The following is a 230,686-nucleotide window of genomic DNA, read 5'->3' on the forward strand; positions in this document are numbered from 1 at the left end:
GACGCGATCCGCGACTATATCGCCGACACCGCGCGCGAATTCGGGATCGATGCGCATATCCGCTTCGGCCGCCGCGTCGTTCGCGCCGCTTGGTCGTCCGCCGATGCGCGTTGGACGGTCGAGATCGAGCGGGACGGCGCCGCGTCGGAGCGGATCGTCTGCCGCTTCCTGTATATGGGCAGCGGCTATTACGACTACGCCGCCGGCTTCACGCCGCCCTTCGAGGGTGTCGAGGACTTCGCAGGGCAGCTCGTCCATCCGCAGCACTGGCCCGCCGACCTCGACTGGACCGGCAAGCGCGTGGTGGTGATCGGCAGCGGTGCGACCGCGGTGACGCTGGTGCCGTCGCTCGCCGAAAAGGCCGCGCACGTCACGATGCTGCAGCGCTCGCCGACCTATATCGTCTCTCGCCCGTCGCAGGACGGCTTTGCGCGGTGGACGCACCGCGTGCTGCCCAGGACGCTCGCCGACAGCGCGACCAAATGGAAGAGCGTCGGACTCGGCATCGCCACCTACGCCTATGCGCGTAAGCGCCCCGATCACATGAAGGCGCTGATCCTGAAGGGCGTCCGCGCGCAGTTGCCCGAGAATTACGAGGTCGAGCGCGATTTCGAACCGCGCTACGATCCGTGGGACCAGCGCATCTGCCTCGTCCCCGATGCCGACCTGTTCGAGGCGATGCGCGGCGGCAAGGCGGAGATCGTGACCGATCACGTCGCCCGCTTCACACCGACCGGCATCGCGCTGCGATCCGGCCGCGAACTGCGCGCCGACATCGTCGTCACCGCCACGGGCCTCGTCCTGCGCCTGCTGGGCGGCGTCGAGCTCGTCGTCGACGGGCAGGTCGTGAACCCCGCCGACCGGCTGATCTACAAGGGTATGATGGTGAGCGACGTGCCGAACCTGGCGCTCGCCTTCGGCTATACCAATGCATCCTGGACGCTGAAATGCGATCTGTCGGCCCGCTACGCCTGTCGCCTGCTGCGGCACATGGACGCGAACGGCTATGATATGTGCACACCCACGCACGACGATCCATCGGTGACGCCCGAGCCGATGCTCGGTTTCACCTCGGGCTATGTCCAGCGCGCCAATGCCATCCTGCCACATCAGGGGTCCAAGGCGCCGTGGAAGGTGCACCAGAACTATGCGCTGGATCTCGCCGCGCTCAAATTCGGCAAGCTGGAGGACGGAACGATGCGGTTCGACAAGGCGCGCGGTGCCGCCACTCCGGTGCCTGTCGTAGCACAGCGCTCTGCCGTTTCGATCGGCGCGGTGACGGCCGCGGCGGCGATCGCCACAGTCGGCGGTCTGGCGCTGTTCGCGAAGCTGAGCCAGCGGCGGACCGAGCGGATGATACCCGCCGACGGCGCCTTTATCGACGTCGACGGCCGGCGGATGCACTATCTCGACCGCGGCACCGGACCGACGATCGTGATGATCCATGGCCTCGCCGGGCAGATGCGCAACTTCAGCTATGCGCTACTCGACCGCCTCGCGACCGAGTACCGCGTGATCCTGATCGACCGGCCCGGCTCCGGCTATTCGGCGCCCGGCGAGACCGCGAATATCCGCGCGCAAGCCGCCCAGATCGCGCGCTTCATTGCGGCGCTGGAGCTCGAGAAGCCGCTTGTCGTCGGCCATTCGCTCGGTGGTGCAGTCGCGCTCGCGCTGGCGATCGATCACCCGGAAGCGGTCGGTGGCCTCGCGCTGATCGCGCCGCTCACCCAGCCGCAGGACAGCGCGCCGAGCGCGTTCGCGGCTCTCGCGATCGTCTCCCCCGCCGCGCGCAAGGCGGTGGCCTGGACGCTCGCCACACCCGCCGCCATCCTGGCGGGCGAGAAGGGCGCGGCGGCGGCGTTCGCGCCCGAGCCCGTACCCGCCGATTTCGCGACGCGCGGCGGCGGGGCGCTGGTGTCGCGGCCGGCAAATTTCGAGGCGGCCTCGGCCGATCTCGTCGCCGCCAATGACGACCTGCCCGACATGGTCGCGCGCTATCACGGCCTCTGGCTCCCGGTCGCGATCCTCTATGGCCGCGACGACCAGATTCTCGATCCCGAGGTACACGGCGCCCGCTTTGCCGACATGGTGCCGCACGCCGCGCTGACGCTGATCGATGGCGGCCACATGATCCCGGTGACGCGGCCCGACGAAACCGCGGCGTGGATCAGGACTCAGGCCAATCGTCTCGGCTGATCGAAGCAGTCGGGTCGCGCAGCGACCTCAGAACAGACCGTCGCAGTCGTCCGTTTCCTCTGACATCGCAGCGACCTCGGCTTCGGGCTGGTCCTGGGATGGCGAAAAGCGGGCGTGCACCTGGCGTTCGCGTGCCATCGTGTAGAGTGCGTTGATCGCGTGAAAAAGCTGCTCGCCGGTGGTCGAGATGCTCTGGCTCGCTTCGACCAGCGGCATTGCCAGTGCATCCAGTTTCGCGTTGATGCGCGCCAGCGGCTCGGCAAAGGCGGTTTCACAGTCCAGCGTGCTGGTCATCGCCGCGACGATGTCGTGGATCGCCCCCGCATCACGGTCGAGGCCGGACATGCCCTTACGCGTGAGCAACGCCCCCGCGCGAATGACCGCGAGCGCTTCGGGCAGTGACCCTGCCGTCGCTTCGTCGCCATCGGGGGGCGAGCCGATCGCGTCGGCGGCGTCGCTCAGCTGTTCGAAGGCGCTGGCGATCGATGCCGAGACAGCCTCCAGGGTGTTGACCGCACAGCGGATCTCGGTCGCGATACGGGCCAGCCCGTCGCCCTCGCGACCCATGCGGAACGAGCGCAGATCGGAATTCCACGCCATGATCCGCACGCCGCTTGTGACCCGGTGGATCGTCGTCAGCCGGTCGCCCAGGCGTCTGACGGTGGCGGAGGCTTCCGATCCCAATTGCGTCGACCGCATGTCGGCGTCGCGCAATTGCGCGGTGACCGCATCGACATCGGCGACGCTTTGCTCGAGCAGTTGCAGGAACGCGCCATCACTCGTCCGCTCGACGCCGCTCGATTCATGCGGTGCCACCATCGTCGCGACCCGCGTTGCGATCGCGCGGAAATTGCCGCCCAACAGACGCGATTCCTTCTGAAGATCCGCGGCCGCGTCGGCGACCTGTGCCGCGAGCATCGCCATCACCTGGCCTTCGAGCGCGCTGGCGGCAGCGGGATCGCCCGCGCGATTGAGATCGTCGACCGCGGTACCGAGCAGGCTGCAGGCCTGAGCGACATGTTCAAGCCGCTGTCGGGTGATGTCGCCGATCTGCAATGCGCCGTGCGCCGCGGACAGCTTGCTGCGAATGTCCCGGGCAATCGTCGCGATCGTCTCGGCACGCCGCGCGGCCTCGATCTGGTTTTGCTGGAGTCCGATCGCGTCCGCGGCGAGCTTGTCGGGAACATGCGGGCACAGGCGCGCGCATTCGGACGCCAGCACGCGGTTCACATCGACGACGCAGGGAACCGTCGAGGCGAGCTGCCCGACCTCCTTGCTGATCTCGTGGATTTCGCGTTCGCTGACGTCCAGTTCGGCGACCATCGCGTCGGCGAACTCGGCAAAACCATGCGCGCCAGCGGCCGCGACTTTCAGATACTGCCCGCAGATCTTGAGCAGATCGAGCGTGCGGTCGACCCGCCCGATCTCCGTCTGCACCGTTCCGCTCGCCTGCTGAAGGATGTCGAGCGAATGCTGCCGCGTCTTCTGTCGCGCGGGCAGGCTGGCGAGCTGGTCGGCATTGGCCTGCATCGTCGCGACCGCGCGGTCGGCGGCGTCCCGGTCGAGCGCATTGGTGACGCTTTCGAGGCTGCCGATCAGGTTTCCGACCGTGTCATAGGCGCGTTCCAGCGAGCGCCCGGCATCGACGAAGCGCTGATCGAGCCCGCTCGCCACGCTCTCGAGTTCGGTTGCCAGCACGCTCCAGGCCGGCATTTCGTCGCCGTCCCGATCGGACTCGACAGCCTTGTGTTCGACCCATGTCATCGTCCTAGCCCCTATTGTGCCGTTGCGTGCAAGACGTCGCGGGCGATGTGATGCAACGGGACGACCCGATCGACGCCGCCCAGCGCGATCGCTTCCTTGGGCATGCCGAAGACGATCGACGTCGCCTCGTCCTGCGCGAAGGTGCGGCCGCCCGCCTGTTTCATCTCGAGCATCCCGCGGGCGCCATCGTCGCCCATGCCGGTCATGATGACGCCGATCGCGTTCGTGCCCGCAGCGGTCGCCGCCGAGCGGAACAGGACATCGACCGACGGCCTGTGGCGCGAGACCAGCGGCCCGTCGCGGACCGCGACGAAATAACGGGTCCCGCGCCGCTCGATCATCATGTGCTTGCCGCCGGGGGCGATCAGGACGGTGCCCGGCAGGACGGGATCGCCGTGCTCGGCTTCCTTGACGGTCACGACGCACAGCGTGTTCAACCGGTTGGCAAAAGCGCGCGTGAAGTTTTCCGGCATGTGCTGGACCACGACGACACCGGGCGTGGTCGCGGGCAGCGCCATGAGGACTTCGCGCAAGGCTTCGGTTCCCCCGGTCGACGCGCCGAGGCACACCACGCGCTCAGTCGCGCGGTTCATCACGCGACCGCTCGGGGGCGGCAGGACCGCATCCGCGGTGAGCTTCTGCTCGAGCCGGCCGGGCCGGCTGCCATTGGACGACCGCAGCGAGACCCGCACGCGCGCCGCCGCCTTGATCACGTCGCGGATCTGGAGATTGTGATCGGCGAGGTGCTCGGCGAGCCCGGCACGGGGCTTCACGATGACGTCGACCGCGCCCGCCTCCAATGCCTGCAGCATCGCGTCGGAGCCCTTTTCCGTGATCGACGAGCACATCACCACGGGAAGCGGGCATTGTGCCATCAGCTTCTTCAGGAACGTGATGCCGTCCATGCGCGGCATCTCGACGTCGAGCATCATCACGTCGGGCACTTCGTCCTGGATGCGGCGGGCCGCACTGAACGGGTCGGCGGCGGTGCCCATGACGGTGATCTCTGGATCCTCCTCTAGGATCGCCGCAAGGGCATGCCGCGCGACCGCGGAATCGTCGACGATGAGCACACGGATTTTTCCGGAGACGGCCATGGATCAGCTCCGCTGGAAAACGGTGTGGGCGACGGGCACGAGCGGGAGGTCGTGCCCCGTGATCGATTCCGAATGACCGAGGAACAGGTAACCACCCGGCGCGAGCCTGCTGACGAGCTTCGAGACGACCTCATGCTGAGTCTGCTTGTCGAAATAGATGAGGACGTTGCGGCAGAAGACCAGGTGCATAGGCTCGCCGACCGGATAGATCTCGTCCATCAGGTTCAGCCGGGCGAACGCGATCGCCCGGCGCAACTCGGGTATAACGCGGACTTCGCGACGCGCCGGATCACGCGATTCCATCAGATATTTGCGCCGCAGCGCCGCCGGAACGGGCTCTGCGAGATCGGCTGGATAGATGCCGCGCCGGGCGATCTCGAGCACTTCGGTGTCCAGATCGGTCGCCAATACGCTGTACGCGATCCCGCGGCGCGTGGCGGCAAATTGGTCGAGCAGCATCGCGATCGTGTAGGGCTCGGGCCCGGTCGAGCAGGCGACGCTCCAGGCACGGATCGTCCGCAGATAGGTCGCTTCCAGGCCGGGGAGGGCGACGTCGCGCAGAAAGTCGAAATGGACCGGCTCGCGGAAGAAATCCGTCTTGTTGGTCGTCACCGCATTGATCAGGTGGATGCCTTCCTGATCGAGATTATTGTCCGTCAGGACATGGCGACAATAGGCCTCGAGCGTATCGAACCCCAGCGCGCGTTGCCGGCGCCGCAACCGCCCTTCGAGCATCGTCCGCTTGCTCGCCGGCATCCGGATCCCGGCATAGTCGAAGATATAGTCGGCCAGCTGCGCGAACTCGCGCGGGCCGATCTGGTCCGAGGCGCTCGGCGTAGCTTTGACGATCGGGGAGATGAAGGACACGGGAGCCAGCTCCAGAAATGACGAGGGACCGTTCGAGGCGGCACCATGAGGATTGGGTGTCAGGGGTCGCGACGCGACCCCGTCATGCGGCGCTGGCGTGCAGGGCGTTGACCTCGGCGCTGGAGAAGATCTGCGCGACATCGACCAGCACGACGAAACCCTCGGTCCGCTTGACCACCCCCGCAATATAGCGCGACGGCCAGCGGACGCCGATATCGGGCGCCGCGCCGATCTGGCCGCGGTCAAAGGTGCTGACCTCCAGCACCCGGTCGACGACGAGGCCTAGGACCAGGTTGCGCCCGTCGACGGGGACATCGATCACCAGGATCCGCGTGCTCGGCGTCGGCGCGACCGGCGGCAGGCCGAGGCGGCGTCGCAGATCGATCGTCGTCACGCCCTCGCCGCGCAGATCGGTCAGCCCCAGCAGATAATCGGGGCCGTTCGGAATGTGGAAGGTCTCGGTCCAGTCGAGGATCTCGCGGACCAGCGTGACGGGCACCGCAAAGGTTTCTGCACCCAGCCCGAAGGTCACGGCCTGCAGCTCTCCGGCGACGCTCATGCCGCGCACCCAGCACAGGCTGCGGAGTGGGGGCGTGCCGCACCACCTGGCCGGGACCCGCGGGACCGATTAGTGGCCGTCGCCGAGCATCGTTCGATTGACCCGTACATGTCGGTCCTTCCAGCGTCAGAGGAGTGCCGGCGCGAGCACGGCGGGGGTGGCGCGGCCACCAAGCAGCGGGTCGAAGATTCGCGCGATATTGGCGAGGACGATGACACCCTGCGGTGTCCGCACCAGCTCGCGGATGAAATCGCGACGCCAGCGCAGCCCGACCGTGGGCGGGGTCTCGCTGGCGTCGCGGTGCAGGGTCGTCACCTCGTGCACCTTGTCGGTGCGGATGCCGATCTGGGTCGGGACTCCGTCGACGTCGAGCTCGACCACCACGATCCGGCTGTCCATCGTCGATTCCGCCGAGGGGAGGCCGAACGCCAGGCGCAGGTCGGCGATCGGGATGATCTTGCCGCGAAAGTTCGCGACGCTCGCGACCAGCCGGTCCGCGCCCGGCACGACCGTTTCGGGCAGCAGGTCCAGGATCTCGCGGACGAGGACTGCCTCGACCGCGAACTTCTCGGCTTGCAGATCGAACGTCAGCACCTCGAGCCGGCCGTCTTCGTCCCACTGGGTTTCCGTCGTGTCTTCCATGGTCATGCAACGGCGCGAAGCCGCTCCTCCTGATGCTGGCCGAGTGCGACGAGCTGGACGACGTCGAGGATCAGCGCGACGCCGCCATCGCCGAGGATCGTCGCGCCGGCGAAGGTCGGGACGTTGCAGTGCACCGCCGACATCGGCTTGATCACGGTCTGGTGGCTGCCGATAATCTGGTCGACCACCAGCCCGACCCGCTCGGTGCCGGTCGCGATGATGACGATCTTCTGGTGGACGCTGGGCTTCGTCCCCGTCGCGAACATCTCGCGCAGCCGGACGAACGGCACGAGCCGGTCGCGTAGCGTGATGAAGCTCCGCCCACGCGAACGCAGATCCTCCTCGAGGCTGAGTTCGATGCATTCCTCGACCACGGCGAGCGGAATGACGTAGCGACCGTCGCCGACCCGGATCAGCAGCCCGTCGATGATCGCGAGGGTCAGCGGGATGCGCAGTGACATCGCCGACCCCTGGCCCGATACGCTCGCGACCTCGATCGTGCCGCGCAGGCTCTCGATCGTGCGCTTGACCACGTCCATCCCGACGCCCCGGCCAGACAGGCTGGTGATCTGTGGCGCGGTCGAGAAGCCGGGATGGAAGATCATCTGGAGCAACTCCTGGTCGCTCACGACCTGTCCTGGCTGGAGCAGCCCGTGTGCCTCGGCCTTGGCGCGCACGCGCTCGCGGTCGATCCCGTGGCCGTCGTCGCGGATCGTGATGACGACCTCGCCGCCCTCCTGACGCGCGGATAGCCGGACCTGCCCGACTTCGGGCTTTCCTGCGGCAAGGCGGCGCTCGGGTGGTTCGATACCGTGATCGCAGGCGTTGCGGATCAGGTGGATCAGCGGATCGGCGAGCCGTTCGATCACCGTCTTGTCGACCTCGGTGGTCTCGCCGTCGGTCGACAGTTCGATCGTCTTGCCGGTATCGCGCGCGATGTCGTGGACGAGGCGGCGGAAGCGGCCGAACAGCGTGGCGACGGGCACCATGCGGAGCACCATCACCGTGTCGCGCAATTCGCTCGCCAGCCGCTCGATCTCTTCGGATATGGAGCGAAGCGCAACGTCCGTCGCATTGCTGCCGCTGCTATGCGCGAGCTGCGACAGCCGGCTCTGGACGATGACGAGTTCGCCCACCCGATCCATCAGCAGGTCGAGGCGTTCGGCGGGTACCCGGACGCTTTCGCCGGTCTTGGGCGCGCCGCGGCCGTTCGGGGTGGTGGCCGGGTCGCGATCCTGCACCGGTGGTATCGTGTCGACCCGTGCGGGCGGGAGCGCAGACGGCGTCGTCCCCGCGCCAGGCGGCGGCGCGGCATCCTCCACAGCGTCGCACGACGTGTCGCCGATCGCCTTGATCTGAAGGTCCAGGTCGTCGAGCACGAAGATGAAGACATCCTCGAGGTCATCCCGCGACACCGCGCCGCGCACTTCGATATCCCAGCCGACATGGCATTCGGTTGGGACCAGCTCGGCAAGCGGCGGCACCTGGTCGGTCCGCGCGACGATCCGGCAGTCGCCGAGCGTGCGCAACTCGTCGAGCAGCGCGAGCGGGTTGATGCCATTCTGCATCGCTTCGGGGGGCAGGCGGAGCGACAGCCGCCACCCCTGCAAAACGGGCGGCGCCTCCGGCGTCGGCGCGGGTGCGCCGTCCAGCGCCGCCTGCAGCTTTGCCAGGATCGCGTCACCCTCCGCCTTGCGGTCAGTCGCGTCGCCCTCGATCAGCGCGCGCATGTGATCCTGCGCGGACAGAATGACCGCGATCAGCTGTGGCGTGGCGGGGGTCAGGTTCTTGCGGACGCGGTCGAAGGCGGTCTCGCAGTGATGCGTGAAGCTGGCCAGCGCGTCAAAGCCGAACATCGCGCCCGAGCCCTTGAGCGTGTGCAGCCCGCGGAACACTGCGTCGATCAGCTCATGATCGTCCAGCCGGTGACCGAGGTCGAGCAGGCCCTGCTCGACCTGTTCGAGGACTTCGCCCGCCTCGACGCGGAATGCGGCGACGGGGTCGTTCTGGCTCACCGTCCGAGGACCTTGCGCACGACCCGGATCAGCTGTTCGGGGACGAACGGCTTGACCAGCCAGCCGGTCGCGCCGGCGGCCTTGGCCTGCTGCTTCATCGCATCCTCGGATTCGGTGGTGAGGAACAGGATCGGGGTACCGCATTGCGCGGGGTTCTTACGGAGCGCGCGGATCATCGACAGACCGTCCATGTTGGGCATGTTGAGATCGGTGATGATCATGTCGAAGCGGCTGCCACTGGCCTTGCTCAGGCCCTGCGCGCCGTCGGCGGCCTCGCTGACGGTGTAGCCAGCCCCGGTCAGCGCCATGCGGATGGCGACGCGTATGCTGGTGGAATCATCGACGATAAGGATGGATGCGCTCATCGCGGCAAATCTCCGTGAAACCAGAAATTCTGATCGGCTGATGGGATATCGGTGAGGAAGCCCGCGCGCTCGAGCAGCGCCGCCAGCGCGTCGTGCACCGGCATTGCAAGGCGCAGGGACTTGCCGTCGCGTTCGGCCTGACGGCGCGCCGCGCAGACGAGCTGCAACAGGCTGACATCGGCTTCGGCAACGGCGGAGAGATCGAGTGCGATCGCGTCATGCTGCTCAAGCTGCGACGCGAGGTCTGCAGCGAACGGCACCACCGAGCTGGTCGTGACGGTGGCCGGTACAAGGATGATTTGCGCCATGCGTTCCCCCATTCTCTCCAGCCGGCAGCGTCGCGCGGCCGGGTCCGCTGGTTCATTATAGACGGCGGCCAAGAGGTCCGTTCCGGACCCATCACTTATTTTCGATCAGGTCGTCACTAACGCCGCAAGGCGATCGCGCCCGACGGCGCGATCGCCTCACCACAGCGTCAGCGGTTGCGTCTGATTACCGGCTAGGCCGCCCGTCGCAGCAATCCGCGCTCAGGCCGCCTGCGCGCCGAAAGCATCGTCGTCGGCGTCGGTGCCACCCTTGATCAGATCGAGCGCGAAGCCGTTCACGCGGGCCTGCTGGTCGGCGATCGAGTTGGGCTTTGGCCGCTTGGCCTTGGCACTCGGGCGAGCAGCGATCGGGCTGCGCGCGCTCACCTTGCGCTGCACGGCCGGGGCCGGCCGGCGATGGCCGATATCCGCGCCGCCGCCGGTCCGGAAATAGGCGATGCTGGCCTGGAGTTCCTCAGCCTGCGAGGCAAGTTCTTCCGACGTCGCGGTGATCTGTTCGGATGCACCGGCATTCTGCTGGCTGATCAGGTCGAGCTGCTGGATCGCCTCGTTGATCTGTGCCGCGCCAATATCCTGTTCGCGGCATGCCGCGCTGATCTCGGCGACGAGTTCGGCGGTGCGGCTGATATCAGGCACGAGCTTGGTCAACATGTCGCCGGCTTCGGTCGCCGCTGCGACGGTCTGCGAGGACACCGATCCGATCTCTGCCGCCGCGACCTGACTGCGTTCCGCGAGCTTGCGGACCTCCGAGGCGACGACGGCAAAGCCGCGGCCATGTTCGCCCGCGCGCGCAGCCTCGACCGCGGCGTTCAGCGCGAGCAGATCGGTCTGCCGGGCAATTTCCTGGACGATGCCGATCTTCTCGGCGATCGTCCGCATCGCGTTCACCGCGCGCTGGACCGCAATCCCGCTGAGTTCCGCGTCTTTCGCGGACTGGCGGGCGATCTTTTCGGTCTGCGCGGCATTGTCCGCGCTCTGCTTGATGTTGGCGGCAATCTCTTCCATCGCCGACGAGGCCTCTTCGGCCGCCGCGGCCTGCTCGGTCGCGCCTTGCGAGACCTGCTCGGAGCTTGCCGACAGCTCCTGGCTTCCTGCCGAGACATTGTCGGCGGCGCCGCTGGCCTTGCCGACGACGTTGCGCAATTGTTCGATCATCCGCACCAGCGCCTGGCCGAGAACATCCTTGTCGGACATGGGCTGATGCGACACCGCCAGATCGCCATCGGCAATCTTGTCGGCCAGATCGGCACTCACCCGCAGATTGTCGACCATCCGCACGATCGCCTGTCCAAGCGTATCCTGGTCGGACAATGGCTGATGTGCAAAGCTCAGATCACCGTCGGCGATCTTGTCGGCGAGACTGGCGCTTACCCGCAGATTGTCGACCAGCGCGTTGATCGAATCCTTCATGCGGCGGTGGTCGCCCTGGCAGGGGATCTCGACCATCTCGCGCAGGTCGCCGACGCTGGCGAGGTTCAGGACGCGATTGCCCTCCTCGATCGGCAGCAGCGTCGCGTCGAGCATCGCATTGATCCCGCAGACCAGTCCGGCGAAATCCCCGACGAAGCGCGTCTCGTCACCGCGCTGGCCGAGCTCGCCCGCCGTCGATGCCTTGATCAGCCGTTCCACCTCGCCGATGATGTCGCGCAGGTTGCGACGCAGCGTCTCGACGGTGTCGTTGATGAACGCCTTCTTGCCGGGAAAGGCTTCGAGCGGCGCGTCGAAATTGCCTTCGCCAAACGCCTTGATGCAGGCCATCGCCTTCTTCTTCACGGCGATATGGTTGGCGACCATGGTGTTGACGCCGCGCGCCATGGTGCCGAAGTCGCCCTTGAACCGGTCGGCCGCGACGATGACGTCGATGTCGCCCTTGTCGTGCTCGGAGGACATGTGGTTCAGTTCGCTGATCAGGCCCTGCAGATTTGCGCGCAGCGTCTCGATCGTCTCGTTGATGAACGCCTTCTTGCCGGGGAAACGCTCTAGCGGGGCGGCGAAATTGCCCTCGCTGAATTCCCTGACGCAGGCCATCGCGGTTCTTTTGACCGCGATGTGGCTGCCGACCAGAAGGTTGAGCCGTTTCGCCATGACCGCGAAGGTCCCGTGAAACTCGTCGACCGGCAGGACGGCGTCGATATCGCCCTTGTCATGCGCAGCGCTCCAGTCGTCGATCCGGGCGCTCAACTGGCCAACCGGGCGCAGCGCGCGATCGAGCATCTGGTTGATCGCGCAGAGCACCGTCTGGGTCTGGCCATTGGCGAGCGAAGTATTCGCCCGCTGTGAAAAGTCACCATCGGCAAACATGCTCTCGAGGCGCGCCAATTCGGACGTGAGGACGTCTGACGAGACGCCGCCGAGAATCTTTGCCAACATCAACGGATTCCTTTGTGCTGCATCATGTAAATCAATAGCTCAAACAACATGGCCGCGATTTGCCGTCGTCTCAATCTCACACGTCACGCCGATCTGGCCGCCGAGCGCGGAATCGGGGGACCGCCCATCAAGGTCAGCTTGATTATAGAGTGGTCAGGGCAGGGACGGTTTGGAGCGCACGACAATTTTCGCGATTGCGATCCGGTGCGCCGGGAGGCTGCCACCCGCACGTCGATGCGTGCCGGATCATGGACGTGGTCTGCGCCTGTAAATCCTGACCGGTTCTGCTAGTGGACGGCGATGCTCAAAATACGAACCAAGCGCCAGGGGATGGTAACGGCGCGCGCGCTCGATCGCCTCGTGGCCGTCGAGGCCTCGGTGAATGCTCTTGGCGACGAGGATCTGCTCGACCTTGCGGACATTTTCGCTGCGGGCGAGGCGACCCCGCTGCGCGAGATGGCGCAGGCCGAGATGCGCCGCCGCGCGCTCAGCCTGTGAAGCGATTCCCTTCACGCTTCCGGCGCCTCGATGGCGCGCTCGCCGATCTCGCTGTCGAGGAACCGATGTTGCTCACCGAGCTCGACGGCTTCCTCACCGGGCTGCTGATCTCCCCGGAGGCGATCGCGCCGAGCGAGTGGATGACCGTGATCTGGGGAAGCGAGTCCGACGGCACGCCGCCCTTCGAGGATCCGCTCGACGTGCAATGGTTCGCCGATGCGGTGGCGGCGCGACGTGATGAGATCGCGCGCGACCTTGCCCGCGGCAAGCTTCAGCCGATCTTCGACGTCGACGAGCGTGATGGCGAAGTTTTGTGGGAATATTGGATCGACGGCCTGACCGATGCAGTTGTGCTCCGCCCCGAGGCCTGGAACGCGCTGGCCGACGACCCCGCAAGGGCGGCCCCGTGGTCGCAGCTGGCAACGCTGATCGCGGTCGCGGGCAATGAGAGCGACCTCGACAGCGTTGAGATCAACGCGCTTCAGGACCGGGCGCCGGCCGAACTGACCGACGCCGTTCAGCGCCTGTACGACGCGCAGGTGGGCGTCGCCGGCCCGTCGTCACCCGACGCATCGGCGACGGCGGCATCGAAAGTCGGCCGCAACGATCCGTGCCCTTGCGGGTCGGGGAAAAAGCACAAGCGCTGCTGTGGCTGATCGAGGACGAGGGCGGCACGATGTGTGCCGGCCCCGCGTCCCCTCGGCTACCTCAGACGCTCTGCCGCATTACGAGAGCTCGATCTTCCCGTTCATGCCGGGCCAGTCCGAATAGCCGACGGCGCCGCCGCCATACCAATATTGCTTCGGCGCCTCGGCCAGCGGTGCGCCGGTGCGCAGGCGGTCGACGAGATCGGGATTGGCGAGGAAGGGGCGACCAAAGCTGAACAGGTCGGCATTGCCTTCCGCCAGCGTCTTTTCGGCAAGCTCCAGCGTATACTGATTGTTGGCGATATACGCGCCCGAGAAGCGCTTGCGCAGCGCCTGGAAGTCGACGCCGTCCGGCACGTCGCGCGTCTGCTGGGTCACGCCTTCGATATCGTGGATGTACAACAGTCCGATCTCCGACAGGGCATCGACGAACGTGTCAAAGGTCCGCCCGACCTGGCTGTCGAGCGGGGTCTTGCCGGGCTCGGTCGTCGCGGGCGAGATGCGGATCCCGACGCGGTTTGCGCCCCAGACATCGACCACGGCGCGCACCACGTCGAGCGGGAAGCGCAGCCGGTTCTCGATCGTGCCGCCATAGACGTCGCTGCGCTGGTTGGTGCTGTCGCGGATGAACTGTTCGAGCAGATAATTGTTCGCGGCATGGACCTCGACGCCGTCAAACCCCGCGGCCTTTGCCTGTTCGGCAGCGCGGCGGTAATCCTCGACGATCGCGGGGATCTCGTCCGTCTCCAGCGCGCGCGGGGTGACGAAATCCTTCATCCCGTCGTTCGTGAAGGCCTGGCCCTCCGCCTTGATCGCGGACGGCGCGACCGGGAGGGCGCCATCGTGGAGATCGGGATGCGAGATGCGGCCGGTGTGCCATAACTGCAGGAAGATCGCCCCACCACGCCGGTGGACGGCCTCGACGATCGGCGTCCATGCGGCGACCTGCGCGTCCGACCAGATGCCAGGCGTCATCGCATAGCCGCGCGCCTGCGACGAGATGTTGGTCGCTTCGCTGATGATGAGGCCGGCATCGGCACGCTGCGCATAATAGTCGGCGGCAAAGTCGGGCGGGACACCTTCGTCATTCGAACGGCTGCGCGTCAGCGGCGCCATGACGATACGGTTCTGCAGTCGCAGGTCGCCGATCGTGACGGGCTGCAGGACGGGGCTGTCGGTCTGGTCGGACATGATGTGGTCTTCCGTTGGCGTGGGGAGAAGGGGGGCAGCAAGCTGTAACGCGCGAGCAGCCGCTAGATCCCGGCACGGCGGTAAGGGGAGGTGTCATCGCGACAGAACAGGACGACCTTCCGGATCCGGTGACGAAACACGGGCGCGGGCAATCCATGCACCCGTCGCCGGTGCGCCGTTGTTCGCACGGGGGCGTTCGGTGCCGCAAACGGTTCGAAACGCGGCGGCGGGACCGCACAGCGCCGGTCGGCGATTGCCCGACCGGCGCGTGTCGCGCTTCCCCTATAGGGCTACCCTATAGCAGCTTGTCGAGGGTGATCGGCAGATCGCGGACGCGCTTGCCGGTGGCGTTGTAGACCGCATTGGCGACCGCCGCCGCGACGCCGGTGATGCCGATCTCGCCGATCCCGTGCGCACCCATCGGTGTGCGGGGATCGGCGATATCGGTCCAGATGACGTCGATCTCCGGAACGTCGAGGTGCACGGGGATGTGGTATTCGGCGAGGCTTGGGTTCATGATCCGGCCATTGCGTTCGTCGAACTGCGTCTCTTCCATCAACGCCATGCCCAGCCCCATGATGATCCCGCCGCGAAACTGGCTCTTCGCCGTCTTGGGATTGAGGATGCGCCCGCAGTCGAACGATCCGAGGATGCGGCTGACGCGTGTCTCACCGGTAACCGCATTGACCCGCACCTCGCAGAAGATCGCGCTGTGCGAGTGCATCGACCAGTGCATCAGTTCGAGCGGCTGCGACGCCGCGGCGGTGACGGTGACGCTGTCGCGCTGCGCACGCGTCAGGATCGAGGCGTAGCTTTCCCGCTGCGTCGGATCATCGATCTTCGCCAGCCCGGCATCCTCGCTGCCGACCGTATCCGCCGACAGCCCCGCGAGGGGCGAGTCGTTGCCGGCCAGTTTGAGCAGCTCGGCGACCAGCGCGTTATGCGCCGCGATGACGGCCGCACCGATCGCCGCGGTCTGCTGCGATCCCCCCGCCATGATCGCGCCCGGGATCGAAGAGTCGCCATAGCCGACCTCGACCTGATCGAGCGACAGACCCAGTCGCTCCGCGCCGACGATCGCGGTGGTGGTCGAGGTCCCCATGCCCATTTCCGCCGCCGCGACCTCGATCAACGCGCGCACGGCGTCACCCTCACGCGTGAGGGTGATACGCGCCTGTGCGCCGGGCATCCGGTAATAGGGATAGGTCCCGGTCGCGCAGCCCATGCCGATCTGCCATTCGCCATCGCGGCGCGTGACCGGTTCGGGATTGCGATCCGCCCAGCCGAAATGATCCGCACCGTTGCGCCACGCCTCGACGATATGGCGCGACGAGAAGGCGAGGCCCGACGTCGGGTCCTTGTCCGGCTCGTTGAGGATCCGCAGCTCGACCGGGTCCATGCCCAGGTCGACCGCGAGTTCGTCGACCGCGCATTCCAGCGCGAAGGTGCCGACCGCCTCGCCCGGCGCGCGCATGAAGGTGTTCGCCAGCATGTTCATCCGCGCGATGTCGACCTGCAGGCTGATATTGGGGCAGGCATAGGCGGCACGTGTGCCGAGGATGAACGGCTCGGGCATGTTGTTGTGTGGCGTCATGATCGACAGGCCGGTATGGACCAGCGCATCGAAGCGGCCCTCCGCGGTCGCGCCGATCGCAACCCGCTGCTCGGTGAGCGATCGCCCGCCGACGACGCGGTACACGCCCTCGCGCGACAGCGTGATCCGCACCGGACGGCCTGCCAGCTTCGCCGCGGCGGCACCGATGATCTGGTGATCCCACAAGCCTTTGCAGCCAAAACCGCCGCCGACATAGGGCGAGGTCAACCGGACCTTGTCGGGCTTGAGATCGAAGACCTCGCCGATCGTCTGCGCCTGTGCGGTGACCATCTGGCTCGCGTCGTGAATCACCAGCGCGCTGTCGATCCATGCGATCGTCGCGGCATGCGGTTCGATCGGATTGTGGTTGTGGCGCGGGGTGCGATAGACCTGATCGACGACATGCGGCGCGGTGGCGAGTGCGGCGTCGGCATCGCCGATCCGGTTGTGCAGCGGCTGGCCCATGAACAGGCCCGGTTCGCGCCCGTTCGCCTTCGCGCCTTCGAGACTGGTCGTCGACGGCTCCGCATCATAGGTGAAGCCGAGCAGCGACGCGGCATGATCAGCCTGTTCCTGAGTCTCGGCAAGGACGCAGGCGATCGGCTGCCCGTTCCAGTGGATGCGGTCGTCCTGCAGGATCGGCAGGTCGGCGGGGCCCACCGCGGTCGGGGACGAGCCGAACACGCCCGGCGTGTTCATCCGTGGCGCGTTGAGGTGGGTCATCACCAGGACGACACCCGGCGCGGCGTCCGCAGCCGCGCTGTCGATCGCCGTGATCCGGCCGCGCGGGATCGTCGCATAGGCGAGTGCCGCATAGGCCATGTCGTCGAAGCGGAACTCCGCTGCAAAACCTGCCTCGCCCTTGACCTTCAGCGCGCCGTCGAGGCGCGATACCGGCGTGCCGATCAGCCCGTGCTTGTGTGCGATCAGCGGATCGGGCCGGCCGCCGGGGATCCAGCTGTCGGGTGCCAGCGGAACGAGATTCTCCATCGCGCCCTGCATCAGGCCCTGCGCCGCCTGCTTTGCGGTATCGATGATGCTCATGCCATGTCTCCCTTCGCCAACTCGGCCAGCACCGCGGCCAGCGTTCGCGTCGCCAGTTCGGGTTTGAACGCATTGTCGCGAAGCGGCCGCGCATCGGCGAACTCCGCGGCTGCAGCCGCCCGGAAGGCGGCCTCGCTGGCCAGTTCGCCGCGCAGCGCGGCCTCTGCCTTGGTTGCGCGCCATGGCTTGTGCGCGACGCCGCCGAACGCGATCCGGACGTCGGCGATCCGGTCGCCGTCCATCTCGATCGCCGCGGCGACCGAGATCAGCGCGAAGGCATAGCTCGCCCGGTCGCGCACCTTGCGATAGGTCGAGCGCGCCGCGACACCGAGCGGCGGCAGTTCGATCGCCGTGATCAGCTCGCCCGCCGCCAGCACGGTGTCGAGGTCGGGCCGATCGCCGGGCAGGCGGTGCAGCTCGCCAAAGGGAAGCGTCCGCGCGCCGTCGCGTCCCTCGATATGCACGACAGCGTCGAGCGCGGTCAGCGCAACGCACATGTCGGAGGGATGCGTCGCGACGCAGGCATCGGATGCGCCGAGAATCGCGTGGATGCGGTTGAACCCCTGGCGGGCATCGCACCCCGTGCCGGGCGCGCGCTTGTTGCAGTGCGATCCGTCGGTGTCATAGAAATAGGTACAGCGCGTACGCTGCAGCAGGTTGCCGCCGACCGTCGCCATGTTGCGGATCTGCGCAGACGCCCCCGCCAGGATCGCGCGCGACAGCATGGGATAGCGCGTCCGCACGCCGTGATGCTCGGCGACCGCGGTGTTGGTGGCGGCCGCACCGATCAGCAGTCCGCCCTCTGCCGTCTCGGTGACTGCGGCGGACAGGCGGGTCACGTCGACCAACGTCTCGTGGCGGGCGACGGTCTCACGCATCAGGTCGACGATATTGGTGCCGCCGCCGAGAAAGGCCGCGGTCTCGCCCGCACCCAGTCGCACGGCGTCGTTCACGGTATCAGCGCGCAGGTAGGTGAAGGGAGTCATGCCGCCATCTCCGCGTTCGTCTCGGCGGTCGGCGCTGGCGCCATCGTCGCCTGGATCGCGTCGATGATGCCGTTATGCGCGCCGCATCGACACAGATTGCCGCTCATCCGTTCCTGGATCTCGTCGCGGGTCAAGGTGACATTGGCGGCGAGGTCGGCGCTGACATGGCTCGGCACGCCGCGGCGGGCCTCCGCGGCCATGCCGATCGCGGAACAGATCTGCCCGGGCGTGCAATAGCCGCACTGAAATCCGTCATGCTCGATGAACGCCGCCTGCAACGGGTGAAGCGTCGCGGCCTCGGCGAGCCCTTCGATCGTCGTGATCTCACGCCCGTCATACTGGACCGCCAGCGCGAGGCAGGACAGGATCCGCTCGCCATCGACCAGCACCGTGCAGGCCCCGCACGCGCCCTGATTGCAACCCTTCTTGGTGCCCGTCAGGTGAAGCGTCTCCCGGAGGTGATCGAGCAGCGAGACACGGGGATCCGCCGGTCCCGGGACGGCGTTTCCATTGACAACGAACGACATGGCGATCTCTCCTGTGGCGCACCGCGCCGAGGGGCAGCGTACACCAGTTTATGTGTCGTGCAGATGTCTTTCAGGGGCCGGGGTGCAGCGCAAATCTAAAAAGATCAAACAGCGTGCTCGTCCCTCGGGTGCGGCGGCGGCCAAGAGAGTTGCCGCTCGATAACCTTGGTCGAGATCGGCTGCTATGTCATCGTGGCGCAGCGCCGCGTGCGTCCCCGATCTCCAGCCAATAGCCATCGGGATCCTGTGCATAGATCTGGCGGACGCCGTCGAACCGGAGCTGCATCGTGTGCGGGGTGCCCGCAAGGTCGGTCCAGACGCGTCCGTGCTGGTCAAGCCAGGCAATGACGGTGGCGAGATCATCGACGTGCAGCGCCAGATGCTCGTTCCGGTTCGAGGGTTTCGGCGTCGTACGGCCGTCGAGGATGTGGAGCGCGAGGCCATGGCCGAGATCGAGCCAGCGGCGGTTCTTGAGCGGCGTCGGGATGATCCGCAGGCCGAACGCCTCGTGATAGAAGGTCGCACTGCGGTCGATGTCCGCTGCCTGGATCGCGACATGCTCGGCGGTCGCCGCGGGCGCCGCTGTCGTTTGCAACGCTGCAAGCGCGAGAAGAATGGATGGCACGATCATGAGGCCCGGTCCCTGAAATATGTGGTCAGCGCGTGTGTGACGATGAAGGCCCGGACCCATGCGGCGCGCCGTCGGCACCGTCGTCAAAGAAAGAACCGGGTGCGCGGCACGTCACGTGCAGCGCACCCGGAGATCGGGTCGACATCGGCAGGGGGGGCGCGCCGATATCGACCAGAAACGTGAAGTCCTCAGAACTGGAAATTGACCGCGAGCGCGTAGGTGCGGCCGAAATAGGATGTGTAGAGCGGGTCCTGACGCACCGTGTCGACGGTCAGGCGATTGGTTTCGTCCGTGATGTTTGATACTTCGGCGATCAACTTGATATGCTCGTTGAGGTTGTACGAGGCCGATGCGTCGACGAAGATCGAACTCGCATTGGCGGTCGAATCTGCGTCGACCGAGCCGCTGGGGACGGCGGTCAGGAAGGCCGCGCGATAGTTGACAGTCGAGCGGATGCTGAACTTGTCGTCTTCATAATATAGCGTCCCGCTTGCCGTTTCGGGCGACAGCCCGACCAGCGGCGCGGTCCGGGACAGGGTCGGCGAGATGACGTAGTTGATGTTCGACCGGACCCGCGTGAAGTTGCCGAGCGCGCCGAAATTGCGCAGCACGCCGGGCAGGAAGGTGAAGGGCAACTGGACGTTGACCTCGAACCCGCGCAGTGGTCCGCCCTCCGTGTTGTTGCTGCGCTGGACGGTGAACACGTCGGTCGGGCGCAACTGCGTTCCGTTGAGCAGCGTCAGCGGCAGGCCGATATCCTGGAACGCGACCGCCTGGCTGGTCGTCTGGATATAGCTTTCGATATTCTTGTAGAAATACGCGACCGAGATCAGCGAGCCCTTGGCGAAATACCATTCGAGCGCCGCGTCGAACGTATTGGCACGGATCGGTTCGAGGAAGGGATTGCTGAAGGTTGCGGTCTGGATGACGAGGTTCGCGGAGCCTGCGGGGATCAGCTGCCCATAGGCTGGACGCGACATCACTCGCGCGACCGAGGCGCGCGCGATCAGCTCGGGCGTGATGTCGAGCGCGAGGTTCGCCGACGGCAGCCAGTCGTCATAGCTGCGGCCGACCTCCGATATCACGAACCGCGAGGGGTAGAGCGACCCCGCGGGCGCAGCCGAGGTGATCGGGCCATAGGTTTCGAGCTTGGTATGGACGTACCGTACGCCCGCATCGCCCCGCATCGCGAAGGGCAGCGAATTGGCGGTGTTGAACTTCACCATCGCATAGCCCGAGGCATATTTCTCATCGACGCCGCCATACGTGCCCTTGGCGCATTCGAGGCTGCAATAGACATAGTTGTCGAGCCCGACCGCGTCGCGGAATTTCTCGGGATCGATCGAGACGAAATCCTGCAACAGTCCGTCCAGGTTGCTGCCGATGCCAGTCGTCACGGTGGTGAGGCTGGCGAGCGTCACGCCCGACGGCAAGGCAAGCGGCGTGTTGGTGGCGAGCTGCCGCTCGCGCGCGGTATATTTGTTTGTGCGATACTGGCCGCCGATCTGCAGCGTGAAGTCGGGGGCGGCCTCCCATTCGCCGTTGAGTTCGAACGTCTTGCTCGTGATCGTGTTGCGACGGATGAAATTCGACAGCTGGCCGCGCTGGTCGCCGTTGGCGAGCGGCGGGCCATATTGGAAGAGCGCGGGATTGGTCGTGTCGATCCCGTAGCCGATTTTCGGAATGTCGGGATTGTCGCGGAAGTCGATCGAGAAGTCGCGCGTGTCATTGGCATCGATCGCGACCTGCAGGCGGTCGACGTCGAGCCGCGACTGGTTGATGCCGGCCAGGCCATAGACCCGGACGGTGTCGGAGAAGCGGTGGTCGAGATTCAGATTGACCTGGCGATAGGTCGAGGTGAACTTCTCCTGCTGCATCTCCGACCGCAGATCGACGCCGTCGAACAGCCCGTGGATCAGCGACCCATTGTCATCGACCTCGATCTCGCGGACCGACGTCAGCGGCTGGCCGTTGTTCGAGATCGCGCGCCCGAACGAGCGTGCATCGAAATAGGTGTCGAGCCGATCCACCTTGAACCGCGAATACAGCCCGTCGAGCGAGATGTCCGTATTGTCGCCAGGCTTCCATTGCAGCGTCAGCGTGCCCGCGAGACGCTGCTGTTCCTGGTCGCTTTTCGCGGGTCGCGGCAGGCGGGGGAGATAGACGCCGCCGCCCGGACGACCGTTCACCCCGGTCCGGCTCATGACATAATCATAGGCCGCCGCTGTGCTCGTGCGCGGATTTCCGGTGCTGCAATTATTGGCGTCTGCGCCGATCGGCGTGCCGTTCGGCTGGGCGTAGCCGGCGGTCGGGCTGTTCGTCGCGGCCCCGCGAAAGCTGTAGCCGACCGGGGTGCAGAAGGGGAAGATCACGCCGGCATTCGCGGTGCCCGCAGGCTGCGCCTGGCCATAGACCGTGGTCGGCACGACATCGGCGGCCGAATAGGCATATTCTGCGATATGGCGCTTCGAATAGGCGATGCTGCCGAGGATGCCGAACGTGTCGCCAAATTGCTTGGAGACCAGCGCGGACAGGCGCGGATCGGCCTTCGTGCTGATGTCGTTGTAGATACCGCGCGCAGTGCCGGTGAGCACGAAGCTCTTCTTCTGGTCGAACGGCTTGGGCGCGCGCAGGTCGACCGTCGCGCCGAGCGAACCTTCCTCGACATCGGCCGACAGCGTCTTGCGCACCGACAGCGCGGAGAAGATTTCGGTCGGGAAGGTCACGAAGTCGAACGAACGGCCCGTCGCTACGCCGCCGCGAATGTCGGTACCGCTGACCTGCGACACGCCTTCCATGCCGTTGATGCGGACGCGCGTGAACTGCGCGCCGAGGCCGCGGACCGAGATGTTGCGGCCCTCGCCGCCGTCACCGCGCGACAGCGCGACGCCGGGGATGCGCTGCATCGACTCGGCGAGGTTGGAATCGGGGAACTTGCCGATATCCTCTGCGACGATGCTGTCGATCGCGGCGGTCTCGTTACGCTTCTGGTTGAGTGCGTTGTTCAGCGAGGCGCGGAACCCGGTCACGACGATATCGGCGTTTTCCGGCTCGGACGTGGCCTGGGTCGGGTCGACGGGATCGGGTGAACTCGTCTGGCTGTCTGCTGGTTGCGGCACCTGGCTGCCCGCGGTTCGCTGGGCCATGGCCGGCGCGGCGATCAACAGACCAATGACGCTCGTCGAGATAAGCAGCATGCGCTTATCGAAGCTCTTGTGGCTCAAGGACCCTCTCCCGATAGGCCGGTCGCGCTGAGTCGGCGCGACCCGACATTTTGCCGCCCCAGTTTTCTAGGGTCGACGTAGGTCGTCAGGTATCAGGGCCACAGAAATATGACAATATGGAATCATTTGGTCAGACAATTAGTTTGACCAATATTTTGAGGCGCATCCGTAGCCGCGATTTGACAGCATGCACCTCTCGACGTGGGGGCGGGTCAGACCGAGCGACGGGCCAGGGCACGGCGGCGCTGGACGGTCGCGGCCCGCGCGCGTTCGACCGCTTCGGTCTCGGTGACGTCGAGCAGGTGGTCGATCACACGCGCAAGGTGATCGCGCATCGCGTTGCGCGCGTCGACCGGCGAGCGCGCCTCCAGCGCGGTCAGGATCCGGCCGTGCTCGGCCATGCGGTTCTCCGTGCCGAGGCTTCCCGCCTTCGCCAGTACCTCGCGCGCGAGTGGCGAGCGGAAGCGCATGTCCCAGAAGTCGGCTACCGCGGAGATGATCACCGCATTGCCGGTCGCCTCGGCGATCGCGATGTGGAACCGGCGATCCGCGTCCTCCGCTGCGATCGTGTCGTCCTGATCCATCTGCGCTAGCAGACCGCGCAACTCGACCAGCTGCTCTTCGGTGATCTCGGTGGCGGCAACCGCGGCGACTTCCCCTTCGAGCAGGCGGCGCGCCTCAGTGATCTCGAATGCGCCGATATCGAGTTCCTGCTCCGAGTCGTTCGATGACGATGCCAGCACGAAAACGCCCGATCCCTTGCGGGCCTCGACCATGCCCTTCATCTCCAGCGCGATCATCGCCTCGCGGATCGTCGGGCGGCTGACCTGAAACCGCTCCGTCAGATCGCGTTCGGCGGGCAGGCGACCGCCGACCTGAAACACGCCGTCCGCGATGTCCGTCATGATCGCCTGCACGATCTTGCGGTAGAGTTTACCGCCGCCTTCAGCGTCCTGCATTGCATTCCTCGTTCGATAGACGGCAGCCTGAACGTCGGCGCCGTCCCCTACATCGCGCGGACACCGGCATCGTCAAGTCCGGTAAGCCCCGAACCAGCGGAAACATTGATAAAATGCCTTACAATCTGTTTGCATGTGGCCCGACCACAAATTAGGGTCGGTTTTGGAGAGACGTACGGCAGCGACATGTCGGCGGTGAAACGATGCGAGACGACCGGACCTGTCCGGATAGGGCTGCCCAGCCCGTGCTCGCAGAAAAGAGAAAAGGGGAGGCGAATGGTTCGAGCACTCGCAATTCTGACCTTGGCGGCCGCACCGTTGCTGCTGCAGCCGTCGGTCGACGCTGCCCCTGCGTCTCAATCGTCTACAGATCAGGCAAAAGCACCGTGGCGCGACGTGACCCCGCGCGCGGGGCTGGCCGGCTGGCGCGCGACCGGGGGCAACGCGACCTATGCGTTCGAGAATGGCGAGCTGATCGGGCGCGCCGAGCCCGGCAAGACGAATAGCTGGCTCGTGTCCGAGGCGCAGTATGGCGACTTCATCGTCGAATTCGACGCGAAGACCGACCCTGCGCTCAATTCGGGGATGATGATCCGCGGACAGAGCCGGCCCGATTATCGCAGCGGCGTTGTGCACGGCTATCAGGTCGAGATCGATCCATCGGCGCGCGCGTGGAGCGCGGGCATGTATGACGAACAGCGCCGGCAATGGCTGTACACGCTCGGCCGCAACGCGCCGGCGCGGCAGACCTTCCGCTCGGGCGACTGGAACCACTACCGTGTCGAGGCGATCGGCACGCGACTGCGCAGCTGGATCAACGGCGTGCCCGCGACCGATACCGTCGACGATGTCGATGCGCGCGGCTTCATCGCGTTCCAGGTCCATGCAATCCCCGATGCAGACGCCGTTCGGCACCCCGAGGTGCGGTTCCGCAACGTCCGCGTGATCACCGATGCGCCGGCGCGCTACGCGATGCCCGCGACCGCGCTGCCGCAACAGGGCTGGCTGAGCAATCGGCTGTCCGCAGAGGAGCAGCGCGAAGGCTGGAAACTGCTGTGGGACGGCAAGACCAGTGCCGGCTGGCGCAGCGCGAAGGGCACCGCGTTTCCGACGACGGGCTGGACGATGGCCGGGGGCGTGCTGCGCGTGGACGGCGGCGGCGGCGACATCGTCACGACGCGCGAGTATCGCAATTTCGAGCTGTCGGTTGATTTCAAGCTGACGCCCGGCGCGAACAGCGGGATCAAGTATTTCGTCGATGCAGGGCTGCTGAAGCGCAAGGGTGACGCGCTCGGGCTCGAGTATCAGCTGCTCGACGATGCGCGGCATCCCGATGCGAAGATGGGCCGCGACGGCAACCGGACGCTTGGCTCGCTCTACGATCTGATCGCGGCGAAGAACCTGTCCGACCCGGCAAGCCCGGGCAAGCGGATCAATCCGCCGGGCGAATGGAACCGGGCGGTGATCCTGGTGCGCGGCGCGCGTGTCGAGCACTGGCTGAACGGGTTCAAGATGGTCGAATATGACCGCGGGTCGCCGGCGTTCCGGGCGCTCGTGGCGCAAAGCAAATATGCCGGGATCGCCGGGTTCGGCGACGCCGTGCAGGGGCCGATCCTGCTCCAGGATCATGGCGACCGGGTCGAGTTCCGGTCGATCAAGCTGCGTACACTCTAAGGGGGATCAAACGATGGACCGTCGGACGATGATAAAGGGCGCGGGCGCGACGCTGGGCATGGCGATGACCGCGCGCAGCTATGCACGGATCAAGGGCGCGAACGACCGGCTCAGCGTCGCGATCGTCGGCGTGAACAGCCGCGGCCAGGCGCATATGAGCGCGTTCACCAAGGTCCCGAACGTCGAGGTCACGCATTTCTGTGACGTCGACTCGGCGGTACTGGCCAAGCGCGCGGCGGCCTTTGCCGCGAAGGGCCATGCCGCGCCGCGGACCGAAGGCGATTATCGAAAGCTGCTCGACAACAAGGCGATCGACATCATCACCATCGCTACGCCCGATCACTGGCACGCCAAGCTGGCGGTCGACGGGATGAAGTCGGGCCATCACGTTTATTGCGAAAAGCCGATCGGCATTGCGCCGGCCGAGGGCGAGGCGATGATCGCCGCGCAGAAGAGCACCGGGCGCCAGCTGCAGGTCGGCAACCAGCAGCGCTCGAGCCCCGAGACGCGGCAGCTGCTCGCACTGGTTCAGGCGGGCGAGCTGGGCGACGTGTACGAGGCGCAGACCTGGTACGCCAATAATCGCGGATCGATCGGTAAGGGGCAGCAGGTCGCACCACCCGCGACGCTCGACTGGGACATGTGGCAGGGCCCGCGGCCACGTGCGGCGTACCGGTCGAACCTGGTGCCGTATAACTGGCACTGGTTCTGGCAATATGGAACGGGCGAGCTGTGCAACAACGCAATGCACGAACTCGACATCGCGCGCTGGCTGATGGGGGTGACCTATCCGACGAAGGTCGAGGCGAAGGGGGCCAAGCGCTTCCACGCGGGCGACGACTGGGAGATGTACGACTCGCTGTCGCTCGACCTGAACTACGACAACGACCGGGTGATCCGCTGGAACGGGCAGAGCTGCAACGCGATGCAGACCTATGGCCGCGGCCGCGGCGTGCTGCTGCTTGGCACCAAGGGGTCGGCCGTGGTCGATCGCAACGGGTTCGAACTCTATGATCTGGCGGGCAAGTCGATCCGGCAGGTAATGGCCAAGGCGACCTCGGAGACGACCGGCACGGTTGGCGAGGGTGTGCTCGACGTCTATCACGCGAACAATTTTGTCGACGTGATCCGCGGCAAGGCCACCACGCTCAACTCGCCGATCACCGAGGGGCATATCAGCACAACGCTCTGCCACCTCGGCAACATGGCCTATCGCACCAACAGCGTGCTGACCGTCGATCCCGCGACCGGCAGGCCGAGCAGTGCCGAGGCGATGAAGCTGTGGTCGGTCGCCTATGAACCTGGCTGGGAGGTCAAGGCCTGACGTGGGTATCGCCGCGCGGGTCGAGCGCTTCGTCGCGATGGGGACGCGGATCGAGCTTCACGTCTTCGGTGCAGGGTCTGAGGATGCGCTGGTCGCGGCACGGCGTGCGATCGAAAGCGTCGACGACGCGTTGACGATCCACCGGCCGTCGCCGACGACCGCGCTCAATGACGAACTGCTCGCCGGGCACGGCGTCGCAATCGACGATCCGGTATTGATCGAGGCGCTGATCGCGATCGACGAGGCGTATGCGCTGACCGAAGGGTTGTTCGATCCGGCCGCCGATCGGCGGTTCGCCGGGGCGGGCTGGGGCGATCTCGTGTTCGACCGCAGCACCGCGCGGATCGCCGCGATCCGGCCGCTCGCGCTCGATTTCGGCGGCTTCGGCAAGGGCTTCGCGCTCGACCGCGCGTGCGCCGCACTGCGCGATGCGGGCGTCGTCTGCGCGTGCCTGTCGGCGGGTGAAAGCTCGATCGCGGTGATCGGGGAGCATCCGCTGGGCGGCGGATGGCCGTTCGCGATTCCCGATCCGTCGCGCACCGACGCGGTACTGGTCGAGGTCGAGCTGGTCGACGAGGCGCTGTCGATCTCGACGACGGTCGGTGCGGGCACACAGGCGCCCGAGCGCGCGGCGATGATCCGCCCGACCGATGGCGGGATCGTGACCGCGGCGCGCTGTACCGTGGCGATCGATCGCAGCGGCGGCATAGCGGAGGCGATGAGTACCGCGCTGCTCGTCGCCGATGCGCCGCGCGCGCGACGCCTGGTCGAGGGCGCGCCGGCGCGGCGGTTCCAGTACGATCTTTCCAAGGCGGCGGCGCCGACCGACGACACAGCAAGGATGCAAGCGGCATGACCGACAAGGATTTCGACCTCTCGCGGCGATCGTTCATCGATCGCGTGCTGACGGCGACGGCGGGCGCGGGGATGGCGGGCGCGGGGATGGCGGCCGCCGCACCCTGGGCGGTGTCCGCAGCCTCCGCCGCGGCGGGCGCCGAGCCGGTCAAGTCGAACCCGGTGCGGCTGGGCGTGATCGGCACGGGCGACCGCGGCCGCGCGCTGATCCAGAACATCGCCAAGTCGCGCAACTGCACGGTCGTCGCGATCTGCGACAGCTATGCGCCGAACCTCGTCAAGGCGCAGCAATGGGCGCCGACCGCGCGGCGCTTTGCCGATCACCGCGCGATGCTCGATGCGCGCGGGATCGACGCGGTGGTGATCGCGACGCCGCTCGACACGCATGCGAAGCTCTGTTTCGACGCGTTCGACGCCGGGCTGCACGTGTGGTGCGAAAAGGCGATGGCACGGACGATCGCCGACTGCGGCGCGATGATCACGCGTGCGAAGGCGGCGGGCAAGGTGCTGCAGATCGGGCATCAGCGGATGTTCCACCCGACCTATCTCAACGCGTTGAAGCGCGCGCGCGCGGGTGAGATCGGCACGCTGACACAGATCCGCGCGAGCTGGCACCGCAACAATGCCTGGCGCCGCGTCGTGCCTGCGGATGCGAACGACCGGCAGATCAACTGGCGGCTGTACCGCGACCGGTCGGCGGGGCTGATGACCGAGCTGGCGACGCATCAGCTTCAGGTCGGCAACTGGTTCCTCGACGCGGTGCCGACGCGGGTGATCGGGTCGGGCAGCATCTGTTTCTGGAAGGATGGCCGCGAGGTCTATGACCATGTCGCGCTGATCTACGAATATAGCGGCGGGCGGAAACTGATCTACACCTCGCTGCTCAACAATGCGCGCTATGGCTGCGAGGAGCAGATCCAGGGGAGCAAGGGGACGATCGAGCCCGAGCTCGGGCGCATCTATCAGGAAGTGCCCGCCAAGGTGCTGGCGTTGCAGCGGATGCACAAGGACGTCGCGCGCGGGCACAAGCGCACGGTGCCGATCGGCGGCGCGACCTGGTTCCCCGAGCTGCCCGTGACGACGCCCGGCGAGTCGCTCGGCTGGGGCGAATATGACGAGACGATGCTCCAGTTCGAGGGCTTTGGCGAGGCGGTGCGCGCGGGCAAGCCGCTGCCCGGCCTGTTGCGGCAGGCCTATCAGGCGAGCGTCGCGTCGCTGCTCGGCGAGCAGGCGATGGACCAGAACCAAGCAATGACCTGGCCGACGAACCTGGTCTCGATCTAAAAGGGGATAGAGCTGTGAGCGACACCAACCGCCGGGGACTTCTCGGGCTCGGACTGACCGCCGGACTGGCCGCGGGCTTCGCCGCCGACGCTTTCGCGCAATCCGCCACGCGCGGCGATGCACCGACCGAGGGGGCGGTGGCAAAGCCCGCGCCCGAGGCCAAATACCGCGTGCCGTTCGCGGTCATCGGGATGGACCACAACCATATCTATGGGATCACCGACGCGGTGATCCGCGGCGGCGGCGTCCTGACCGCCTTCTACGCGACCGATCCCAAGCAGATCGCGATGTTCCGCAAGCGCTATGGCGACATCAAGCTGGCGCGGTCCGAGCAGGAGATCCTCGACGACCGCGCGATCAAGCTGGTGTGCAGCGCGGCGATCCCCGTGCTGCGCGCGCCGCTGGGCATCCGCGTGATGCGCGCCGGCAAGGATTATCTGAGCGACAAGGCCGCGGTCGTGACGCTCAAGCAGCTCGCCGATGTCCGCCGCGCGATCCGCGAGACGGGACGCAAGTTCGCGATCATGTATTCCGAGCGGCTCGAGGTGCCCGCCGCGGTGATGGCGGGGCAGCTCGTCCATGACGGCGCGATCGGGCGCGTGATCCAGACGATCAACCTCGCGCCGCACCGCCTGTCCGCACCGAGCCGTCCCGACTGGTTCTGGGACCCGGCGCGCAACGGCGGCATTCTGACCGATGTCGGCAGCCACCAGGCGGACCAGTTCGTCTATCTGACGGGCAGCAAGCGCGCGCAGGTGCTCGCGTCGCAGACGGGCAATTTCGGCAATCCCGCGCATCCCAAGTTCGAGGATTTCGGCGACATGATGCTGAGCGGCGATGGCGGTGCGGGCTATGTCCGCGTCGACTGGTTCACGCCCGACGGCCTGTCGACCTGGGGCGACGGCCGCCTCTTCATCCTCGGCACCGAGGGCTATATCGAGCTCCGCAAATACGTCGACATCGCGGGACGTCCGGGCGGCAACCACCTGCTGATCGCGGACAAGAAGGGCACGCGCTATCTCGATTGCTCGAAGGTGCCGCTGCCGTTCGGACCGCAGTTCGTGACCGACCTGGTCGAACGCACGTCGGTCGCGCAGGATCAGGAGGGCGCGCTGCTCGCCGCCGAACTCGTGCTGACCGCGGAGGCGCGTGCGACTCCGGCGAAGCGATGACGGCGCGCCGCGGCGCGGCGGCCTGCACAGTGCTGCGCGCGATCGGCATCGGCGTGGCGCTTGCGGCGGCCGCACCAGCCGCACCGGGGCCGGGTCGCGATCCCCTGCCGCTCAGCGACTATGTCGATCCCCTGATCGGTACCGGGGACGACGACGAGGGCGACACGATCCCGGGGGCGACGCTGCCCGCGGGGTCGATCCACCCCAGCCCGAACACGATCACCGCGGCGACCAGCAATGCAGGCTATGACCGCGCCGCCCCGCTGAGCGGGTTTGCGCAACTGCATACGCAGGGGTCGGGCGGGGTGCCGAGCTATGGCACGTTCCTCGTCTCGCCGCAGACGGGGCCGCTCGCGACGACCGAGGCGGAGCATCTCTCGCCCAAGCGCGACGAGCGCGCGCGGGCGGACGGCTACCGCGTGACGCTCGCGCGCTATGGCACCAATGTCGAGATCGCGCCCGCGCATCACGCCGCGCTGTACCGCTTCACCTTTCCGAACAGCGGCGACGCGCATCTGCTGTTCGACGTGACGCGCAAGATCATGGGCGAGCTCGGCACTGCGGGATCCGAGGTGACGCTGTTCCCCGAGCAGGGCAAGATCGTCGGGCGCGTCCGCACCCGGCATTACTGGTCGCCGGCGGAGGTCGATGTCTGGTTCGTCGCCAAGGTCGATGCGAAGCCGACCGCATGGGGAATCGAACGCGCCAATGTCCGCGCCCCCGGCGCGACGCGCGCGAGCGCGCCCGCGGACCAGCCGCTGCGCGCGTGGTGGACGTTCGGCAGCGCGGGTCGCGGCCCCGTCTCGATGAAGATCGCGGTCTCCTTCGCCAGCGCGGCGCGTGCCGAAGAGCTGCTCGCACAGGATCTGCCCGGCTGGGACATGGCCGCGGTTCGCAGCGCGGCGGGCAAGGCGTGGAACGACGCGCTCGGGCGGATCACGATCGACGGGGTCGGCGCGGCGGATCGGCGGCGCTTCTACACCGCGCTCTACCACAGCGTCATCCAGCCGCGCGACCGGACGCAGGACCAGGCGGACAGCGAGCGCGCGTCGCCGCTGTACGACGATCACTATACGCTGTGGGACACCTACCACACGCTCTATCCGCTGATGTCGCTGATCCGGCCCAGCGCCTATGCGGGTGTGATCGGATCGTTCGTGCGGACGTGGGAACGCTATGGCGCGGCGGATACCGCGTTCATCGCCGGGCGCAATTTCCATGTCGGCCAGGCGGGCGACGAGGTCGACAATGTGATCGGCGAGGGGTTCCTGCGCGGTGTTCCCGGCGTCGACTGGCAGAAGGCGGCGAACGTCGTCCTGTTCAACGCGTTCGAGCGGCGCCGGCCGCGCTATCTGGTCGACGGCTATTTTGCGGTCGACGATCGCAGCCCCGAGGGCACGCCGCAGCGGTCGCGCTCGGGATCGGCGACGACGGGCATGGCGCTCAACGATTATTACACGGCGAAGGTCGCGGCAGGCACGGGGCACGCCGCCGAGGCCGCGCTGCTCGAGACGCGCGCGGGGAACTGGCGCAACGTCTGGGATCCGCGCGCGGCGAGCGACGGCTATACCGGGTTCGTGGGGCCACGCTTTGCCGACGGACGTTTCCAGCCGAACGATCCCAAGCGCGGCTGGGACGGCAAGACGCACGACAATTTCGGCTTTTACGAGGGGACGGGCTGGATCTACTCCTATGCCGCGGTCCACGACGTTCCGGGCATGGTCGCGATCATGGGCGGGCGCGCGGCGTTCACGCGGCGGTTGCAGCATGCGTTCGATGCGGGGCTGATCGACTTCACCAACGAGCCGTCCTTCTCGACGCCCTGGCTGTTCAGCGAGGTCGGGCGCCCCGACCTGGCGAGCAAATATGCCGATATCGTCTTCCGGCGGTTTACCGCGGACGCCTATCCCGGCGACGAAGACAGCGGCGCGATGAGTTCGCATTACGTGTTCAACCGCCTCGGTCTGTTCCCGAAGCTCGGCAGCGACCTCTATTATCTCCACGCGCCGCACCAGCCGCGGAGCCGGATCACGCTCGAGAGCGGGCGAACCTTCACGATCGTCGCGCGCGGGCAGGGAGCGGGGACGCGCTACATCCGCGCGGCGCGGCTCAACGGGCAACCGCTCGACACGCCGTTCGTGTCGCAGGCCGCGATCCTGCAGGGCGGCACGCTCGAGCTCGATCTGGGTCGTACGCCGAACGACTGGGGTCGCGCGGCGTCGTCGCTGCCCTGAGACCCGATCGGCGTCAGCGCCAATGTGCGCCGGGTTCGGCGGGAACCACGGTCTTTGGTGCCGCGCTCAGCCGGCGGATCAGGTCGGTCTCCGCCTTGCGATACGGCGTGCCGTCGGCGCGGAAGACCTCGTGGAACCAGATCGTCGGCTCCTCCATCACATAGGGCTTTTTCCAGCTGTCCCAGGGCAGCCGCGTCTGCGTCTTTCCATCGACGAACCCCCAGTTCATCATCGCGACATTGTAGCGTTTGGCGATCGGCAGCGAGCCGTCGAACGTCGATCCGTTGCCGCGCGCCATATATTCGGTGCACAGGATCGGCCGGTTGTACGGCAGCAACTGGCGCACGCGCACCTCGAACGTCTCGGGCCAGCTGTAATCGTGGAAGCTGATGACGTCGGACTGGCCCAGCTGGAGCGTCTCCATCGGCGACAGCTTGCCACCGGTCGGGGTCCAGTCGTCATGCTGCCACACGCCCGACGTCAGCGGCTGTGACGGGTCGGTGTCACGTGCCCAGTCGAACGCCTGCGCGAGAAGCGCGCGGACGAGCGGTTCCTTCCCCTCCTGGCCCTTATACTGGTCGGCACCATTGTCGGGTTCGTTCCAGACATCCCAGCCCAGGATGCGATCGTCTTTCGCGAACGCCCCGACGATCCCCTGCACATAGGCCTTGTACGCGGGGTAGCGGCTCCGGTCGCGCAATCCCGGCAGGCCAGGACCCTGCACCCAGCCCGAATTGTGGACGCCTGGGATCGGCGGATGCTGGGGCCCGAGCCTGGGATCGGGATCCCAGCAGCTGTCGAACAGCACGAACAGCGGCCGGATGCCGTGCGCGTGCGCGATCGTCAGGAACGCGTCGATGCGGCGCTTGAAGCCTTCGGGATCCTGGACCCAGAGCTGGTCGTGGAGGAACACGCGCATCGTGTTCATCCCGATCCCTTGGGCGAGGCGTAGCTCGTGATCGATCCGGTTGGGATCCCAGGTCGCCGCCTGCCACATTTCGAGCTGGTTGATCGCGGAGGCGGGGGTGTAGTTCGCGCCCACCAGCCAGGGCTGCCTCGCGTACCAGGCCCTGGCCTGCGCCTCGGTCCAGCGCGGGCGGGCATCGGCAGTGCCGACGCTCAGCAAAGGCGTTGCCGCGAGCGCGGCCAGCAATAGCTTGCCCATGTCATCCTCCCCTGTCGGTCATTCTCGTTGCAGATCAGGTACGTCTGGCCGAATTGAACGAAGGCCGGGCCGGTCATCGCGGATACGGCGAGGCAATTGCTTCTTCGTGGCACATAATTATAGGATTAGTAATAGGCGTCGCGCGGGTCAGCGTCGGCCGCGAACGGGAGCCCGGTTCTGGAAAAGCGTATGATCTTGCCCGATCGGGTGATCGCAGCGGGTTCGCTATTCGCCGTCAGCCATGTCAGGCGCGGCCGATGAGCTATACCGTCGCTGGCGACTGGGGCACGAGCAACCTGCGGCTCTACCGGATCGAGGACGGTGCGGTCGTCGATCGCGCGGCGGGGCCCGGTATCGGGGACCTTGGCGACCAGACGCCCGAGCAGGTGCTGCGCACCGCGCTCGCACGCTGGCGCGTGATATCGGATCCGCGCACGATCCATCTCTGCGGCATGGTGGGGTCGCGTAACGGCTGGATCGAGATTCCCTATGTCGACTGTCCTGCCGATCCAGCAATCTGGGTGGCGGGATCGGCGCGCGCGATGGTCGACCAGATTCCCGTGACGATTGGCGCGGGGCTTGCCTGCACGCGCGGCTCTGGCGCACCCGATGTGATGCGCGGCGAGGAAACGCAGATCTTCGGTGCGATGGCGCTTATGCCCGAGCTTGCATCCGGGCGTCATCTGATCGCGCTACCCGGCACGCACAGCAAATGGGCGACCGTCGAGGACGGCCGGGTGACCGGGTTCCAGACCTTCGTGACGGGCGAGCTGTTCGCCCTGCTCCGGCGGCATTCGACGTTGACGCGTGCGGCGGCGGATGACGGTGCGCCCGAGGATGACGCCGTCGGTTTCGACGCGGGCCTCGACCGCATCTCGGAGGGCGGGCATCTCCTCGGCGCGCTGTTCGAGACGCGGGCAGCGCAACTGCGCACCGGGGCGAGCGGCCGCTGGGCACTGGGGTTCCTGTCGGGGCTAATCATCGGCGCCGAGATCGCCGAGATCCTGCCCGCGGCCACCGGCACTATCACGCTGATCGGTGATCCGGCGCTCGCCGACCGCTATGGCCGCGCGCTCGCGGCACGCGGCCTCGCCGCTACCGTTCATACCGGCGAAGCCTGTGCGCTTGCCGGCCTTGCCTTGCTGGAGACACCATGACCGTCGATGATCTGCTCGCATCGGGTACCGCGCCCATCGTCGCCATCCTGCGCGGCGTCGCACCCGACGAGGTACTGGCGATCGGCGAGGCGCTGGTCGAGGCCGGCATCCGTCTGATCGAGGTGCCATTCAACTCGCCAGACCCGGTGACGAGTATCCGCATGTTGCAGCAGGCGTTCGGCGATCGGGCCGCGATCGGCGGGGGGACGGTGCTCGACATTGCTGCGGTCGAGGCGCTGGCTGCGACCGGCGGTACGATCATGGTGACGCCCAACACGAACCCCGCCGTCATCGCCCGCGGCGTCGAACTCGGGCTCGAGCCCATGCCCGGATTCGTCACGCCGAGCGAGGCGTTCCAAGCGATCGCCGCGGGAGCGCGACGCCTGAAGCTGTTTCCCGCGGTCGCGTTCGGACCCGCTTATCTCAAGGCTGTGCGCGAGATCCTGCCGAAGACCGTCCGTGTCTGGGCAGTCGGCGGCACCGGGGCGGACAATCTGGCCGATTGGCTGGCGGCTGGGGCCGAGGGGATCGGCGTCGGTGGCGCGCTCTACAAGCCTGGCGACACCGCCGCCACCGTCGGCACGCGCGCCCGCGCACTCGTCGCAGCCTGGCAGGCGGCGCGGTCCGTGTAACGCGGGGCTTGGGTAGCGCAGGAGTCCGCGCTCCTAGGCCAGGATGGTCCGGTCTATATCGGCGATCCGGCGGACGCCGGTCAGTGCCATTGCGACGCGCATCTCGCGTTCGATCAGCGTCAAGAGCAGGTCGACCCCGGCCTCGCCCCGCGCGGCAAGCGCATAGACCCAGGCGCGGCCGAGCAGCACGCCCTCCGCGCCGAGTGCCAGCATCCGGACCACGTCGAGCCCTGACCGTACGCCGGAGTCCGCCAGCACCGTGACCTGGCCGCGGACCGCGTCCGCGATTGCCGGTAGTGCGCGTGCGGTGGACAGCACGCCGTCGAGCTGGCGGCCGCCATGGTTGGAGACGATGATGCCGTCCGCGCCGATCTTCACCGCCTCGCGCGCATCCTCGACGTCGAGGATCCCCTTGATGATCAGCGGCCCATCCCAGGCCGAGCGGATCCATTCGAGATCGGCCCAGCCGATCGACGGATCGAAGTTCGCGCCGAGCCAGCCCATATAGTCGTTGAGCCCGCTGTTGCTGCCGAGCACGGGTTCGAGATTGCCGAGCTTGTGCGGCCGTCCGCGCAGACCGACGTCCCACGCCCAGCCGGGCCGGCCCATCGCCTGCAGGACGCGCTTCAGGGGCGCACCCGCGCCGGACATGCCGGAATGCGCGTCGCGGTACCGCGCGCCCGGGACCGGCATGTCGACGGTGAAGACGAGCGCTTCCGCACCGATCTGTTTCGCCGTGGCGATCAGGTCGCGCATGAACGCCCGGTCGCGAATGACGTAGAGCTGGAACCACAGCGCACCCGTGCCGCTCGCCTGCTTCACCTCCGACAAGGGACAGATCGAAACCGTCGACAGGCAGAACGGAACGCCCGCGGTGGTCGCCGCGCGCGCGGCCTGCGTCTCGCCGCGCCGATGATACATGCCACTGATCCCGACAGGACCCAGCGCGACCGGAAGCGCCATCGTCCGCCCGAACAGCGACGTCGTCAGATCGATGTCGGCGACGTCGCGCAGCACGCGCTGGCGCAGCGCAATGTCGGCGAGGTCGTCGACATTGCGGCGAAGCGTCTGCTCCGCATAGGCGCCGCCATCCGCATAATCGAACAGGAAGCGCGGCAACCGCCGTCGGGCGGCTTCGCGGAAGTCATGCGTCGAGGCGATGATCATGACGCGATCAGTATCGCACTTCCGCCGACACAGCATAACGTTCGAGCGACGCGGGCTTCATCTCGATCGAATAGCCCGGCCGCGTCGGCGGCATATAGGCGGCATCGCGGATGACGCAGGGATCGACGAAATGCTCGTGCAGATGATCGACATATTCGATCACGCGACCCTCGCGCGTGCCCGAAAAGCAGAGATAGTCGATCATCGACAGGTGCTGGACATATTCGCACAGCCCCACGCCACCGGCATGCGGACAGACCGGCAGGTCGTGCTTGGCCGCCATCAGCAGGACCGCGAGCACCTCGTTGACGCCGCCGAGACGGCACGCGTCGATCTGCACGACGTCGATCGCGCCCGCGTCCATGAACTGTTTGAACAGGATGCGGTTCTGGCACATCTCACCGGTTGCGACCTTGACCGATCCGATCCCGCGGCGGATCTTGGCATGGCCCAGCACGTCGTCGGGGCTGGTCGGCTCCTCGATGAACCACGGATTTGCGAAGGCGAGCGCGTTGACCCATTCGATCGCCTGGTCGACCTCCCAGATCTGGTTGGCGTCGATCATCAGCTTCGCGTGCGGACCGATCGCCTCGCGCGCGATCCGCAGCCGGCGGATATCGTCGTCCAGATCGCGCCCGACCTTCAGCTTGATATGATCGAACCCGGCATCGACCGCCTCGCGTGCCAGCCGGTAGAGCTTCTCGTCCGAATAGCCGAGCCAGCCCGCCGACGTCGTGTAGCAGGGAAAGCCCTCGGCCTTGAGCGTCGCGACGCGCTCCGCCTTGCCCTCGGCGCGCTTGGTCAGCAGTGCGAGCGCCTCGTCGGGCGTGATGCAGTCGGTGATGTAGCGGAAGTCGATCGTCCGGACGAGTTCCTCGGGCGTCATGTCCGCGACCAGCTGCCAGACCGGCTTGCCGACGCTCTTCGCCCACAGATCCCACACCGCGTTGACGACGGCACCGGTCGCCAGGTGGATCGCGCCCTTGTCGGGGCCGATCCAGCGCAGCTGGCTGTCACTGGTGACGTGGCGCCAGAACCGCCCGGCATCCGCCGCGATCCAGTCGAGGTCGAGCCCGATCACCCGCTCGCGCAGTGCGCCGATCGCGGCGACGCAGATCTCGTTGCCGCGCCCGATCGTGAAGGTCAGGCCGTGCCCTTCGAGCGCGGCCGTGTCGGTTTCCAACACTACATAGGCGGCCGAGTAATCGGGGTCGGGGTTCATCGCGTCCGAGCCGTCGAGCGAAAGGCTGGTCGGGAAGCGGACGTCGCGAATGCGCAGCCCGGTGATCGTCGTCATGCGCGCGATTCCACGACGCGCTGGGTCTGCTCGCCAAGACCGTCGATGCCGAGCCGCATGACATTGCCCACCGCCAGATATTTGGGCGGCTTCTGGCCGAGGCCGACGCCGGGGGGCGTGCCGGTCGAGATCACGTCGCCCGACTGAAGGCTCATGAAGCGGCTGAGATAGGAGACGATCTCGGCCACCCCGAACACCATCGTCGCGGTCGTGCCGTCCTGATACTTGTGACCGTCGACCTCGAGCCACAGCCGCAGCGCCTGCGGATCGGGCACCTCGTCGGCCGTGACCAGCCATGGGCCGATCGGCCCGAACGTGTCGCAGCCCTTGCCCTTGTCCCAGGTGCCGCCGCGCTCGAGCTGGTATTCGCGCTCGCTGACGTCGTTGACGACGCAATAGCCGGCGACATGCGCCATCGCATCGGCTTCGTCGATGTAGCGCCCGGGCTTGCCGATCACGACGCCGAGTTCGACTTCCCAGTCGAGCTTGGTCGAGCCGCGGGGCATTTCGACCACGTCGTCGGGGCCGCAGATCGCGCTGGTCCATTTGTTGAAGATGACCGGCTCCTTGGGCACGTCCATCCCGCTTTCGGCGGCGTGATCGCTGTAGTTGAGGCCGATGCAGATGAACTTGCCGACCGCGCCGACGCAGGCGCCGTAGCGCGGCGTGCCGTCGACCAGTGGCAGCGTCGTCGGGTCGATCGCGGCCAGCGTCGCGATCCCCTCGGGCGTCAGCGTGTCGCCGGCAATGTCGCCCACGATCCCCGACAGATCGCGGATCGCACCATCGGCATCGAGCATGCCGGGCTTTTCATGGCCGATCGGGCCGTAGCGTAACAGTTTCATGGAGCGAACGTCCTCTGGTTCTAGGTCGTGGGGAAGGGGGTGATTTAGTTGACCCAGCCGCCGTCGATGACATGGGTCGTGCCGGTGGTGAATGCACTCTCGTCGGACGCAAGGTACAGCGCGAGGGCTGCGATCTCCTCGGGGCGGCCAAGGCGGCCGACGGGCTGGCGCGCGACGAAGGCGGCGGTCGCCTCTTCGAGCGGAATGCCGGCCGCGCTCGCCTGTTCTGCGACACGTTGGCGCAGCGACGGGGAGTCGATCGTGCCCGGGCAGATCGCGTTGCAGCGGACGCCGCGCAGGACATAATCCGCCGCGATCGCCTTGGTCAGGCCGATCACCGCGGCCTTGGTCGTGCCATAGGCGAAGCGATTGGGAATGCCCTTTACGCTCGAGGCGATCGAGGCGAGGTTGACGATCGATCCGCTGCCCTGGGCGAGCATGCCCGGCAGGAAGGCCCGGCACAGCCGGTACATCGACGTGACGTTCAGCGTCATCGAAAAGGCGAAGGCGTCCTCGTCGCAGGCCAGGATATCGCCCGCATGGACATAGCCTGCACCGTTGACGAGGATGTCGATGTCGCCGATCTGCGCCGGCAGCGCCGCGACCGCTTCTGCATCGGTGACGTCGAGCATGATGGGCGTGACGCCCGGGACGGTCGCGAGCAGTTCGCCGTTCAGGTCGGCGGCGTAGACCGTCGCGCCCTGTGCGACGAACGCCTCCGCGATCGATCGGCCGATGCCCTGTGCCGCAGCGGTCACCAGGGCGCGTTTACCGTTCAGTCTCAATGGATCGTCCTCATGGTAGGGGAAAGGGGGGCGTCGGTCGCGCCGCGCGCGAACAGCGCGACGACCGCAAAACAGATCAGCGGCAATGCCATCGCGACGTGCAGGCCACCCGCTGCGCCCGCGATCAGGCCCATCACCGGCGGCACGAGCGCACCACCGATGATCGCCATGATGATCAGCGAGGAGCCGATCGTCGCGCGCGGCCCGAGATCGCGGACGCCGAGCGCGAAGATCGTCGGGAACATGATCGACATGAAGAAGCTGGTCAGGCCTAGCGCACCGACCGCGATCCAGCCGCCCGACAGCATCGCCACCGCGCAGAGCGCGATGTTGGCGACCGCGCACGCGAACAGCAACCGGGTCGCCGGCAGCCTGTGCATCAGCGCGGCGCCGATGAACCGCCCCGCCATGAACAGCACGAGGCTGAGCGACAACAGATAGGCGGCCGACCGCTCGGGCGTGGCGGGGAGGCTGTCCTTCACGAAATCGACGAAGAAGCTCCAGATGCCGACCTGTGCGCCAACATAAAAGAACTGTGCGACCACCGCGCGCCACAGCCCCGGCGCGCGCAGGACCGTGAACAGCCCGTCATGCGCGCTGTCGTCGGTCTTGGTGTCGAGTGCGGGGAGGCGGACCAGTGCGATGGCGACGCCGACCAGCACGACGATGATCGCCAGCAGCAGATAGGGCACCTGCACCATGCGCGCCTCGGCGACGCGATAGGCGACCAGCTGTGCCTGCGGCATCGTCGTCAGCGTCGCCGCGTCATGCTCGACGCCTGAGAAGATGAACAGACCGCCGATCGTCGGGGCGAGCACCGCGCCGAAGCCGTTGAACGCCTGGGCGAGGTTCAGTCGCTGCGAGGCACGCGCCGGGTCGCCGAACGCGACGATATAGGGGTTGGCGGCGGTTTCCAGAAAGGCAGCACCCGACGCCAGCACGAACAGCGCGCCGAGAAAGGCCGCATATTCACGGACTTCGGCGGCGGGCCAGAACAGCAAAGCGCCGATCGCGTACAGCGCCAGTCCGGTCAATATGCCTGCGCGATACCCGAAGCGGCGCATGACCAGACCCGCGGGCAGCGCCATCACGAAATAGCCGACATAGAAGACGAACTGGATCAGGCCTGCCTGCGCGCGATTGAGGTCGAGCGCCTTCTGGAACTGGCGAATCAGGATGTCGTTGAAGTTGTTGGCAAGCGCCCAAAGGAAGAACAGGCTGGTAATGAGGATGAAGCCCGCCCGAAATCCCGGCCGGATGAAACGCCCGGTGCTTGTCGCGGTGTCAGCTATGTCGGCCATGTGGCTCGAGCCCTTCGCAGCGTGTGCCATGACATCCTCTCTTCGTCGCCTCTGGTGCGATTGCCGCCATCATAGGCCTTGAGAGAGGTTTGCATATATAAAAAATCATGTCACAGGTGAGCAACAAGTGAAGGGATGCAAAAGCCCGATGGTGAAGAGGATCGATGCGCACCAGCATTTCTGGCGTTATCGCGCGGCGGAGTATGGCTGGATCCAGCCCGGCAGCGTGCTCGCGCGCGACCGGCTCCCGGTCGATGTCCGGCCCGCGCTGGAGGCCACCGCGTTCGACGGCTGCATCGCGGTGCAGGCCTGCCACAGTGCGGCGGAGACCGACTGGCTGCTCGCGCTTGCCGAGGCACACTCGTGGATCATGGGTGTCGTCGGCTGGATCGACCTGACCGCGCCCGACGTCGCAGTCCAGCTCGACCGTCACGCATCGCGGTCGCTTGTGGGCATACGGCACATCGCGCAGGACGAGCCCGACCCGCGCTACCTGCTGCGCGAGGATGTCCTGCGCGGCGTGCGGACGATCCTGGCGCGCGGCCTCGCCTATGACATACTCGTCCGCGGGCCGGCACAACTGGGATGCGTTCCCGACCTGCTCGCAGCGACCGGGCCGGGGGCGCTGGTGCTCGATCATGGCGGCAAGCCCGACATTGCGGGTGGCGAATGGGGCGCATGGGCCCGGACGAACGCAGCCATCGCCGCCTTTCCAGGCGTCACCTGCAAGCTGTCGGGGCTGGTGACCGAGGCCGATCACGCCGCCTGGTCGCCGACCGACATCGCGCGGTATCTCGACCATCTGCTCGCCTGCTTCGGACCGGACCGGCTGATCTTCGGATCCGACTGGCCGGTGTGCCTGCTTGCCGCCGAGCATGCGGCGGTAGTCGACCTGATCGAAACCTTCGTCGCGCGCGCGTGCCCGGGGCATCGCGATGCGATCTTTGGCGGCACGGCGGCGCGCGTCTATCGCCTGACACCTATCGAGGATGGACTATCATGAAGCTGGGACTCGACGGTAAACTGGTGATCGTCACCGGCGGTGGCGCCGGGATTGGCGGCGCGATTTCGACCCTGCTCGCGGAGGAGGGCGCGATCCCCGCGATCCTCGGGCGCAGCGCACTCGACCCTGCGTTCGAGGCGAATATCCGCGCGCTTCAGCCCGCGACGATGTTCATCCGTACCGAGATGACCGACGATGCCGCCTGCGCCGCGGCAGTGGCGCAGATCGTCGCGGCGGGGCACGGCATCCACGGCCTGGTCAACAATGCGGGCGCCAATGACGGGATCGGGCTGGAGGCGGGAACGGCGGCTTTCCTCGCGTCGCTGGTCGCCAATGTCGGCCACTATTACGGCATGGCGCACCATTGCCTACCGCATCTGAAGGCCAGCCGCGGCGCGATCGTCAACATCTCGTCGAAGACCGCGCTGACCGGGCAGGGGCAGACCAGCGGCTATGTCGCCGCCAAGGCCGCCCAGCTCGGCCTGACGCGCGAATGGGCGGCGGCGCTGGTCGGCGACGGCGTCCGCGTCAACGCGGTGCTCCCTGCCGAGGTGATGACGCCGCTCTATCGCGCGTGGATCGACACGTTCGACGATCCGCAGGCCAAGCTCGACGAGATCGCAGGCAACATCCCGCTCGGCCGCCGGCTGACGACCGATCGCGAGATTGCCGATACCGTGGTGTTCCTGCTGTCGGCGCGGTCGTCGCACACGACCGGGCAGTGGATCATCCCCGACGGCGGCTACACGCATCTCGACCGCACGCTGACCTGACCGGTCAGCCCTGCTCGTCGAGCGCGAAGATGCGTTCGGCGGGCAGCCATTTCTCGCCCGGCTGCGCGCTCGGCAACGGACGCTGGAGGCGCGACATCGCGGCCTCCCACGCGACCACGGCGGGATCGGACGCGTCCGCCGCGGCCTTTGCCTCGGGGTCGAAGCCGGGACCGGTCCGCATCATCATGACCAGCCGGTCATCGCGCTGATAGATGTCCATCGCCTCGATCCCCGCTGCCCGGATCGAGGCGAGCACGGCAGGCGGCACCGCACGGTGGCGATCGCGATACGCCGCGATCAGCGCGGCATCGTCATGAAGGTCGAGGAAAAGGCAATGCCACATGATATCGTGTTCCATCGTGAGGAGGGGAGTAGACGACGCGCTTGCAGCGGTCAGCCGTCGGATCCCGCGTCGGGCGCGCCATGGTCGACGACCCGCTGATACAGCCCGTCGCGCACTTCGGGGGACAGCTGCTCGGCGATCGTCGCGGCCGCGTGGCGCAGCACCGTCTGCGATGCGTCCAGCGTCACGCGCGCGCCCGGGCCATCGACGAAGGGCACGGTCAACGCCGCCCGCGCGGACCCCATCACCAGAATGGGCACCGACATGTCGGTGATCGCATTCAGGACCGGACTTGGGGTGGTGTGCAGACCCTTCGCTGCGATCGCGTCCAGCTCCGCCGCCAGCGCGGCCGTGTCGAAATCCGCACCGGCCAGACGCACGTCGTCGAGCATGGCCTGGCGCACGTCCGCCGACTGGAACGCGAGCAGGACGCGTCCCGACGCCGAGCGATGCAGCGGTCGGCGATAGCCAACCCGGATGGCAAAGCCCGACAGGCTGGGGGCCTCGACGCCGACGATCACGACCATCTCGGCACCCGACGCCACCGCCATGTGACAGCTTTGCCCGGTCCGCCGCGCGACTTCGCTCATCACCGGGAGCGCGATGCCGACAAGGTTGCGGACCGGCGGCTGGCTCATGCCGAGCGCGAACAGCCGGTTGGTCAGGCGGTAACCGTCATCGCCCCGCGCGATATAGCGGTGTTCCTCGAGCACCTGCAGCATGCGGAAGATCTCGCTGACGGACCGGCCGAGCGCGGTCGAGATATCCGACATGTTGAGCGGCGCGGTGGCGGCGGCCAGCAGCTCGAGGATCTCGAGCCCCTTTTTGAGCGCGGGCGCCTGATAGCGCGATTTCGTCGTCATGGCTCCCCCGGTGCGCTTTTTGCGGCTTCTACGATCACCCACGCCAAGAACATAGCGGCTCCGGTCGCAGGCTGGTAATTCAGGCCCCGCTATGGCGTGCGATCAGACGCATGGCATGCCGTGACAGACCTGCTAAGGCGGCGGCATGTCGAAAAATCTCAGCACTTCCGGTACCATTGACGTCGATGGCACCACCTATGACTGGCGCCTCGAGAGCGAGCCGCAATGGTCGGACGACGACGGGTGGAAGGGGATGGTCCTTTCGCTGCTCGAAAAGGACTGCCAGCGCGAAGCGATGCTCGAATTTCCCGCCCCCAAGCGCCTGCTGAAGGGGTTGCCGCGCGGGCGGCTCCAGATCGATGATCCGACCATTTCGCGCGGTATCCGGGCGGCGTTGGGCGCAGGCTGGGAGCCGATGTCGCGCGGCAAGCCCGTCGTATTCGTTGTCGACGCCGAGGGCAATTAAGCGCGCCTCCGCGCTACTCCTTCGGTGGGGGCGACACCTGATCGAGGACGTAGCGCGTGAAGCGGGGGAGTGGGCAGGGGTCGCCGCAGCCGGGGACCGGGATCGCGACGGTTTCGGGCGGAGTCTGCGCTGACAGCGGGATGCGGTAGCGCATCTGGTCGAGCCCCTGCGCGACATAGCGGACCCGCACGACGCTCTTACCGGTCGCGCCACGACGCCACAGCTCGAACATCAGCCCGCCGCCGGGGGCGGCTTCGCCGGCGCCATAATCGCGTAGCGTCCAGTCGAGACCAAGCAGCCCGGCGAGCATCGTCACCGTGCCGTCATGGCCGCTGACGACGACGATCTTCTCCGCGTCGCCGATCGGGTCGGCCAGCGCGGTCGCGCCGGCGCCGCGCTGGAGCGTCGCGAGCAGCCGCATCGCGAGATAGCTGCTGGTCTGGCGGCCGACTTCCGGGGTGCGCGTGCGCAGGTCGATGCCGGCCCCATGGACGGTGAGCGCCTTGCCGATCGTCGCTGCGTCGATCCCGCTCCAGCCGGGGAAGGCGAGCCCGTCCGCATAGGCCATGACGAGGCTTTCGGCGATCCCGGCGACCTGCAGGCTGGGCGAGGTGAGGTCGGGCTTGCCCGTCGCGTCGATCCGCATCGTGATCGGCGTATCGCCCAGCCGGCGCTGGACCCGGGTGCGCTCGGTCGTGGAGCACGGGATACGGCGGCATTGCAGCATCAGCGCCTCGAACCGGTCGCGGTCGGGGGTCTGGCGCGCGTCCCACGCCGCCAGATCGCCGTCGACCCGCGCGGAGATCGCCGCGAGCATCCGCGGGGCGTCGAGCGGCGCGAGCGGGGTCTGCGGCGCCTCGAACAGCGGATCGGGCGCGGCCGCCGACTGGTGGATCGGCGCCGCGCACCCCGGGGTCAGGCCGGCGGCGAGTGCGGTCGCGGTCGCCTCGGTGCGCTGCGTGTGGTTCGCCCAGTAATAGACCGCGCAGTCGCTCGCGCCGAGCAGGCCCAGCTGCCGGTAGTGCGCCGCGTACCAGCCGCCGAGCATCGTCACGAGGGTGGCACCGTTGGCGGTCAGATGCCCCGCCGGCACCGCGAAGCGCGGCCAGGCGCGGCGGCTGTAGCGGCCGAGTTCCTCGGGGCTCGACATCGCGCTGCGCACGCCGTGGCGCATGACGATGACGACGCGTTCAAGTTTGTCCTCTCGCGACGGCGGCGTTTGAGCCGGCGCGAGGGACGAGGCGACAAGCGCAAGGCCGGCCGCCAGCGAGGCGATCCGCATCAGAACTTCGCCCTGACGCCGGCCATGAACGTCCGCCCGTAATCGGTATAGCCCGCAAATTGGTTGTCGCGGACATATTGCCACTGGACGCCGCCGGCCATGTTGATCCCCTGCACGACGAAGGTCACGTTCGGCGTCACCTTGTACGACATGTCGAAATCGAGGCTGCCGAACGCGCTGTCGTTGTTGGCGGCGAGCCCCGCGCCGCCGACGTCGCGCAGCACGTTGCCGCGCCAGCTGTAGCTGACGCGCGCGCCGACGCGCTCCTTTTCGTAGAAGGCGGTCAGGTTGAAGCTGTCCTTGGCGACGTCGACCAGCGCATCGCGGAAAATGCCGCCGGTCGCCAGTGCATAGGTGCCGCCGGTCTTAGTGTGCGTGTAGTTGGCTTGCGCGCCGAGGCCGTCGAACGGCGCGGGGAGCATCTTGAACAGCTGCTGATACGCGATCTCGACGCCGGCGACATAGGCGTCGCCGCCGTTCTTGGGCGCGGTCAGCCGATAGGTCTGGCCGTCGAGGACGAAGTCGCGCGTCTGCTGGAACACGAAGGTCGTGATGTCCTTGTAGAACACGCCGCCGACCAGCGCGCTGCCCGGCGCGAAATACCATTCGACCGTGCCGTCATATTGCCACGCCTCGAAGGGTTTCAGCTCGGGATTGCCGCCGACCGCGGTGAGGACGGTCGGGCTCGAATTGATCGTCAGCCGCGGCGCCAGATCGGCGAGCGAGGGCCGGGTGATGACCTTCGACGCGGCGAACCGCATCTGCAGATCGGGCGAGACCTCCGCGACCAGATTGAGCGAGGGCAGGATATTGTCATAGGTCTTGTCGTAGCTGACGGGCAGCGCGACCTTGCCGTCATCGGCATAGCCAGACGAGGTCTGGCGAGTCCGGGCATAGCGCACACCGATATCGCCGCGCACTGCGACCCCGCCGATTGGGAACGCGAAATCGGCCATGCCATAGCCTGCGACGATCTCCTCGCCGATCGCATAACTGTTCCGCAGATCGCCGCGCGCAAGCGGTGCGGCGAGCAGCGCCTCCTTGCCGGTGGCGGCGGCGAGGAACTTGGCGGGATCGGGCATTGCCCAGCTGGTCGGCAGGGTGCCGGTCGCGCCCTTCAGAAAATCATCGACCGGGAACGGGACGAAATAGCTCGCGTCGAAATATTTGCCGGCGATGCCGCTGGTGAAGTTGATGTCGCGACGATCATAGGCGCGTGTTCTTTTCTGGTATTTCACCCCCGCACGCAGTGCGCTGACCACGCCGGTCAGGTCGCGCGTGACGTCGAGCTTCGCGGCGCGTTCGCGGTCCTTCGAGTCGTTGACGCGGTATTCGATGCGCCGTCCGGGCAGCAGCGCCGGGTTCGACAGGTCGGCGTTCAGCAGCGTGACGTTCGGCAGGCGATCGCCCGCCTTGCCGAAATCGAACGTCGTCGCGCCCACCGTGCCGAGCAAACGGGTGCGATAGATCGGCTCGGGCGTGTTCGAATAGGCCTGGCCGATGCTGCCATCCGCGGCGATCGTCCAGCCGCCGGCCTGCCAGCGCGCGTTGGTGCCGACCAGCCAATTCTTGTACTGGAGCACCGACGTTTCGCGACCGATCTGCGTGGTCGAGCCGGTCGTGGTCGCACCGGTCAGCACGCCGTTCTCGATCACCGCGCTGCCCGGCACGATCCCGCGCGGCAGGTTGGCGCCATCCGCCGCTGAATAGGTCAACTCGTCATAGGCGACGTTCAGCCGGCTCCACAGCCCGTCGACGTTCAGCTCGAACCGGTCGTCGGGCTTCCACTGCACCGCGCCGTTGATGCCGATCCGGTCGCGATTCTCGCGCTCGAGCGTCGGGCGGATCGCGGTCGGGATCAGGATCGTGGCACTGTCGAGCGAGCCGTTGCCGTCGGTGTCGATCTTGCCGTCCGCCCAGCCGACGCCGGTGATCCGGTCCTGCCGCGTGGTGCGCTCGTCATAGACGCCCGCGATCAGCGCGCCGAACTTGCCGTCCGGGCTCGCCCAGCTCGCCATGCCCGACAGTCGCGGATCGACCGCGTCGGCGAGGCGCGGCGAACTGGCCGTGGCGGATAGCGACAGCACCGGCTTCTTCAGGTCGAGCGGACGAAAGGTGCGCAGGTTGATCGTGCCGCCGATGCCGCCTTCGTCGAGGCTCGCGCGCGGGCTCTTGATCACCTCGACCGCGGACATGAGCTCGGACGGCAGCGTGTCGAACCGGAACTGGCGCCCGCTCTGGCCGCTGTCGCGCACATTCTCGTTCACCGCGACCGAGCGATCGTTGAGCGTCACCACCTGGAAATTGGCGCCGAGCCCGCGGATCCGGACGAACACGCCTTCGCCGCGATCGCGGACGATCGACACGCCGGGCACGCGCTGGAGCGCTTCGGCGATGTTCTGCGCGGGAAACTTGCCGATATCCTCAGCCCTGACGACGTCGATGACGTTGGTCGCCTTGCGCTTCTGCGCCAACGCGCCGGTCAGGCTGCTCGCATAGCCCGTCACGACGATTTCGCGGGTCTCGTCGTCCGGCGTGGTCGCGGCGGTCTGCGGCGCTGCGGTCTCGACTGTCGCGGCGACGATCAGCGCACCATTGGGCTGCTGGCGGACCATCAGCCCGGTGCCGGCGATCAGCCGCTCGACCGCGGCGTGCGGCGCCATCGTGCCGTCGATCGCGGGTGCGGTCCGACCGGCAACCGCAGCGGGTGTGAACAGGATGTCGATGCCGCTCTGACGGGCGAGCGCCTCGAGCGACCGGCCGAGCGGCTGGACGCCGAGATGCACGCGGACGACATTGGTCTGCGCAATCGCCGCGGCGGGTGCAAAGGCGGTCGACAACGCGGCGCAGGCTGCGCCCATCACGAACGAACGGCGCAGGCGCCGGCGATTGGTCGTCACGGTGTTCATCCCCCCAAGGAAGGCGGCGATACTGCCGCACCTCCTCGACGGGCGAGCGGCGATCTACCCCACCCCGCTGACGCGAGTTATTATCCGCCGAGCAGGACGGCACCGTCCATCGTTCGCAACCGCAGGTCGAGCAGCGTTGCGAGCGCACGCCCCAGCGCGACATTGTCGCCCATCCGGTACATGCCGCTCACCTGCAGTCCGGCGGCCGCGGGGTCGGCGAGCACCAACCGCGTCGTGCTGTACCGGTTCGCCTCCTCGGCAACCGTCGCGAGCGTATCGTTGTGGAACGCGGCACGACCGCTGGTCCAGGCCCGTGTCGTCGCGATGTCGGGCCGATCGATCAGGCCGTTCCGCAGCCGCGACCCGTTGGTCAGGAGTTGCGCAGCGCCAGTCGACGTCGTGGCGGCGATCGTCGCCCGCCCTTCGATCGCAGTAAAGGCCACCCCGTCGCGCGCGTCGCAGCGCAGGTCGAAGCGGCCCGCGCCGGCGCTCATCGCGCGGTCGGCCGCGGTGATCGTGAACGGGGTCGCGGATGGCGCCACCGTCAGGTCGATGCGGCCTTGCGCCAGCCAGAGCCGCCGCCGCCGCTCGGTCGCGACCACATGCAGCCGGGTGACCGCGTCGAGCAGCAGGGCCGAGCCGTCGGGCAGCACGATCCGTCGCTGCTCGCCGATCCCCGTCCGATACGGCGTCGCGGCATAGGCTGCCTGGAACACACCGGTCCCCGCGGCGGCCGTGACCGCGAGTGCCGCGACCCCGGCCAGCGCGCGGCGGCGCGTCACCACCGGCGCGCGCGACGGTGCGGTTCCCGGGACCATGTCCCACAGGTCGGTCGCGCGCTCGAACCGTTCGGCATGTTCGGGGTTCGCGGTCAGCCACTCCCGAAAGACGATCGCGTCCCGTGCGCTGACGTCGTCCGCGTTGAGCCGTGCGATCCACTGCGCCGCGGTGCGTTCGGGCGCCGCCTTGTCCGAAAACATCCGGTCTAGGGATTTGCGGCCATGCATTGCGTGCTCACCAATCCTCCGTCCAATCGACCAGGAAGGTCATCGCCTTGGCCATGTGCTTTTCGACCGCACTCTGGCTGATTCCCAGACGTGCAGCAATCTCGCGATATTTATACCCGTCGAGCCGCTGCATCAGGAAGATCTCGCGGGTCCGCGGGCTGAGACGATCGAGGCCCTCGCGCACCCGGTCGAGCCGCGCCTTCGCGATCAGCACCTCGTCCTGGATCGGCGAACAGTCGCGCAGCCATTCAATCGCTCCCGCGTCTTCGCTTGCCCCGCGAACAGCCTCGCGCCGGAACGCATCGCGGCCGCGGTTGACTGCCGCATGGACGAGGAACGCCTCGTCGTTGCGCGGCGCCGCGGGCAGGGTCGCCAGGCTGACATAGGCGTCGTGGAGCAGATCCTCGCCATCCGCCCGCCGCGTCAGCCGTTCGACCTGCGCGCGCAGACGCGACCAGCCCGCCCAGAGGCGACCCGCCCCCGTATCGACCATGCTGAGCTCGGACGTCCCCATCGGCCCAGGCGGTATGCGCCCGCCGGTACAGTTTGATGACGTGTCGGGGACGGATCAGTGACACGCGACGATGCCGCGCCGGTGTCAGCCGGCAGGGCGCCCCGGCGCCTGCCATCCCCCGCCGAGTGCACGGAACAGATCGACCTGCGCCCCCGCGATGCGGGCGTCCGCCGCGGCAAGCTCGGTATCGGTATCCGCCAGCGTCCGCTCGGCATCGAGGACGTCGAGGAAGTCGATCTGGCCCTCACGCTGGCGCGCGCGGGTGATGCGCGCGGCGGTGGCGGCGTTGTCATGCGCGGACTGCAGCTGCGTGCGGCGATCGAGCTCGCGCGCATAGTTGGACAGCGCAGTCTCGGTCTCCTCGAGCGCGTTCAGCACGCTGCCGTCGAAGCTGGCGAGCGCACCGCGCGTATCGGCCTCGGCACCGGCGATGCGCGCGCGCGCCGCGGACTGGTTGACCGTCCAGTTGAGCAGCGGGCCAAGCAGCCAGCGGACCGGCCCGCCGGTGAAGACGTCGCCGACGCTGAGCGCGGTCGAACCGATCGACCCGCCGAGCGCAATCTGCGGATAGAGCTGCGACGTCTGCACCCCGATCCGTGCGGTTGCGGCGGCAAGCCGGCGTTCGGCAGCGTGGACGTCGGGGCGGCGCGCGAGCAACATCGCGCCGTCGCCGATCGGGATCGGCCGGTCGAGCCGCGGCGTGGTGGTGCGCGTACCGGCGCTGGCGGGCAGGTCCCGCGGGGTGCGACCGGTCAGCGTGGCGAGGCGGAAGAGCGCGGCCTGGCGCTCGGCCTCGATCTGCGGGATGTTCGCGGCGCGCTGGTCGCGCAGCGCGGCGATCCGGACCTGATCGAGCCGCGCGGCGCGACCCGCATCGACCCGCTTGCCGGTCAGCGTGTTCGATTTCTCGAGCAGGTCGACGATCCGCCGGGCGACCGCAAGGCGCTCGGCGGACGATGCGGCGTCGACATAGGCGCGCGTCGTGGCGGCGACGATCGAGACCCGCACCGCGTCGGCATCGGCCTGCGCCGCGCCGACGTCGCCGCGCGCGGCCTCGACGTTGCGGCGGACGCGGCCGGCCAGATCGACCTCGTAGCTGACGTCGAGCCCGACATCGTAGGTGGCGCGCTCGCGGTCGAAGCCGGGCAGGTTCTGAAGCTGCGAGGTGCGGGAGTAATTGCCGCTTCCGCTGGCGTTCACCTGCGGCTCGCGGTCGGTCTTGGCGCCGCGCAGCGAGGCGCGGGCGCTGTCGAGCCGCGCTACCGCAACGCGCAGGTCGGTATTCGCCGCGAGCGCGTCGGCGACGAGGCCGTCGAGGGCCGGGTCGCGGTAAATCCGCCACCAGTCGTTATCGGGCGCGGTCGTGATCGTAGCGGCGTTCGCGGTGACGAACGATGCGGCGGCCTTGGGCGGGGTGATCGGCGCGACATAGTCGGGGCCGGCGGCGCACGCGGCGAGCGTCAGCGCCGAGAGGCTCGCGAGAAGCAGGGACTTCATGAGGCTGGTCCTATTCGGCTGGCTGAAGCGTGGGCTGGGCAGCGGCTGGCTTGCGGCGTTCGAACCGCATCGCCAGCGCCCGTGCGACGACATAGAAGGTAGGGGTGAAGAGCAGCCCGAAGCCGGTCACGCCGATCATCCCGAAGAACACCGCGGTGCCGAGCGCCTGGCGCAGTTCGGCGCCAGCCCCTTCGGCGATCACCAGCGGCACCGCGCCGAGGATGAAGGCGAAGCTCGTCATCAGGATCGGCCGCAATCGGTCCTTCGCCGCGCGCACCGCCGCCTCGACCGGGGACAGGCCATCCTGCTCCTCGGCCTGCTTGGCGAACTCGACCACGAGGATCGCGTTCTTGGCGGCGAGCGCGATCAGCACGACCAGCCCGATCTGCGTGAGGACATTGTTGTCCATCCCCCGCAAATTTACCCCGGTCATCGCCGCGAGCAGGCACATCGGCACGATCAGGATGATCGCGAGCGGTAGCGTCAGGCTCTCATATTGCGCGGCGAGCACGAGGAAGACGAACAGCACGGCCATCCCGAAGACCAAGGCGGCGGTACTGCCGGCCGCCTTTTGCTGGTAGGCGATGCCGGTCCATTCATGCGCATAGCCCGCGGGCAGCGACGCATCGGCGAGCTTCTCCATCGCCACCAGCGACTGGCCCGAGGAATAGCCCTTGGCGGTGTCGCCATCGACCTCGACCGCGGGGAAGAGGTTGTAGCGCACCACGCGGTACGGGCCGGTCTTGTCGCGGAACGTCGAGACCGAGCCGACCGGGACCATCTGGCCCGAATTGGAGCGCGTCTTGAGGTTGGCGATGTCCGCGGTGGTGTTGCGGAACGGTGCGTCGGCCTGGGCGGTGACGCGGTAGGTGCGCCCCAGCAGGTTGAAGTCGTTGACGAACGCCGAGCCGAGATAGACCTGCAACGCCTCGAACACGCGCTCCGGGGGGACGCCGAGGAGGTTGGCCTTGGCGCGGTCGACATCGGCGAAGATGCGCGGCGTGGCGGTGTCGAAGAAGGTGTAGACTTGCGCCAGGCCCTTGGTCTGGTTCGCCTTGCCGATCAGGTCGTAGCTCGTCTTGCCGAGGTCGCCATAGCCGTGACCGCCCTGGTCCTGAACCATCAGGCGATAGCCGCCGGCCGAGCCGATGCCCTGGATCAGCGGCGGCGGGACGATCAGCAGCCGCGCTTCGGTGATGTCGCCGGTCGCCTTCTGCGATTCTGCCATGATGCTGGCGAGCGTGACGCCGAGCTTCTTGCGCTCGGCAAAGCTCTTGAGCGGAATATAAGCGGCGGCCGAGTTCGGGGCGAGGGTCTGCGATGGGCCGTCAAAGCCCGCGAGCATGACCGCGCCCTTGACGCCGGCAAGCGGCAGGATGCGTTTTGCGACCTTCTGCATTACCGCGTCGGTACGCTCGACCGACGAGCCGGGGGGCAGCTGGATGACGGTCAGGAAATAGCCCTGGTCCTGCGCGGGAACGAAGCCCGACGGGGTGACCATGAAGACCCCGACCGTGACCGCGATCAGCGCGGCATAGGCGACCATCATCCGCTTCGGCGCGGCGACGAGGCGCGCGGTGAGGCGGGCATAGCTTTCGCTCATCCGTTCGAACCCGCGGTTGAACGCGTCGCCCGCGCGGCGCACCGTGCGGGTCAGGCGGTTGCCCGAGCCGGCAGGGGCGTTGGGCTTGAGCAACATCGCGGCGAGCGCCGGCGACAGCGTCAGCGAGATGAGCAGCGAGATGATCGTCGCGGTCGAGATCGTCACTGCGAACTGGCGGTAGAACGCGCCGGACAGCCCGGTGAGGAACACCGTCGGGATGAACACCGCGCACAGCACGAGCACGATCGCGACGAGCGCACCCGACACCTCGTCCATCGACGTGCGTGCGGCCTCCAGCGGCGAGAGTCCGTGTTCGAGGTTGCGCTCGACATTCTCGACCACGACGATCGCGTCGTCGACGACGATCCCGATCGCGAGGACGAGGCCGAACAGCGACAGGTTGTTGAGGCTGTAGCCGAACGCGGCGAGTACCGCGAACGTGCCGATCAGCGAGACCGGGATCGCCACGATCGGGATGATCGCCGCGCGCCATTTCTGCAGGAAGACGAGGATCACCAGAACGACGAGGATCATCGCCTCGAACAACGTATGCTTCACCGCGTCGATCGACTGCGCGATGAACTCGGTCGGGTTGTAGATGACCTTGTATTCGAGGCCCTTGGGAAAGCGCTTCGACATGCTTTCCATTTCGGCGGTGACGGCCTGCGCCGCGCCGAGCGCGTTCGAGCCGGGACGCTGGAAGACCGCGGCGATGACGGTGGGCTTGCCACTGAGATAGGTGTTGGCGCCGTAATCCTGCGCGCCGAGCTCGACGCGCGCCACGTCCGAGACGCGGACCTGGCGGCCCTGCGGATCGGTGCGGATGACGACGTCGGCGAACTGCTTGGGATCGGTCAGGCGACCCTGCGTCTCGACGTTGAGCTGGAACGCGCTGTTGCCCTTGTCATAGGGCGGCTGGCCGAGCGTGCCGGCGGCGACCTGGACGTTCTGTGCGCGGAGTGCCGCGACGATCTCGCCCGCGGTGAGGTCGAGCGCGGCGGCACGGCCGGGGTCGATCCAGACGCGCATCGAATAATCGCGCGCGCCGAACAGCTGCACGTCGCCGACGCCGTCGATGCGGCTGAGGCGATCGCGGACCTGCGTCAGCGCGTAGTTGGAGATGTAGCCGCGATCGAGCGAGTTGTCGGGCGAGACGAGGTTCACGACCATCAGGAAGTCGGGCGACGTCTTTCGCGTCACGACGCCCAATCGCTGGACGTCCTCGGGCAGCCGCGGGACCGCGACCGCGACTCGGTTCTGGACGAGCACCTGCGCGGCATCGAGGTCGGTGCCGATCTTGAAGGTGACGGTTATCGTCACCTTGCCGTCGCCGGTCGATTGCGACGACTGGTAGAGCATGTTGTCGACGCCGTTGATCTCCTGCTCGATCGGCGCAGCGACGGTTTCGGCGACCGTCTCGGCCGACGCGCCCGGATAGGTCGCGCTGACGGTGACGGTGGGGGGGACGATGTCGGGATATTGCGACACCGGCAGCGACATATAGGCAATCGCACCGACGATCGTGATGATCACCGCGATCACGCCAGCAAAGATCGGCCGGGTGATGAAGAAGCGCGAGAAGCGCATGGTTTGTGTCCTCGATAGAGGGCGCGCGCGCTTTTCCGTTCCCCGGCGGAGGCCGGGGCCCAGTTGGGCGAACCGCAGTGATTACATCGAAACGCTATGCCACCTGGGCCCCGGCCTTCGCCGGGGAACGGTGGTTATCTGGCGAGCGTGGCCTCACCCGAGATAGGTTGGACCGACGCCGGAGCAGGCGCACCGGTCGCGACCGCGATCCGGCCCGCCTTCGGCGCGACCGTGGCACCCGGCATCGCCATCTGCGTGCCCTGAATGATGACCCGGTCGTTCGGCCCGATCCCCGAGCGGACGATCCGGAGGCCATCGACCACCGGCCCGAGCTCGACCGGTTTCTGGCTCACGACGTTCTTCGCATCGATCGTCAGCAGCACTTTCCGCGCCTGATCGGTCTGCACCGCGTCGTCGGGCACCAGCAGAGCCTGCCGCGTCCCCGCACTCGCGAGGCGCATGTTGCCGAACATCCCCGGCGTCAGGAAATAGCCGGGGTTGGCGATCACCGCGCGGCCGCGGATCGTGCCCGATCGCTGGTCGAGCCCGTTGTCGGTGAAGTCGAGCTTGCCCTTCCAGCGATGCTCGGTCTCGTCCTGCAGCTGGATCTCGACCGCCGCTGGCGCCGCACCGGGCTGCCGCGCGCGCTGCGTCTTGAGGTAGAGCGCCTCCGACCCGTCGAAATTGAAGTAGATCGGGTCGAGCGCGTTGATCGTCGTCAACACGGTGCCGCCGGTGCCTTCGCCGCCCGCGACCTGGTTGCCCGCATCGACGCGGCGGTCGGAGATGCGCCCGCCGATCGGCGCGCGAACCTGCGTGAAGCCGACGTCGAGTGCGCGGGCCCGTTCGCGCGCCTGCGCGGCGGCGAGTGCGGCGCTGGCAGCTTCGAGCTTGCCACGCAGCGCGTCGACCTCACCCGCCGAGACGGCTTCGTCCGCGACCAGCCGCTGCGCGCGGCCGAGGTCGGTACGCGCGAGCGACAAGGCGCTCCTGGCGCTCGCGACGTTGGCGTGCGCTTCTGCCAGCGCCGCGGCGAACGGGCGCGAGTCGATCGTGAAGAGCAGCTGGCCCTTGCGGACGATATCGCCGTCATGGAAGTGGACGCCGGTGACTTCGCCCGCGACACGCGGCCGGATCTCGACGCTGCGGCTCGGCGCGAACCGGCCGACATAATCGTCCCATTCGCTCACCTGCCGTACCAGCGGGGATGCGACCGTGACCGAGGCGGGCGGGGGCGCCGCCATAGCCGCATCGGGCTGATCGAGCAGCCGGACGCCGATCGCGCCCACCAGCGCCACGGGCACGAGCAGCATCGCGCCGCGCTGCCAAACGGGTCTGCGTCGGGGGGCAGGGGCCTCCACCGGCGCGGCGTCGGCCGTTTTGATCGGGGAAAACACGGTCATGCCGCGTCGCTCCGTGATCGATCGGCTGACGTGCACGTGAATCTGGGATATGCCATGGGATTGCCCCCCGTTGTAATGGACATGCGTCACCGATCGTCGGTGCGCGCGGCATCGACAGTCCAGATGACAAGCGTGGACGATATCCGGTCGCCGGCATTACGCCGTAACCGGTCTGAAAACTGCGGAATTCTTGGCGTTCGACTAGGACAGTGTCGGCAACTTCGCTGGCCGGAAGACGATTGACGGACGACAATTTGACCGACCGTCGGCCGGGACTGTTTGTCTACCGGCTGGTATATAAAGCGCTGCGGAAACCTGTCAACCAGATTAACATACCGTCTGGTAGTTTAATCGCGACGGCCCGGGATCGGCTATTGGTCGACAAACGCCCAGCGCAATGTTCTCGCCAGATTGCGCGTGCCCGACGAGACGACGGGCCGCATCAAGGCCGGCGACCCCGCCAGCCCATGCATTCGCCGCGCCCATGCGGGCAGCAGATCGACCGCGGCCTGCATCACGATACGCTGGACGGGCAGGGCGAGCGGGTTCGCGGGCGTCTGCTCCAGCACGAACCGGGCAACCTCGAGCGTCCGGGCATCCGCGACGAGCTGCGGGCGCATGGTCTGCAGATAACGGTCCGTTCCCGCCCGATCCCGCGGCAGCGATGCGGCGCCAAGCAGTTCGCCGACCTCGGCGAACGCTGCATAATAGGCGTCCTGCTCGGCCATGCCGAGCCGGCGGTCGCCGAAACGCTGCCACGCGGCGAGGAAGCACCAGGCCTCCGAGACATGGACCCAGGCGAGCAGCGCGGGATCGTCCGCGCGGTAGGGCGTGCCGTTAGGGAGCGTCCCGGCGATGTGCGCGTGCACCGCGCGGACACGCGCGATCACCGCCTCCGCATCGGTGCGCTCGCCATAGGTCGTGACCGCGATGAACCGCGCGGTGCGCCGCAACCTGCCGAGCATGTCTGTGCGGAAGTTCGAATGATCCCAGACGCCCGCCAGAACCGCCGGGTGCAGCATCTGCAGCAGTAGCGCCGCGACGCCGCCGACCATCATGCTGACCACGTCACCATGCACTGTGCCGATCACGGCGTCGGGCGCGAACATCGCCGCAGCACTGCGCTCGACCGGCGCCTCGCCGCGCGCCTGGTCGTTGAACAGCGCACGCACCTGCCCGACGATCCGGGCCTTGGCGCCGGATCTGGCCCGCTCGCGCAGCATGGTAGGAAGGTCTTTCATCATTGCATGAACGCGCGATCTGCAATTTCGCGCCTGACGACGAGGGCCATGCAATTGACGGTCCGTGATTGCGCTGACGGGATCCGCGCGCGACAAGCACGCATTCGACAGGAGAATGTAATGCGTCTTGCCTTTGCCCTATTGCTGCTGCCCACCGTGCCGATCGTCCTCGCCGCCGCCCCGGCGCCGGTGGAGACCCAGCGCGTCGCGGCACAGGATGCGGCACTGCTCACATTCCTCGACAAGGCCTATGACGAACAGCTTGATCTCAGCCCGGAATCGCTGACCCAGCTCGGGCTGAAGACGCATTATGACCAACTCGACGACTATACCGACGCCGCCACGGTCCGCGCGCAGGCCCTGTCGGAGCGGCAGCTGAAGGCCATGCGATCGCGGTTCCGCCCCGACGATCTGGGCGAGAGTGCGCGGGTGAGCTACCGGCTGTTCGAATATGAGGTCGACCGCGGGCGGCAATCGCTGCGCTTCCGCAAGCTGCGCTTCCCCGTCACGACCAACGGCAGCCCGGCGGGCGACATCCCGGTGTTGCTGATCAACAACCACAAGGTCGATACGCTCGCCGACGCGCAGGCCTATATCGCACGGCTGCGCGATACCGAGCGCGTCATGCGCGAGGTCAGCACGACGATGCGCGAGCAGGCGGCGGCGGGAATCATCCCCAACAAAGTCAATTTCGCACCCGCCCGCGCCGATGCACGCGCCGTGCTGGTCGGTGCCCCGTTCGACGCGGGCGCGGATTCGACGGTCATGGCCGATTTCCGCAAGAAGGTAACTGCGCTGGCAGTGCCCGCGGCGACCAAGGCGGCGTTGCTGGAGGAGGCGCGCGCGGCGCTGACAGGGCCGTTCCGTGCCGGCTATGACCAGCTGTTCGCGACGCTGGACGCGATCGAGCCGCAATCGAAGGGCAATTTCGGCGCCTGGAATCTACCCGATGGCGCGGCCTATTATGCCGACCGGCTGAAGACCTCGACCACGACCGCGCTGACCGCCGACCAGATCCACGATCTTGGCCTGAAACAGGTCGCCGCGATCCGGCAGGAGATGGAGGCGATCAAGCGCGAGGTCGGGTTCACCGGCACGCTCGAACAGTTCTTCGACAAGATCCGCACCGATCCCCAGTTCAAATATCCCAACACCAGTGCGGGGCGCGAACAATATCTCGGCGACGCGCGCGCCGTGATCGCATCGGTGATGGCGGCGGCCCCCCGCTATTTCCGGACCCTGCCCAAGGCGCCGCTCGAGGTGCGCGCGGTCGAGAAATGGCGGGAGGGCACGGCCTCGACCGCCTTTTACAACCCACCGTCGGCGGACGGATCGCGGCCCGGCATCTATTACGTCAACCTGGTCGACATGAACCAGACGCAGAAGGTCCAGGTCGCCGGCATCGCCGCGCATGAGGGCGCGCCAGGCCATCATTTCCAGATCGCGCGCCAGCAGGAACTGACCGGCATCCCGAAATTCCGCAAGTTCGGCGGCTATGGCGCCTATATCGAGGGCTGGGGGCTGTATTCGGAGCGGCTGGCGAACGAGATGGGGGTCTATGAGGATCCCTATGCGCGGTTCGGCATGCTGTCGCTCCAGGTGTGGCGCGCGATCCGGCTGGTGCTCGACACGGGCATCCATGCCAAGCGCTGGAACCGCGACCAGGCGATCGCCTATTTCAAGGCGAACAGCTCGGTGTCCGACAAGGATATCGCGCGCGAGGTGGATCGGTATTTCAACTGGCCGGGGCAGGCGACGAGCTACATGGTCGGTCAGCTCAAGATCGCTGACCTGCGCGCGCGCGCCGAACGCGAACTGGGGTCGCGGTTCGACATTCGCGATTTCCACGAAGCCGTGCTCGATCAGGGCGCGCTGCCGCTCGACGTGCTCGACGAACAGGTCGGTCGCTACATCGCCGCGCACCGGCAATAAGGGGCGCGACGATGGATCCGGACACGCCGCGCGAAGCGGACCGCCGCGCCCTGTTGAAGGGCGCGCTCGCACTCCCGGCGATCGGCTGGCCGGGCATGGCGCAGGCGGCCGTCGCCGCCGATCCGCTGACCGGGCCGGGCATATCGCTTGCACTGGCGCAGCGGCGGGCGGCACAGATCGCACGGGTCCGCTACGCCATCTCGCTCGACGTCACCGCCGCGGACCGCGCGGTCGGGTCGGTCGTGATCCGGTTCGACCGGGTCAGGGACAGCGGCGAGCTCGTCCTCGATTTCCGCGGAACGATGCTGACCGGGCTGGAGGCGAACGGTGTGGCGGTCCCGGCCACCGCGCGACGCGATGGCCATCTCGTGCTGCCAGCGCGCGTGCTGAAGACCGGAGCCAACAGCGTGGCGGCGCGCTTCGAGACCCCGATCGCCAGCGCGGGGGCAGCGATCATCCGGTTCCGCGACCCGGCCGACGGGCGGACCTATCTCTACACATTGCTAGTGCCGTCGGACGCCAATCTGCTGTTTCCCTGCTTCGATCAGCCCGACCTGAAGGCCCGCATCCGCTGGGACGTGGTCGCGCCCGAGGGCTGGACGGTGATCGCCAACGGGCCGGTCGCCGCGAAGACTCCGACAGGCGCCGCGACCCGCTGGCGGTTCGCGGAGACCGTGCCGATCTCCACCTATCTCGCCGCCTTTGCCGCCGGGCCCTGGGTCGGCACTACGTCGGCCCCCGCCGGGGGGCAGCCGATCACGCTCTACGCCCGCCATTCGCGCGCGGCCGAGGTCGATGCCGAAACACAGCTTGCGACCAATCGCGCGGCGGTGCGCTGGCTCGCCGACTGGTTCGGCATCGCCTATCCCTTCGCCAAGCTCGATCTCGTGCTCGCGCCGGCCTTTCCCTTTGGCGGCATGGAGCATGTCGGCGCGGTCTTCTACAATGAGGACCGCTTCGTCTTCCGCGAGCCGCCGACGCTGCCGCAGCGGCTGGCGCGCGACCAGACCATCTATCACGAGATCAGCCACCAGTGGTTCGGCGATCTCGTCACGATGCGCTGGTTCGACGATCTGTGGCTGAAGGAGGGGTTCTCGACCTTCATGGCCGCGCGGATCCAGGCGGACCTGCAGCCGGACAGCAACGCCTGGACGACGTTCCTGCTGTCGATCAAGACGCCCGCCTATCGCGCCGACGCGACCAGCGGCACGGCACCGCTCTGGCAATCGCTCGACAATCTCGACGCCGCCAAGAGCAATTACGGGCCGATCGTCTACAACAAGGCGCCGGCGGTCATCAAGCAGCTGGCATTCTTCGTCGGCGAGGACGGGTTCCGACGCGGCCTGAATCTGTTCCTCACCCGGCATGGCTATGCCAATGCGACCTGGCAGGACCTGCTCGGTGCGGTGGGTGAGGCGTCGGGCATCGATCTGGCTGCGTTCGGTCGCAACTATGTCCTGCGCGCGGGGCTGCCGCGGATCGAGACCGCGCTGACGCTCGCGCAGGGGCGTATCGATGCGCTCGTGTTGAAACAGCGACCGGAGAGCAGGCTGCCGGGTGATCCGGGTGGCGCATGGCCGATGAAGGTGCGCATCCGCCTCGGCTATCATGACCGCGAGGACGTCGTGCTCGACGCACGCTTCGAAGGGGCGGTCGCGACCGTCGACAAGGCCGCCGGCCTGCCCGCGCCCGACTATGTATGGGCGAATGACGACGACCAGGGTTACGGCCTGTTCATGCCCGACGACCGGACCGTCGCGTGGATCGCCGCACACGTTGGCAGCGTGACGGACAGCCTGTTGCGCGCGATGCTGTGGAGCGCGCTCTGGGACGTCGTCCGCGACCGCCGGCTGCCGCCCGAACGCTATCTTGCGGTGCTGTTACGCGAGCTTCCTGCCGAGCGCGACGAATAGATATCGCGCGCGATCCTGTCGCGCGGGGCAGCGGCGCTCGACGTCTATCTCACCGAGGCACGCGGCGCGGGTCTTCGGACGGGCTGGGAGACCGCGCTGCTCGCGCGGATCGACGATGCGGCGATCGGCTATGGACTGCGCAAGGACGCGCTCGACCGTCTGATCGCGACCGCGCGGACGCCGCTTGCGCTCGACCGCCTCCGCGCCCTGCTCGACGGCAGCGCGCGACTGGCCGGCGAGCCGATCCGCCAGCCGACGCGCTGGGCGATCGTCCGGCGGCTTATCACGATCGGTGCGCCCGACGCGGGCACGCGCTTCACCGTTGAGCGCGCGCGCGATACCTCGACCGAGGCCGCCAAGGATGCCTTCGTCGCCGAGGCTGCATCCCCGCGTGCCGCCGTGAAGACCGCCTATTTCGAGCGCTATTTCGACGATGCCGCGCTCAACGAGGCATGGGCGAGCGAAAGCCTCGGTGCGTTCAATGCGGACGGGCAGGCGGCGCTGACGATCGGGTTCCTGCGGCCGGCGCTCGATCGCCTGCTGTGGATCCGGCAGAATCGCCGCATCTTCTTCCTGCCCGCATGGATCGACGCGTTCATCGGCGGGCAGGTGAGCCCGGAGGCGCTGCGGATCGTCGACGATTTTCTTCGTGAGCAGCGGTCGCTGCCGATCGACGTGCGCCGCAAGATCCTGCTGGCGCGCGACGAACTGGCGCGCACCGTCGCCATTCGAAAGACCTAGCCGCCGGGGTGGTATTCTCGCGCGACATGCCCCTTGAGCTCGTCGGGATGGAAATAGACCGGACGCAGCGCGCCGCCGGCGTAGCGCGCGGTCTGGTCGGCGAAGTGCGGGGACGCGGGATCGCCGCTCTGCCCGCCGACCATGACCGCCGTCGCCTTCACGCGCGGTCCGAATTCGACGACCGCGACGAAGCTGTTGCCGCTGGTCCCGTAATAGCGCTTCGTCCCCGGCCAGCGCTTGGCACCGAACGACGCGAGGCTGCCCCATTGCGCGGACGTGAAGGGGATGGGCGTCGACGCGCGCGCATCGTCGAAATGCGGCTGGATCGCGTCGTCGAGCCGCTGGAAGCGGTTGATCGCCTGCCACGGCGTCCGCCAGTCGCCAAAGTCGCGGCTCAGCCCGTCGACCGCGGCCGACAACGCGGCCAGCTTGGCCTCCGGCGTGACGCGCGTTGCGATGTAATCGGGCACGTTCATCCGCTCGGCCTGTGCGAACCCGCCGACCTCGCGCCACAGCTGGTCGCCCCAGAACACCGCAAGGCTGGTAGCCACCGAGTCATAGCCCCAGCGATGATCCCAACGATCGAGCAACGCGATCGGCGCCGCGAATTTCGCCCGGCGTGGATCGCTGGCCGGCAGCGCTCGCCAGGCGTCGACCAGACCGGGGAGAAGCCGTGCGAAGGCGGGGAGGTAGGAATCATAGGCGGCGGCACGCAGTGTCTCCGCGGTCCAGCCGCGTTTCCCGGTCAGCAACAGATCGGCATGGACGCCGCGCGCATTGCCGCCGACCTGATCCATGTAGCGCGGATAGTCCGCCGCCCGCGGACTATCGGGTCCGGCCGCGCTCCAGGGCCAGTCATTGGTGTTGTGCACCCAGCCGGTGCGCGGGTTCGCAACGCTCGGCAGCGTGGCGAGCCCGTGCAGCCCGCGCCAGTCGCTCGCCGGGTCACTGCCGTCGACGGGCCGGGTATAGTCGAACCGGTCACTTCTGATCGGCATGAACTGCGGCATCAGAAACGCGATCTCGCCCTTGGTGTCTGCGAACAGCGTGTCGTTTGACGAATTCGCCTTGCGTTGCGCAACCGCCATATAGCCTGCCAGGTCGGTCGCCTTGGTCCGCAGATAGCTTTGCTCGAGCGCAGGCACGGGCTTCCACATCAGCGCGGTCGCGATCCAGCGCCCCGCCTTGCTTGCGACGATCGGGCCGTGATGCGTGCGATAGGTCGTGAAGCGGCGCGTCCCCGACGTGCCGTCGGCGTTGCGGACGCGTAAATTGACGACCCTCGTGGTGACCGGCCGCAGCGCCTCGCCGTAGCGATAGCGGTAGCCCGTGTCGCCGCGGACGACCCGTTCGGCAAAGTCATCGACATTGTCGACCGTCGACGAGGTGTGCATCCAGCCCGCAGACGAGTTGAAGCCTTGATAGATAAAGAACTGGCCCCAGGTGCTCGCGCCATAGGCGTTGAGCCCCTGGTCGCTCGTCATCTGCGCTTCCGACCGGAAATAGAAGCTGGTGTGCGGGTTGATCAGCAGCAGCGCATGGCCGTTCGCGGTCAGGCGCGGCGCGATCGCGATCCCGTTCGAGCCCGACGGTTCACGCGGTACCATGCCCAGCTCCTCGGGGCTGGGCGGCGTCGGCGTACCGTAGAAGGTCTTGAGGTCGCTCAGCGATATCCGCTCGATATCGCCGCCGATGCTGCCCTCGGTAAAGCTCAGCGCCATCCACGGCTCGAACCGGGTCAGGACCTTTGGCTTCACCTGCGGATGGGTCGCCAGATAATAGTTCAGCCCGTCGGCCCAGGCCTGCATCAGCGTCCGCAGCCAGCCGGGGCTTGCCGCATAGTCGCGCTGGAGTTCGGCCGGATCGACGAACAGCCGCTGTCGCAAATCGGCCCAGACCGCGTCCTCGCCGTCCGCCTCCGCGCTCCGGCCGAGCGCGGTTAGGTAATTCGCCTCGATCCGCGCAAAGTCGTCCTCGGCCTGTGCGTAGATCAGCCCGAACACCGCATCCGCGTCGGAGCGGCCGCGGACATGCGGGATCCCCCAGTCGTCGCGGGTGATCGTCACGCGTCCCGCCTGCGCCGCCCACCGTGCCCGCTCGGTCGGTGGGGCACTGGGCGCCGTCGTCAGCATCGCCAACAGGATCACCGGCGTGCGGGCGTGTCGAATGATCATGGCCATCGCGGCAGCCTAAGCCGCAAACCGGGGAATGACCATGCGTCGCCCCCGCCGTCACGACGGGGTCGACACGGTGCCCCGCGGTCAGGCGGCCTGGGCGGCCATCCGCGCGGCGAGCTTTTCTTCCTCGGTCCACACCTTGCGCTCGCGCGGCGGCTTGGGCGCCTTGACCTGCTTGACCGGGCCACCGCCCAGCACCGGTGCACGCTTGGTCGAGTGACGCGCGACTTCGCAATGCCATTCGTGATCGTCGTGCACGGTCAGCGTGCGCCCGATCTCGCGCTCGACATCGTGGAGCCATGCGCGCTGTTCGGCGTCGCACAGCGTGACCGCGAAACCACTGCGGCCCGCACGTCCGGTCCGGCCGATCCGGTGGACATAGCTTTCGGGCAGGCTCGGCAGGTCGTGGTTGAAGACGTGAGTCACCGTGTCGACGTCGATCCCGCGCGCCGCGATGTCGGTCGCGACGAGCACCTGGACGGTGCCCGCACGGAACGCGTCGAGCGCGCGCTCGCGCTGGCCCTGCGACTTGTTCCCGTGCAGCGCCTCGGCGGTGATCCCCGCTTCGCCGATGAACGCGCAAACGTCGTTGGCGATGTTCTTCTGCAGCGTGAACACGACCGCCTGGCCGATGTCGGGCGTGCGCAGCAACGCGAGCAGCGCATCCTTCTTGTTCGCGGCGTCGAGGAACATCACCGATTGCTCGATCCGGTCGACCGTGGTCGAGGGCGGGGCGATCTCGACCTTCGCCGGATCGCGCAACAGGCTGTCGGCCAGCGTCGCGATCGACTTTGGCATGGTCGCCGAGAACAGCAGCGTGTGCCGGTCCGCGGGCAAGGTTGCGACGATCCGCTCGATCGGCTTGGCAAAGCCCATGTCGAGCATCTGGTCGGCCTCGTCGAGCACCAGCGCCTCGAGCGCCGATAGGTCGCAAAGCCCCTGCTCGACCAGATCGAGCAGACGGCCCGGTGCCGCGACGATGATGTCGACGCCCGCCTCGAGCGCCTTGACCTGGTGGAACTGACTGACGCCGCCGAAGATCGTCATCACGCTGGGCTTCAGATGGCGGCCGAAGCTCTCGAACCCGGCAGCGATCTGCGACACGAGTTCGCGCGTCGGCGCGAGGACGAGGATGCGGGCGCCGCCCCTGGGGGCAGGGCGGGGATTGGCGGCGAGCCGGTGGAGCAGCGGCAGCGCGAACGCGGCGGTCTTGCCCGTGCCGGTCTGCGCCATGCCGAGCATGTCGCGGCCCTGCAGCAGCTGCGGGATCGACTGCGCCTGGATCGGAGTCGGATGGGCATAGCCCTGTTCGGCAAGGGCTTCGAGCAGGAAGGGCGCCAGAGCGAGGTCGGCGAAGGTCGTGGTCATGGTAAAGCGGCGCCTCCGGCGCTGGGCAAGGCCGCGCCTGGTCGGGCTTAGCATTTCGGGAGCGCGCGCTGGTAGGTTTTATGCTGCACTGCGTCAATCTGGAATAGCGGCAACGTGCCAAGGGCATTCGCTTACCGGCGGCAGCGGGCAACCCTTGAGACCAAAATGCGCCACGGACCGCCCCGATCGGACGTCCTCGCCGCCTCCGGGAAGGCCCTGATGGATTGGCCAAACCAAAACCGGCTTGACTCGCTAACCAATCATGGCGAGATACCGGTAACATAAGACTGCGTCAGACGGTTTCATGAGGGATAGGATGAGTGACCATGAAAGTGTCCGGCCAATGTCGCGGCCGCCAGATCGGCCGGCGGATGCCCGCGCCGGATGTCGCGCCGGCGCGCTTCCCCCTGAATCAGCTCGGCGAGCCCTGATAGCCTGACCGGCCTACCGAATACGCACATAGCATTACGTTTTTAGCCAAACCGGGACCCGCTTTCCGCGCCCCAGTACCGACTTCGTATGCCGCAACGAACGGCGACGACCCCACAGAGAGGACCCTGATCATGAAGGCATTTCGACAGCCGCGTCTGACGCGTGCAGCCTTGTTGTGCGCTACCACCCTGGCCGTATTGGCGCCGTCGATCGCGCTGGCGCAGACGGTGCCGCCGCCGCAGGAGCAGGTGCCCGACAATGGTCAGGATCCCGCCCCGGCAACGCCGCCCTCCCCGCAGACCGAGGACACGCAGGGCACGCCCAGCGAGGACATCGTCGTCACCGGCTACCGGTCCAGTCTCGCCAAGTCGACCGATGCCAAGCGGGCGTCGACCGGCTTCACCGATTCGATCTTTGCCGAGGATATCGGCAAGTTTCCCGACACCAACATCGCCGAATCCTTCAACCGCATTCCCGGCATCACGATCACGCGCGACGTGACGGGTGAGGGGACCAATGTCGCGATCCGCGGGCTCGGGTCGAATTTCACGAACGTGACGCTCAACGGCGCGACGATCGCGGTCGCGTCGTCGGGTGCGACCGACGCGCAGGGTACGGACCGCTCGGTCGACCTGAGCTTCTTCCCGACCGAATTGTTCACCAAGCTGACCGTCAACAAGAGCTATACCGCCGACCTGCTCGAGGGCGGCGCGGCCGGCAATATCGATCTGCGCTCCGCACGTCCGCTCGACCGCGCGACCGGCTTCCTGAACTATAACGTCCAGGGCACGCGCCAGTCACCCGAGGACCGGATCGGCGCGCGCGGCGCGCTGATCGGCAGCTGGCGGACCGACACGTTCGGAATCCTGGCCGGCGTGTCGGCACAAAGGCTGTTCACCGATACGCGCGGGTTCGAGACGATTGGCTATACCAATCCGGCGCTCACCGCGGCGCAGTGCGGCGCCACGTCGGGCTGCAACACGACCGGCGGCGGCAACTGGACGATCCCGGCGGTGGTGCCCGCCGGCGCCGGTGCCGGGCTGGTCGCGGGGACGCCGATCGACCGGGCGTTTCTGCTCGCGAACAACCCGGGCGCGACGATCCAGCAGATCGACAATGCGCTGCTCCCGCGGCTCGGCCGCACGACCAGCATCCGCGGCCCGCGCGACCGGATCAACGCGATCGTCAGCACCGAATGGCAGCCGACCGATGCGCTGCATTTCTACATCGACGGTCTGTACGGCTACAAGAAGAACGAACTCACGCGTGAGAACATGGCCTGGATCGTCCGCAACGGCGCAATCATTCCAACCAACCTGACCTTCGACAATCCCGATTGCACGATCGGGTGCGTGGTGACCGGCGGGACATTTGCAAACGCGCAGTTCTTCAACGAATTCCGCCCCTATACCGAGACGACCAAGCTGGTCAGCATCAACCCGGGCGGCGAGTGGGAGATCTCGCCGACGCTCAAGGCCTCGCTGCAGGGCAATTATGCGCGGTCGACCTTCCACCGCGAGAGCCCGACCGTGGGCCTCACCACCCCGCTCGGCGTCGGCAACACGGTAACCTATAGCAACACCGGCGGAATCCCGACGATCCAGAGCGGGCTCGACCTCAACGATCCGGCGAATTTCGGCTGGAACGCGGGCAGCCGGGTCGGCATCCAGGACGAGCGGCGTCTCAACAAGAGCAAGGGCGCGCGTGGCGACCTGACCTGGGGCGGCAAGGCGCTCAACCTCAAGATCGGCGGCGCATTCGACGACGTGTCGCGGCGGATCCGCGGATTCGACAACAGCCAGGCGTGGCAGAATGCCGTCTGCGGCAACAATCCCAACGTGTTCGTCGCATCGCCCAACACCCAGCCGCCCTGCGCAGGCCTCGACGCCCCCGGCGCCGCGCCGGCGGGCTATCCGAGCTATCCCGGCTATGGCACGGGCGCGACCACCGGCCTGGCGGGGCCGGTCAGCTATGGCGGCTCGCTGGTCCCCAATGCGGCGGTGCCCGGCTATCTGAAGCCCGGCCCGGCAGGGTTCGTCACCGTCGACTGGCCGGCCTTTGCCGCCGCCACCAACTATGACAGCTTCCACGACGCGGCGCCCGAGACGGGTGCGGCCAACACCGGCGCCAGCGGCGGTGCGATCCGCGAGGTCGTAAAATCCGCCTTCGCCACGCTCAACGGCGCGCAGCAGATCGGCGACAACACGCTGCGGTTCAATGTCGGTGTACGCTACGTCAACACGATCCAGACGATCACGGGCCGCGTCTCGCTGCCGGATCCGCGCAACACGACCAGCACGGGCGCGAGCTTGCCCGACGGCAGCCGTTACGTGAATATCGTCAGCGAGGTGTCAACGCGCAACGTCTATTCGAAATGGCTGCCCGCCGCGACCTTCGCCTATGACCTTGGCGACCAGGCGGTGGTGCGTGTCGCCGGCTCGCGTACGATGACGCGTCCGGACCCCTCGGCGCAGCTTCCCGGCGTCAACTTCGGTGCGCCGTCGGCGGATCAGGCGAACATCGGCAACCCGGCGCTCAAGCCCTATATGTCGACCAACCTCGACCTCGGTTTCGAATATTATACCGGCCGTGAAGGCGTCGTCAGCTTCAACGCGTTCCGCAAGTCGATCGAGGGGTTCACCAATACCGCGATCAACACCGTGCCGTTCGCGGCGCTGGCGCAATACGGCATCACCTTCGACACGCTCAACGCCAACCAGCAGTTCGCGATCCAGTCGCGCGGCGGCCCCGGCGTCGCGCAGGTCCAGGTCACGTCGCAGGTCAACGTGCCCAACAAGCTGACGATCAACGGCCTCGAATTCCAGTGGGTCCAGCCGCTCGACTTCCTGACCCGGATGATCGGCGTCACCGGCTTCGGCTTCAATGCCAATGCGACGATCGTCGATCAGCGCAGCGATGGCCCGGCAACCGCGTTCGGCGTGTCGCCCTTCACCTACAACATCACCGGCTTCTACGAGAAGAACGGCGTGATGCTCCGGGTCGCGACGACCTCGCGTCAGGGCGCACAGAATAGCGGCGCGGCGCAGAACGGTATCCCGGCGGCGGCGCTGTTCGGGACGGACTATACGACCTACGACTTCTCGTCGTCGTTCGACCTCGACAAGATCTTCGGCCTGGCGGGCGCACCGCAGCTGACGGTCAACGTGTCGAACTTCACCGACGCGACGCTGCGGTCCTATTTCCAGTTCGAGAATGCGACCTTCACGCAGTATAAGCCGGGACGTCAGTTCCTGATCGGCCTGCGCGGCACCTTCTAGGACCGACGGTCGGGACGGTCGCCACTGCGCGATCGTCCCGGCAGCCGCTCAAGGACCCGACGACCAGTCTGCACGCCGCCCGCTCCGGACAAAGGATTCCCCCTCATGCGCATCCTCACCCTCGCTCTCATCGCGCTCGCGGGCACCAGCGTCGCGCAGGGCAGCCCGGCACAAACCTCCGCTGTGCCGTCCGACGCATCGCCCCGGTTCAGCCGGTTCAGCTATGAGGGGCGGTCGCCCGGCGCGGCACCGTTGCAGCGCAACCAGTATCGCAACCCGATCCTGTCGGGCTATTATCCCGATCCGTCGGTCACGCGGGTCGGCGAGGACTATTATCTCGTCAATTCGTCGTTCGCGCATTTCCCCGGACTGCCGGTCTTCCATTCGCGCGACCTCGTGAACTGGACTCAGATCGGCAACGCGATCGACCGCCCCGATCAGCTCGACTTCACCGGCATGCGGACGTCGCAGGCGGTCTTTGCCCCCGACATCTCCTATCACGACGGCGTCTTCTACATCGTCAACACCTGCGTCGAGTGCAAAGGCAATTTCGTCATCACCGCGCGCAATCCGGCCGGCCCCTGGTCCGCGCCGATCTGGCTGCCGTTCGAGGGCATCGACCCCTCGATCTTCTGGGAGGGAGACAAAGCCTATATCGTCAACAACCGCGGCCCCGCCGAACCCCCGCGCTATGACGGGCACCGCGCGATCTGGATCCAGGAATATGACTGGCGCAAGGGGCAGATGGTCGGCGAGAGCACGCAGCTCGTCAATGGCGGTGTCGACCTGTCGAAAAAGCCGGTCTGGATCGAAGGGCCGCACATCTTCCGCAAGGACGGCTGGTATTATCTGACCGCCGCGGAGGGCGGCACGAGCGTCAACCATTCTCAGGTCGTGCTCCGGTCGCGGACCTTGCGCGGCCGCTATGAGCCCTATGCCGGCAACCCCATCCTGACGCAGCGCGATCTCGACCCTGCACGCTCGCGGCCGATCACCTCGGCGGGGCATGCCGAACTGGTCCAGACGCAGACGGGCGAATGGTGGGCGACCTTCCTCGCGGTCCGGCCCTATGCCGGCGACTATTACAATATCGGTCGCGAGACGTTCCTGCTCCCCGTGACCTGGAAGGATGGCTGGCCGATCATCCTGCCCAGGGGGCAGCGCGTTCCCGAAGTCGCGGTCTCGCCCGGACTGCCCGCGCAGCGCCCGGGACCAGTGCCGACGGCCGGCGCCTTTTCCTATGTCGACGAGTTCGACGGCGATCGTCTGGCGATGCAATGGGTTGGTGTCCGCACCCCCAAGGCACCCTTTTATCGCCTCACTGGTGGAGAGCTCGTGCTCGGCCGGGGCGCGCCGATGGGCGATCTCGCGGGCGTCCCCGCCTTTGTCGGCCGGCGCCAGCAGCATCACGACGCGACGATCTCGACCACGCTGCGATTTTCGCCGAAAACCGGCGATCGTGCTGGCCTCGCCGCGATGCAGAGCGACAAGGCACATCTCTTCTTCGGGCTGACGCGGATAGCGGAGAAGCCCGTCGTGGCTCTCTATACGACGCAGGAAGGCAAGGAGCAGCTCGTCGCAAGCGCGCCGGTCGATCCGGCGGGCCCGGTCACGCTGACGATCGACGCCACCGGTGGCACGATGCGCTTCAGCTACACGACCGGCGCAACGCCTCGCACGCTCGTATCGGATGTCGACGTCCGGTTCCTGAGCACGCGGATGGCTGGCGGCTTCGTCGGGACGCTGGTCGGCCCCTACGCGTGGTCGCGCTGATCTCGCGTGGCACCGCTACGTGTCATCGCTGCGGGAGCGATGCCGAAATAAGAAAAAGGCGCGGGCTGGCTGACGTGCGGGCCCGCGCCTGAACCTCAGGCCTTCTTGCGCGCGCGCTTCGGGCTTGCGGCTGCTGCGACGTCCTCTTCCTCGTCCGGGCTGTCCTCGCCCGCCTCGGTCAGCGCCTCACCGAGCGCGCGCAGCTTGTCCTGCGACGTGTCAGCCTTTTCCGCGATCTTGGTCGTCGCGGCACCAAGCCGGTGCAGCAGCGCATGGACGCGGTCGGCGTCCGGCGTGTCCTTCTCGAGCTGCTTGCGCAGCGATGCCAGGTCGCGAAGAATGCCCTTGGCGCCGGGTGTCTCGATATCGGCGAGTGCGGCTTCCCAATCCTCGACCATGTCGGCGCCCTTGGCGGGCTTCGTCGCGTCGAGACCGCGATTGATCGCGTTCATCGTTCCTGCAAATTTGACGGCCATGTCTGCTCTCTCCTAGCCGGTATCGGCGAGCATCAACGCGGTCGGGCGTCACGAATGTCCCGCCATTCCTATCAACCTGCATCAACATGATCGCATTTTGTTCGGGCGCCCGCCGCGCGCGTCAGCGCAACCAGTTGCGCAGCAGGGCGGTGACCTCGCCCGGCCGTTCGAGCGGGGCGAGATGGCCGCAGCCCCGCAATTCGTGAAACCGCGCGCCCTCGATCAGCGTGGCCAGTGCGCGTGCATCGTCGGGCGTGCAGATCCGGTCGCGATCGCCCACCGCGACGAGCGTCGGCACGTGGATCGCGGCGATCGCATCGCTGATGTCGGGTCGTTCGAGCAGCGCGCGCTGCTGGCGTTCGAAGACCGCCTTGCCGACCCGGTCCGCCATCGCCTGCACCGGGCCCGCCACGATCGCGGTCAGTCGCGGATCGGCATGCGGCGCGGTCGCGAGCAGCCCCTGGCCGTCGACCGTCCGCGGACGCATCGTCATCGACGCGCGCGTGCCGAACAGCGCGACCCGCAGGACCCGGTCGGGCGCCTGCCGCACCATCTCCATCGCCACATAACCCCCCAGGCTGACCCCCGAGACCGCGAAGCGCGGCGGCGCCTTGGCCAGCACGCGCGCGGCCATCGCCGACAGCGTGTCGTCCTGCGAAAGGTCATGAAACTCGGGCTCGGCGAGCGCGGCAAGATCCATGATCTGCCGTGCCCAGAGTCGCCCGTCACAGCCCATGGCGGGGAGCAGCACGAGCGGGATCGGCGAACGGGTCATGCGGTGTCTCCGGTGGCGGGAAGCAGGGGGCGGATGGCGGGAGGCATCATCGGGCGGCCGGACCGGTCAGGCGACAAACGGGAAGGCGAGCGCGATCATGCCCACCACCGTCATCACCGCGCAGACCAGGATCGCCGGCACCAGCGTGAACCGCTGATGATCCGCCAGATCGATCCCGACCAGGCTGACGAGCAGATAGGTCGACGGCACCAGCGGGCTGAGCAGATGGACCGGCTGGCCCATCAGCGACGCGCGCGCGATCGCCTCGGGTGCGACGCCGTAATGCGCGCCCGCCTCGGCGAGGATCGGCAGCATCCCGAAATAGAAGGCGTCGTTCGAGATAAAGAAGGTGAAGGGCAGGCTGAGCGCTGCGGTGATCGGCGCCATATAGGGGCCCATCGCCGGCGGGATCACGCCGACCACCGCCTTGCTCATCGCCTCGACCATCCCGGTGCCGCCGAGGATTCCGGTGAAGATGCCGGCCGCGAAGATCAGCGACACGACCGCCAGCACATTGCCGGCATGCGCGGAGATGCGTTCCTTCTGGTCGGCGACGCCGGGATAGTTGACGATCATCGCGATCGCGAAGGCGAGCATCATCAGCACCGACAGCGGCAGGATGCCCCAGACCAGCAGCGTCAGCAGCGTGACGACAAGGGCTGCGTTGAACCAGATCAGCTTGGGCCGGCGCGCTTCGGGATATTGCGACACCGCCATGCCGGTGAACGTGTCGGTCGCGGTGATGCCCGCTTCGCCCATGCGCGCGCGCTCCTTGCGGCCGAAATACACCGCCAGCCCGACGAGGAAGGCGAGCCCTGCGATCATGCCGGGAATGAGCGGCAGGAACAGCGTCGCGGGATCGAGCTTCAGCGCGCTCGCCGCGCGCGCGGTCGGCCCGCCCCACGGCGTCAGGTTCATGATCCCGCTCGTCGTCATCAGCAGGCAGACGAGATACAGGCGGTTCATGTCGTAGCGCTTGTACAGCGGCAGCAGCGCGGCGATCGTGATGATGTAGGTCGTCGAGCCGTCGCCATCGAGGCTGACGAGCGCGCACAGCACGACCGTGCCGATCAGGATCCGCATCGGATCGCCGTGCACCATCCGGATCAGCCGTCCGACCAGCGGATCGAACAGGCCGGTGTCGGTCATCGTTGAGAAGAACAGGATCGCGAACAGCAGCATCACGCCGGTCGGCGCGAGGTTCTTGATCCCGTCGATCATCATCGGGCCGAGACCCGCGGCCTCGCCGGCAAAGACGCCGAAGATCGAGGGAATCACGATCAGCGCGACCAGCGGCGTCATCTTCTTGGTCATGATCAACGTCATGAACGTGGCGACCATCAGGAAGCCAAGCAGGGCAAGGTTCATCGCATCGTCCTAGAAAAGGGCGTGAAAAAGGGGGGTGGGGGCAAAACCCCCGTCATCCTGACGAACGTCAGGATCCAGGGTTACGGAGCGCCATCCTGTCTGGCTTTGGATCCTGACTTTCGTCAGGATGACGGAGCGGTAGATGCCGGAGAGGGCGCGCCGCATCAGAACGTCACACCGACGCGCGCGCTGACCGTCTGGCCGCTGTCGTTGCCGACATAGTCGCCCGCACGATTGTCGGTGTTCCACTGGATCGCGTTGACCTGGAACCGGGTGAAGCTGTTGAGATACCAGTTCACCCCGACCGTTGCGGCCCAGCCGTCGCCGCCGGTCAGCAGGTCGCTGTAATCGAGGCTCTCGTACCGCGCGGTCAGTTCGATCGCGCCGACGCCGCCATCGAAGGTGGGTTTGAGCACCTTGGGCTGGCCGAAGCTCCCGAGCCGCGGGTTATAGGGGGGCAGGTCGCCGGTCAGGAACAGACCACCCGACACGCTCCACGCCTTGCTGACGAAGTCGGGCCGGCCACCGTCGAGCCGCGCATTGCGCTGGCCGGCTTCGCCCATCACCCACAAGGGCCCGCGATAGCCCCCGAGCTCGACGCCGTAACCCGTCGTCCCGGTGCCGCCCGTCAGCGGTCCGCTCGACACGCGCAGCGCGCCATTGAAGCGCCCGCCGATCACCGTGTTGCGGGTCAGCGTGCCCGCGACGGACGACAGCGATTCGTCGAACCCCCAGAGCCCGACATGAAGCACGCCGGTGTCGGACTTGATCGGATTCCAGTGCGCGCGCCCGAGGACGGTGCGGCTGTCGCCGACCGTCTGCGTGCCGTCGATCCGGTCGCCGGTGACGGTGACCGACGCGTGGCCGGTCTTCCAGAAGATCCGCGGCATCACGCCGATGCCGTAGAAGCCGCGCTGCGGAATGATCGCGGTGGCGACCGTCGTGCGCTCGAGGAACGGGGTCGAGTCCGACCCGGTCGATCCTTCGAAGCTGCGGTCGTTGAACAGATGGCCTGCGCGCACGTCGTAATCGAGACCGGGCGTGATCCGGTTGCGCCAGCCGACGAACGCGGTGACGACGTCGACCTCGTTTTCGGAAAAGTCGCTTTCAAACTGATAGAAGAAATGCGTGCCGACGCCGCCTTCCAGACCGAGGCGCAGCGCGCGCATGCCCGTCGTCGTGATGTTGCGGCCGTCATATTTCGACCCGAAGCTCGAGCTCACATCGGTCAGGATCCGGCCGCGCGGCTTGAAGGTATAGACGCCGTCCGCCGAGTGGAAGACCGGCAGGCCCGCACCCCATTCGGTCGTCAGGCCCGATGGATTGTCGCGTGCCGCCACGGCCTGTGCCACGCTGCGGTCGGCCGGGCCGGGAGGCGCGAGCTGCGGTGCGAACGGCACGGTCCGCCGGGGCTCGCCCGTCTGCGCGAGCTGCGGCTGCGGCGCAGCGCCGGTCGGCTGGACAGGGGCCGCGGGCGCAGCCGCCTGTGCGACGACCGCGTTGGTCTCGAGCCGGTCGAGCCGGGACTTGAGCGTGGCGATCTCGGCCGCCTGCGCGCGGACCAGTGCGGCGAGGTCGGCGTCGCTGGGCGCCGGTGCCCCGGTCTGGGCGAGCGCGGGTGTCGCGATGATCAGCGCGACGAGAGCGCAGCCGGTACGAAATGGGGTCATCGGGAAGAGGCTCCGTTGGCAAGAAGGGCGGTCCAGTCGCGCAGGAAGCGCTGGCGTTTGAGATGATCGAGCGTGACGAGAAGCTGCGGTCCGACCCGGATCGGCCGGGCCTGCGCGGCGGGAAGGCGGCGCGCGGGGACGTCGGTGCGGACCGGCCAGAGGCTGCGCTTGGCGAGCAGTGATTGGCCTTCGCGCGACAGCAGGAAGTCGAGGAACAGCTTGGCGGCCGCCGGGTGCGCGGCTTCGCGCGCGATGAACGCGATCCGCGACGTGACGATCGTATAGTCCTTGAGGAACGCCACGCCGATCCGCGGATCGGTGCTCGCCCGCTCGAGCGCATAGGAGCCGATGACGTTGTAGGCGATCGCCTGCCGGCCCTCGGCGACGCCGCGCAGCATCGGCTCGCTGGTCCGTGACAGGACCGGCTTCGTAGCCGCGATCGCCTCCAGCAACGACCGCGTGTCGCGCGTGATCGCCATGTCCTCCGACAGATAGAGATAGCCGACATTCGAGCGTGACGGATCGAAGGTCGTCACGCGCCCGGTCAGCGCGGTGCGCTGCGTCCGCAGCAGCGCCTCCAGCTCGGCATGCGTCCGCGGCACGCGCGCCGGCGGCAGCAGCCGCTTGTTGTAGACGATCCCGATCGGCTCGGCGGTGACGCCGAAGCCCATGTTCTTCCAGACCGAGACGGCGGGCAGCGCGGGCTTTTCGGGACTGGCATAGCTTTGCGCGAAACCGTCGTTGATCAGCTTGACCTGCAGATCCATCGCCGACGACCAGACCAGATCCGCGGACAGGCGCCGCGCGCGCGTCTCGGCGACGAAGCGGCGATACATTTCGGTCGACCCGAGATCGGCGTAGAGGACGGTGATGCCGGGATAGCGTTTGCGAAACGCGGCGACCACCGGCAGCAGCTCGGCGCGATCGGCATTGCCATAGATCCGGACCTGCCGCTCGGCGCGTGCGCTTTCGATCAGCGTGTCATAGGAGCGGGGATAGCCCGCCGGACGCTGCGCCGACACCGCGGTCGTCGCGAACCCGGTCAGCGTGGCCAGCAATCCGATCGTGAGAACCATTCGTGCCATCGTCACCTCTCCTCGCCTTCCGTCTCTGTGTTCGGATAGGCAGTAGCGGTGGAATACGAATCGAAGCTGTCACCAACCTTTCACGCCCTTTTGAATCAACGAGGTAAGCCGATTTGCGCATTCTGCTGATCGAGGACGACGCCGCCCTCGCGCGCAGCATCGCGGCATTGCTGCGGGCGGGCGGCAATGCGGTCGATCATGTCGCGAGCGGCGAGGAGGCGCTCGGCATCGTCGCGGGCGAGCCCTATGCGCTGGTCATCCTCGATGTCGGGCTGCCCGGGATCGACGGTTTCGCGGTGCTCGAGACGCTGCGGCGACGCGGCGAGCGTGTGCCCGTGCTGATGCTGACCGCACGCGATGCGCTGGACGACCGCGTGCGCGGGCTCGATCTCGGCGCCGACGACTATCTGCGCAAACCGTTCGATCCCGAGGAGCTCGAGGCGCGGGTCCGCGCGCTGGGGCGACGACGCGGCGGCGATCCGCTCCCGGTGCTGAGCGTGGGGAGTTTGACGATGAACCGCTCGACGGGCGATGCGGATATCGCCGGCCGGGTCCTCGACCTGCGGCGTCGCGAACGCGCGGTGCTCGAGGCGCTGGCGATGCGCGCAGGCCGCGTCGTACCGCGCGAGCTGCTGATCGGCGAGGTGTTCGGGTTCGATGAGCCCGTCGGCGGCAACGCGATCGAGGTCCATGTCACGCGGTTGCGGACCAAGCTCGCGCCTGACGGCCCGGGTATCCGCACCGTCCGCGGCGTCGGCTATATGCTCGATGCGGGCTGAGGCGCGTGCCCCCGCGCTGCGGACGCGCCTGCTGGTGGCGGTGCTCGGCCCGCTGCTCGCGGCGGCAATCCTGATCGGCGTGGTCGGCGCGACGCTGATCACCGATGTCGTCCGGCGCACCAGCGACCGCGTGCTCGGGGGCGCGCTCGGCGCGATCGCGGAGACCGTGCAGGTTGAGCGCGGCGAGGTCACGCTCGACCTTCCCGCCGCCGCGTTCGGGATGCTCGAGAACGCCGAACGCGACAATGTCTATTACCGCATCGCGGTCGGCGGGGACCTGCTCACCGGCTATGCCGATCTGCCCGCACCCGATCCCGCCGCGCTCGCGGTCGATGTGCCCGCCTACCGCTTTGCGCGTTATCGCGGTCAGCGGATCCGCATCGCCGAGGTCCGTCGCGACCTGCCGCGGATCGACCGGCCGGTGATCGTGCAGATCGCCGAGACGATCGACAACCGGTCAGCCCTGACCCGTCGTCTGATGATCGCGCTGCTGATCGGCGAGTGCGTCCTGGTCGGTGGCGCCGCGCTGCTGCTCCGCCCGGCGCTGGGGTGGAGCCTGCGCCCGCTGGCCCGGTTGCGCGGTGCGATCGAGGCGCGTGACAAGCGGGCGCGGCCCGACTTCTCGCCGCTCGACACGGGGCCGCTGCCGCGCGAGCTCCGCCCGCTCGCCGGCGCGTTCGACCGACTGCTCGCGCAGCTCGATACCGCGACGGTCGGCGTGCGCCGCTTCACCGCCGACGCGTCTCACCAGATGCGCACGCCGCTTTCGGTCCTGAAGGTTCAGGTGGCGCTCGCGCGGCGCGGTTCGGGCGCCGAACGGCACGAGGCGCTCGACGAGATCGCCGATGCCGTGACGCGGCTCGAACGGCTCGTCACCCAGTTGCTGGCACTTGCGCGGGCGGAAGAGGCGGGGGTGTCCGCCCCGCTCGAAACCGTCGATCTGCGCGAGGTGGCCGCCGCGGTCATCACCCGCCAGATCAACCAGGCGATCGAGGCCGGGATCGACCTCACGCTCGAGACCGACCCGGTCGAAACCTACCGCGTGCCCGGGCACCGGACGCTCATCTTCGAAATCCTGTCGAACCTCGTCGACAACGGCATCCGCTATAACCGGCGCGGCGGTACGGTCACGGTCAGCCTCCAGACCTCGCGCGGGGAGACCGCGATCGCGGTGATCGACGACGGCCTGGGCATCGCCGACAGCCAGCGCGAGGTCGCGTTCGACCGCTTCGTCCGTCTCGGCGCACCGGGCAGTCCGGAGGGCAGCGGGCTCGGGCTCGCGATCGTCCGCTCCGCCGTTGCGCGGTTGAACGCGACCGTCGGGTTCGGTGCAGCGGACCGCGGCACGACGATCGTCGTCCGCTTCCCCGGCACCGCAGCGGCCGGCTGACGCCGTGCCCGTCAGCCGCGCAGCTTGCCCGGTGCGAAGGATTTCGGCGCCACCGCCGGGGCCGCATCCCCGGCGCCGCGATCGAACAGATGGTCGAGCATCGCCGCCATCGCCCTGTGGCCGGTATCGGTCAGGCTGACATGCACGCGTCGGTGATCCGCGGGATCGACATGGCGTCGCAGCAGCTCGGCCTGTTGCAGCCGATCGATCCGCCGCATCGTCCCCGCCGCACTGCCCCCCGACATCAGCGTCAGATCCTTCACGCAGAGCGTCTCGCCGGTGGCGGCCGCAATGAACAGGTCGATCATCATGTCCCAGGCCGGATCGACCAGCAGGTCCTGTGGCAGGAACGCGCTCATCGTCGCGCGCAGCTGGCGGGCCTGGCGCGCGCGGGCGAGCAAGGCGGGTGCGATCGGTCGCGGGGCGCCCGCGCCGGGTGCGCGGAGGTTGCGGCGTGCGACATCGGTCATCGTTCGCGCAGCGCCTCCCGCGCCCGGTTGAGGGGTTTGACGAGATACTGAAGCACGGTCTTGCTGCCGGTATGGATATCGACCGTCGCGACCATGCCGGGGGTGATCGCGAACTTCGCGCCGGCCTTGTTCGTCAGCGAATCCGCCTTGGTCCGCACGAACACGCGGTAATAGAGGATGTCGGGCTTCACCTCGTCGCGGATCGTGTCGGGCGAGATGCTGACCACGCTGCCCGTCAGGCCGCCATAGATCGAATAGTCATAGGCGGTCACCTTGACGCTGGCTGCCTGGCCGGGGCGGATGAAGGCGATGTCGCGCGGCTGGATTCGCGCCTCGATCAGCAGCCGGTCGTCGAGCGGGACGATCTCCATCAGCTTGCCATTGGGGGGCACGACGCCGCCGATCGTCGACACCTCGATATTCTTGACGACCCCGCGCACCGGCGAGCGCAGCGTGAGGCGCGACAGCGTGTCGGACCGTCCGCGCACGACCGGTGCGAGCGAGTCGACCTGTTCGGTGACCTTCGCCAGATCCTGCCGCGCCTCGACCATATATTGCGATCGCAGATCGGCCTTTTTGAGCTCGAGCTCGGCCCGCTGGCGTTGCAGCCGCAGCACCTCGACATTGCTCGCCGCGCCGACCGCGATCAGCGATTCCCCGATCCGCACCTCGCGTCCGATCAGCGCGAGGCTCTGGTCGATCAGCTGGATCGACGATTGCAGGCTGCGTCGCCGGGTGTCGTGGAGCCGCGTCTCGGCGGCCTTCAACTCGGGATAGCGGTCGAGTTCGGCGGCAAACGTCAGCGGCGTGCCGTTCGCCTCCGCCGTCAGCCGCGCGACGCTGGCCAGCGCGGCGCGGTATTTGGCGGCGGTCTCGTCGACGGTCGACCCCGCCTGGGTCGGATCGAGCTGCGCGAGGAGCTGCCCCGGGGTGACGATATCGTCCTGGCGCACCGGAAGCTTGGTCAGGATCCCGCCCTCGAGCGACTGGATGACCTGTTCGCGGCTGGTCGGCACGACGCGTGCTTCGCCCGTCGCCACCTCGTCGAGGGCCGCGAACCACGCCCAGCCGAGTGCGGCCACGAACAGCGCGGCCAGGATCCAGACGAGCCGCGTCGCGGTCGCGAGCCGGACGCTGCCTTCGCCGCCGAACAGGTGGTCGTCGTCGATCGCCCGCGCGCTCATGCCGCCGCACTCCGCGTCCCGCGCATCTGCGCGAGGATCTGATCCTTGGGGCCGTCGAGGACGATGGTGCCGTTGTCGATCACGATGATCCGGTCGACGATCTCGAGCATCCGCATCCGGTGCGTCGCGACGATCAGCGTACGCGTGCGGCTCCACGCCCCGAGCCGCGCGATGAAGTGCCGCTCGGTCCCCTCGTCCATCGCCGCGGTCGGCTCGTCGAGCAGCGCGACGCTCGGCTGGCGAAGCAGCAGCCGCGCGAGCAGCAGCCCCTGGATCTGCCCACCCGACAGGCCTCTGCCCCCCTCCTGCACGACATGGCCGAGCCCGTCGCGCAGCCGCCGGACCATAGTGTCCGCGCCGACCATCGCGAGCATCTCGCTGATCTCCCTGTCCGACGCCATCGGCGCGCCGAGCGTCAAATTCTCCCGCAGCGTCCCGTGAAACAGCCGCGAGGTCTGGGTCAGCAGGCCGATGTCGCGGCGGACATCGGCGGGATCGACCTGATGCAGCGCGAGACCGTCGAGCAGCACCTCGCCCGACACCGGCTGCAGCATCCCCGACAGGCCCTGGAGCAGCGTCGACTTGCCCGCGCCGTTGCGCCCCAGCAACGCGATCCGCTCGCCCGCCGCGATGTCGAGCGTCTGGACCGTCAGGGCAGGGGGGGCGTTGGGGTCGGCATAGGTGAAGACCGCGGACCGCAGCGTGAAGTCGCCCTGGACGACGGGCAGCGGGATGCGGTGATCCGCGTCCGCGGTGTCGACGGGCAGCGCCATGATCTGGTTGAGGCTGCCCATCGCCACCTTGGCATGCTGGAACCGGCTGAGCAGCTGGGTCACCTGGGCCATCGGCGCCATCATCCGCGAGCCGAGGATCGAGGTCGCGACCAGCACGCCGGTGGTGATGTCACCCGCGATCACGAGCGGTGCGCCGACGAAGATGATCGCGGCATAGACGCCGTTCTGGACGCTCTGGGTCCACACCGACAGGCCGTTGGTCAGCCCGCGCAGCCTGAGCTGCGCCTCGCCCGCGACCGCGGTATAGTGGTTCCACTGGTGGTGGAACCGGTCCTCGGCCTGCAGTGCCTTGATGTCCTCGATACCCTGCACCGATTCGACCAGCATCGCGTTGCGCAGCGAGGATTCGCGCATCGACTCGGTCGCGTACATCCGCAGCCGGCGTTGCGCGAGCAGCCCCGGCAGCAGCAGCAGGACCAGCGCCGCGAGCGGCACCAGCGCCAGCGCGCCGCCGACATACCAGAGCACGCCGAGGAACAGCAGGAAGAAGGGCATGTCGGCGACGGTCGCGACGGTCGTCGAGGTCAGCATGTCGCGCACCTGGTCGAGGTCGCGCAGCTGCGAGATGAACGTCCCGGTCGAGGTCGGGCGCGCGCGGTTGCGAACCCGCAGCGCGTGACCGAAGACCCGGTCCGAGATGCGCAGATCGGCCCGCTTGCCAAGCACATCGACGATGTTCGTGCGGAGCCGTCGCAACACGAAATCGAAGCCGATCGCGATCAGCACCCCGACGAACAGGATCGTCAGCGTCGGGATCGAGCCCGCCGGCACGACGCGGTCATAGACCTGCATCGAGAACAGCACGCCCGCGAGCCCCAGGCAGTTGGTCACCACCGACGCGACCATGACATGGCCGTAGGACGGCGCGTCGGCCATCAATATGTCGCGCAGCCAGTGATCCTGGAACGGCCGGATATAGGCGTCGATACGTGTGTCGGGCGCCGAGCGCGACGGCCGGGGAATGACATAGCCGGTCGCGCCGGCGGTCAGCTGGTCGATCGGCAGATGCGTCGCTCCGCCCCGGTCGCCCGGCACGATCAGCCGGGCCTGGCCCTCCGCGTCGATCCCCTCGATCAGCGCGATCTCGCCGTCGCGCAGCCGGACGATCAGCGGCAGCCGCCAGCTCGTCAGCCGCATCCCCGCGGCGGGGACGAACTGCACGCCGAGCCCGGTCGCGCGCGCGAGCGTGCGGACCCGCGCCTCGTCGTCGTCCCCCAGCTCCCAGTGTGCGGCAAGCCGCGCACGCTGTTCGGACAGCGGCAGGCGATAGTGGCGGGCAACGCGGCCAAGCAGGTCGAGCCAGCCGTCGATGCCGGCCCCCGCTCCGCCCGCCGCCACCGCGATCGGCACCCGATCGGCGGTCACAGCGTCACCCCGCGCACCGTCGCGCCGGACAGCGCGAATGCGTCGCGCATCCGCCCCGACAGATACAGGCAATCGACCTGAAGGCTGCGCAGGGTCTGCGCGACGTTCACCGCCTCGAACCGGACCTGCTGGAATTCCTGTTCGGCGTTGAGCAGATCGACGAGCGTGCGCGTGCCCATTTCGAGATACTGGATCCGGTACAGCCGGCCCGTCTCGCGCATGTTGGTCTGGCGCGACTGCAGCGTGGCGACGACCTGTGACAGGCTGTCGATCTGCTGGCGCGCCTCGGCCAGCCGCTGGCTGCTCTCGTTGCGGACCCGGCGCGTGGCCGCCTGCGCCGCCTCCAGCTCGAACGCCGCGCCGCGCGCACGCGCACGCGTGACCCCGCCCGCGAAGATGTTGCTCGAGACGCGCAGGCCGACATTGTAGATGCTGCGATTGCCGAGCGGCGCGGTCACGTCGGTCGAGGCGTCGCCGCCGATCGACAGCGTCGGATAGCGGTCCGCGCGGCTGCGACGCAGCGCGGCGGCGGCGCGGTCCGCCTGCGCCTCGGCGGCCATGACCAGCGGCACCGTCTCCCAGGCGGGCACCGGACCCGAACAGCTCCGCATCAGCCAGTCCGGAACGTCGGCGGACACCGCGGCGGGCGGGGCGTCGCGACCGAGCAGGAAAGCGAGGTTGCTCGCCCAGCGGCGTTCCGCCGCCTCGACCGTCGCGAGGCTCGCGATCGCCGCCTCGACCCGCGCCTGCGCCTGCAGCGCATCCGATCGCGTCGCGGCACCAAAGGCGGTACGCTTGCCGACAAGCTCGCTGATCTCGCGGATCCGGTCCGCCTGCTCGGCCGCGATGATCCGCTGTGCCGACGCGCGCTGATATTCGATCACGGCATAGGCTGTGTCGCGGATCAGCGTGTCGACCGCGAGCAGCATCTCGGCACGCCCGACCCGCGTCCCGGCGCGCGCGCCCGCGATCTCGCTCGACACCTTGCCGAAATCGAACAGCATCTGCGACGCGCCCAACTGGGGTCGCGGCCGCAGGGTGCCCGATACGCGGCTGTCAAACCCGCTGCCGATCCCGGCGCTGACGGTGGGGAGATAGCCCGCGCGTGCCGCCTTCACCTCCTCGCCGCGCGCCGCCAGCGCGCCCGCTGCCTCGGTCAGCGACGGATGCCAGGCGACCGCTTCGCGTGCCGCGGTTTCGAGCGTCACCGGACCCGGCGTCGCGGGGCCAGGGGTGTCGACCGCTTGCCCGGCGTTACACGGCACAGCCGCCAATAGGACGCCCGCGGCCAGCGATCGCATCGCGCTCATAGTGGAAGTGATCATCGCGTCCCTGTCCTCTGCTGGCACCAGCAAAGGACAGGGGTGCTTAACGAAACGTATAGAGTAAACGGTCTTTAAGTTGCTGAAATGGTTCTAGAAAAGACCAGTTTCGAATGCTTATACAACATGACTGGTGACTAGTCCGTTCTGGTCCTGATCCGGGATAGTGGCGAGGTAGTCGAACGGATCGACGACGGTGGCGATTTCCGTGACAACGATCGGATCGAACGAAACCGTATCGGGCTCTTCTCCGATCGATGCTTGCGGTTCTGCTGCAAGATACTGTGACAGCACGTCCTCCAACTCGCCCTGACCCTCGAACAGATCATAGGTGGCGAGCCCGATCACCGGCCCGGCCGCCGCGAACGCGCCCGATTCGACGCTCGGAACTGTCAGAGCGTCGAGCGGGATGACGTCGAGGTCCCCGGTCTCCACCAGCGCCGTCAGCTCCGCGAAGCCGCTCGCGTCCGATGCGATCGATGCGAAGCCCGCCGCGGCGGCGGGTCCGTCGGCGGGGACGTCGATCGTCACGGTCAGCGTCGCGGTGGACAGCACGCCATTGGGCTGGACGAGCTGATAGGTGAAGCTGTCGGTGAGATCGACTGCGGAGAAGCCGAGCGTCGCGCTGGGCTGATAGGCATAGCCCCCGGTCTCATCGATTTGCAGCGTGCCATATCGGCCGGTCAGCGTGACCGGGGTTTCGCCGATCTCGGCAAAACCGCTGCCGCGACCGACGCGGATCGCCGCGAAGCCGGTGTTGGTCGTGTCATTGTCGAGCAGATTGCCCGTCGCGGTCTCGCGCGTCGCCAGCGTGTAATCGTTGAGGAACAAGGTGCTCGAGCCCAGCGAGACCGTGGTGCCGAAACTCCCGACGCTCAGCGCAGCATTGCTGCTGACCTGGTAGGAATAGCTGCCGCTGGGCAGGTCGTCGAAGGTGAAGGTCGCGACGCCGCCGAGCCCCAGGTTCAACGCCGTATTGATGGTGCCGGTGCGAACGACGACTCCCTCGGCGTTCCGCACGCTGACGGTATAGGCCGGCAGTACGGAGAGCAGCCCGCCCGTTCGTGCGGCGACGATCGTGATATCCGACACCGCGGCGGGGGCGACGGTGAAACTGCCGGTGCCCGTGCCGGTGACCTGCCCCGTCAGGATGGTCCCGGTCGACGGGAAGTCGAACGTCCGTGCGGGCGGCAGCGTCGTGACGACGTTCTGGAACGTCACGTCGGCAAACGCCTGGTCGGCGACCGCAAGCGGTGCGCCGGTGATGTCCGGGCTCCCGATCGCGATCGTCAACGTCGCGGTTTCACGCTCGCCATCGGTCGGGTCGACCAGCGTGTAGGTAAAGGTCTCGGTCCGCCCGATCGCGCCGGCATTCGCGACGGGGGTGTAGCTGTAGCTGCCGTCGGGGTTGATCCTCAGGCTGCCCCAGGTGCCGGTGACGCTGCTCCCGTCCGGTCCGACGTCGGTCGTCACGCCGTTGACCGTGACGCTGGCGACGCGGGTTCCGGGGCCCGTGACGTCGATCTCGCCACCCGGGCCCGCGTCGGTGATGACGTTGCCGGTCGCCGCGATCGGCGTTGCACCGGCAATGTCGGTGAAGTCCGAATCGATCCCGGCGACCGACAGATCGCCGAGCAGCCCAAGTCCCGCCGTTCCCTGGAAGGTCAGGAAGGCCCGGTACACGCCCGGTCCCAGCGTCTCGGTCGCGCTGAGATTGCCGTTGAGCAGACCGATCTCGAGCAGCGAGGCCGGCCCGCTGCCGGTGACCGCGACCCATTGCGTCCCCACCAGCCGCTGCACGACCACCGCATAGTCGCTGGCGACGCCGATCGACACCGCCGCGTCATAGGTAAACCGTGCATCCAGGCTGTGGCCCTCCGCCACCGAGAAGCGGACGTTGCGGACCGCGAGCACCTCGGCGTCGAGGTTGACGAGGCCCAGCGAGACAAGGGCGAGATAGCGGGCGCTGCCCAGATCGACCGGGGCCGTGGTCGGCAGGAGATCGAGTCCGGCGGCGTCGACATTGCCGAACGCGGCGATGTCGAACGGGGCGGCGATGCTGGCCGGGACCGAGACATTCCCCGTGGTATCGGCCTGGGTGACGCTCAGCGTCCCGCCCGCCGCCTGTGCCGGCGCCAGCGTGACCGTATAGCGGCCCTCGGCATCGACGGTCGCGACACCGATCAGCGTGGCATCGGGACCGCGAACCTCGACCCGTGCGCCGACCTCGCCCGTCCCGGTCAGCGTCGTGCCATCGTTGGTGATCGCCGAAATGATCGGCGGCGGCGGGGCGGTGATGTCGGGCGCCGCGACGGTCGCGATGGCCGAGACGTTGCCGGTGGGATCGGCCTGGCTCGCCGACAGCGTCTCGCCGTTGACCGGCGCCGGGCTCAGCTGCGCGGTGTAGCTGCCATCCGCGGCCACCTGCGCAGTGCCCAGGATGACGGCACCGAGACGGATCGTCACGGTCGCACCCGGCTCGCCGATCCCGGTTGCCGTGCTGCCGTCCGGTGCGATCGTGACGACGGGCAGGGCGGGGGCGGTGTAATCGGGCGCTACCAGCGCGATTGGCGTCGAGACATTGCCCGCAGCGTCAGCCTGTGTCGCGGCCAGCGTCTGGCCATCGGTCTGCGCCGGCGTCAGCGTCACTGCATAGGCGCCGTTCGCGCCAACGATCGCGGTGCCCAGACTGGTCGTGTCGGCCGCGCGGATCGTGATCGTCGCGCCCGGCTCGCCCGTGCCCGTGACGACGCTTCCCGTCAGATCGAGGATTGCCGTCGGGGCGGCGGGGGCGGTCAGGTCGGGCGCGACCGCGGTGGCGGGCGGCGAGACGTCGCCGTCCGCGTCGGTCTGCGTGACGCGGACCGTCTCGCCGTCGATCCGGGCGGGGACGAGCGCGATCCGGTAGCCTCCGTCCGGACCGGCGACGCCGGTGCCGATGATCGTCCCGACCGCGTCATAGACGATGATCGCGGCACTGGCATTCGCCGTCCCCGCCACCGCAGCGCCATCCGGGTCGACCGCGGCGCTCGGCGCATCGGGCGTGGTATCGGCGACGAGGTCCGGTGCGGTCGCGGTCACGATGGGCGAGCCGTTTCCGGCAACGTCCCGCTGGTCGACCCCCAGCACTTCGCCGTTGGTCTGCGCCGGATCGAGCGGCACCGTATAGGTGCCGTCGCCCTGGACGACGGCCTGACCCAGCACGCGGCCCAGCGGATCGCGGACGGTCACCGTCGCTCCCGCCTCGCCCGTACCGGTGAGCGTGAGTCCATCGGGCGCGACGGTGGCCAGCGGCGCGGCCGGCGCGGTCAGGTCGGCGGCGGTCAGCGTGGTCGCGGGCGACGGATTGCCCGCGGCATCGGCCTGCGACACGCTGAGTGTCTGGCGGTCGATCTGCGGCGTCGCGAGCGTGACGCTATAATCACCTTGCGCGGTGACGATCGCGGTTCCCAGCGGCGTACCAAAAGCATCGCGGACCGTCAGCGTCGCGCCGGGCTCGCCGGTGCCCATGACGACCGATCCGCTGGCGTCGAGCATCGCGACGGGCGCAGGCGGCGCGGTGATGTCCGGGGCCGTCACGCCAGTCGACACGGAGACATTGCCCGCCGCGTCGGCCTGCGTCACGCCGAGCCTCTCGCCATTGGCCTGCGCCGGGGTCAGCGTTGCGGCATAGCTCCGGTCCTCCGCGACGATCGCGGTACCGATCACGATGCCCGCCGCGTTGGTGACGCTGATCGTCGCACCCGGGGCGCCGGTACCGGTCGCGATACTGCCATCGCCGCTGATCGTCGCGGTGGGGGCGTCGGGTGCGGTGGTGTCGGGAGCGAGCAGACCCACCGGGGCGGAGATATTCCCCGCGCGGTCGGCCTGGACGACCGACAGCGCCTCGCCGTCGAGCTGCGGGGGGGTGAGGGCGACGGCATAGGCGCCGTCGGCGGCTACGATGGCGGTCCCAAGGGTCGCTCCGCCGGGCGCGGTGACGGTCACGGTGGCGCCGACTTGGCCCGATCCGGTGACGACCGAACCGTCCCCGCTGATCGTCGCGGTCGGCACGCCGGGCGCGGTGATGTCGGGGGCGATCGCGGTGGCGGGTGCGGACACATTGCCCGCCGCGTCGGTCAGCGTCACGCTCAGCGTCTCGCCAACCGCTTGGGCGGGGTCGAGCGCGACGCGGAAACCGCCATCGGCGGCGACGGTCGCGGTACCGATCGCGGTGCCGGATGGATCGCGCACGGTGACGATCGTACCGGCCTCACCCGTGCCGACGAGGAGGCTGCCATCGCCCTCGACGGTCGCCGTCGGCGCTGCAGGGGCGGTGACGTCGGGCACCGCGACCAGCGCAGGCGCCGAGACATTGCCCGCGGCATCCGCCTGCGTCACCGCGAGCGTCCCGCCATCGCGCTGCGCAGGATCGAGGATCACCGCAAAGGCGCCGGCGGCGTTCGCTGTCGCGGTGCCGATCACGGTGCCGTCGGCATCGCGCACCGTGATCGCCGCGCCGGCGTCGCCAGTCCCGGTCAGCGCTGTGCCCGTCTGGTCGAGCACCGCGCTGGGGGCGTCGGGCGCGGTCAGGTCGGGCGCGATCGCGGTCGCGGGGGGCGAGACATTGCCGTCGCCGTCGGTCTGGGTCACGCGGATCGTCTCGCCGTCACGCAGCGCAGGGACGAGCGCGATGCTATACTGTCCGTCGCCCGCGGCGAGACCCGTCGCGATCACCACCCCATCGGCATCGAACAGCGTGACCGTCGCGCCCGCTACCGCGCTCCCCGTCACGGCGCTGCCGTCGATGGCGATCGTCGCGGTCGGTGCATCGGGGCCGAGATCGGCGACCAGATCGGGCGCGACAGCGGTCGCCTGGGGCGAGGCGTTGCCCGCGGCATCGACCTGCTGCACGCTCAGCGTTTCCCCGTCGATCTGCGGCGGAGTCAACGTTACGGTATAACTGCCATCGCCCGCGACGATGACCGTGCCGATCACCGCCCCGACCGGGCTGCGCACCGTCAGCGTCGCACCCGCTTCTCCGGTTCCGGTCAGGCTCGCACCATCGGCGGCGACGGTCGCAGTCGGCGCGGGCGGGGCGGTCTGGTCGGGTGCGATCAGCGCGGTGGCGGGCGAGACATTGCCGGCGGCATCCGCCTGCACGACCGAGATAAGCTGGCTGTCGATCTGCGGCGGGACGAGCACGACATCGTAATTGCCGCGCAAATCCACGATCGCCACGCCGATCTCGGTATCGTTCGCGTCGCGGACCGAGATCCGGGCGCCGGGCTCGCCGGTGCCGCTCAAGATCGTCCCCGTCGCATCGAGCGCGGCAGCCGGGGCCGCCGGCGCGGTCACGTCGGGGGCGATCAGCGACAGTGGGGACGCGGCATTGCCTGCGGCGTCCGTCTGGATCACCGCGAGCCGTTGGCCATTCGCCTGTGCCGGGTCGAGCAGCACGCTATATTGCCCGTCGACCCCGACCTGCGCGGTGCCGATCGTGGTGCCGGCAAGGTCGCGGACCACGATCTGCGCGCCAGGTTCGCCCGTCCCCGTCACCAGCGTCCCGTCCCCGTTGATCGCGGCGACTGGCTGCGCCGGCGCGGTGAAGTCGGGCGCGATCGTGCTCGCCGTGCCCGACACGTTGCCCGCGGCGTCGCTCTGGACCGCCTCGACCCGCTCACCATCGGTCTGCGCCGATCGCAACGTGATTTCATAGCGTCCGCCGGCGTCGACGCTTCCGCTTCCGAGCACAACGCCGTCCTCGCCGGTGATGGTGACGGTCGCACCCGGCTCGCCCGTGCCGGTCGCGATCGTGCCGGTGCCGTCGAGCGCGATCGTCGGTGCCGCCGGCGCGGTGAGGTCGGGCGCAATCACCCCGACCACGGGCGAGGCATTGCCCGCCGCATCCGCCTGGCTGACGCCCAGCGTCTCGCCATTGGTCTGCGCCGGCGACAGCGGCACCGTAAAGCCGCCGCCCGTCCCGGCGGTCGCGGTGCCGATAACGACACCATTGGCGTCGGTCACAGTCACGGTCGCGCCCGGCTCGCCGGTGCCGCTGAGCAGCGTCCCGTCGCCGTTCACCGCAGCGGCGGGGGTCACCGGCGCGGTGAGGTCGGGCGACGCGATCTGCACCGCAGCGGAGACATTACCCGCAGCATCGGTCTGTGTGACAGCGAGGCTGCCGCCACTCGCCTGCGCGGGCGACAGCGGCGTAGTAAAGCTGCCGTCCGCCGCCACGACGACGCTGGCGATCACAATGCCAGCAGCATCACGCACCGTGACGGTCGCACCCGCTTCACCGCGCCCGGTGACGGTCGCGCCACCAGCGTCGATCACCGCCTCGGGCGCGCCAGGTGCGGTGGTATCGGGCGCAGCGACCTGCACGGCGGGGGAGACATTGCCCGCTGCATCGGTCTGCGTGCTGGCGAGGCTGCCGCCATTGGCTTGCGCCGGTGACAGTGGCGCAGCGAAGCTACCGTCCGCCGCCACCACGACGCTTGCGATCACAATGCCCGCAGCGTCGCGCACCGTGACGGTCGCACCCGCTTCGCCCCGACCGGTGATCGTCGCACCACCAGCATCGATCGCCGCCTCGGGCGCGCCGGGTGCAGTGGTATCGGGCGCAGCGACTTGCACGGCGGGGGAGACATTGCCCGCTGCGTCGGTCTGCGTGACGGCAAGGCTGCCGCCATTCGCCTGCGCGGGCGACAGCGAGGCAGTGAAGCCGCCGTCCGCCGCCACGACAACGGTTCCGATTACGGTGCCGGCAGAATCGCGGACCGTGACGGTCGCGCCCGCTTCGCCGCGCCCGGTGACGGTCGCACCACCAGCGTCTATCGCTGCCTCGGGCGCGCGAGGTGCGGTGGTATCGGGCGCAGCGACCTGCACGGCGGGGGAGACATTGCCCGCAACGTCGGTCTGCGTGACGGCAAGGCTGCCGCCATTGGACTGAGCGAGTGACAGTGGCGCAGCGAAGCTGCCGTCCGCCGCCACGACGACGCTGCCGATCACATTGCCCGCAGCGTCGCGAACCGTGACGGTCGCACCCGCTTCGCCGCGCCCGGTGACGGTCGCGCCACCAGCGTCGATCGCTGCCTCGGGCGCGCCGGGTGCAGTGGTATCGGGCGCAGCGACTTGCACGGCGGGGGAGATATTGCCCGCTGCGTCGGTCTGCGTGACGGCAAGGCTGCCGCCATTGGCCTGTGCGGGCGACAGCGGCGTAGCGAAGCTGCCGTCCGCTGCCACGACGACGCTGGCGATCACATTGCCCGCAGCATCACGTACCGTGACGGTCGCGCCCGCTTCGCCGCGCCCGGTGACAGTCGCGCCACCAGCGTCGATCGCCGCCTCGGGTGCACCGGGAGCTGTGGTATCGGGCGCAGTGATCTGCACGGCGGGGGATACGTTACCGGCAGCATCGGTCTGCGTGACGGCAAGATTTCCACCATTGGCCTGCGCTGGAGACAGCGGTGCCGTGAAGCTGCCGTCCGCCGCCACGACGACGCTGCCGATCACAATGCCCGCGGGATCGCGCACGATGACCGTCGCGCCGGCCTCGCCGAGCCCGGTGACGGCCGTGCCGTCGCTTGCGATCGTGACGCTCGGAGCGGCGGGGGGTGTCGTGTCGGGCGGGGTGATGACGGGCGGGGTCGTCACAGGTGGGGTGGTGACGGGCGGGGTGGCCGGATCGGGCTGGGTCGCGGGGGTATCCGAGCCGCCGCCGCCGCCCAGTGCCGCCGCCGCGCCGCCTGCCGTGACCACCCCGCCCAGCAGGGCAGCGGGCAGCGCGAGCGAGGCGCCACCGCCGCCGCCCGCCGCCGCGACAAGGTCCTCGGGATCCTCGAGCGGGACGAAGCGCGGCGCGCCCGGCGCGACGCGCGCCTGCCACATGGTGCCGCCGGGTTCGTTCAGGACGAGATCATGCGGTGCGACCCCGGCATCTTCAGGATGGAAATTGGCGACCTCGACATGGTCGCCATTGGTCAGCCGGACGATGAGCGCATTGCCCTCACGCTCGAACCCCGCAACTTCGGAGCGGGCAAGGTCGAGCCGGACGACGCTCGGCGCATCGAGGCTCACGGCCTCTCCCGATACGCGCGTGACGGCCCCGGTTGCTTTCGAGATGACGTGTACGTCCATGCTTCATCCTCCTGTGCGGGTCAGCGGCGCGGCGGTGCCGACGGTCCCAGCGGGCACGTCGACGACCTTCGAAACTGCTGGCTTCTCGAGAGGGACAAAGCGCGGCGCGGTCGGGGGGCCGCAACCATTCCGCTATCGGAATCAATTCCGCGGCCAAGGTCATGGCACGGCAGCGCGCCGGCCAAAAAAAAAGGCGCCGCCGGAGGATCCGGCAGCGCCCCAGTCAGGCTCGGCGTATCGCGATCAGATGCGGCGACGCGTCGCGGCGGTCGCGCCGGCCCCTGCGGCGGCGGCACCGATCAGCAGCGCGATCACCACCATGAACGACGTGCCCGCAGCGGCCCCTGCGGCGGTGTCGGTCGCCGACTTGGCGGTCGCGATCGTCTCGTCCTTGGTCTTGACGAACTGTGCCTTGGCGCGCGTCACCTGAGCCTGGGCTTCGGGACGGGCGATCTTGCGCTGCGCGGCGACGATGTCGACGATGCGGCTCTCGGCACGCGCGCCGTCCGGCCCGCCACGGGCGAGTGCGGGAAGCTGCTTGGCGACTTCCTTCTGCGCCTGCTCCGCCGTCATCTGTGCAGGATCCGACGGTGCGTCCGACAGATAGGCGGCCGCCTCTTCGCGGACGTCGCCCGTATCGACGCCGGCGACGTCGGCGACCTTGGGCGCGGCAGCTCCGATCCCGGTCCCGGCTGCGGTTGCAACCGAGCCGACGGTGCGGAAGGCGCCGCCGATGATCCCGCCGACCGCCGAGGTCAGCAGGTACAGCGTCAGGATCAGCGTCACGCCCCAGACCACGAGCCCGTGGACGAGCCCGTCGAACCGGTCATGGACCCCGGCGACACGCGCCGCGGCATAGCCGCCCGCGCCAAGCGCGATGATCGTCGTGACGATCCAGTACAGCCCGGCACCGATGCCGAAGCCGGCAGCGCCCGGCGTCGTACCCTCGACCGGGTCGACCAGCGTCAGGCCGATGCCCGTGCCGAGAATACCCAGCACGAGCTGGACTGCGATCGCGAGGACGACGCCGGCAAAGATCGCCCCCCAGGATATGCGGCTTGGCGTCTTCGCAAGACGCAGGTCGTCGGCCGGCAGAACGCCGGGTGTCGTGGTGATCGTCATAGATGCTCCTGTTGAATAGTGCCCGCGACGGCGTCAGTCGGCTCCGTCGCGGTCGATGGAATGGTCCGCTTCATGCGGCTCGGCCTGGGCCTGCTTCGCGCCGGCCTTGCTTTCGCGGCGGCCGCTGCGTTCGACACCGGGGTCGCCGATGATCTTGCCGATCGCCTCCTGGACGGAGCCCTTGGCCTGGCGCGCGCGTCCGGTCCTGCTGCCGGCCTTGCCGCCTGGTGTCGTGTCGTCGGTCATGCTGCGACCTCCTTGCTTGCCGCATCGGCCGGATGACGCGCGGGCAGCGAGTCTCCGTCAAAGCCGCGCGCGCGCGCCCAGGCTGCGGCGGCGTTGCGGCGGTTGACCCCGATCTTCGAATAGATCCGCGCGACATGGTTGCGCACCGTATTGCCCGAGACGTCGAGGGTCCGCGCGATCGACTTGTCGTCGAGCCCGCGACAGATCAGCGCCAGCACCTCGCGCTCGCGCGGAGTGAGCTCGTCGAGCCCGACGCCGACCGGATCGGCCTGCGGCGTCCGGATCCGCGCCAGCTTCTCCATGATCGACCGGCTGAGCCAGCTCGTATCCTGCATCACCGCCTCGATCGCATGGACCAGCTCGCGCTCGGATGCCTTGCGCGTGCTGATGTCGCGCATCGCCCACAGCATGCACGGTTCGCCGCCGAGCTGGATCGGTTCGCTCGAGACGATCCCGTCGATCACCTGACCCGATTTCAATCGGAGCCGCAGTTCGCGGTCGCGGATCGGCCGGTCGGCGGCGATCTCGCCCTCGATCTCGTGCTGGATCGCACCGGTCTCCCACAGATCGACGACCCCGAGCGGCCGATCGACGATGTCCGCCGCCGTATAGCCGGTCAGCTCGGTGAACGCCTCGTTGACGTCGCACAGCCGGTGGCCGTCGCGGGTGCCGATCGCCAGCGCGACCGGCGCGAGCGAGAAGGTACGCGTGAACCGGTCCTCGCTGTGGCGCAGCGCGGTCTCCGCCTTGCGACGCGGTTCGAGGTCCGCGAAGGTGAACAGCATGCACGCCTGCTCGGCCAGATCGATCGGCTGGCCTGCGACGATCACCAGCTTGGTACCGCCTGCGGGCAGGTCGAGCTCGGCCTCCATCTGCGGGATCGTCCGCCCCTCGCACAGCCGCTGCTTTGCCACGTCGCGCTTGTCGGCATGCGCGAGGATGTCGAGATCGTAGAGCGTGTGCGCGAGGACCCCGTCGCGTTCATGCCCGGTCATGTCGAGAAAACCCTGATTGACCTTCACGAACTTCAGATCGCACAGCCGGCATATCACCGCGGGCGCGGGGTTCGCGTTGAACGACTGCTCGAAACGGTCCTCCGCCTCGAACTGCGCCGAGACGTCCTGAATGACGAGCACGAGGCATTCGGGCTCGTCCTGGTCGTCGGTGAGGACGAGGCTGCGGACCTGATGGACCCAGCGCGGGCTGTCCTCGCCCGCGACCGCCACCTCGACCACCACCTGCGAAAACGCCTCGCCCGATACGACGCGTTCGATCGGATAGTCGTCTTCGCCCAACCGGTGGTTGTTGCGATAGCGCAACTGGAACTTTGCCCGATAGGCGTCGACCGTCGCCCCCAGATCCTCGACCGCGTCGACCCCGTGCATCGCGAGCGCCGCAGCGTTCGCCCACAGGATCGACTGGTCCGGATCGATCAGGATCACGCCCTCGTCGAGCCCCGCGATGATCTGGCGCAGATGGCGCAGATCGGCGGAGTCGCGCAGCGACTTGAGGGCGGGGGCGGCGGTCATCGGATCAGTCGCGCTGGCCGTGGACGAGCCAGGCCAGGCCATAGCCGATCGCGGCGGCGCCGAGTGCCCAGAGCAAAGGTGCGTCCTCGGCCGACTCCTGCACGGTCCGCGCGCCCTGTCGCGCCAGCTGGCCGGCGCGGTCGGCGGCCTCGCGAGCGTCGCTGCCGAGCTTGTCGGCGAGCTCCGGTGCGCCATCGACGGCATCGGCGACCGCGGACTTCGCGCGGCCATAGAGGTTCTGTGCGCCGCCTGCGACCTGATCGACGACCCCGTCGACCTGCCAGTCACGGCTGCTGACGGTATCGCCGATCGTCTTCTCGACCTTGCCGCCGACATAGCGTGCGCCGCCCTGGAATTCGTCCTTGTTCATCGTCTTGTCCTTCTCGAAAGTGGGGAAACGTCAATTCGGCTCAGGGCAGGACACGGCAGGCTGCCGCGGCCTTGCCGACCTCGAGCGCGATCGCCGGGTCGCGCAGTTCGGAGGCGACACGGATCAGGTCGGACGGCGTCAGCGCCCCCGGCGTCGTGTCGTTCTGCCGATACGCCGCGGCCGCCTTGCCGAGCCGCTGGAGCTGCCCGAGCGACAGGCGCGACTGGAGCCGCTCGCCGACGCAATCCGCACGCGGCGCGTCGAGCCCGTAGCGCTGCAACCCCGAGGATATGCGCGTCGCCGGTGCCGAACAGCCGACGACTCCCGTCATCAACGCAAGCGAGGCGATCGTCGCAGACAGGCTTTTCATGATCGGACTCCCGACATTCCAAGAGCGCAACTGCTCCCGGATCGGACGCATAAAGCGTGAAACGGGACGTAAGTTCCTGGTATTTATGCGCTAATCATGGGTACTCATATACTAGAGGATCGGCTGCCCGCGCCCGGTACAATCGCGCGAAACGGCGATGCAGAGTCACCGTGCTGGCATCGATCGCCACGCTGGCGCGCCGCTCATGCCAGTCGGCGCGCGCGTGGAAATAGGCGTCCTCTCCGGCATCGCCGGTGTGGGGCGGCCGGTCGTCGTCCTGATCCGTCATCGTCCTGCTTTTCTCAATGGTCATCGCCGCGACCTTAGGCCGTCAGCGCCACCGCCGCGTGATCGGAAAGGACCAGTGCACTGGGTAGATATCCCAGTCGGCGCCGCGCCCGTCCGGCGGTCGCCCTCACGCGCGGCGGAAGCCACCCCGCCGGTTGAAGATCGCCACCGTCGCGTCGATCCCGACCGTCACGACCTGTTCGATGATCCGGTCTAGCAGCACGGATCGGCCGGCCAGCCCATGCTGGCGCAGGACGATCATGACGAGCGCGCGGACATAGGCCTGCTTCTGCGCGCCCGACAGATGGACGAACACCTCCGCCTGCTGCGTGCCGATCGCGAAGACCGCGGCGAGGCTGCGCACCAGGCCCGGATTGTCCGTGATCAGCGTCCGCAACTCGGCCACCGCGGCAAGCGCCCCCGCATCCCGGCTCGCGACACGGTCGACGATCACGCGCAGCCCGGGCGAGAGCTGGTTCGCGCCGAGCACGAGTCGCCATGCCAGTCCGGCGAGCCATGCGGCCGCGCGGTCGAGAAGCTGGCGCAGCAGCAGCAGCGGCGGGCTCGCGATCCGCGCGCGGATGCCGAGCCGCGCGTCGGCGAGCTGGTCCGTGTCCCACAGCGCGTTCTGGTTGACGTGCGCCACCGTGAAATCGATCAGCAGATCGGCGCCGAGCGAGAACACCGCCGGCTCGAGCAGGCTCGGGACCCAGGGAATGTCGTACCCGCCGCGCCGTGCGGCATAGAGGAGCGCGGCCTTGACCTGCTGGCGCTTGTAGCGACCCCGGCCCGCCTGCGTGCCGTGCAGCCGCTCGGCTTCGTCGACCAGTGTGTCGACCAGCGCGATCAGCGCAACCAGACGTTCGCCAAGGTCGCGCGCGAGGAGCACGACATCGCCGAATGCCGCATCGATACCCGGCACCGCGGCGACCTGCGACAGCCGGGCCTGCATCTCCCAAGCATCGCGGTGGAGACGCATGACGACGTCGCGCGGCAGGGCGGCAGACTCGCTGTCGCCGGCCAGCAACGAGGCACTTGCGCGCAGCATTGCCGCCAGCGCTGTGCTGCCGGCCTGTTCGGCGGCGCACGCGGCCTCGCCGAACGCGCTCACGCCGACCGCCGCCAGAGCTGGACAAAGCCCGTCGCGCTGAGCGCTGCCAGGCTCCAGAGCGTGGCCGTCAGTGCGGTCGACGCCCATGCCGGCCAGCGATCGGCGGCTGGATGCGGCACCAGCAGCAGCACCGCACAGCCGACCCAGAAGATCGCGACGCCGATCAGCCGCCGCTGATCCCGCCGTACCGCGCGGTCGGCCGGCGGTTCGCGTAGATCTACGGGCACGCGGTATTGCGGCGCGGTCGCCTGTGACAGGAGCTGGTCGATCCGGCGGGGCAGCGTCGCGAGCGGTTCGATTTCGTCGAGCAGCCCGACCGCGATCGCATGGCTGTCGGGCGCTTCGAACAGTGTCTCGATGCTACGCCGCATCATGAAGCGCTGGGTGATCGCGGCAAGGTCGACCGCCGGGTCGAGCCGGCAGGCGCTGGCGGCAAGAGCGGTCATCCAGCGTAGCGCCGCCAGAAGATCGGCGGGCACGCGAAACCCGCACGGCCCTGCGGCAGCGAGCCCGTCGGCCAGCGCGCGTTCGATCCAGCCGCCGTCGCGCCGATCCCGCATCCTCCGCTCCAGCGTCGTGACGTGACGCGCATAGGCCGCGGCATCCGCCACCGGCCCCGCCTCGAACAGCGCCACTGCCTCGCTGGACAGTCGGGCCGGATCGCCCGACAGCAACGCGCGGACGAACCGGGGCAGCGCCTGCTGAAGCGCGCGCGACAATGGCTCGGCGGCGCCGAGATCGCCCAGGCCGATCCGGCTTTCGCGCAGGATGAGCAGCGATGCGGGGCGCGGGTCGACCGGCGCTTCGTGATGAATGAAGAGCCGTTCCAGTCCCGCCTCGATCAGCCGTTGCGCGGCGGTCGGCGCGTCGATGTCGTGCCAGTCCAGCGCCGCCACGTCGTTGCGCGCGACGAGCTGCTCGACCTGGGGGAGGGGCAACCCGGCCAGCGGTGTGACGCCGATCACATGCGCGGCAGCTGGCGTAGCAATCCGCGGGACGACAATCCCGGTCCGCGTCAGCGCGCGACGTCGCCACGCGAGCATCCGGCGCCGTTGCCCGGGAATGTCGAGATCGGCGGCAATCCAGCGGTGCAGATCCCGCGCCAGCGACGTCGCTGCGCGCTCGCGATCGACACCGGGTCGAAGCAGCGGGGTGACGATGGCGATCGCGGCGTCGATCGCCGCACTGTCGGGCGCGCGTTCGGGCAGGGCGACGCGCAGAAGGACGTCGCGCCCGTCCGCACGCCGACCGAACGCGGTCCAGCATAACGGATTGCTCCCGGTCGCACCGGCGGTCCAGACCGGCAGGACCGCGTCGAGCGTCTGGTCGAGCTCCGTCGCGATCAGCGTGAGGGCCTGGGCCGGCGGTCGGACCTCGACGGGGTGGCGCAGCGTGAGCGCCCGGATCGTCTCGCGGTCGAACAGATCGATCCGCAGCGCCATCAGCTGCGAGAGACGCACCCCGCCGTGGCCCAGCCGGGCGAGCCGCACCGCGGCCTGCTGCGCGGTCGCCGCCACGCGATCAGCCCCCGGTCCATAGCGCGCGCAGGCCGCCGATCGCGACGAGCGCCGCCGCGCCCGCAACCACGCCGGCCGCGGTTCCAAGGGGCAAGGCGACGGCATGCAGCGCCAGCGCGACCGCGGCGAGCGGGAGCGCGACCGCGCGGGCATCGTCGCCACCAGGCAGCCGCGCGACGATCGGGATTGCCGGACGTCGCGTCACCGCCGCCACGGCGCGCGCAGCCTCCCCACGTGTCAGGCGGACATAGTCGACGAGGCCGCCGACCGCGGACGCGCCGCGCACGCCGATGCCCGGGCGGATATCCGCGAAGAAGCGGCGCACCGCCGCCAGCAGGTCGAACCGCCCCGGCAGCTGATGCGCGGTCGAATCCAGCAGGCCAAGCGCGCGCCAGAACAGGAGATGCTCGGGCGCCAGCCGGACCCGGTGCCGCCGCATCACCTCGAACATCAGGCCCTGGTAATAGGCCGTCAGCTGGCGCTCCACCGGGGTCGCCGGATCGGTTGCGGCCTCGTGCCAGCCGCGCAGGATCGCCTGCGTCGCGCGCCGATAGGCCGCGACATCGGTCGTCGGCGCGAGGGTGACGAGCGCCGCATAGCAGTCGAACGCCGCCTCGATCCGGCCAAGCGCCAGATTCTCGACATAGGCCGCCAGCGTCAGCCGGTCCGCGCCCGAGATCTCACCGAAAATGCCGAAATCGATCAGCGCGATTCCACCGCCGCGTTGGATCATGACGTTCCCCGGATGCGGGTCGCCGTGAAAGAAGCCGGTGACGAACAGCTGGCGAAGAAACGCCTCGCACAGTCGTTCGGCGATCACCGCTGGCGTGATCCGCAGGCGTTTGGCCTCGCCGCCGCGCGCGATGACGCGTGCCAGCGGCACGCCGACGATCAGGTCCATCACCAGCACGCGCCGCGTGCTCAGCGTCCAGTGGATCCGCGGGATGCGGACGCCGCGCTCGGGATCCGCGGCGATGCGATTTGCGGTCCGGCCCTCGATCCGGAAATCGGTCTCGCGCATCGTGAAGGCGGCGATTTCGGTGACCAGCGCCCGCGCGCCGACGCCGGAAAACAGCCCCAGCCGATCCGCCAGCGCCGCGGCGGCGGCGATCAGGCGGAAGTCCGCGGTCATCGTCGCGACGATGCCGTCGCGCTGGATCTTGACCGCGACCCGGGTGCCGTCGTGCAACCTTGCGCGATGGACCTGCGCGATCGAGGCGGCCCCGATCGGTACCGGATCGAACGCGGCGAACCACGTCGCGATCGGCGACCCGAGTTCGCCTGCGATGATCGCCGCCGCACGATCGCCCGGCATCGGCGGTACGGCATCGAGCAGCCGGGACAGTTCCGCGCACGTCAGCGCGGAGAACAGATCGCGCCGTATCGCCAGATACTGCCCGATCTTCACGGTCGTCACGCCCCCCGCTTCGAGCAGCCGCCGCAACCCGCGCGCGACCTCCGCCTCGGTCGAGTCGCGCTTGAGCAGGTGCAGTACCGCGGGCCGGAAGAACAGCCGTACCGCAAGCGCCGTCAGCCATGCCGCGCGGCCGATCGTCACGATCAGATGCCAGGCTCCGACCGCCGATACCCCGCGCCGCTCGCCGATTTCGTCGCTGTCGATGACCGCCGCCGGCATGTCTTGCTCCATTTCGGAGGTTTCAGACGAAGTTCTAGTCCGCAATGGAGATAGTACTCAAATGCCTTTGTTAAACTATGCCGAGATCCGTGATAGTCAAGAACCAATCAAAATCACCAGGGCGCAAGTACAAGATACATTAATCTGCAAATCGCGAAAGGATTGGGCATGGCAAACCGTTCTGACAAACCAAATCAGGGTGACAGCGACCGGCGTGATCGTGTGCAGCATGAGCGGCTGGTCAGGCGCGCGCGGGTCCGATCCCGGCGCGACCTGCGGTCGCCGCGTGACTTTGCCGAGAATGTCGAGACGATCGATCGCGTCGCCGATCGCGTCGCGAACGACGTCAACGCATTGGTGCGCGCCTGGAGCGCGGCGAACGCCGAAAGCTTCAAGGGCGCGGTCACGATCCTTGGCAATGTCGCGCTCGACCTGTTCGGCGGCGCCACGCGCGCCAGCCGCCGCCGTGACGAGGCGTATCGCGATGACCTCGATCGGGAGGACGAGTATGCCGAGCGCGATCCCGACCGGGTGTCGCCGTCCTATGCGACGCGCCGCTCGAACGCCGACCGGATCGAGGAGGCGGGGGACGAGGTGGCCGGTTTCACCCATGCCGTATCCGACGCGCTGGCGGGCGCCGCGAGCGTCGTCTCGCGGTCCAGCCGGCGTTTCCAGGATGAATATGACAATGCGCTCGACGACGCGGAGGATGCCGACCGCGATCTGGGTCGCGAGGACACCGATCCGGGCGATCATGAGGACGGCACGGCGTCCGACGAGAGCCTGGGCGGGCCCGGGGACGACGCCGATCGCGTCGGCGACCGCCCCCCGCCGGCCGGCCCACCCTCGACGCGCAAGCGTCGCCTCTAGACGCGCGGGAGGGTGCGGTGCTCGAGCGTGTGATCGCGGCGGTGCTCTGGCTGTATTGGCGTGCGAACCGCGGCTTTCTCGAGCGGTTCGCGGTCGCGCTGATCGGGCGCAATCCCGGCAATGTCCTGCTCGATCCCGACGGTCGCGCGGTGGTGCGCGAACTCGATCGGCTGTTGAAAATGATGACGCGCGCGGTCTTCGTCCAGGCGGCGCTCAGCGTGCTCGTCATGCCGCTCTGGGTTCCGCGAAAACTGCCCTATTCGCCGCTTGCGCGTCTGCTGCTCGGCCTGTTCCTGCCGGTCTGGAGCCAGGTCTTGCGGATCGTCTTCTGCTTTCGGTCCGCGGCGGGCCGGGCCCGCGTCGTCGACACGCTGTTCGTACGGCTTGGTGAGCAGGCCGCGGCCGAGGAAGACCAGCTGATCAAGAGCATCATCGTCATCGGCGCGGTCAAGACGTTGCTGAGCGGTGCCTATCTCGACCTCGACCGCACCTGGAATGGGCTGGACTATCAGCGGTTCCAGCAGCGAAGCTGGACCCCGCCAAGCGGGCCGGATCTCGCCGACCCGCAGCGTACGCCCGCCTCGACGCTGTTGATGCAGCGCCGGCGGACGCTGGCGGAGGTCGCGCGCAAACCGGCCGGTTCGACGACCTATCTCGTCATCGGGTCGGGGGCAGGGGGCGCCACCGCCGCCTATTTCATCCAGCAGGCCGATCCGTCGGCGCGGATCGTGATCCTCGAGACCGGGCCGCTGGTGCCCAACGACGCGCTGCCGGACAAGCTGATGGAGTCCGCCGCGTCCCTGTACATGAACGGCGGCTTCACTTTGTCCGCGGACGAGAAGACGACCTTCGTTCAGGGGCGCGTCGTCGGCGGCGGGACGCTGCTCAACAATTCGGTCGCCTGGAAGCCCGAGGGCGTCTGGTGGGACGACGTGGTCGTCAAGCGCTGGGAGCGTTTCGGCGTGACGCTCGACTGGGCCCGGCTCGATGCCAGCTACGACGCGATGCTCGACCTGCTCAACGTCCGACCCGTCAACCCGGTGGTGATGCCGCCGATGGCGCAGACGCTGAAGGACGGATTTGCCGCGATCGGCCAGACCGCGACCACCGTGAAGTGCAATATCCTCGACTGTATCGGGTGCGGGCGGTGCAATGCCGGATGCCGGTTCGGCGCCAAGCAGTCGATGAACGAGACGACCTTGCCAAGGCTCGTGGCGGCGGGTGCGCTGCTGGTCCCGGACGCGCACGTCACGGGTCTGATGCTCGACGGCGAACCGGGCGCGCAGCGGTGCCGCGGCGCCTATGCGCGCGATGCCACAGGCACCGCCTTTCAGGTCGCAGCCGATCGGATCGTTCTCGCCGCGGGTGCCTTTGCCTCGACCAAGATCCTGCGCCGCAGCGGCTTTTCGGGCGCGCTGCCCGGGGTGCGGACCGTCGGCAAGCGCTTCTCGGGCAATATGGGAACCCCGGTGTTCGGCGAGTTCGCAACGCGCCAATATGGCGCCCGCGGGATCCAGGTCGGCTATGCGATCGAAATGCCGCGCGAGCGCATGGTGATCGAGACCGCCTTCGGACCGCCGTCATCGCTCGGGATGGAGGCCCCGCAATGGGGTCCCGATTTCATGGGCCTGCTCGATCGCTACAACGACGTCGCAGTGGCGGTGCCGGTGATCGGCGCGAACGCCTATGGCAGCATCAACGCCGATCTCTCGTCGAGCGGCTACACCATCTCCTATGCGCTCGACGATGACGACTGGTATCGCCTGACGCTGGGGATGAAGGCGGCGGGGCAGGCGATGTTCGCCGCCGGCGCACGCCGCGTCTGCTCGACGCGGTTCGATGCGACCTGGGCCAATTCGCCCGCCGAGCTCGACGCCTATTTCGGCGCGGTCGGCCCGCTCCAGTATCTCAAGATCACGACCGCGCATCTGCAGGGCGGCAATGTGCTCCATCCCGATCCGGCGCAGGGCGTCGTCGATCTCGACATGCGCGTCCATGGGATCGACAAGTTGTGGATCGCCGACGCCAGCATCATTCCGTCGCCTATCACGGTAAATCTGCAGATGACGGTCATGGCGCTCGCCCATTATGCCGCGAAGTCCATCGTCGCCTGACGATCATTCATAATGGAGCAGCTTGATACGCTCGCGCTCCATTACGGACCAGCATCGCGATGTCACATCCTGCAAACCCGATATTGTGGGATCTTCTCTGAAGGAGGTCGTGGTGAGGGTTCTGGTCACGGGAAGTACCGGCTTCATCGGCGCCCGCACCGTGCGACGGCTGCTCGACCACGGATACCAGGTCCGCTGTCTCGTCCGCTCCGACCGTCGGATCGGCCGGCTCGGCGGACTCGCGGTCGAGCAGGTGCGCGGCGATCTCTTCGATGCGTTCAGCCTGGCCCGCGCGGTCAAGGGCTGTGATGCCTGCATTCATCTCGCCGGGCTGAGCGGCTGGGACCAGATCACCGGCCCGGCGGTCCATGACGTCATCCACCAGGGGACGCTCAGACTGCTCGCCGCACTCGCCGACACCAGTGTCCGGCGGCTCGTCTATGTCTCCTCGACGGCCGCGATCGACGGCACCCGCAAACCCGTCGCGCTCGACGAGCGCAGCCGGTTCACGCTCGGCCAGTCGGGGCTCGACTATGCGGTCGCCAAGCATGCGGCGGAACAGGCGGTCCTCCGCCACAATGGCGGTACGCTCGAGACGGTGATCGTCAGCCCGGCGGAAACCTATGGCGCCGACGATCAGGACTGGATCACCGCGGGCAGCATCCGCGACGTGCTCAGTGGCTGGCCCGCACTGGCGGTGAGGGGCGGCAGCTCGGTCGTCCATGTCGACGACGTCGCTTCGGGTATCGTCGCCGCGCTCGCACGGGGCGGTGCCGGCGAGCGCTATATCCTGGGCGGCGACAATCTGACGATCGAACAGATCGTCCGGCTGATGCTCGACATCGCCGCGGTCCGCCGACCCGTGGTCGTCGTGCCGTTCGCGCTGCTGCGAAGCGCGGTGGTCGCGTGCCGCCTTGTCCGACGGGCGCCGCCAATCGAGCCGGTTTTGCTCGACTATCTCAGCCGCTACTGGTTCGTCGTGTCTGACAAGGCCCGCGCCGAGCTCGGCTATCGCCCGCGACCGGCGCGCGACGTGCTATCGCCCGCGGTGCACTGGGTCCGCGATCAGATCGCCGAGACGCGTCGCGCCGTCCTGCGCGAAACGATCTCGGGCGAGCCGGTCGCGCATGGTGCAAGCCAGTGACCGGCGCCTCGACCCTCGTCGAGCTGCTCATCGCCAGGGCGTCCCCGGGCGGTGCGGCCGGCGCCGGGTACCGGTTCGAACGCGAGGACGGCAGCGAGGATATCCTCGACCTCGCCGCGCTCGAAACACGCGCGCGCTCGCTCGCCTCGCACCTGCTCGCGCACGGCCGCCGCGGCGACCGCGTCCTGCTCTATTATCCCCCCGGGCTCGACTTCATCATCGGCTTCTTCGCGACGGGATTTGCCGGCATGACCGCGGTTCCGGTGCCCTGCCCACGCGGCGGGACGATCGGCACGCTGGCCTATGCCGCGACCGCCGCGGTGATTGCGGACTGTACGCCCCGGCTCGCGCTGACGACCAGCGATCGCATCGCGGCGTTGCCCGCGGCGGCGTCTCGCGAGGGGGTCACATGGATCGCCAGCGACGCGCTGCCCCCGGTGTCCGCCGGACCATCCGGACCGCCGTTTCCCGCGCCGGGGCAGCGCGACCTGCCATCGCCGGACGACATCGCCTATCTCCAATATACGTCGGGATCGACGGGAATGCCCAAGGGCGTGATGATCACGCACGCACAGGCACTTGCGAACCTCGCGGCGATCGGCGCGGCGATGGACTTGCCGGCGGGTGCGCCGGGCGTGACCTGGCTCCCGCATTTCCACGACATGGGACTGGCGGGCGGCATCCTGTTCGCATTGTATGGCGGCCATCCGCTCGTGCTCATGGCCCCGCAGACGTTCCTCAACCGGCCGGTGCGCTGGTTGCGCGCGCTGACCCGTCATCGCGGCGTCTGGAGCGGCGCACCCAATTTCGCCTATGAGCTGTGTCAACGTCACGTTGCCGCAGGCGAGCGCGACGGGCTGGACCTGCGGCACTGGCGGGTCGCTGTCAGCGGCGCCGAGCCGGTCCGGCGCGCGACGGTCGACCGGTTCGCCGCCGCCTTTGCGCCGGTCGGCTTCGACGCCGCGGCACTGCGCCCCTTTTACGGATTGGCCGAAAGCGTCGTGTTCGTCAGCGGCACCCGCGCCGGAGGGGGGCCGCGGATGGTCGGCGCGCCCGCCGCGGACGGAGAAGCGTCGCCCACGCTGGCCTATGCGGCCTGCGGCACAGCGGCGGCCGGCCACCACATCGCGCTCGTGAACCCGGAAACCCTGGAGCGGCAGTCCTCCGGATCCACCGGCGAGATCTGGGTGAGGGGCCCGAGCGTCGCCGGCGGATATTGGGGCCGCGCGGCGGAGAGCGAAGCGGTGTTCGGCGCGCACATCGCAGGCGAGCCCGGGACGCGCTGGCTGCGCACCGGCGACACGGGGTTTTTCGATCAGGGCGAGCTCGTCGTCACGGGACGGCTCAAGGACCTGATCATCATCGCCGGGACCAATCACGTGCCGCACGATATCGAGGCGACCGTCGAGGCGGCGCACGCCGCGGTCCGCCCCGGCAATGTCGTGGCCTTTGCGGTCGAGGGCGATACCGATGCGCTGGTCGTCGCGGCCGAGGTCTTTGCCGATCTGGGCAACGATGCGCCCGAAACCGTGATCGCGGCAGTGCGCGCCGCGGTGTCCGACGCACACGGCATCGCGGTCCGCTCCGTCGTCCTGCTCCGACGTCGCACGCTGCCCAAGACGTCGAGCGGCAAGCTGCGCCGCGCGGCTGTGCGCGACGCCTGGTGCGACCAGCGGCTGGAGGGGGTGATCGCGGCGTGGCCTACGCACTCATCCGCGCCCGCCGCCGGCGCAAGCGTCGCGCTGCCCGCCAACGCGTGCCCCGACGCCAACGCGCTGACCGCAACGTTGGTCCGCCATGTCCGCCGGCTGCTCGGCGATCCGAATCTGGACGTCGCGGTCGAGCGCCCGTTGCACCAGCTCGGTCTCGGGTCGCTCGAACTTGCCGACCTGCGCGCCGCGATCGAGCGGGAGATGACGATCGACCTGCCGCTCGAACGGCTCCTGCGCGGATGGAGCATCGCCGAGATCGCCGCCGAACGCGCCGCGCCGCCCGGGACGACGGCCGGGCGTCATCCGTGGGAAACGCTGGTCAACCCCGAGATCGGGGCATTGCTTCGCCGCTTCCGGCTCGACCGGCCGTTCACGAGCGGTGCCGGCGCTTGGCTGACATGGGACGACGGCACGCGCATCCTCGACGCGATTGCAGGGTTCGGCGCGCTTCCCTTCGGGCATAATCCACCCGAGATATGGCAGGCGCTCGACGCGGCACGTACCGCCGCCGCGCCGAGCCTCTTCCAGCCGTCGATGAATGACGCCGCCGGAGCCCTGGCCGAGGCGCTGCTGGCGATCGCACCGCCCGGGCTGCGCCACGTCTGCTTTGCGAACAGCGGCGCCGAGGCGACCGAGATCGGCCTGAAGCTCGCCCGCGCCGCGACCGGACGCCCGGGCTTCCTCTCGACCACCAACGGGTTCCACGGCAAGACCTTCGGCGCGCTGTCGGTGACCGGCCGCGACACGTTCCAGGCGCCGTTCGGCGCGCCCGTCCTCGACGTCGACTATGTCCCGTTCGGCGACATCGCCGCGCTCGAGCGTGTCCTCACCGAGACCGGCACGCGCTATGCCGGGTTCATCGTCGAGCCGATCCAGGGCGAGGCGGGCATCGTCGAGCCGCCACGCGGCTATCTCGCCGCCGCGGCCAGCCTGTGCCGGGCGCACGGCATGCTGCTGATCGTCGACGAGATCCAGACCGGGCTCGGGCGTACCGGCGCGATGTTCGCCTGCGATGTCGAATGTGTCGCGCCCGACATCCTGCTCATCGCCAAGGCGCTCGGCGGCGGCGTGCTGCCGATCGGCGCGGTCCTCTATGCGTCGGGCTGCCACAGCGCGGCATTTGCGGGCAAGCACAGCTCGACCTTTGCCGGCAACGGGCTCGCCTGCCGGGTCGGCCTTGCCGCACTCGCCCGACTGACGGCCGATGGCGGGCGTCTCGTCGATATGGTGGCCAAGCGCGGCGCCCGGCTCGAAGCGGGGCTGCGCGGCGTGGCGGATCGCTATCCGGCGGCCCGGCTGGGCGTTCGCGGGCGTGGCTATCTCCTCGGGCTGCAGCTGCCCGCGGGCCGCGCCGCGCCCGCCGCTCACGGCCTGCTCGATATCCTCGCCGAACAGGCGATGCTCGCGCCGCTCGTCGCAAGCTATCTCCTCAACGTCTGTCACGTCCGCGTCGCACCGACGCTGCTCGGCAGCGAGGTCGTCCGGATCGAGCCGCCGCTGACGCTGACCGAGGCCGAGGCGGACCTGATCGTCGCCGCGGTCGGGCAGGTCGCACGGCTGCTAGCGGCGGGGGATGGCGGGGCGCTGGTCAACCACCTGCTCGACGCGCCGCTGTCCGCATCGGCCATCGGCCAGACGCGGACCCCGCCGGGTCCGTCGGCGCCGTCGATCGTCGTCGCGAAGCACGACGCGCCACCCTGGGCGTTCCTCGCGCATCCGCTCGACGCCGCGGGCTTTGCCGCGATCGACGACACGCTCGCGCGCTTTTCCGTGCCGCAGCTGACCGAACTGACCGACCGGCTCGGCGGCATGATCGCGCCGTTCGTCGCGAACACGCTGTCGGTCGTGGGTAACGATCGCACCGCGTCCGGTACGGTCATCCTCGTGCCCTGGACCGCGCAGGCGCTGGCACGCGACCGCGCCGGCGGGCTCGCGGCGATCCGCGCGGCGGCCGAGCTCGCGCGGACCGCCGGCGCGGGTGTGGTCGGGCTGGGCGGCTATTGCTCGATCGCGTGCGGCGGCGGCAGCGACCTTGCCGGCTCGGGGGTGCCGGTCACGACCGGCAACAGCTACACCGCGATCGCCGCGGTCGATGCGATGGCGGCGGCGTGCGACCGGCTCGACCGTCCGCTGGACAAGGCGGTCGTCGGGATCGTCGGCGGCGGGGGCTCGGTCGGACTCGGTCTCGCCTATCTGATGGCCGAGCGCGTCAGCCGGATCGTGCTCGTCGGCAATCCGGGGCATCGGCGCGCCAGTCTGGCGCGGCTGCGGTCGGCGGCGGCGGCGATCGCCGCGGCGCTGATCGCGGGCCGCGACGGAGTGAGCGGCGACCTGGCGCGCCGCGCGCTCGCCTATCACGACAGGACCGGGGCGGATGCGGCCGCGGTCGCCAACTGGCTGATCCTCGCGGGCGATGTCGAGCTTGCCGCGGACCATGCCGCGCTCGCCGCCTGCGACCTCGTCTTTACCGCGACCTCCAGTCCGGACCTGATCCTGGCACCCGAACTGTTCCGCCCGAACGCGATCCTGTGCGACGTGTCGCAGCCACGTAACATCGGACGCGCGACCGCGACCGCGCGGCCCGATCTGCTGGTGCTGGACGGCGGGCTGGTCGCGGTGCCCGGCGCGCCCGATCTGGGCATCCGCTTCGGCCTCGCACCGGGGGTCGCGTTCGCGTGCATGTGCGAACCGATGATCCTTGCGCTCGAAGGCCGGTTCGACGCCGCGCCGATCGGGCTTGGCGTACCGCTCGACTATCTTCGCGCCCTGCGCGGCTGGGGCGCGCGGCAGGGCTTCCGGATCGCCGCGCCGACCAGCTTCGGCCGACCGCTCGAGCCCGCCGACTGGCGCGCCCGCCGCACGCACAACCTTCATGACCAAGGGGAAAAATATGCCCAACGCCCTCAATCTTGACGGCATCGCGCTCACGCGGGAGCAGGGACGCTGGTGTCGCAAGGCGGAGACGCTGGCGCGCGAGGTGCTGCGCCCCAATGCGGCCGAGATCGATCACGGCGGGGTCTTCCCCAGCGCCAATATCGACGCGCTCAAGCGATCGGGGCTGCTCGCGCTGATGATCCCGACCGAGATGGGTGGCGGCGGCGGGGACATCGTCACCGCCGCGCTGGTGACCGAGGCGCTCGCCAAGGGCTGCGTGTCGACCGCGATGATCTACACGATGCACCAGTCGACGCTGCCGATGCTGTGCGCGCTCGCCGATGCCGAACAGGTCGAGCGGTTCATCGCCCCGATCGTCCGCGGTGAGCTTCTCGGCGCGTTCGCGATGAGCGAACCGGGATCGGGCAACCGGATCTGGCACATGGATAGCCATGCGCGCAAGAACGGCCACGGCTTCATCCTCGACTCCTTCAAGTCATTCTGCACCTCGGCGGGCCATGCCGATTTCTACCTCGTCCCGACACGCGGCAACGCCGATGCCGGAGCGACCGATCTCAGCATGTTCTGGGTCGATGGCGATGCGACCGGGATCGAGCCCAAGGGCGCCTGGGACGGCATGGGGCTGCGCGGCAATGGCAGCCGCCCGCTGCACTTCAACCAGGTGCACGTCCCGCCGATCGCCCGGCTCGGCGGCGAGACCACGGGCTTTTCGTTCATGATGGCCTATGCGCTGCCGATCTACCTGGTCGGCCTGGCGAGCTGCTATCTGGGGCTTGCCTCGGCCGCGTTCGACGGCGCGATCGCGCATGTGAAGGGGCGCGTCCATTCGGATACGCAACGCTCGCTCGCCACCGTCGAGACGGTGCAGCGCTATGCCGCCGAGATGCGCTGCCGGATCGACCAGGCGCGCGCGACCGTGCTGCGGGTCGCGCAGATGTCGGACAATGCGGTGGTCCTGTTCAACGAGTTCAACACCGCCGGGCTGCTCGACGAGATCATCCGCGACAATCCCGACGATCCCTATTTCGTCGAGCTGGCCGAACTGAAGATCATCGCCAGCGAGATGGCGGTCGATGTCGCGCATACCGCGCTGCAGGTCTGCGGGGGCAGTGGCTACAAGCGCGGCCACCTCGTCGAGCGCTGTTACCGCGACGCGCGTGCCGGTTCGCTGATGGGCCCCTCCGACGACACGCTGAAGGTGATCATGGGCAATCAGTTGCTCGGCACGCCGCAACCCTGGGCCTGAGGATATATCGCGATGACATTTGCCGCCGCAGCCGCCGCAGCCGCCGCCGCGCAGCCCGCCGTTCCACTTGAGACGCTCGATCACTGGCTCGGCGATTTCCGCGATCGCTTCAACGCCAATGTCCGCGCGGCGAAGCTGACGGCGGGCTGGAACCGCCGCCTGCTTGTCGACGCGACCGACACCGCGCGCAGCGTCGTGCTGACGGTGACCGGCACCCGCGTCACCGATATCCGCGACGGGACCGAGGGCACCGGCGACACCCCGTTCGTGACGTTGAGCGGCGAGGAGCGGACGCTGATCGAGATCTTCGCGGGCCGCTACAATCCGTCCTCGGCGGTGATCGACGGACAGCTCGAAGTCTATTCGGACGCGCGCGACAAGGTGAAGCTCGAGGCGCTCGCCATGGTCATCTGGGGGCTGTGATGGCGACCGGCCTGTCCTTTCGCGGCGAGTGGCTGTTCTATGTCGCGGTCGGCGCGGGCATGGCGCTCAGCAACTCGGCCTTTGCGATGGTCTCGGGGCTGTTCGCGGTGACCGGCACCGGCCCGGCGCTGGTCGCGCTGCTGGTCGCCGGCGTGATCTGCACGGTGATCGGCGCGGCGATCGGCGAGCTGGCGAGCATGTGGCCCTCCTCGCCTGCGGTGATCACCTATTTCCGCGCGGCGTTCGGACCGGTCGCGGCCCTGGTGCTGGTCCACGCCTATCTGCTGTTCGTCGTGATGATCGCGGGGGTGGAGAGCTACGGCTTTGCGATGGTGGTGCAGGCCGCGCTGCCCGCCGTGCCACCGACGGTGTCGATCGTCGTCCTGATGTCCGTCGTCGTGCTGACGAACCTGCGCGGGCTCGACCTTCCACGTCGCCTGCAGATCCTCACCGCGTTCGGGACGATGGCGGTACTGCTCGTCACCGCCACGGCCGCGCTGTGGTTCCTGCCGGCACCGGGCATCACGTCGACGCGAGGCCTGACGACCACAGCCGCGCCCGCGGGCTGGGCGGGGCTGCCCGCGGCGATCGCGCTCGCGATCTTCATCTATACCGGCTTCGAATGGGTCACCCCGATCGGCCTGTCGCGGCAGGCTTATGCGCGGCGCGTCCCCATCGCAATGCTCGTCGCGATCGGGACGCTGCTCGTCACCTATGGGCTGTTCGTCGCCGCGCTCGGGACAAGGCTGCCGCACGGCCTGATCGCCACGAGCGCGACGCCGCAGGTGCCGCTGTTCACCGCGCTGCTGGGCAGCCCTGGCATCGCGCTCGCCGTGCTGGTCGGACTCGGCGCGATCGTCTCGACGTTCAACGCGGGCATCATGGGCGGCGCGCAACTGCTCCAAGCGCTCGCGCGCGAGGGATCGCTGCCGCGGTTCGTCGCGCGGGTACAGGTCGATACGGGCGCGCCGGTCGGTGCCGTGCTCGTGCTGGGAAGCCTCGGCCTGGTCGCCGCGCTGCTGATCGCGGCGTTCGACCTGTATCTCGTCGTCGGGCTGGTCGGGTCGGCGATCATCTGCCTGATCTATGCCGCCTATGTCGACGCGGTCGAGCGTCTGCGCCGCTGTCGCCCGGAGCTCGCCCGGCCTTTCCGCAGCCGGTTGCCGGGGGCGAGCCACTGGGCGGTAATCGTCCTGATGCCGCTGATCGCGGTGGCATCGCTGTTCACCGTGCCCGCGATCGTGCCGCAGACCATCGCCGGCGTTGCCGTCGCGATCCTGCTCGTCACGGTGTTCACGCTCTATTCCCGCCGGTCGCAGGAGCAGGCGGCCGTCCGCGCGCCTGTCGGTGCAGCCCGGTGACGACGCCGTCGCCCCCCCAGTCCACGCCCCGGCATGCACGCGTCGCGGTCAGCGACGGCGCGATCGTCGCGGACTGGGCGGCTGCAACCTGCGTCATGCCGGAGCGCGGGTTCATCGACTTGTGGCTGTACGATCTGCCCGCCACCCCGCCGACCGACACCGGCGCGACCGATACGCACGTAACCCGCGCCAGCCGCGCCCGGCTCGAATTGCGCGGCCTGCTGGCGCGCGCGCTCGGCCAGTCCGCCGACGCGGTCGAGATCGTGTCGGGGGCACGCGGGAAGCCGAGCATCCGGTCGCGCGGATCGGTGCCGCTCTACTTCAACACCAGCCGGAGCGGCACGATCGCGCTGACCGCGCTCGCCCGTGACACCGAACTCGGCATCGATATCGAATGCCACGGGCCTGACCGCGCGCCGTTCCTGTGCCGCGATCACGCACTCCCGGATTCCGAGGTGACGCGCCGCTGGACTCGCCACGAGGCGCTAGTGAAGGGCACGGGGTTCGGCCTGTCGGTCCGCGCCCAGTCGCCATTCGCCCTGTCCGCCAGCGCGGGCACGCTCCAGTTCGGCGGCACGCGCTGGACATGGCGCGACCTGCGCCTGCCCGACGGCATCGCCGCCGACGCGGCGCTCGCCTTTTGCCCCGTGGAGGAGACCGGCCGATGTGGATGAAGCACCCTCAGGTCCAGCGCATCGTCGGGCGCAGCCGGTTGCTCCGCCGCGGCGCAATCGGGCTCGCCTCGGCGATCGAGTCGTTGTCGCTGCGGGGGCACAAGCGCGGCGACACGCTCGCGCTGATCCGTCGGAGCAAACGCGGTCGCGAATCGCTGCTGACCGCGAACGAGTCGTTCACGCTTTACGGCATCGCGCATGCGCAGGCCGCGCTCGATGGCGAGATGGCCGAGTTCGGCGTGTTCGAAGGGACGTCCGCGTCGCTGATCGCCGCCGCGGCGCCGGGGCGGGCGCTGCATCTGTTCGACAGCTTCGCCGGGCTTCCCGAACCCCGCGCGGACGAACGCGAAGTCCTGCAGCGGGGGCAGTTCGAGGCCAGCCTGCCGCGGGTGCGCGCGCGGCTTGCCGATCTCGACATGGTCCGGTTTCATCCCGGCGCGTTTCCCGCCTCGACGGCCGGGCTCGATGCGCTGCGCTTCAGCTTCGTGCATCTCGACGTCGATCTCTATGAAAGCACGCTGGCCGGGCTCGCCTTCTTCTATCCCCGGATGGTGCGGGGCGGGATCATCCTGTCGCACGATTATTCGATGCTGCCCGGGGTCGAGCGCGCCTTTGCCGATTTCCTCGCGACACGGCCCGAACGACCGATCGAACTGCCGAGCACGCAGGCGATGATCGTCTGCCGCGGCGTGCCTGAAACTCCGGCGGTGGCGGCGGTCCCCCCGGACGGCGCCGGGGCAGGGCGCCTGTCCGTCCATCCGGCCGCCACCCGACGTGGCGCGGCGGCTTGAGATGGTGATCCTGTCCATCCTCGCCGCCCTCCTGCTTGGCGGGATGCTGCTGTGGCTCGCGGTCAGCCAATGGTACATGCACCGCCGGCGCGCGTGCGAATGTACGCTCATCACCTATCTCGCCGGTCTGTATGCCCGCTTCGGCATCGATGCGGCGCCCAATGGCTTCGCGCGCGATTATCTCAGGACCGCGGACGGCGTGTGCCTCGCGCTCTATGTGCTGCAGGGCACGCCCGATGCGCCGGTCTATGTCTTCATGCCGGGGACCGCGGCCTATGCGCAGCTCTACGCGCAGCTGCTCGTCGACCTGCACCGCCGCGGCTGCACGGTGGTCGCCTATGACCCGCGCGGTCACGGCCGGAGCGGACGCTGGCGCGGCTATTTCACCGTGACGCAGGCGATCGACGATGCGCGCGCCGTCTGCGCCTGGGCGCATGCGCGCTTTGGCCGCAAGGTGGTCTTCTCGGGCAGCAGCCAGGGCGGGGTGATCGGCCTGTACGTCGCGGCCACCGACGATCCCGCGGTCGCCACCGTCGTCTGCCACAATATCGCCTGGCTCGATGGCAACACGATCCGCCAGATCGCGATCCTGAAGCCGCCCTTGTGGCTCGTGCCGTTCCTGTGCTGGCTGTTCCTGCGGCTGCGTGCCTGGTCGATTCCCGTCACCTGGTACCTGCCGTTCGACAAGCTGAAGCTGCCCGGCGGCGGCTCGGCGATGGAACTGATGCGCACCGATCCGCTCGTCACGCTCGCCTACGGCCTCGGGGCGATCTCGACCCTCGCCAAGACCGACCTCGCGCGGCCGCTCGACCGGATCACGACGCCGCTGATGCTGATCTCGTCACGCGGCGACGAAGTCTTCCCCGTCGCCTATGAACAGCATCTGTTCGACCAGCTTACCTGTCAGAAGCGCTTCCTGCTGCTCGGTGACCTGCCGCATCTGATGATCCTCAAGCCGCCCCCCGAACTCATAGACGCGGTCGTGGACTGGATCCGCGTCCATGCCCCCGGCCGCTGGCCCGCCAATCCGCAGGCCGCGGGCGACTCTCCCACCAGCCACCCCTCGGGGTCGAACTGAAAGCGCGCATCATGCCCGTCCGCCACTCCGTGCCCGCGTTCCTCGCCGCACTGGCGGTGATGCTCGTCTATGTCACCAGCAAGGCCTTGGTCGCTGGCGATTTCTGGTTTCACGGCATCGCGCGGTGGGAATTGCTGTTCAGGCCCTTTCCGGATTGGGGCAGCGGTGCCGCGCTCTATGGCGCGCTGTTGCCGGCGAAATGGCTCGGTACGCGGACCGCGATGCACGCGATCGGGTTTCTCGCCACCGTGATCATCGCGCTGTGTCTGCGCGCCTATCGTCTGCCGGCCTATTTTGCCTGCGAGGCGGCGCTGATCGAGACGATCGATGCCGTCTGGCTGATCCGCGGGCAGGCGGTGGGCTGGGCACCGCCGGCATCGAGCGGCGCGATGCTCGTCAGTGTCGGCTGGGTGGTCGCGCTGCTCGCGGCGGCATGGGTGTTCGCCGGCCAGTCGGGCAGCCCCGCCCGCGCGACGCCGACAGCGCCGATCCCGCCACGGCCAAGCGCGGCAGGCCGCTGGATCGACCGCCATTTCGTGATCGTCTGCTATGTCGTCACGCTCGCCTATGCCGGGATGAAGCTGCTGTTCGCCTATTGGTGGTGGTTCGACAGCACCGGCTTCTGGATGGCGGCGTTCCGGCCGTTTCCGGACTGGGGGACGGGGTCGGCGCTGTTCGGGGCGATCCTGCCCGCGCGGTGGATCGGCACGCGCAACCTCGCTTACGGGCTGTTCCTGCTGTTCGGCCTGTGGCTCGCGGTCCGGCGCGGCGAGCCCCGGATGCTCGCGATCCTGCTGCTCCAGGGGGCGCTGATCGAGGGTTTTGACGGCCTGTGGCTCGCCAATGGCAAGTTCAACTGGCTCTGGACCGGCCAGAATACCGACTTCTACATGCGCGGCGGTTTCCTGTGGGTCCCCGACCTGCTGCTGGTCGGCATCTACATGATGACCCGGCCCCCTGGGCGCCGAGCCTGACGCGCCGCGGTCATCCCGCCGGCTTGGCGTGCGCGGCGTCCTGGTGTGCGATATAGCTGTCGAGCGCGCTCGCAGCATTCAGCATATGCGCGCGCATCCGCCGCGCCGCCTCGTCGCCATCGCCCTCGGCGATCGCGCGCATCACCGCGTCATGCTCGGCGCGCGAGCTGGCGAGGCGGCGGTCCTGGCGCAGCTGCATCCGGCGGAAGGCGTTGAGCCGCGTCCGCACCGCGATCGCCTGGTCGGCCAGGAAATCATTGTGCGCCGCGCGGTAGATCGCCTCGTGGAACTCGCGGTTGAGCGCGTCATAGGCGTCGACGTCACCCGCCACGACCGCCGCCTCGCTCGCCTCGTGGACCCGCAGCAGACGGCTGCGTTCGAGCGGCGTAATCCGGTAGGTGGCGAGCCGCACGCACACCGCCTCGAGCTCCGCCATCGTCTCGAACATGTCCATCACCTCCTCGGCGGTGACATGACGGACGATGACGCCGCGGCGCGGGCGGACCTCGACCATCCCGCTGGTCGCGAGCTGGCGCAGCGCCTCGCGGACCGGCGTGCGCGACGCGCCGTAGCGGTCAGCCAGCTGCTGTTCGTCGAGCATCGTGCCGGGCGCGAGCTCGCCCGACGAAATCGCATCGGTCAGCGCGTTGCGGATCCGGTCGGACAGCAGCCCCGTGTCTTCGCTCTCGATATCCGCCACGCTGTCAGCCCCCCACGATCGCGCGGACGATCAGATAGAGGATCGACGGCGCCACCAGGCACCCTAGCCCGGTATGGAAGGTCGCGGTCAAGGCGCCATAGGGCACGAGCCGGCGATCGGTCGCGGCAAGCCCGCCCGACACGCCGCTGACCGTCCCCATCAGCCCGCCGAACACCATCGCACTGCGCGGGTTGTTGAGCCCGATCAGCCCTGCGACCAGGGGCGTGCCGACCATCACCATCACCGCCTTGAACACGCCCGTCGCGATCGACAGCGCGATGACCGGCGAGCTCGCCCCGATCGCCGCGCCCGTGACCGGCCCGACGATATAGGTCACCGCGCCCGCGCCGATCGTCGTCATCGACACCGCATCGGTATAGCCGAACGACGCCGCGACCAGCGCGCCGACGATGAACGGCAGGATCGTGCCGAGCAGCAGCGCGACGACGCCGATCAGCCCCGCCTTCTTCGCCTGTTCGACATCGACCTCGCACGCGGTCGCGACGATCGCGAAGTCGCGCAGCATCGCGCCGCCCATCAGCCCGATCCCTGCGAGCATCGGCAGGTCGGCGAGCCCCTTGTGCCCGCCCGTTGCGATCCCGCCCCAGAAGGCGAGCGCGAGCCCGATCAGGATCGCGATCGCCGAGCCGTGGACCCGGCCCATCGTCAGCTTGGCGGACAGTATATTCGACAGCCACATGACGATACCGACGACCGCGAACGCGGTGAGCAGTGCATTGGCGGTCAGGACCTTGGTGATCATTTCCATGCGTTCGGTCCTCAGCGCGGGGTGATCGGGGCGGGGGATCCGGCGGCGATCGCCATCTCGGCTTCACGCGTCTCGCGTGCCTCGATCTCGTCCATCGTCTCGGGCGTGCCCGACAGCCGGCTGATGATCGCGACCGCGCTGAAGCACAGCACCAGCGCGCCGACGCCCGCGATCAGCACGATCGGACCGCCCTCGACCGCGGCGACGACATCCTGCTGCGCCGCCATCGCGACGACGATCGGGATATACAGCGCGCCCCAGAAGCCGATCCCGCGCGACACGCCTTCATTGTAGCGACCGCGCGTCTTCAGCCACATCCGCGCGGCGATCAGCAGGATCATCGCGATGCCGACTCCGCCGACATTGGCCTTCACGCCGAGCAGCACGCCAAGGCCTTCGCCCAGCAATTGCCCGATCAGCGTACAGATCGCGAGTAGTGCTACTCCGGCGATCATGCGCCGCGTCCCGCATTTGCGGCGGCAACGGGTAGGGACTCGCTCATGGCATATCCTCTCAATGTATTCGATCTGGCGTCTTATACGGCGCTAAGTATGCACAGGGTTGCGTTCTGAGCAATAGCGAATACAAGAGGGCCAGAATAAGCGTCAGGAGGCGATGCGGTGCGGCAATGGAATACGCGCAAGCAGATGCGCGAGGAGCGGATTGCGGCGGGCCGGGGCTTTGCCACCGGCAAGCTGGTCGATCCCGAAACGCTCGTCGACTTTCTCGAAGCGGTGCTCAGGCCCGGTGACCGGGTCTGCATCGAGGGCGACAACCAGAAGCAGGCGGACGTGCTGGCCCGGGGGCTCGCCGCGATGGATCCCGAACGGATCCACGACCTGCACATGGTGCAATCGGGCGTCGTGCTGCCCGAGCATCTCGACATCTTCGACAGCGGGATCGCAAAGCGGCTCGATTTCTCCTATTCCGGCCCGCAATCGGCACGGATCGCGAAGATGCTGTTCGGCGGCAAGATCGAGCTCGGCGCGATCCACACCTATCTCGAACTGTTCGCGCGCTATTTCGTCGATCTGACGCCGCAGGTCGCGCTGATCGCCGCGGTCAGCGCGGACCGTCACGGCAATCTCTATACCGGCCCCAATACCGAGGACACGCCGACCGTGGTCGAGGCGACGAGCTTCGGCAGCGGCCTCGTGATCGCGCAGGTCGGCGAGATCGTCGACACGCTGCCGCGCGTCGATATCCCCGGCGACCAGGTCCATTTCGTGCTCGACGCCGGGCGCCCCTTCTATGTCGAGCCGCTGTTCACGCGCGATCCCGCGGCGATGACCGAGACTCAGATCCTCACCGCGATGATGGCGATCAAGGGGCTGTACCAGCCCTACGGTGTGCGCCGGCTGAATCACGGCATCGGCTTCAACACCGCGGCGATCGAGCTGCTGCTGCCGACCTATGGCGAGAAGCTCGGGTTGAAGGGCAAGATCTGCACGCACTGGGCGCTCAACCCGCACCCGACGCTGATCCCCGCGATCGAGGCGGGCTGGGTCGAGCAGGTGCACTGCTTCGGCTCGGAAGTCGGCATGGAGGATTATCTCGCCGCGCGGCCCGACATCTTCTTCACCGGACCCGACGGATCGCTCCGTTCGAACCGTGCCTTCAGCCAGACCGCAGGGCTGTATGCCTGCGACATGTTCATCGGCTCGACGCTGCAGATCGATCTTGCCGGGCACAGTTCGACGATCACCGCGAATCGCATCGCCGGCTTTGGCGGAGCGCCCAATATGGGCTCGGACGCGCGTGGCCGGCGTCATCCGAGCGCTCCCTGGTTGCAGGCCGGCGCGGAGGCGGATCCCGACACCGCGGCACCCTTGCGCCGCGGCCGGAAGCTCGTGGTGCAGATCGGCGAGACGTTCGGCGAGGGCAATGCGCCGCTGTTCGTCGAGAAGCTCGGCGCGCTCGAACTGGCGGAGAAGCTCGATCTCGATCTCGCACCGATCATGGTCTATGCCGACGACACCACGCACATCGTCACCGAGGAGGGCATCGCCAACCTGCTGCTGTGCCGCAATGCGGACGAGCGCGAACAGGCGATCCGCGGCGTGGCGGGCTTTACCGAGATCGGCCGCGGCCGCGACAAGGCGATGGTCGAACGGCTGCGCGAACGGAAGATCATCCAGCGGCCCGAAGATCTCGGCATCGACCCGCTCGACGCGAACCGCAACATGCTGGCCGCGCGTTCGATCAAGGACCTGATGCTCGCCTCGGGCGGGCTCTACCGGCCGCCGAGCCGGTTCCGGAACTGGTAGGGGATACAGCATGGAAATCCTGCATTTCGATATCGCCGCGCCCGTGCCCGCGGGCGGCACGCGCGCGATGGCGCTGGTCGGCGTGGTCGCGTCGGGCAATCTGGAAGTGCTGGTCGAGCGCGGCGACGCGGCCGATCGGTGCGCGATCGAGATCAGCACCGCAGCACACGGCTTTCGCGACCTGTGGGACGCGGTGGTCGCCGATTTCGTCGGCCGGCGCGCCGCCGGCGGCCTGCGGATCGCGATTAACGATGGCGGCGCGCGACCCGATACCGTGTCGCTGCGCCTCGCCCAGGCCGTCCGCATGATCGAGGAGCCCGAAGCATGAGCAACCTTCATCAAAGCTGGTACGAGGCAGGCGCGCGCGAGCGGATCGCGGCGCTGGTCGATGCCGGCAGCTTCACCGAATATGTCGGCCCCGAGCGGCGCGAGACCAGCCCGCATCTCGGCATCTTCGACCTGCCCGCGCAGTTTGACGACGGCATCGTCGTCGGCGCCGCGACGGTCGACGGCACGCCGATCCTGATCGCCGCGCAGGAGGGCCGCTTCATGGGCGGCGCGTTCGGCGAGGTCCACGGCGCCAAGCTCACCGGGCTGCTCCGCGCCGCCAAAGCCCTTAACCGCGATGTCGTGATCGCGTTCGACACCGGCGGCGTGCGTCTGCAGGAGGCCAATGCCGGCGAGATCGCGATCGCCGAGATCATGCGCGCCGTTACCGAAGCGCGGATCGCGGGCGTGCGCGTCGTCGGACTGATCGGCGGCCGCGCGGGCTGCTATGGCGGCGGCGGGCTGATCGCCGGCTGCTGTTCGACGCTGATCATATCCGAACAGGGGCGAATCAGCGTCACCGGCCCCGAGGTGATCGAGACCAACAAGGGTGTCGAGGAATTCGACTCGCGCGACCGCGCCTTGGTCTGGCGGACGATGGGTGGCAAGCACCGAACGCTGATCGGCGGCGCGGACCTGTTCGTCGACGACGATGCCGCGGCGTTCCGCGCGGCGATGCTCGCGGCGCTCGGCCGACCAGCCAAGGCAGGTTCCGTCCGGAACGCCTCCCCCCTCCCGGTCGGGAGAGGGGAGCGACCTGGTCTCGATCTCGACACGCTGGCGGCCGAACAGGACCGCCTCGAACGCCGCATCGCCCGGTTCGGCGACGCCGCCGACGCGACCGACATTTGGCGCATGCTGGGCATCGACGACCCGCAGGCGATCCCCGACATGCCTTCCGCCGCCTTCGCGACCCTAGCCGCCCAGTACCGGGAGAGCGCCGATGACGCCCGCTGAGATCCTCGACTCGCTGTTTCCGGCCGGACATGATGTTACCGCGGAGGGCGACCTGCTGTTCGGCCGCGGCACATCGCCCGACGGACGGGTCGTGCATGTCATCGGCGCCAACGCGCGCGCGCCGATCGGCATCGACCAGGCGATCCGCCTGTCCGCCGCGGTGCTCGCGATTGCGCGCAGCGACGACGAAGCGCCGATCCTTTTCCTCGTCGACAGCGCGAGCCAGCGGATGAGCCGCCGCGACGAACTGCTCGGCCTCAGCGAATATCTCGCGCATCTCGCCAAGTCGCTGCTGCTCGCCGAGGCGCGCGGCCACCGCACGATCGGCCTGCTCTATGGCGGCAGCGCGGCCGGCGCGTTCATCGCCACCGCGCTCGCCTGCGACACGCTCGTTGCGCTGCCCGGCGCGCATCCCGAGGTGATGGACCTCGCCTCGATGGCGCGCGTCACCAAGCTGTCGATCGATCTGCTCGAGGACAAGGCGAAGACGACCCCGGTCTTCGCCCCCGGCCTCGACAATCTGGTCAGCGTCGGCGGCGTCGCCGAGGTCTGGGATCCGCAGCGCAGCCTGGCGGATCAGCTCGCGGTGCTGCTCGCCACGCCGCGCGACCACGATGCGCGCGCGACGCTCGGGGCAGAGCGCCAGGGCCGGCCCAAGGCCGCGGCGATCGCGGACGAGGTGGACGCGGCGGCGCGACGCTGATGCGTTTCGACCGACACCGGCTGGTCTGGATCGACCCGCAGCGCTGGCCCGCCATCCTCGCCGCGCACGGGCTCGCCAACGCCCCGGCGCTGCTGGCCGATTGGGCCAGGGACGACCGCCCGCTGATCGCGCGGCGGCAGGTCGTCGGCGAACTGCCGTGCCTGGTCCCGCTCGGGCTGCCGCTGCCGCCGTCGATCGGCAAGCAGCGGCTCGCTTTCGCCGTGCCCCCCGACGCGATCCGCGCCGACGCCCCGCCGCCGCTGCTGCGCGATGCGGCGGCGGCGGCACCCCCCGCCTGGCAGGACAGTATCGCCGCGCTCGTCACGCTGGACCCGGACACGCGCTGTTTCGGCAGCCTCGCCTGGGCGCATCTGACAGGGCTGGCCTATCTGTCGCCGGGTTCGGATCTCGACCTGCTCTGGACGGTGGCGGATCAGCGCACCGCAACCGCACGTGCCCGCGCGCTTCTGACCATCGGAGCGACCGTACCGATGCGGATCGACGGCGAATTGCTCACCCCACAAGGGCATGCGGTACAATGGCGCGAATGGGCGTCGGACGCCCCCGATCTGCTCGTCAAGGCGGCGCACGCGAACGGCGTGACCCCGCGCGCGTCGGTGTTCACATGACCGCGCTCGTCGCGGCGACACCTGCGGTCGACACCGACGCGATCGGCCACGCCGCCGCGCTGTGCCTCCGTCGCGAGATCGCGACCTATCCCAAGCCCGGCCTCGTCAGCCCGGTGGATCCGGGCGCGCATGACGACATGGATGCGGCGATGATGAACCGCAGCGCCGACGCGCTCGCACCCTATCTCGCCGCGCTGGCCCAGGCGGGCGCCGCGGGGGCAGGGATGGCCCGCCTGCGCGCGATCGGGATCGCGGCGGAGGCGGCGATGATGGTCGCGACGGGCGGGGTGAACACGCACCGCGGCGCGATCTTCGGCATGGGCCTGCTCTGCGCCGCTACGGGGTTCCGCGCGCGCTATGGCATCGCCGCACCGCTCGGGACGATCGTCGCGCAGCACTGGGGCGCGGAGATCCTGCGCGGGCCCGTCGCGCTGCACAGCCATGGCACCACGGTCGCGCGCCGCCATGCCGCGGGCGGCGCACGCGCCGAGGCCGCCGCCGGCTTCCCCGCGCTCTACGCCACCGCCTTGCCCGCGCTCGCCACCGCGCGACGGCTGCGGACCGACGACCGGAACGCGCAGGCGGTGCAGGTCCTGATGACGCTGATCGTCGGCGTCGCGGACACCAATCTCCTCTATCGCGGCGGCCCCGCGGGTCTCGCCTTCGCGCAAGACGAGGCCCGCGCCTTCCTCGCAGCCGGGGGCATCGCCGCGGCGGACTGGCGCGCGCGCGCGATCGCGGTCCATCACGGCTTCGTCGCCCGGCGGCTCAGTCCGGGGGGCTGTGCGGACCTGCTCGCGATGACGTTCTTCGTCGCGGCGCACGACGCGTGACGCTCGCGCTGCTCTGTTCGGGGCAGGGGCGGCAGGACCGCGCGATGTTCGACCTGTTCGTCGACGAGCCCGCCGCCGCACCGATCCTGGCCGCGGCCACCGCGATCCTCGGACAGGACGTCCATCAGCTCGTCCGGACCGCCGCGGACGACCGGCTCCACGCCAATGCGACGAGCCAGATCCTGTGCGTCGCGCGCGGGCTGGCGGCGGCGACCTGTCTCGAACCGATCGGTCCGGCGCTGGTCGCGGGGTATAGCGTCGGCGAGATGACCGCCTGGGGCATTGCCGGCCTGTGGTCGCCCGCCGCCACGCTGCGGCTCACCGCGGCGCGGGCGGCGGCGATGGACGCGGCAGGCGGCGCGGAGGACGGCCTCGGCTTCGTCCGCGGCCTGCCGCGCGACGCGGTCGAGGCGCTGGTCGCACGGTTCGATTGCGGCATCGCGATCGTCAATCCCGGCCTTCTGTTCGTGATCGGCGGCACCCGCGCGCAGGTCGCCGCCTGTTGCGACGCGGCACTGTCGCAGGGCGCAGCGACCGCTCGCCCGATCGCGGTCCGCGTCGCGTCGCACACCCGTCGCCTGTCCGCCGCGGTCGCGCCGTTCCGTACGGCGCTGCTCACGGAGGAACCCGCACGGCCGAGCCGGGGTCGCACGCTGATCGGCGCAACCGACGCCACAATCGTCCGCGGCGCCGCCGGCATCGCAGGACTCGCGGCACAGCTCGACACGATGATCGACTGGGCCGCCACGCTCGAGGCACTCGTCGAACGCGGCGTCGACCGTCTGCTCGAACTCGGCCCCGGCACCGCGCTCGCCGACATGGTCCGCGCCGCCTATCCCACGCTCGACGTCCGCGCAGTCGACGACTTCCGCAGCCCCGCCGGAATCACCGCCTGGATTGCCCGCTGAACGTCGGGAGAGACAAGGGGAGGGTGCCGTTCGATAGGGCGGGCGGTGATGCCAACCCTTTGTTAGCTATTGCTTTATATCGTCATAGGCCGGGCAAACGGACGCTTAGGCTCCCTATCTGCTCGATTGGGCACATAGGGCTAGGATATGATATGTCGATCTCGTTCTACATCATGGCGGATAAGCCGGAAAATGAACGCGAGCGCGAAAGGGCCATTGCGACAAGCAATCTCATCGCCAGTCCGCATGTCGGCAGATTCCGGCCGATCTTGGATGCTGTCCGCGATACCCTGAAAGCAAAGTCCGCCGCCATCACCATCGTCTATCAGGACTCGACTTACGTATTGTCCGCAGCGGGTTTCGAGGCCGGCATCTATAAGAGGTCTACGTCCTTCTGTGCGCATGCCATTCTATCCCCCGACGAACTGACGATCGTTCCGGACGCCGGCGCAGACGAGCGTTTCGCCGGCAACCCCTTCGTCGACACGATCGAAGGCATTCAATTCTATATCGGTGCGCCGCTACGCGACGAAGACGGCACCGTACTCGGAGCCTTGTGCGTCTTCGATGAAAAACCCCGTGACTTCGTCACGGACGACGACAGGGCGCGGATCATCGCGTTGAAGAAAGAAGCAGAGGCGATTGTCCACGCCATAAGCAAGCAGGCCGACGTCGATGGCGGTAAGGCAGTCCAGTCTTCGATGCAAAGCCAGCGACCGTGATGGCCACGTGTGTGCAAGGACGCAAACTGCCGAAGCTAGCCTTCAGATGAATATGTATCGCAAAATCGCGAGCGATATCTCGCCGGCGCTGATCGAACGTCGTTGCGCATCCCGGCATCTCGTCAACCTGGGGGCGCTTCTGATCACCCCGCTGGGCGAAATGATACCCGCGACCGTGACGGGCGTCTCCACGCGTGGTTTTAGGGTGAAAGCGGATTATGGCGTGACGATCGGCCGATCCGTCGGCCTCGCCATTCCGGGCCTGCCGAGATATGTCGGGTGGGTCGCCTGGTCCTATCTTGGCGAATTCGGGCTGGAGGGTGCCCAGGAAATTACCGAGGACGCCGTCGAGCATATTGTCGCACTAGGAACCCCTTCGGCGATTATATAGTTCAGCAAGCTGCAGGATCCTCGACGCCCTCATTCTGGGGTCAGAAATCAGACGCAGATGACGCTGGACTGAAAAGCCGCCGACCATTGAAGGGCGGCGGCTCTATCTGGGATGAACTGCCATCGAGATCAGGCGTAAACAGTACCTGTGACGACTTTACCGATGCGCCGGCGGAGACTGAAGCCGACGCCCCCGAAGCCGACGAGCATCATGAGCCACGTTGCCGGCTCTGGAACCGCGCCGATCGAAACGGTCGCATTTTCAGGTGCAAAATCCGTAATCTGGTTGACGTTACCCACACCGTTTCGGGGCCAGAGATTAAACCCATATTGCGTTGGCCCAAAGCCCGTGCTCGGCAACAAGGCGAGCGGAACCCGCGCTGTCAGCATGTTTCCCGCGATGGCAATACCAGCTGGGTCCAAGGCGTTTGGACCGACCGATCCGGTGCCGTTCTTCTGTATCACGATGGCCTGATTGAAGATCACATCGGGTTGACCGATCGAGGCAAAAGGTCTGGCGATGCCTGTACCGGTGTTGACGCCGAAAATGTACAGACCCGCCGTCTGCGGATCGATATCCCCGGCAAAAGTGGCGCCTAGCGTGAAGAATTGCGACATACTGTCGTAATTGACCGAGAAGCCTGTGACGTCGAGATCTGCAAAACGTGGACCCGCAGTATATGACGGAATGAAGTCGTCGGTCGGATCCATGATTGATACAGCTGCAGCGGGTGTCGCACAAATTGCCGTCAATCCAAGCATTCCGACTATGATTGCCTTGTTTATCATGGGACTATCCTCGAAAGTCGGCAACCAGCGTCGCCATTCTTTCCTTATCATACTCCGGAATTCTCGACGATAATCCTAATGGCTTAAGCCGCACTACTCCAATCGGATTATAGGAGACCTCCGCATATCCTTGGATTCGCCGGTTATATGATGCGAATTTCCCTGAGCAAGCGGCGGGAGTGGTCTAGGTTCCCCTACCGATCGGGAAAGGTGCAGCTGCTCCACTTCCCGACGGAAGTTTTCCGGCCCGATCGTGACGGATGCGGTGTCGCAACTGGCGGCGGTCGCCGTGCCTCATGATCTTACGGATGGGAAGCGCCATCGGACATGCATGATCGTGATCGATGACCAGAAATGGCATCGCGTCTGGCCATGCAGTCGAAGGTGCAGTCTGAAGCTCTGAACGTCTCGGCGAAGGAAGCGAGGGTGCTCATCGACGGACCCGGCCTTGCCGCCACGCGCGACATAGAGGCGGCGTCCGTTTCTTCCGATCAGCTGCTCGGTCGGTGCAGGTCGGCCCGTCGTCAGTCGCTCGACGCTCTCGATCGGCTCCCCGGTCGAGCCCGTCCTCGTCCGGATAGAACGCGCGTGGATCCTAACCCGGTCCCCGCTTCATACGTGTTTGAGCTTGTGAGCGGCGTACCCGAGAACGAGAAAAGCTGCGACGGAAGAGCCGGCCCAGCCCACCAGGATCATTACCATTGAAACATCCTCTGCTCCGCGGCGCGTTTCGCACCGTCATAGCGCGCAATAAGTCCTGTTTTTGTATGGTTAACAAGACACGAAGAGTGACCCAACAGTCATTTATTTGACGACGGGCTAGGCTGGCGACCGGGTGACGTCGAGGCCCCCCGAGCTGCTTCAATTTCCGAATCCTCGCGCGTTCTCGGACTGCGGGCAGCCGCAAACTGGTTGGGAATAATAGCGGAACGATGCAGCTCAGGTGCGATCCTGATTCGCTGCCCGGACGCGCCCGATGAGGATGTAACCCCTACGCATCCGACTGCCCGAGCACGCCAAGGAGCAGGCAGGAGCCTCGCTAGCCTCTCTACGATGATAGGGCGAGAGGTCGCCTAGATGAACCAGTTCGTCACGCGCGGTTCGCCGCGACGTCTGCCAGCGGAGGAACGCCGCCACCGCGCGATCGTCCTCAACGCCGACGAGCGGGCACTGGGCGCGCGCGATCCTTGGTCACCGGGAGAGCCTACGGATCCTGTCAGCTCGCGCGAGACAAGGCGTTGCCGCGCATCAGGTGCGGCTGCGGCCGGAAGGTTTGGAAATCGCCAGCTGCATGTTCGGATGGCCTTGCGGGGATATTGGGCGAGGGTAATTCGAAATACCCCCTGAGCCGCCCCCGGAACGCCTAATCTGCGACGGTTATGCGCGGCCGAAGTGTCGGGAATCCGCCGCTTCGTGCCAGCATGACGAAAGCGGCGTTGTGCGCGCGCAATGAGCAGCTTCTCTCGGCGCTCAATCAGATTGCGGCATCCTATTCCACTGTCAGGCGGCGAGCATTGCAGGAAATCGCCGCTGCGGCCCTCGCGGCGCATGCGAGCGGCGCATGATCATCGACACCCTCAATCCTAAATCCAGGAGTGCTGCAGCTCGTATACATAGCCTCGGATCTTGGGGGGCGGGGAAGTGCTATGCGGGTTTTAATGCTTGTCGCGATGCCGCTGGCGCTGATCGGATGTAAGGAACGGCAGACCGCGCACGATGCAACGATGGCGATCGCAGAAGACGTATCAGAAGACGCCATCTCCCCGCTCAAGGACAAAGTTGCGAACCTCGAGGAGCGGCTGGCTGCCCTTGAGGCCGACCTTCGGGCGGAAGAAACCTATTCGAAAGCGGTGCACGCCGCGCTCGACGAAGAACGCGAAAACCGCGTCAAGGACGTGAACGCGCTGCGGGACCACTACAACGACCACCTCAGCCGATTCCACGGCGCGTCGTGAACGGCCGGAGCGCTGGACCCGCCTCGACCAGATGGTCGGAGAGGGCGTTCTGACACTGAACGAGTCTACGCGCCAGAACCAGGAGCCCCCTTTGGACGCGATGCCCCGAACTCCGGCCCTTCCTCATCCACCTCAGTGCAGCACGCCGGTCGTGGTCATTCGATACACATCCCGGGTCTGCTGCGCGCCATCAGCAGTAATACCATCAAATTTGCGCCACGCTGCAGCCGAATTGCAGACGCGCGTGGCCATGAAGGAGCCCGTCGGCGTCATTGACCGGCAGATCTTCTTCTCTTTGGCTGGCGCCGCTACGGCCGTGGCAGGGGCTTCTGACGTTTGCGCCTTTACGCCAATGGGAGTGAGGATCAGCGCAACTGCAACGCGATATTTCATCGTTCGACTCCTGCAATTCGACCGAAAGTATACGATCGACCTTCGTATGCAAGAGCGTCACTGGAACTGACGTTTTCTGACCTAGCTAGCGCGCTGCTCCGCTCCAAACTCAAGGCTTCCCTCAACACGAGGCGAGCGATCTCGGTCATTGAGTATCGTCCTGCCGTGGATCAATACACGGAACGATGTGCCGCCATTGGTCGCTGATTGTTCTACGGGAGAATTGGCATGCTGCGTACCTTGCGTCCGGAAATTCTGAACGTCTCAGCCAACGAGGGGAGGGTGCTGATTGATGGGCCGGGCGTTGCTGTCACGCTCGACATCGAAGCGGCATCAGTCCTATCCGATCAGCTGCTCGCTGGGTGCACCTCGGCACGCCGGCAACAGCGTGACGCGATCGGTCAGGTGCCCCATTCAGATCCTTGCTCACCAGTATAGCTGGCAGCGCGTTCAGTCAGGCTGGCTTGGGTCCTGACGGAAAGTAACCTAGGTTGATCTTAACCTTGTATGCCGAACGCGAGCTTGGCTCCCAAGCATTCGCTTTGTAACAAACCGCCCCATGAACACGCCCTTTGGACACGACGCAGAAATCTTGCGTTCCGCGATCGCTTGGGCGCTTCACGTCGCCGACGTAACTAACAATCCGCTTGTAGCCTCTTTCTTAGCCGATGCACTTCACCATGCCGAGAATGACGCCTACCGCTCTTGCGCGGCCACTGGCGCTATCTTGCCAGGGTGCAACGTGTTTGCAGTGTCTGCGGACAGTTCAGCTGGATCGGAAGTTCGGTAACCAGAGTGCGATTCAGGCACCATCTCGAGCAGTGCGGCACGCATTGCTTTGAGGGCGTTCCGTTTCCCAAATCTATCTTCGCGGGCCTTAGCCCCAGCCTTTGCCCTGGCAGTCGATCATAGTACGGAACGAACTTGCTAAGCTTCATATTGGTCAAACCGGGCCGCAAGCCCGATGTTAAGCGCCGAATTCTGGGCCTTCCTTGTCGGGTAAAAGGCGTGGGGATCGCAGACCGGTCGCTGCTCCGGCCGAGCCTGGCGGGGAGGTGGGCGCTTTGGAGCATCGGGGACCGGGTCGGGCAGGGTAAGCACCCTGCTTCCGTGCATCGTCTGAAAGACGGCGATCGCCTCGCCTTCCGCTATCCGCTTGCCGATCAACGACGCCTGCTCGGCGCTGACGTAGCCCAGCTGCGTGCCGCGCTCGCTGAAGATGGCGACCGCGTTATTGTCGAACGGGTTGCTCGGCTCGAAGCGCAGCTCGATCGCTACGCCAGGCGCGCACAGCATGCGCCGGTTGCTCTTGCTCGTGTCCTCGTTCGGAAAGTCGATGCGATCAACGAAGGGCCGTCGCAGAAGTTCGGCGTAACGCACGCCTTTAATTGGCTATCTGATAGGCGGGCGGTTTAAGACTGCGCACACAGCTATGCAAAAAGCAGTGAAACCCCTTGGCCTTGCTTTTTCGCACATGCACCGATTAGATTCCGGCAAAGGATATGACGCGGTCGTGAACACAAAAAATGCCCGGCTCGGAAAGCCGGGCATTTTTAACTTCAGCCGTTGTAAGGGTCATCATTGGCATACTAATGCATTGCTTTGCATCCTGCAGTATGCGGCAATTATGCCAATAGTGACCCCCAAGCTGATGGCAATGTTAACCCCGAATGGGCTTGCCGATTGGCCAGTAGCGCATTTGAACCCCCAGATTTGAAATTGCTTGTCTTTCGACAAGGGGATTTATGCATTGAATCTGTTTAGTAATTGCAACTCCATGCGGTTAAAGTGGATTAACTGAAAATTCTTGATGCCAATGCTGCCCGCGCATTGCCGACTACGGTATATGCGCCGGATCGACGCAGTCGCCGCACAATGCTGTTGAAAGGGGCCGTCACACTCTGGCACCGACCGATTTCGCTATCCTGCTGCGCGGCGGCTTCCCAAAAAACACGAGGGGTCAGCGCTCGGGGCAGTGATGTCAGAGACAGCGCAGGGTTGGGCGGACTGCTGGTGTGTCTACGCAACCGTTGACGGTCTCGCTGAGCGCGGCTCTTATTGGATTTTCTGCATTGTCACTCCGTCGACGTTTGACCACTTAAACACGACCCATGCGGTCCCTGGGTATCCGGACCATGGATCTGATCCGTGGCTGTGGACGGCATAAGGAAGTCGACTTCGACCAGTGCGCGCCTGACCGTACGCTTCGGTGTCGGTCAACGGCGGTCGTCGCGCCACATCAATCCCTCCGCAGCCGCAATCGCGCTGGATTGAAATAAAAACAGCCGCCAACCTCGAAAGGTTGACGGCTGCCGTCACACAGCTGGACACTGGGACCGGCTGTGAAATGTGCTTAGGCGAATGCGATCTTCGCCTGGCGACGACGAACGCGCATCGACGAGCCGATACCGCCGATACCGAACAGCATGATTGCCCAGGTACCTGCCTCGGGAACTGCTGCCGTCGGCTCAAAGGTCGCGGTGCCGGCATAGGAGCCGTTACCACGCGAGAGGCCGTTCACGACGATCTGGTTCGTCGCACCTTTTGCGATCGCCACGTTGTTGATCTCGAAAAACTCGGCCTTGCCGACAACAGTCTTCGACGCTGCGAAGCCATTGATGAACACCGACAGGATATCAAGATCGGTCGGGCTGAAGAACCGCGTCGTGCTCGTGCTGAGCGTACCGCTAGCCAGACCGGCCTGGTCGATGATGAAATTGAACGTATCCGTGAATGCACCACGCTTGATGCCCGCCCGGCCGAAGTCTGCGGAAACGGTACCATTCTTTATATCGCCGCTGACGGTGAACTCCGGGTCGTTCGGAGTGAAGTTAACTGCGTGAGCCGCTGGGGCCATCGCAAATGCGGATACGAATGCCATTGTCGAAAGAAGTAAACGCTTCATGATGGTCCCTTTTTACGTGTTCCTTGGAAAAAAAGTAAAGGGGGCCATAGAGTTATGCAATTGCCTGAAAACGGCCACCACCCAACCATTGTGTGGTTTCGGGACAATCGTGCATCGTGAGCGGAGTGCGATGAGCGTCATGAAGTCGCGCGGCCGGATCGTTTGCATCCGGGGGCATTTTCCACGGTAGAAGCGTGCAATAGGCCCTGCTCAGACTTGGTTAACAAGACAAGAAGAATGACCTAAATCTCCAATAGTTGTTGACGGGCACACTGTTCTTCCAGCGACATTCAAGCCTCCCCGAGTTACGAGGTTTTCCGAACTATCCCGTGCCTCGTTCCGCCCGGCGATGGCAGGCAGGTTGAGAACAAAAAAGGAGCAGTATAGCTCGGGCGCTACCCTGATTCGTTGTTTGGATGCGCCCAATGAGAATGCAAACGCCGCGAGTTCGACTGCCGAGCTCGCCAAAGAGCAAGGCAGGAGCCTCGCTGGCCTCTCTACGATGATAGGGCGTAACGCCGCCGATCTAAAGCGGTTCGTCACTCGCGGTTCGCCGCGACTTGCACCGCGGCGTGCGCTGCGGCGGGCATTGCCGAGATCATCGTCGCAAGGCCGCCCAGCATGATCATCGACACCCTCAAACCAGGTGCTTCCGCCGAAGCCGGAGCGGCTCCGCAAGCCGCAGAAATCCGGGCCGAATCATGACATCTGGGGGGCAGAAAATACCATTTGAAAAATACCCCCAAATATCCCGCACTCTCAGTTCGCCGTATGGAACGTGTGAGAAGGAAAACCCCCACAAACGACGCAATTCTGCGCATTCCTGACGAGGTAAGGTAGTCACTATTTTAGATATTGGTGGGCCCGGCAGGAATCGAACCCGCAACCTAGCCGTTATGAGCGGCCAGCTCTAACCGTTGAGCTACAGGCCCCACCGCCGCCTGCGTTAGCGCAAGCGTTTCCAAAGAAAAAGGGTGCCAAAGAAAAAGGGCGCTCCCGAAGGAACGCCCTTTCCGACTCTAAAACGCTGTCGAGCGCAAGCGCCCGACACAGTCTTAGTTCATGTTGTCGGTCTTCTCGTCGGCAGCGTCGCGGACGTTGTCTGCTGCTGCGTTCATGTTGTCGGCTGCGTTCTCGAGCACGTCGGTTGCGACAGCGTTCGAGGTGTTGTCTGCCATGGCGTCCATGTTGTCAGCCTGCATTTCCATGTTGTCAGCCAGCATGTCCGCGTTGTTCTCAACTGCGGCGGCTTCTGGCGACTTGCTGCAGGCTGCGACGGACATCAGGCCGGCGGCAGCAGCGATCAGAACGATCTTCTTCATTCGAATGCTCCCAAGCATAGTTTCACTCGCGGCCGACCCGATTGCCGTCGCGAAGCCCCGTCAAATAGCGGCCCCCGACCGGCGGTCAATCCGCTAAATTCATCGCCCAGCAAGCTTTGCGACAGTCCGATGACGGGCGGGTTGCCGCAACTGGTCACTTTCTTGGCACGACCGAGCCGATTTCCTCGGGCGCATTGGCCACGATCGCGAGCATCGTCGTCCAGGCCGCGACGTTCTGGCGAAGCTGTTCGGGGTCGACCCGGTCGAGCGTGTCGTCGGGGGTGTGGTGCGTGTCGAAATAGCGCGTACCCGACTGGTTGAGGTCGATCGCCGCGACGCCCAGCGCCATCGTCGGGCCGACATCGGTGCCGTCACCGCCGACGCCTGCGCCGCGCGCGATGCCGAGCGGGGCGAGTGCGGAGGCGAGGCGATCGGCGACCGGCTTCGCGCTGTCGGGCAGGTTGGTCTCGAACCGCCAGACGCGGTCCGCGCCGAAATCGGATTCGCCCGCGGTCGCGTGGCGCTCGGTCTTGTGCGCCTCGGCATAGGCCTTGCCGCCAAAACCGCCGACTTCTTCCGCACCGAACCAGACGACGCGGATCGTTCGCCGCGGGCGCGGGCCGTCGAGGATCCGCTTGGCCGCCGCCGCGGTGATCGCCACGCCGCTCGCATCGTCGATCGCGCCGGTGCCGAGATCCCAGCTGTCGAGATGCCCGCCGACCAGCACGATCCCCGCCTTGGGATCGGTACCCGGCACCTCGGCGATGACGTTCCCCGATTCGTGCGTGCCCGTCATCCGCGGGGTCAGGACGAGCGTCATCGTGATCGGCTTGCCGCGCGTCGCGATCCGTTCGATCAGCTCGGCATCGGGCACCGACAGCGCCGCCGACGGGATCGGCGTGACGCCCTCGGGGAAGTTGGTCGTGCCGGTATGCGGGTTGCGGTGATGATCGGTGCCGATCGAGCGGATCACGATCGCGGCCGCGCCCTTGCTCGCCGCCATCGCCGGCCCCACGAACCGTGCAGGCCCGAACGCGCCATAGCTCGACCCGTCCTGCGTCGGCTCCATCGCATTGCCGACATAGGCGATCTTGCCGGCAAGGCTCCCGGCAGGCGCCGCCGCCAGGTCGCCATAGGTCTTGAACACCACCACCTGCGCGGTCAGGCCGCCCACGGGCGTCGCACCCGAATTGCCGAGCGCGGTCAGCTTCAGCGCCTGCGGGAAGGGGGCGAGGATCGAGCCCGTCTCGACGCCGCGCACCCAGACGGGCATCTGGTACGGCTCGATCCGCACGTTCTTGAACCCCAGCGCCTTCAGCTTGGTCACCGACCAGGCACGCGCACGCGCCTCCGCCTCGGTTCCCGCCAGCCTGGGGCCGATCTCGGTCGTCATCCCCTCGACGATGTCATAGGCGACCTCGTCCTTGAGCGCGGCATCGCGGAGGGCTGCGACCTTCGCGTCGACCGGGGCAGGGGCGGGTGGTGCGGTCCGCTGTGCCATGAGAGGAACGGACAGGGTGGAGGCGGCCAATACCGCGAGCGTGTGCTTCATCATCCGCGACAGCCTATGTCGCTGCTCCCCGTTTGCCAACGGCCCGCCGCATCGCTATCTGCGCACGTCAAATCCCGCCTCATTCAAGCATGGAGCTCGGCACCCACATGGCCGTCCAGTATACCTACGTCATGAAGGGTCTGACCAAGACCTTCCCCGGTGCCGCAAAGCCCGTCCTCAACAACATCCACCTCCAGTTCATCCCGTCCGCCAAGATCGCGATCATCGGCCCCAACGGGTCGGGCAAGTCGACGCTGATGAAGATCATGGCGGGCATGGATCCCGACTTCACCGGCGAGGCCTGGGCGGCCGAAGGGGTCAATGTCGGCTATCTCGCGCAGGAGCCTCAGCTCGATCCGACCAAGGACGTGATGGGCAACGTCAAGGACGGCGTCCGCCCCGTCGCCGACCTCGTCGACCGGTTCAACGCGATCTCGGCCGAGATGGGCGATCCGCAAGACGACACCGATTTCGACGCGCTGATGGAGGAGATGGGCGATCTCCAGGCCAAGATCGACGCGGTCGACGGCTGGGCGCTCGACAGCCAGCTCGAACAGGCGATGGAGGCTCTGCGCTGCCCGCCGGGCGATGCGTCGGTCGAGAATCTCTCGGGCGGCGAGAAGCGCCGCGTCGCGCTCTGCAAGCTGCTGCTGGAGAAGCCGCAGATCCTGCTGCTCGATGAGCCGACCAACCATCTCGACGCCGAGAGCGTGTCGTGGCTCGAGAACTACCTCAAGGAATATACCGGCAACGTCATCCTCGTGACGCATGACCGCTACTTCCTTGACAATGTCGTCAACTGGGTGCTCGAGCTCGATCGCGGCCGCTACTACACCTATGAGAGCAACTATTCGGGCTATCTGGAGAAGAAGGCCCAGCGCCTCAGCCAGGAAGAGCGCGAAGAGGCCGGCAAGCAGAAGGCGATCGCCGACGAGCTGGCGTGGATGCGCCAGACCCCCAAGGCGCGCCAGACCAAGTCGAAGGCGCGTATCCGCGCGTTCGACGAGCTGATGGAGAAGCAGGAGAATCGCGTCGCCGGCAAGGCCGCGATCCTGATCCAGCTGCCGTCGCGTCTCGGCGGCAAGGTGATCGAGGCGAAGGGCCTGACCAAGTCGTACGGCGACAAGCTGCTGTTCGACGGGCTCGACTTCACGCTGCCGCCGGGCGGCATCGTCGGCGTGATCGGCCCGAACGGCGCGGGCAAGTCGACGCTGTTCAAGCTCATCACCGGTCAGGAAACCCCGGACACGGGCACGATCGAGGTCGGCTCGACCGTCAAGCTCGGCTATGTCGACCAGAGCCGCGACGATCTCGATCCGAACAAGAACGTCTGGCAGGAAATCTCCGACGAGCTCGAGATCTTCCGCTTCGGCAAGCAGGAGATGGGCACGCGCGCCTATGTCGGCGCGTTCAACTTCCGCGGGCAGGACCAGCAGAAGAAGGTCGGCCAGCTGTCGGGCGGTGAGCGCAACCGCGTCCACATGGCCAAGATGCTCAAGGAGGGTGGCAACGTCCTCCTGCTCGACGAACCGACCAACGATCTCGACGTCGAGACGCTGCGTGCGCTCGAGGAGGCGCTCGAGACGTTCGCCGGCTGCGCGGTCGTCATCAGCCATGACCGCTTCTTCCTCGATCGCCTCGCCACGCACATCCTCGCGTTCGAGGGCGACAGCCATGTCGAGTGGTTCGAGGGCAATTACGCGTCGTACGAGGAGGACAAGCGCCGTCGCCTCGGCGACGCCGCCGACCGCCCGACGCGCCTGGCGTACAAGAAGCTCACACGCTGAGCGTCTGAGACCCGCCGCGGCCCTTGTTTCCGGGCTGCGGCGGACGTCCACCTACCCACCAAACTCCGTCATCCTGACGAAAGTCAGGATCCAGGGTCACAGGCGGTCCGCTTGATTGCTCTGGATCCTGACGTTCGTCAGGATGACGAGGGTGGTGTAGGACCGAGCCGGTGCCTGCCACGCAAGCGCCATGTTGATCCCCTAACCGGGGTCGGTAGGAGACATATTGGTCCCCACGAACGGAGCAGGCGTGACAGTTATCGAACACTCCCCCGGTGGAGATGCCCCCCCGGGTGCGGGGGAGCTGCAATACCGGCTTCGCCAGCAATCGATACTGGCCGATTTCGGGATCGAGGCGCTGCGCGCGCGCGATCTCGAACCGATGCTCCAGCGCGCCACCGAATTGTGCGGCGAGGGGATGCGCTCGAAATACTGCAAGTTCCTCGAATATCGCCCCGAGCAGGACACCCTGTTCGTGCGCGCGGGGATCGGCTGGGCGCCGGGCGTGGTCGGATCGGCCGAGATGCGCACCGATCTCGCCTCGCCCGCGGGCTTCGCGCTCGAGACCGGCCAGCCGGTGATCTCCAACCATCTCGAGAATGAGGAGCGGTTCCGTACGCCCGCCTTCATGGCCGAGCACCACATCCGCCGCGCGATCAACGTGCTGGTCGAGACGTCGGGCAAGCGCTTCGGCGTGCTCGAGGTCGACAGCCCCGACGAGGGCAAGTTCGAGCCCGCCGACCTCGCCTTCATGCAGGGGTTCGCCAATCTGATCGGCGTCGCGATCGAGCGGCAACAGGCCGAACAGCGTTTGAGCGACGCGATGGAGCATCAGGAGCTGCTCACGCGCGAGGCGAGCCACCGCGTCAAGAACAGCCTCGCGCTCGTCTCGGCGATGCTCAACCTCCAGATGCAGGAGGATGACGACCCGCGCATCACGCGGCTGCTCGGCGACGCGCAGGCGCGCATCACCGCGATCGCACAGACACACGACCAGCTCTGGCGCGGCGAACAGGTCGGGATCGTCGCGCTCGACGATCTGGTCTGCGGGATCGCGACGGGGCTGGCCGAACAGGCGCCGCTGCACCGGATCGACTGCGACATCGACGCGATCCGGATCAGCGCCGATACCGCGATCCCGCTCGGCCTGCTCGTCACCGAGCTCGTCACCAACGCGATCAAATATGCGTATGGCGAGGGTGGCGGAGTCATCGCGGTGACGATCCGCAACGCCGGCGGCCGGATCCTGCTGACCGTGTCCGACGACGGCGTCGGGCTGCCCGCCGATTTCGATCTCAAGGCCGCCTCGCGCAAAAGCCTCGGCATGCGGATGATCGGCAGTCTTGCCCGGCAGTTGCGCGGCACGATCGCGATCGAGAATGCCGCGCGCGGCACCTGTGCGGTCCTCGACATCCCCGATCCGAGGATCGTGCTTCCGGACTGATCGCTTGACGCGTGTATGATGTCCGTAGCACACCCCGTCGACAGCGACGGGGTGGGGATGATGGACATGCTGATGGTACTAGCGGCCGCAGCGGCTGCGGTAACCGCGCCGCAGGGCGACAGGGTCAAGCCGATCGACCAGTGTTTCGCGATCTACCGCCCCGGGAGCCCGCAGGCACGCAGGCCGCCGGAACATCATCCGGCCAGACCGTCATCGGCGCAACCCGCCAGGTCATCCGCGCCATCCGCGTCGGCGGTCGGCCGGCCTGGGATATCGTCGTGCATCAGCGCGTGCCGATAGCGAATTTCGCGATGCGCGATCACTTCGTCCTGAACCGCGACGATCTGACGCCGATCACCTTCGACAACAGCCGGAGCGGGGTCGAGCATGTCGCGCTTCGCTACACTCCCGGTCGCATCGTCGGAACGAAGACCGACAAGGCCGTCGTTACGCCGATCGACGTCGCGGTGGCGGGACCGATCTGGGAGGGCAATCTCTGGGGCGTGACGTTCGGCGCGTTGCCGCTCGCGATGGGCAAGAGCTTCTCGCTGCCCTTCTATCAGTATGACGGCGGGATCGGCCGCTTCACGCTGACCGTCACCGGCAGGCAGAGCGTCGCGACACCGACCGGGCCCGTCGACGCCTGGACCGTCGCGGTTCTCAAAGACGGCAAGCCGAGTGCCACCACGCTGATCGCGAAGCGCGACGCGCGTGAACTGGGCAGCTTCGCCGCGCGGGGCGGGACGAAGCTTGGCGGCGACTGCACCGGTCTCGACTGAGCGACCGGCGCCCCCGCTCAGCGCACCCGCTTGACGTAGATCCGACCGCCGTCACGGCGTTCGGTCTGGAAATTGGGCACCGCCTCGATCAGCTCGGACAGATGGTTGAAGCCATAGTTGCGCGCATCGAAGCTCGACCGGTTGCCCGCACGCTGCCCGAGCTCGGTCAGGCTCTGATAGCCCTTCTCATCGCGCTTGCCCGCGTTGTACGCGTCGATCAGCAGCTTGATCAGGTCCGACCCGATCGGCTCGCCGCCGCGCGACCGGCGTGCCGCGGGCGTGGCGGGGGCAGGGGCCTTCTCGCCACCGATCGCGGGCGGCAGCGACAGCGGCATCGGCTCGGATTCGTCGTCGAGCGCGCTGACGTCGATGAAGCGCGTGCACGCCTGGCGGAAACCCTCGGGCGTGCGGCTGGTGCCAAAGCCATAGACCGGCACGCCGTCCTGGCGGATCCGCATCGCCAACGGCATGAAGTCGCTGTCCGACGACATGATCCCGAACCCGTCGATCCGGCCACGGAACAGCAGGTCCATCGCGTCGATCGTCATCTTCATGTCGGTCGCGTTCTTGCCCTTGGTCAGGTCGAACTGCTGGTGCGGCTCGATGCCGTGCTTGATCGACATGTCGCGCCACCCCTTGAGCGCAGGCTTGGACCAGTTGCCATAGACGCGCCGGACGTTGACCGTGCCGAGCTCGGCAAGAACGGTCAGCACCGGGTCGAGCGTCGCCGAGGAGGCGTTGTCGGCGTCGATGAGAAGGGCGACGTTGCGGGTTGTGGTATCGGCCATACCGCCGGGATTAGCCGCGCCCGCGCCCCGCGTCCACGCTCCACGCGCCGCCACCCGCCGCGGCGAGGTAGAGGAACACGAAACAATAGAGCACCGCCGCCTCGCCGCCATTGGCGATCGGGAAGGGCCCCTGCGGTGCGTGCGCAAGGAAATAGGCGGCCGCCGACATGCCCGACAGCAGGAACGCCACCGGCCGCGTGAACAGCCCGACGATCAGCAACGCACCGCCCACGACCTCGATTATGCCCGCGACGTACAGCAACGGGGTCATCACCATCGGGAAGGGCGGCAGCCCGAAGAACTTGGAAATACCGTGGCTGAAGAACACCAGCGCCACGACGACGCGCATCACGCTGAGCAGGCGGGGGGACCAGGTGGCGGGTATCGGCATGGGATCATCCTGAACGTCGTTGCGGTCCCGCTTCGTCCTATGCGCGCATGCCTGCGTCAACGCGCCGGATGGAAACGGACCGTTCAGCGATAGGAAATCAGGGATAGGCTATCGCGATCACCTCATATTCGCGCTCGCCCGCGGGCAGGTCGACGCGGCGGACATCACCGATCGCGGCACCCCGCAGAGCCCGTGCGAACGGCGAATTCCAGCCGATCCGTCCGTTGCCCGCATCGGTCTCGTCGTCGCCGACCAGCGTGAGCACGCGTTCGACATCCTCTTCGTCCGCCACCGTCACGCACGCGCCGAACCAGACGCGGCTGCGGTCCTCCTGCGCGGCGGGATCGACGACCTTGGCCGCCTTCATCCGCCGCGACAGCCAGCCGAGCCGCCGGTCGATCTCGCGCAGCCGTTTGCGCCCATAGATATAGTCGCCATTCTCCGACCGGTCGCCATTGCCCGCCGCCCAGGAGATCACCTCGACGAGCTTCGGCCGCTCGCTGCCGAGCAACAGCTCATATTCCTCGCGCAGCACCGTATAGCCTGCCGGGGTGATGTAGTTGGGCCGATCCATGCGCGCCGTCTCGTCCGGTTCAGCCCGGCCGGGTCTTGCCGAGATACCAGGACGTGCGCGCGACCGTGCGGCTCTTGGCGCGGGCGGGGTTCATCAGGTCGTAGACGACCGCATTCTCGATCACGCGCTGCACATAGTTGCGCGTCTCCTGATACGGGATCGCCTCGATCCAGTCGATGATGTCGACCGCGCCGGTGCGCGGGTCGCCATTGGCGCGCAGCCACTTGTTCACATTGCCGCCGCCCGCATTATACGCAGCAATCGCAAGCGGATAGCTGCCATAGTTCGCATAGATTCGCTGGAAGTAGCTCGACCCCAGCATGATCGACAGATTGGGATCCGTCGTCAGCGACGCCTGGTTGTAGGCGAGCCCGATCTTGCCCGACTGCTCGCGCGCGGTCGCGGGCATCAGCTGCATCAGCCCGCGCGCACCCGCATGGCTGATCGCGGCACGATCGAACTGGCTCTCCTGCCGCGAGATCGCATGGATGATCGTCCAGTTGTCCTCATAGCCCGCCGGCACGCTGACGGTCGGGAAGCCCGCTGCGGAATAGTCGCTGAGCCCGTTCGCCAGCGCGCTGCGCCCGACCATCACGCCCAGATCGGGGCGGTTGATGCGGGTGGACAATTCGGCGGCGAGCGCGTGGTCGGTGTCGGTCGTCGCATCGGCGGCGATCTGGCGGACGAACGCGGTCTGGTCCTGCCAGTCGGCGATCTGGCCGAGGAACTTGACCGCGCGCACCGTCTCGCGCTGCTCGAACGCGGCGCGCACCGCGGGTGCGATCGCAAGGCTGGCCATCGGCGGTGGCGGGGTCAGCGCGCGACCCATCCGCTCGGTCGCGAGCTGGCCGTAATATTGATCGCGGTAGCCGGCCGCCTGCGTGTAGAAGGCGGTCGCATCCGCCTGACGGCCCGCCGCCTCGGCCGCGCGTCCCGCCCAGTAATAGCCGCGCGCGCGCACGACCGGCGAATTCGACCCGCGCGCATAGCGGTCGAACAGCGTCATCGCATCCGCGGGGCGCCCGAGCTGCTTCATCGCCGCCTGCCCGCCGAGCCAGGCGAGATTGGTATATTCGTCGCGCTCGGCATAGGATTTGGCCGAGATGTTCGCCCCCGCCGGATAGGCATCGTCGATCTGCCGCGCGATGTCATAGGCGACCTGCCACTGGCCGTCATTCGCCGCGCCGCGCGCATTGGTCACCAGGATCTCGTACCATTCGCCCGCATTGCCCGGCCGCGTGGTCAGCGCCCGCGGCCGCGCCAGCCAGGCGCGCGCGCTCGGGCTCGCGCCGCTGTTGCGCAGCCACACCGCGCGGTCGGCGACATAGCCGGCGTCGCCGCGATACGTTTCCATCGTCGCCGCCGACAGGTCAGACGCGTTCGGCGCATTGGTCCGGAAGGCGAGCCGCGCCTCGAACAGCGCGCGCTTGGCGGGACTGACCAGCAGGATCTGGCGCTGCGCCGCGCTGGTCTGCCCCGACCAGAGCAATGCGTCCATCCGCGCGTCCTGATCGTCCGGCGACAGCGCGCCGGGGAAGCCCGTCGTCACCGCGACCTGATCGATCGACGACAGACCGCCCGACCGCCAGGCGGTGCGCACCGCGGCATAGGCCCGGTCGCGCTGCCCGGTCGCCTGCAGTGCGCGTGCATAGGCAAGATTGCCCGCCGCGGACTGCGGCGGATAGCGCGTGAAGAACGCGACGACGCTGCCGGCCGCACCGCTGCCGATCGCCGCCTGCCGCTCCGCCGCGCGGCGATTGGCGGTCTCGTTCGGCCAGCCGGGATGCGCCATCAGGAACCCGGCATAGCTGTCGAACGGCAGCGCGTCGGTCTGTTGCAGCGCGCGCCACTGCGCGATCGTCGAGGCGATCGCGCCGTCGCTCGCCATCGGCTGCGCCTGCGGGCCGATATTCGAAAGCTGCGTCCGGTACCGGTCGAGCGTTTCCTGTCCGACCCCTGAAGATACCGCCGTGCCGGCCAGAGCCGCCAGGACGATGCTCGATTTGAACGCCAATGCTACCATGTGGACAGGATAGCAGTTCAACCCGTATCTGTCCTGAACGAAACGCCCGAATTCAGCGCAGCAGGAGCGCAATATACCGATGTTTGCAGGTTTTTCCTTTGCCGGGTCGATCCCGGCGCTCGTCACGCCGTTCGCCGCGGACGGCAGTTTCGACGAGCAGGCCTATCGCGATTTCGTCGAGTGGCAGATCACCGAGGGTTCGTCCGCGCTGGTCGCCTGCGGCACCACGGGCGAGGCAGCGACCCTGTCCTATGACGAGCATTTCCACGTCGTCCGCGTCTGCGTCGATCAGGCGAAGGGCCGCGTCCCCGTGATCGCGGGGGCAGGGTCGAACGACACACGCGTCGCCTCGGCCAATCTGCGCGCGGCCCATGAGGCCGGCGCCGATGCCGCGCTGATGGTCCCGCCCTATTACAACCGCCCGAGCCAGGAGGGGATCTTCCGGCATTTCGAGGCGCTCGCCGCCGACGCGCCGCTGCCGATCATCCTTTACAACGTCCCCGGCCGCACCGTCACCGACATCCAGCCCGCGACGCTGGCGCGGGTCGTCACCGCCTTTCCGCAGGTGTTCGTCGGCGTGAAGGACGCCAGCGGCGTGCTCGCGCGCGTCTCGCAGCACCGCGAAGCCTGCGGGCCAGACTTCTGCCAGCTGTCGGGCAATGACGACCTCGCGCTCGCGTTCAACGTGATGGGCGGCACCGGCTGCATCTCGGTCACCGCGAACGTCGCGCCGAAGCTGTGCGCGGAGTTCCAGGCGGCCTGCCAGGCGGGCGATTTCGTCACGGCGCTCGCCTATCAGGACCGTCTCTATCCCCTGCACGACGCGCTGTTCACCGACGCGTCGCCGGGCCCGGTCAAATACGCGATGGCGCGGGTGCGGGCCGGCTTCCCCGAGACGCTGCGCCTGCCGATGACCCCCGCGGGCGACGCCTCGCGCGCCGCGGTCGACGCGGCGCTGGCGCACGCCGGCCTGGTCTGATCCCCGTCCGTCATCCTGACGCACGTCAGGATGACGGGGGGACCGACAATTAACGTCCAACGCGATACGACGCCCGCTTCCCCTTCGCCCTCCGACCTCCTACATCGCGCATCCCATGGCACGCCCCAAACCCCCGACCTTCGAAAAGACCAAGATCGTCGCCGAGAACCGGCGCGCGCGGTACGACTATTATATCGAGCAGGTGTTCGAGGCGGGGATCGCGCTGACCGGCACCGAGGTGAAGGCACTGCGCGGGGGCGAAGGCTCGATCGCCGAGGCCTATGCCGAGGTGAAGGGCAGCACGGTCCAGCTCGTCAATTCGAACATCCCCGAATTCAGCCACGGCAACCGCTTCAATCATGAGCCCAAGCGGCCGCGCAAGCTGCTGCTGCACGAGCGCGAGATCAACAAGATGTTCGGCGCGGTCGCGCGCCAGGGCATGACGCTCGTGCCGCTGATGATCTATTTCAATTCCAAGGGCCGCGCGAAGGTCGAGCTCGCGCTCGCCAAGGGCAAGCAGAACCACGACAAGCGCGATTCGGTGAAGGAACAGGACTGGAAGCGCGAGCAGGGCCGGATCATGCGGGATCGTGGATAAGCCGTGACCAGGGCGCCGGTCGGTCTTTTCGGGCGCCTCGCGGCGTGGTCGCATCGCAATCTGCCGACCCGCGATTCGATGGAGCGCAACCGCCTGTTGCGCCCCGTCGCGCACCGCGTGCTCGCGCCCGAACTGTGGCGCTTCACCCGGCGCTCGGTGCCGCGCGGCGTCGCGCTCGGCATGGTCGCGGGGATCCTCGTGCCGGTCGCGCAGACCCCCGTCGCCGCGCTGTTCGCGCTGCCGTTCCGCGCCAATGTGCCGACCGCCGCGCTGACCACCTTCATCACCAATCCGCTGACGACCCCGCCGCTCTGGATCGCCGCCTATTGGATCGGGTCGTGGATGCTGCGGATCGACGCGCATGTCCCCGGCCAGCCGGTCGCCGAAGCCGCCGCGCAAGCCGACTGGATCCCCTGGCTGATGCAGGCGGGGCCCGCCACCGCGCTCGGCCTGCTGGCGATCACCGTGGTGGCCTCGATCGGCGGCTATGCGCTCAGCGCGCTCGGCTGGCGGCTGTGGATTGCCCGCAAGTGGCGGCACCGCCACGATAATCGCGGATCGTAACAATCGTCACTATCTGTCGCCCGACGAATTGACGGAGCGTCTTATCGGCGTAGAACACACCGCATCCTGAAGTTCTTCCCCGAGGGTCCTTGATGCGTACGTCGATTGTCACCGCCATTCTGCTCGCCTCCGCCGCAACGGTCTCGGCCCAGACCAGTCAGACCCCGGCCCGACCGGCCGCGCCGTCGCCCGCGCTCGCAGGCGCGGCCAGCGGTCCCGTCGCGCCGAAGGATGCGAACAAGCCGCAGATCGGCGATTTCGGCTTCGACATGGCCGGGCGCGATACCGCGGTGAAGCCCGGCACCGACTTTTTCGACTATGCCAATGGCGGCTGGGACAAGGCGACGCCGATCCCCGCCGATCGCTCGTCCTACGGCATGTTCCACGTCCTCCAGGACCTGTCGCTCGAGCGCACCCGGACGATCCTCGACGCCGCGACCGCAAAGCCCGGCGACAAGGTCGGTGACTTCTACGCCAGCTTCATGGACGAGGCGGCGGTCAACGCGAAGGGGGCGGGGCCGGTGAAGCCGATGCTCGCCGCGCTCAAGACGACCACCGACAAGACCGCGCTCGTCACCCAGATTGCGAAGCTCCAGCGCCAGGGGGTCGGCGGGCTCGTCGGCGTCGGCGTCCAGCAGGACGACAAGGACCCGACCACCTATGTCGTCGGCTTCGGCCAGAGCGGCCTCGGGCTGCCCGATCGCGACTATTATCTGAAGGACGATGCCAAGCTCGCCGCGGTCCGCACCGCCTATCAGGCGTATCTCGCGCAGATGCTGACGCTCGCGGGCGAGCCCAACGCCGCCGCGCGCGCCGCGGCGGTCTTCGCGATGGAGAAGGGACTCGCCACCGCGCACTGGACGCGGATCGAAAGCCGCGACGCGGACAAGACCTACAATAAATGGACCGCCGCCGATTTCGCGGCGAAGGCACCCGGCTTCCCCTGGACGCAGTACATGACCGCAATGGGCGTCACCGGCCGTCCCTTCTACCTCGTCGCACAGCCGAGCGCGCTGACCGGCGAGGCGAAGGTCTTTGCCGACACCCCGGTGAACGTCCTTCAGGATTACGCGATGCTCAAGGTGCTGCGCGCCTATGCGCCCTATCTCTCGAGTGATTTCGACAAGACCAATTTCGGCTTCTACGGCACCACCCTGTCGGGCACGCCCGAGCAGCAGGTCCGCTGGAAGCGCGGTGTCTCGACCGTGTCGGGCGCGATGGGCGAGGCGATCGGCGAGCAGTATGTCGCGAAATATTTCCCGCCGGAATCGAAGGCGGCCGCCGATCAGCTCGTCAAGAACGTCATCGCGGCGATGGGCGACCGGTTGCGCAACCTCGCCTGGATGGCGCCCGAGACCAAGACCAAGGCGCTTGCCAAGCTCGCCGCCTTCACCCCCAAGATCGGCTATCCGGACACGTGGCGCGACTATTCCGCGCTCCAGGTCCAGCGCGGCGACCTCGTCGGTAACGTCGCGCGCGCCAACGCGTTCGACTATGATCGCGACCTCAAGAAGCTCGGCCAGCCGATCGATCGCGGCGAATGGTTCATGACGCCGATGACGATCAACGCCTATGCCAATCCGACGATGAACGAGGTCGTCTTCCCCGCCGCGATCCTCCAGCCGCCCTTCTTCGATCCGAAGGCGGACCCGGCGATCAACTATGGCGGCATCGGCGCGGTGATCGGTCACGAGATCAGTCATCATTTCGACGATCAGGGCCGCAAATACGATCAGAACGGCAAGCTCACCGACTGGTGGACGCCGCAGGATGTCGCGCGCTTCAAGGTCTTCACCGACGCGCTGGTCAAGCAATACGACGCCTATGAGCCCTTGCCCGGGCTGCACGTCCAGGGCGGTCTGACGCTCGGCGAGAACATCGCCGATCTCGCCGGGCTGACCGTCGCCTATGACGCCTATCACCGCTCGCTCGGCGGCAAGCCCGCGCCGGTGATCGACGGCACCACCGGCGACCAGCGCTTCTATTATGGCTGGGCGGGCGTCTGGCGCAGCAAGTTCCGCGAACCCGCACTCCGGCAGACGCTGCTGTCCGATCCGCACTCGCCGGGTCACCAGCGCGTCCTCACCGTCCGCAACCTCGACCCCTGGTACGCGGCGTTCGGCGTGAAGCCCGGCGAGGCCAGCTACCTCGCCCCCGCAACCCGCGTCCGCATCTGGTAATCCGCTGACGCCGACCGCCCCAAAACTGCCCCACCCCGGCGAAGGCCGGGGCCCAGTTGGGGGACAGACGTAATGGCCGACTGTCCATCGTGACCAAGACCTTCCCAACTGGGCCCCGGCCTTCGCCGGGGAGGTGTACCGCGAACGAAATTCCAGGAGACTCGCATGAAGACCTACATCGCCGCCGGCCTGCTCGCCGCCACCGCGATCACCGGCGTCACCGCCGCCATCTCGCAGACCGCCGAACCAACCGCCGCACCCGCCGCGCCCGCCGCGACCGGCGCGCAATATGGCAGCTTCGGCTTCGACGAGAAGGGCATGGACAAGAGCGTCCAGCCCGGTGACGATTTCTACGCCTTCGCCAATGGCAACTGGGCGAAGACCACCCCGATCCCCGCGGACAAGTCGAACTACGGCGCGTTCAACTTCCTCTCCGACCTGTCCGAGACGCGCACCCGCGGCATCCTCGATACCGCGGCCAAGGACCCGAACTCGAAGATCGGCCGCGCCTATGCGACCTTCCTCGACACCGGCACGATCGAGGCCAAGGGGCTGGCGCCGATCCGCCCATGGCTCGCGAAGATCGCCGCGCTGAAGGACCGGTCGGGCTATCCCGCCTTGCTCGCCGAGGCGGATCGCGCCGGGATCGGCGGCCCGTTCGGCAGCGGCGTCGGCCAGGACGACAAGATCCCCGAGCAGTACGCCCTCTCGCTCGGCCAGTCAGGGCTCGGCCTGCCCGACCGCGACTATTATCTCAGCGCCGACGCCAAGCTGGTCGAGGCGCGCACCGCCTACCGCGCGCACATCGCCAAGATGCTGACGCTCGCCGGCGAACCCGATGCCGAGGCGCGCGCCGCCGCGTTGCTCGCGTTCGAGACCGAGATCGCCCGGGTCAGCTGGACCCGCGTCGACAGCCGCGACGCGACCAAGACCTATAACAAGATGTCCGTCGCCGATCTCGCCAGGCGCGCGCCCGGCTTCGACTTCGCGGGCTATTTCAAGGCGACCGGCACGCCCGTACCGACCGTCATCGTCGCACAGCCCTCGGCGATCACCGGCATCGCAAAACTCGTCGCGACCGCGCCGATCGGCGTCCTCCGCGACCAGCTGATCCTGCGCTCGCTCGACGGCTATGCGGACGTGCTGCCCAAGGCGTTCGACGCCGAACAGTTCGCCTTTTACGGCACCGTGCTCGGCGGCACCCCCGAGCAGGAGGCCCGCTGGAAACGCGGTGTCCAGTTCACCAGCGGTGCGCTCGGCGACGAGGTCAGCAAGCTCTACGTCGCGCAGTATTTCCCGCCCGAGACCAAGGCCGCAGCCGATGTGCTGGTGAAGAACGTGCTCGCCGCGATGGGCCGCCGGATCGACAAGCTCGACTGGATGGCGCCCGAGACCAAGCAGAAGGCGCATGCCAAGCTCGCCGCCTTCACCCCCAAGATCGGCTATCCCAGCCAGTGGAAGGACCTGTCCGCGCTGACGATCACGTCCGGCGACGCGTTCGGCAACGAATGGCGCGCCAACGAATGGCAGCATCAGGACAATATCGCCAAGCTCGGCAAGCCCCTGCAGCGCTGGGAATGGGGCATGACGCCGATGACGGTGAACGCCTATGCCAATTTCGGCATGGTCGAGATCGTCTTCCCCGCAGCCATCCTCCAGCCGCCCTTCTTCGATCCCAAGGCCGACGACGCGGTCAATTACGGCGGCATCGGTGCGGTGATCGGGCACGAACTGAGCCATCATTTCGACGACCAGGGTTCGAAATACGATGCCAAGGGCCAGCTCACCGACTGGTGGACGCCCAAAGACATCGCCGGCTTCAACGCGCTCACCGGCAAGCTCGGCGCGCAGTATGACGCCTATGAGCCGCTGCCGGGCATGCACGTGAAGGGCCAGCTGACGATGGGCGAGAACATCGCCGATCTCGCCGGGCTCACGGTCGCCTATGACGCCTATCACACCGCGCTCGGCGGCAAGGCGGCCCCCGTGCTCGACGGCTTCACCGGCGACCAGCGCTTCTATCTGGGCTGGGCGCAGGTCTGGCGTCGCAACTACCGCGAGGCGAACCTGCGGCAGCGGCTGCTGACCGATCCGCATTCGCCGTCGCAGCAGCGCGCCTCGGTCGTCCGTAATCTCGACCCCTGGTACGCCGCCTATCAGCCCAAGCCGACGCAGCGTCTGTATCTCGCCCCCGAACAGCGCGTGCGCATCTGGTGACCGGCCGCGTCCCTGCCCGGGAAACCGGGCGGGGACATGATGCTTGACCCCAAACCCCCGAACAGCGGAAGAGGCATCGCATGGTTTCGCTTCCGCCCCAGACCGGCCTCGGGCCGAACCGCCGCGCCGCCCTCGTCGCGGCGGTGACGGGGATCGCCGCGTCGGGGCTGGTGCTCGGCATGATCGGCGACATCGTCGTCGCGGCGGCCTTTCTCGCCGCGGCGATCATCGTCATCGGCGCGGTGATCGTCTGGCGCGTGCTCGCGCGCGCCGGCAGCGCCGAACTGCGCACGATCGACTGGGACTTCACGCGGGCCGTCGCGCAGGCGAGCGGCGATGCAATCGCGGTGACCGATCGCGCGGGCCGGCTGGTCTGCGCGAACGATGCCTATGACGCGGTGTTCAGCGGCTTTCCGACCCCGCCGGGGCTGCCGCTCGACGCGAGTGGGGTCGTATTGCTGGCCGAGGCCGGACGCACCGCGTGGCGCGACGGTCACGCGCAGGCGGAGCGGCTGGTCGCCAACGGGCTGCGTATCTCGGCATCGATCACCCGCGCCGGCGATGAGGCGGACATGCTCGTCTGGCGGTTCGTCACCGCGCCCGACTATGACCTCGCACAGACCGCCGAACGGCTGATCGACGGGCCGACCGGCGACCGGCTCGGCGGCAGCGGGATCATGGCGGCGTTGCTCAGCGCCGACGGCCGCGTCCGCGCGACCAACCGCGTGCTCCGCGTCCGCGCGATCGGCGACGAGCATGAGGCGATCGAGGGCCGCGACTTCGCGCGCTTCCTGATCACCGACAACCGCGGCCTCGTCCGCTTCGCGCGCGAGGGCGGCGCGGGGACGCCGCTGCGCGTGGTGCAGGTGCCGTTTGTCGAGGGCGACGACGCCCCCGTCCTCGTCATCCTGCTCGACGACGAGGAGGATGCGCCCGCGATCGGTGCGTCCGCCTCCGCGCATGTCCGCAGCCTCGTCAGCCTGATGCCGTTCAGCATGGCGCTGGTCGATCGCGAGGGCCGCTTCATCCAGATGAACGATTCGTTCCTGCGCGCCGCCGGGGTCGTCGGCGCCGCGCCGCCGCTTTACCCCGGCGATCTCGTCGTGCGCGAGGACAAGACCGCGGTCGCCGACGCGATCCGCCGGTTCGCGAGTGGGCAGACGCATTCGACCGACATGGCGGTCCGGCTGAAGGATCATCCCGACGAGCCGGTCGCGCTGACCATCGCCGGCGCGCGCGGGCTCGGCGATGCCGCCGTCCTGCTCAGCCTCAAGGACAATAGCGAGGAATCGCGACTGAAGCGCGAGGTGGCGCAGGCGACCAAGATGCAGGCGGTCGGTCAGCTCGCCGGCGGCGTCGCGCATGATTTCAACAACATCCTGACCGCGATCATCGGCCACTGCGACCTGATGCTGATGCGCCATTCGCCCGGCGACAGCGATTATGACGACATCCAGCAGATCCGCACCAACTCGAACCGCGCCGCCGGGCTGACCCGCCAGCTGCTCGCCTTCAGCCGCCAGCAGACGCTGCGCCCGCAGATCCTGCAGCTGCCCGACGTCGTGTCCGAGGTCTCGAACCTGCTCAAGCGACTGATGGGCGAGACCGTCCAGCTCGACATGATGCACGGCCGCAACCTGGGGCCGGTCCGCGCCGATCCGGGGCAGCTCGAACAGGTCGTCGTCAATCTCGCGGTCAACGCCCGCGATGCGATCCTGTCCGCCAACCCGCGGGGCGGCGGCACGCTGACCATCACCACGCGCTCGGTCTCGGCGACCGAGGTGCGGCAGATGGCCTCCGACATCCTGCCCGTCGCGGATTATACCGCGCTGATCGTCCAGGACACCGGCACCGGAATCCCGCCCGAGGTCCTGCCCAAGATCTTTGAGCCGTTCTTCACGACCAAGGAATTCGGCAAGGGCACCGGGCTCGGCCTCTCGACCGTCTACGGCATCGTCAAGCAGTCGGGCGGCTATATCTTCGCCGAATCGCAGCCGGGGCAGGGGGCGACCTTCACCATCTTCCTCCCCGTCCACGCCGCCCCTGCCGCGCCGCGGCTCACCGCGCCCAAGCCCGCGGCCAAGCCCGCCGACCTGTGGGGCACGGGGACCATCCTGCTCGTCGAGGACGAGGACATGGTCCGCGCAGTCGCTGAACGCGCGCTCACCCGCCAGGGCTATAGCGTGCTGACCGCGGAGAATGGCGAGGTCGCGCTCGAGATCATGGCGAAGAACGGCCGCCCCGATCTGTTGATCACCGACGTGGTGATGCCGACCATGGACGGCCCGACGATGGTCCGCCACGCACGCGAGAAATATCCCGACCTGCCGATCGTCTTCATGTCGGGCTATGCCGAGGAACAGCTGCGCAAGTCGATCGACCTCGACAATGTCGAGTTTCTTCCCAAGCCCTTCTCGGTTCAGCAGCTTGCCGAAGCCGCGCGCGACGTTCTTGCGGCACGTTAAGCAACAAGATGTTGGCGCTCGGCGAAATTGCCGCCTAAGGTACAAAATATGAACGTGCCACAGCAGATCCTCATCGTAGAGGATGAACCGTTGATCGCCATGATGCTCGAGGATTTCCTCGAGGTGCTGGACAAGGGCGTGGCAGGGTCCGTCGACACCGTCGCCGATGCCCTGCACCGCATCTCGGCCGGGGGTGTCGACGCCGCGATCCTCGACGTCAACCTGCGTGGCGGTGAGAAGAGTACTCCGATCGCCGAACGGCTTGCCGAAGGCGGAATTCCCTTCGTGTTCGCGACCGGCGGTGGCGATGACGGCCTCGATCCCCGTTTCCGCGACCGGCCCCGCCTGCAGAAGCCGTTCACGATGGACGGCGTCGCCAAGGCGCTCGAAAGCCTCTGACGGTCCGCCGCGTGGGCTCTGCGGTCCTCGTCTGACCGCGGCCGCGGCGGATAAAACTGCAAATCCATACGCAACTGTCTTGCGCAAAGGCCCCGTCTCGCGACATAGGCGGTCGCCATGACCCGTATATTCGATAAATCGCGCCTGCCGAGCCGGCATGTCTCCGTCGGCCCAGAGCGTGCGCCGCACCGCAGCTATTATTACGCGATGGGTATCCCCGAAGAGGATATCGCGCGTCCGTTCGTTGCGCTCGCGTCCGCCGGCAACAACTCGGCCCCCTGCAACACCACGCTTGATGCGCAGGCCGATGCCGCGCAGGCGGGCGTCATCCAGGGCGGCGGGATGCCGCGCCGCTTCAACACGATCACCGTCACCGACGGCATCGCGATGGGGCATCAGGGGATGAAGGCGAGCCTCGTCAGCCGCGAAGTCATCGCCGACTCGGTTGAACTCTCGGTCCGCGGCCATTGCTACGATGCGCTGGTCGGTTTTGCCGGCTGCGACAAGTCGCTGCCCGGCATGATGATGGCGATGCTCCGCCTGAACATCCCCTCGGTGTTCGTCTATGGCGGCTCGATTCTGCCCGGCCGTTATCAGGAGCGCGACGTCACCGTCGTCGACGTGTTCGAGATCGTCGGCAAATATGCCGCCGGCGCCTGCCCGCTGTCGGAGGTGCATGCGCTCGAGAAGGTCGCCTGCCCGGGTCACGGCGCCTGCGGCGGCCAATATACCGCCAACACCATGGCCTGCGTCGCGGAAGCGATCGGATTGTCCATTCCGAACAGCAACATGGTGCCAGCGCCTTACACGACGCGTGAACAGATCGCGGTGGCCGCGGGCGCGCAGGTCATGGAGTGTCTGGCCGACAATATCCGCCCGCGCGACATCTGCACGCGCGAGGCCTTCATCAATGCGGCGCGAGTCGTCGCCGCGACCGGCGGGTCGACCAATGCCGCGCTGCATCTGCCCGCGATGGCGTCGGAAGCGGGGATCGACTTCGACCTGTTCGACGTTGCGGAGATCTTCAAGACAACGCCGTACATCGCCGACCTCAAACCCGGCGGGAAGTATGTCGCCAAGGACATGTACGAGGCGGGCGGCGTCTACATGCTGATGAAGACGATGCTCAGCGGCGGCTTCCTCGACGGCAGCTGCATGACCGTCACCGGCAAGACGCTGGCCGAGAATATTGACCAGGTGACGTGGAACCCCGACCAGAAGGTCATCTACGACATCAGCACCCCGCTGACCCCGACGGGTGGCGTCGTCGGCCTGCGCGGCAGCCTCGCCCCCGATGGCGCGATCGTGAAGGTCGCGGGCATGCACCGGCTCCAGTTCTCGGGTCCGGCGCGCGTGTTCGACTGCGAGGAGGACACCTTCGCCGCGGTCGAGGCGCGCGCGATCAACGAGGGCGAGGTTATCGTCATCCGCTACGAAGGTCCCAAGGGCGGTCCGGGCATGCGCGAGATGCTCTCGACCACCGCCGCCCTCTACGGGCTGGGGATGGGCGAGAGCGTCGCGCTGATCACCGACGGCCGTTTCTCGGGCGGCACGCGCGGCTTCTGCATCGGCCATGTCGGTCCCGAGGCCGCCGATGGCGGTCCGATCGCGCTCGTCGAGGATGGCGACATCATCCATATCGATGCCGAGGCGGGGACGATCGATCTCGATGTCCCCGAGGACGTGATGGCGGCACGCCGTGCGGTCTGGGTCCCACGCAAGACCGATTACGGCTCGGGGGCGCTGTGGCGCTATGCGAAGACCGTCGGTCCGGCGTACAAGGGCGCGGTCACGCACCCGGGAGCCGCAGCCGAAACGCATGTCTACGCGGATATCTAAACGATCGCAGTATCTTGTCGGGCTTGTCTCGCTCCCGCTGGCAGCCTGCGGGAGCGGCAAGCCCGACACTGGTGACACGGCGTCGCGCCGCGACGACCCACCCGTCATGCATGTCCCCTGCGCCAAGGGGGCCGCCGCTTTGGCCCCCGACTGCACGATCGAGCAGGCGCGCGGTCCCGATGGCGTGATCCTGACCCTCCGCCACGCCGATGGCGGCTTTCGCCGGCTGCGCGTCTCCGCGGATGGGCGCGGCGTCGTCGCCGCCGACGGGGCGGAGCGGGCGCAGGTCACGGCATCCACCCCCGGCAGCATCGACGTCGCGCTGGGCACCGACCGCTACCGCCTCCCGGCGACGGTCCAGTCGGGCGCGAACGGCTCATGATCCGGATCGAGGGCCAGCCCGTCCTGACCGCCGCCGAGATGCGCGCGGCCGAGGATGCGGTGATCGCAACCGGCGTCCCGGTCGATACGCTGATGGACCGCGCAGGCACCGCGATCGCGCACGCGGTCCATCGCCTCGCGGGATCGAACGCCATCCTGATCCTCTGCGGCCCCGGCAACAATGGCGGCGACGGCTATGTCGCCGCGCGCGTGCTCGCCGAACTGGGCGCAAAGGTCCGCGTCGCCGCACTGTCCGAACCCCGCACCGACGCTGCCAGGGCGGCAAGGGCAGGGTGGCCCGGCCCCGTCGAAGCGCTCGCCGACGCGAAGCCCGCCCCCGTCCTGGTAGACGCCCTCTTCGGCACCGGCCTGACCCGACCCTTGAATGGTACCTCTCCCCAAACCCCAAACACCCCCCCGGCGAAGGCCGGGGCCCAGTTGGGCACCGCTATCGATGACTCACCCGGTTCGCCCAACTGGCCCCCGGCCTCCGCCGGGGAGGTATCGATCGGGGAAAGACTCCACACCCTGACCAAAGCCGCCACCCTCGCCATAGCCATCGACCTCCCCAGCGGCCTCGCCACCGACTCCGGCCACGCGCTCACCACACCCCCCGTCTTCCACCTCACGCTCGCCCTCGGCGCACTCAAACCCGTGCACCTCCTCCAGCCCGCCGCGCGCTATTGCGGCGAGATCCGCCTCCTCGACATCGGCGTCCCCGTCACCAGCCAGATCGAAGTGCTCAAAAGCCCCCACCTCGCACCCCCCGGACCCGATGCGCACAAATACACCCGCGGGATGGTCGCGGTCATCGCCGGCACGATGGCAGGCGCCGCCGATCTCGCCGCGCTCGCCGCGATGCGCGCGGGCGCGGGCTATGTGACGCTGCTCGGCGACAGCGCGGGCCCGCCGCACGCGCTCGTCCGCGCGGCATTCTCCGACCACGCGCTCGCCAACGACCGGATCGGCGCGCTCGTCATCGGCCCAGGCCTCGGCCGCGACAATACCGCCCGCGTCCGACTCGACGCCGCGCTCGCCGCCGGCCATCCGCTCGTCCTCGACGGCGACGCGCTCCGCCTGCTCGATCCCGACCGGATCCGCGCGCTCACCGTCCCGGTCATCCTCACCCCGCATGCCGGCGAATTCGACGCGCTGTTCGGACGATCGGACGACGACAAGATCACCCGCGCCCGCGACGCCGCCGCCCGCACCGGGGCGGTCGTCGTCTTCAAGGGCGCGGACACCGTCATCGCCGCGCCCGACGGCCGCGTCCGGCTCGCCCCCGGCGCGAGCGACTGGCTCTCGACCGCCGGCACCGGCGACGTCCTCGCCGGCGCGATCGGCGCGATGCTCGCCGCAGGGCTCGATCCGCTCGCCGCCGCCGCCGCGGGTGTGTGGCTTCACAGCGAGGCCGCGCGTCGTTCGGGGCCGGCATTTATCGCCGATGACTTGGCGGATGCGCTCCGGTCGGCCAGAGCGTCCTTATGACCAGTGACCCAACGACCGACACCATCGTCCGCGTCGCCGCGCGCGGCGACGGCATCACCGCCGATGGCCGCCACGCCGCCTTCACCGCGCCCGGCGACACCCTCGCGGCCGACGGCAGCGTGACCCACGGCCCGCACCACCAGACGCCGCCCTGCGTCCATTTCCCGACCTGTGGCGGCTGCCAGCTCCAGCATCTCGACGACGAGAGCTACAGCGCCTTAGTCACCGACCGGATCGCCTCCGCGCTCGACGGGCAGGGCCTGTCCGCGCCGATCCGCACCCCGCACATCTCGCCGGTCCGCAGCCGCCGCCGCGCGACGCTGCATGCCGAGGCCAAGGGCGGCAGGATCACGCTCGGCTTCACCGCCGAAAAGGCGCATCTGATCGTCGACATCAAGGAATGCTGGATCCTCGATCCGCGTCTGTTCGCGCTCGTCGCCCCCTTGCGCACCCTGCTCAAGCGCCTCAACTTCCGCCGCCGCGCCGACATCCACCTGACGCTCGCGGACCAGGGCGCCGACATCCTCATCACCGGTTTCGCGACCGAAGGCCTCCCCGCCGCCGAAGCGCTCACCCGGTTCTGCGAGGAACACGGCATCGCCCGCGTCGCGTTCGACGACGGGCTGGGGCCGGAGACGCGCTGGGAGCCCGATGCGGTGACGATCACGCTGGGCGGCGTCCCCGTGCCGCTGCCACCCGCCTCGTTCCTCCAGGCGACCCCCGACGGCGAGGCCGCGCTCACCGCCGCGGTGCTCGAGGCGATCGGCACGCCCGCCACCGTCGCAGACCTTTTCGCCGGGCTCGGCACCTTCACGCTCGCGATCCCGGCGAAGGTATACGCCGCGGAGGGTGCGCGCGACGCGCTGACCGCGCTGAAGGCCGCCGCGCACCGCCTGCAACGCCCGGTCTTCCCCGAACACCGCGACCTCTACCGCCGCCCGCTGACGGTGGCCGAGCTTGACCGGTTCGACGCGGTGGTGATCGATCCGCCCCGCTCGGGCGCACGCGAACAGGCCGGCGCGCTCGCCGCGTCCAGGACGCCGGTGATCGTCTACGTCTCGTGCAACCCGGCGAGCTTCGCCCGCGATGCCAAGGAGCTGTGCGACGCCGGCTGGCGGATCGACTGGATCCAGCCGGTCGGCCAGTTCCGCTGGTCGACGCATGTCGAACTCGCTGCGAAGTTCGTCCGCTAACCTATTGTCTCTTTACGGATAAACAGCGGTCACGAAGAACAGCCCATCGGGCGGTGCATTGAGCCCCAGCATCGCCCGATCCTTCGCCGCCAGCGCGTCCGCGACGTCCCCGACCGCCCAGCGCCCCATGCCGACCAGCGCGAGGCACCCGACCATCGATCGCACCTGGTGATGCAGGAACGACCGCGCCGCCGCGTAAACGAACAGCCGCTCGCCCTCCCGCACCACATCCAGCCGGTCCAAAGTCCGCATCGGACTGTCCGCTTGGCAATGCGCCGACCGGAACGTCGTGAAGTCGTGCCGCCCGACCAGCGCGCTTGCCGCCTCCGCCATCGCCTCCGCATCGAGCGGCTGCGGCACCTGCCACGCCAGCCCCGCCTCGAAGCTCAGCGGCGCACGCCGGTTGACGATCCGGTATTCATACGACCGGCCGATACAGGAAAACCGCGCATGCCAGGCGTCGGGCACCACCTCGCACGCCAGCACCGAAACCGGCGCCGGTTTGACCAGCGCGTTCAGCCCCTCCATTAACCGGAACGCCGCGACCGGCTTGGCGATATCGACATGCGCGCGCATCGCGATCCCGTGCACCCCCGCATCGGTCCGCCCCGCCGCCTGCACCGCCACGGTCTCGCCGGTCATCTTCAGCACCGCCGCCTCGAGCGCGGCCTGCACGCTCGGCCCATGCTTCTGCCGCTGCCAGCCCATGAACGGCCGGCCGTCAAACTCCACCGTCAGCGCGAACCGCGTCAAAGCTGGGTCCCCGAGGGAATCGCAAACCCGCGCAGCAGCTCTTCGGCCGATGTCACGCCGCGCCCGGCCCGCTGTACCAGGGTCGGCCGGATCGCACCGTCGCCGCACCCGATCGTCAGCTCGGCGTTCACGGTCAGCCCCTCGCACCCCAGGAAGCTGAACGGCAACACGTCCGCCGCGAGCACCTTCACCCGCTCGCCGGCGACCTCGAACCATGCGCCGGGCGCCGGATTCATCGCGCGCACCAGCCGCTCGACCTCGACCGCCGACCGCTCGAAATCGATCCGCGCCTCCGCCTTGTCGATCTTGGCCGCATAGGTGACGCCGTCTTCGGGCTGCGGCCGGGCAGGGTAGGCGTCAAGATCGCCCAGCACCTCGACCATCAACCGCGCGCCCATCGCCGACAGCTCCGCGGTCAGCTCGCCCGCGGTCTTGCCCGCGACCGGCGTCCGCCCCTCGAGCCGGACGGGCCCGGTATCGAGCCCGGCCTCCATCTGCATGATCCCAACGCCCGTCTCCGCATCGCCCGCGAGGATCGCGCGCTGCACCGGCGCCGCCCCGCGCCACCGCGGCAACAGCGAGCCATGGACGTTGAGGCACCCGAGCCGGGGCGCCTCGAGCACCGCGCGCGGCAGGATCAGGCCATAGGCGGCCACCACCGCCACATCCGCCCCCAACGCCGCAAACGCTTCCCGCGCCTCAAGCCCCTCGGGCAGCGACGCCTTGAACGACACCGGCGTCCGCACCGCGATGCCCAGCGCCTCCGCCCGGACCTGGACCGGCGACGGCACCAGTTCGCGCCCGCGTCGCCCGCCCGGTCGTGCCGGCTGGCAATAGGCCGCCACCAATTCATGCCCCGCCGTGACGAGAGCCTCCAGCACCGGCACCGCGAAGTCCGGCGTTCCCATGAAGATGATCCGCATGCCCCTCTCGAACACGCTGGCGGGGAGCGACGCAACCCCCTATCTGGTTGCGATGGCATCCCCCGAGATCGAGGCGCTGACGCAGGCGCTGGCCCGGCTCCCCGGCCTCGGCCCCCGGTCCGCACGCCGCGCCGTGCTGCATCTGCTCAAGAAGCGCGACGCCGCGCTGGGTCCGCTGCGCGAGGCGCTGACCGCGGTCGACGAGCGGCTGGAGAATTGCAGCGTCTGCGGCAATGTCGACACCACCAACCCGTGCGCGATCTGCGCCGACCCGCGCCGCGACCAGCGCTCGCTCTGCGTCGTCGAGGAGGTCGCCGATCTCTGGGCGCTCGATCGCTCGCGGCTGTTCCCCGGTCGCTTCCACGTGCTCGGCGGTCGCTTGTCCGCATTGGAAGGCATCCGCCCCGAGGATCTCAGCATCGACAATCTCGTCCGCCGGATCGAGGCGGGGGGGATCGACGAGGTCGTGCTCGCGATGAACGCCACGCTCGAAGGCCAGACCACCGCGCATTACATCGCCGAACGGATCGAACGCTTCCCCGTCCGCGTCACGCAGCTCGCGCACGGGCTTCCGGTGGGCGGCGAGCTCGACTATCTCGACGAGGGCACGCTCGCCCAGGCGCTGCGCGCGCGTCGCCCGATGGCCTGATCGTCGCGGCCTAACCCAAATGCTTGACGGCTCAACCCGCGGAACCTAGCTGCGCAGCATGACCGTCATGACCGTTCTCGAAATCCCCGATCCCCGCCTGCGCCTCGTCGCGGAGCCGGTGGCGTCGGTGGACGATTCCACCCGTACGCTCGTCGCCGACATGATCGAGACGATGTACGACTTCAACGGCATCGGCCTCGCCGCGACTCAGGTCGGCGTGCAGCAGCGCGTTCTCGTCATCGACCTTCAGGAAGAGAAGGACGAAGAGGACAAGCCGATCAGAAATCCCAAGGCCTATATCAACGCCGAGATCCTCTCGGTCAGCGAAGAGATGTCGACCTATAACGAGGGCTGCCTCTCGATCCCCGAGCAATATGCCGAGGTCGTCCGCCCCGCCCGCTGCCGCGTGAAGTGGCTCGACGAGACCGGCGCCGCGCATGAGGAAGAGCTCGACGGCCTGCTCTCGACCTGCATGCAGCACGAGATCGACCATCTCGACGGCGTCCTCTTCATCGACCACATCAGCCGCCTCAAGCGCGACATGGTCCTCAAGAAACTCGCCAAGGCCCGCAAGCTCGGCTGACCCGGCGCCGGTCGTTAAGCCGACCGGCCAACCCAGACCAGTACCCCGGCGAAGGCCGGGGCCCAGGCAGAGATGCCCCCCGCAATCGCGGGCGGCACACGCCAAGAACACTGCCCAGCAAACACCGGCGCCCACCTCCGATAGCTCCGCAGCGAGGGGCCGCGCACCCCCAAAAGCACCACCCCGGCGAAGGCCGGGGCCCAGTTGGCACGTCCCCGGCGATCACGCACTACCGCCCGCCAAGCCCAACTCTGCTGCAGTAGCGACCAAGGCCAACGCCCGAAGGTAGGAAAATCGCTCTGTCCTACCCCCGTCGTTCGTGCTATGTTCCAAAGATGACCTTCCAGACCGTGCCCCCCCAGCCGCCCGCGCCAAAACTCTGCATGGCCGGTCCCGCAGCCGGAAATTGTACGAATCTCGGCGCAAAACACGCTTATCGTCTCAACATTCGCAACATTGGGACGCTGGCATGACCGAGCTTGTGATCGTCGCGCTGCTCGCCGCCGCCGCCGGGCTGCTGCTCGGCTGGCTGCTGGCCTCGCGTCGTGCCGGCGCACTCGCCAGCGATCTCGCGGTCGCCAAGACCAGAGCCGCCGACTATGATCTGGTCCGCACCGCACGCGACGCGGTCGAACAGGAGCGCAATGCCGCGCTTCAGGATCTCGCCACGCTGCGCGCGCAGAATGCGGAACGCGCCGGGGAGGCGGACCGCCTGCGTACCGATCTCGCGACGATCCGCGCCGACCGCGACGCCGCGCGCACCGAACTCGCTACCGAGCATGCCCGCAGCGAGGCGTTCGAGGCGCGGCTGGTCGAGCTGCGCGACGCCAAGGACGTGATGGCCGCGCAGTTCGGCGACGTCGCCAACAAGCTGCTGAGCGACGCGCAGAAGACCTTCCTCGACCGCGCCGACGCCCGCTTCCGCCAGTCCGAGGAATCCGCCGGGCAGAACCTCAAGTCGATGCTCCAGCCCGTCAGCGACCGGCTGCAGCGCTATGAAGAGGGCGTCGCCAAGGTCGAGGCGGAGCGCCGCGACGCGTTCGGCGATCTCAAGGGGCAGATCGAGCAGATGCGGCTCGGCCAGGAAAAGGTCTCGACCGAAGCCGCCAAGCTCGTCAATTCGCTGCGCAATGCGCCCAAGTCGCGCGGCCGCTGGGGCGAGCAGCAGTTGAAGAACGTGCTCGAAACCTGCGGCCTCAGCGAACATACCGACTTCCAGACCGAGGTCAGCGTTGCGGTCGGTGATGCCGATGAGCGCGCCGGTGCCCGGCTTCGCCCCGATGCGATCATCCGCGTCCCCGGCGGCCGCGCACTCGTCATCGACGCCAAGGTTTCGCTCAACGCCTATCAGGATGCGTTCGGTGCGGTCGACGAGGCCGAGCGGCTGGTCGGTCTGGCGGCGCACGCCGCGTCGATGCGCGCGCACGTCAACGGGCTCGGCAACAAGGCCTATTGGAGCCAGTTCGCGGATACGCCCGATTATGTGATCATGTTCGTCCCCGGCGAACATTTCCTCTCCGCCGCGCTCGAACATGATCCGACGCTCTGGGATTTCGCCTTTGAAAAGAGGGTGTTGCTAGCCACTCCTACCAATCTGATTGCGATCGCGCGGACCGTTGCTGCGGTCTGGCGGCAGGAAAAGCTCGCCAACGAGGCGCGCAAGATCGGCGAGCTCGGCAAGGAGATGCACGACCGGCTCGCCAAGGTCGCCGACGATCTGCGCAAGGTCGGGGTCGGTCTCAACAGCGCGGTGAAGAACTTCAACGGCTTCACCAACTCGTTCAACGGCCGCCTGATGGTCACCGGCCGCAAGTTCCGCGACCTCAATATCGAGACCGGCGCGCGCGATCTCGAGGACGTGTCGTCGATCGACGCGCTGGCGCTGGGCGAGGGGCCGGCATTGATCGAGAAACCGGAGACCGCAGACGTCTAACCCGCGTTTTCAACGCTGTTGGGCAAGGACTTCATAGGCCATCACCGCGGTGGCGACCGCGGCGTTGAGGCTGTCGGCCTTGCCCAGCATCGGAATCTTGACCAGCGTGTCGCAGCCTGCGGCCATCTCTGCCGGCATGCCCTGCGCCTCGTTGCCGGTCAGCAGGAAGGTCGGGGCGCCGTACGTCGCCGCCCGGTAATCGGTCTCGGTGTCGAGGCTCAGCCCGACCAGCTGCCCGGGACCGCTCCGGAGCCAGGCCTCGAACGGCGCCCACTCGGTCTTGACGACCGGAATGGTGAACAGCGCCCCCATGCTCGCCCGCACCGCCTCGACCGAGAACGGATCGACCGACTCGCCGATCAGGATCAGCCCGCCCGCCCCGACGGCATCGCCGGTCCGCAGGATCGTGCCGAGATTGCCCGGATCCCGCAGGCGCTCGGCGACCAGCCAGATCCCCGCACTGGTCCGGTCCAGATCCTCGAGTGCCGCGTCGAACTCATCGAACACGCCGACCACCGCCTGCGGATTGTCCTTGCCCGACAGCTTGGACAGGATGTCGGGCGTCGTCTGGATCGATTCGCCGCCCGCCTCCTCGACATCCACCGACAGCGCGTGCACCAGCGGGTGGTTGGCGCTTGCGGCGGCATAAAAGAGCGTGCGGGGCAGGCGGCCGGTCTCGCGAGCCTCGGTCAAGATCCGCAATCCCTCGGCAAGGAACTGGCGCGCGGCCTTGCGATGTCGCTTGTCGCGAAGATCGCGGACATATTTGATCAACGGGTTCGAGAAAGCGGTAATTTCGCGAGGCATTTATCGGCCCTTCGGCGCGCGGAAACAGGGGAGGTTGGTCAGCACGCGCCGCTCATGCCCGTCGCAACCCGGCGCGGCAAGCGCTGCGGGGAAGGGGGTTCAATCCTCGCCGAACTTGGCTTCGACAAGTTCGACCAGCCGGGCAACGGTTTCGTCCGCGCCGTCGCCGGTCGCCGATATGACGATCGAATCGCCCATCGCGGCCCCGAGCATCATCAGCCCCATGATCGACGTTCCCGTCACGCTCCCCGCGCCGTCCTTCTCGACCAGCACGTCGCAAGGTTGCGAGGAGGCAAGCGTGACAAATTTTGCGCTGGCCCGGGCATGCAATCCCCGGCGGTTGGTGATCAGGACCGTGCGCGCGACCGCGGTCACGCTGCCGCCTCGCCAAGAACCTCGGATGCGACGGATATATATTTCCGGCCGGCTTCGCGCGCGGCAGCGACCGCCGCCACGACCGTCATAGCCTTGCGTGCTGACCCCAGCCGGATCAGCATCGGCAGATTCATTCCGGCGATCACTTCGACCCGGCCCCGCTCCATCAGCGAGATGGCAAGGTTGGACGGGGTACCGCCGAACAGGTCTGTCAGCACGATCACGCCGCGCCCCGCATCGACCTCGGCGATCGCCGTCGCGATATCCGCGCGGCGTTCCTCCATATCGTCATCCGGGCCGATCGCGATTGCCGCGACACGTTCCTGCGGGCCGACGACATGGACCATTGCGGTCACGAACTCGTCGGCGAGCCGCCCGTGGGTCACCAAAACTAGGCCGATCATATCAGACGCTTCATACTCATAAGCCGACCGGTGGTCCCTCAAGCGAGTCCTGCGGCGCGGCCCCCAGGTCGCGATGGTTTACCGTGGGCGAAAAACCCTCTGCGCGCAACCGTCCGGCGATCCGTTCGGCAACATGAACCGATCGATGTCTCCCTCCGGTACACCCGATCGCAACGCTGACATAGGACTTGCCCTCCGCCTTGTAGCGCGGCAGCAGCAGGAGCAGCAGATCCTCGATGCGGCTGACAGCGGCTTCATAGGTCGGATCGGCCATGACATATTCCGCAACCTCGGCATCCAGTCCGGTCCCAGGACGCAGCTGCGGATCCCAATGCGGATTTCGCAAAAACCGCATGTCGAAAACGAGGTCAGCGTTGCGGGGTAGCCCGCGCGCGAAGCCGAACGACTGGATCGACAATGTCGGGGCGCCCTGATCGTCCTGCGCGAAGCTGTGGCGGATCTGTTGCGCCAGCTCGTTGGCCGCCAATGTGGTCGTGTCGATCAACCGGTTCGCCCAGTCGCGCAGCGGCCGCAGCATTTCACGCTCGCGCGCGATCCCGTCGCCCGCGGGGCGATCGGGGGCTAGCGGATGCCGCCGCCGCGTCTCGGAATAGCGTCGCTCGAGTTCTACCCCCGAACAGTCGAGGAACAGCGTCCCAATTTCCAGACCGTGCCGATCGCGCAGATCGCGGATGCGCCCGATGATGCGATCGGCATCGAAATCGCGCGTTTGCGACCCGATACCAATCGCCAGGGGGGTGGAATCATCCATTTGTCCCTGTGCGCGCGGCGTATCCAGCAGCCGATCGAGCAGCATCAGCGGCAGGTTGTCGACGATCTCCCAGCCCAGATCCTCAAGCGTCTTGAGGACGGTCGATTTGCCCGCGCCCGACATGCCGGTGATCAGCAGGATCGGCTTTGATTGGCGCGTCATGCGGCGAAAATTCCGTGTGTCAGAGCCAGTTCAACCTTCAGTGGAGCGGACGCCTGGAGTGGTTCGAGCAGGAGGACCGGGATATCGATGCCGGCGATCCGCCGTGCCTCTTGCTCGGGCATCCGCGGAACCTGGCTTCCTAGCCGTACGAGCAAGGCGATGGGTATGTCGACAACATAGGGCATGACGATAATGCCGAGGCCGCGAACCTCGATCCGGCCTGCGATGGACGCGGGTGGGTGTGCCAGCAACCGGGTACCCGAGCGCACCACGATGGTCTGGTCGTCGCTGACCAGCATTGCGCCGCGGTCGATAAGGCGAAGGGCGAGGTCGGACTTGCCGATGCCGGAAGGTCCTTCCAGCAGGACGCCCTGGCCGCCGATCGAGACGGTCGTCGCATGCAGGCGATCGGACGAGAGGACAGACAGAACTAGGGCTCCCTCATCGTGCATACAGCGGCAGATGGATTACGAACCGGGCACCGCCCAGCCGATCCTCGCGCGATTCGACGGTGATCGTGCCCTGATGCCCCTCGACGATGGTGCGCGCAATGGCGAGCCCCAATCCGGAGTGACGCCCGAAGGCTTCGCCGTCAGGTCTGACCGAGTGGAAGCGGCGAAAGATCGCATCGCGTGCGTCTGGAGGGACGCCCGGGCCCTCATCCTCGACACGAAGGACGACCTCGTGCGCGCCGCGCATTGCGGACAACGTGATCAGGCCGCGGTCGGGCGAGAAGGATACCGCGTTATCGATAAGGTTCTCGATTACACGCTCGAGCCGGGCGCCTTCGCCGAGCACAACGAACGGGCCATCGTCGCTGCGGTCGAAGCGAAAGCGGATTTCACGTTCGACGTCGCGAGCGAGGCGCTGCGACAGCAAGCCGTCGATCAGGCTAACCATGTCGATCGGTTCGAACTTTGCCCGGCTGAGCTGTGCGTCGAGTCGCGACGCGTCGGAGATGTCGGAGATCAGCCGATCTAGTCGATGGACATCATCTCGCACGATCGCCATCAGCTGCTCCTGGAGGGCGGGATCCTGCACGCGTGACAGCCCTTCCACCGCAGACCGTAGCGACGCCAGCGGGTTCTTCATTTCATGCGTAACATCGGCAGCGAAGGCTTCGGTTGCGTCGATGCGGGCCCTGAGCGCCAGGCTCATGTCCGACAGCGCTCTGGCAAGCATGCCTAGTTCATCCCGGCGCGACGGCAGTCGAGGGACCACGACTTCGCGCGCGCGCCCGAGCCGCACCCGCACCGCCGCCCGAGCGAGACGGCGGAGGGGGCGGACGATGGTTCGTGCAAGGAACAGCGACAGCAGCACGGACACGATTGAGACCAGCAACAGCACCATGCTCAGGCGGAAGCGTTCGATACGCACGGTGCGCGTGATATCGCGCGCGTTCACCGTCGTCATCACCACGCCGCCGCCTGGCACGCGGGCTGCTGCCGTTATCACCGGGGTGCGGTCAGGTGCGCGCCAGACCGTCGTGGAAATCCCATGCCGCAGCCGCACGTCCTCTACATCGGGCCAGCGTTGGCGCGGGCCGCGTTCGCGGTAAAGCGGTGCGCGGGGCGCCATCACGACCACGTCGATGACCGCGTCGAGAAAGCGCGCGGCATCCTGCCCCCAGTCTTCCTTGTCCGGGTCGTGCAGCACGAAACTGCGCAGCCCCAGTGCGCGACTGTCCTTGATGATCTGCCCGTCGCGGTCGAAGACCCGGATCTGCGAGCCCGTATCCTGCGCCAGCCGAACGATGAGCGGCTCACGCAGCGCCGGATCGACTGCGGCGATTGCCTCACCGATCAGCCGCGCCTCGCGTGCGGCCTGCGCGACGCGGCTGTCGACGATCCGGCTGCGATAGGAATCGAGGTAGAAAAAGCCGCCTGCGAGCAGCAGGAGCGCAAAGATATTGACGGCGAGGATGCGCCGCGTGAGCGAGATCTGACCCGACCAGCGTAATGTCAGATCGCGACCGTCATCCTCGGTTCGATCGCCCACGTCGTCGCGCGGATCGCTCCGTCCCATGTTAATCCTCGGAGAACCGATAGCCTGCCCCATACAGTGTTTCGATCGCGTCGAAATCTGGATCGACCTGTCGGAACTTGCGACGCAGCCGCTTTATGTGGCTGTCGATCGTCCGGTCGTCGACATAGATGTCGTCCTGATAGGCGGCGTCCATCAACTGGTTGCGCGTCTTGACGATACCCGGCCGCTGCGCGAGCGTTTCGAGAATCATGAATTCCGTCACCGTCAGCGTCACGGGCTCCCCTGCCCACAGGGTCCGGTGGCGCGCCGGGTCCATGCTGAGCCGCCCCCGGTCGAGCGGACCGGCCGCCTCGGCCTCCGTCTCCGTGCCGGGCGACCGGGTAAGCTCCGCGCGACGAAGGATCGCCCGAACCCGCGCAATCAGCAACCGCTGCGAGAACGGCTTGGCGATATAGTCGTCCGCCCCCATCGCAAGGCCAAGCGCCTCGTCGAGCTCGTCATCCTTGCTGGTCAGGAAAATGACGGGAATCTGGCTCTTTTCGCGGAGGCGCCGCAACAATTCCAGACCATCCATGCGGGGCATCTTGATGTCGAAGATCGCCAGATCGGGGGGATTGTCCGTCAAGGCCTTCAGCGCGGTCTCGCCATCCGAATAGACCCGCGTGACAAACCCTTCGGTCTGAAGGGCGATCGACACGGACGTCAGGATGTTTCGGTCGTCATCGACGAGCGCGATCGTTGCCGTCATGGTCTGGCTGTCATCTTCTTGGCGCCCGCCGGGATAAATCTCGGGCTGCGTAGGGCAAAGTGCTAGCGTACTCAACCGGGGTACACCAGACCGCGGCGTGAGTTGCACGCCCTCCGGTCGAATTGACCCGGATCACAGGCCCGCCTAGATCGAGCCTCAACGACATACATACGTATGCGCAAGTGTCTTATGGAGAGATGCCGTGTCCGATTTGCGAACCCCTGCCTCAGGGCTCGATGCGCAGGGAATTGAAACACATGCGGAGGTGCACTGGAATCTGGTGACCGCGCAGCTGGTCGAAGCCGCGCTCGACCGGGGTGAGGGGCGTCTGTCCGCCGACGGGCCCCTGGTCGTCGAAACGGGCGCCCATACCGGACGTTCGGCTCAGGACAAGTTCATTGTCCGCGACGCTGAAACCGACGCGACCGTCTGGTGGGGCAAGAGCAACAAGCCGATGGACCCCGGGCATTTTGCCGCATTGAAGGCGGATATCTACGCCGCGCTGGCGCAAAAGAATACCTTGTTCGTCCAGGACCTGTATGGTGGATCACAACCCGATCACCGGGTGAATGTTCGCGTCGTTACGGAACTTGCCTGGCACAATCTCTTCATCCGCACGATGCTTGGCCGTCCGGAAGCGTCGGCGCTGAAAGACTTCGTTGCCGACTATACGATCATCGATCTGCCCAGCTTTCAGGCCGATCCTGCGCGGCATGGCTGCCGCAGCGAAACCGTCATCGCGGTCAATTTCACCGATCGGCTTATCCTGATCGGGGGTACGAAATATGCCGGGGAGATGAAAAAGTCGGTCTTCGGCCTTCTCAACTACCTCCTGCCGCCGGCCGGCGTGATGCCGATGCATTGTTCGGCAAACATGGGCGCAAACGGCGATACCGCGGTGTTTTTCGGGCTTTCTGGCACCGGCAAGACGACATTGAGTGCTGATGCCAGCCGAACGCTGATCGGCGACGATGAACATGGCTGGTCCGATACCGCCGTCTTCAACTTCGAAGGGGGATGCTACGCCAAGATGATCCGTCTGTCGGCCGATGCCGAACCCGAGATCTTCGCGACGACGAAGCGGTTCGGAACAGTTCTCGAAAATGTCGTGATGGATCCCACGACACGCCTGCTTGATCTTGACGATCACACGCTGGCGGAGAACAGCCGAGGTGCTTATCCGATCGACTTCATTCCAAACAGCTCGGCGGACAATATGGGTCCGGTTCCACGGAACATCGTGATGTTGACCGCCGATGCCTATGGCGTGCTCCCACCGATTGCCAAATTGACGCCGGATCAGGCAATGTATCATTTCCTGTCGGGCTATACGGCGCGCGTCGCTGGCACCGAAATCGGCGTGACCGAGCCCGATGCGACGTTCTCGACCTGTTTCGGCGCTCCGTTCATGCCGCGGCATCCCTCGGTTTATGGTAATCTCCTGAAGGCGCGGATCGCCCGCGGCGGGGTGGATTGCTGGCTGGTGAATACAGGTTGGACTGGGGGCAAATATGGTGTCGGCAGCCGGATGCCAATCAAGGCGACGCGTGCGCTCCTCAACGCCGCGCTGGACGGAAGTCTGAAGACTGCCGAATTCCGTACGGACCCGAACTTCGGGTTTCAGGTTCCGGTGAGCGTACAGGGCGTCGACGATGCCATCCTCGATCCGCGGACGACATGGGCAGATACCGATGCCTATGACGCGACAGCGGCAAAGCTGGTCGATCTGTTCGTCGAGAACTTCGCGCAGTTCTCGGAACACGTCGATGCCAGCGTGATGCAGGCGGCGCCGAAAGTGACCGAAGCCGCCTGACCGCGCGCGCAGCCTGATAGAATTGCGCGTGCCGGATCGGGACTCGGCGTTTAGCCGTTCCCGGTCCGGCCATCGAAATTGAGCGGACCGTCCGAGACGTTGCGACGCCCGTCTACTGAGGTTCCACAGCCACCGCGCCGTCCATCACCGCGACTATCCTGACCCGCGTGCCGACCGCCGCGTCGGGCCCCCGTGCGGGCCAGCTGCCGTCACCAACGAGAACGCGGCCATGGCCGTCGACGAGCGCGGTCTCGACGATCACGATCTGGCCGATCAACCGCGCCGCGCGGTTGTTCAGCAGCGGATCCCCGCCCTCGACCGGATAGTCACGATACCATCGTTTGCCGATCGTGACCGCGACCACACTCCACACCGCGAAGGCGCCAAGCTGTACGGCGACCGGCAGGTCCGGCAGCGCGAACGCCATCACCCCGGTGAAAGCCGCGGCGATCGCCAAGAAGACCAGGAAGACTCCCGGAACAGCCAGTTCCGCGATCCCCAACACCAGCGCAGCGATCAGCCATGCGACGGCCGGTCCGATCTCATACATCAGCTTTTCGGCACCTCGTTGGCGTTCGACAGTTCAAATGGTCCCTTGTGTGCGGGCTTCGCTGGCGGGGTGGCCGACTGCACCGTGTCGCGCAGGGCATCTTTCGCAATCTCGCCAATGCCACCCAGCGTTCCCATCAACTGGGTCGCCTCGACGGGAAACAGGATCGTCTTCGCATTGGGCGACGTGGCGAATTTGCCGATTGCCTCGACATATTTTTGCGCAATGAAATAGTTGATCGCCTGCGCGCCGCCCTCTTCGATCGCTTGCGACACCGCCCGGGTGGCCGACGCTTCGGCAACGGCCGCGCGCTCGCGCGCTTCGGCATCACGAAAGGCCGACTCCTTGCGGCCCTCCGACTCCAGAATCCGTGCCTGCTTCTGGCCCTCTGCCCGAAGGATCTCCGACGCGCGTGAGCCTTCCGCGTCCAGAATATTCGCGCGCTTCTCGCGCTCGGCCTTCATCTGGCGGCCCATGGCGTTGACGATGTCGGCGGGCGGACGAATGTCCTTGATCTCCACCCGGGTGATCTTGACCCCCCAGGGCGTCGTTGCGTGGTCGACGACGCTCAGCAATCGCGCATTGATCTCGTCGCGCTTGCTCAACGTCTCGTCGAGATCCATCGAGCCCATGACGGTGCGAAGATTGGTCGTCGTGAGCTGCAGCAGCGCCTGATACAGGTCCGACACCTCATAGGCGGCCTTGGCCGAATCCAGCACCTGGAAGAACACGACCCCGTCGGTCGATATCATCGCATTGTCCTTGGTGATGATCTCCTGCCCGGGAATATCGATCACCTGTTCCATCATGTTCACCTTCCGCCCTACGCGGTAGAAAAACGCCGGATAGAAATTGAAGCCGGGCCGCGCGACTGTCGTGAACCTGCCGAAGTGTTCGATCGTGTACTGATAGCCCTGACGTACGATCTTGATACTGGTCATCAAATAGAACAGCACCAGCGCCACTGCGAGCCCGGCGACAATCAACCCCATCGGAATATCCCCCATGCGTGTAGTGCCCGGCTATAGCACGGCGTGCGAAGAGGGGCCTAGCCGTGCGCGCCCGCTTTGGTTACATGGCGCGCCACCCCACACCCAGGATCGGCAGCTTTCATGGATATCCGCCTCGGCCTCACTTTCGACGACGTCCTTCTATATCCGGGGGAATCGGACGTGCTGCCAAGCCAGGCGGACACGCGGACCCAGGTAACGCGGGGGATAGCCCTCAATATTCCCATCCTGTCCTCCGCGATGGACACCGTGACCGAAGCGGACATGGCGATCGTCATGGCGCAGCTCGGCGGTATCGGCGTGCTGCACCGCAACCTGACGATCGAGGAACAGGTTGTCGCGGTCCGTCAGGTCAAGCGGTTCGAATCGGGGATGGTGGTCAACCCGATCACGATCAAGCCGACCGCCACTCTGGGCGAAGCGCAGGCGTTGATGGCCGGCCATCGGATCAGCGGCATTCCGGTCGTCGAGTCGGATGGCAAGCTGGTCGGGATTCTGACCAATCGCGACGTTCGCTTCGCCGGGAACCCGCAACAGCCGGTCAGCGAACTCATGACTCACGAGAACCTTGCAACAGTGTCGACCGAGGTCGGCAAAGAGGAAGCGCGCCGCCTGCTGCACCAGCGGCGTATCGAAAAGCTGCTGGTCGTCGATGCCGAGTATCGCTGCGTCGGCCTCATTACGGTCAAGGATATCGAAAAAGCCGTCATGTTCCCCGACGCGACCAAGGACGAAGCGGGCCGCCTGCGTGTCGCCGCGGCAACGACCGTCGGCGACAAGGGCTTCGATCGCACGGAACAGCTGGTCGACGCCGGATGCGACCTGATCGTCATCGACACGGCGCATGGTCATAACCGCGATGTGGGACGTGCGGTCGAGCGGGTCAAGAAACTGTCCAACTCGGTCCAGGTCGTTGCCGGCAACGTCGCGACGGGCGACGCGACCCGCGCGCTGATCGACGCGGGCGCGGACGGCATCAAGGTCGGCATCGGCCCCGGGTCGATCTGCACCACGCGGGTGGTCGCTGGCGTGGGCGTGCCGCAGTTGACGGCCGTGATGGATTGCGCCGAAGCCGGTCACAAGGCCGGCGTACCGGTGATCGCGGATGGCGGTATCCGCACGTCGGGCGACATGGCCAAGGCGCTGGCCGCGGGCGCATCGACCGTGATGATCGGGTCGCTGCTCGCCGGGACGGACGAGGCGCCGGGCGAAACCTTCCTTTACCAGGGGCGCGCGTATAAATCCTATCGTGGGATGGGGTCGGTCGGCGCGATGGGTCGCGGGTCTGCGGATCGCTACTTCCAGGGCGATATCAAGGACCAGCTGAAGCTGGTTCCCGAGGGTATCGAGGGGCAGGTTGCGTATAAGGGGCCGGCACGCGACGTCGTCCACCAGCTCGTCGGCGGGATCAAGGCAGCGATGGGCTATACCGGGTCGGCGACGATTCCGGATCTGCAGGCACGCGCGGAATTCGTCCAGATCACCGGTGCCGGCCTGATGGAGAGCCATGTCCACGACGTCACGATCACGCGCGAGGCCCCGAACTACCCGACGCGCTAGCATCGACGCCTCCCGATGCCGCAACGGGATCGGGAGGGCCCGCCGGCCGGGAATGTGGCGAGCGGATACCTGAAATCATTCCCTTCTGCGTCCGGGAGGGGGTAGGGGCAGGGGATGATGATGATCCCCTACCAAATCACTACCCGATATTGCGCAGTCCCGGGAGGCCGGCCTTGACCCCGTCGGCACGGACCCAGGCCGCGATCGAACTGCTTGACCAGATCATCGCCGCTGCCCGGGAGAGCGGCGCGGCAGCCGACACGCTGATCGCGCGCTACTTCGCCACGCGTCGCTATGCGGGGTCGAAGGACCGTCGCGCGGTGCGTGAGCTCGTCTATGCGGCGATCCGCAAGGCAGGGGATCGGCCTGAGGACGGTCGTGCCGCGATGCTGCTGGTCGCTGATGCCGACCCCGCGCTGGCCGCGACCTTCGACGGCTCTACCCATGCACCAGCGCCGATCGGCAAGGACGAACCGCGCGCACGCGCCGGCGTCGCGCCCCAATGGCTGACCAAGGCGTTGCGGGCATCGGGGCTCGATGGCGCGGCGCTCACCGATCTTGCCGGGCGTGCGACGCTCGACCTGCGCGTCAACACGCTCGTCGCGGATCGTCCCGCCGTGCTCACCGCATTGCCCGAGGCTGAGGCGACACCGCACGCTCCCGACGGAATCCGGCTACCAACCGGCACCAATGTCGAGGCATTGCCGCTGTTCAACGAGGGTGCGCTGGAAGTCCAGGACGAGGGCAGCCAAATCGTCGGGCTCGCGATGCAGGCCAAGCCCGGCCAAAGGATCGTCGACCTCTGCGCAGGCGCGGGCGGCAAGACGCTCGCGCTCGCCGCAATGATGGCGAACACGGGTACCCTCCTTGCCTGCGATACCGATCGTAACCGGCTGTCACGGCTGGCGCCGCGCGCGACCCGCGCGGGCGCGGCGATCATCGCAACGCAGTTGCTCAACCCGACCCGCGAGATCGAGGCGTTGAGCGAATGGGCAGGCCGTGCGGACGGCGTGCTCGTCGATGCGCCTTGTTCGGGAACAGGCACGTGGCGACGCAATCCCGAGGCGCGCTGGCGCCTGACGCCCGACCGCGTCTCCCGATTGCAGTCGACCCAACAGCAGGTGCTGTCGGTCGCGGCAACGCTTGTCAAACCGGGCGGTGCATTGGTGTATATCGTCTGTTCGCTGCTCGATGCGGAAGGCACGGACCAGGTTACGTGGTTCCTGGGCGCGCATCCCGGCTGGACGACCGAGTCGCTGTCGTTGCCCGCAGGCGCTGTCCATGGCCACGGGGTTCGCCTCGAGCCCGGCCGCGACGGCACCGACGGATTTTTTGTCGCGCGCCTTATCAGCCCATGCTAGCCAAACCCGCTGTGCCCCGCCTGGAGACCATCATGCGTTTTTCGACCGTTGCCGTTGCCGCCGCGCTGACGGTCGTGTCCGTATCGACGTCACTGAGTGGCCAACGGCCCGATACGCAGATTGATGCGCGGTCGTTGCAACTGCTCGCGCAGGGGCGAAGCCTCAAGGCGGCCGGCAATCTCGACGGTGCGACCGACATGCTCGAAACCGCGGTCGCGGTGGATCCGCGCAATCGCGCGGCGTTCGTCGAACTGGGCAGGGTCGCAGAGGCACGCGAACTGCCGGGCAAGGCGATCCGCCGTTACCGCGAGGCGCTGCTGCTCGAACCGAATGACGTCACCGCGTTGCAGGGGCAGGGCAGTGCGTTGGTGATGAAGGGCGCGGTCGTCCGGGCCCGCGACAACCTCGCCAAGATCCGCACTATCTGCAAGGGTCAGTGTCCCGAAGCAGTGCAGCTTGCCGCGATCATCGCCAAGGGGCCGCCCATCACGACTGCGCAGGTCGTAAAGCCCGCGACCCCCGCCAAGGACTGAGCGGAAAGACCTCAGCCGCTGACGGTGAGCGGCCGTGTCTTCGCAGCGCGCGCCAGTGCCACGAAATCCAGCACCGACAAGGTCTCTGCGCGTCGCGTCCCATCGATCCCGATCCGCTCCAGCGCATCGAGAGCACCAGGCACCGACTTCAGGCTCTGGCGGAGCATCTTGCGACGCTGGCCAAAGGCGGCGCCGGTCAGCCGTTCGAGCAGGGCGAATTCGACACCCTCGGGCGCGGCCTGTGGCGTGATGTGGACGACCGCGGACATGACCTTGGGTGGCGGCGTGAAGGCCGATCGGTGGACCGGCATCGCGATCCGCGACGCGCTTCGCCATTGTGCCAGCACCGCCAGACGTCCGTAATGGTCGCTATTGGTGGTCGCGACAATCCGTTCAGCGACCTCCTTCTGGAACATCAGCGTCAGCGATTGCCACCATGGCACCCAATCCGCCGACAGCCAGCCGACCAGCAAGGCGGTACCGACATTATAGGGCAGGTTGGAGACGATGTGTGGCTTTGTCTTGAACAACGCCGGTGCGTCGATCGCCAGCGCATCGCCCTCGATGACCGTCAACTGCCCCGGGAACGCGTCGCCCAGTTCGGCCAGCGCCGGGATACAGCGGTGATCCCGCTCGATCGCCGTCACGCGCGCACCCGCCGCAAGCAAAGCGCGGGTCAGTCCACCGGGACCTGGGCCGACCTCGAGGACTTCAGCGTCGTGCAGGTCACCCGGCACAGCGGCGATGCGCGCCAGCAATTGCCCGTCGAACAGGAAATTCTGCCCCAGCGCCTTGCTGGCATTGAGGCCATGCCGCGCGATCACCTCGCGCAGCGGGGGGAGGGCCGTTGCCGGGGCGATCATCGACTTTCGGCGCTTTGCGCGGCACGCCGATCGGATGCTTGGCCGGCCATCGCGATCGCCGCGATCATGGCACCCGGTTCGGCGAGGTTTTTACCGGCGATCGGGAATGCCGTGCCGTGGTCAGGCGACGTACGCACGATAGGCAGCCCGAGCGTGATGTTGACGCCTTCGTCAAAATGGATGGTCTTGAGCGGCACGAGCGCCTGGTCATGATAGCAGCAAAGTACCGCGTCATAGGTTGCGCGCGCGCGCGGATGGAACAAGGTATCTGCCGCAAAAGGCCCGGTCGCATCGATGCCCTCCGCGCGCAGCAGCTCGATCGCCGGGGCGATGATATCAATCTCCTCCCGGCCGAGCGCGCCCTGTTCGCCCGCGTGCGGATTGAACCCGGCAAAGGCGAGCCTTGGGACCCCTATGCCAAAGTTCCGCGTCAACCCGCGCGCCGTTGCCCGCCCCTTTGCGACGATCAGATCGATCGACAGAAGGGATGCGACGTCGCTGAGCGGTACATGCGTCGTGATCGGCACGACACGGAGCGACGGGCCGGCAAGCATCATCACGGCATTCTCGCCCGCGACGCCGAACCGTTCAGCGACGAACTCGGTCTGCCCGGGATGGGTGAAACCAATCGCATAAAGCTTTGCCTTCGATACCGGCCCCGTGACCAGTGCGCGTGCTGCTCCGGTCTTGACCAGTCCCACCGCAAGCTCGAGCGCGTGCAAGGCGCAACGGGCGCCCTCAGCATCCGGATTCCCGGGCGCGATCTCGCCCGCGTCCTCGACGCTCAGGACCGGCAACGCACCGCCGAATACCGAGGCCGCTTCGGCAGGATCCGAGAGCCGGACCACGGGCCCGGACCAGACCCGCTCGATCGCCCGGATGTCGCCGATCGCAACGAAAGGAGGCAGGTCGTGCGCAACACGCGCAGCCCAAGCCTTGGCGATGATTTCAGGTCCGATCCCCGCAGGATCGCCCATCGAGACGGCGAGGGGGCGCGACTGCGGCATGCCAGGATCAGCGATATTCGACGACGGCGTCACGACGCAGATCGCGCAGCTTCTGCTGGGCGCGCAGATTGACGCGCTGCTGCTCGAGCTGTCCCTGGATCTGTTCCGAACTTGGCAGATTGCCTGACTGCGGATCGTCGCGTCCGCACAGGACGAGGGCACGTACGCCCTGTTCGGCTGACCCGAATGGCGGGCTCGATTCGCCGACCTGCAACTTGAGCATCACCTCCTGAAGCTGCGGCGGGAGATCGCGGATCCGGACCGTGTCATTGTCGACAACGTCGGCGCCGATGCCGGCGGCTACCTTTTCGACGGTGCCACACCCGCGCAGATCCTTTGTAGCCCTCGCAAACGCCTCGGCACGGGCTGCGGCCTGCGCCTGCGAGGTGTTGGGCGGGAAGCGCAACGTCAGCTGCTTCAGGCTGAGCCGCGCGTCGCGCGGGTCAGCGGTCAGCACCTGGCGCTTGTCGGTCAGGTACAGGATGGAATAGCCGCCCGACACCTCGATCGGACCGGCCACCTGGCCGACCTGCATCGACTGCGTCGCCTGGGCGAGCTCCGGCGGCAGCGTCGATGCGCGAACCCAGCCAAGGTCGCCGCCGACCGCGCGGGTCGACGCCTCGGAGAATTGCCGCGCATAGGACTCGAACGGCTGCGTGCCCTTCTGGATTTCCTGGATCAGCTGGCGGGCATTGGCATAGACCTGTTGCCCGTTCGTCGCATTCCCGGCGAGGTAGATTTCCTTCAGGTTGAACTCGTCCGTACCCTTGGCCGCCTCGAGGCGGTCGATGATGCCTTTGACCTCCTCGTCGCCGACGTTGACGAAGGGCTCGACACGGCGCCGCAGATAGCGCTGCCAGGCCAACTCGCCTTCGATCTGACGCTTGAGCGAGCGATCCGACGAGCCGGTCTGCCGCAGATAGGCCGCCATGGTGGCAGGGGTCCGGTTGAACCGCTTCGACACCGCGTCATAGCTCTGCGTCAGTTCGGCGGGCGTGATCGTGATGTCGGCGGTCTTTGCCTCCTGGATCTGCAGCGTCTCGTCGATCAGCTGCCGTAGGACCTGGAGCTTCAACCGATCGCGGTCTTCGGGGGAGAGCTTGGCGCCCTCATTGGCCATCGCGATCAAGGCGACGCGCTGATCGACGTCGGTGCCGGTGATCACGGAATCGTTGACGATCGCCGTCGGCTTGCGGACGTTCGGATCGACCTTGCCGAAGATCTGAAGGTTCGTCGGCAGGTTAAGCCCGGTATTGTCGGGCACGCTCTGATCGGACACGGTCTGGCCGGATCCTCCAGCGGGCGCGGGCGCAGGCGTTGGCGCGGTCTGGGCAATGGCGCTTGCGGTCAGTGCGGCAAGGACCACAGCGCCGATTACGCGGCCACCACGCGCCGTCAGTCGAACATCATGCTTCAAGGTGTCGGTATCCCATCATCGCGTATCATCGCACGTGCCGCGCGGCCTACCCTGGCTTAGCTGAATGCGGGCTTAGCGGCCAAGATTGGTGAAGGCCAGCGTCAGCAGGAAACTGTTCCCCTTCCGCGCATCACCGGTATCGTTGTACGTCCGCCGCCACGTCGCGCCAAGCCGCAGGCAATCGTCTTCATACTGCACGCCGACACGGTGGCGGATCGGGCTGAAACCGTCGCTGACCGACAGCGGATCTTCCGACTTGTTCGTCAAATCGACGACCCCCGATCCGAAGGCCGACCAGAACCGGGCAAACTGGACACGGCCGGCGACCCGGATCTCCTCGCGGTCGCGCAAATCCTCGATCGCGGCGTCGATGTTGCGGTTCAGCTTGAGATAGCCGACGAGCACATAGGTCGCGCGCGATCCGATCGTGGCGTCGATCTCGTTGCGGCGGATCGCCAGGCTGTCTTTGTCGAGCCGGTAGCGGTGCACCACCGAAACAAAGTCGCGGAACCGTAACTCACTGCGACCGACAATATCGGAGAACCGGTCGCTGAGCCCCGTACCGTCGGGCAGGATCGTCGGCCGCGTACCCAGGCGATAGCTTTGTCCGATATTCGTCGTGAAGGCGATCCCCGGAAGGTCGAGTGCCCACTCGCCGCCATAGGTGGCGCGCGAGGAATCCTCGAACCGGTCATACCCAGCAAAGCGGTTCAGTGCGAACAGATTGGTATCGTCGAGGTCGACGGCGCGCGAATCCTCGTTGGGGATGCGCGTGTTGGCAATGCTCGGTGCGGCGACCAGTTGGACACGCGGCGTGAACCGCTGCGTGCCGCCGAGGAACGTGCCGATGAACGGCCATTTCACGTCGACGGCCGCTGCGCCAATCGCCCGCTTGTGAAATCCTTCGAGTCCGCGATAACTGACGATCGAGGTCGCGTCTGTGTTGTTCGTGTTATAGGCGTCGGCGCGGGCGAAAGCCGTGAAGGTGACTTCCTGACCCCAGTTCGTCAGCCGTCGAAGATCCCATTGCGCGCTGGCGAACGCGCGCTGCGTGTCCTGTCCGTCGGTGCGTGTCAGCGCCAGCGTGTTAAGCTGGAGCTGGACGCGGCCCCCGACCAGTCCATCGTCGAAGCGCTTGCGATAGTCGATCTCGGGAAGCGCGATCGGCTGCTGACCCTGGCTGTCATTGACGCGCAGCGTCTGGACGTACCAGCCGGTCAGCGCGAAATAGCTGCTGTCGTCGATCCGCTCGAGGCTCGCCGTGCTGCGTAACCGGTCGTCGCGCGAGATGTCGTAGCGCCGCAGGAATGTCCGGTCGGTCGTCAGGCGGAGCGAGCCGCTGACACTCCAGTTGGGCGTCAGCTGATAGCGTGTCATGCCGTCAAGATAGCCGCGGAACGCCATGCTGGTGTCCGCCGAATTTGCCGTGGTCAGATCGTCGCTTCGGCGGCTTTCGGTCGCATAGGCGCGCAGGCTGAATGCGCCCCTGGTGCTGAGCGCGGAATAGTCAGCCTGAAGCATCGGCAGGACGCTGGTGTAGAGGTGCGGCGTGACGACCAGGCCCTGGTTGGGCGCGAGCTTCACATAATAGGGAATGCTGACTTCGAAACCGTTGACCCGGCTATAGCCGCCATTGGGCGATAGCAGCCCGCTGTCGCTGCCCCCGCCGACGGGATTCGAGAATTTGGGTAGCGGCAGGCTGGGAAGTCCGAACAGGTGCAGGCGCGCGCCGGCGTAATAGATCCGCTTGCGATCGGGTCGATAGGTGACGCTGACGGCGGTGATCTTCCAGGTCGGCTCCTTGGGACACCCGGCCGAGTTGACGACGGCGCAGGGCGTATATGCGGCACTGCGCAAGTCGACCGTGCCGTCAGCCTCGCGCGTCCCCTGCTTGGCGGCCAGCCTGCCGCCCTGTTCGAGCACGACGAGCATGTTGTCGACGACGCCGTCTTTCAGCGAGTCGGTCAGCTCGATCGAGTCGCCATAGGCAATGTCGCCCTGGGGGTTGGTGACCGCGATATTGCCCGTCGCAAGAACCTTTCCCGTCTTGCGGTTCCACACCACTTTGTCGGCGCGCAGCCGATCGCCCTGGCGGAACATGCGGACTTCACCCGTTGCCGTGACGATGTCGGCGTCAGTGTCATATTCAAGACCGCTGGCGCTGAACTGCACCTGATCCGGATCCGTCGGGGTCGATGAGGTCGGCGGTTCCGGAAGGGGCGGCGCTGCCGGACGCGCCTGGAGATCCTGCGCGCGCGCGGACGCTGGAAGCAGTCCCGATGCGAGCAAGGCGAGCGACAGGGCGCAACCCGCCATAAGGTCGATACGCAACACGATCCGAACCAACCCCTTTTGGAACTGCGGCCGGTCGCCGCCATACCGCGCCGCCTATCGCATCGTCCGCGCGTTGCTGCAATCGCCGTGCGTCGGATCACCGCTATCCACAGGCTTGATCGGCCGCGACCTTGCTTTGCCGCCTCCGCAGCATCAGCTTAGGGGCATCTAGCCCAGTTTATTCAATGTTTTTCGAGGTCCCCATGCAGATCGATTTCACCCCCGTCGCCAAGCCCGATGCGGCCATTCTCGCCGTGCCCGTTGCCAAGGACGGACTGTCCAAGACGCGATGGACCGCGATCGGGGATAGCGTCGAGGCGGTAGCGACGCAGGCCGCGGCCGCTGCCCGCTTCACCGGCGAAGCGGGGGCGATCATCGAGGTCTTCGTTCCGGTCGCGGACACGGTACGCCACCTCCTGTTCGTTGGCGTCGGTGCAGGCAGCGATGCGGATTGGGGGAAAGCGGGCGGTGCGGTCACCGCGCGCCTGCTGACGTCAGGCGCCATTGCTGTAACGATCGACCTGGGTGCCGCCTCGACGCCCCCGAGTGCTGCGGCTGCCGCCCGGTTCGCCGCAGCGGGCCTGCAGCGCGCATGGCGTTACGACACGTATCGCACCAAGCTTGCCGAGACGTCGAAGCCCAGCTTGACGACATTCACGATCGCCGGTGCCCCCGAAGGCACCGACGCGGCATGGGCTGAGCAGGCCGCGGTGAGTGGTGGCATGGATCTGACGCGGTGGCTCGTCACGTCGCCGCCGAACATTCTCTATCCCGAGAGCTTTGTCGAGAAGGTGACGAAGGACGTCGAAGGGCTGGGGCTCGAAATCACCGTCCTCGACGAAGCGCAGATGGCGGAACTTGGCATGGGTTCGCTGCTGAGCGTCAGCCAGGGCTCGCGCCGCGAGGCCCGCCTGCTGGCGCTGAAGTGGAACGGAGCCGCTTCCGACGTCCCGACGCTTGCCCTTGTCGGCAAGGGCGTGACGTTCGATTCGGGTGGTATCTCCATCAAGCCGGGCGCGGGCATGGAAGACATGAAGTGGGACATGGGCGGAGCAGGGGCCGTTGCCGGCGCGATGAAGGCGCTCGCTGCGCGCAATGCCAAGGCCAATGTGGTCGGCGTGATGGGGCTCGTCGAGAACATGCCTGATGGCGCGGCGTTGCGGCCTAGCGACGTCATCACGTCGATGTCGGGCCAGACGATCGAAGTCCTGAACACCGACGCCGAAGGACGGCTCGTGCTCTGCGACTGCGTGACCTGGGTCCAGAAGACGCATCAGCCTGCGACGATCGTCGATCTCGCGACGCTGACGGGTGCGATGATTGTCGCGCTTGGCACCGAGAATGGCGGCATCTTCGCCAATGACGACGCGCTGGCGGACCAGTTGCTTGCGGCTGGTACGGCCAGCGGTGACACGCTGTGGCGTTTCCCGCTGTCGCCGGCCTATGACAAGCTGATCGACTCGCCGATCGCGGACATGAAGAATGTCGGCCCGCGCGGCGCAGGGTCGATCACTGCGGCGCAGTTCATCAAGCGCTTCGTCGACGAAGGCGTGAAATGGGCGCACCTCGACATCGCGGGCATGGTCTGGTCGGACAAGCCGGGAACCCACCACGACAAAGGCGCGACTGGCTATGGCGTGCGCCTGCTCGACCGGTTTGTGGCCGACAATTTCGAAGGCTGAATGACCTATATACCGTCATCCTGGCAGAGGTCAGGATGACGGGGCGGCCTGGGGCGGCAGTCTGGGTTTGGGGGAGCAACACAATGCAGGTCGATTTCTACCACCTGACCAGCCCGCTCGACCGCGTCCTTCCGCGAATCGCCGAGCGCGTTGTGCAGACCGGCGGCCGACTGCTTATCGTCGCCGAACCCGAGGCGCAGCGTGTCGCAATCGATCGGCTCCTCTGGTCCTATGCGCCGGAGAGCTTTCTGCCGCATGCACATATCGGCGCAGGTGACGACGCGGCACAGCCCGTCCTGATTGCCAGCGACGTGACGACGGCCAACGCGGCGCGCAACGTCGCGATCGTCGACGGTCGCTGGCGGGACGCGGCGCTCGATTTCGAGCGGGTGTTCCACGTGTTTGACGAAGAGGCGATTCGCGAGGCGCGGCTGGCATGGAAGGCGCTGGGCGATCGTGACGGTGTCGAGCGCCGGTACTGGAAACAGAACGATGCCGGCCGCTGGGAGCAGGCTGGCTGAAATTGGACGGCATAGGCGTTGCCTTGGGGCCGATCCGCGCCTAAGCGCCGCGCATCCAATTCCCGCCAACACAGGAGCCCGTGACCATCATGGCCGCGAACCGTACCTTTTCGATCATCAAGCCCGATGCCACCCGCCGCAACCTGACCGGTGCGGTCACCAAGATGCTCGAGGAAGCCGGCCTGCGCGTCGTCGCGTCGAAGCGCATCCAGATGACCCGCGAGCAGGCCGAAGGCTTCTACGCGGTGCACAAGGAGCGCCCCTTCTTTGGTGAACTCGTCTCGTTCATGATCTCGGGCCCCGTCGTCGTCCAGGTTCTCGAAGGCGAGAACGCGATGCAGCGCAACCGCGACATCATGGGTGCGACCAACCCGGCGAACGCCGAGCCCGGCACGATCCGCAAGGAACTCGCCGAGTCGATCGAAGCCAATAGCGTTCACGGTTCGGATTCGGACGAGAATGCCGAGATCGAGATCGCCTATTTCTTCAAGCCCGAAGAAATCGTCGGCTGATGCTCTGGCGGCTACGACGCGCGACGGTGGGCGATGCGCCCGCCCTCTCGCTCGTCGGAGCCGCCTCGTTTCTCGACGCCTACGCAACAGCCTTTGCGGGGGTCGACATCGTCGATCACTGTACGCGGAACAACAGCGTCGCGGTCTTCGAGGCATGGCTCGACGATCCGGCAACGATCGTGACGCTCGCCGAATATGAGCCGGGCCATGCCCCGATCGGCTATTCCGTACTCACGAAGCCTGCATTTCCTATCGACACCGGCCCTCGCGATATCGAACTGCGCCGCATCTACCTCATGAAGCAGGCGCAGGGATCAGGTCTCGGCGCCGCGTTGATGGACCGGGCGCTCGCTGACGCGGCTGAACGCCATTATCTCCGTGTGCTGTTGGGTGTGTGGGGATTGAACGCCCGCGCCCGCGCATTTTACGAACGCCAGCAATTCTCTGTGATCGGCACCCGGCCCTTCAGGATTGGGACGACGCCGTACACCGATCCGGTCTACGCCCGTGAAATCTGACGGTCGCAGGGGCAGGGTGCCTCGCTAGCGTTGTTGGCGTGTCCATAACGCGTCTAGCCTAGACTGATCGCCGCCACGTTGCCTGAGCTTCAAGCCTTCCAGTTTCAACGACCGGCCAAACGGAAACACACCGGCTTTAGTGCGCCAGATCACGTCGTAGATCCCGCTTGCCGAGCCCGAGGCATCGCCGTCGGTATAGGTGACCGCAACGAGGACCGGCAGCCGCCCGGCCTGATCGTCCGCGCCGCCGTCGGTGGCTTTCAGCAAGGCCTTTTCGAACCAGTCGCGTTGGATCTGATCCGTCAGGGCATCCTTGCGTTCGACGCCCAGCGCTGAAGGGAACGCGATCGTCGCCGTCTGGATCTCATGTCTGTCGTCGCGCAGCAACATCAGCGAATCGCCGTTCTGCGCTGCGACGGCACGGATTTCGAAACGCCGGCTTTCGCGCTGTTCGCTGGCACGCGCGCTCGCCTTCTCGGCCTTGTCCGCGTTGCGCTCGGACCAGTTGCTCCACAGCGTGAGTGCCGCGATGAGCACACCGGCGACCGCGAGGACCTCTGCCAGCGTCACCCAGCGGCGGCGCGTTTCGGCGGCTTCACGCCGTTCGGTCGGTGTTTCGCGGCTCATCAGATGTCTGTTTTCGGCAGGACGTTCATCGTTTCACGAACTCGGCAAGCGTCTTGGGGTATAGCGCATGTTCCGCGGCCAGCACGCGATCTGCCAGCGCACCGGCGTCGTCGCCTGGCAAAATCGGGACTTCGGCCTGACCCAGCACGACGCCGCCATCGAGTTCCTCGGTAACCAGATGGACCGAGCATCCTCCCGTGGCATCGCCCGCCGCGATCGCTCTCGCATGCGTATCGAGCCCCTTATATTTGGGGAGCAACGAGGGATGGATATTGACGATCCGATCGCGCCATGCCGCGACGAATCCGTCGGAGAGCAGCCGCATATAGCCGGCCAGCGCGATGACCTCGACCGCGGCGTCCCGGAGCGCCCCATCGATCGCCGCCTCATAAGCCGGTTTGCCCAACCCGCGGGGAGACAGCGCAAATGTCGCTATCCCCTCGGCCTTTGCCCATGCGATGCCCGCCGCCTCCGGCTTGTCGGACGCGACGAGCACCACCTCATAAGGACAGTTCGCAGCGCGCGACGCCTCGACCAGCGCGATCATGTTCGATCCGCGCCCCGATACGAGCACACCGACGCGCGTTCTGTCAGCCATGAGTCGCGGTCCAGTCGGCGCGCGCGCTCCACGTGCCCGCCGAACCGCGCACGGTGCAGCCATGTGTCCCCGCCTCGATCCGCCCGATCGGGAATACCGTTTCGCCCGCGGCTTCCAGTGCAGCGGTGATCGTCGTCATCTCGTTAGCGTCGACGATCGCGACCATGCCGACGCCGCAATTGAAGGTCCGTGCCATCTCCTCCGGTTCGATAGCACCCTGCGCCTGAAGGAAGGCCATGAGCCGGGACTGCTCCCAGGCATCCGCATCGACGATCGCATGAACGCCTTGCGGCAGAACCCGTGGAATATTTTCGAGCAAGCCACCGCCCGTGATATGCGCGAGGCCCTTGATGCGGCGCTCACGCAGAAGCGGCAGCAGGCCGGCGACGTAGATCCGAGTCGGCGCCATCAGATGGTCGATCAGCAGCTTGTCCTGATCGAACAGCGCCGGCCGGTCGAGTTTCCAACCGCGGTCGCTGGCGAGCCGGCGGACGAGCGAGAAGCCGTTCGAATGCACGCCCGACGACGCCAGTCCGAGCATCACGTCGCCCGCCGCGATATCGCGGCCGGTCAGCATGTTGGTCCGCTCGACCGCGCCGACGCAGAAGCCGGCGAGATCATAGTCGCCGGCCGCGTACATGCCCGGCATTTCCGCGGTTTCGCCGCCGATCAGCGCACAGCCGGCCGTCTTGCAACCCTGGGCGATCGACGCGACGACGCGCTCCGCAACAGCCGCGTCGAGCTTGCCGCTTGCATAATAGTCGAGGAAAAACAGTGGCTCGGCGCCCTGGACGATCAGGTCGTTGACGCACATCGCAACGAGATCGATGCCGACGCCATCATGTCGGTTCCATTCGATCGCCAGCTTCAGCTTGGTGCCCACACCATCGTTCGCTGCGACCAGCAAAGGGTCGACGAAGCCCGCCGCCTTCAGGTCGAACAGGCCACCAAAGCCGCCGAGATCGGCATCGGCGCCGGGTCGTCGCGTCGAGCGGGCAAGCGGTGCAATCGCGCGCACCAGCGCGTTGCCGGCGGCGATCGAAACCCCCGCTTGAGCATAGGTATAGGGCGTGGCGGTGTCTGGCGTATCGGTCATGATCGGTGCTGCTAGCCACATCGCGCTTGGATTTCCACGTCTGCTTCGCCAAAAGGCCCGCGTGATGCGTATCCGTGCCCTTCCCATCGCGCTTGCCGGCGCCGCGCTCCTGCTTGGCGGCGGGGCCGTGCTCGCACAGATCGAGGGCGGCAGCCGCGGCGCAGCGCCCGTCGATAGCGGGAGTGCGTACGAGGTCAGCGGCGTCATCGTCGACGTCGCGGGCCCGTCCGCTGACGCTGCCCGCTATGGCGGCTGGCGACTGGCGCAGCGCAAGGCCTGGGTGCAGTTGTCGAGTCGGCTGGGCGGCGGCGGAGCGCTGGTGTCCGACGGCACACTCGATTCGCTAGTTTCGGGTATCGTCGTCGAGAACGAACAGATCGGGCCGCAGCGTTACGTCGCCAAGCTCGGCGTGCTGTTCGACCGTAATCGGGCGGGATCGCTCTTGGGGATTTCGACCTATTCGGATCGGTCGCAACCGATGCTCGTCATACCGGTCCAATGGTCGGGCGGTGTCGGGCAGGTCTTCGAGCAGCGGACGGAATGGCAGCAGGCCTGGGCACGCTATCGGACGGGCAATAGCAGCATCGACTATGTCCGCCCGTCGGGGTCGGGTCCCGACGCGCTATTGTTGAACGTCGGCCAGACGCAGCGGCCCGGCCGCGGATGGTGGCGGACGATTATCGATCAATATGGCGCCAGCGACGTTATCGTTCCGGTCGTCACGCTCTATCGCCAATGGCCGGGTGGTCCGGTCATCGGGGTGTTCGAAGCACGTCATGGCCCCGACAACGCGTTGATCGGCCGTTTCACGCTGCGTGTCGGCACCCCGGACGGGCTGCCGCAGCTCCTGGACACCGGCGTCAAGAGGATCGACGACCTGTACCAGCGGGCGCGGCGGAACGGCACGCTGCGGGTCGACTACAGCCTTTCGCCGCCACCTGCGCCCGATCCGATTGCGACCGAAACCATCCCGGTCGACGAAACGGCCGATGCCAATACGGCCGTCCTGACGGGGGGCACCGGCCTGTCGATCACCGTTCAGTTCGATACGCCCGCAGCGGCGGCGGTTGCCTCGACGGAAGCGGCGCTGCGGGCGATTCCCGGCGTCCGGTCGGCCGCGACCACCAGCCTCGCACTCGGCGGCGTGTCGCTGATGCGTGTCGCCTATGACGGCGATCCGGCAGCGCTCAAGGCGGCGCTCGAAGCGCGCGGCTATCAGGTGTTCGGTTCGGGCCAGACCATCCGGATCCGCCGGACCGCACAACTTCTTCCGCCGGACCTGCCCGCGGACAATGCGACGACAGGGTGAGCGCGGACCGAATGACTCAAATTGCGCTGCCGCTCGGTTGGCCGGCTGATCCCCGAGACGACGCCTTCCTTGTAACCCCTTCAAATGTCCGTGCGGCGCAGACGCTGGAGCATTGGGCGACCTGGCCGGTGATGACCGCCGTCCTGACCGGCCCGCGAAAATCTGGTCGCAGCCTGCTGGCTCGAATCTTCGCGGCCAAGAGCGGCGGGACGATCATCGACGACGCCGAACGCGTACCCGAGGCACAGCTTTTCCACGCCTGGAACCAGGCCCAGGAAGAGCAAAAACCGTTGCTCATTGTCGCCGACGCGGCGCCGCCGGAATGGAAGGTCAAGCTTCCCGACCTGCGATCGCGCCTCGCTGCGAGCCCGATCGCGGCGATCGGTGCACCCGACGACGAGCTTATGCGCCTGCTGCTTGCGCATCTGTTCGAGCGCCGCAACGTCGATGCACGGCCTGATCTCATTGACTGGCTCGCGTCGCGAATCGAGCGTAGTCATATTACCGTCACGCGAACCGTCGATGCGCTGGATCAGGAAACGATGGAACGCCGCAAGCGCTTGTCCATTAATCTTGCACGCACCACGCTGACCGAGGCTGGCCTGATCCTACGACCGCAACTTGCCCTTGATCTGCCGCTTTTCACGTCACCTTAAGCCCCCAGAGGACCGATGAACCGTCCAGCGCATATCGTCCGCCAAGCGGAAGACGACGACGATCCCATCGGCGCTCAGCCGAACGACCGATTTTTCAACCGTGAGCTTTCCTGGCTCGCGTTCAATCGACGCGTGATCGAGGAGGCGTGCAATCCGGCGCATCCGTTGCTGGAACGGCTTAGGTTTCTTTCGATTTCGGGATCCAATCTCGACGAGTTCTTCATGGTGCGTGTCGCCGGACTGAAGGGTCAGCAGACGCAGGACGTCGACCGTCGCTCGGCCGACGGCTTGACTGCCGGGCAGCAGCTGACCGCGATCATCCGCGAAGCGGACGCGCTGATGGAGAGCCAGCAGGCGGTCTGGGGTGATCTTCGTGTGCTGCTCGACGAAGCGGGGCTGTTTGTCCTGCGCCGCGATGCCGTAGAGGGCGAAGCCGATGACTGGCTCGAAACGCATTTTCGTGAGCAGATCTTTCCGATCCTGACCCCCCAGGCGCTCGACCCCGCCCATCCGTTCCCGTTCATTCCGAACCGCGGCCTGTCGGTGATCTTCGACCTCGTCCGCCGGTCGGACAACGAACCGGTCCGCGAACTGGTCATGTTGCCGCACACCATGACGCGCTTCGTGCGGTTGCCTGGCGAGCCCGCGCGCTACGTCGCGATCGAGACGCTGCTCAAGCGGTTCGCGCCCGTGCTGTTCCCGGGCTATGAGGTTCTTGCCGCCGCGAGCTTCCGGGTCCTGCGTGACAGCGACATGGAGATCGAGGAGGAGGCGGAGGACCTTGTCCGCTACTTCGCCAACGCGATCAAACGCCGCCGCCGGGGCCGGGTGATCCGGCTCGAACTGGAAACCGGCATACCGGACGTGCTGGCAGCCGTGCTCAAGGATGAACTGGGCGGGGCCGAGGCGATCATCACCGAAAGCGGTAACCTGCTGGGCATCGTCGATCTCGACGGCCTGGTCGAGGAGGATCGCCCTGATCTGAAATTCCCGCCCTTCACGCCGCGCTTTCCAGAGCGAATCCGTGAATTTGGCGGTGACTGCTTCGCAGCGATCAAGGCCAAGGACATCGTCGTCCACCACCCCTATGAAACGTTCGAGGTGGTGCTGGCCTTCCTGAAGCAGGCGGCGAATGATCCCGATGTCGTCGCCATCAAGCAGACCCTCTACCGCGCCGGCAAGCAACCCGCGGTCATCAATGCGCTGATCACCGCGGCCGAGGCGGGCAAATCAGTCACCGCGGTAGTCGAACTCAAGGCACGGTTCGATGAGGAGCAGAACATGGTCTGGGCCTCCGCGCTGGAACGCGCAGGGGTGCAGGTCGTCTACGGGTTCATCGACTGGAAGACCCATGCAAAGGTCTCCCTGGTCGTCCGCCGAGAGGGGCAGGCGTTCCGGACCTACTGCCATTTCGGTACCGGCAATTATCACCCCGTCACGGCCAAGATCTACACTGACCTCAGCTTCTTCACCGCCGACGCGGCGGTCGGGCGAGACGCCGCGCAGATGTTTAACTACATCACCGGCTATGTCGAACCGACGGACATGGCCCGTGTCAGCCTGAGCCCGCGGGACCTCCGGAAGAATCTGATGACCCTGATCGACGTCGAGATCGCCAATGCCCGCGCGGGGCGACCGGCAGGGGTCTGGGCGAAGATGAACTCGCTGGTCGACCCTGCGGTGATCGAGAAGCTGTACGAGGCAAGCGGGGCTGGGGTCGAAATCGACCTCATCATCCGCGGTATCTGCTGTCTCCGACCGGGTGTGCCCGGCCTGTCCGAAACGATCCGCGTCAAATCGGTGATCGGCCGGTTCCTCGAACACAGCCGTATTTGGGCTTTCGGAAACGGGAAGGCCTTGCCGAACGACGGTGCGAAGCTGTTCATCTCGTCCGCCGACTGGATGCCGCGTAATTTCGATCGGCGCGTCGAATATATGCTGCCGATCCTCAACCCGACGGTGCACGACCAGATCCTCGACCAGGTGATGGTCGCCAATCTCATCGACAACGAGCAAAGCTGGGAGCTAGGACCCGACGGCGATTATTCTCGCGTCGATCCCGGCGATCGTCCGTTCAACCTGCATCGGTATTTCATGACCAATCCGTCTCTTTCCGGCCGTGGTGCATCGCTTGCCACGAGCGCAACCGTACCGACGCTTTCGCTCCGTCGACAGCGATGAGCGTTACCAACCTCCTGTTCGGCACCGCGACGCCAAAGGTTGAGGTCGACGACCATCCGCGCACCGGGATCATCGACATCGGATCGAACTCGATCCGGCTCGTCGTCTATCAGGGGCCGCCCAGACTGCCGGCGATCCGGTTCAACGAGAAGGTGCTGGCGGGCCTCGGCCGCGGATTGGCGGCGACGGGCACGATCGAAAAGTCAGCACTCAAGACGGCTAAGGTGGCGCTTGCGCGGTTTGCCGCGGTTGCGCGTGAGATGGAGTGTTCGACGCTGCGGACGGTTGCCACGGCAGCAGTTCGCGATGCCCGGAACGGTGGTGACCTCATCGCCGCGGCAGAGGAGTTGGGGCTCAAGGTCGAGACGTTGTCGGGCGGACAGGAGGCGAGCGCTGCGGGCTATGGCGTGCTGTCTGCGATCCCTGAGGCGGATGGCATCGTCGGCGATCTCGGCGGCGGCAGCCTCGAGCTCGTACGCGTCCGCCGTGGCAAGATCGAGGACAGCGTCTCGTTTCCCCTCGGCGTGCTGCGTATCGGACCGATGCGGGCGAAACGCGGCAAGGTGCTCGAGCGCCATGTGGCGCGGCTCGTGCGCGATGCCGGCTGGGCCGCACGCGGGCAGGGCCTGCCGTTGTATCTTGTCGGCGGGTCATGGCGGGCACTGGCGCGGCTCGATATGGAGTTATCGGACTATCCGCTGCCGATCATCCATCAATATCCTATGACCGCGGCGACCGTCACGCGCCTCAGCCGCACCATCCCGCAATTGTCCAAGCCACGCCTGAAAGCCATTCCGGGCCTGTCGTCCGGGCGGATCGCGACGCTCGGCGATGCCGCCGCGTTGCTCGGCATTCTCATGCGCCAGCTCGGCAGCAAGACGACGATCGTCTCCGCCTATGGTCTGCGTGAAGGGCTGCTCTACGGCGACCTTAAGCCGGCGGCGCGGGCCCTCGACCCCCTGATCGAAGCCGCACGCGAGGAGGGGCGACTGCTCGGCCGCTTTCCCGAACATGGCGATCTGCTCGATCGCTGGATCGCGCCGTTGTTCGTTACCGAGCCCCCGGCAGTGGCGCGCTTGCGCCACACCGCCTGCCTCCTGGCGGATGTGGGTTGGCGCGCCAATCCGGAATTTCGCGCCGAGCGCGGGGTCGAAGTCGCGTTGCATGGCAATTGGGTCGCGATCGACGCACCGGGTCGCGGCATGCTAGCCCAGGCCTTGTATACCAGCCTAGGCGGCGACCTGGCCGCCGCGGATCCCGTGGAGCGCCTGGCGACACCCGCAGAGATCCAGAGCGCGACGGCATGGGGACTTGCGATGCGTCTCGGGCAGCGAATGAGCGGGGGGCTTGCCGGACCGCTCAAACGCTCACGCATCACCGACGACGGCGTATCGCTGACGCTTACGCTGCTGCCCGCAGATCGGGGACTCTACGGAGAAGCCGTTGAGCGGCGACACGCGGCGCTTGCCGCGGCCGTCGGCCGGAAGCCTGTGCTCGCGATCGGCTGACCGGAGACTAACGCGGGGTCAGGCTCAGGCGCAGGTGAAACGCTCGATCCTGCTCGCGCCGTCGACATAGACATTCAGGCGATCGGTCCGGAAGTCCATTGTCACCGCGTCGTTCGGCGCGATCCACCGCAGCGTACGCGCGCCCGATCGGGCCAGCATCACATCCGCACGTGCATCGCTCGCGCGCTTGCCGACCAGATCGCCCAGGGCTTCAATCTTGCACGTGGCACCGGGCGGGGTTGGCGTCGCGGCACCGGGCGTGCGGTCGCGCATCTCGACCGGCATGCACCCGGCGGAAGCAAGCACGACCGCAAGCAGCGCCCGCTTCATGCCGCGTCCTCCGTACGGGTCATTTTCAATTTTCCGTTGATCACCGCGAAGGCTAGCCGACCCTCGACCAGGTCCAGCGCGTCGCGGCCGAACTGGTCGAACCGCCACCCCTCCAGCATCGGCAAGCCCGTCCGCACGCCCGCGGCCAGCGCCTCGAGTTCGTCGGTCCTCGCAAGAAGTTTCGACGCTACATCAATATCTCGCGAGCGGATTTTGAGAAGGAGCTTGAGCAGATCCGCGACCAGCGAGCCCTCCTTGCCAAGACCCGGCTTGCGATCGTCGCGGGGCGGAAGCTCATCGTCGCCGAGCGGCTGTGCCTGCTCGATCGCGAGCATCAGTCGCGCCCCGATATCGTTGCCAGCCCAGGTGGCGGAAAGCCCCCGAACTCGGGCAAGGTCGGACTGTTTCCGCGGCGGATGCCCTGCCATGTCACCAAGCGTCTCGTCCTTTACGATCCGCCCGCGCGGCAGATCCTTCGCCTGCGCTTCGAGCTCACGCCACCGCGCCAGTGCCTTCAACCGGCCGAGTACGTCGGGCTTGCGCCCCGAGATCCGGACTCGCTTCCATGCCAGGTCGGGATCGTTCGCATAATTGGCGATATCGCCGAGCCGCTCCATCTCCTGGTCAAGCCACACGCCGCGCCCGGTCTTGCGTAGACGCTCGAGCATCTTGGGGAAGATCTTCGACAGATGCGTCACGTCGCCGATCGCATATTCGATCTGGCGCGCATCCAGCGGGCGCCGCGCCCAGTCGGTGAACCGCGCGCCCTTGTCGACCACGATGCCGAGCCAACTGTCGACCAAGTTTGAATAGCCGATTTGCTCGCCCTGGCCGAGCGCCATCGCCGCGACCTGCGTGTCGAACAGCGGGAAGGGCGTCTTGCCCGTGAGGTTGTAGACGATCTCGATATCCTGCCCGCCGGCATGGACGACCTTCAGCACGTCGTGATTCTCGACGAGCAGGTCGAGCAGCGGCTTCAGGTCGATCCCCGGCGCCATCGGGTCGATCGCGGCGGCTTCCTTGTCATCGGCGATCTGGATGAGGCAGAGCTCCGGATAATAGGTGCTTTCGCGCATGAATTCGGTGTCGACGCACACATAGTCGGCGTCGGCCATGCGCGCGCACAGATTGGCGAGCGTGGCACTGTCGGAGATAAGCGGGTGGATATGCATCGCTCGTCCATAGCGAGGCTCCCCCATGTTGACAAAGGGGCGCCTTGACAAAGGCCGGTAGGGAAGGGAAGCGCGGGCCATCCAATTCCCGTCATCCCAGCAAACGCTGGGATCTCCCGTCGCAGGGCGCACCCTTGCTGCACGAGATCCCAGCAAACGCAGGGACGACGTATGAGAGACGAGACACATGCACGCCTATCGCACCCATAACTGCGCCGCCCTCCGCCCCGAACAGGTCGGCGAGGAGGTCCGCGTCTCGGGCTGGGTCCACAAGAAGCGCGATCATGGCGACCTGGTCTTCATAGATCTGCGCGATCATTACGGCATCACGCAGATCGTCACCGACGTGTCCGGCCCCGTCTTCAAGGTCATCGAGGGCCTGAAGAGCGAGAGCGTCGTCACGATCACCGGCAAGGTGACCGCACGCGCGCCCGAAGCGGTGAACCCGAACCTGCCGACCGGCGGGATCGAGGTCCGCGCGACCGCCGCGACCGTCCAGTCGATGGCAGGCGAGCTGCCGATGCCGGTCGCCGGCGAAGCCGAATATCCCGAGGATATCCGCCTGCGCTATCGCTATCTCGACCTGCGGCGCGAGCGGCTGCACGCGAACATCATGCTCCGCTCGAAGGTGATCACCTCGCTGCGCAACCGCATGAACGATCAGGGCTTCACCGAATTCCAGACGCCGATCCTGACCGCGTCGTCGCCAGAGGGCGCGCGCGACTATCTGGTGCCGAGCCGCGTGCATCCGGGCAAGTTCTACGCGCTGCCGCAGGCACCGCAGATGTTCAAGCAGTTGCTGATGGTTGCGGGCTTCGACCGCTATTTCCAGATCGCCCCCTGCTTCCGCGACGAGGACGCACGCGCCGACCGTTCGCCGGGCGAGTTCTACCAGCTCGATTTCGAGATGAGCTTCGTTACGCAGGACGACGTGTTCAACGCGATCGAGCCCGTGCTGCACGGCGTGTTCGAGGAGTTCGCCGATTGGCAGGGCAAGGGACGCCAGGTCTCCGCCCTGCCGTTCAAGCGCATTCCCTACCGCGAATCGATGCTGAAATACGGCAGCGACAAGCCTGATCTGCGCAACCCGATCCTGATTCACGACGTCGGCCACCACTTCGTCGACTCGGGCTTCGGCCTGTTCGCGGGCATCGTCGCCGGCGGTGACGTGGTGCGCGCGATCCCCGCACCAAACACCGCCGAGAAGAGCCGCAAGTTCTTCACGGATATGAACGACTGGGCGCGCGCCGAGGGTCATGCCGGCCTCGGCTACATCACGCAGAAGAACGGTGAGCTGGGCGGTCCGATCGCCAAGAACCACGGCGAGGAAGCGACGCGCAAGCTGATAGCGGAGATGGGCCTCGGCCCGAACGACGGCATCTTCTTCGCCGCCGGCAAGGAACTCCCCGCCGCCAAGCTCGCCGGCGCTGCCCGCGCGCGGATCGGTGCGGATCTCGGCCTGATCGACGAGAACCGGTTCGAGTTTTGCTGGATCGTCGACTTCCCGATGTTCGAATATGACGAGGACGCCAAGAAAATCGACTTCAGCCACAACCCGTTCTCGATGCCGCAGGGCGAGATGGACGCGTTGGAGAACAAGGATCCGCTCGATATCCTGGCGTACCAGTACGACATCGTCTGCAACGGCGTCGAACTGTCGTCGGGTGCGATCCGGAACCATCGTCCGGAGATCATGTACAAGGCGTTCGAGATCGCCGGCTATACGCAGGCCGATGTCGACACGAACTTTGCGGGCATGATCAACGCGTTCAAGGTCGGCGCACCGCCGCATGGCGGCTCGGCACCCGGCATCGACCGGATGGTCATGTTGCTCGCGGGCGAGCCGAACATCCGCGAGGTCGTGCTGTTCCCGATGAACCAGAAGGCCGAGGACCTGATGATGGGCGCACCGAGCCCGGTCAGCCCGCGCCAGCTGAAGGAACTCAACATCAAGCTCACCGTCGATGGGCCGAAGGACCCGGCCAAGACGGCGACGCCCGCCGCTGGCTGACGCTGGGGCGGCTCTGCCGTCATGGTCATTTCCGTCCCGCCCCTGGTGGCCGCTTGATCTTCTGGAGTTTGCTTATGCCCATCGATCTTGCCCATTATGAAGCCGGCGACGCCTATGACGGCAAATACAAGCGCGACTTGGCAAAGCTCCAGAAGAGGCTTGAGCACATTCAGGTCGCGCATATCGTCAACAAGCGCCCCGCTGTGGTGATGTTCGAAGGGTGGGATGCGGCGGGGAAGGGCGGTATCATCCAGCGGTTGTCGGCCGAGTGGGATCCCCGTACCTACCGCGTCTGGCCGATCGCCGCCCCAAGCGCCGACGAGAAGGCACATCATTTTCTCTGGCGCTTTTGGAAACGGTTGCCGGCGGACGGGAACATCGCCGTCTTCGATCGGAGCTGGTACGGCAGGGTACTGGTCGAGCGGGTCGAGGAATTCGCCACGCGCCGCGAATGGGAGCGCGGCTATGACGCGATCAATGCCTTCGAAGCGGGATTGATCGAGAACGACACGACGCTGATCAAGATCTTCGTCCATATCACCCAAGCGGAACAGGACCGGCGGCTAGAGGCGCGGCTGCGCGACCCTTGGAAGCATTGGAAGACCGGTCTCGACGACTATCACAACCGGTCGCGACGCGAGGACTATCTCGCCGCGATGCATGAGATGTTCGCACGCACGGACACCGCGGCCGCGCCGTGGATCGTTATCGACGGGAACGACAAGAAGGCGGCACGGATCGCTGCGCTGACCGTCGTCGCGGATCGCCTGGAGGGCGGAGTTGCGATAGTGCCCCCGCCGCTTGATCCCGCCGTCCTCAAGGTCGCGAAAAAGGCCCTCAAGCTCTAATCGTCGCAAAGCGCAACCCCGCTTTTGGTCGCGGTCCTCTGAAGTTATATCCATTTTGGTCGAAATTCTAACGCCTTCCGAACAACTTATGTTAGCGTGAACAGCTTCCGATGATGGTTAGGCTTGCCCTAAGATAATGGGCGTGTCCGAGTAGCGGACGGCCATTCAGTGGGCGTAGGTCATGACGGAACGCGGTCGAATAGGTGTCGACACCTCAGGGGCGATTGTCGAGGTGGACGCGACGTTCTGCCACACGCTAAATGCGACAGCCGCCATTTTGCTTGGCAGCAACATGCTCGATTTCACCGCGCCTGCCGACCGCGAGCGTTGCCGGCGACTGATGCGTCGTGTGGTGCATACCGGATCCCCGATCAGTACGACCAAAAGGCTGGTCAGGACCGACTCGTCGCATCTCTGGGTCCAGGGCCATTTATCGATCGCGCCGCCAGGGACCGAGGTGTGCGTGACGATGATCTTCGAGGAAACCATGCCTGGGTCCGGCGAGGTCAAACCCGAAGCCTTGTTGAAGACGGCACAGCTGACGCTGGACGCCCGGCGCGCGCGCGGGGCAATATTCTGCCCGTCGTTATTTGCCGACAGCGCCTGGGACATCCTGCTTGCGGCCTATGTCAGCGAGGCCGAGGGCGTTCTCCTGACGCCGACCGACCTCGAACCGATGCTCGGGGTCGGACACGCCACACTGACCCGCTGGATTCGCGCGCTCGAGGTCCAGGGGCTGATCGAGTTCGAGGCTGCCGGCGACGGGCGAGCGGGGGGCGCGGCGTTCCAGCTTACGTGCGATGCGCATCAACGGTTCGAACGGTATCTGTCCGAGCGATATGCCGTCGCGGTATCGGCTGCAACGGATCTGGAACGGTTCCGCTGACCTGGTCGGTGCGGTACGATGTAGCAGGCACGCCCGGGCTGCCATCTGCCCCATCGCGGGGGCGTTGTTACCGGCTTGGCAGGATACTGGCGATATCGGGCGAAGAACCGCATGTGTGTTGTTTCGCATAGCCGGGATCGCTATCTGCCTGCCATGAACGAGATGACCCCGCTCGCCGCGCCGCGCGCTCGAAAGCCCGACTGGATTCGCGTCAAGGCCCCGACATCCGCCGGCTTCGCCAAGACCCGCGAACTGATGCGCTCGAAAAGCCTGACGACGGTCTGTGAAGAGGCCGCATGCCCGAATATCGGCGAATGCTGGTCCAAGAAGCATGCAACGGTCATGATCCTCGGCGATACCTGCACCCGTGCCTGCGCCTTCTGCAACGTGAAGACCGGTATGCCCCGTGCGGTCGACCGGATGGAGCCGCAGAATGTTGCCGATGCCGCCGCGCAGATGGGGCTGAACCACATCGTCATCACCTCGGTTGATCGCGACGACCTTCCCGACGGCGGCGCTTCGCAATTCGTGAAGGTCATCCACGCGATCCGCGCGTCGAACCCTACTACGACGATCGAGATTCTGACGCCCGACTTCCGCAACAAGGCGCAGGCCGCGATCGAGTCGATCGTCGAGGCGCGCCCCGACGTCTACAACCACAACCTCGAAACAGTCCCGCGGCTGTACCCGACGATCCGGCCCGGCGCGCGTTATTATGCCTCGTTGCGCTTGCTCGAGAGCGTGAAACGCCACGACCCGTCGATTTTCACCAAGTCGGGCGTCATGCTCGGCCTGGGCGAAGAGCGCCTCGAGATTCACCAGGTGATGGACGACATGCGCTGCGCGGACATCGATTTCCTGACGATGGGCCAGTATCTTCAGCCCACGCCACGCCATGCCAAGGTGGCCGAGTTCGTCACGCCCAAGGCGTTCGATGCCTATGCGTCGATCGCCCGGGCCAAGGGGTTCATGCTTGTCGCGTCGTCGCCACTGACGCGGTCGAGCTACCATGCGGGGGACGATTTCGCGCAGCTTCGGGCGGCGCGTGATGCCAAGCTTGGGGTCGCACGGATCTGATGCCCAAGCATTCCGAAACACGCCATCTTCCCTATACACCCGAACAGATGTTCGATCTGGTCGCCGATGTCGGCCGCTACGCCGAGTTTCTGCCGTGGGTCAGCGCGATGCGTGTTCGCTCGAACAGTGAGACGGAGACGCTCGCGGACATGATCGTCGGGTTTAAGGGTCTGCGCGAGACGTTCACGTCACGCGTGCAGAAGACCCGTCCGACTGAGATCCTCGTCGACTATGTCGATGGTCCGCTCAAATATCTTCGCAACGAATGGCGTTTTCGTCCTGAGGAGCAGGGATGCGCGGTCGACTTTACCGTCGACTTTGCCTTCAAGAACCGGATGTTCGAACTGATCGCGGGTCAGGTCTTCGGTGCCGCACTGCGCAAGATGATCGGCGCGTTCGAGACACGCGCCGCCGAGCTTTACGGTGCGGCATCCTCGACCGGCAGCAAGAGTTCGAGCGCGCACAGCGCAGCCTGAAGGCGGATACCGCCGCGGCCGAGATCGCCGAAATCCTTGCGATCTGCGTCAACATCGCTGCGATCGCCGCCCTTCTCGGCACGGGCGAAGACCACCGTCCCGACCGGCTTCTTCGCCGATCCACCGCCGGGCCCGGCGATGCCGGTGATGGCGACGGCAACATCCGCGCCCGATTGCTCGAGTGCGCCCTGCGCCATGCTCCACGCGACGGCGATCGACACCGCACCGAAGGTCTCAAGCACGTCCGAGCTGATCTTGAGCAGTTTCAGCTTGGCCTCGTTCGAATAGGTCACGAAGCCGATTTCGAACACGTCGGAACTGCCCGGAATTTCTGTCAGCGCCGCAGCTACGAGGCCCCCGGTGCAGCTTTCGGCAACCGCGACGCGTCGTCCGAGGGCGCGATTTGCCTCGATGACCTTGCGTGCCGCGTCGATCAGCTCGGGAGGGAGAAGGGTATCCATCAGCGGCTCTCCGTTGCCGTGCAGAGCGGAAGGTCGGGCGTCGATCGATCTCCGCGGCGTGCCTTGTCAGCCTTCAAATAGCGCAGCGTCTCGACGACGATTCCGGCTGTGTTCCGCGGCGGCAGCGGCTGGAGCAGCGTCACGAGTCGATCGATCGTACCACAGTCCCGCGCCGCGATCCGTCCGACGATCTGCGGGACGAGCAGGCTCGTAAGCAGCGGCCGGGCATAGTCCGACTGGAGAAGCGCATCGACCGCGGGGTCGCTGAGCTTGACGATCGCGGCCCGGGCGGACGGCCAGGCGCGGTCCGCTTCGATCTGATAGCGCGAGATGAGCGTACTGGACTGGTTGCGCACAAGGCTGGTCGCGGGCAGCCTTGCCGCGCAGACCCGGCCCGTTTCACGGATGATGTCGGGCAGCGCGACGAGCGTCATCGCCTCCGCTTCGGGGCCGGAGATGCAGGGGGACTGTGCCGATACCGGCGTTGCGACGACCGCGGCGAGCGTCAGTGCGGCAGCAAACCTCATGCGCCGACACGGCCGCGATTCGAGGGGAGGCTGATCGTCGCGACCGCCTGCGCGGCAATGCCCTCGCCCCGTCCCGTGAAGCCAAGTCGCTCGGTCGTCGTCGCCTTGACGCTGACCCGGTCCGTCGTGAGGTCGAGCAGATCGGCGATCCGGGTCGTCATCGCCGACCGGTGCGGCCCGATCTTGGGCATCTCGCACAAGATGGTCAGGTCGACGAAATCGATCCGACCGCCCTTGGCGGCGATCAGCTGCGCGGCATGCTGTAAGAACTGCGCGGAGTCGGCACCTTTCCACTGCGGATCGCTCGGAGGGAAATGCGTGCCGATATCACCCGCGGCGATCGTGCCGAGCAGCGCGTCGGTTAGCGCATGCAGCGCGACATCGGCATCGCTATGGCCGGAAAGCCCCTTGTCGTGCGGGATCCGGATGCCGCCGAGCCATAATTCCTCGCCCGTTTCCAGCCGATGGACGTCGAAGCCCATCGCGGTTCGGCTTTCATAGGGCGCGCGCGCTTCAGCGGCGGCAAAATCGTCGGGGTGAGTCACTTTGTCGAGCATCGGATCGCCCTGCACCAACGCGACGCTGCCGCCAACCCGTCGCACCATCTGGGCATCGTCGCTGGCATCTTCCTCGGCCGGCCAGGCAGCGTGCGCGGCGCGCAGCTTAGCGATCCGGAAGCCCTGCGGCGTCTGGACCCGGTATACGGCCTCGCGCGGAACGACTTCGCCGAGCATGCGACCGGTCAGCGTCGTCGCGCCGCGCGCCAGCGTATCCGCTACCGGCAGCACAGGCACCGCGGCGTCGCTGTTCGTCAGCGCTGCCACGACCGCGCTGATGACCCCGGCAGGAAGGAACGGCCGGGCGGCATCGTGAACGAGAACATGATCCAAGTCGGACAGGGCAGCGATTCCCCTCAGTACCGAATCCCGGCGGGTACTGCCCCCGACGATGACCGTCGCGTCCGTAACGCCTCCTGCTGCCAGTACCGCCTTTGCATGGTCCAGCTGACCTTCGGCAACGACGACCGTCACGGCGTCGATCGCCGGGTGCGCGGACATTGCGGTAACCGCGTGCATGAGCATCGGCCTTCCCGCGACGGTCGCGAATTGCTTGGGGAGGGTGCCGCCAGCGCGGGTGCCGGACCCGGCTGCGACGATCAGGGCGACGGTGCGGCGCTTTGTCATGGGCGCCGATTAGCGTCTTGAGCGCGGCATCGCCAGTGCGGGCAGTCGTTCCCCATGACGTCGCGCACGACGGGAACAGCTGGACCAGCCTTGCCAGTTCCGGCATCGCGGCCTATGTTCTGCCTCTTTTTTGGGCAGCTTATGCGTAATCTCTCACCTATCCAGATCGGCACCGTGCGGATTGAAAGTCCGGTCGTCCTCGCACCCATGACGGGCGTGACGGATATGCCGTTCCGTACGCTTGTGCGGCGATATGGATCAGGGCTCAACGTTACCGAGATGGTCGCGAGCCAGGCTGCGATCCGCGAGACCCGCCAGTCGATCCAGAAGGCGGCATGGGATCGTCTCGAAGAGCCTGTGTCGATGCAACTGGTCGGGTGCACACCCTATGAAATGGGCGAGGCCGCGCGGCTGAGTCAGGATCGCGGTGCCGCGATTGTCGACATCAACATGGGATGTCCGGTCCGCAAGATCGTCAATGGGGATGCCGGGTCCGCGCTGATGCGTGACGTCAAGCTGGCGACGGCGATCATATCTGCGACGGTGAAGGCGGTCGATGTCCCGGTCACGTTGAAGATGCGTATGGGCTGGTGCCACGACAGTCTCAATGCACCCGAATTGTCCAGGATCGCAGAAGATCTCGGCGTAAAGCTGATCACCGTGCATGGCCGGACGCGGAACCAGATGTACAAGGGAAGCGCCGATTGGGGCTTCGTGCGCCGGGTGAAGGACGCGGTGTCGATCCCCGTGATCGTCAATGGCGACATTTGCTCGATTGAGGATGCCGAGGCGGCGCTCGACCAGTCGGGTGCGGACGGCGTGATGATCGGACGCGGCGCCTATGGGCGGCCTTGGCTGCTCAATCAGGTCATGACCTGGTTCGCGACCGGCCGCCGCGTAGCCGATCCGTCGATCAACGAACAATATGAAGCGATCGCAGGGCATTACGAGGCGATGCTCGAGCACTATGGGATCGAGACGGGTGTCAACATGGCCCGCAAGCATATCGGCTGGTACACCAAGGGCCTGCACGGGTCGGCGGAGTTCCGGAACCGGGTGAACCAGGTGGCGGACCCCAACCAGGTCAAGGCGATGCTGGCGGAGTTCTACGCGCCCTGGCGTCATCTTGAAGCCGCCTGAGCCGGATCGGCACGACCGTCCGGGGTTCAACGACGTCTTCGCCGCGCTGCCGGTGGCGGTGGTGGTGGTCGATCCCGACGACAGGATAGCCCATGCCAATGCACTGGCTGAGCAATTGCTCAACCTCTCGGAGCGCCTCATGGTCGGGCAGCCGATCGCGGCGATACTCCCGCCCCCCGACGAATCCCGCAAGCACGACAATCGCGGGCTCGCCGTTTTCGATACCGAGATCGCGACCGCCCGCGGCGTGAAGATCCGCGTCGACTTTGCCGAGACGATCATGCCCGATCATCCCGGCTGGCGCGCGATCACACTGCACGTTCCCGCCATCTCGCGACGGCTGGGCTATTCGGCGGACCGTACCGCGGGCGCGCGCGCGGCAGTCGGGGCCGCGGCGATGCTCGCGCATGAGATCAAGAATCCCTTGTCCGGCATCCGCGGCGCGGCACAACTGCTCGATGCCGGCGAACTGACCACGCTGATCACGACCGAGGTGGACCGGATCGCGGCGCTGATCGATCGGATGCAGGACTTCAGCGATACGCGGCCGCTTCCGCTCGCCAGCGAGAATATCTACCCGCTGCTGACCCACGCGCGTCGCCTGGCGCTCGCCGGTTTTGCACGCGGGATCGCTATCGAGGAGCGGTTCGATCCGTCGCTACCGCCCGCGCATATCAATCGCGACGCGGTCCTTCAGATCGTCATCAACCTTCTGAAGAACGCACGCGAAGCCGTTGCAGATCAACCAAATCCCCTGATCATCATGACCACGGCCTATCGCCACGGGATCACCGTCAGCAGCGCGCCGGGCAAACCGCGTCTCCCGTTGCCGATCGAGATCTGTGTGTTCGACAATGGCCCCGGCGCGCCCCCTGACATCGCCGACCACCTGTTCGACCCGTTCGTATCGGGGCGTCGTGAAGGGCAGGGGCTGGGCCTTGCCCTGGTCGACAAGCTGACGCGCGATATGGGCGGGATCGTGCAATATGCGCGTGAGGGGATTCCTGAAATGACCGTTCTCCGCCTGCTGCTTCCAAGAGCCACATCATGAGCACTGTACTGGTCGTCGACGACGACGCCGCGATTCGCACCGTCGTCGCACAGGCGTTGCGGCGCAGCGGCCACGACGTAACCGTCGCCGACAGCCTCGCGCAACTCGAACGCGCCCTAGCTGTGGCGATACCCGACGTGCTGATCACCGACGTGGTGCTGCCCGACGGCGACGGCATCGACCATGTCCGCAATGTCGCCGAGCGCCACCCCACGCTGCCGATCATCGTCCTGTCGGCGCAGAACACGCTGACCACTGCCGTACGCGCGGCGGAGGTCGGCGCGTATGAATATCTGCCAAAGCCCTTCGATCTCGACGTCCTGTCACGCGCGGTGACGGGGGCGCTGGCGCGGGGCGGGGTGATGTCCGATGACCGGATCGGCGACGAGGATCGCGCACTGCCGCTGATCGGCCGGTCCGCGGCGATGCAGGACGTTTACCGGGTCATCGCACGCGTCATCTCAAACGATCTGACCGTATTGATTTCCGGCGAATCGGGGACGGGCAAGGAACTGGTCGCCCGGGCGATCCACGATCTCGGCCGGCGGAGCGCCGCGCCGTTCATCGCGATCAACATGGCCGCCATCCCGCGCGAATTGATCGAGGCCGAGCTGTTCGGGCATGAGCGCGGCGCCTTTACCGGTGCCGCGACGCGAAATGCCGGCCGGTTCGAGCAGGCGACGGGCGGCACGCTGTTCCTCGACGAAATCGGCGACATGCCGATGGAGGCGCAGACCCGGCTTCTTCGCGTGCTGCAGTCGGGCGAGTTCACGAGCGTCGGTGGGGCGCGCACGATCCGGGTCGATGTCCGCATCCTGGCCGCAACCAACCGCGATCTGGCGGCGCAGGTGGCCGCGGGACATTTCCGGGAAGACCTGTTCTACCGTCTCAACGTCGTGCCGGTCACCTTGCCACCGCTCCGCGAGCGACGGCAGGACGTCGCCCTGCTCGCACGACATTTTCTCGATCATGCGGCGATCCAGGGTCTGCCGCGACGTCAGTTGGCGGGGGATGCGATCACCGCGCTCGGCGCGTATGACTGGCCGGGCAATGTTCGCGAACTCGAAAACCTGATGCGCAGGCTAGCGGTGCTCGCGCGCGATGAGGTCATCGGCGCCGAGGCTATCCACGCGATGCTGGGCGCGCGAACACCGACCGCCACTGCAACCGATCTCGACATCGCCGGCGCGGTGAAGGCACTGATTGGGCGGATCGAGCGGGAAAACCCGGCAGCGCTCGACGATGGCAGTCTGTACGACCGCGTCATCGGTGAGGTCGAGCGTCCGTTGATCGAACTGATGCTTGCCCGGCATGGGCAGAACCAGCTTCGCGCCGCACGTGCGATGGGAATCAATCGCAACACGCTGCGCAAGCGTCTCGACACGCTCGGGATCGATATCAGCGGCGACATGACCGAGATGGACGCGGCAGGGTTACGCTGACCCGGCCATTATGTGGTTTCCCGGTAACAATTGTCGTTGTATCACGGCAACGATGATCGCCCCCGCGACGCTTGCCATCGAAGACGACGTGCCACCGCACCGGTTCGCAGTGACGCCTGCGCTTGAGGCGCTGGTGGTCACGCTGGCGATTACCGTCGCGGTGGCGAGCTATGTGCTCATCAGCGGCGCCAATTCGCCCCAGCGCCTGATTGCGCCGCCGCTGATCGCGCTGCTGCTGATCGCCAATCTCGTCCCCGGCATCGCCTTGCTGATGCTGCTCGGCCGGCGGGTCGCGATGCGCCGCGCCGCCCGGTCTCCGGTTGGCGGGGGGGGGCGTCTGCACGTCCGGCTCGTCGCCCTGTTCTCGATCGTCGCCGCGGTGCCGATGCTGCTGGTGACGATCTTCGCGTCGCTGCTATTCCAATATGGCGTGCAATTCTGGTATTCGGATCAAGCACGCGGGATGCTCGAAAACGCCACCGAACTCGCCCAGTCGTCCTACGCGCGCCAGCTCAGCCGCTGGGAAGAGGCGAGCGTCACGATGGCTGCGGACATGTCCAATTACCTGCGGGAGCGATCGCTACAGAGCCCAGATTTCTCCGGGTATTTCTATCAACAGGTCTATTATCGCAGCCTGTCCGAAGCCGCGCTGTTCAAGGTCACGCCACAGAACGAGATCCAGACCTTCGCGGTTGTGAACCCTTATGAAATCGACTTTACGCGACAGGTGACGCCAGCGGCGATCCGTGAGTTGCGTAGTGGCAAGCCCGCCGCGGTATCGGTGACGGGCGATCGTATCCGCACGATCACGATGCTGCCCGGCGCCGACGAACTTTTCCTTTATGCCGGACGCGTCGAGGATACCAAGCTCCTGTCGGAGCAGACGACGCGCGCCAACGCCGTGCTGGCAAGCTATCGCCAGCTGCTTGCCCGGTCACGCAGCCTCCAGCTCCTGTTCAACGCAGCCTTGCTGGGTATTTCCCTGCTCATCGTTGGCGTTGCTGTCTGGATCGCGCTGGCTGTCGCGGATCGTCTGGTACGCCCCGTCGGCGAACTGGTCGATGCAGCGCGTAGGGTGGCCGAGGGTGATCTGACCGCGCGCGTGCCCGATCCGCGCAGCCGCGACGAGGTCGGCACACTGGCGCGCGCGTTCAACCAGATGACCGGTCGGCTGCAGGAGCAGAACAGCGATCTGATGACCGCGAACGACCAGCTCGAGACCCGTCGTGCGCTGATCGAGGCGGTTATGGCGGATGTTTCGGCGGGCGTCGTCGCGACCGCGAAGGACCGCGTGATCCGGATTGCAAATCGCTCTGCGATCCAGCTGCTCGGCGCGGACGGTCTTGTCGGCAAGCCGTTGCACGAGGTTGCGCCCGAACTCGACGCGCTTGTACAGGAGGGAGGGCGCGAAGCGATCGTCCAGGTCGGCCAAGCCGGCGATGCGCGGACGCTCGCTGTCCGGATCGCGCATGCGCCGACCGGCCCGATCCTCACCTTCGACGATATCACGCAGCAACTGCTCGACCAGCGCCGCGCCGCCTGGTCCGACGTCGCCCGCCGGATCGCGCACGAGATCAAGAATCCGCTGACGCCGATCCAGCTCGCCGCGGAGCGACTGCAGCGACGCTATGGGGGCAAGATCCCCGCGGAGGACGGGACATTTGCGCGGCTCACCGACACGATCATCCGCCAGGTCGCGGACCTGCGCCGGATGGTCGATGAATTCTCGTCATTCGCACGGATGCCCAAGCCCGTCTTCCGCGAGGAATCACTGCTCGACGCCGCACGCCAGGCGATGTTCCTCCACGAGGTGGCGCATCCGGGGATCCGTTTTCTGCTGGTTCATGACGACCCCGGTCCGATGCTCGTGTGCGATCGCCGGCAGATCGGGCAGGCTCTGACGAACATCGTCAAGAACGCGGTTGAGGCGATCGAGACGCGCGGCGACGACGAGGGCGGGGCGGTTACCATGACCCTGACCGAGACGCGCCACGATGGAACGGCGCACTGCGTCGCGATCGAAGTCGCCGACACGGGGATCGGTCTGCCGGTCGAACGCGACCGGATCATCGAACCCTATATGACGACGCGCGCGCGCGGGACGGGGCTCGGGCTTGCCATCGTCAAGAAGATCATCGAGGAACATTGCGGGACGATCGCGTTTTCGGATCGTCCCGGTGGGGGCACCATTGTCACCATGAACTTCGACGCCAGAGCGCTGGTCGCGCTTGATCAGGGGGCATCCGCACCCGAGCCGGCAGGGGATGGCCAGCTCGTCGCAATGACTCGCAATCGGACATGAATTGATGGCGCTCGATATTCTCGTCGTGGACGACGAACGTGACATTCGCGAACTGGTGGCCGGCGTCCTGGAGGACGAGGGCTATCAGACGCGCGATGCGGGCGACAGCGACGCCGCGCTCGAAGCGATCGCGGCGCGGCGTCCGTCGCTCGTGCTGCTCGACGTCTGGCTTCAGGGGTCGCGCCTCGACGGGCTGGAGTTGCTCGACGAAATTAAACGGCGCGATCCGTCGATCCCGGTGCTCGTCATATCGGGTCACGGCAATCTCGACACCGCGGTGGCGGCGATCCGGCGGGGCGCATCGGACTTCATCGAAAAACCTTTCGAGGCCGAGCGACTGCTCCTCATGGTGGCGCGCGCGACCGAGACCGAACGGCTGCGCCGCGAGGTCGCCTCGCTGCGGGCCACGGTCGGCCGCGAGACCGATCTCACCGGCAATTCGGGGGCGATCAACGGCGTCCGGGCAACACTCAAGCGTGTCGCCGCGACCGGCAGCCGCGTGCTGATCATGGGCGGGGCAGGGGTCGGCAAGGAGGTCGCTGCTCGCCTTCTGCACGGCTGGAGCCTGCGCACCGATGCGCCATTCGTGATCGTCAGCGCCGCGATGATGACCCCTGAACGTGTCGACGAAGAATTGTTCGGCGCGGAGGAGGGCGGGGACAAAATCCGCCCCGGGCTGCTCGAGCAGGCGCATGGCGGAACGCTGTTCCTCGACGAGATCGCCGACATGCCGATCACGACCCAAGCGCGGATCTTGCGGGTCCTGACCGACCAGAGCTTTACGCGGATCGGCGGTACCAGGGTCGTCAAGGTCGATGTGCGTGTGGTGTCCGCGACGGCGCGCGACCTCGTCCACGAGATTGCCGAGGGTCGGTTTCGCGAGGACCTCTATTACCGGTTGAACGTCGTGCCGGTGGCTATCCCGCCGCTCGCGGATCGCCGCGAGGACATTCCTGCGCTGGTCCAGCATTTCATCGCGCATTATGCGGCGGAACGCCGGGTCCGGACACCGGAAATCGCGCCCGATGCGATGGTTGCGCTGCAATCCTACGACTGGCCGGGAAATGTGCGCCAGCTTCGCAACGTGGTTGAACGGACGATCATCCTCGCGCCGGGCGACCGACTGGGGCGCATCGATCTCGACCTGCTGCCGGCCGAAGTCCTGGGCGATCAGGGCGACATGGGCAGCGCCGGGGGGACCGCGATCATGGGCTCGCCGCTACGCGAGGCGCGTGAAACCTTCGAACGGGAGTATCTGCGCGTGCAGATCCGTCGGTTCTCCGGCAACATCTCGCGCACCGCGAGCTTTATCGGGATGGAGCGATCGGCGCTGCACCGGAAGCTGAAGCTGCTCGGGATCACCGAGACGCGCGACGATTGATCGCATATCCGTCGCCCGCCCCTATGGACGAAGCGGTACCGGGAACATAGATTAGACGCTCGCCCGGCAATCGGGTGATCTCCGACGCCGGGAAACGGCGCCACGCGGGCAAAGTCCCGCCAAAAACAAGGGTTATCCCATTGGCCGAAAAAATTGGCTCGCTCCAGGACCTGTTCCTCAACGCACTGCGCCGCACCAAGACCCCCGTCACGATGTTCCTCGTCAAGGGCGTCAAGCTCCAGGGTATCGTCACCTGGTTCGATAATTTCTCGGTGCTGTTACGTCGCGACGGTCAGTCCCAGCTCATCTACAAGCATGCGATCTCGACGATCATGCCCGCGGGACCGATGGACGTCGCCGCGATCGTAAACGCCGTCGCAGAAACGCAGAAGAAGCAGCCGCTTCTGCAGGAAATCTTCCTGAACGCGGTCCGCAAGTCGGAAGACAGCGTGACCATGTTCCTGATCAACGGCGTCATGCTCCAGGGCCAGATTGCCGGCTTTGACCTGTTCTGCATGCTGCTCCAGCGCGAAGGTATGGCGCAGCTCGTCTACAAGCACGCGGTGTCGACGATCCAGCCTGCGCGGCCCCTGAACCTTGCCGAGGATCCCGACGACAGCGATGAGACGGATGCGGTGGACGACGCATGATCATGACGGCCTGGGGCAATGCGCATGAGTAGTGGTTTCGACCGTGACCGCGACGAGTTCGCCCGCGGCACGAAAGCGATCGTCGTCTTGCCCGACCAGGGTGATGCGACACGCGATATCGACGCACGGCTTGAAGAGACGGCGGGCCTTGCCGCCGCCATTGGCGTGGAGGTGGTCGAACGGATCGCCTATCGCGTCCGCCAGGCCAAGCCGGCAACGTTGATCGGCAGCGGGCAGGTCGAGCTCCTCGCGACACAGGTGCGAATGGAGGAGGCGGGGCTCGTCGTGTTCGATGCGAGCCTGAGCCCGATCCAGCAGCGCAATCTCGAAAAAGCGCTGGAGACGAAGGTCATCGACCGCACCGGGCTGATCCTCGAAATCTTCGGGGAGCGCGCGGCGACGGCCGAAGGGCGGCTGCAGGTTGAACTCGCGCATCTCGACTACCAGGCTGGCCGGCTCGTCCGGAGCTGGACCCATCTCGAGCGTCAGCGCGGCGGGTTCGGCTTTCTCGGCGGGCCTGGTGAAACCCAGATCGAGGCGGATCGCCGGCTCATCCGGGACCGGATGGCGCGGCTCCGGCGCGAACTCGAGCAGGTCAGCCGTACCCGCGGCCTGCACCGGGAGCGACGCCAACGAGCCCCTTGGCCCGTCATCGCGCTCGTCGGCTATACCAATGCCGGAAAGTCGACGCTGTTCAATCGGTTGACCGGTGCCGACGTCATGGCCGAAGACCTGCTGTTCGCGACGTTGGATCCGACGCTTCGGCAAATCCGGTTGCCCGGTATCGACAAGGCGATCCTCTCCGACACGGTGGGGTTTGTCTCGGACCTGCCGACCCAGCTCGTCGCGGCGTTCAAGGCGACGCTCGAGGAAGTGGTGTCCGCCGATCTGCTGATCCATGTGCGTGACATCGCGCATCCCGATACTGAGGCGCAACGTGCCGATGTCGAGGCGGTGCTGGCGGACATCGGCGTCGACGATATGACCCCGCGGTTCGAAGTCTGGAACAAGCTGGATCTGCTCGATCCTGCCGACCATGACGAGATTGCCGGGGAGGCTGCGCATCGCGAGGATGTCGTGGCGATCTCGGCGCTGAGTGGGGAGGGGGTGGACCATCTCGTCGAGCAGGTCGCTGCCAAACTGACGGATGCGCATCGCCGCTATCACATTACGCTCGATGCGACGGACGGCGCAGGCGCGGCATGGTTGCACGCGCATGGCGAGGTGCTCAGCAGTCTCGCGGACGGGCTGGCCACCACCTATGACGTACGGCTGTCCGACACCGATTACGACCGGTTCAGCCGCCGCGACGCTTGACCGCCTGCCAAAGCGCTTCCTTCTCCCCAAGCGACAAGGCTTCGAAGCCGGGACCGGCCATGTGTTCCATCGCGCGAAACCGGGCTTCGAACTTTGCATTGCCCGCGCGTAACGCCACCTCGGGATCGACACCGAGGTGGCGGGCATAATTGGTCACCGAGAACAGAAGGTCGCCGACCTCTTCGGCCAGTGTGTCGGCGGTCGCTGTCGCAATCTCGTCGAGCTCCTCGTGTACCTTGGCCAGGGAACCGGTTGGATCGGGCCAGTCGAACCCAACCCGCGCAGCACGTTTTTGCAGCTTGTCGGCACGCGCCAGCGAAGGCAGCGCGGTGGCGACGCCGGCGAGGGCACTCTGGTCAGGCTTGCTCGCGCGCTCGGTCGCCTTGATCGTTTCCCAACCGGGCGATGTCTCCGCCGGACCGAAGACATGCGGGTGTCGGCGCTCCATCTTGTCGCTGATCGCGTCGATGACGTCGGGCAGGGTGAACGCGCCGGCTTCTTCTGCGATGCGGGCATGGAACACTACCTGCAACAGCAGGTCGCCGAGTTCGTCCTTCAGATCGGCAAGATCGCCGCGTTCGATCGCGTCAACGACCTCATAGGCCTCTTCGATCGTGTAGCGGGCAATCGTCCTCGACGTTTGAACACGGTCCCATTCGCATCCCGTATCCGGATCGCGCAGTCGCGCCATGATGGTCGTGAGGCGGTCAATCATGGCGGCGCTCCGCATAAAGTGAGAATGACGTGGACATCGCCGATGCTATGACAAAATCAAAAGCTTCATAACGAACCACGTCCGGTCCGATAATATACATTATGTAAAATAGACTAGGATATGTATGTACGTGTCAGGCTTCCAGGATCTGCCCATCAAAGCCAGGCTCCACTGTGTCAGGCAGTTCCGCCCTCAAGGCTGCATAGTCCATGCTGTTGTCCATATGGATAAGCGCGGTCCGCCGCGGCTTGAACGCATCGACCCAGCCCAAGACGGCCGAGAGTTGCGGATGCGTCGGGTGCGGACGACGGCGCAGTGCATCGACGACCCAGACGTCCAGCCCCGTATACATCGCGGCCATATCGTCGGTCATGATGTTGAAATCGGTCGCATAACCGATTGCCTTGCCATCGGCCTCGAAGCGCAGCCCAGCGGCGTGGATCGATCCGTGCGGCTGATCGGTAACGCGAATGTCGATCGCGCCGATCGTCAGTCGGTCCGGCAAGACCACCCCGGCGATCGTCGACGGATAGCCGCTGCGGCCCCGGAACGCATAGGTGAAGCGATCCTCGAGCGCGGCGAGCGTGGCCGGCCGAGCAAAGCCGATTACGGGCGTGCCCATCGCGTGATAGAGCTGCCGGAGGTCATCAATGCCGTGGCAGTGATCAGCGTGATCATGCGTCCAGATGACCGCATCCACCTCGGAGATGTTCGCCGCGAGCAACTGCTCACGCATGTCCGGCCCTGTATCGATCAGGATCCGCGTTCCGGCATGCTCGACAAGCGCCGAGACGCGGGTGCGGCGATTGCGCGGTTCGGCGGGATCGCAGGCACCCCAGTCATTGCCGATCCGGGGCACGCCCGAGGACGTCCCCGAGCCGAGGATCGTGATCTTCACGCGCGATGCGCCACGACCGGCGTAACGCCCGGCCGCGTCTTGGCGAACAAAGTATGGAAGTTTTCGGCGGTCCGGTGAGACAACTCCCCGATGGAGACGCCGCGCAGGTCGGCCACGAACTGCGCGGTATCAGCGACAAAGCCGGGCTCCCCCGTCTTGCCCCGATTGGGCACGGGCGCAAGAAAGGGCGCGTCGGTTTCGATCAGCAGGCGTTCGATCGGCAAGCGCGCAGCGATCGCTTGAAGGTCGCGCGCGTTCTTGAACGTGACGATTCCCGAGAGCGAGATATAAAGGCCGAGTTCGAGTGCCTTGTCGGCAAATGCTGAGCTTGCCGTGAAGCAGTGGATCACGCCGCCATAGGCCCCCTTCCCCATCTCGTCCGAAAGGATCGCCGCGGTGTCCTCTTCGGCATCGCGGGTATGCACGACGATCGGCAAGCCGGTCTCCCGCGCCGCGTCGATATGCGCGCGGAAGCTCAGCGCCTGGCGCGCGCGGTCGGAGGTCTCGCGGTAATAATCGAGCCCGGTCTCACCCAAGCCCACGACCCGCGGGTGACGTGCGCGCTCGACCAGACGCGCCGCGTCGATCGCAGGATGGGCATCCGCTTCATTGGGATGAATGCCGACCGTAGCCCAGACATCGAGCTCACGGTCCGCGGTGGCGATCACCGCATCCCATTCACTCTCCCGCGTCGAGATGTTGAGCATCGCCGTCACACCGCGCGCCCGCGCGCGATCGAGAACCGCCTGCTGATCCTCGATCAAGCCGGGGTAATTCAGGTGGCAATGACTGTCTGCAAGCATCAGGCGTCGGTCTCCGCGGGCATCTCGAGCCGTGGGAACGCGCCGGTCGGCGCGACGATCCGGAAGTCGCTCGCGGACTGCCGGTCATACCAGCCGTCATCGTCAAGCGCGGCATGGTCCCGGCCCTCTGCACCGATCTGGTCGAGGACCTTGCTCGCTGCGCTCGGCACGACCGGAAGAATCGTGATGGCGAGCATCCGGATTGCGCGCACCAACGTCGCCAGCACCGTGTTCATCCGTGCCGGGTCGGTCTTGCGCAACGCCCAGGGCGCCTGCACGTCGATATACTGGTTGCAGGCAAAGACGCCCCGCATCCACGCCTCGATGGCGTGCGACAGTGCGAGCTCCGCAAAGCCGGACCTGAACGCGGCGCAGGCCGCGGTGACGTCTTCGAGCAGCGCCGCGTCGGCCGGTTCGATCGCAGTCGCCATGGGCAATGCACCGTCCAGGTTCTTGGCAAGGAACGACAATGTCCGCTGGGCCAGATTGCCGAAGCTGTTCGCGAGCTCGGCGTTGACCCGCGTCACGATCGCCTCGGCCGAATAGCTCCCATCCTGACCGAAGCTGACGTCCCGAAGGAAGAAATAGCGCAGGGCGTCGACGCCGAACGCATCCGCCAGCACCATCGGATCGACGACATTACCAACCGACTTCGACATCTTCTCGCCGCGGGTCAGGAGAAAGCCGTGGCCAAAGACGCTCTTGGGCAGCGGGATGTTCGCGGACATCAGGAAAGCGGGCCAGAACACGGCATGGAAGCGAACGATGTCCTTGCCGATCAGGTGAAGGTCCGCCGGCCAGAAACGCGCGAGATTTGCGTCATCCGACCCCGTGTTCGGATAGCCCGTCCCCGTAAGATAATTTGTGAGCGCGTCGACCCAGACATACATGACATGACCCGGGCTTCCCGGCACGGGCACGCCCCAGTCGAAACTCGTCCGCGACACCGAGAGGTCGGACAGGCCGCCTTCGACAAAGCGCATGACCTCATTGCGGCGGCTCTCGGGACGGATGAAGTCGGGGTTCGCGGCGTAGAGGTCGAGCAAGGGCTGCTGATATTTCGACAAGCGGAAGAACCAGGTTTCCTCGGCAGTCCATTCGACCGGCGTGCCTTGCGGAGACCGGCGATCGGCGCCCTCCCCCGTCAGTTCGGACTCGTCGTAAAAGGCTTCGTCGCGAACCGAATACCAGCCCTCATAACGATCGAGATAAAGGTCCCCGGCATCCGCCATCGCTTCCCAGATCGCCTGGCTCGCCGCGTAATGATCGCTATCGACGGTCCGGATGAACCGATCATAGGATATATCAAGACGGTCCGCCATCCCGCTGAAATAGGACGACATTTCATCCGCGAACTCGCGAACGGGGACGCCGCGGTCGCGGGCGGCCTGGACCATCTTCAGGCCGTGTTCGTCGGTCCCGGTCTGGAACAGCACGTCGCGTCCGGCCTGGCGCTGAAAACGAGCGATCGCGTCGGCTGCAACCATTTCATAGGCATGACCGATATGCGGTCGGCCATTGGGATAATGGATTGCGGTGGTGATGTAGTAAGGGTCGGCCATGTCGGCGCTCCTAGAGCATCCCCCCGAGGAGGTGAAGCCCATGCCGCCCGCTTCGTCAGGTACGCAGCGTCGCAAGAATTCCTGCTAGCTCGAAGACGGTCGCCTGCGCATCGAGCGACAAGCCGATGGCGGCGGCCGACAGGTCACGCGCCGCGGCATGTGCGTCGAGGGCGGTCTTGAGCCGGACGCCCGACCGGTCCCGCGCCGCACGCGCGATGAACGCCGGCACGCGATCGAGAAACGCCTCATACCGGGGTTGAGACGCCTTCCCAGCCAGAGACTTCGCCAGCCGGAGCCGATGCCCGTTATCGCGATCGCCTTCGTCGGCGATCCGCGCAATTGCTTCGTCGAGGCTCGCAATATCGAGACCCGCGTAGCGCAGCGCCCTGCCCGGCGCTCCTTCACTCGCACGTACGAGGGCAGATATCTCGTCGTGGTCGAGGTCCGGCTGCACCTGTCGCAACGTCATCGCGACCTCGTCGGGCGTCAGTGCCTCGAACCGCAAGACCCGGCACCGCGACCGGATCGTCGGCAACAACCGTCCCGGCGCATGGCTGACCAGGAGGAAGATCGTGCCGGCGGGCGGTTCCTCAAGGTTCTTGAGCAACGCATTGCTGCCGCCGCGCTCCAGATCGTCGATCGCGTCGATCATGACGACCCGGCGCGGGCTCATCGATGGCGTCGTCGCAAAGAGCGGCTGGAGCGTGCGGACCTGCGCGATCGTGATACTGCGCGCGAGATCCTGGTCGGGCTTTTCAGGATCCTTGGGCAGACGCGTCAGCAGGCGAAAATCGGGGTGCGAACCCGCCTCGATCAGCGCGCGGGTGGGGTCGCCGGCCGGCACGGCAAACCCGCACGGCTCGGTCGACCCGCCGCGCGCATCGGCCAGCATGCGCATCGCCGCGAGCCGTGCGAAGCTTGCCTTGCCAACGCCCTGCGGGCCCGTGAACAGCCACGCATGGTGAAGCGCGCCGCTTTGCATCGCCGCGGCGAAAGCGGACTGCGCCGCGGCATTGCCGATTATGTCGGTCATGCCGGGGACGGGCTCACCCGAACGGTGCGCACGCGCGCCGGCACGCCAAGCCTCAACCGAACAGCCCGGTCAGCCCAGACCAGGCGCGCCCGAAGAACCCGGCTTCGGCAACGTCCTTTTCCGCGACCAGCGGCATACGCTGCTCGACCCCGTCCGGCATCGACACGACGAGATCCGCGATGTGCTGGCCCGCCTTGATCGGCGCCTTGACCGGCCCCTGATAGACGACCTTGGCGTTCAGGTTCGGCGATGTCCCCGCGGGTACGGTGACGGTCAGCGCCTTGGGCGCGATGAGGCCGACGCTCGATGAGCCGCCCATCTGCACGCTGGCCTCCTCGACCTTTCGACCCTTTGCGACGATCGGCTTGGACTGCCACGCGCGGAAGCCCCAGTCCATGAACCTCACTGACTCGTTCGCGCGCTCGGTCGAGCTCTTCAGGCCTGCGACGACCAATACCAGACGGCGACCACTCTGCTCGGCCGACCCGGTGAATCCGTATCCGGCTTCCTCGGTATGTCCGGTCTTCAACCCGTCGGCGCCCGCGACGCGGCCGAGCAGCGGATCGCGATTAGCCTGGGTAATCGCGCTGCCGCCCATGGTCTTGCCCCAGGTGAAATCGCGCTTTGCATAGAATTGCTTGTAGAGCTGGGGATGGTTGGTGATCGTCGCCGATGCCAGCTTGGCCAGGTCATGCGCAGTGACATAGGTCACGCCGTTATCGGGCCACCCGTTCGAGGTGCCGAAATGACTGTCCTTGAGGCCGAGCTGTGCCGCGACGCGGTTCATGCGCTCGGTGAAGGCGGGCTCCGAGCCCGAGATTGATTCCGCAAGAACGACGCAGGCGTCATTGCCCGACAATGTCACGATGCCATACAGCAGATTGGCCACGCTGACGCTCTCGTTCGCCGACAGGAACATCGTCGAACCTGCTGACGGACCATGCCATTTTGCCCAGGTCTCCGGCCGGACGGTGACCATGTGATCGAGCTTGAGCTCGCCCTTCTTGAGCATGTCGAACGCGACATAGACCGTCATCATCTTCGCCATTGACGCCGGCGGCATACGGCGATCGGCATCGCGTGCGAACAGGACCGCGCCCGACGACAGATCTTCCATATAGGCGATCGGTGCACTGGTCTGGAACTGTGGCGCGGCTGCGATCGACGGCGTCGCAAGCGCGATCATTGCCAGCGGTGCGACGGTGATGCGGCGCCGGACCATTTGAGTAAAGGGCAGCGTGTTCATGGGCAGCTTCGTCATGATATCCGTTACGTCAAAGAGGAACGCGATGGGAGGCAGGCTCGCGGCGCCGCCGGGACCTTATCGAAGTCATAGCCGGGCTTGGCAACCGCGTCACGCTTGGCTTTGAGTCTATCGGGCACGCCGGTCAGCGCTCGACTGCATCCGCCAGCAGCCCCACCGACAGCGCATAAAAATTCGAGCAATTATAGTCGAGGATTACGCGGTAATTGCTCGTGAGCAGATACGCCGTGGCGCCGGGACCGTCGGGTTCGAGCAGCGTCGCCATGACATGGTCGGCCGGCCACGAGGCGCCTTGCGTCATCACCCCCAGACCGCGCCACTCCGCGATCGTTCGCCAGCCGCTATGCCGTTCGAACACGCGCGGGCACCGCGGCGACACGAGCCGATTGCGTACCTGCGACCGATCGAATCCCTGCGGCACGGAGACCGCGACGCCCCAGGGTTGGCCACTGCGCCAGCCGGCATTGGTGAAATAATTGCCGATCGACGCCAGCGTATCGGCCGGACTGTTCCAAATATCCGCGCGGCCGTCGCCATCCCCGTCACGGGCCAGTCGAAGATAGATGGACGGCAGAAATTGGGGATTGCCCATCGCGCCTGCCCAACTGCCCTTGAGTTGTTCGCGCGAGATGCCCCGGTCGACGATCTTCAAGCCGGCAATGAACTCGCCCGCAAACAGTGATCGCCGACGCCCCTCATAAGCGAGGCTCGCGAGTGACCGCAGAATGTCGAAATTTCCGGTATAGCTACCGTAATTGGTCTCATGCCCCCAGATCGCGACCATGATCGATTCGGGCACACCTGTTTCGCGCTCGATACGCTGCAGCCTGCCCCGCTGCGCCCGATAGGTTTCCCGACCGCGTCCGATCCGCGCCGCGTCGACATGCTGCGCCTTGTACGGCGCGAAGGCCGGAATGGCGCTGCTCGTGCCGCTGCCCGGCTGTGCACGATCGAGCGCGATGACACGCTCGTTCAGCGTCAATGTAGGAAAGACGGAGTCCACCGTACGCGCCGTGACTCCGGCCTCAAGCGCCTGCGTGCGAAGCTGGCCGAGATAGGCCTGAAACCCCGCCTCGTCCTGCGCACATGCGGGGGTGGTGACCGCGGTCATCGCCGCGATGGTCAAAGCGCCACGTCGCAACGCACTCGATAGGATAGATTTTGCCGACATGCCGACCGCTCTGCCATAGGGGCGTCCGCATCGGAACCTCGCCCTGACGCAAGCATGGCTCGCATCGACGCGTGGACCGCCCGCTACGCTGCTACCCTTCCCCGCCAAGGCTATCGTTCGGGTGCTGGCCCCGTCCTTCAGTGACGACTTTCCCTGCCCGCCGACACGAAGCTGCTTGCCTTTCGTCAACCGCACCCGCTAAGGGCTGCGGCGTCGGGGAGTGGCGCAGGCTGGTAGCGCACCTGGTTTGGGACCAGGGGGTCGCAGGTTCGAATCCTGTCTCCCCGACCATCTATTCAGCGCGATAAAAACCTAGCTTTCCTGCGGGTTTAGCCACATGGCCGGCGCACTGTGCGACGGCCATGTGCGACGGTCAAGAGTCCCGGCCACCAACGCGCACTGTAAACCCATGCCGGCATTCAGGACTCGGCAGTGCTTTAATCATTACCAATCCATCGCAGTACTCGCACCATGTTGGGAGTAGGCGAAGTCAGCGGCATCGTGACACCGTCAAAATACGCCCGCCCAAACAAGCCATCGTGTTTTTCAGGGCTCATCTGGCGAGCAGCTAGGAGGAAGATCCAGACGCGGACGACGTTGTCGTCGACGCAGTCGGGATCACATTGAGTTCGCGATTTGAACAGGTCGCGCACGTTATTCTGCGCTCCTCGCGGGTTTCGAATGTGTCTGAAGGCGATCTCTCCAAAACCAGCATCTCTGTCGAAAAGGGTTGCCCAATCGTGTGCCTCTGGCAGCGGCATGCCGAGGACCGCGCTTTCTTCTTCCGGAGTTGCGAGCCGGTCCTCGAAGCGGTACTGGTCCGCTTCGAAAATCGCCGACCACCACTCCCGCGGGAGGTCGCCCTTGTCGTAATCCCAGTCCTCGGGCTGTAGATGAACGGGTGGTTCGTCCGGCAGTAGGGCAGCCAGTTCCAGATAGGTTGGCGACAACCAAGACCCCTTCTTTGCCGCCGCGATCTGCTTTTCCAAAGCGTCTAGTTCGTCGTCCACTTCGGCGACGTCTTTACTGGCCCGTGTTCTCGTCGGGACACCCAGCGCGTCGGCAAGTTCGTTGCCGTCCTTGCCGTTTAGAGCTGCTGCCAGCGCCGCAATCATTGCGTTGGGCAGATCCTTTACGGCCTCCGTCTTCAAATCAGCGTTTTTTAATCGGCGAACGAACGTCAGTAGCACCTTACCGAGTTCCGCTTCGTCTCGTTGCATCACGCTCAGCGCCGCCAGCTTCTGGGCGGCGAGTAACTGCCCGAGCAGAGAGTGTTTCGCCGTCATCTGTGCTGCAAAAATGATGATACGATTGTTGAACCAGAGCAGGCGCTCGATGTCCTGCAGGACCGCCTTGTGTGATGCCTTATGGACCCACGGCAGCTCCGCGGCATTCTTCTCGCGGCGGTCAGTGGCCCCCGCACTTTTCGCCGTCTCCAGCCTTGGAGCCAAACCAACACTCAGCTCCGTTAACATCTCACCGAGGTCGACCCCCTGTGCCACCTTGGTTGGAATCGCCCGGCTATTGTCCGCGATCCGGCGGACAACCGATTGGTACTCGTCAAACTCCTCGATGGTGAGCGCTTGACGGATCAGGTCTAGTTCTAACTTGTTCATTGCAAAGTGCTTTCATGATTTACCCGACAGACACGGATTCGCGGAGCGACTGTCCTTTTGTCGGGCGAATAAGTGCGAGATGGGTTGGTTGATCAGTCTCGGCTCAGCCGAAGCAGATCCCTGCCGGCCCTTTTCCGACGCGTTGCGCCTGACACAAGGCTGTCGGCAGCAATGAAAACCACCGTGGCGGCGTTCAGACCGACAAAAGTGAGCTTGACCAAAATCCGGAGCTTTCAAGCCGACTTCAGTAGGTTAGGCGCAATACCTACAATCTGGTGCAAGCACCGAGATTGAATGCGTGCTCCTCCGGAGCATTGGATCGGCCAAGCGGCCGAGGTGGGCGGCTCAGGCCGCCCAGCGCTAACGCGGAGGACGCGGCTGCGCCGCTTCGGCCGTTCGGCACGCTTAGTACCACCAGCGCGACCGACTGATCCTCTGGTACGTCCCCCGGCTCGTATGCGGAAAGCTCAGTGACGTGTGGATCACAACCGGCAGCCTTCTGCGTGATCCTGCACCCGCCTGCTTGGCACGCACAGCTACTGGCCAGCCGACGCTGGTTCTTGTCCTTGGTCATTTAGGAATTCCTTGTTGATCAACGTCTCAGCGGATCAGCAAGAATCTACGGGGCAGCCCAAGCGGACGGCGGATGATCAGCAAACGCCGGTCGTCGCTTCACCGGCCACCGCGATAAACGAGGTTGTACGTTCGCGCGCGCCAGCGTCCACCAGCAGAGGCTGACGTACAAAGACCGTAGAGCTTCCATCAACGGCCCAACGATAGCGAAAATCAGCTCATCCATGAGCACCACTCCGTGTCGCAGCAACATGGCTGCGAGAGAACGGTGAGGACGGCGAACGGCAAGCCATCCCCTCCTTTTAGGAAACGGCGGCGGATGTAGCCAGAGCGATTTCGATGAAAAGGCTGTGAAGGGTCAGCTGAAGGAAAAATAGATCAGCCAAGCGCTGTCATCTCCGACCTGGCTCTTCATAAGCACCGATCGGCCTCCTGCCGATCTCCACCAGCATCAGCGTATCACCCTGCCCCTGTTGATGGGGCCGGGTGCGTCCGCTCGTCCCGGAGTCATTTATGCTTCCCACACCCATCGTCACACTAAACGTCGCCAAACTCGATGTCGGCCACCGCATCGGTATCGACCGGAAAATAGCGGTCGGTGCCGCCGTGCTGACTGCCCAAATGGACGGGGCCTTGGTCCGCTTCACGCTCGACAGCTGCATCCTCCGACCGTCCGATACCGCCGATGATTTTCTGTCGTGGCTCGATCGGCACCTGACCCGCCAAGGTGTGACCATCACCGGCTACCGTCTGGCCGATATGGCCTCGCTGCTCGACCGTCTGCCCGCAGCCGACTGGTCCCCCTCGCTGCGCGCGTTGTCGGGCTGCGGCCAACAGCAGGTGCTCGACTTGTCCGCCAGCGTCGATGGAACGGCGTTGACCTTTCCTGAAGCGTGCGAGCTGTCGCAAATCCTGTGTGCGCCCGTCGATCCGGATCGCCGCTTCGCCGCCTGGGTGCGCTCCGACGTCTGTTACATCGCACAGGATGCACAGCTCGATGTTTTGGCCGCCTTTCGGCTCGTCTTGCAACGCCTCCCCGGCCTTAGCTCTGCTGGACAAGCAATCGCCGACACCATCGGCGGCCATTTCGCCGCCTGGCTCGACGAGGCGGACCATGCGGTCGCCCGGCTCCATCTCGCGGACCTTCTGTCCGTCACCAACTGAACCGAAACCGCCGCGTCTGCGGCGCAACCTAAGGAAAATGCTATGCCTCTCATCGACATGTCGATCGAGGAGCGGGGCTATGAGCCCGCGTCCATTGCGCTTGCCGTCCGTACGGTCGGCTCCTGTCCTGCCGCCTGTCATCGACCGGATGCTAGAATTTTGTTCGGCATCGGTGTCCTTGCCGTCGTGCCGGATCCCGACGGCGGCTCTCGCTTCGCCGCCGACGCCATGTGTCTGTCCGAAGGCGAAAGCGCGGTCGATCTGCTCGAATGGCTCGAACCACAAATCCCGTCACACGATGGCGCGATCGTGACCTATTCAAACTGGGGTTCAGTCCCACGCCGCCTGATCGCTCTCGCAGATCCGACACTGCATCCGAACATCGTCAAGGCCGCTGCCGACACATCCGGTCGCTGGCGCGACATGCCGCGGGGACACACCTGGCATATACGTCAGGCGCGGGCGATGCATATGCCCTGCCTGTGCCGGCCCAACACCCCCGTCGACGAGTGCGACGCGGCGATGCCCACGTACCTGCTACCAAATCCCGTCACCACCGCTGCCGAACTCATCGGCGAGGCGATTGCTGGCTGGCAGTGCTGGGCGAGGATGTTCGGCGACTTCGACGACCCCCTGCATCCGGCGCAATCCGCGCTGCGCGCGCTCGATCGCTGGCGCGCTGACCAACACACCGCCCGCTGACCACCACCCTTCCTCAACTCACGGCCCCCAGGGGCTCACTGGAGAACCACCATGCACCACGACGTCACCTCGCTCTGGAAGAGCACATCCCCACGCTTCGTCGTCGTCCTCGACGCCGAGCTCGCCTACGACCATGAAGCGCATGCTCGCTACTAGGCGGCCGAACGTTTCCTCCCCGCCGATGCGTCGCATCTGACCCCGCGGGATCTGCGGACAGACCCTCGCGTCACACCGCGCTGGCCCTGCCATCGCATCACAACCCTGTCCTGGCTGGTGATGACCGAGGCCGCTGATGGTCTGCGCCCGCTACGGCTCGAAACCCTTGGTTTGCCCGAGCATGATGAAGCCGCTGTCCTTAAGGCATTTTTCGCTGACATGGAGCATCTCGGAAATGTCCAGATCGTGACATGGGGCGGATTCCACACCGACCTGCCGCAACTTTTGATCGCGGCGGTGGACGCTGGCCTACGGCTCCCGCCTAACCTAGCTGGATTGCGATCGCCGTGGCGACGCGATGCCTCTGGCCATCTCGATCTGTGCTCCGAAATGTGCGGTGGCGCTGTCCCTGCACACCTTGCCGAAGTCGCCGCACGATTGCGCATACCCGCCAAGCTGACGTGCCGACCAAACCTCGTCAGTCAGTTGATGGCGCAGGGTAAATGGTCGGCGGTCCGCTCGGTATCCGAAGGCGATGTCCTCTCTACGGCTGCGCTGCTGATGCGATGGCGGCATCTAAGCGGTGGCACCGTCTCCACCCTGGAAGCGACGCGCCGACTGACCAGCTTCGTCGCCGAACACTGCTCGCACCGCAGCTACGCCGCGGACTGGCGACGATACGGCGATGATCTGCTCGCTGAGTCCTTCGCGATCGAAACCAGAAAACTGGACACTCTCGCGCCTGCGGCCTGCTGATAAACGGTGATGATAGCCTCGGTGAAGGGGCGGAAAACGAACAGTGGGCCGAGAGCCCAAAGGAGATGATTGATATGAGCATCCAGCATTCCATCGACACCATGCAGGCTTGGACTCACGCATTGCGTGTGGTCATGGGCTATCCGGAATTTGCCCCTATCGGAAACCCAATCGCGTTCGCGTCGGGCGGGCGCAAGGAGGCGACCGAGGCGTTACAGATTGCGGCGATCGTCGAGCAATCCGGTCGCGATGTCGTGTACGTCGAGTTCGCCCGGCCGATCGCAAAAGGTCCGATCGGAATATCGCTCGCGACCCGCGCGACGCTTCACGTCGACTGGCATTCCCGGGTTCGGCTCTACGCCGCCGCTGACGATGCGCCCGTCGAACTGCTGACGGACACGCACCGATGGTCGGTCGGTCCTCGCTCCATCTTGACTGCATCGGCCTTGCCTCGAGGCAGTCGCGTCGCGCGCGGCATCGAACGCGCGGACTACCGCTGGCGCGAAACAGCGGCGCAAATGTACGGTGTCGAACTGGATGGGTCGGTCCACATACCGGCTGGCGGGACGTATGCGGACGCTGTGCCGATGGAGGCGCTCCGCAGGGCGGCGTGACGTACTAAGAGGACCGATGACTATCGGGCGGACGACCCCTATCGTCCGCCCGATGAGCTCCGCCGAGCGGTAAGCCTGTCCGACCCGCAAATGGGTGTGCCAATTGCAATCATCGATGAAATCGTTCGTCGCATCGTAGACGGCACATTCGCCGAGATAAGGTACGATCCAAGAACGGTTGAGCCTGCAAAAACTGGGGGCTTAAAATTTTTCTTCACCGCCACGCCGCTCCAAGCGGTTTGACCCAATTCCAGATGTCCAAACCGCCGTACCCGCTTCCCAAAAGCAGCCGTCCGTTCATCCCGCTTCGAAGCGCCTTTCGGCGGCTTTCGCGCGTTCGACGTTAGGCTTTCAATCGGGGGAGCAGGATTTACCCCCTTCGGCAGGATCGACACATGGCAGAACCCTTCACCATAGCGGTACCCGACGACCGGCTCGCCGCCATTCGCGCCAAGGTCGAGGCGTTCGACTGGAGCATCATGCCGGACGCGGGGGGCTGGCAGTCAGGCGTCGGCCTCGCCGATCTCAAGCGGCTCGTCGACTATTGGCTGGCGGACTACGACTGGCGCGCGCAGGAGCGGCGGCTCAATATGCTGCCGCAGTTTACGGCCGACGTGCAGGGGCAGAGCCTCCACTTCATTCATGCGTGCGGCGATGGCTCACGTCCCCCGCTGCTTCTGCTACACGGCTGGCCGGGGTCGTTCCTCGAATTCGAGGCGCTGATCGCGCCGCTCGTCGCCGATGGTCACGACGTCGTTGTTCCCTCGCTCCCCGGCTACGCGTTTTCGGACCGCCCCGTGTCTCCGATCGGACCGAAACAGACCGCAGAACTCATGCACGGCCTGATGGTCGAGCTGTTCGGCACGCGACGCTATCTCGTGCAGGGCGGCGACTGGGGTGCCGCCATCGGTGGCTGGATGGCGCACGCGCATCCCGATGCGATCGCCGGACTCCATCTGAACATGGTGCTGCTCCAGGCCAACGACGCGGTGCCGAAAAAGCCCGACGAGGTCGCCTGGGCTGCGAAACGCGCCAAGCTCGCCAAGGAAGAAACCGGCTATTCGCAGGAACAGGGCACGCGCCCGCAGACGCTCGGCGTGGCGATGTCGGACAGCCCGGTCGGCGTCGCGGCGTGGATCCTGGAGAAGTTCGGCGCATGGGCCGATGTGCCACGCGACGCACGTGGCCGCCCCGACCTGTGGCAGGCGTTCGACGAGGACCTGCTCCTTACCAACATCATGCTGTATCTGGTCGAGGGATCGTTCGTAACCTCGACCTGGATGTACCGTGGCCGCATGCTGGAGGACTCGGGCACTTTCCCCGCGGGAGCGCGGATTACCGTACCGACCGGAGTCGCGGCATTCCCCGACCCGGTCTTTCCGCCGCCGCCGCGCTCGCAGGCGCAAAAGACCTATGACATCGCCCAGTGGACCGAGATGCCCGCGGGCGGCCACTTCGCCGCGCTGGAGCAACCCGATCTGCTGCTCGCCGACATGCGCCGCTTCTTTGCGTCCAAATCGGTTTCCGATGACGCCCCGAAACGCTCGATCGCACTTCGCTCGGCTGGGATCATCGCTGCGACGCTGGCAGCGGCCGCGGTTTACACTCGGGTGGCGACCAAGCAGATCGAGCAGGACGTGCCCGCCGAAGGCCGTTTCATCACCGTCGCGGGTGCACGGATCCACTATGTCGATCGCGGTGCGGGACCGCCGATCGTCCTGATCCACGGGTTGGGCGCGCAGCTCCGCAACTTCTCCTACGGTGTCGCCGATGCGCTGGCCGACGAGTACCGTGTCATCCTGGTCGACCGGCCCGGCTCGGGCTACTCGGTGCCGACCGGCGAACAACCCGGTATCCTAGGCCAGTCGGCGATCATCGCAGGGTTCATCGACACGCTCGCGCTCGATCGTCCGCCGCTGCTCGTCGGTCATTCGCTGGGCGGTGCGGTCGCCCTCGGCGTGGCCACGCACCGCCCTAGTTCGGTCGCAGGCCTCGCGCTGCTGGCGCCGATGACGCAGCCGCCTGGATCGATGCCCGCCTCGGTGGCAAACGCGATCGAAAGTAACCCTGGCGGGCGCGCGCTCTTCGCCAATCTGCTTGGCACGCCGATCAGCCGTGCGGCGTATGGCCTGCGCTGGGGCAAAATCTTCGCGCCCGATCCAGTCCCGGCCGATTTTGGCACGCGCGGTGGCGGCGCGCTTGGCGATCGCCCGGTTGCGTTCAATGCTGCGCTAGTTGAATTGGCCAGCGCCGACGTTGACCTTGCCGCGATCGTCAGTCGCTATGCCAAGCTGACGGTCCCGGTCGCGTTGCTCTATGGTCGTGATGACCAAGTGATCGCCCCCTCGATCGATGGCGAGCAGGCAGTAGCCGCAATTCCTGGCGCGACGCTGGAGATGACCGGCGGAGGCCATATGCTCCCGGTCGCGCATCCACAGGCCAGCGCCGCGTTCGTCCGCCGATTCGCCAAACACGTCTTGCAGTAGCGCCAAGGGGGTTAGGGGGCTCGGCGCCCGCTGGCCCCCTCAGAGATCGTACCTTTCTGATCTGTCAGTGACCGGCGACCTGCCCACCGTCGACGTGGAGTATTTCGCCGGTCACGAAACTGGCATCCTCGAGGTACAGCACCGCGCCGACCACGTCCGCGACCGTGCCCATCCGACCGAGCGGGTGAAACGCTCCGAGCCCGGCGCGCGTCTCGGGAGGGTGCATCGGCGTTTCGGTGATGCCGGGCGACACCGCGTTGGCGCGTACGCCGCGGGAGGCATATTCGATCGCCAGGCTGCGCGTCGCCGCAGCCAGCCCGCCCTTGGTCAGCGACGCCAGCACCGAGGGGAATTCGACATTGGCGTGCTCCGCCAACGTCGTGACGATCTGCAGGATATGGCCACTGCCCTGCTCAACCATCAGCGGCAGCGCCGCCTGCGTCATGTGGAAGAAGCCGTCGAGATTGGTCTGCGTGATCTGGCGATACTGCTCCGCCGTGTAATCGGTAAAGCGCTCGCCGATAAAAACGCCGGCATTGTTGACGAGCGTATCTACTCGCCCGAACCGGTCGCGCGCGGCCATCACGACGCGCCTCGCGGTTTCGGGATCGGCAACGTCCCCCGCAACGGTGATCCAGTCGTCCGATTGCAACGCTGCGATCGATCGTGACACGCCGACGACACGCCAGCCGCGCGCGCGATACGCGTCTGCGATCCCCTCCCCCAAGCCTTGCGAGGCACCGGTGACGATAGCGACCTTGGGCGCGTCAGACATCGACGGCGCCGATCTCCGCGCGGAGGGTAACGGGGGTTGTCATTGCCGAATGGACTCCGAAAAGGACCGACAGCGCGTTACTGCGCTCTCGCGATGTCAGGACAGCGGGGGTTGGCTGTTGGACGCGGTCAGTCCGCCGTCGACCGGCAGGTTGACGCCCGTCACGAAGCGCGCGTCGTCGCTCGCCAGGAACGCGATCGCACCGGCGATGTCCACGGGCTCGGCACCCCGTCCGATCGGGATCCGCTCCTCGAACTTGGCGATCAGGTCAGGTTGTTCCTTCATTCCCGCGGTCAGCGCGGTATAGGTCAGCGACGGGTTGACCGCATTGACGCGCACGCCGTTCCTGGCCTCGTCCATCGCCAGCGCGCGTGTGAAATTGCTCACCGCACCCTTGGCCGCGCAGTAGAAGCTATGGTTCCAGTCGCCGCCGAGCCCCGACACCGACGACACGTTGATGATGCAGCCCTTCGACGTGCGCAGATGTGCGATCGCCGCGCGGCTCATGTGGACGACGCCGTACAGATCCGTCTCGATCACCTTGGTGAATTCCGCGAAGTCGCCCTCGTCCAGCTTGCCCAGATAGTCGACGCCGGCGTCGTTGACGAGCACGTCGATCCGACCGAAGCGATCGATTGCCGCCTCGACCAGCGCCTCGCACGCGGCGCGGTCGGTGACGTCGGTTTCCCGCGTCTCGACGGTGCCGCCCAGTTCGGCTGCCAACTTGCCGAGCGCGCCCGTGTCGATGTCGCCCAGCACCAGCGTCGCGCCTTCCTCGGCAAAGCGGCGCGCGGCCCCCTCGCCGATGCCCGAGGCGGCACCGGTGATTACGACGACCTTGTCGGCAAAGCGCGCCATCATGCGTTCTCCGCCTGCGCCTCGTGCCTGCCCTCGCAGAACTCCTCGACGAGCTTTACACAGAACGCAGGCAAGTCATCCGGGGTGCGGCTGGTGACGAGGCCCTGGTCGACGACGACCTCCTGATCGACCCAGGTCCCGCCCGCGTTGCGGATGTCGGTGGCGAGCGTCGGGTACGACGTGAGCGTACGACCGCGTACCTGATCGGCCTCGATCAGCGTCCATGGCGCGTGGCAGATCGCGGCGACCGGCTTACCGGCGGCGAAGAAATCCCGCACGAACGCTACGACCTTGTCCGACGACCGCAGCGTGTCCGCGCCGACGCACCCGCCCGGGATCACCAATCCATCGAAGTCGGCGGCCGACACGTCGTCGATCGCTTTGTCGACGGCGAACGTCTTGCCAGGATCGAGATCGTTGTTGACCGTCTCTGCGTCGCCGGTTTTGAGGCTGATGACGGTTACTGCACCGCCTGCCTGCTCGACGGTTGCCTTTGGCTGCGCGAACTCGGGCTCTTCCGTGCCGCGCGGTGAAATCAGAATTGCGATTGTCTTGCCTTGGAGCTTCATGATCGTCCTTTCGAAATCTGAATAAGCGTGAGCAGCGTCAGGCCGGGATATCGGTGATGGTCGCGGTGTTGACGGCGGCAATGCCGGTCTCGCGGTGGCGGAAATCGCTGAGCGCGCGGTACACCTGCATGCGCGCGCGCATCACGCCGCCGAGCGGACGATGCGCCTCCAGGGCGTGCGCCGGCCGGAACGTCATGACCTCGTCGAAATAACGGACCCGATCCGGGCGATAGGCGGCCTGCCGCGGCAGACGGATCGTCGCGATCGTACGGTATTCGCTGACCCGCGTCGGCCAGTCGACCGAGGTATCCTCGATCGGCTGCGTCTCGGCATCGACCCAGAGTTGCGCGCGCAGTTCGAAGACCGCGTCGTTGCCGTCGAAATACGCGATCGCGGCGTGACGGAAGCCATCCTCGTCCTGATGCGGATCGAGCCGCCAATCATCCAGCGCACGCTGCTCAGGCGCGACCGGAAACACGCCTAGTTTCGCGACATGATCGCCGTAGCGGATGGGGCACTGGCTGAAATACGTCTCGACGAGCGGGTGGCTGAACGGATGGCCATAAAAGTCCAGCGTCGGGCTCGGTTCGGCACCGACCGCGTTCAGGACCTTGTTGATGTTGCGCGCGATCGATGCGGCCGCACTTTTGACACCTTCGGGCATCGGCACGGTCATGCCGATCTTCTTTGCTTGCGCTAGAAACCCGGCGGCGGTGCCGGCGGGGAACGTCGTACCGCTCGCCAGGACGAAATCCTGCGTCGGCGCGTCATGACCAGACAGCTTGGCGCCTTCGACCCCGAAGACCTTGATCGCCATGCCGCGGTGCGTCGAGACCCGGTCCCCGAGCTTCTCGCCCGGCCCCTGTGCAAAGCGGACCGCGACGTCGAACGTCCCCGGGTTCGCGAACAGCCCCTGCGCCAGTTCCGGCGGCAGATCGTCAGCGACGACCATCGTTCCGATGACGCAGGCCGTGCTCTTGGCATGACTGGCGCGCACCGCATGGCCGTCGCGCTTTTCGACCGTCTCGCTCTCCTGCGTCATCCCCTTGATGATGCCGTCGATACTCTCCTGCTCGCCGGGCTCAGGCGTCTCGATGTCGTCGCGATAGGGTAGATAGGGCATGGGAAGCTCCTGTTAGATCAGGATGTTAACATTTGAATGCCCCGCGACGTTTCGGTACGGTTCCGTGCAGACCCGGTCAGTCGAGCGCAGGCAGCGACCGCGGCTCGTGCATCGGGCAGCCGTTCAACTGGCTGCGCAAATCCTGGATGACCGGGTAGACCGCACGGCGCGCGCGCATGACCGACCCGAGCGGCCGATGTGCCTCGACGCCGTGCCAGGGGCGGAACGCGGTCTGTTCGTTGAGCACGGTAACGCGCTCCTCGGACCAGCTCTTCTGCGGCTTCACCGTGATGGTCGCGACCGGGATGTAGGGATTGCCCTGCTCGGGCCACGGCGTCGCGGCGTCCTCGATCGGGTTCTCCTCGAGGTCGCGGCAGAGTTGCGCGCGCAGCGTCCATGCACCACCCTCGTTCGCGAAGATCGCCATCAGTTCTTCGCGGATCGAGTCGGGGCTCTTGCTCTCGTCGAGCTTCTGATCGGTCAGTGCACGAAAGTTGGGCGATTCCGGCACGATGTCGAACTTGGCGATATAGTCGCCAAAGCGGAGCGGCGCCTGCGAGCCATAGCGGTCGCCGATCGGGTTGGTGTCCGGATAGCCGCCAAAGCCCTTGAGCAACGCGCTCTCGCCGCCGACGGCTTCCAACGCCTGCTCGATCGGGCGCAACACCTTCGACAGCGCCGCCTTCGCCCATTCCGCGCGGTTGGTCGTCGCGGCGAGCAGCTTGGTGTTGCGCAGGAACCCGACCGGCGTCGGGTTCGAGAAGGCGACCCCGGAGGCCATCAGAAAGTCCTGCGTCACCTCATCCTCGGCGCCCGGCAGCCGCTCGCCGTCGACACCGATCACCTTGATCGAGAAGCCGCGCGGCAGGGAGACGCTGTCGCGGATCGGGTCGCCCGGGATCGCAGACATGCGGATGATGACCGGGTAGCGACGCCCGCGCTCGAAAATGCCCTGCGCCTGCTCGTCCGCAAGGTCGTCGTGGACCACCATCTCGCCTTCGAGCAAGGCATGACTCTTGGCGTGAACGCCGCGCTGCGCATGGCCGAGGTCCTCGTGCGTCTTCTCGACGATGTAGCTGAACGTCTTGTTGAGACCGTCGATCGTCTCCTGCTCGTCGGGACCGATCGTCTCGACGTCGGGGCTGTAGCGGATCGGGTTCTTCAACATGGGAAATCCCTTTGGTTCAGCGCAGTAACGCGCGGTTCGCGCTTTGGGGGCGTCGGTATTCCGGAATGGTCAGGCGTTGGCCGCTGCCTTCGCGCCGGCCGCGGTCGCCACGCCGAAGACGAGGTGGACCATCGTGTGCGTACCAATCGTCGCCGCATCGGCCTGCCATTCGGGCTTCTTCAGCCCCAGCAGCGGCCCGGTGATCCAGTGCATCGCGGCGTAGAACGCCAGGCCGAACATGATTCCCGACGGCACTATGCCTGCATCTTCGTCGACGATCGCCGCATAGACCGCGCCGGCTGCCGCAGACAGCAGGAGGTGGCTACCCTGCACGATGGCCTGCTCGGCCGCATCCGGCAGGTCGCTCGACGGTAAGGAGCGAACGCCGAGTTGCCGCGCGCCGGCCCGTTCGAGATCGGTGAGCTCGGACGCGATGCCGCTCTTCTTCTCGCCCGCCATCATCATCGCGGTGATGCCGAGGCCTGCCACCAACCCACCGGCGATCGCGCCGGCCATCCGCTTGCCGTTCATGCGCGCTCTCCGTCTTCCTTTGGATCGTCGGGCAAGCCCTCCTCGCGGCCGGGGACCGACATGTCGTAGGCGTTGAGCAACAGCGACACGAGGCAATAGCCGCCTACCAGATAGACCAGCTCCGCGGTCCGATCCTCGCCGAACGCGCGCACCGCACGGTTGTAGGTCGAAGCCGGCAATTGTCGTCCACCCGCCAGCGTCGCGGCGACGTCGTAGGCGGCGGCCTCCTCTTCGGTCAGGTCGGCGGGACGCTGGCCAGCGGCGATCGCCGCGACCTTCTCGGCCGACAGACCCGCCGCCTCGCCGACCCGCTCGTGGGCGTAGAGTTCGTAGCGCGAGTTGAAGACCGCGCCGGTCGCCAGGATCGCGACCTCGTGCGCCGCCTTCGGCAACGTGGCGTTGTCGATCAGCGCCTTGGTATACGTCCAGGCAGCGCGACCGAACGCGGAAAAGCGCAACATCGGCGCGAACGGCCCGACCAGCGCCCCATCCGCCCGGTGCGAGACGAAGCCCTTCAGATGCTCGGTGATGTAGGCGTCCATCTCGTCGTGAAGCGGACGCAGAGCCGCGGGCATGTCCGCGGGCGGATAAGGTGGGGTACGCATCGCTTGCTCCGTTGTCAGGCCGCGCCGGCCGGATGCCGGTCACGCATTGATCGACGGGGCGGCACCGGCCACCCCGTCGAACCGATCAGCGGCGGGGCGCCCCTGCGAACGCTGCCTTCAGGCGCGCGACCGCCAGTTCGTTGGCGTCCTTGGCACCGCGAACGACCTTCGCCATGCCGAAGAACTCATGCGTGACGCCTGGATACGTCTTCTGCTCAACCTTCACGCCCGCCGTGCGCATCGCCGCGGCCAGCGTCTCGCCGTCCGAGCGCAGCGGATCGATCTGCGCATTGATGATCGTCGTCGGCGGCAGGCCGCGCAGATTGGCGGCGACCAGGTTCAGCCGCGGATCCTGCGCATCGGCGGCGCTGGTCTGGTAATAATAGCCGAACCACTTCAGCATCGCGGCATTCAACGGCTTGGCATTCGTCGAATCCTTACGCGACGGCAGCGTCATGCTGCTGTTGGCGATCGGATAGACCGAGACGATGTAGCGCGGCACGGTCAGGCGATTGTCACGTGCGTAGATCGCGGTCGCGACTGCAAGGTTGCCGCCCGCGCTTTCACCGGCAACTGCGATCTTCGCAGGGTCGCCGCCCCAGCTCGCCGCATTCTGCAACGTCCAGCGATAGGCCGCCGCGGCGTCGTCATGCTGCGCCGGGAACTTGAACTCGGGAGCGTGGCGATACTCGACCGACACGACGATCGCGTTCAGCGCCTTGGCCATCGCGCGAGGTGCCGAATCATACGTGTTCACGTCAGCAATCACCCAGCCGCCGCCATGATAATAAACGACGACCGGCATCGGCTTGCCATTCGCGGGCGCTGCCGCGGGCTTGTAGATCCGCGCGAATTGCTGGGCGTCCGAGCCATACGGCACGTCCTGCGTCGTTACCGAAGCGTCGGGCGCGGTTGACATGCCCTGCTGGACCATCGCCGCCTTGGCGCCATCGGCGGCCGAAGGCTGCATCCGCGCCTGCGCCGGGGTCAGCGTCTCGATCGGCTTGCCGCCGAGACCCGCCAGCGCGTCGAGCACCTTCTGCATGTCGGGTGCCGCCTTGGGGGGCTGCGTCGCGCTTGCCGGCGGGGCGGCGGGTGGCGGTGCGCTCGGCGAGCGGGCCGATTGCGCGAGCACGCCGGCCGATGCCGTCAGTAGCGCCGCGCGAAAAGGCTGCGCGCGACGGGGTGCTTCGAGATGGAAACCATGTGATCCTCCTGTTTGATCGCTCATGAACAAAGCAGGATGGTCGACGTTGCTGTACGGAACCGCGCAAAGTCCGCCAATTAGAGGGGAAGACGGATATGTCGACGATCGTATCTTTCGCGCGCGGAGCGGCCGTCGCCACGCCCCGTCGCGATGACGCCCCGCTTGGCAATCGACTGCTGACCAGTCTCTCGCCGGAGGATTTCGGTCTGCTGGCGCCACACCTCGAGCCGGTATCGTTCGCGGTCGGCGACTGCATCACCCGAGCCGGCGATCCGATCGACAGCGTGTGCTTTCTCGAACAGGGCATTGCCGGCGTACTCGACTCGCTCGATGACGATCGTCGCTACGCCGTCGGGCTGGTCGGCGCGGAGGGCTTCATCGGCTGGCCGCTGGTGATGGGCGACGATCGCTCGCCCTACGATGTCACCATGCGCGCCGAGCGCGGCCAGGCGCTGCGCATGCCCGCTGAGGCGTTGCTGGCAGCGGTGGACCAAAGCCCTACGCTGCGCCTGACACTGCTCCGCTTCGCCCACGTGTTCATGGTGCAGATGGGCCGGACCGTCGTGTCATCGCTGGCGCATTCGATCGAACGCCGCATGGCCCGGTGGATCCTACTCTACCACGACCGTGTCCAGGCCGACGAGATCTGCATGACGCATGAGGAGTTCCGGCTGATGCTCGGTGTTCGCCGTAGCAGCGTTACCGACGCACTCCACCGGCTGGAGGAGGAGCATGCCATCCGAGCCGTCCGGGCCAAGGTTCTGGTCCATGATCGGACAAAGCTTATGGCCCTGGCGGGCGATACATATGGCCAACCAGAACAGGACTATGTCCGTCTCCTACAGATGGACCGAAGACGCTAAGGAATTGCGCCAAGTGACCCAGTTTCGGCCATTAGCGACCGCTTTTCATGTTTCCAAATACGGCCATTCGTTCATCTCGTTCGTATGCCGCATTTAGTGCGCTCGACGGTCCGCTGAGACGGCTTCGGGTGGGGAAACGGCGAGTCCGATCAGGGAAGGTAGCAACGCACAACCAGACCTCAAATCCGTCGCAATTCGAGTTCCTCTCGCAGCACCCCGACCAAGGCTGCTGCCGGCATGGCACGAGACAGTGGCGCACCTTGCCCTGCCCATTGCGCGCCAAAACCGTGTTCGCCTTGCGCCTTGGCAGCCGCGTGCAAGGCCTTTCCCGCATCATAGGCAATAGGATAATCAGGCGGTCGGCGTTCATCGACCAACTGATTCAGGGCCGTGAACCGGTTGGCCAGCGCACGAGCGGGCCGACCGGAAATAAGCGACGTAAGGACGGTGTGGTAAGCGCCCGCACCGGTGAGGGCCGCCCGGTATGCA

196 protein-coding genes and 2 tRNA genes (2 of these 198 cut by a window edge) are annotated in these 230,686 nt (G+C 66.8%); 91 read left to right on the top strand and 107 right to left on the bottom strand.

What is annotated here, in order from left to right:
* Nucleotides 1–2,196, top strand: the 3' portion of a protein-coding gene (locus J3A66_RS19500) for an alpha/beta fold hydrolase (RefSeq protein WP_348633965.1). It extends 273 nt beyond the left edge of the window; the window shows 2,196 of its 2,469 coding nt (coding positions 274–2,469); its start codon lies off the left edge, out of view; its stop codon occupies nt 2,194–2,196.
* A 27-nt stretch (nt 2,197–2,223) separates the two neighbouring features.
* Here J3A66_RS19500 and J3A66_RS00895 read toward each other — a convergent pair whose 3' ends face one another.
* The 9 genes from J3A66_RS00895 to J3A66_RS00935 all read right to left on the bottom strand — a co-directional run bounded on the left by J3A66_RS00895 (nt 2,224) and on the right by J3A66_RS00935 (nt 12,201).
* Nucleotides 2,224–3,960, bottom strand: a complete 1,737-nt coding sequence (locus tag J3A66_RS00895) for a hypothetical protein (RefSeq protein WP_209566575.1) — start codon at nt 3,958–3,960, stop codon at nt 2,224–2,226.
* Nucleotides 3,961–3,971: 11 nt separating this feature from the next.
* Nucleotides 3,972–5,057: a chemotaxis response regulator protein-glutamate methylesterase gene (locus J3A66_RS00900; RefSeq protein WP_209566576.1), complete on the bottom strand. Its 1,086-nt coding sequence runs from the start codon at nt 5,055–5,057 to the stop codon at nt 3,972–3,974.
* Between the two features lie 3 nt (nt 5,058–5,060).
* The gene (locus tag J3A66_RS00905; protein ID WP_348634082.1) at nt 5,061–5,873 is read right to left on the bottom strand and encodes a protein-glutamate O-methyltransferase CheR; all 813 of its coding nucleotides are present in this window, start codon (nt 5,871–5,873) and stop codon (nt 5,061–5,063) included.
* A 133-nt stretch (nt 5,874–6,006) separates the two neighbouring features.
* The gene (locus J3A66_RS00910) at nt 6,007–6,483 is read right to left on the bottom strand and encodes a chemotaxis protein CheW (protein WP_192138820.1); all 477 of its coding nucleotides are present in this window, start codon (nt 6,481–6,483) and stop codon (nt 6,007–6,009) included.
* Nucleotides 6,484–6,609: 126 nt separating this feature from the next.
* Nucleotides 6,610–7,125, bottom strand: coding sequence for a chemotaxis protein CheW (locus tag J3A66_RS00915; protein WP_192070965.1), 516 nt, complete (start codon nt 7,123–7,125; stop codon nt 6,610–6,612).
* Nucleotides 7,126–7,127: 2 nt separating this feature from the next.
* The gene (locus tag J3A66_RS00920; protein ID WP_209566578.1) at nt 7,128–9,140 is read right to left on the bottom strand and encodes a chemotaxis protein CheA; all 2,013 of its coding nucleotides are present in this window, start codon (nt 9,138–9,140) and stop codon (nt 7,128–7,130) included.
* Nucleotides 9,137–9,505, bottom strand: coding sequence for a response regulator (locus J3A66_RS00925; RefSeq protein ID WP_031439694.1), 369 nt, complete (start codon nt 9,503–9,505; stop codon nt 9,137–9,139). The genes J3A66_RS00920 and J3A66_RS00925 overlap by 4 nt, the downstream gene beginning before the upstream one ends.
* Nucleotides 9,502–9,885: an STAS domain-containing protein gene (locus tag J3A66_RS00930; protein ID WP_209566579.1), complete on the bottom strand. Its 384-nt coding sequence runs from the start codon at nt 9,883–9,885 to the stop codon at nt 9,502–9,504. Before J3A66_RS00930 ends, J3A66_RS00925 begins: the two co-directional genes overlap by 4 nt.
* A gap of 147 nt (nt 9,886–10,032) precedes the next feature.
* Nucleotides 10,033–12,201 carry a methyl-accepting chemotaxis protein gene (locus J3A66_RS00935; RefSeq protein WP_245336651.1) on the bottom strand — a complete coding sequence of 723 codons (2,169 nt, stop codon included), beginning with the start codon at nt 12,199–12,201 and terminating at the stop codon, nt 10,033–10,035.
* A 300-nt stretch (nt 12,202–12,501) separates the two neighbouring features.
* On the opposite strand from J3A66_RS00935, the gene J3A66_RS00940 reads away from it, so the two are divergent.
* The gene (locus J3A66_RS00940; protein WP_043157026.1) at nt 12,502–12,699 is read left to right on the top strand and encodes a hypothetical protein; all 198 of its coding nucleotides are present in this window, start codon (nt 12,502–12,504) and stop codon (nt 12,697–12,699) included.
* Nucleotides 12,696–13,355 carry a UPF0149 family protein gene (locus J3A66_RS00945; protein WP_209566580.1) on the top strand — a complete coding sequence of 220 codons (660 nt, stop codon included), beginning with the start codon at nt 12,696–12,698 and terminating at the stop codon, nt 13,353–13,355. The genes J3A66_RS00940 and J3A66_RS00945 overlap by 4 nt, the downstream gene beginning before the upstream one ends.
* A 69-nt stretch (nt 13,356–13,424) precedes the next feature.
* Here the strand turns inward: J3A66_RS00945 and J3A66_RS00950 are convergent, their stop codons facing one another.
* From J3A66_RS00950 to J3A66_RS00980, 7 genes are all read right to left on the bottom strand, one after another.
* Nucleotides 13,425–14,537: an alkene reductase gene (locus J3A66_RS00950; RefSeq protein WP_209566581.1), complete on the bottom strand. Its 1,113-nt coding sequence runs from the start codon at nt 14,535–14,537 to the stop codon at nt 13,425–13,427.
* A 295-nt stretch (nt 14,538–14,832) separates the two neighbouring features.
* Nucleotides 14,833–17,175 carry a xanthine dehydrogenase family protein molybdopterin-binding subunit gene (locus J3A66_RS00955; RefSeq protein ID WP_209566582.1) on the bottom strand — a complete coding sequence of 781 codons (2,343 nt, stop codon included), beginning with the start codon at nt 17,173–17,175 and terminating at the stop codon, nt 14,833–14,835.
* On the bottom strand, nt 17,172–18,161 hold the full coding sequence (locus J3A66_RS00960; RefSeq protein ID WP_209566583.1) for a xanthine dehydrogenase family protein subunit M: 990 nt from the start codon (nt 18,159–18,161) through the stop codon (nt 17,172–17,174). The genes J3A66_RS00955 and J3A66_RS00960 overlap by 4 nt, the downstream gene beginning before the upstream one ends.
* On the bottom strand, nt 18,158–18,688 hold the full coding sequence (locus J3A66_RS00965; protein ID WP_209566584.1) for a 2Fe-2S iron-sulfur cluster-binding protein: 531 nt from the start codon (nt 18,686–18,688) through the stop codon (nt 18,158–18,160). Before J3A66_RS00965 ends, J3A66_RS00960 begins: the two co-directional genes overlap by 4 nt.
* A 187-nt stretch (nt 18,689–18,875) precedes the next feature.
* A complete protein-coding gene (locus J3A66_RS00970; RefSeq protein WP_209566585.1) occupies nt 18,876–19,319 on the bottom strand; it encodes a VOC family protein in 444 nt (147 codons plus the stop codon).
* A gap of 188 nt (nt 19,320–19,507) precedes the next feature.
* A complete protein-coding gene (locus J3A66_RS00975) occupies nt 19,508–22,543 on the bottom strand; it encodes a TonB-dependent receptor (protein ID WP_209566586.1) in 3,036 nt (1,011 codons plus the stop codon).
* 212 nt (nt 22,544–22,755) lie between these two features.
* Nucleotides 22,756–23,502, bottom strand: a complete 747-nt coding sequence (locus J3A66_RS00980) for a FadR/GntR family transcriptional regulator (protein WP_031439703.1) — start codon at nt 23,500–23,502, stop codon at nt 22,756–22,758.
* Nucleotides 23,503–23,778: 276 nt separating this feature from the next.
* Here J3A66_RS00980 and J3A66_RS00985 point away from each other — a divergent pair, with 276 nt between their 5' ends.
* Genes J3A66_RS00985 through J3A66_RS01010 form a run of 6 tightly spaced genes read left to right on the top strand, consistent with a single transcriptional unit; the run spans nt 23,779 to nt 32,045 of the window.
* The gene (locus tag J3A66_RS00985) at nt 23,779–25,176 is read left to right on the top strand and encodes a DUF1080 domain-containing protein (protein ID WP_209566587.1); all 1,398 of its coding nucleotides are present in this window, start codon (nt 23,779–23,781) and stop codon (nt 25,174–25,176) included.
* Nucleotides 25,177–25,189: 13 nt separating this feature from the next.
* Complete coding sequence (locus J3A66_RS00990; RefSeq protein ID WP_209566588.1) at nt 25,190–26,500, top strand: Gfo/Idh/MocA family oxidoreductase; 1,311 nt, start codon at nt 25,190–25,192, stop codon at nt 26,498–26,500.
* Between the two features lies 1 nt (nt 26,501).
* On the top strand, nt 26,502–27,356 hold the full coding sequence (locus J3A66_RS00995) for an FAD:protein FMN transferase (RefSeq protein ID WP_348633966.1): 855 nt from the start codon (nt 26,502–26,504) through the stop codon (nt 27,354–27,356).
* Entirely contained in the window at nt 27,353–28,639 is a 1,287-nt protein-coding gene (locus J3A66_RS01000; RefSeq protein ID WP_209566590.1) for a Gfo/Idh/MocA family oxidoreductase, read from the top strand. Before J3A66_RS00995 ends, J3A66_RS01000 begins: the two co-directional genes overlap by 4 nt.
* 14 nt (nt 28,640–28,653) lie before the next feature.
* A complete protein-coding gene (locus J3A66_RS01005; RefSeq protein ID WP_031440490.1) occupies nt 28,654–29,811 on the top strand; it encodes a Gfo/Idh/MocA family oxidoreductase in 1,158 nt (385 codons plus the stop codon).
* Complete coding sequence (locus tag J3A66_RS01010) at nt 29,808–32,045, top strand: GH92 family glycosyl hydrolase (protein ID WP_209566591.1); 2,238 nt, start codon at nt 29,808–29,810, stop codon at nt 32,043–32,045. Before J3A66_RS01005 ends, J3A66_RS01010 begins: the two co-directional genes overlap by 4 nt.
* Before the next feature lie 13 nt (nt 32,046–32,058).
* Here the strand turns inward: J3A66_RS01010 and J3A66_RS01015 are convergent, their stop codons facing one another.
* A complete protein-coding gene (locus J3A66_RS01015; protein ID WP_209566592.1) occupies nt 32,059–33,210 on the bottom strand; it encodes a cellulase family glycosylhydrolase in 1,152 nt (383 codons plus the stop codon).
* A 257-nt stretch (nt 33,211–33,467) separates the two neighbouring features.
* Here J3A66_RS01015 and J3A66_RS01020 point away from each other — a divergent pair, with 257 nt between their 5' ends.
* Nucleotides 33,468–34,367 carry a 2-dehydro-3-deoxygalactonokinase gene (locus tag J3A66_RS01020; RefSeq protein WP_209566593.1) on the top strand — a complete coding sequence of 300 codons (900 nt, stop codon included), beginning with the start codon at nt 33,468–33,470 and terminating at the stop codon, nt 34,365–34,367.
* The gene (locus J3A66_RS01025; protein WP_209566594.1) at nt 34,364–34,999 is read left to right on the top strand and encodes a 2-dehydro-3-deoxy-6-phosphogalactonate aldolase; all 636 of its coding nucleotides are present in this window, start codon (nt 34,364–34,366) and stop codon (nt 34,997–34,999) included. Before J3A66_RS01020 ends, J3A66_RS01025 begins: the two co-directional genes overlap by 4 nt.
* A 33-nt stretch (nt 35,000–35,032) precedes the next feature.
* On the opposite strand, the gene lldD is transcribed toward J3A66_RS01025, so the two are convergent.
* From lldD to fucP, 5 genes are read right to left on the bottom strand one after another with little or no spacing between them, the layout of a single operon-like run.
* A complete protein-coding gene (gene lldD / locus J3A66_RS01030) occupies nt 35,033–36,166 on the bottom strand; it encodes an FMN-dependent L-lactate dehydrogenase LldD (protein ID WP_031396381.1) in 1,134 nt (377 codons plus the stop codon).
* Between the two features lie 7 nt (nt 36,167–36,173).
* Nucleotides 36,174–37,463 carry an L-fuconate dehydratase gene (locus J3A66_RS01035; protein WP_209566595.1) on the bottom strand — a complete coding sequence of 430 codons (1,290 nt, stop codon included), beginning with the start codon at nt 37,461–37,463 and terminating at the stop codon, nt 36,174–36,176.
* Nucleotides 37,460–38,308, bottom strand: coding sequence for a fumarylacetoacetate hydrolase family protein (locus J3A66_RS01040; protein ID WP_209566596.1), 849 nt, complete (start codon nt 38,306–38,308; stop codon nt 37,460–37,462). The genes J3A66_RS01035 and J3A66_RS01040 overlap by 4 nt, the downstream gene beginning before the upstream one ends.
* A 44-nt stretch (nt 38,309–38,352) precedes the next feature.
* The gene (locus J3A66_RS01045) at nt 38,353–39,093 is read right to left on the bottom strand and encodes an SDR family oxidoreductase (RefSeq protein WP_209566597.1); all 741 of its coding nucleotides are present in this window, start codon (nt 39,091–39,093) and stop codon (nt 38,353–38,355) included.
* The gene (fucP, locus tag J3A66_RS01050; protein WP_245336652.1) at nt 39,090–40,424 is read right to left on the bottom strand and encodes an L-fucose:H+ symporter permease; all 1,335 of its coding nucleotides are present in this window, start codon (nt 40,422–40,424) and stop codon (nt 39,090–39,092) included. The genes J3A66_RS01045 and fucP overlap by 4 nt, the downstream gene beginning before the upstream one ends.
* 118 nt (nt 40,425–40,542) lie before the next feature.
* Between fucP and J3A66_RS01055 the strand changes: the two genes are divergently transcribed.
* Together J3A66_RS01055 and J3A66_RS01060 are read left to right on the top strand one after the other, a co-directional pair.
* Nucleotides 40,543–41,397 (top strand): amidohydrolase family protein, encoded by an 855-nt coding sequence (locus J3A66_RS01055; RefSeq protein ID WP_209566598.1) that lies wholly within the window; start codon nt 40,543–40,545, stop codon nt 41,395–41,397.
* The gene (locus J3A66_RS01060; protein WP_209566599.1) at nt 41,394–42,170 is read left to right on the top strand and encodes an SDR family oxidoreductase; all 777 of its coding nucleotides are present in this window, start codon (nt 41,394–41,396) and stop codon (nt 42,168–42,170) included. Before J3A66_RS01055 ends, J3A66_RS01060 begins: the two co-directional genes overlap by 4 nt.
* Before the next feature lie 4 nt (nt 42,171–42,174).
* On the opposite strand, the gene J3A66_RS01065 is transcribed toward J3A66_RS01060, so the two are convergent.
* Nucleotides 42,175–42,513: an L-rhamnose mutarotase gene (locus J3A66_RS01065; protein ID WP_031441679.1), complete on the bottom strand. Its 339-nt coding sequence runs from the start codon at nt 42,511–42,513 to the stop codon at nt 42,175–42,177.
* Between the two features lie 50 nt (nt 42,514–42,563).
* The gene (locus J3A66_RS01070; protein WP_209566600.1) at nt 42,564–43,376 is read right to left on the bottom strand and encodes an IclR family transcriptional regulator; all 813 of its coding nucleotides are present in this window, start codon (nt 43,374–43,376) and stop codon (nt 42,564–42,566) included.
* Between the two features lie 145 nt (nt 43,377–43,521).
* On the opposite strand from J3A66_RS01070, the gene J3A66_RS01075 reads away from it, so the two are divergent.
* A complete protein-coding gene (locus J3A66_RS01075) occupies nt 43,522–43,842 on the top strand; it encodes a hypothetical protein (RefSeq protein WP_031441677.1) in 321 nt (106 codons plus the stop codon).
* Between the two features lie 13 nt (nt 43,843–43,855).
* Here J3A66_RS01075 and J3A66_RS01080 read toward each other — a convergent pair whose 3' ends face one another.
* The 8 genes from J3A66_RS01080 to J3A66_RS01115 all read right to left on the bottom strand — a co-directional run bounded on the left by J3A66_RS01080 (nt 43,856) and on the right by J3A66_RS01115 (nt 56,885).
* Nucleotides 43,856–45,124 carry a histidine-type phosphatase gene (locus J3A66_RS01080; RefSeq protein ID WP_209566601.1) on the bottom strand — a complete coding sequence of 423 codons (1,269 nt, stop codon included), beginning with the start codon at nt 45,122–45,124 and terminating at the stop codon, nt 43,856–43,858.
* Nucleotides 45,124–48,024 carry a TonB-dependent receptor gene (locus J3A66_RS01085; protein WP_348633967.1) on the bottom strand — a complete coding sequence of 967 codons (2,901 nt, stop codon included), beginning with the start codon at nt 48,022–48,024 and terminating at the stop codon, nt 45,124–45,126. The genes J3A66_RS01080 and J3A66_RS01085 overlap by 1 nt, the downstream gene beginning before the upstream one ends.
* A gap of 89 nt (nt 48,025–48,113) precedes the next feature.
* A complete protein-coding gene (locus J3A66_RS01090; protein ID WP_245336653.1) occupies nt 48,114–49,040 on the bottom strand; it encodes a FecR domain-containing protein in 927 nt (308 codons plus the stop codon).
* 7 nt (nt 49,041–49,047) lie between these two features.
* The gene (locus J3A66_RS01095) at nt 49,048–49,533 is read right to left on the bottom strand and encodes a sigma-70 family RNA polymerase sigma factor (RefSeq protein WP_244180773.1); all 486 of its coding nucleotides are present in this window, start codon (nt 49,531–49,533) and stop codon (nt 49,048–49,050) included.
* Nucleotides 49,534–49,638: 105 nt separating this feature from the next.
* Nucleotides 49,639–51,051: an efflux transporter outer membrane subunit gene (locus tag J3A66_RS01100; RefSeq protein ID WP_209566603.1), complete on the bottom strand. Its 1,413-nt coding sequence runs from the start codon at nt 51,049–51,051 to the stop codon at nt 49,639–49,641.
* Nucleotides 51,052–51,061: 10 nt separating this feature from the next.
* Entirely contained in the window at nt 51,062–54,241 is a 3,180-nt protein-coding gene (locus J3A66_RS01105; RefSeq protein ID WP_209566604.1) for a multidrug efflux RND transporter permease subunit, read from the bottom strand.
* A 134-nt stretch (nt 54,242–54,375) separates the two neighbouring features.
* Nucleotides 54,376–55,644, bottom strand: coding sequence for an efflux RND transporter periplasmic adaptor subunit (locus tag J3A66_RS01110; RefSeq protein ID WP_209566605.1), 1,269 nt, complete (start codon nt 55,642–55,644; stop codon nt 54,376–54,378).
* A 371-nt stretch (nt 55,645–56,015) separates the two neighbouring features.
* The gene (locus tag J3A66_RS01115; RefSeq protein ID WP_245336654.1) at nt 56,016–56,885 is read right to left on the bottom strand and encodes an oxygenase MpaB family protein; all 870 of its coding nucleotides are present in this window, start codon (nt 56,883–56,885) and stop codon (nt 56,016–56,018) included.
* Between the two features lie 120 nt (nt 56,886–57,005).
* On the opposite strand from J3A66_RS01115, the gene J3A66_RS01120 reads away from it, so the two are divergent.
* The 3 genes from J3A66_RS01120 (at nt 57,006) to J3A66_RS01130 (ending at nt 61,471) form a co-directional block, all read left to right on the top strand.
* Entirely contained in the window at nt 57,006–58,817 is a 1,812-nt protein-coding gene (locus J3A66_RS01120) for a DUF885 domain-containing protein (RefSeq protein WP_209566606.1), read from the top strand.
* Between the two features lie 11 nt (nt 58,818–58,828).
* Complete coding sequence (locus J3A66_RS01125) at nt 58,829–60,730, top strand: M1 family aminopeptidase (protein ID WP_245336655.1); 1,902 nt, start codon at nt 58,829–58,831, stop codon at nt 60,728–60,730.
* Nucleotides 60,731–60,892: 162 nt separating this feature from the next.
* Nucleotides 60,893–61,471, top strand: a complete 579-nt coding sequence (locus tag J3A66_RS01130) for an ERAP1-like C-terminal domain-containing protein (protein ID WP_209570333.1) — start codon at nt 60,893–60,895, stop codon at nt 61,469–61,471.
* Here J3A66_RS01130 and J3A66_RS01135 read toward each other — a convergent pair.
* Both J3A66_RS01135 and J3A66_RS01140 read right to left on the bottom strand, forming a co-directional pair.
* Nucleotides 61,468–63,645 (bottom strand): penicillin acylase family protein, encoded by a 2,178-nt coding sequence (locus J3A66_RS01135; RefSeq protein WP_245336899.1) that lies wholly within the window; start codon nt 63,643–63,645, stop codon nt 61,468–61,470. The two genes, J3A66_RS01130 and J3A66_RS01135, sit on opposite strands and share 4 nt — an antisense overlap.
* 87 nt (nt 63,646–63,732) lie before the next feature.
* Nucleotides 63,733–65,016 (bottom strand): DEAD/DEAH box helicase, encoded by a 1,284-nt coding sequence (locus tag J3A66_RS01140; RefSeq protein WP_209566608.1) that lies wholly within the window; start codon nt 65,014–65,016, stop codon nt 63,733–63,735.
* A gap of 563 nt (nt 65,017–65,579) precedes the next feature.
* Here J3A66_RS01140 and J3A66_RS01145 point away from each other — a divergent pair.
* Both J3A66_RS01145 and J3A66_RS01150 read left to right on the top strand, forming a co-directional pair.
* Nucleotides 65,580–68,726 carry a TonB-dependent receptor gene (locus tag J3A66_RS01145; RefSeq protein ID WP_209566609.1) on the top strand — a complete coding sequence of 1,049 codons (3,147 nt, stop codon included), beginning with the start codon at nt 65,580–65,582 and terminating at the stop codon, nt 68,724–68,726.
* A 105-nt stretch (nt 68,727–68,831) separates the two neighbouring features.
* A complete protein-coding gene (locus tag J3A66_RS01150) occupies nt 68,832–70,499 on the top strand; it encodes a glycoside hydrolase family 43 protein (RefSeq protein WP_209566610.1) in 1,668 nt (555 codons plus the stop codon).
* 95 nt (nt 70,500–70,594) lie between these two features.
* Here J3A66_RS01150 and J3A66_RS01155 read toward each other — a convergent pair whose 3' ends face one another.
* From J3A66_RS01155 to J3A66_RS01175, 5 genes are all read right to left on the bottom strand, one after another.
* Nucleotides 70,595–70,975 (bottom strand): hypothetical protein, encoded by a 381-nt coding sequence (locus J3A66_RS01155; RefSeq protein WP_235516467.1) that lies wholly within the window; start codon nt 70,973–70,975, stop codon nt 70,595–70,597.
* A gap of 121 nt (nt 70,976–71,096) precedes the next feature.
* Complete coding sequence (locus tag J3A66_RS01160; protein ID WP_031440721.1) at nt 71,097–71,750, bottom strand: alpha/beta fold hydrolase; 654 nt, start codon at nt 71,748–71,750, stop codon at nt 71,097–71,099.
* Nucleotides 71,751–71,816: 66 nt separating this feature from the next.
* Nucleotides 71,817–73,118, bottom strand: a complete 1,302-nt coding sequence (locus J3A66_RS01165; RefSeq protein ID WP_056408458.1) for a CitMHS family transporter — start codon at nt 73,116–73,118, stop codon at nt 71,817–71,819.
* A gap of 164 nt (nt 73,119–73,282) precedes the next feature.
* Entirely contained in the window at nt 73,283–74,788 is a 1,506-nt protein-coding gene (locus J3A66_RS01170) for a porin (RefSeq protein WP_107045812.1), read from the bottom strand.
* A complete protein-coding gene (locus tag J3A66_RS01175) occupies nt 74,785–75,873 on the bottom strand; it encodes an ABC transporter substrate-binding protein (RefSeq protein ID WP_209566611.1) in 1,089 nt (362 codons plus the stop codon). Before J3A66_RS01175 ends, J3A66_RS01170 begins: the two co-directional genes overlap by 4 nt.
* Nucleotides 75,874–75,986: 113 nt before the next feature.
* Between J3A66_RS01175 and J3A66_RS01180 the strand changes: the two genes are divergently transcribed.
* Entirely contained in the window at nt 75,987–76,652 is a 666-nt protein-coding gene (locus tag J3A66_RS01180; RefSeq protein ID WP_031439546.1) for a response regulator transcription factor, read from the top strand.
* On the top strand, nt 76,642–78,042 hold the full coding sequence (locus tag J3A66_RS01185) for a sensor histidine kinase (RefSeq protein ID WP_209566612.1): 1,401 nt from the start codon (nt 76,642–76,644) through the stop codon (nt 78,040–78,042). Before J3A66_RS01180 ends, J3A66_RS01185 begins: the two co-directional genes overlap by 11 nt.
* An 11-nt stretch (nt 78,043–78,053) precedes the next feature.
* On the opposite strand, the gene J3A66_RS01190 is transcribed toward J3A66_RS01185, so the two are convergent.
* From J3A66_RS01190 to J3A66_RS01255, 14 genes are all read right to left on the bottom strand, one after another.
* A complete protein-coding gene (locus J3A66_RS01190; protein ID WP_107933826.1) occupies nt 78,054–78,512 on the bottom strand; it encodes a MarR family transcriptional regulator in 459 nt (152 codons plus the stop codon).
* Nucleotides 78,509–79,696, bottom strand: coding sequence for an HlyD family type I secretion periplasmic adaptor subunit (locus J3A66_RS01195; protein ID WP_192138858.1), 1,188 nt, complete (start codon nt 79,694–79,696; stop codon nt 78,509–78,511). Before J3A66_RS01195 ends, J3A66_RS01190 begins: the two co-directional genes overlap by 4 nt.
* Nucleotides 79,693–81,855, bottom strand: coding sequence for a type I secretion system permease/ATPase (locus J3A66_RS01200; RefSeq protein WP_348633968.1), 2,163 nt, complete (start codon nt 81,853–81,855; stop codon nt 79,693–79,695). Before J3A66_RS01200 ends, J3A66_RS01195 begins: the two co-directional genes overlap by 4 nt.
* The gene (locus tag J3A66_RS01205; protein ID WP_245336656.1) at nt 81,852–83,180 is read right to left on the bottom strand and encodes a TolC family protein; all 1,329 of its coding nucleotides are present in this window, start codon (nt 83,178–83,180) and stop codon (nt 81,852–81,854) included. Before J3A66_RS01205 ends, J3A66_RS01200 begins: the two co-directional genes overlap by 4 nt.
* Nucleotides 83,181–83,294: 114 nt before the next feature.
* Nucleotides 83,295–91,298 (bottom strand): BapA/Bap/LapF family large adhesin, encoded by an 8,004-nt coding sequence (locus J3A66_RS01210; protein ID WP_209566613.1) that lies wholly within the window; start codon nt 91,296–91,298, stop codon nt 83,295–83,297.
* A gap of 243 nt (nt 91,299–91,541) precedes the next feature.
* A complete protein-coding gene (locus J3A66_RS01215) occupies nt 91,542–92,420 on the bottom strand; it encodes a hypothetical protein (protein ID WP_031440047.1) in 879 nt (292 codons plus the stop codon).
* Between the two features lie 33 nt (nt 92,421–92,453).
* A complete protein-coding gene (locus tag J3A66_RS01220; protein WP_209570577.1) occupies nt 92,454–92,666 on the bottom strand; it encodes a CsbD family protein in 213 nt (70 codons plus the stop codon).
* A complete protein-coding gene (locus J3A66_RS01225) occupies nt 92,663–94,195 on the bottom strand; it encodes a PAS domain S-box protein (protein WP_209566614.1) in 1,533 nt (510 codons plus the stop codon). The genes J3A66_RS01220 and J3A66_RS01225 overlap by 4 nt, the downstream gene beginning before the upstream one ends.
* A gap of 4 nt (nt 94,196–94,199) precedes the next feature.
* Nucleotides 94,200–94,565, bottom strand: a complete 366-nt coding sequence (locus tag J3A66_RS01230) for a hypothetical protein (RefSeq protein WP_031395490.1) — start codon at nt 94,563–94,565, stop codon at nt 94,200–94,202.
* A 40-nt stretch (nt 94,566–94,605) separates the two neighbouring features.
* Nucleotides 94,606–94,935, bottom strand: a complete 330-nt coding sequence (locus J3A66_RS01235; RefSeq protein ID WP_209566615.1) for a hypothetical protein — start codon at nt 94,933–94,935, stop codon at nt 94,606–94,608.
* A gap of 94 nt (nt 94,936–95,029) precedes the next feature.
* On the bottom strand, nt 95,030–95,248 hold the full coding sequence (locus J3A66_RS01240) for a hypothetical protein (RefSeq protein ID WP_209566616.1): 219 nt from the start codon (nt 95,246–95,248) through the stop codon (nt 95,030–95,032).
* Nucleotides 95,249–95,350: 102 nt separating this feature from the next.
* Nucleotides 95,351–96,334, bottom strand: a complete 984-nt coding sequence (locus J3A66_RS01245; protein WP_209566617.1) for a hypothetical protein — start codon at nt 96,332–96,334, stop codon at nt 95,351–95,353.
* The gene (locus J3A66_RS01250; protein ID WP_209566618.1) at nt 96,331–97,851 is read right to left on the bottom strand and encodes an AarF/UbiB family protein; all 1,521 of its coding nucleotides are present in this window, start codon (nt 97,849–97,851) and stop codon (nt 96,331–96,333) included. Before J3A66_RS01250 ends, J3A66_RS01245 begins: the two co-directional genes overlap by 4 nt.
* A gap of 4 nt (nt 97,852–97,855) precedes the next feature.
* A complete protein-coding gene (locus J3A66_RS01255) occupies nt 97,856–99,487 on the bottom strand; it encodes an AarF/ABC1/UbiB kinase family protein (protein ID WP_209566619.1) in 1,632 nt (543 codons plus the stop codon).
* A 168-nt stretch (nt 99,488–99,655) separates the two neighbouring features.
* Between J3A66_RS01255 and J3A66_RS01260 the strand changes: the two genes are divergently transcribed.
* The 11 genes from J3A66_RS01260 to J3A66_RS01310 all read left to right on the top strand — a co-directional run bounded on the left by J3A66_RS01260 (nt 99,656) and on the right by J3A66_RS01310 (nt 114,769).
* The gene (locus J3A66_RS01260) at nt 99,656–100,357 is read left to right on the top strand and encodes a hypothetical protein (protein WP_209566620.1); all 702 of its coding nucleotides are present in this window, start codon (nt 99,656–99,658) and stop codon (nt 100,355–100,357) included.
* Nucleotides 100,358–100,374: 17 nt separating this feature from the next.
* The gene (locus tag J3A66_RS01265; protein WP_209566621.1) at nt 100,375–102,471 is read left to right on the top strand and encodes a GMC family oxidoreductase N-terminal domain-containing protein; all 2,097 of its coding nucleotides are present in this window, start codon (nt 100,375–100,377) and stop codon (nt 102,469–102,471) included.
* A gap of 112 nt (nt 102,472–102,583) precedes the next feature.
* The gene (locus J3A66_RS01270) at nt 102,584–103,615 is read left to right on the top strand and encodes an NAD-dependent epimerase/dehydratase family protein (protein ID WP_209566622.1); all 1,032 of its coding nucleotides are present in this window, start codon (nt 102,584–102,586) and stop codon (nt 103,613–103,615) included.
* Nucleotides 103,612–108,240: an aminotransferase class III-fold pyridoxal phosphate-dependent enzyme gene (locus tag J3A66_RS01275; protein ID WP_209566623.1), complete on the top strand. Its 4,629-nt coding sequence runs from the start codon at nt 103,612–103,614 to the stop codon at nt 108,238–108,240. The genes J3A66_RS01270 and J3A66_RS01275 overlap by 4 nt, the downstream gene beginning before the upstream one ends.
* The gene (locus tag J3A66_RS01280; protein ID WP_159510546.1) at nt 108,218–109,468 is read left to right on the top strand and encodes an acyl-CoA dehydrogenase family protein; all 1,251 of its coding nucleotides are present in this window, start codon (nt 108,218–108,220) and stop codon (nt 109,466–109,468) included. Before J3A66_RS01275 ends, J3A66_RS01280 begins: the two co-directional genes overlap by 23 nt.
* 12 nt (nt 109,469–109,480) lie before the next feature.
* Complete coding sequence (locus J3A66_RS01285; protein WP_209566624.1) at nt 109,481–109,891, top strand: SCP2 sterol-binding domain-containing protein; 411 nt, start codon at nt 109,481–109,483, stop codon at nt 109,889–109,891.
* Nucleotides 109,891–111,252, top strand: coding sequence for an amino acid permease (locus J3A66_RS01290; RefSeq protein WP_209566625.1), 1,362 nt, complete (start codon nt 109,891–109,893; stop codon nt 111,250–111,252). The genes J3A66_RS01285 and J3A66_RS01290 overlap by 1 nt, the downstream gene beginning before the upstream one ends.
* On the top strand, nt 111,249–111,926 hold the full coding sequence (locus J3A66_RS01295; protein ID WP_209566626.1) for a hypothetical protein: 678 nt from the start codon (nt 111,249–111,251) through the stop codon (nt 111,924–111,926). Before J3A66_RS01290 ends, J3A66_RS01295 begins: the two co-directional genes overlap by 4 nt.
* Complete coding sequence (locus J3A66_RS01300) at nt 111,917–112,717, top strand: TylF/MycF/NovP-related O-methyltransferase (RefSeq protein WP_209566627.1); 801 nt, start codon at nt 111,917–111,919, stop codon at nt 112,715–112,717. Before J3A66_RS01295 ends, J3A66_RS01300 begins: the two co-directional genes overlap by 10 nt.
* A gap of 1 nt (nt 112,718) precedes the next feature.
* Entirely contained in the window at nt 112,719–113,795 is a 1,077-nt protein-coding gene (locus J3A66_RS01305) for an alpha/beta fold hydrolase (RefSeq protein WP_209566628.1), read from the top strand.
* 11 nt (nt 113,796–113,806) lie between these two features.
* The gene (locus J3A66_RS01310) at nt 113,807–114,769 is read left to right on the top strand and encodes a hypothetical protein (RefSeq protein ID WP_209566629.1); all 963 of its coding nucleotides are present in this window, start codon (nt 113,807–113,809) and stop codon (nt 114,767–114,769) included.
* Nucleotides 114,770–114,779: 10 nt separating this feature from the next.
* Here J3A66_RS01310 and J3A66_RS01315 read toward each other — a convergent pair whose 3' ends face one another.
* Genes J3A66_RS01315 through madL form a run of 3 tightly spaced genes read right to left on the bottom strand, consistent with a single transcriptional unit; the run spans nt 114,780 to nt 116,693 of the window.
* On the bottom strand, nt 114,780–115,469 hold the full coding sequence (locus J3A66_RS01315; RefSeq protein WP_056408419.1) for a GntR family transcriptional regulator: 690 nt from the start codon (nt 115,467–115,469) through the stop codon (nt 114,780–114,782).
* 4 nt (nt 115,470–115,473) lie between these two features.
* Nucleotides 115,474–116,238 carry a malonate transporter subunit MadM gene (gene madM / locus J3A66_RS01320; protein WP_056022622.1) on the bottom strand — a complete coding sequence of 255 codons (765 nt, stop codon included), beginning with the start codon at nt 116,236–116,238 and terminating at the stop codon, nt 115,474–115,476.
* Nucleotides 116,239–116,249: 11 nt separating this feature from the next.
* Nucleotides 116,250–116,693, bottom strand: a complete 444-nt coding sequence (gene madL / locus J3A66_RS01325; RefSeq protein ID WP_209566630.1) for a malonate transporter subunit MadL — start codon at nt 116,691–116,693, stop codon at nt 116,250–116,252.
* A gap of 165 nt (nt 116,694–116,858) precedes the next feature.
* Here madL and mdcA point away from each other — a divergent pair, with 165 nt between their 5' ends.
* The 9 genes from mdcA (at nt 116,859) to J3A66_RS01370 (ending at nt 123,975) form a co-directional block, all read left to right on the top strand.
* Nucleotides 116,859–118,505 carry a malonate decarboxylase subunit alpha gene (gene mdcA / locus J3A66_RS01330; RefSeq protein WP_209566631.1) on the top strand — a complete coding sequence of 549 codons (1,647 nt, stop codon included), beginning with the start codon at nt 116,859–116,861 and terminating at the stop codon, nt 118,503–118,505.
* 10 nt (nt 118,506–118,515) lie between these two features.
* A complete protein-coding gene (gene mdcC, locus J3A66_RS01335) occupies nt 118,516–118,833 on the top strand; it encodes a malonate decarboxylase acyl carrier protein (protein ID WP_159510555.1) in 318 nt (105 codons plus the stop codon).
* Nucleotides 118,830–119,789 (top strand): biotin-independent malonate decarboxylase subunit beta, encoded by a 960-nt coding sequence (locus J3A66_RS01340; RefSeq protein WP_209566632.1) that lies wholly within the window; start codon nt 118,830–118,832, stop codon nt 119,787–119,789. The genes mdcC and J3A66_RS01340 overlap by 4 nt, the downstream gene beginning before the upstream one ends.
* Nucleotides 119,776–120,492 carry a biotin-independent malonate decarboxylase subunit gamma gene (gene mdcE / locus J3A66_RS01345; RefSeq protein ID WP_209566633.1) on the top strand — a complete coding sequence of 239 codons (717 nt, stop codon included), beginning with the start codon at nt 119,776–119,778 and terminating at the stop codon, nt 120,490–120,492. The genes J3A66_RS01340 and mdcE overlap by 14 nt, the downstream gene beginning before the upstream one ends.
* Nucleotides 120,492–121,121: a malonate decarboxylase holo-[acyl-carrier-protein] synthase gene (gene mdcG, locus J3A66_RS01350; RefSeq protein WP_209566634.1), complete on the top strand. Its 630-nt coding sequence runs from the start codon at nt 120,492–120,494 to the stop codon at nt 121,119–121,121. The genes mdcE and mdcG overlap by 1 nt, the downstream gene beginning before the upstream one ends.
* Nucleotides 121,118–121,954 carry a triphosphoribosyl-dephospho-CoA synthase MdcB gene (gene mdcB / locus J3A66_RS01355; RefSeq protein WP_209566635.1) on the top strand — a complete coding sequence of 279 codons (837 nt, stop codon included), beginning with the start codon at nt 121,118–121,120 and terminating at the stop codon, nt 121,952–121,954. Before mdcG ends, mdcB begins: the two co-directional genes overlap by 4 nt.
* Nucleotides 121,951–122,862, top strand: a complete 912-nt coding sequence (locus tag J3A66_RS01360) for an acyltransferase domain-containing protein (protein ID WP_209566636.1) — start codon at nt 121,951–121,953, stop codon at nt 122,860–122,862. Before mdcB ends, J3A66_RS01360 begins: the two co-directional genes overlap by 4 nt.
* A gap of 152 nt (nt 122,863–123,014) precedes the next feature.
* Nucleotides 123,015–123,584 (top strand): GAF domain-containing protein, encoded by a 570-nt coding sequence (locus tag J3A66_RS01365; protein ID WP_208620973.1) that lies wholly within the window; start codon nt 123,015–123,017, stop codon nt 123,582–123,584.
* Nucleotides 123,585–123,630: 46 nt separating this feature from the next.
* On the top strand, nt 123,631–123,975 hold the full coding sequence (locus J3A66_RS01370; RefSeq protein WP_107933800.1) for a hypothetical protein: 345 nt from the start codon (nt 123,631–123,633) through the stop codon (nt 123,973–123,975).
* A 128-nt stretch (nt 123,976–124,103) separates the two neighbouring features.
* On the opposite strand, the gene J3A66_RS19180 is transcribed toward J3A66_RS01370, so the two are convergent.
* Nucleotides 124,104–124,763 carry a PEPxxWA-CTERM sorting domain-containing protein gene (locus J3A66_RS19180; protein ID WP_245336657.1) on the bottom strand — a complete coding sequence of 220 codons (660 nt, stop codon included), beginning with the start codon at nt 124,761–124,763 and terminating at the stop codon, nt 124,104–124,106.
* A 1,658-nt stretch (nt 124,764–126,421) separates the two neighbouring features.
* On the opposite strand from J3A66_RS19180, the gene J3A66_RS01380 reads away from it, so the two are divergent.
* The gene (locus J3A66_RS01380; protein ID WP_209566637.1) at nt 126,422–126,718 is read left to right on the top strand and encodes a hypothetical protein; all 297 of its coding nucleotides are present in this window, start codon (nt 126,422–126,424) and stop codon (nt 126,716–126,718) included.
* A 132-nt stretch (nt 126,719–126,850) separates the two neighbouring features.
* Here J3A66_RS01380 and J3A66_RS01385 read toward each other — a convergent pair whose 3' ends face one another.
* The gene (locus J3A66_RS01385) at nt 126,851–127,111 is read right to left on the bottom strand and encodes a hypothetical protein (protein ID WP_209566638.1); all 261 of its coding nucleotides are present in this window, start codon (nt 127,109–127,111) and stop codon (nt 126,851–126,853) included.
* A gap of 228 nt (nt 127,112–127,339) precedes the next feature.
* On the opposite strand from J3A66_RS01385, the gene J3A66_RS01390 reads away from it, so the two are divergent.
* Nucleotides 127,340–127,549: a hypothetical protein gene (locus J3A66_RS01390; RefSeq protein ID WP_209566639.1), complete on the top strand. Its 210-nt coding sequence runs from the start codon at nt 127,340–127,342 to the stop codon at nt 127,547–127,549.
* 489 nt (nt 127,550–128,038) lie between these two features.
* Here the strand turns inward: J3A66_RS01390 and J3A66_RS01395 are convergent, their stop codons facing one another.
* The 5 genes from J3A66_RS01395 to J3A66_RS01415 form a co-directional block, all read right to left on the bottom strand.
* Nucleotides 128,039–128,491, bottom strand: a complete 453-nt coding sequence (locus tag J3A66_RS01395; protein ID WP_209566640.1) for an HIRAN domain-containing protein — start codon at nt 128,489–128,491, stop codon at nt 128,039–128,041.
* A 973-nt stretch (nt 128,492–129,464) separates the two neighbouring features.
* Nucleotides 129,465–130,016 carry an FxDxF family PEP-CTERM protein gene (locus J3A66_RS01400; RefSeq protein ID WP_107045822.1) on the bottom strand — a complete coding sequence of 184 codons (552 nt, stop codon included), beginning with the start codon at nt 130,014–130,016 and terminating at the stop codon, nt 129,465–129,467.
* 856 nt (nt 130,017–130,872) lie between these two features.
* Nucleotides 130,873–130,948: transfer RNA gene (locus tag J3A66_RS01405), tRNA-Ile, on the bottom strand.
* Between the two features lie 123 nt (nt 130,949–131,071).
* A complete protein-coding gene (locus J3A66_RS01410) occupies nt 131,072–131,338 on the bottom strand; it encodes a hypothetical protein (RefSeq protein WP_031393308.1) in 267 nt (88 codons plus the stop codon).
* A 154-nt stretch (nt 131,339–131,492) separates the two neighbouring features.
* Entirely contained in the window at nt 131,493–132,893 is a 1,401-nt protein-coding gene (locus tag J3A66_RS01415) for a M20/M25/M40 family metallo-hydrolase (protein ID WP_209566641.1), read from the bottom strand.
* Nucleotides 132,894–132,997: 104 nt separating this feature from the next.
* Here J3A66_RS01415 and ettA point away from each other — a divergent pair, with 104 nt between their 5' ends.
* The 3 genes from ettA (at nt 132,998) to J3A66_RS01430 (ending at nt 136,900) form a co-directional block, all read left to right on the top strand.
* Complete coding sequence (gene ettA, locus J3A66_RS01420; protein ID WP_056408757.1) at nt 132,998–134,677, top strand: energy-dependent translational throttle protein EttA; 1,680 nt, start codon at nt 132,998–133,000, stop codon at nt 134,675–134,677.
* 250 nt (nt 134,678–134,927) lie between these two features.
* Nucleotides 134,928–136,121, top strand: coding sequence for a histidine kinase dimerization/phosphoacceptor domain -containing protein (locus J3A66_RS01425; protein WP_348633969.1), 1,194 nt, complete (start codon nt 134,928–134,930; stop codon nt 136,119–136,121).
* 140 nt (nt 136,122–136,261) lie between these two features.
* A complete protein-coding gene (locus J3A66_RS01430) occupies nt 136,262–136,900 on the top strand; it encodes a hypothetical protein (RefSeq protein ID WP_209566642.1) in 639 nt (212 codons plus the stop codon).
* 17 nt (nt 136,901–136,917) lie between these two features.
* Here the strand turns inward: J3A66_RS01430 and J3A66_RS01435 are convergent, their stop codons facing one another.
* The 4 genes from J3A66_RS01435 to J3A66_RS01450 form a co-directional block, all read right to left on the bottom strand.
* On the bottom strand, nt 136,918–137,688 hold the full coding sequence (locus J3A66_RS01435; RefSeq protein ID WP_209566643.1) for an NYN domain-containing protein: 771 nt from the start codon (nt 137,686–137,688) through the stop codon (nt 136,918–136,920).
* A gap of 10 nt (nt 137,689–137,698) precedes the next feature.
* Nucleotides 137,699–138,079: a DoxX family protein gene (locus J3A66_RS01440; RefSeq protein WP_209566644.1), complete on the bottom strand. Its 381-nt coding sequence runs from the start codon at nt 138,077–138,079 to the stop codon at nt 137,699–137,701.
* Between the two features lie 97 nt (nt 138,080–138,176).
* Nucleotides 138,177–138,653, bottom strand: a complete 477-nt coding sequence (gene greB / locus J3A66_RS01445) for a transcription elongation factor GreB (protein WP_056408376.1) — start codon at nt 138,651–138,653, stop codon at nt 138,177–138,179.
* Nucleotides 138,654–138,672: 19 nt separating this feature from the next.
* Entirely contained in the window at nt 138,673–140,676 is a 2,004-nt protein-coding gene (locus tag J3A66_RS01450; RefSeq protein ID WP_209570337.1) for a lytic transglycosylase domain-containing protein, read from the bottom strand.
* 79 nt (nt 140,677–140,755) lie between these two features.
* Here J3A66_RS01450 and dapA point away from each other — a divergent pair, with 79 nt between their 5' ends.
* The 11 genes from dapA (at nt 140,756) to J3A66_RS01505 (ending at nt 154,979) form a co-directional block, all read left to right on the top strand.
* Nucleotides 140,756–141,655 (top strand): 4-hydroxy-tetrahydrodipicolinate synthase, encoded by a 900-nt coding sequence (dapA, locus tag J3A66_RS01455; protein ID WP_209566645.1) that lies wholly within the window; start codon nt 140,756–140,758, stop codon nt 141,653–141,655.
* Nucleotides 141,656–141,770: 115 nt separating this feature from the next.
* Nucleotides 141,771–142,253 (top strand): SsrA-binding protein SmpB, encoded by a 483-nt coding sequence (gene smpB, locus J3A66_RS01460; RefSeq protein WP_031395420.1) that lies wholly within the window; start codon nt 141,771–141,773, stop codon nt 142,251–142,253.
* Nucleotides 142,254–142,331: 78 nt separating this feature from the next.
* Entirely contained in the window at nt 142,332–142,817 is a 486-nt protein-coding gene (locus J3A66_RS01465) for a DUF2062 domain-containing protein (protein WP_042466983.1), read from the top strand.
* Nucleotides 142,818–142,909: 92 nt separating this feature from the next.
* The gene (locus J3A66_RS01470) at nt 142,910–144,997 is read left to right on the top strand and encodes a M13-type metalloendopeptidase (protein ID WP_209566646.1); all 2,088 of its coding nucleotides are present in this window, start codon (nt 142,910–142,912) and stop codon (nt 144,995–144,997) included.
* A gap of 165 nt (nt 144,998–145,162) precedes the next feature.
* A complete protein-coding gene (locus J3A66_RS01475; protein ID WP_209566647.1) occupies nt 145,163–147,214 on the top strand; it encodes a M13 family metallopeptidase in 2,052 nt (683 codons plus the stop codon).
* 80 nt (nt 147,215–147,294) lie between these two features.
* Nucleotides 147,295–149,679: a response regulator gene (locus tag J3A66_RS01480; protein WP_209566648.1), complete on the top strand. Its 2,385-nt coding sequence runs from the start codon at nt 147,295–147,297 to the stop codon at nt 149,677–149,679.
* A gap of 48 nt (nt 149,680–149,727) precedes the next feature.
* On the top strand, nt 149,728–150,078 hold the full coding sequence (locus J3A66_RS01485; protein WP_031396103.1) for a response regulator: 351 nt from the start codon (nt 149,728–149,730) through the stop codon (nt 150,076–150,078).
* Nucleotides 150,079–150,195: 117 nt separating this feature from the next.
* Nucleotides 150,196–151,917, top strand: coding sequence for a dihydroxy-acid dehydratase (gene ilvD / locus J3A66_RS01490; RefSeq protein WP_209566649.1), 1,722 nt, complete (start codon nt 150,196–150,198; stop codon nt 151,915–151,917).
* Between the two features lie 106 nt (nt 151,918–152,023).
* Nucleotides 152,024–152,299, top strand: coding sequence for a hypothetical protein (locus J3A66_RS01495; protein ID WP_209566650.1), 276 nt, complete (start codon nt 152,024–152,026; stop codon nt 152,297–152,299).
* Entirely contained in the window at nt 152,296–153,786 is a 1,491-nt protein-coding gene (locus J3A66_RS01500) for an NAD(P)H-hydrate dehydratase (protein ID WP_209566651.1), read from the top strand. Before J3A66_RS01495 ends, J3A66_RS01500 begins: the two co-directional genes overlap by 4 nt.
* A complete protein-coding gene (locus tag J3A66_RS01505) occupies nt 153,783–154,979 on the top strand; it encodes a class I SAM-dependent RNA methyltransferase (RefSeq protein WP_209566652.1) in 1,197 nt (398 codons plus the stop codon). The genes J3A66_RS01500 and J3A66_RS01505 overlap by 4 nt, the downstream gene beginning before the upstream one ends.
* A 12-nt stretch (nt 154,980–154,991) precedes the next feature.
* On the opposite strand, the gene truA is transcribed toward J3A66_RS01505, so the two are convergent.
* Both truA and fmt read right to left on the bottom strand, forming a co-directional pair.
* Complete coding sequence (gene truA, locus J3A66_RS01510; protein ID WP_209566653.1) at nt 154,992–155,732, bottom strand: tRNA pseudouridine(38-40) synthase TruA; 741 nt, start codon at nt 155,730–155,732, stop codon at nt 154,992–154,994.
* Entirely contained in the window at nt 155,729–156,655 is a 927-nt protein-coding gene (fmt, locus tag J3A66_RS01515; RefSeq protein WP_209566654.1) for a methionyl-tRNA formyltransferase, read from the bottom strand. Before fmt ends, truA begins: the two co-directional genes overlap by 4 nt.
* A 52-nt stretch (nt 156,656–156,707) precedes the next feature.
* Here fmt and recR point away from each other — a divergent pair, with 52 nt between their 5' ends.
* The 3 genes from recR (at nt 156,708) to rmuC (ending at nt 159,820) form a co-directional block, all read left to right on the top strand.
* Nucleotides 156,708–157,304: a recombination mediator RecR gene (gene recR / locus J3A66_RS01520; protein WP_031393413.1), complete on the top strand. Its 597-nt coding sequence runs from the start codon at nt 156,708–156,710 to the stop codon at nt 157,302–157,304.
* A gap of 58 nt (nt 157,305–157,362) precedes the next feature.
* Nucleotides 157,363–157,887, top strand: coding sequence for a peptide deformylase (gene def / locus J3A66_RS01525; RefSeq protein WP_209566655.1), 525 nt, complete (start codon nt 157,363–157,365; stop codon nt 157,885–157,887).
* A 469-nt stretch (nt 157,888–158,356) separates the two neighbouring features.
* The gene (gene rmuC, locus J3A66_RS01530; RefSeq protein WP_209566656.1) at nt 158,357–159,820 is read left to right on the top strand and encodes a DNA recombination protein RmuC; all 1,464 of its coding nucleotides are present in this window, start codon (nt 158,357–158,359) and stop codon (nt 159,818–159,820) included.
* 9 nt (nt 159,821–159,829) lie between these two features.
* On the opposite strand, the gene J3A66_RS01535 is transcribed toward rmuC, so the two are convergent.
* From J3A66_RS01535 to J3A66_RS01565, 7 genes are all read right to left on the bottom strand, one after another.
* The gene (locus J3A66_RS01535; RefSeq protein ID WP_209566657.1) at nt 159,830–160,627 is read right to left on the bottom strand and encodes an RNA methyltransferase; all 798 of its coding nucleotides are present in this window, start codon (nt 160,625–160,627) and stop codon (nt 159,830–159,832) included.
* 99 nt (nt 160,628–160,726) lie between these two features.
* Complete coding sequence (locus tag J3A66_RS01540) at nt 160,727–161,002, bottom strand: HPr family phosphocarrier protein (protein WP_031393409.1); 276 nt, start codon at nt 161,000–161,002, stop codon at nt 160,727–160,729.
* Complete coding sequence (locus J3A66_RS01545) at nt 160,999–161,406, bottom strand: PTS sugar transporter subunit IIA (protein ID WP_031393408.1); 408 nt, start codon at nt 161,404–161,406, stop codon at nt 160,999–161,001. The genes J3A66_RS01540 and J3A66_RS01545 overlap by 4 nt, the downstream gene beginning before the upstream one ends.
* Before the next feature lie 16 nt (nt 161,407–161,422).
* Nucleotides 161,423–162,340: an RNase adapter RapZ gene (gene rapZ, locus J3A66_RS01550; RefSeq protein WP_209566658.1), complete on the bottom strand. Its 918-nt coding sequence runs from the start codon at nt 162,338–162,340 to the stop codon at nt 161,423–161,425.
* The gene (locus J3A66_RS01555; protein WP_209566659.1) at nt 162,337–162,792 is read right to left on the bottom strand and encodes an aldolase; all 456 of its coding nucleotides are present in this window, start codon (nt 162,790–162,792) and stop codon (nt 162,337–162,339) included. The genes rapZ and J3A66_RS01555 overlap by 4 nt, the downstream gene beginning before the upstream one ends.
* A complete protein-coding gene (locus J3A66_RS01560; RefSeq protein ID WP_245336658.1) occupies nt 162,782–164,365 on the bottom strand; it encodes a stimulus-sensing domain-containing protein in 1,584 nt (527 codons plus the stop codon). Before J3A66_RS01560 ends, J3A66_RS01555 begins: the two co-directional genes overlap by 11 nt.
* 1 nt (nt 164,366) lies before the next feature.
* Nucleotides 164,367–165,074 (bottom strand): response regulator transcription factor, encoded by a 708-nt coding sequence (locus J3A66_RS01565; RefSeq protein WP_031393404.1) that lies wholly within the window; start codon nt 165,072–165,074, stop codon nt 164,367–164,369.
* Nucleotides 165,075–165,276: 202 nt separating this feature from the next.
* Here J3A66_RS01565 and J3A66_RS01570 point away from each other — a divergent pair, with 202 nt between their 5' ends.
* Nucleotides 165,277–166,887: a phosphoenolpyruvate carboxykinase gene (locus J3A66_RS01570; protein WP_209566661.1), complete on the top strand. Its 1,611-nt coding sequence runs from the start codon at nt 165,277–165,279 to the stop codon at nt 166,885–166,887.
* A gap of 112 nt (nt 166,888–166,999) precedes the next feature.
* Here J3A66_RS01570 and J3A66_RS01575 read toward each other — a convergent pair whose 3' ends face one another.
* On the bottom strand, nt 167,000–167,437 hold the full coding sequence (locus J3A66_RS01575; RefSeq protein ID WP_209566662.1) for an NfeD family protein: 438 nt from the start codon (nt 167,435–167,437) through the stop codon (nt 167,000–167,002).
* Nucleotides 167,437–168,429 carry an SPFH domain-containing protein gene (locus tag J3A66_RS01580; protein WP_209566663.1) on the bottom strand — a complete coding sequence of 331 codons (993 nt, stop codon included), beginning with the start codon at nt 168,427–168,429 and terminating at the stop codon, nt 167,437–167,439. Before J3A66_RS01580 ends, J3A66_RS01575 begins: the two co-directional genes overlap by 1 nt.
* A 120-nt stretch (nt 168,430–168,549) precedes the next feature.
* Between J3A66_RS01580 and guaB the strand changes: the two genes are divergently transcribed.
* The 3 genes from guaB to J3A66_RS01595 all read left to right on the top strand — a co-directional run bounded on the left by guaB (nt 168,550) and on the right by J3A66_RS01595 (nt 171,901).
* The gene (guaB, locus tag J3A66_RS01585) at nt 168,550–170,007 is read left to right on the top strand and encodes an IMP dehydrogenase (RefSeq protein WP_031393400.1); all 1,458 of its coding nucleotides are present in this window, start codon (nt 168,550–168,552) and stop codon (nt 170,005–170,007) included.
* Nucleotides 170,008–170,180: 173 nt separating this feature from the next.
* Nucleotides 170,181–171,368 carry an RsmB/NOP family class I SAM-dependent RNA methyltransferase gene (locus J3A66_RS01590; RefSeq protein ID WP_209566664.1) on the top strand — a complete coding sequence of 396 codons (1,188 nt, stop codon included), beginning with the start codon at nt 170,181–170,183 and terminating at the stop codon, nt 171,366–171,368.
* 32 nt (nt 171,369–171,400) lie between these two features.
* Nucleotides 171,401–171,901: a tetratricopeptide repeat protein gene (locus tag J3A66_RS01595; protein ID WP_209566665.1), complete on the top strand. Its 501-nt coding sequence runs from the start codon at nt 171,401–171,403 to the stop codon at nt 171,899–171,901.
* A gap of 11 nt (nt 171,902–171,912) precedes the next feature.
* Here J3A66_RS01595 and rsmA read toward each other — a convergent pair whose 3' ends face one another.
* The 4 genes from rsmA to lptD form a co-directional block, all read right to left on the bottom strand.
* Nucleotides 171,913–172,764, bottom strand: coding sequence for a 16S rRNA (adenine(1518)-N(6)/adenine(1519)-N(6))-dimethyltransferase RsmA (rsmA, locus tag J3A66_RS01600; RefSeq protein WP_209566666.1), 852 nt, complete (start codon nt 172,762–172,764; stop codon nt 171,913–171,915).
* On the bottom strand, nt 172,761–173,771 hold the full coding sequence (pdxA, locus tag J3A66_RS01605; protein WP_209566667.1) for a 4-hydroxythreonine-4-phosphate dehydrogenase PdxA: 1,011 nt from the start codon (nt 173,769–173,771) through the stop codon (nt 172,761–172,763). Before pdxA ends, rsmA begins: the two co-directional genes overlap by 4 nt.
* Before the next feature lie 7 nt (nt 173,772–173,778).
* Nucleotides 173,779–175,188 carry a peptidylprolyl isomerase gene (locus J3A66_RS01610; RefSeq protein WP_081874043.1) on the bottom strand — a complete coding sequence of 470 codons (1,410 nt, stop codon included), beginning with the start codon at nt 175,186–175,188 and terminating at the stop codon, nt 173,779–173,781.
* A gap of 72 nt (nt 175,189–175,260) precedes the next feature.
* Entirely contained in the window at nt 175,261–177,504 is a 2,244-nt protein-coding gene (gene lptD / locus J3A66_RS01615) for an LPS assembly protein LptD (RefSeq protein WP_209570338.1), read from the bottom strand.
* 221 nt (nt 177,505–177,725) lie between these two features.
* Between lptD and J3A66_RS01620 the strand changes: the two genes are divergently transcribed.
* The 4 genes from J3A66_RS01620 to J3A66_RS01635 all read left to right on the top strand — a co-directional run bounded on the left by J3A66_RS01620 (nt 177,726) and on the right by J3A66_RS01635 (nt 180,755).
* Nucleotides 177,726–179,204, top strand: a complete 1,479-nt coding sequence (locus tag J3A66_RS01620; protein ID WP_209566668.1) for a leucyl aminopeptidase — start codon at nt 177,726–177,728, stop codon at nt 179,202–179,204.
* A gap of 83 nt (nt 179,205–179,287) precedes the next feature.
* Nucleotides 179,288–179,725, top strand: coding sequence for a DNA polymerase III subunit chi (locus tag J3A66_RS01625; RefSeq protein ID WP_159510593.1), 438 nt, complete (start codon nt 179,288–179,290; stop codon nt 179,723–179,725).
* An 89-nt stretch (nt 179,726–179,814) separates the two neighbouring features.
* Nucleotides 179,815–180,237: a nucleoside-diphosphate kinase gene (gene ndk / locus J3A66_RS01630; RefSeq protein ID WP_031393391.1), complete on the top strand. Its 423-nt coding sequence runs from the start codon at nt 179,815–179,817 to the stop codon at nt 180,235–180,237.
* 26 nt (nt 180,238–180,263) lie between these two features.
* On the top strand, nt 180,264–180,755 hold the full coding sequence (locus tag J3A66_RS01635) for a GNAT family N-acetyltransferase (protein WP_311724578.1): 492 nt from the start codon (nt 180,264–180,266) through the stop codon (nt 180,753–180,755).
* A 24-nt stretch (nt 180,756–180,779) separates the two neighbouring features.
* On the opposite strand, the gene J3A66_RS01640 is transcribed toward J3A66_RS01635, so the two are convergent.
* The 3 genes from J3A66_RS01640 to purM are packed head-to-tail and all read right to left on the bottom strand — an operon-like array spanning nt 180,780 to nt 183,076.
* Nucleotides 180,780–181,382 (bottom strand): hypothetical protein, encoded by a 603-nt coding sequence (locus J3A66_RS01640; protein WP_209566669.1) that lies wholly within the window; start codon nt 181,380–181,382, stop codon nt 180,780–180,782.
* Nucleotides 181,383–181,407: 25 nt separating this feature from the next.
* Nucleotides 181,408–181,980 (bottom strand): phosphoribosylglycinamide formyltransferase, encoded by a 573-nt coding sequence (gene purN, locus J3A66_RS01645; protein WP_056408321.1) that lies wholly within the window; start codon nt 181,978–181,980, stop codon nt 181,408–181,410.
* On the bottom strand, nt 181,973–183,076 hold the full coding sequence (purM, locus tag J3A66_RS01650; protein WP_192138913.1) for a phosphoribosylformylglycinamidine cyclo-ligase: 1,104 nt from the start codon (nt 183,074–183,076) through the stop codon (nt 181,973–181,975). Before purM ends, purN begins: the two co-directional genes overlap by 8 nt.
* 64 nt (nt 183,077–183,140) lie before the next feature.
* Between purM and J3A66_RS01655 the strand changes: the two genes are divergently transcribed.
* Genes J3A66_RS01655 through J3A66_RS01670 form a run of 4 tightly spaced genes read left to right on the top strand, consistent with a single transcriptional unit; the run spans nt 183,141 to nt 188,730 of the window.
* Nucleotides 183,141–184,385 (top strand): heavy-metal-associated domain-containing protein, encoded by a 1,245-nt coding sequence (locus J3A66_RS01655; protein WP_192138914.1) that lies wholly within the window; start codon nt 183,141–183,143, stop codon nt 184,383–184,385.
* Between the two features lie 11 nt (nt 184,386–184,396).
* Complete coding sequence (locus tag J3A66_RS01660) at nt 184,397–185,041, top strand: DnaA/Hda family protein (protein ID WP_183936674.1); 645 nt, start codon at nt 184,397–184,399, stop codon at nt 185,039–185,041.
* Between the two features lie 15 nt (nt 185,042–185,056).
* On the top strand, nt 185,057–187,222 hold the full coding sequence (locus J3A66_RS01665; protein WP_031439008.1) for an RNA degradosome polyphosphate kinase: 2,166 nt from the start codon (nt 185,057–185,059) through the stop codon (nt 187,220–187,222).
* On the top strand, nt 187,219–188,730 hold the full coding sequence (locus tag J3A66_RS01670; protein ID WP_209566670.1) for a Ppx/GppA family phosphatase: 1,512 nt from the start codon (nt 187,219–187,221) through the stop codon (nt 188,728–188,730). Before J3A66_RS01665 ends, J3A66_RS01670 begins: the two co-directional genes overlap by 4 nt.
* A gap of 24 nt (nt 188,731–188,754) precedes the next feature.
* On the opposite strand, the gene J3A66_RS01675 is transcribed toward J3A66_RS01670, so the two are convergent.
* Both J3A66_RS01675 and rnd read right to left on the bottom strand, forming a co-directional pair.
* Nucleotides 188,755–189,060 (bottom strand): I78 family peptidase inhibitor, encoded by a 306-nt coding sequence (locus tag J3A66_RS01675; RefSeq protein ID WP_107933721.1) that lies wholly within the window; start codon nt 189,058–189,060, stop codon nt 188,755–188,757.
* Entirely contained in the window at nt 189,057–190,232 is a 1,176-nt protein-coding gene (gene rnd, locus J3A66_RS01680; protein WP_209566671.1) for a ribonuclease D, read from the bottom strand. Before rnd ends, J3A66_RS01675 begins: the two co-directional genes overlap by 4 nt.
* Nucleotides 190,233–190,419: 187 nt before the next feature.
* Between rnd and aspS the strand changes: the two genes are divergently transcribed.
* The 5 genes from aspS (at nt 190,420) to J3A66_RS01705 (ending at nt 195,530) form a co-directional block, all read left to right on the top strand.
* Complete coding sequence (gene aspS / locus J3A66_RS01685) at nt 190,420–192,243, top strand: aspartate--tRNA ligase (protein WP_192071069.1); 1,824 nt, start codon at nt 190,420–190,422, stop codon at nt 192,241–192,243.
* Nucleotides 192,244–192,317: 74 nt separating this feature from the next.
* Entirely contained in the window at nt 192,318–193,091 is a 774-nt protein-coding gene (locus tag J3A66_RS01690) for a polyphosphate kinase (RefSeq protein ID WP_209566672.1), read from the top strand.
* A gap of 181 nt (nt 193,092–193,272) precedes the next feature.
* Nucleotides 193,273–193,977, top strand: a complete 705-nt coding sequence (locus J3A66_RS01695) for a PAS domain-containing protein (RefSeq protein WP_183936474.1) — start codon at nt 193,273–193,275, stop codon at nt 193,975–193,977.
* 153 nt (nt 193,978–194,130) lie between these two features.
* Nucleotides 194,131–195,054, top strand: a complete 924-nt coding sequence (gene lipA / locus J3A66_RS01700; protein WP_166747414.1) for a lipoyl synthase — start codon at nt 194,131–194,133, stop codon at nt 195,052–195,054.
* Nucleotides 195,054–195,530: a type II toxin-antitoxin system RatA family toxin gene (locus tag J3A66_RS01705; protein WP_209566673.1), complete on the top strand. Its 477-nt coding sequence runs from the start codon at nt 195,054–195,056 to the stop codon at nt 195,528–195,530. Before lipA ends, J3A66_RS01705 begins: the two co-directional genes overlap by 1 nt.
* Here the strand turns inward: J3A66_RS01705 and J3A66_RS01710 are convergent.
* Genes J3A66_RS01710 through J3A66_RS01720 form a run of 3 tightly spaced genes read right to left on the bottom strand, consistent with a single transcriptional unit; the run spans nt 195,473 to nt 197,702 of the window.
* Complete coding sequence (locus J3A66_RS01710; RefSeq protein ID WP_209566674.1) at nt 195,473–195,991, bottom strand: CinA family protein; 519 nt, start codon at nt 195,989–195,991, stop codon at nt 195,473–195,475. The two genes, J3A66_RS01705 and J3A66_RS01710, sit on opposite strands and share 58 nt — an antisense overlap.
* Nucleotides 195,991–196,518: a hypothetical protein gene (locus tag J3A66_RS01715; RefSeq protein WP_209566675.1), complete on the bottom strand. Its 528-nt coding sequence runs from the start codon at nt 196,516–196,518 to the stop codon at nt 195,991–195,993. The genes J3A66_RS01710 and J3A66_RS01715 overlap by 1 nt, the downstream gene beginning before the upstream one ends.
* The gene (locus J3A66_RS01720) at nt 196,515–197,702 is read right to left on the bottom strand and encodes a bifunctional 2-C-methyl-D-erythritol 4-phosphate cytidylyltransferase/2-C-methyl-D-erythritol 2,4-cyclodiphosphate synthase (protein WP_209566676.1); all 1,188 of its coding nucleotides are present in this window, start codon (nt 197,700–197,702) and stop codon (nt 196,515–196,517) included. The genes J3A66_RS01715 and J3A66_RS01720 overlap by 4 nt, the downstream gene beginning before the upstream one ends.
* Nucleotides 197,703–197,843: 141 nt before the next feature.
* Between J3A66_RS01720 and dusB the strand changes: the two genes are divergently transcribed.
* The 7 genes from dusB to hflX all read left to right on the top strand — a co-directional run bounded on the left by dusB (nt 197,844) and on the right by hflX (nt 206,985).
* Nucleotides 197,844–198,842, top strand: a complete 999-nt coding sequence (dusB, locus tag J3A66_RS01725) for a tRNA dihydrouridine synthase DusB (protein ID WP_056676688.1) — start codon at nt 197,844–197,846, stop codon at nt 198,840–198,842.
* Nucleotides 198,829–199,893: an ATP-binding protein gene (locus J3A66_RS01730; protein WP_245336660.1), complete on the top strand. Its 1,065-nt coding sequence runs from the start codon at nt 198,829–198,831 to the stop codon at nt 199,891–199,893. The genes dusB and J3A66_RS01730 overlap by 14 nt, the downstream gene beginning before the upstream one ends.
* A complete protein-coding gene (gene ntrC, locus J3A66_RS01735; protein WP_209566677.1) occupies nt 199,890–201,335 on the top strand; it encodes a nitrogen regulation protein NR(I) in 1,446 nt (481 codons plus the stop codon). The genes J3A66_RS01730 and ntrC overlap by 4 nt, the downstream gene beginning before the upstream one ends.
* Nucleotides 201,336–201,387: 52 nt before the next feature.
* Nucleotides 201,388–203,637: an ATP-binding protein gene (locus tag J3A66_RS01740; protein WP_209566678.1), complete on the top strand. Its 2,250-nt coding sequence runs from the start codon at nt 201,388–201,390 to the stop codon at nt 203,635–203,637.
* A gap of 4 nt (nt 203,638–203,641) precedes the next feature.
* Nucleotides 203,642–205,018 (top strand): sigma-54 dependent transcriptional regulator, encoded by a 1,377-nt coding sequence (locus J3A66_RS01745; RefSeq protein WP_031393368.1) that lies wholly within the window; start codon nt 203,642–203,644, stop codon nt 205,016–205,018.
* A 74-nt stretch (nt 205,019–205,092) separates the two neighbouring features.
* Nucleotides 205,093–205,668 (top strand): RNA chaperone Hfq, encoded by a 576-nt coding sequence (gene hfq, locus J3A66_RS01750; RefSeq protein WP_261362599.1) that lies wholly within the window; start codon nt 205,093–205,095, stop codon nt 205,666–205,668.
* Between the two features lie 24 nt (nt 205,669–205,692).
* Nucleotides 205,693–206,985 carry a GTPase HflX gene (gene hflX, locus J3A66_RS01755; RefSeq protein WP_209566679.1) on the top strand — a complete coding sequence of 431 codons (1,293 nt, stop codon included), beginning with the start codon at nt 205,693–205,695 and terminating at the stop codon, nt 206,983–206,985.
* On the opposite strand, the gene mazG is transcribed toward hflX, so the two are convergent.
* The 7 genes from mazG to J3A66_RS01790 form a co-directional block, all read right to left on the bottom strand.
* The gene (gene mazG, locus J3A66_RS01760) at nt 206,966–207,700 is read right to left on the bottom strand and encodes a nucleoside triphosphate pyrophosphohydrolase (protein ID WP_209566680.1); all 735 of its coding nucleotides are present in this window, start codon (nt 207,698–207,700) and stop codon (nt 206,966–206,968) included. The genes hflX and mazG overlap by 20 nt on opposite strands.
* Nucleotides 207,701–207,833: 133 nt before the next feature.
* The gene (locus tag J3A66_RS01765) at nt 207,834–208,598 is read right to left on the bottom strand and encodes an MBL fold metallo-hydrolase (RefSeq protein WP_209566681.1); all 765 of its coding nucleotides are present in this window, start codon (nt 208,596–208,598) and stop codon (nt 207,834–207,836) included.
* On the bottom strand, nt 208,595–209,401 hold the full coding sequence (locus J3A66_RS01770) for a TatD family hydrolase (protein WP_209566682.1): 807 nt from the start codon (nt 209,399–209,401) through the stop codon (nt 208,595–208,597). The genes J3A66_RS01765 and J3A66_RS01770 overlap by 4 nt, the downstream gene beginning before the upstream one ends.
* Nucleotides 209,401–210,963 (bottom strand): methionine--tRNA ligase, encoded by a 1,563-nt coding sequence (metG, locus tag J3A66_RS01775; protein ID WP_209566683.1) that lies wholly within the window; start codon nt 210,961–210,963, stop codon nt 209,401–209,403. Before metG ends, J3A66_RS01770 begins: the two co-directional genes overlap by 1 nt.
* A gap of 55 nt (nt 210,964–211,018) precedes the next feature.
* Complete coding sequence (locus J3A66_RS01780) at nt 211,019–211,996, bottom strand: AAA family ATPase (RefSeq protein WP_209566684.1); 978 nt, start codon at nt 211,994–211,996, stop codon at nt 211,019–211,021.
* 52 nt (nt 211,997–212,048) lie between these two features.
* A complete protein-coding gene (locus J3A66_RS01785) occupies nt 212,049–213,182 on the bottom strand; it encodes a D-alanyl-D-alanine carboxypeptidase family protein (protein ID WP_236701710.1) in 1,134 nt (377 codons plus the stop codon).
* A gap of 202 nt (nt 213,183–213,384) precedes the next feature.
* Entirely contained in the window at nt 213,385–214,371 is a 987-nt protein-coding gene (locus J3A66_RS01790) for a lytic murein transglycosylase (protein ID WP_156363416.1), read from the bottom strand.
* 274 nt (nt 214,372–214,645) lie between these two features.
* On the opposite strand from J3A66_RS01790, the gene J3A66_RS01795 reads away from it, so the two are divergent.
* Nucleotides 214,646–214,722: transfer RNA gene (locus J3A66_RS01795), tRNA-Pro, on the top strand.
* A 146-nt stretch (nt 214,723–214,868) separates the two neighbouring features.
* Here J3A66_RS01795 and J3A66_RS01800 read toward each other — a convergent pair.
* A complete protein-coding gene (locus J3A66_RS01800) occupies nt 214,869–216,047 on the bottom strand; it encodes a hypothetical protein (protein ID WP_209566686.1) in 1,179 nt (392 codons plus the stop codon).
* A gap of 1,086 nt (nt 216,048–217,133) precedes the next feature.
* Here J3A66_RS01800 and J3A66_RS01805 point away from each other — a divergent pair.
* The 5 genes from J3A66_RS01805 to J3A66_RS01825 all read left to right on the top strand — a co-directional run bounded on the left by J3A66_RS01805 (nt 217,134) and on the right by J3A66_RS01825 (nt 222,498).
* Nucleotides 217,134–217,784: a hypothetical protein gene (locus tag J3A66_RS01805; protein WP_209566687.1), complete on the top strand. Its 651-nt coding sequence runs from the start codon at nt 217,134–217,136 to the stop codon at nt 217,782–217,784.
* A gap of 42 nt (nt 217,785–217,826) precedes the next feature.
* A complete protein-coding gene (locus tag J3A66_RS01810; protein ID WP_209566688.1) occupies nt 217,827–218,486 on the top strand; it encodes a hypothetical protein in 660 nt (219 codons plus the stop codon).
* A 207-nt stretch (nt 218,487–218,693) separates the two neighbouring features.
* On the top strand, nt 218,694–219,398 hold the full coding sequence (locus J3A66_RS01815) for a hypothetical protein (RefSeq protein WP_281064213.1): 705 nt from the start codon (nt 218,694–218,696) through the stop codon (nt 219,396–219,398).
* Between the two features lie 74 nt (nt 219,399–219,472).
* Complete coding sequence (locus J3A66_RS01820; protein WP_209566690.1) at nt 219,473–220,012, top strand: hypothetical protein; 540 nt, start codon at nt 219,473–219,475, stop codon at nt 220,010–220,012.
* 395 nt (nt 220,013–220,407) lie between these two features.
* Nucleotides 220,408–222,498 (top strand): epoxide hydrolase family protein, encoded by a 2,091-nt coding sequence (locus J3A66_RS01825; protein WP_209566699.1) that lies wholly within the window; start codon nt 220,408–220,410, stop codon nt 222,496–222,498.
* A 64-nt stretch (nt 222,499–222,562) separates the two neighbouring features.
* On the opposite strand, the gene J3A66_RS01830 is transcribed toward J3A66_RS01825, so the two are convergent.
* The 8 genes from J3A66_RS01830 to J3A66_RS01865 form a co-directional block, all read right to left on the bottom strand.
* A complete protein-coding gene (locus J3A66_RS01830; protein WP_031396369.1) occupies nt 222,563–223,273 on the bottom strand; it encodes an SDR family oxidoreductase in 711 nt (236 codons plus the stop codon).
* A 96-nt stretch (nt 223,274–223,369) separates the two neighbouring features.
* On the bottom strand, nt 223,370–224,131 hold the full coding sequence (locus tag J3A66_RS01835; RefSeq protein WP_209570340.1) for an SDR family oxidoreductase: 762 nt from the start codon (nt 224,129–224,131) through the stop codon (nt 223,370–223,372).
* A complete protein-coding gene (locus J3A66_RS01840) occupies nt 224,131–224,700 on the bottom strand; it encodes a type 1 glutamine amidotransferase domain-containing protein (RefSeq protein ID WP_192099584.1) in 570 nt (189 codons plus the stop codon). The genes J3A66_RS01835 and J3A66_RS01840 overlap by 1 nt, the downstream gene beginning before the upstream one ends.
* Nucleotides 224,701–224,737: 37 nt before the next feature.
* The gene (locus tag J3A66_RS01845; protein WP_209566701.1) at nt 224,738–225,823 is read right to left on the bottom strand and encodes a catalase family protein; all 1,086 of its coding nucleotides are present in this window, start codon (nt 225,821–225,823) and stop codon (nt 224,738–224,740) included.
* 76 nt (nt 225,824–225,899) lie between these two features.
* The gene (locus J3A66_RS01850) at nt 225,900–226,991 is read right to left on the bottom strand and encodes a catalase family protein (RefSeq protein ID WP_245336664.1); all 1,092 of its coding nucleotides are present in this window, start codon (nt 226,989–226,991) and stop codon (nt 225,900–225,902) included.
* A 69-nt stretch (nt 226,992–227,060) separates the two neighbouring features.
* On the bottom strand, nt 227,061–227,522 hold the full coding sequence (locus J3A66_RS01855) for a hypothetical protein (protein WP_209566703.1): 462 nt from the start codon (nt 227,520–227,522) through the stop codon (nt 227,061–227,063).
* Entirely contained in the window at nt 227,519–228,127 is a 609-nt protein-coding gene (locus J3A66_RS01860) for a carboxymuconolactone decarboxylase family protein (protein ID WP_209566705.1), read from the bottom strand. The genes J3A66_RS01855 and J3A66_RS01860 overlap by 4 nt, the downstream gene beginning before the upstream one ends.
* A gap of 85 nt (nt 228,128–228,212) precedes the next feature.
* A complete protein-coding gene (locus tag J3A66_RS01865) occupies nt 228,213–229,358 on the bottom strand; it encodes an alpha/beta hydrolase (RefSeq protein ID WP_209566707.1) in 1,146 nt (381 codons plus the stop codon).
* Between the two features lie 71 nt (nt 229,359–229,429).
* On the opposite strand from J3A66_RS01865, the gene J3A66_RS01870 reads away from it, so the two are divergent.
* Nucleotides 229,430–230,197, top strand: coding sequence for a Crp/Fnr family transcriptional regulator (locus J3A66_RS01870; protein ID WP_209566709.1), 768 nt, complete (start codon nt 229,430–229,432; stop codon nt 230,195–230,197).
* Between the two features lie 179 nt (nt 230,198–230,376).
* Here the strand turns inward: J3A66_RS01870 and J3A66_RS01875 are convergent, their stop codons facing one another.
* Nucleotides 230,377–230,686, bottom strand: partial view of a nitronate monooxygenase gene (locus J3A66_RS01875; protein WP_209570342.1) — the end only. Its footprint extends 749 nt past the window's final position; the window shows 310 of its 1,059 coding nt (coding positions 750–1,059); the start codon falls outside the window, past its right edge; the stop codon is at nt 230,377–230,379.

Source organism: Sphingomonas sp. PvP018, from assembly GCF_017876865.1.
In the GTDB taxonomy this organism is placed as follows: domain Bacteria; phylum Pseudomonadota; class Alphaproteobacteria; order Sphingomonadales; family Sphingomonadaceae; genus Sphingomonas; species Sphingomonas aerolata.

Excerpts from the sequence above, each read along its gene's own strand:
- J3A66_RS00895 (WP_209566575.1), bottom strand. The coding sequence starts at position 3,960 with ATGACATGGGTCGAACACAAGGCTGTCGAGTCCGATCGGGACGGCGAC.
- J3A66_RS00900 (WP_209566576.1), bottom strand. The coding sequence starts at position 5,057 with ATGGCCGTCTCCGGAAAAATCCGTGTGCTCATCGTCGACGATTCCGCG.
- J3A66_RS00910 (WP_192138820.1), bottom strand. The coding sequence starts at position 6,483 with ATGAGCGTCGCCGGAGAGCTGCAGGCCGTGACCTTCGGGCTGGGTGCA.
- J3A66_RS00915 (WP_192070965.1), bottom strand. The coding sequence starts at position 7,125 with ATGGAAGACACGACGGAAACCCAGTGGGACGAAGACGGCCGGCTCGAG.
- J3A66_RS00925 (WP_031439694.1), bottom strand. The coding sequence starts at position 9,505 with ATGAGCGCATCCATCCTTATCGTCGATGATTCCACCAGCATACGCGTC.
- J3A66_RS00935 (WP_245336651.1), bottom strand. The coding sequence starts at position 12,201 with ATGTTGGCAAAGATTCTCGGCGGCGTCTCGTCAGACGTCCTCACGTCC.
- J3A66_RS00940 (WP_043157026.1), top strand. The coding sequence starts at position 12,502 with ATGCTCAAAATACGAACCAAGCGCCAGGGGATGGTAACGGCGCGCGCG.
- J3A66_RS00950 (WP_209566581.1), bottom strand. The coding sequence starts at position 14,537 with ATGTCCGACCAGACCGACAGCCCCGTCCTGCAGCCCGTCACGATCGGC.
- J3A66_RS00955 (WP_209566582.1), bottom strand. The coding sequence starts at position 17,175 with ATGAGCATCATCGATACCGCAAAGCAGGCGGCGCAGGGCCTGATGCAG.
- J3A66_RS00960 (WP_209566583.1), bottom strand. The coding sequence starts at position 18,161 with ATGACTCCCTTCACCTACCTGCGCGCTGATACCGTGAACGACGCCGTG.
- J3A66_RS00965 (WP_209566584.1), bottom strand. The coding sequence starts at position 18,688 with ATGTCGTTCGTTGTCAATGGAAACGCCGTCCCGGGACCGGCGGATCCC.
- J3A66_RS00970 (WP_209566585.1), bottom strand. The coding sequence starts at position 19,319 with ATGATCGTGCCATCCATTCTTCTCGCGCTTGCAGCGTTGCAAACGACA.
- J3A66_RS00980 (WP_031439703.1), bottom strand. The coding sequence starts at position 23,502 with ATGCAGGACGCTGAAGGCGGCGGTAAACTCTACCGCAAGATCGTGCAG.
- J3A66_RS00985 (WP_209566587.1), top strand. The coding sequence starts at position 23,779 with ATGGTTCGAGCACTCGCAATTCTGACCTTGGCGGCCGCACCGTTGCTG.
- J3A66_RS00990 (WP_209566588.1), top strand. The coding sequence starts at position 25,190 with ATGGACCGTCGGACGATGATAAAGGGCGCGGGCGCGACGCTGGGCATG.
- J3A66_RS01000 (WP_209566590.1), top strand. The coding sequence starts at position 27,353 with ATGACCGACAAGGATTTCGACCTCTCGCGGCGATCGTTCATCGATCGC.
- J3A66_RS01010 (WP_209566591.1), top strand. The coding sequence starts at position 29,808 with ATGACGGCGCGCCGCGGCGCGGCGGCCTGCACAGTGCTGCGCGCGATC.
- J3A66_RS01015 (WP_209566592.1), bottom strand. The coding sequence starts at position 33,210 with ATGGGCAAGCTATTGCTGGCCGCGCTCGCGGCAACGCCTTTGCTGAGC.
- J3A66_RS01020 (WP_209566593.1), top strand. The coding sequence starts at position 33,468 with ATGAGCTATACCGTCGCTGGCGACTGGGGCACGAGCAACCTGCGGCTC.
- J3A66_RS01025 (WP_209566594.1), top strand. The coding sequence starts at position 34,364 with ATGACCGTCGATGATCTGCTCGCATCGGGTACCGCGCCCATCGTCGCC.
- lldD (WP_031396381.1), bottom strand. The coding sequence starts at position 36,166 with ATGATCATCGCCTCGACGCATGACTTCCGCGAAGCCGCCCGACGGCGG.
- J3A66_RS01035 (WP_209566595.1), bottom strand. The coding sequence starts at position 37,463 with ATGACGACGATCACCGGGCTGCGCATTCGCGACGTCCGCTTCCCGACC.
- J3A66_RS01040 (WP_209566596.1), bottom strand. The coding sequence starts at position 38,308 with ATGAAACTGTTACGCTACGGCCCGATCGGCCATGAAAAGCCCGGCATG.
- fucP (WP_245336652.1), bottom strand. The coding sequence starts at position 40,424 with ATGGCACACGCTGCGAAGGGCTCGAGCCACATGGCCGACATAGCTGAC.
- J3A66_RS01055 (WP_209566598.1), top strand. The coding sequence starts at position 40,543 with ATGGTGAAGAGGATCGATGCGCACCAGCATTTCTGGCGTTATCGCGCG.
- J3A66_RS01060 (WP_209566599.1), top strand. The coding sequence starts at position 41,394 with ATGAAGCTGGGACTCGACGGTAAACTGGTGATCGTCACCGGCGGTGGC.
- J3A66_RS01065 (WP_031441679.1), bottom strand. The coding sequence starts at position 42,513 with ATGTGGCATTGCCTTTTCCTCGACCTTCATGACGATGCCGCGCTGATC.
- J3A66_RS01070 (WP_209566600.1), bottom strand. The coding sequence starts at position 43,376 with ATGACGACGAAATCGCGCTATCAGGCGCCCGCGCTCAAAAAGGGGCTC.
- J3A66_RS01075 (WP_031441677.1), top strand. The coding sequence starts at position 43,522 with ATGTCGAAAAATCTCAGCACTTCCGGTACCATTGACGTCGATGGCACC.
- J3A66_RS01080 (WP_209566601.1), bottom strand. The coding sequence starts at position 45,124 with ATGCGGATCGCCTCGCTGGCGGCCGGCCTTGCGCTTGTCGCCTCGTCC.
- J3A66_RS01090 (WP_245336653.1), bottom strand. The coding sequence starts at position 49,040 with ATGCATGGCCGCAAATCCCTAGACCGGATGTTTTCGGACAAGGCGGCG.
- J3A66_RS01095 (WP_244180773.1), bottom strand. The coding sequence starts at position 49,533 with ATGGTCGATACGGGGGCGGGTCGCCTCTGGGCGGGCTGGTCGCGTCTG.
- J3A66_RS01100 (WP_209566603.1), bottom strand. The coding sequence starts at position 51,051 with ATGAAGTCCCTGCTTCTCGCGAGCCTCTCGGCGCTGACGCTCGCCGCG.
- J3A66_RS01105 (WP_209566604.1), bottom strand. The coding sequence starts at position 54,241 with ATGCGCTTCTCGCGCTTCTTCATCACCCGGCCGATCTTTGCTGGCGTG.
- J3A66_RS01110 (WP_209566605.1), bottom strand. The coding sequence starts at position 55,644 with ATGACCGTGTTTTCCCCGATCAAAACGGCCGACGCCGCGCCGGTGGAG.
- J3A66_RS01115 (WP_245336654.1), bottom strand. The coding sequence starts at position 56,885 with ATGAAAGACCTTCCTACCATGCTGCGCGAGCGGGCCAGATCCGGCGCC.
- J3A66_RS01120 (WP_209566606.1), top strand. The coding sequence starts at position 57,006 with ATGCGTCTTGCCTTTGCCCTATTGCTGCTGCCCACCGTGCCGATCGTC.
- J3A66_RS01125 (WP_245336655.1), top strand. The coding sequence starts at position 58,829 with ATGGATCCGGACACGCCGCGCGAAGCGGACCGCCGCGCCCTGTTGAAG.
- J3A66_RS01135 (WP_245336899.1), bottom strand. The coding sequence starts at position 63,645 with ATGATCATTCGACACGCCCGCACGCCGGTGATCCTGTTGGCGATGCTG.
- J3A66_RS01140 (WP_209566608.1), bottom strand. The coding sequence starts at position 65,016 with ATGACCACGACCTTCGCCGACCTCGCTCTGGCGCCCTTCCTGCTCGAA.
- J3A66_RS01145 (WP_209566609.1), top strand. The coding sequence starts at position 65,580 with ATGAAGGCATTTCGACAGCCGCGTCTGACGCGTGCAGCCTTGTTGTGC.
- J3A66_RS01150 (WP_209566610.1), top strand. The coding sequence starts at position 68,832 with ATGCGCATCCTCACCCTCGCTCTCATCGCGCTCGCGGGCACCAGCGTC.
- J3A66_RS01155 (WP_235516467.1), bottom strand. The coding sequence starts at position 70,975 with ATGGCCGTCAAATTTGCAGGAACGATGAACGCGATCAATCGCGGTCTC.
- J3A66_RS01160 (WP_031440721.1), bottom strand. The coding sequence starts at position 71,750 with ATGACCCGTTCGCCGATCCCGCTCGTGCTGCTCCCCGCCATGGGCTGT.
- J3A66_RS01165 (WP_056408458.1), bottom strand. The coding sequence starts at position 73,118 with ATGAACCTTGCCCTGCTTGGCTTCCTGATGGTCGCCACGTTCATGACG.
- J3A66_RS01170 (WP_107045812.1), bottom strand. The coding sequence starts at position 74,788 with ATGACCCCATTTCGTACCGGCTGCGCTCTCGTCGCGCTGATCATCGCG.
- J3A66_RS01175 (WP_209566611.1), bottom strand. The coding sequence starts at position 75,873 with ATGGCACGAATGGTTCTCACGATCGGATTGCTGGCCACGCTGACCGGG.
- J3A66_RS01185 (WP_209566612.1), top strand. The coding sequence starts at position 76,642 with ATGCGGGCTGAGGCGCGTGCCCCCGCGCTGCGGACGCGCCTGCTGGTG.
- J3A66_RS01190 (WP_107933826.1), bottom strand. The coding sequence starts at position 78,512 with ATGACCGATGTCGCACGCCGCAACCTCCGCGCACCCGGCGCGGGCGCC.
- J3A66_RS01195 (WP_192138858.1), bottom strand. The coding sequence starts at position 79,696 with ATGAGCGCGCGGGCGATCGACGACGACCACCTGTTCGGCGGCGAAGGC.
- J3A66_RS01205 (WP_245336656.1), bottom strand. The coding sequence starts at position 83,180 with ATGATCACTTCCACTATGAGCGCGATGCGATCGCTGGCCGCGGGCGTC.
- J3A66_RS01210 (WP_209566613.1), bottom strand. The coding sequence starts at position 91,298 with ATGGACGTACACGTCATCTCGAAAGCAACCGGGGCCGTCACGCGCGTA.
- J3A66_RS01215 (WP_031440047.1), bottom strand. The coding sequence starts at position 92,420 with ATGACGATCACCACGACACCCGGCGTTCTGCCGGCCGACGACCTGCGT.
- J3A66_RS01220 (WP_209570577.1), bottom strand. The coding sequence starts at position 92,666 with ATGACCGACGACACGACACCAGGCGGCAAGGCCGGCAGCAGGACCGGA.
- J3A66_RS01225 (WP_209566614.1), bottom strand. The coding sequence starts at position 94,195 with ATGACCGCCGCCCCCGCCCTCAAGTCGCTGCGCGACTCCGCCGATCTG.
- J3A66_RS01230 (WP_031395490.1), bottom strand. The coding sequence starts at position 94,565 with ATGAACAAGGACGAATTCCAGGGCGGCGCACGCTATGTCGGCGGCAAG.
- J3A66_RS01235 (WP_209566615.1), bottom strand. The coding sequence starts at position 94,935 with ATGAAAAGCCTGTCTGCGACGATCGCCTCGCTTGCGTTGATGACGGGA.
- J3A66_RS01240 (WP_209566616.1), bottom strand. The coding sequence starts at position 95,248 with ATGACCATTGAGAAAAGCAGGACGATGACGGATCAGGACGACGACCGG.
- J3A66_RS01255 (WP_209566619.1), bottom strand. The coding sequence starts at position 99,487 with ATGCCGGCGGCGGTCATCGACAGCGACGAAATCGGCGAGCGGCGCGGG.
- J3A66_RS01260 (WP_209566620.1), top strand. The coding sequence starts at position 99,656 with ATGGCAAACCGTTCTGACAAACCAAATCAGGGTGACAGCGACCGGCGT.
- J3A66_RS01280 (WP_159510546.1), top strand. The coding sequence starts at position 108,218 with ATGCCCAACGCCCTCAATCTTGACGGCATCGCGCTCACGCGGGAGCAG.
- J3A66_RS01285 (WP_209566624.1), top strand. The coding sequence starts at position 109,481 with ATGACATTTGCCGCCGCAGCCGCCGCAGCCGCCGCCGCGCAGCCCGCC.
- J3A66_RS01290 (WP_209566625.1), top strand. The coding sequence starts at position 109,891 with ATGGCGACCGGCCTGTCCTTTCGCGGCGAGTGGCTGTTCTATGTCGCG.
- J3A66_RS01300 (WP_209566627.1), top strand. The coding sequence starts at position 111,917 with ATGTGGATGAAGCACCCTCAGGTCCAGCGCATCGTCGGGCGCAGCCGG.
- J3A66_RS01305 (WP_209566628.1), top strand. The coding sequence starts at position 112,719 with ATGGTGATCCTGTCCATCCTCGCCGCCCTCCTGCTTGGCGGGATGCTG.
- J3A66_RS01310 (WP_209566629.1), top strand. The coding sequence starts at position 113,807 with ATGCCCGTCCGCCACTCCGTGCCCGCGTTCCTCGCCGCACTGGCGGTG.
- madM (WP_056022622.1), bottom strand. The coding sequence starts at position 116,238 with ATGGAAATGATCACCAAGGTCCTGACCGCCAATGCACTGCTCACCGCG.
- madL (WP_209566630.1), bottom strand. The coding sequence starts at position 116,693 with ATGATCGCCGGAGTAGCACTACTCGCGATCTGTACGCTGATCGGGCAA.
- mdcC (WP_159510555.1), top strand. The coding sequence starts at position 118,516 with ATGGAAATCCTGCATTTCGATATCGCCGCGCCCGTGCCCGCGGGCGGC.
- J3A66_RS01340 (WP_209566632.1), top strand. The coding sequence starts at position 118,830 with ATGAGCAACCTTCATCAAAGCTGGTACGAGGCAGGCGCGCGCGAGCGG.
- mdcE (WP_209566633.1), top strand. The coding sequence starts at position 119,776 with ATGACGCCCGCTGAGATCCTCGACTCGCTGTTTCCGGCCGGACATGAT.
- mdcG (WP_209566634.1), top strand. The coding sequence starts at position 120,492 with ATGCGTTTCGACCGACACCGGCTGGTCTGGATCGACCCGCAGCGCTGG.
- mdcB (WP_209566635.1), top strand. The coding sequence starts at position 121,118 with ATGACCGCGCTCGTCGCGGCGACACCTGCGGTCGACACCGACGCGATC.
- J3A66_RS01365 (WP_208620973.1), top strand. The coding sequence starts at position 123,015 with ATGTCGATCTCGTTCTACATCATGGCGGATAAGCCGGAAAATGAACGC.
- J3A66_RS01370 (WP_107933800.1), top strand. The coding sequence starts at position 123,631 with ATGAATATGTATCGCAAAATCGCGAGCGATATCTCGCCGGCGCTGATC.
- J3A66_RS19180 (WP_245336657.1), bottom strand. The coding sequence starts at position 124,763 with ATGATAAACAAGGCAATCATAGTCGGAATGCTTGGATTGACGGCAATT.
- J3A66_RS01380 (WP_209566637.1), top strand. The coding sequence starts at position 126,422 with ATGCTTGTCGCGATGCCGCTGGCGCTGATCGGATGTAAGGAACGGCAG.
- J3A66_RS01385 (WP_209566638.1), bottom strand. The coding sequence starts at position 127,111 with ATGAAATATCGCGTTGCAGTTGCGCTGATCCTCACTCCCATTGGCGTA.
- J3A66_RS01390 (WP_209566639.1), top strand. The coding sequence starts at position 127,340 with ATGCTGCGTACCTTGCGTCCGGAAATTCTGAACGTCTCAGCCAACGAG.
- J3A66_RS01400 (WP_107045822.1), bottom strand. The coding sequence starts at position 130,016 with ATGAAGCGTTTACTTCTTTCGACAATGGCATTCGTATCCGCATTTGCG.
- J3A66_RS01410 (WP_031393308.1), bottom strand. The coding sequence starts at position 131,338 with ATGAAGAAGATCGTTCTGATCGCTGCTGCCGCCGGCCTGATGTCCGTC.
- J3A66_RS01415 (WP_209566641.1), bottom strand. The coding sequence starts at position 132,893 with ATGATGAAGCACACGCTCGCGGTATTGGCCGCCTCCACCCTGTCCGTT.
- ettA (WP_056408757.1), top strand. The coding sequence starts at position 132,998 with ATGGCCGTCCAGTATACCTACGTCATGAAGGGTCTGACCAAGACCTTC.
- J3A66_RS01435 (WP_209566643.1), bottom strand. The coding sequence starts at position 137,688 with ATGGCCGATACCACAACCCGCAACGTCGCCCTTCTCATCGACGCCGAC.
- J3A66_RS01440 (WP_209566644.1), bottom strand. The coding sequence starts at position 138,079 with ATGCCGATACCCGCCACCTGGTCCCCCCGCCTGCTCAGCGTGATGCGC.
- greB (WP_056408376.1), bottom strand. The coding sequence starts at position 138,653 with ATGGATCGGCCCAACTACATCACCCCGGCAGGCTATACGGTGCTGCGC.
- J3A66_RS01450 (WP_209570337.1), bottom strand. The coding sequence starts at position 140,676 with ATGGTAGCATTGGCGTTCAAATCGAGCATCGTCCTGGCGGCTCTGGCC.
- dapA (WP_209566645.1), top strand. The coding sequence starts at position 140,756 with ATGTTTGCAGGTTTTTCCTTTGCCGGGTCGATCCCGGCGCTCGTCACG.
- smpB (WP_031395420.1), top strand. The coding sequence starts at position 141,771 with ATGGCACGCCCCAAACCCCCGACCTTCGAAAAGACCAAGATCGTCGCC.
- J3A66_RS01465 (WP_042466983.1), top strand. The coding sequence starts at position 142,332 with ATGGAGCGCAACCGCCTGTTGCGCCCCGTCGCGCACCGCGTGCTCGCG.
- J3A66_RS01470 (WP_209566646.1), top strand. The coding sequence starts at position 142,910 with ATGCGTACGTCGATTGTCACCGCCATTCTGCTCGCCTCCGCCGCAACG.
- J3A66_RS01475 (WP_209566647.1), top strand. The coding sequence starts at position 145,163 with ATGAAGACCTACATCGCCGCCGGCCTGCTCGCCGCCACCGCGATCACC.
- J3A66_RS01480 (WP_209566648.1), top strand. The coding sequence starts at position 147,295 with ATGGTTTCGCTTCCGCCCCAGACCGGCCTCGGGCCGAACCGCCGCGCC.
- J3A66_RS01485 (WP_031396103.1), top strand. The coding sequence starts at position 149,728 with ATGAACGTGCCACAGCAGATCCTCATCGTAGAGGATGAACCGTTGATC.
- ilvD (WP_209566649.1), top strand. The coding sequence starts at position 150,196 with ATGACCCGTATATTCGATAAATCGCGCCTGCCGAGCCGGCATGTCTCC.
- J3A66_RS01495 (WP_209566650.1), top strand. The coding sequence starts at position 152,024 with ATGCATGTCCCCTGCGCCAAGGGGGCCGCCGCTTTGGCCCCCGACTGC.
- J3A66_RS01500 (WP_209566651.1), top strand. The coding sequence starts at position 152,296 with ATGATCCGGATCGAGGGCCAGCCCGTCCTGACCGCCGCCGAGATGCGC.
- J3A66_RS01505 (WP_209566652.1), top strand. The coding sequence starts at position 153,783 with ATGACCAGTGACCCAACGACCGACACCATCGTCCGCGTCGCCGCGCGC.
- fmt (WP_209566654.1), bottom strand. The coding sequence starts at position 156,655 with ATGCGGATCATCTTCATGGGAACGCCGGACTTCGCGGTGCCGGTGCTG.
- recR (WP_031393413.1), top strand. The coding sequence starts at position 156,708 with ATGGCATCCCCCGAGATCGAGGCGCTGACGCAGGCGCTGGCCCGGCTC.
- def (WP_209566655.1), top strand. The coding sequence starts at position 157,363 with ATGACCGTCATGACCGTTCTCGAAATCCCCGATCCCCGCCTGCGCCTC.
- rmuC (WP_209566656.1), top strand. The coding sequence starts at position 158,357 with ATGACCGAGCTTGTGATCGTCGCGCTGCTCGCCGCCGCCGCCGGGCTG.
- J3A66_RS01535 (WP_209566657.1), bottom strand. The coding sequence starts at position 160,627 with ATGCCTCGCGAAATTACCGCTTTCTCGAACCCGTTGATCAAATATGTC.
- J3A66_RS01545 (WP_031393408.1), bottom strand. The coding sequence starts at position 161,406 with ATGATCGGCCTAGTTTTGGTGACCCACGGGCGGCTCGCCGACGAGTTC.
- rapZ (WP_209566658.1), bottom strand. The coding sequence starts at position 162,340 with ATGACGCGCCAATCAAAGCCGATCCTGCTGATCACCGGCATGTCGGGC.
- J3A66_RS01555 (WP_209566659.1), bottom strand. The coding sequence starts at position 162,792 with ATGCACGATGAGGGAGCCCTAGTTCTGTCTGTCCTCTCGTCCGATCGC.
- J3A66_RS01560 (WP_245336658.1), bottom strand. The coding sequence starts at position 164,365 with ATGGGACGGAGCGATCCGCGCGACGACGTGGGCGATCGAACCGAGGAT.
- J3A66_RS01565 (WP_031393404.1), bottom strand. The coding sequence starts at position 165,074 with ATGACGGCAACGATCGCGCTCGTCGATGACGACCGAAACATCCTGACG.
- J3A66_RS01575 (WP_209566662.1), bottom strand. The coding sequence starts at position 167,437 with ATGTATGAGATCGGACCGGCCGTCGCATGGCTGATCGCTGCGCTGGTG.
- J3A66_RS01580 (WP_209566663.1), bottom strand. The coding sequence starts at position 168,429 with ATGGGGTTGATTGTCGCCGGGCTCGCAGTGGCGCTGGTGCTGTTCTAT.
- guaB (WP_031393400.1), top strand. The coding sequence starts at position 168,550 with ATGGATATCCGCCTCGGCCTCACTTTCGACGACGTCCTTCTATATCCG.
- J3A66_RS01595 (WP_209566665.1), top strand. The coding sequence starts at position 171,401 with ATGCGTTTTTCGACCGTTGCCGTTGCCGCCGCGCTGACGGTCGTGTCC.
- rsmA (WP_209566666.1), bottom strand. The coding sequence starts at position 172,764 with ATGATCGCCCCGGCAACGGCCCTCCCCCCGCTGCGCGAGGTGATCGCG.
- pdxA (WP_209566667.1), bottom strand. The coding sequence starts at position 173,771 with ATGCCGCAGTCGCGCCCCCTCGCCGTCTCGATGGGCGATCCTGCGGGG.
- lptD (WP_209570338.1), bottom strand. The coding sequence starts at position 177,504 with ATGGCGGGTTGCGCCCTGTCGCTCGCCTTGCTCGCATCGGGACTGCTT.
- J3A66_RS01620 (WP_209566668.1), top strand. The coding sequence starts at position 177,726 with ATGCAGATCGATTTCACCCCCGTCGCCAAGCCCGATGCGGCCATTCTC.
- J3A66_RS01625 (WP_159510593.1), top strand. The coding sequence starts at position 179,288 with ATGCAGGTCGATTTCTACCACCTGACCAGCCCGCTCGACCGCGTCCTT.
- ndk (WP_031393391.1), top strand. The coding sequence starts at position 179,815 with ATGGCCGCGAACCGTACCTTTTCGATCATCAAGCCCGATGCCACCCGC.
- J3A66_RS01640 (WP_209566669.1), bottom strand. The coding sequence starts at position 181,382 with ATGAGCCGCGAAACACCGACCGAACGGCGTGAAGCCGCCGAAACGCGC.
- purN (WP_056408321.1), bottom strand. The coding sequence starts at position 181,980 with ATGGCTGACAGAACGCGCGTCGGTGTGCTCGTATCGGGGCGCGGATCG.
- purM (WP_192138913.1), bottom strand. The coding sequence starts at position 183,076 with ATGACCGATACGCCAGACACCGCCACGCCCTATACCTATGCTCAAGCG.
- J3A66_RS01655 (WP_192138914.1), top strand. The coding sequence starts at position 183,141 with ATGCGTATCCGTGCCCTTCCCATCGCGCTTGCCGGCGCCGCGCTCCTG.
- J3A66_RS01660 (WP_183936674.1), top strand. The coding sequence starts at position 184,397 with ATGACTCAAATTGCGCTGCCGCTCGGTTGGCCGGCTGATCCCCGAGAC.
- J3A66_RS01665 (WP_031439008.1), top strand. The coding sequence starts at position 185,057 with ATGAACCGTCCAGCGCATATCGTCCGCCAAGCGGAAGACGACGACGAT.
- J3A66_RS01670 (WP_209566670.1), top strand. The coding sequence starts at position 187,219 with ATGAGCGTTACCAACCTCCTGTTCGGCACCGCGACGCCAAAGGTTGAG.
- J3A66_RS01675 (WP_107933721.1), bottom strand. The coding sequence starts at position 189,060 with ATGAAGCGGGCGCTGCTTGCGGTCGTGCTTGCTTCCGCCGGGTGCATG.
- rnd (WP_209566671.1), bottom strand. The coding sequence starts at position 190,232 with ATGCATATCCACCCGCTTATCTCCGACAGTGCCACGCTCGCCAATCTG.
- aspS (WP_192071069.1), top strand. The coding sequence starts at position 190,420 with ATGCACGCCTATCGCACCCATAACTGCGCCGCCCTCCGCCCCGAACAG.
- J3A66_RS01690 (WP_209566672.1), top strand. The coding sequence starts at position 192,318 with ATGCCCATCGATCTTGCCCATTATGAAGCCGGCGACGCCTATGACGGC.
- J3A66_RS01695 (WP_183936474.1), top strand. The coding sequence starts at position 193,273 with ATGACGGAACGCGGTCGAATAGGTGTCGACACCTCAGGGGCGATTGTC.
- lipA (WP_166747414.1), top strand. The coding sequence starts at position 194,131 with ATGAACGAGATGACCCCGCTCGCCGCGCCGCGCGCTCGAAAGCCCGAC.
- J3A66_RS01705 (WP_209566673.1), top strand. The coding sequence starts at position 195,054 with ATGCCCAAGCATTCCGAAACACGCCATCTTCCCTATACACCCGAACAG.
- J3A66_RS01710 (WP_209566674.1), bottom strand. The coding sequence starts at position 195,991 with ATGGATACCCTTCTCCCTCCCGAGCTGATCGACGCGGCACGCAAGGTC.
- J3A66_RS01715 (WP_209566675.1), bottom strand. The coding sequence starts at position 196,518 with ATGAGGTTTGCTGCCGCACTGACGCTCGCCGCGGTCGTCGCAACGCCG.
- J3A66_RS01720 (WP_209566676.1), bottom strand. The coding sequence starts at position 197,702 with ATGACAAAGCGCCGCACCGTCGCCCTGATCGTCGCAGCCGGGTCCGGC.
- dusB (WP_056676688.1), top strand. The coding sequence starts at position 197,844 with ATGCGTAATCTCTCACCTATCCAGATCGGCACCGTGCGGATTGAAAGT.
- ntrC (WP_209566677.1), top strand. The coding sequence starts at position 199,890 with ATGAGCACTGTACTGGTCGTCGACGACGACGCCGCGATTCGCACCGTC.
- J3A66_RS01740 (WP_209566678.1), top strand. The coding sequence starts at position 201,388 with ATGATCGCCCCCGCGACGCTTGCCATCGAAGACGACGTGCCACCGCAC.
- J3A66_RS01745 (WP_031393368.1), top strand. The coding sequence starts at position 203,642 with ATGGCGCTCGATATTCTCGTCGTGGACGACGAACGTGACATTCGCGAA.
- hflX (WP_209566679.1), top strand. The coding sequence starts at position 205,693 with ATGAGTAGTGGTTTCGACCGTGACCGCGACGAGTTCGCCCGCGGCACG.
- mazG (WP_209566680.1), bottom strand. The coding sequence starts at position 207,700 with ATGATTGACCGCCTCACGACCATCATGGCGCGACTGCGCGATCCGGAT.
- J3A66_RS01770 (WP_209566682.1), bottom strand. The coding sequence starts at position 209,401 with ATGCTTGCAGACAGTCATTGCCACCTGAATTACCCCGGCTTGATCGAG.
- metG (WP_209566683.1), bottom strand. The coding sequence starts at position 210,963 with ATGGCCGACCCTTACTACATCACCACCGCAATCCATTATCCCAATGGC.
- J3A66_RS01780 (WP_209566684.1), bottom strand. The coding sequence starts at position 211,996 with ATGACCGACATAATCGGCAATGCCGCGGCGCAGTCCGCTTTCGCCGCG.
- J3A66_RS01785 (WP_236701710.1), bottom strand. The coding sequence starts at position 213,182 with ATGATCGCGCTTGCGACGCCGTCGATCGCAGCCGCGCCACAGTTCCAG.
- J3A66_RS01790 (WP_156363416.1), bottom strand. The coding sequence starts at position 214,371 with ATGACCGCGGTCACCACCCCCGCATGTGCGCAGGACGAGGCGGGGTTT.
- J3A66_RS01800 (WP_209566686.1), bottom strand. The coding sequence starts at position 216,047 with ATGAACAAGTTAGAACTAGACCTGATCCGTCAAGCGCTCACCATCGAG.
- J3A66_RS01805 (WP_209566687.1), top strand. The coding sequence starts at position 217,134 with ATGCTTCCCACACCCATCGTCACACTAAACGTCGCCAAACTCGATGTC.
- J3A66_RS01810 (WP_209566688.1), top strand. The coding sequence starts at position 217,827 with ATGCCTCTCATCGACATGTCGATCGAGGAGCGGGGCTATGAGCCCGCG.
- J3A66_RS01820 (WP_209566690.1), top strand. The coding sequence starts at position 219,473 with ATGAGCATCCAGCATTCCATCGACACCATGCAGGCTTGGACTCACGCA.
- J3A66_RS01825 (WP_209566699.1), top strand. The coding sequence starts at position 220,408 with ATGGCAGAACCCTTCACCATAGCGGTACCCGACGACCGGCTCGCCGCC.
- J3A66_RS01830 (WP_031396369.1), bottom strand. The coding sequence starts at position 223,273 with ATGTCTGACGCGCCCAAGGTCGCTATCGTCACCGGTGCCTCGCAAGGC.
- J3A66_RS01835 (WP_209570340.1), bottom strand. The coding sequence starts at position 224,131 with ATGGCGCGCTTTGCCGACAAGGTCGTCGTAATCACCGGTGCCGCCTCG.
- J3A66_RS01840 (WP_192099584.1), bottom strand. The coding sequence starts at position 224,700 with ATGAAGCTCCAAGGCAAGACAATCGCAATTCTGATTTCACCGCGCGGC.
- J3A66_RS01845 (WP_209566701.1), bottom strand. The coding sequence starts at position 225,823 with ATGCCCTATCTACCCTATCGCGACGACATCGAGACGCCTGAGCCCGGC.
- J3A66_RS01850 (WP_245336664.1), bottom strand. The coding sequence starts at position 226,991 with ATGTTGAAGAACCCGATCCGCTACAGCCCCGACGTCGAGACGATCGGT.
- J3A66_RS01855 (WP_209566703.1), bottom strand. The coding sequence starts at position 227,522 with ATGAACGGCAAGCGGATGGCCGGCGCGATCGCCGGTGGGTTGGTGGCA.
- J3A66_RS01860 (WP_209566705.1), bottom strand. The coding sequence starts at position 228,127 with ATGCGTACCCCACCTTATCCGCCCGCGGACATGCCCGCGGCTCTGCGT.
- J3A66_RS01865 (WP_209566707.1), bottom strand. The coding sequence starts at position 229,358 with ATGAGCGATCAAACAGGAGGATCACATGGTTTCCATCTCGAAGCACCC.
- J3A66_RS01870 (WP_209566709.1), top strand. The coding sequence starts at position 229,430 with ATGTCGACGATCGTATCTTTCGCGCGCGGAGCGGCCGTCGCCACGCCC.